177 protein-coding genes, 1 tRNA gene and 2 rRNA genes (1 of these 180 cut by a window edge) are annotated in these 230,686 nt (G+C 50.5%); 103 read left to right on the plus strand and 77 right to left on the minus strand.

All coding sequences use genetic code 11. The features are described from left to right. Together B5D63_RS00005 and rrf are read left to right on the plus strand one after the other, a co-directional pair. A 23S ribosomal RNA gene (locus B5D63_RS00005) occupies nt 1–88 on the plus strand; the annotation flags it as partial. Nucleotides 89–209: 121 nt separating this feature from the next. Continuing rightward, a 5S ribosomal RNA gene (gene rrf / locus B5D63_RS00010) occupies nt 210–321 on the plus strand. A 160-nt stretch (nt 322–481) separates the two neighbouring features. On the opposite strand, the gene B5D63_RS00015 is transcribed toward rrf, so the two are convergent. From B5D63_RS00015 to B5D63_RS00025, 3 genes are all read right to left on the minus strand, one after another. Beyond that, entirely contained in the window at nt 482–1,291 is an 810-nt protein-coding gene (locus B5D63_RS00015; RefSeq protein ID WP_143312703.1) for a hypothetical protein, read from the minus strand. A gap of 38 nt (nt 1,292–1,329) precedes the next feature. After that, nucleotides 1,330–2,361, minus strand: coding sequence for a LacI family DNA-binding transcriptional regulator (locus B5D63_RS00020; RefSeq protein ID WP_078666744.1), 1,032 nt, complete (start codon nt 2,359–2,361; stop codon nt 1,330–1,332). Between the two features lie 146 nt (nt 2,362–2,507). Beyond that, nucleotides 2,508–5,060, minus strand: a complete 2,553-nt coding sequence (locus tag B5D63_RS00025) for a zinc-dependent metalloprotease (protein WP_235021428.1) — start codon at nt 5,058–5,060, stop codon at nt 2,508–2,510. A 757-nt stretch (nt 5,061–5,817) separates the two neighbouring features. Here B5D63_RS00025 and B5D63_RS00030 point away from each other — a divergent pair. From B5D63_RS00030 to mnmE, 5 genes are all read left to right on the plus strand, one after another. Continuing rightward, nucleotides 5,818–6,672: a MotA/TolQ/ExbB proton channel family protein gene (locus tag B5D63_RS00030; RefSeq protein WP_078666746.1), complete on the plus strand. Its 855-nt coding sequence runs from the start codon at nt 5,818–5,820 to the stop codon at nt 6,670–6,672. Nucleotides 6,673–6,730: 58 nt separating this feature from the next. Further along, complete coding sequence (locus tag B5D63_RS00035; RefSeq protein WP_078666747.1) at nt 6,731–7,396, plus strand: ExbD/TolR family protein; 666 nt, start codon at nt 6,731–6,733, stop codon at nt 7,394–7,396. A 66-nt stretch (nt 7,397–7,462) separates the two neighbouring features. Further along, nucleotides 7,463–8,050, plus strand: coding sequence for an ExbD/TolR family protein (locus B5D63_RS00040; protein ID WP_078666748.1), 588 nt, complete (start codon nt 7,463–7,465; stop codon nt 8,048–8,050). 52 nt (nt 8,051–8,102) lie between these two features. Then, nucleotides 8,103–8,939 (plus strand): energy transducer TonB, encoded by an 837-nt coding sequence (locus tag B5D63_RS00045; protein ID WP_078666749.1) that lies wholly within the window; start codon nt 8,103–8,105, stop codon nt 8,937–8,939. Nucleotides 8,940–9,039: 100 nt separating this feature from the next. Beyond that, complete coding sequence (gene mnmE / locus B5D63_RS00050) at nt 9,040–10,419, plus strand: tRNA uridine-5-carboxymethylaminomethyl(34) synthesis GTPase MnmE (RefSeq protein WP_078666750.1); 1,380 nt, start codon at nt 9,040–9,042, stop codon at nt 10,417–10,419. 65 nt (nt 10,420–10,484) lie between these two features. Here mnmE and B5D63_RS00055 read toward each other — a convergent pair whose 3' ends face one another. From B5D63_RS00055 to B5D63_RS00080, 6 genes are all read right to left on the minus strand, one after another. Beyond that, nucleotides 10,485–11,468, minus strand: coding sequence for a metallophosphoesterase (locus B5D63_RS00055; protein ID WP_200816882.1), 984 nt, complete (start codon nt 11,466–11,468; stop codon nt 10,485–10,487). 22 nt (nt 11,469–11,490) lie between these two features. After that, on the minus strand, nt 11,491–13,131 hold the full coding sequence (locus B5D63_RS00060) for a RagB/SusD family nutrient uptake outer membrane protein (protein WP_078666752.1): 1,641 nt from the start codon (nt 13,129–13,131) through the stop codon (nt 11,491–11,493). Nucleotides 13,132–13,145: 14 nt separating this feature from the next. Beyond that, entirely contained in the window at nt 13,146–16,145 is a 3,000-nt protein-coding gene (locus B5D63_RS00065) for a SusC/RagA family TonB-linked outer membrane protein (RefSeq protein ID WP_143312704.1), read from the minus strand. Nucleotides 16,146–16,176: 31 nt separating this feature from the next. Continuing rightward, on the minus strand, nt 16,177–17,271 hold the full coding sequence (locus B5D63_RS00070) for a FecR family protein (protein WP_078666754.1): 1,095 nt from the start codon (nt 17,269–17,271) through the stop codon (nt 16,177–16,179). Between the two features lie 115 nt (nt 17,272–17,386). Beyond that, nucleotides 17,387–17,911 (minus strand): RNA polymerase sigma factor, encoded by a 525-nt coding sequence (locus B5D63_RS00075; RefSeq protein ID WP_078668474.1) that lies wholly within the window; start codon nt 17,909–17,911, stop codon nt 17,387–17,389. A gap of 262 nt (nt 17,912–18,173) precedes the next feature. After that, nucleotides 18,174–18,713 carry a hypothetical protein gene (locus B5D63_RS00080; RefSeq protein WP_078666755.1) on the minus strand — a complete coding sequence of 180 codons (540 nt, stop codon included), beginning with the start codon at nt 18,711–18,713 and terminating at the stop codon, nt 18,174–18,176. 466 nt (nt 18,714–19,179) lie between these two features. Between B5D63_RS00080 and B5D63_RS00085 the strand changes: the two genes are divergently transcribed. Next, the gene (locus tag B5D63_RS00085; protein ID WP_078666756.1) at nt 19,180–19,917 is read left to right on the plus strand and encodes a hypothetical protein; all 738 of its coding nucleotides are present in this window, start codon (nt 19,180–19,182) and stop codon (nt 19,915–19,917) included. A gap of 102 nt (nt 19,918–20,019) precedes the next feature. On the opposite strand, the gene B5D63_RS00090 is transcribed toward B5D63_RS00085, so the two are convergent. The 7 genes from B5D63_RS00090 to B5D63_RS00120 form a co-directional block, all read right to left on the minus strand. Beyond that, entirely contained in the window at nt 20,020–21,366 is a 1,347-nt protein-coding gene (locus B5D63_RS00090; protein ID WP_078666757.1) for an alkaline phosphatase family protein, read from the minus strand. 10 nt (nt 21,367–21,376) lie between these two features. Beyond that, entirely contained in the window at nt 21,377–22,798 is a 1,422-nt protein-coding gene (locus tag B5D63_RS00095) for a hypothetical protein (RefSeq protein ID WP_078666758.1), read from the minus strand. Between the two features lie 11 nt (nt 22,799–22,809). Beyond that, the gene (locus B5D63_RS00100) at nt 22,810–25,947 is read right to left on the minus strand and encodes a TonB-dependent receptor domain-containing protein (RefSeq protein WP_200816883.1); all 3,138 of its coding nucleotides are present in this window, start codon (nt 25,945–25,947) and stop codon (nt 22,810–22,812) included. A 166-nt stretch (nt 25,948–26,113) separates the two neighbouring features. Beyond that, nucleotides 26,114–27,067, minus strand: a complete 954-nt coding sequence (locus B5D63_RS00105) for a FecR family protein (RefSeq protein WP_078666760.1) — start codon at nt 27,065–27,067, stop codon at nt 26,114–26,116. 45 nt (nt 27,068–27,112) lie between these two features. Then, nucleotides 27,113–27,730: a sigma-70 family RNA polymerase sigma factor gene (locus tag B5D63_RS00110; protein WP_143312705.1), complete on the minus strand. Its 618-nt coding sequence runs from the start codon at nt 27,728–27,730 to the stop codon at nt 27,113–27,115. Between the two features lie 96 nt (nt 27,731–27,826). Beyond that, nucleotides 27,827–32,212, minus strand: coding sequence for a WGR domain-containing protein (locus B5D63_RS00115; RefSeq protein ID WP_078666762.1), 4,386 nt, complete (start codon nt 32,210–32,212; stop codon nt 27,827–27,829). A gap of 383 nt (nt 32,213–32,595) precedes the next feature. Next, on the minus strand, nt 32,596–34,149 hold the full coding sequence (locus tag B5D63_RS00120) for a hypothetical protein (RefSeq protein WP_143312706.1): 1,554 nt from the start codon (nt 34,147–34,149) through the stop codon (nt 32,596–32,598). Nucleotides 34,150–34,579: 430 nt separating this feature from the next. On the opposite strand from B5D63_RS00120, the gene B5D63_RS00125 reads away from it, so the two are divergent. The 6 genes from B5D63_RS00125 (at nt 34,580) to B5D63_RS00150 (ending at nt 44,030) form a co-directional block, all read left to right on the plus strand. Then, a complete protein-coding gene (locus B5D63_RS00125; RefSeq protein WP_078666764.1) occupies nt 34,580–37,195 on the plus strand; it encodes a zinc-dependent metalloprotease in 2,616 nt (871 codons plus the stop codon). A gap of 50 nt (nt 37,196–37,245) precedes the next feature. Next, entirely contained in the window at nt 37,246–40,599 is a 3,354-nt protein-coding gene (locus tag B5D63_RS00130) for a SusC/RagA family TonB-linked outer membrane protein (RefSeq protein ID WP_159455836.1), read from the plus strand. Between the two features lie 11 nt (nt 40,600–40,610). Then, the gene (locus tag B5D63_RS00135) at nt 40,611–41,945 is read left to right on the plus strand and encodes a RagB/SusD family nutrient uptake outer membrane protein (RefSeq protein ID WP_078666766.1); all 1,335 of its coding nucleotides are present in this window, start codon (nt 40,611–40,613) and stop codon (nt 41,943–41,945) included. 132 nt (nt 41,946–42,077) lie between these two features. Next, complete coding sequence (locus B5D63_RS00140; protein ID WP_078666767.1) at nt 42,078–42,392, plus strand: hypothetical protein; 315 nt, start codon at nt 42,078–42,080, stop codon at nt 42,390–42,392. Nucleotides 42,393–42,498: 106 nt separating this feature from the next. After that, complete coding sequence (locus B5D63_RS00145) at nt 42,499–43,365, plus strand: helix-turn-helix transcriptional regulator (RefSeq protein ID WP_078666768.1); 867 nt, start codon at nt 42,499–42,501, stop codon at nt 43,363–43,365. Between the two features lie 62 nt (nt 43,366–43,427). Continuing rightward, on the plus strand, nt 43,428–44,030 hold the full coding sequence (locus B5D63_RS00150) for a short chain dehydrogenase (protein ID WP_078666769.1): 603 nt from the start codon (nt 43,428–43,430) through the stop codon (nt 44,028–44,030). Here the strand turns inward: B5D63_RS00150 and B5D63_RS00155 are convergent. Next, nucleotides 44,014–44,727, minus strand: coding sequence for a metallophosphoesterase (locus B5D63_RS00155; RefSeq protein ID WP_078666770.1), 714 nt, complete (start codon nt 44,725–44,727; stop codon nt 44,014–44,016). The two genes, B5D63_RS00150 and B5D63_RS00155, sit on opposite strands and share 17 nt — an antisense overlap. Before the next feature lie 139 nt (nt 44,728–44,866). Here B5D63_RS00155 and B5D63_RS00160 point away from each other — a divergent pair, with 139 nt between their 5' ends. The 4 genes from B5D63_RS00160 to B5D63_RS00175 all read left to right on the plus strand — a co-directional run bounded on the left by B5D63_RS00160 (nt 44,867) and on the right by B5D63_RS00175 (nt 46,650). After that, on the plus strand, nt 44,867–45,157 hold the full coding sequence (locus B5D63_RS00160; protein WP_078666771.1) for a hypothetical protein: 291 nt from the start codon (nt 44,867–44,869) through the stop codon (nt 45,155–45,157). A 9-nt stretch (nt 45,158–45,166) separates the two neighbouring features. Next, the gene (locus B5D63_RS00165) at nt 45,167–45,748 is read left to right on the plus strand and encodes a Crp/Fnr family transcriptional regulator (protein WP_078666772.1); all 582 of its coding nucleotides are present in this window, start codon (nt 45,167–45,169) and stop codon (nt 45,746–45,748) included. 61 nt (nt 45,749–45,809) lie between these two features. Continuing rightward, complete coding sequence (locus tag B5D63_RS00170; protein ID WP_078666773.1) at nt 45,810–46,265, plus strand: DoxX family protein; 456 nt, start codon at nt 45,810–45,812, stop codon at nt 46,263–46,265. Between the two features lie 10 nt (nt 46,266–46,275). Next, a complete protein-coding gene (locus B5D63_RS00175) occupies nt 46,276–46,650 on the plus strand; it encodes a hypothetical protein (protein WP_078666774.1) in 375 nt (124 codons plus the stop codon). 1 nt (nt 46,651) lies between these two features. Here the strand turns inward: B5D63_RS00175 and B5D63_RS00180 are convergent, their stop codons facing one another. Continuing rightward, the gene (locus tag B5D63_RS00180; protein ID WP_078666775.1) at nt 46,652–48,019 is read right to left on the minus strand and encodes an ATP-binding protein; all 1,368 of its coding nucleotides are present in this window, start codon (nt 48,017–48,019) and stop codon (nt 46,652–46,654) included. 239 nt (nt 48,020–48,258) lie between these two features. On the opposite strand from B5D63_RS00180, the gene B5D63_RS00185 reads away from it, so the two are divergent. Beyond that, nucleotides 48,259–49,281, plus strand: a complete 1,023-nt coding sequence (locus B5D63_RS00185) for an endonuclease/exonuclease/phosphatase family protein (protein WP_200816884.1) — start codon at nt 48,259–48,261, stop codon at nt 49,279–49,281. Here the strand turns inward: B5D63_RS00185 and B5D63_RS00190 are convergent. Next, nucleotides 49,262–49,885: a Pr6Pr family membrane protein gene (locus B5D63_RS00190; protein ID WP_078666776.1), complete on the minus strand. Its 624-nt coding sequence runs from the start codon at nt 49,883–49,885 to the stop codon at nt 49,262–49,264. The two genes, B5D63_RS00185 and B5D63_RS00190, sit on opposite strands and share 20 nt — an antisense overlap. A 111-nt stretch (nt 49,886–49,996) precedes the next feature. Here B5D63_RS00190 and B5D63_RS00195 point away from each other — a divergent pair, with 111 nt between their 5' ends. From B5D63_RS00195 to B5D63_RS00205, 3 genes are all read left to right on the plus strand, one after another. Beyond that, nucleotides 49,997–52,966, plus strand: coding sequence for a leucine-rich repeat domain-containing protein (locus B5D63_RS00195; protein WP_078666777.1), 2,970 nt, complete (start codon nt 49,997–49,999; stop codon nt 52,964–52,966). A 22-nt stretch (nt 52,967–52,988) separates the two neighbouring features. Continuing rightward, nucleotides 52,989–56,111: a leucine-rich repeat domain-containing protein gene (locus tag B5D63_RS00200; RefSeq protein ID WP_078666778.1), complete on the plus strand. Its 3,123-nt coding sequence runs from the start codon at nt 52,989–52,991 to the stop codon at nt 56,109–56,111. Between the two features lie 266 nt (nt 56,112–56,377). Further along, entirely contained in the window at nt 56,378–57,175 is a 798-nt protein-coding gene (locus tag B5D63_RS00205; RefSeq protein WP_078666779.1) for a M48 family metallopeptidase, read from the plus strand. A gap of 140 nt (nt 57,176–57,315) precedes the next feature. On the opposite strand, the gene B5D63_RS00210 is transcribed toward B5D63_RS00205, so the two are convergent. From B5D63_RS00210 to B5D63_RS00220, 3 genes are all read right to left on the minus strand, one after another. Next, complete coding sequence (locus tag B5D63_RS00210; RefSeq protein WP_078666780.1) at nt 57,316–57,942, minus strand: DUF5710 domain-containing protein; 627 nt, start codon at nt 57,940–57,942, stop codon at nt 57,316–57,318. A 100-nt stretch (nt 57,943–58,042) separates the two neighbouring features. Beyond that, complete coding sequence (locus B5D63_RS00215) at nt 58,043–58,498, minus strand: VOC family protein (RefSeq protein WP_078666781.1); 456 nt, start codon at nt 58,496–58,498, stop codon at nt 58,043–58,045. A 141-nt stretch (nt 58,499–58,639) separates the two neighbouring features. Next, entirely contained in the window at nt 58,640–59,725 is a 1,086-nt protein-coding gene (locus B5D63_RS00220) for a hypothetical protein (protein ID WP_078666782.1), read from the minus strand. A gap of 247 nt (nt 59,726–59,972) precedes the next feature. Between B5D63_RS00220 and B5D63_RS00225 the strand changes: the two genes are divergently transcribed. The 7 genes from B5D63_RS00225 to B5D63_RS00255 all read left to right on the plus strand — a co-directional run bounded on the left by B5D63_RS00225 (nt 59,973) and on the right by B5D63_RS00255 (nt 71,167). Further along, nucleotides 59,973–60,569 carry an RNA polymerase sigma factor gene (locus B5D63_RS00225; RefSeq protein WP_159455837.1) on the plus strand — a complete coding sequence of 199 codons (597 nt, stop codon included), beginning with the start codon at nt 59,973–59,975 and terminating at the stop codon, nt 60,567–60,569. Between the two features lie 52 nt (nt 60,570–60,621). Next, entirely contained in the window at nt 60,622–61,818 is a 1,197-nt protein-coding gene (locus tag B5D63_RS00230; RefSeq protein ID WP_078666784.1) for a FecR domain-containing protein, read from the plus strand. 114 nt (nt 61,819–61,932) lie between these two features. Continuing rightward, a complete protein-coding gene (locus B5D63_RS00235; protein ID WP_078666785.1) occupies nt 61,933–65,280 on the plus strand; it encodes a TonB-dependent receptor in 3,348 nt (1,115 codons plus the stop codon). A gap of 17 nt (nt 65,281–65,297) precedes the next feature. Continuing rightward, a complete protein-coding gene (locus B5D63_RS00240) occupies nt 65,298–66,827 on the plus strand; it encodes a RagB/SusD family nutrient uptake outer membrane protein (protein ID WP_078666786.1) in 1,530 nt (509 codons plus the stop codon). 35 nt (nt 66,828–66,862) lie between these two features. Continuing rightward, nucleotides 66,863–68,305, plus strand: a complete 1,443-nt coding sequence (locus B5D63_RS00245; RefSeq protein ID WP_078666787.1) for an aryl-sulfate sulfotransferase — start codon at nt 66,863–66,865, stop codon at nt 68,303–68,305. 25 nt (nt 68,306–68,330) lie between these two features. Next, complete coding sequence (locus B5D63_RS00250) at nt 68,331–69,329, plus strand: c-type cytochrome (protein WP_078668476.1); 999 nt, start codon at nt 68,331–68,333, stop codon at nt 69,327–69,329. Between the two features lie 170 nt (nt 69,330–69,499). Further along, entirely contained in the window at nt 69,500–71,167 is a 1,668-nt protein-coding gene (locus B5D63_RS00255; protein ID WP_078666788.1) for a TPM domain-containing protein, read from the plus strand. Nucleotides 71,168–71,227: 60 nt separating this feature from the next. Here B5D63_RS00255 and B5D63_RS00260 read toward each other — a convergent pair whose 3' ends face one another. Together B5D63_RS00260 and B5D63_RS00265 are read right to left on the minus strand one after the other, a co-directional pair. Then, nucleotides 71,228–72,055 (minus strand): DUF6515 family protein, encoded by an 828-nt coding sequence (locus B5D63_RS00260; RefSeq protein WP_078666789.1) that lies wholly within the window; start codon nt 72,053–72,055, stop codon nt 71,228–71,230. 56 nt (nt 72,056–72,111) lie between these two features. Further along, nucleotides 72,112–73,062, minus strand: coding sequence for an ADP-ribosylglycohydrolase family protein (locus tag B5D63_RS00265; RefSeq protein WP_078666790.1), 951 nt, complete (start codon nt 73,060–73,062; stop codon nt 72,112–72,114). A 1,160-nt stretch (nt 73,063–74,222) separates the two neighbouring features. Between B5D63_RS00265 and B5D63_RS00270 the strand changes: the two genes are divergently transcribed. Both B5D63_RS00270 and B5D63_RS00275 read left to right on the plus strand, forming a co-directional pair. After that, nucleotides 74,223–75,119, plus strand: a complete 897-nt coding sequence (locus tag B5D63_RS00270; RefSeq protein WP_078666791.1) for an aldo/keto reductase — start codon at nt 74,223–74,225, stop codon at nt 75,117–75,119. Nucleotides 75,120–75,172: 53 nt separating this feature from the next. Then, nucleotides 75,173–75,877: a DJ-1/PfpI family protein gene (locus B5D63_RS00275; protein ID WP_078666792.1), complete on the plus strand. Its 705-nt coding sequence runs from the start codon at nt 75,173–75,175 to the stop codon at nt 75,875–75,877. Here B5D63_RS00275 and B5D63_RS00280 read toward each other — a convergent pair. Together B5D63_RS00280 and B5D63_RS00285 are read right to left on the minus strand one after the other, a co-directional pair. Then, nucleotides 75,825–76,853 carry a fatty acid desaturase family protein gene (locus tag B5D63_RS00280; protein WP_078666793.1) on the minus strand — a complete coding sequence of 343 codons (1,029 nt, stop codon included), beginning with the start codon at nt 76,851–76,853 and terminating at the stop codon, nt 75,825–75,827. The two genes, B5D63_RS00275 and B5D63_RS00280, sit on opposite strands and share 53 nt — an antisense overlap. 36 nt (nt 76,854–76,889) lie before the next feature. Further along, entirely contained in the window at nt 76,890–77,774 is an 885-nt protein-coding gene (locus tag B5D63_RS00285) for a lysophospholipid acyltransferase family protein (protein ID WP_143312707.1), read from the minus strand. A 146-nt stretch (nt 77,775–77,920) separates the two neighbouring features. Here B5D63_RS00285 and B5D63_RS00290 point away from each other — a divergent pair, with 146 nt between their 5' ends. The 5 genes from B5D63_RS00290 to B5D63_RS00315 all read left to right on the plus strand — a co-directional run bounded on the left by B5D63_RS00290 (nt 77,921) and on the right by B5D63_RS00315 (nt 85,529). Continuing rightward, the gene (locus tag B5D63_RS00290) at nt 77,921–78,760 is read left to right on the plus strand and encodes an N-acetylmuramoyl-L-alanine amidase (protein ID WP_235021430.1); all 840 of its coding nucleotides are present in this window, start codon (nt 77,921–77,923) and stop codon (nt 78,758–78,760) included. 188 nt (nt 78,761–78,948) lie between these two features. After that, on the plus strand, nt 78,949–79,335 hold the full coding sequence (locus B5D63_RS00295) for a hypothetical protein (protein WP_078666795.1): 387 nt from the start codon (nt 78,949–78,951) through the stop codon (nt 79,333–79,335). 796 nt (nt 79,336–80,131) lie between these two features. Further along, nucleotides 80,132–83,314 (plus strand): SusC/RagA family TonB-linked outer membrane protein, encoded by a 3,183-nt coding sequence (locus B5D63_RS00305; protein WP_078666797.1) that lies wholly within the window; start codon nt 80,132–80,134, stop codon nt 83,312–83,314. Nucleotides 83,315–83,327: 13 nt separating this feature from the next. Then, on the plus strand, nt 83,328–84,758 hold the full coding sequence (locus tag B5D63_RS00310) for a SusD/RagB family nutrient-binding outer membrane lipoprotein (RefSeq protein WP_078668478.1): 1,431 nt from the start codon (nt 83,328–83,330) through the stop codon (nt 84,756–84,758). 144 nt (nt 84,759–84,902) lie between these two features. Beyond that, nucleotides 84,903–85,529 (plus strand): hypothetical protein, encoded by a 627-nt coding sequence (locus B5D63_RS00315; protein WP_078666798.1) that lies wholly within the window; start codon nt 84,903–84,905, stop codon nt 85,527–85,529. On the opposite strand, the gene B5D63_RS00320 is transcribed toward B5D63_RS00315, so the two are convergent. From B5D63_RS00320 to B5D63_RS00335, 4 genes are all read right to left on the minus strand, one after another. After that, a complete protein-coding gene (locus B5D63_RS00320) occupies nt 85,526–86,101 on the minus strand; it encodes a LutC/YkgG family protein (RefSeq protein ID WP_159455838.1) in 576 nt (191 codons plus the stop codon). The genes B5D63_RS00315 and B5D63_RS00320 overlap by 4 nt on opposite strands. 124 nt (nt 86,102–86,225) lie before the next feature. Next, entirely contained in the window at nt 86,226–87,011 is a 786-nt protein-coding gene (locus B5D63_RS00325; RefSeq protein WP_078666800.1) for an SDR family oxidoreductase, read from the minus strand. Between the two features lie 100 nt (nt 87,012–87,111). Beyond that, nucleotides 87,112–88,233: an acyltransferase family protein gene (locus B5D63_RS00330; RefSeq protein WP_078666801.1), complete on the minus strand. Its 1,122-nt coding sequence runs from the start codon at nt 88,231–88,233 to the stop codon at nt 87,112–87,114. Between the two features lie 115 nt (nt 88,234–88,348). Further along, a complete protein-coding gene (locus tag B5D63_RS00335) occupies nt 88,349–89,179 on the minus strand; it encodes a YitT family protein (RefSeq protein WP_078666802.1) in 831 nt (276 codons plus the stop codon). A 602-nt stretch (nt 89,180–89,781) separates the two neighbouring features. Between B5D63_RS00335 and B5D63_RS00340 the strand changes: the two genes are divergently transcribed. From B5D63_RS00340 to B5D63_RS00370, 7 genes are all read left to right on the plus strand, one after another. Next, nucleotides 89,782–89,994, plus strand: coding sequence for a hypothetical protein (locus tag B5D63_RS00340; RefSeq protein WP_078666803.1), 213 nt, complete (start codon nt 89,782–89,784; stop codon nt 89,992–89,994). A 555-nt stretch (nt 89,995–90,549) separates the two neighbouring features. After that, nucleotides 90,550–91,392: an energy transducer TonB gene (locus B5D63_RS00345; protein ID WP_078666804.1), complete on the plus strand. Its 843-nt coding sequence runs from the start codon at nt 90,550–90,552 to the stop codon at nt 91,390–91,392. A 352-nt stretch (nt 91,393–91,744) separates the two neighbouring features. After that, nucleotides 91,745–94,324 (plus strand): phosphoenolpyruvate carboxylase, encoded by a 2,580-nt coding sequence (locus tag B5D63_RS00350; protein ID WP_078666805.1) that lies wholly within the window; start codon nt 91,745–91,747, stop codon nt 94,322–94,324. A gap of 166 nt (nt 94,325–94,490) precedes the next feature. Continuing rightward, nucleotides 94,491–95,912 (plus strand): NADP-dependent phosphogluconate dehydrogenase, encoded by a 1,422-nt coding sequence (gene gndA / locus B5D63_RS00355; protein WP_078666806.1) that lies wholly within the window; start codon nt 94,491–94,493, stop codon nt 95,910–95,912. 24 nt (nt 95,913–95,936) lie between these two features. Next, nucleotides 95,937–97,442 (plus strand): glucose-6-phosphate dehydrogenase, encoded by a 1,506-nt coding sequence (zwf, locus tag B5D63_RS00360; protein WP_078666807.1) that lies wholly within the window; start codon nt 95,937–95,939, stop codon nt 97,440–97,442. A gap of 11 nt (nt 97,443–97,453) precedes the next feature. Further along, a complete protein-coding gene (gene pgl, locus B5D63_RS00365) occupies nt 97,454–98,179 on the plus strand; it encodes a 6-phosphogluconolactonase (protein WP_078666808.1) in 726 nt (241 codons plus the stop codon). Between the two features lie 169 nt (nt 98,180–98,348). Next, a complete protein-coding gene (locus B5D63_RS00370; RefSeq protein ID WP_078666809.1) occupies nt 98,349–99,104 on the plus strand; it encodes an amidohydrolase family protein in 756 nt (251 codons plus the stop codon). A 28-nt stretch (nt 99,105–99,132) separates the two neighbouring features. Here B5D63_RS00370 and B5D63_RS00375 read toward each other — a convergent pair whose 3' ends face one another. After that, on the minus strand, nt 99,133–100,725 hold the full coding sequence (locus tag B5D63_RS00375) for an FMN-binding glutamate synthase family protein (RefSeq protein ID WP_078666810.1): 1,593 nt from the start codon (nt 100,723–100,725) through the stop codon (nt 99,133–99,135). A gap of 272 nt (nt 100,726–100,997) precedes the next feature. Between B5D63_RS00375 and B5D63_RS00380 the strand changes: the two genes are divergently transcribed. The 5 genes from B5D63_RS00380 (at nt 100,998) to B5D63_RS00400 (ending at nt 109,314) form a co-directional block, all read left to right on the plus strand. Further along, entirely contained in the window at nt 100,998–103,604 is a 2,607-nt protein-coding gene (locus B5D63_RS00380; RefSeq protein ID WP_078666811.1) for a family 20 glycosylhydrolase, read from the plus strand. Between the two features lie 310 nt (nt 103,605–103,914). After that, on the plus strand, nt 103,915–106,104 hold the full coding sequence (locus tag B5D63_RS00385; RefSeq protein WP_235021431.1) for a DUF5916 domain-containing protein: 2,190 nt from the start codon (nt 103,915–103,917) through the stop codon (nt 106,102–106,104). Nucleotides 106,105–106,671: 567 nt separating this feature from the next. Continuing rightward, on the plus strand, nt 106,672–108,030 hold the full coding sequence (locus tag B5D63_RS34505) for a peroxiredoxin family protein (RefSeq protein WP_159455839.1): 1,359 nt from the start codon (nt 106,672–106,674) through the stop codon (nt 108,028–108,030). Nucleotides 108,031–108,383: 353 nt separating this feature from the next. Continuing rightward, the gene (locus B5D63_RS35670) at nt 108,384–108,536 is read left to right on the plus strand and encodes a hypothetical protein (protein WP_235021499.1); all 153 of its coding nucleotides are present in this window, start codon (nt 108,384–108,386) and stop codon (nt 108,534–108,536) included. A 424-nt stretch (nt 108,537–108,960) separates the two neighbouring features. Then, entirely contained in the window at nt 108,961–109,314 is a 354-nt protein-coding gene (locus B5D63_RS00400) for a LytR/AlgR family response regulator transcription factor (RefSeq protein ID WP_078666813.1), read from the plus strand. On the opposite strand, the gene B5D63_RS00405 is transcribed toward B5D63_RS00400, so the two are convergent. The 8 genes from B5D63_RS00405 to B5D63_RS34510 form a co-directional block, all read right to left on the minus strand. Further along, nucleotides 109,297–110,004 carry an AcvB/VirJ family lysyl-phosphatidylglycerol hydrolase gene (locus B5D63_RS00405; RefSeq protein ID WP_078666814.1) on the minus strand — a complete coding sequence of 236 codons (708 nt, stop codon included), beginning with the start codon at nt 110,002–110,004 and terminating at the stop codon, nt 109,297–109,299. The two genes, B5D63_RS00400 and B5D63_RS00405, sit on opposite strands and share 18 nt — an antisense overlap. Before the next feature lie 44 nt (nt 110,005–110,048). Beyond that, the gene (locus B5D63_RS00410) at nt 110,049–112,634 is read right to left on the minus strand and encodes a phosphatidylglycerol lysyltransferase domain-containing protein (protein WP_078666815.1); all 2,586 of its coding nucleotides are present in this window, start codon (nt 112,632–112,634) and stop codon (nt 110,049–110,051) included. Nucleotides 112,635–112,733: 99 nt separating this feature from the next. Continuing rightward, nucleotides 112,734–114,287 (minus strand): T9SS type A sorting domain-containing protein, encoded by a 1,554-nt coding sequence (locus tag B5D63_RS00415; RefSeq protein ID WP_078666816.1) that lies wholly within the window; start codon nt 114,285–114,287, stop codon nt 112,734–112,736. Between the two features lie 69 nt (nt 114,288–114,356). After that, nucleotides 114,357–115,280, minus strand: a complete 924-nt coding sequence (locus B5D63_RS00420; RefSeq protein ID WP_078666817.1) for a hypothetical protein — start codon at nt 115,278–115,280, stop codon at nt 114,357–114,359. Nucleotides 115,281–115,313: 33 nt separating this feature from the next. Next, nucleotides 115,314–116,981, minus strand: a complete 1,668-nt coding sequence (locus B5D63_RS00425) for an autotransporter outer membrane beta-barrel domain-containing protein (protein WP_143312709.1) — start codon at nt 116,979–116,981, stop codon at nt 115,314–115,316. A gap of 225 nt (nt 116,982–117,206) precedes the next feature. Then, complete coding sequence (locus B5D63_RS00430; RefSeq protein ID WP_078666819.1) at nt 117,207–117,644, minus strand: universal stress protein; 438 nt, start codon at nt 117,642–117,644, stop codon at nt 117,207–117,209. A 44-nt stretch (nt 117,645–117,688) separates the two neighbouring features. Beyond that, nucleotides 117,689–118,261: a TetR/AcrR family transcriptional regulator gene (locus B5D63_RS00435; protein ID WP_143312710.1), complete on the minus strand. Its 573-nt coding sequence runs from the start codon at nt 118,259–118,261 to the stop codon at nt 117,689–117,691. A 21-nt stretch (nt 118,262–118,282) separates the two neighbouring features. After that, nucleotides 118,283–118,747, minus strand: a complete 465-nt coding sequence (locus tag B5D63_RS34510; RefSeq protein ID WP_143312711.1) for a hypothetical protein — start codon at nt 118,745–118,747, stop codon at nt 118,283–118,285. A 1,608-nt stretch (nt 118,748–120,355) separates the two neighbouring features. Between B5D63_RS34510 and B5D63_RS00440 the strand changes: the two genes are divergently transcribed. The 10 genes from B5D63_RS00440 to B5D63_RS00485 all read left to right on the plus strand — a co-directional run bounded on the left by B5D63_RS00440 (nt 120,356) and on the right by B5D63_RS00485 (nt 138,399). After that, nucleotides 120,356–122,143, plus strand: coding sequence for an alpha-L-fucosidase (locus B5D63_RS00440; RefSeq protein WP_078666821.1), 1,788 nt, complete (start codon nt 120,356–120,358; stop codon nt 122,141–122,143). Between the two features lie 24 nt (nt 122,144–122,167). Further along, nucleotides 122,168–124,324, plus strand: a complete 2,157-nt coding sequence (locus B5D63_RS00445) for an alpha-galactosidase (RefSeq protein WP_078666822.1) — start codon at nt 122,168–122,170, stop codon at nt 124,322–124,324. A gap of 34 nt (nt 124,325–124,358) precedes the next feature. After that, on the plus strand, nt 124,359–125,702 hold the full coding sequence (locus tag B5D63_RS00450; protein ID WP_078666823.1) for an alpha-L-fucosidase: 1,344 nt from the start codon (nt 124,359–124,361) through the stop codon (nt 125,700–125,702). 1,056 nt (nt 125,703–126,758) lie between these two features. Further along, nucleotides 126,759–127,274, plus strand: a complete 516-nt coding sequence (locus B5D63_RS00455) for a response regulator transcription factor (protein ID WP_159455840.1) — start codon at nt 126,759–126,761, stop codon at nt 127,272–127,274. A gap of 727 nt (nt 127,275–128,001) precedes the next feature. After that, nucleotides 128,002–130,479 carry a glycoside hydrolase family 2 TIM barrel-domain containing protein gene (locus tag B5D63_RS00460; RefSeq protein ID WP_078666825.1) on the plus strand — a complete coding sequence of 826 codons (2,478 nt, stop codon included), beginning with the start codon at nt 128,002–128,004 and terminating at the stop codon, nt 130,477–130,479. 23 nt (nt 130,480–130,502) lie between these two features. Continuing rightward, on the plus strand, nt 130,503–133,031 hold the full coding sequence (locus B5D63_RS00465) for a glycoside hydrolase family 95 protein (RefSeq protein WP_078666826.1): 2,529 nt from the start codon (nt 130,503–130,505) through the stop codon (nt 133,029–133,031). Continuing rightward, nucleotides 133,028–134,887, plus strand: a complete 1,860-nt coding sequence (locus B5D63_RS00470) for an alpha-L-fucosidase (RefSeq protein WP_078666827.1) — start codon at nt 133,028–133,030, stop codon at nt 134,885–134,887. The genes B5D63_RS00465 and B5D63_RS00470 overlap by 4 nt, the downstream gene beginning before the upstream one ends. Nucleotides 134,888–134,891: 4 nt before the next feature. Then, nucleotides 134,892–136,697, plus strand: coding sequence for a glycoside hydrolase family 36 protein (locus B5D63_RS00475; protein WP_078666828.1), 1,806 nt, complete (start codon nt 134,892–134,894; stop codon nt 136,695–136,697). 254 nt (nt 136,698–136,951) lie between these two features. Continuing rightward, nucleotides 136,952–138,103, plus strand: a complete 1,152-nt coding sequence (locus B5D63_RS00480) for an alginate lyase family protein (RefSeq protein WP_078666829.1) — start codon at nt 136,952–136,954, stop codon at nt 138,101–138,103. Nucleotides 138,104–138,156: 53 nt separating this feature from the next. Next, the gene (locus tag B5D63_RS00485; protein WP_143312712.1) at nt 138,157–138,399 is read left to right on the plus strand and encodes a hypothetical protein; all 243 of its coding nucleotides are present in this window, start codon (nt 138,157–138,159) and stop codon (nt 138,397–138,399) included. Here B5D63_RS00485 and B5D63_RS00490 read toward each other — a convergent pair. Beyond that, nucleotides 138,388–139,680 carry a tetratricopeptide repeat protein gene (locus B5D63_RS00490; RefSeq protein WP_078666831.1) on the minus strand — a complete coding sequence of 431 codons (1,293 nt, stop codon included), beginning with the start codon at nt 139,678–139,680 and terminating at the stop codon, nt 138,388–138,390. The genes B5D63_RS00485 and B5D63_RS00490 overlap by 12 nt on opposite strands. Before the next feature lie 141 nt (nt 139,681–139,821). Here B5D63_RS00490 and B5D63_RS00495 point away from each other — a divergent pair, with 141 nt between their 5' ends. After that, nucleotides 139,822–140,748, plus strand: coding sequence for a FecR family protein (locus tag B5D63_RS00495; protein WP_078666832.1), 927 nt, complete (start codon nt 139,822–139,824; stop codon nt 140,746–140,748). Between the two features lie 95 nt (nt 140,749–140,843). On the opposite strand, the gene B5D63_RS00500 is transcribed toward B5D63_RS00495, so the two are convergent. From B5D63_RS00500 to B5D63_RS00515, 4 genes are all read right to left on the minus strand, one after another. Next, complete coding sequence (locus tag B5D63_RS00500) at nt 140,844–141,308, minus strand: MarR family winged helix-turn-helix transcriptional regulator (protein ID WP_078666833.1); 465 nt, start codon at nt 141,306–141,308, stop codon at nt 140,844–140,846. 231 nt (nt 141,309–141,539) lie between these two features. Then, complete coding sequence (gene uxuA, locus B5D63_RS00505; RefSeq protein ID WP_078666834.1) at nt 141,540–142,715, minus strand: mannonate dehydratase; 1,176 nt, start codon at nt 142,713–142,715, stop codon at nt 141,540–141,542. Nucleotides 142,716–142,807: 92 nt separating this feature from the next. Next, complete coding sequence (locus B5D63_RS00510) at nt 142,808–144,124, minus strand: glycerate kinase type-2 family protein (RefSeq protein ID WP_317044767.1); 1,317 nt, start codon at nt 144,122–144,124, stop codon at nt 142,808–142,810. Between the two features lie 9 nt (nt 144,125–144,133). Continuing rightward, a complete protein-coding gene (locus B5D63_RS00515; RefSeq protein ID WP_143312713.1) occupies nt 144,134–144,562 on the minus strand; it encodes a hypothetical protein in 429 nt (142 codons plus the stop codon). Between the two features lie 195 nt (nt 144,563–144,757). Between B5D63_RS00515 and B5D63_RS00520 the strand changes: the two genes are divergently transcribed. Continuing rightward, nucleotides 144,758–147,823 (plus strand): amidohydrolase family protein, encoded by a 3,066-nt coding sequence (locus tag B5D63_RS00520; RefSeq protein ID WP_078666837.1) that lies wholly within the window; start codon nt 144,758–144,760, stop codon nt 147,821–147,823. 14 nt (nt 147,824–147,837) lie between these two features. After that, a complete protein-coding gene (locus B5D63_RS00525; protein WP_078666838.1) occupies nt 147,838–149,127 on the plus strand; it encodes an amidohydrolase family protein in 1,290 nt (429 codons plus the stop codon). Nucleotides 149,128–149,198: 71 nt separating this feature from the next. Here B5D63_RS00525 and tyrS read toward each other — a convergent pair whose 3' ends face one another. Beyond that, nucleotides 149,199–150,479 (minus strand): tyrosine--tRNA ligase, encoded by a 1,281-nt coding sequence (tyrS, locus tag B5D63_RS00530; RefSeq protein ID WP_078666839.1) that lies wholly within the window; start codon nt 150,477–150,479, stop codon nt 149,199–149,201. Between the two features lie 179 nt (nt 150,480–150,658). On the opposite strand from tyrS, the gene B5D63_RS00535 reads away from it, so the two are divergent. Then, nucleotides 150,659–151,354, plus strand: a complete 696-nt coding sequence (locus B5D63_RS00535; protein ID WP_078666840.1) for a TapB family protein — start codon at nt 150,659–150,661, stop codon at nt 151,352–151,354. Nucleotides 151,355–151,408: 54 nt separating this feature from the next. On the opposite strand, the gene rfbD is transcribed toward B5D63_RS00535, so the two are convergent. Genes rfbD through B5D63_RS00565 form a run of 6 tightly spaced genes read right to left on the minus strand, consistent with a single transcriptional unit; the run spans nt 151,409 to nt 157,344 of the window. Beyond that, nucleotides 151,409–152,275 (minus strand): dTDP-4-dehydrorhamnose reductase, encoded by an 867-nt coding sequence (gene rfbD / locus B5D63_RS00540; protein ID WP_078666841.1) that lies wholly within the window; start codon nt 152,273–152,275, stop codon nt 151,409–151,411. Between the two features lie 15 nt (nt 152,276–152,290). Next, a complete protein-coding gene (rfbC, locus tag B5D63_RS00545) occupies nt 152,291–152,845 on the minus strand; it encodes a dTDP-4-dehydrorhamnose 3,5-epimerase (protein ID WP_078666842.1) in 555 nt (184 codons plus the stop codon). A gap of 9 nt (nt 152,846–152,854) precedes the next feature. Then, complete coding sequence (gene rfbB, locus B5D63_RS00550) at nt 152,855–153,910, minus strand: dTDP-glucose 4,6-dehydratase (protein WP_078666843.1); 1,056 nt, start codon at nt 153,908–153,910, stop codon at nt 152,855–152,857. A gap of 18 nt (nt 153,911–153,928) precedes the next feature. Next, a complete protein-coding gene (locus B5D63_RS00555; RefSeq protein ID WP_078666844.1) occupies nt 153,929–154,873 on the minus strand; it encodes a UDP-glucuronic acid decarboxylase family protein in 945 nt (314 codons plus the stop codon). A 24-nt stretch (nt 154,874–154,897) separates the two neighbouring features. Then, nucleotides 154,898–156,208, minus strand: a complete 1,311-nt coding sequence (locus B5D63_RS00560) for a UDP-glucose dehydrogenase family protein (protein ID WP_078666845.1) — start codon at nt 156,206–156,208, stop codon at nt 154,898–154,900. After that, nucleotides 156,205–157,344 carry a DegT/DnrJ/EryC1/StrS family aminotransferase gene (locus B5D63_RS00565; RefSeq protein WP_078666846.1) on the minus strand — a complete coding sequence of 380 codons (1,140 nt, stop codon included), beginning with the start codon at nt 157,342–157,344 and terminating at the stop codon, nt 156,205–156,207. Before B5D63_RS00565 ends, B5D63_RS00560 begins: the two co-directional genes overlap by 4 nt. A gap of 110 nt (nt 157,345–157,454) precedes the next feature. Here B5D63_RS00565 and B5D63_RS00570 point away from each other — a divergent pair, with 110 nt between their 5' ends. Continuing rightward, nucleotides 157,455–158,714, plus strand: coding sequence for a 3-deoxy-D-manno-octulosonic acid transferase (locus tag B5D63_RS00570; RefSeq protein ID WP_078666847.1), 1,260 nt, complete (start codon nt 157,455–157,457; stop codon nt 158,712–158,714). On the opposite strand, the gene B5D63_RS00575 is transcribed toward B5D63_RS00570, so the two are convergent. Beyond that, nucleotides 158,684–159,604, minus strand: coding sequence for a hypothetical protein (locus B5D63_RS00575; protein ID WP_078666848.1), 921 nt, complete (start codon nt 159,602–159,604; stop codon nt 158,684–158,686). The two genes, B5D63_RS00570 and B5D63_RS00575, sit on opposite strands and share 31 nt — an antisense overlap. A gap of 89 nt (nt 159,605–159,693) precedes the next feature. On the opposite strand from B5D63_RS00575, the gene B5D63_RS00580 reads away from it, so the two are divergent. Next, complete coding sequence (locus tag B5D63_RS00580; protein ID WP_078666849.1) at nt 159,694–160,263, plus strand: thymidine kinase; 570 nt, start codon at nt 159,694–159,696, stop codon at nt 160,261–160,263. A 79-nt stretch (nt 160,264–160,342) separates the two neighbouring features. Here B5D63_RS00580 and B5D63_RS00585 read toward each other — a convergent pair whose 3' ends face one another. Both B5D63_RS00585 and accC read right to left on the minus strand, forming a co-directional pair. Further along, complete coding sequence (locus B5D63_RS00585) at nt 160,343–160,831, minus strand: GtrA family protein (protein WP_078666850.1); 489 nt, start codon at nt 160,829–160,831, stop codon at nt 160,343–160,345. A gap of 55 nt (nt 160,832–160,886) precedes the next feature. Further along, nucleotides 160,887–162,377 carry an acetyl-CoA carboxylase biotin carboxylase subunit gene (gene accC / locus B5D63_RS00590; protein WP_078666851.1) on the minus strand — a complete coding sequence of 497 codons (1,491 nt, stop codon included), beginning with the start codon at nt 162,375–162,377 and terminating at the stop codon, nt 160,887–160,889. Nucleotides 162,378–162,432: 55 nt separating this feature from the next. Between accC and B5D63_RS00595 the strand changes: the two genes are divergently transcribed. From B5D63_RS00595 to B5D63_RS00610, 4 genes are all read left to right on the plus strand, one after another. Continuing rightward, the gene (locus tag B5D63_RS00595; RefSeq protein ID WP_078666852.1) at nt 162,433–163,095 is read left to right on the plus strand and encodes a heme exporter protein CcmB; all 663 of its coding nucleotides are present in this window, start codon (nt 162,433–162,435) and stop codon (nt 163,093–163,095) included. A gap of 144 nt (nt 163,096–163,239) precedes the next feature. Next, nucleotides 163,240–163,902: a cytochrome c biogenesis protein CcsA gene (gene ccsA, locus B5D63_RS00600; protein WP_078666853.1), complete on the plus strand. Its 663-nt coding sequence runs from the start codon at nt 163,240–163,242 to the stop codon at nt 163,900–163,902. Beyond that, nucleotides 163,899–164,132: a CcmD family protein gene (locus B5D63_RS00605; protein WP_078666854.1), complete on the plus strand. Its 234-nt coding sequence runs from the start codon at nt 163,899–163,901 to the stop codon at nt 164,130–164,132. The genes ccsA and B5D63_RS00605 overlap by 4 nt, the downstream gene beginning before the upstream one ends. Nucleotides 164,133–164,172: 40 nt before the next feature. Beyond that, nucleotides 164,173–165,591, plus strand: a complete 1,419-nt coding sequence (locus B5D63_RS00610; protein ID WP_078666855.1) for a Glu/Leu/Phe/Val family dehydrogenase — start codon at nt 164,173–164,175, stop codon at nt 165,589–165,591. A 118-nt stretch (nt 165,592–165,709) separates the two neighbouring features. Here B5D63_RS00610 and B5D63_RS00615 read toward each other — a convergent pair whose 3' ends face one another. Further along, nucleotides 165,710–166,156, minus strand: a complete 447-nt coding sequence (locus tag B5D63_RS00615) for a type I restriction enzyme HsdR N-terminal domain-containing protein (RefSeq protein WP_078666856.1) — start codon at nt 166,154–166,156, stop codon at nt 165,710–165,712. Nucleotides 166,157–166,241: 85 nt separating this feature from the next. On the opposite strand from B5D63_RS00615, the gene B5D63_RS00620 reads away from it, so the two are divergent. The 4 genes from B5D63_RS00620 to B5D63_RS00635 all read left to right on the plus strand — a co-directional run bounded on the left by B5D63_RS00620 (nt 166,242) and on the right by B5D63_RS00635 (nt 170,737). Beyond that, complete coding sequence (locus B5D63_RS00620; protein WP_078666857.1) at nt 166,242–167,012, plus strand: AMP nucleosidase; 771 nt, start codon at nt 166,242–166,244, stop codon at nt 167,010–167,012. 20 nt (nt 167,013–167,032) lie between these two features. Beyond that, nucleotides 167,033–168,781 carry an ABC transporter ATP-binding protein gene (locus B5D63_RS00625; protein WP_078666858.1) on the plus strand — a complete coding sequence of 583 codons (1,749 nt, stop codon included), beginning with the start codon at nt 167,033–167,035 and terminating at the stop codon, nt 168,779–168,781. Between the two features lie 102 nt (nt 168,782–168,883). Beyond that, nucleotides 168,884–169,933, plus strand: a complete 1,050-nt coding sequence (gene queA, locus B5D63_RS00630) for a tRNA preQ1(34) S-adenosylmethionine ribosyltransferase-isomerase QueA (protein WP_078666859.1) — start codon at nt 168,884–168,886, stop codon at nt 169,931–169,933. Nucleotides 169,934–170,056: 123 nt separating this feature from the next. Further along, complete coding sequence (locus tag B5D63_RS00635; protein WP_078666860.1) at nt 170,057–170,737, plus strand: 2-C-methyl-D-erythritol 4-phosphate cytidylyltransferase; 681 nt, start codon at nt 170,057–170,059, stop codon at nt 170,735–170,737. 151 nt (nt 170,738–170,888) lie between these two features. Here B5D63_RS00635 and B5D63_RS00640 read toward each other — a convergent pair whose 3' ends face one another. Both B5D63_RS00640 and radC read right to left on the minus strand, forming a co-directional pair. Further along, complete coding sequence (locus tag B5D63_RS00640; RefSeq protein ID WP_078666861.1) at nt 170,889–171,860, minus strand: Gfo/Idh/MocA family protein; 972 nt, start codon at nt 171,858–171,860, stop codon at nt 170,889–170,891. 55 nt (nt 171,861–171,915) lie between these two features. Next, nucleotides 171,916–172,623 (minus strand): RadC family protein, encoded by a 708-nt coding sequence (gene radC, locus B5D63_RS00645; RefSeq protein WP_078666862.1) that lies wholly within the window; start codon nt 172,621–172,623, stop codon nt 171,916–171,918. A gap of 215 nt (nt 172,624–172,838) precedes the next feature. Here radC and B5D63_RS00650 point away from each other — a divergent pair, with 215 nt between their 5' ends. From B5D63_RS00650 to B5D63_RS00665, 4 genes are all read left to right on the plus strand, one after another. After that, nucleotides 172,839–173,795 (plus strand): ribose-phosphate pyrophosphokinase, encoded by a 957-nt coding sequence (locus B5D63_RS00650; protein ID WP_078666863.1) that lies wholly within the window; start codon nt 172,839–172,841, stop codon nt 173,793–173,795. A gap of 37 nt (nt 173,796–173,832) precedes the next feature. Beyond that, nucleotides 173,833–174,423 carry a 50S ribosomal protein L25 gene (locus B5D63_RS00655; RefSeq protein WP_078666864.1) on the plus strand — a complete coding sequence of 197 codons (591 nt, stop codon included), beginning with the start codon at nt 173,833–173,835 and terminating at the stop codon, nt 174,421–174,423. A 65-nt stretch (nt 174,424–174,488) separates the two neighbouring features. After that, nucleotides 174,489–175,064 (plus strand): aminoacyl-tRNA hydrolase, encoded by a 576-nt coding sequence (gene pth / locus B5D63_RS00660; protein ID WP_078668481.1) that lies wholly within the window; start codon nt 174,489–174,491, stop codon nt 175,062–175,064. 58 nt (nt 175,065–175,122) lie between these two features. Then, nucleotides 175,123–175,734, plus strand: coding sequence for a fumarylacetoacetate hydrolase family protein (locus B5D63_RS00665; protein WP_078666865.1), 612 nt, complete (start codon nt 175,123–175,125; stop codon nt 175,732–175,734). A 129-nt stretch (nt 175,735–175,863) separates the two neighbouring features. On the opposite strand, the gene B5D63_RS00670 is transcribed toward B5D63_RS00665, so the two are convergent. After that, nucleotides 175,864–176,307, minus strand: coding sequence for a MarR family winged helix-turn-helix transcriptional regulator (locus B5D63_RS00670; protein ID WP_078666866.1), 444 nt, complete (start codon nt 176,305–176,307; stop codon nt 175,864–175,866). A gap of 81 nt (nt 176,308–176,388) precedes the next feature. Between B5D63_RS00670 and B5D63_RS00675 the strand changes: the two genes are divergently transcribed. Then, nucleotides 176,389–178,515, plus strand: coding sequence for an alpha-ketoacid dehydrogenase subunit alpha/beta (locus B5D63_RS00675; protein ID WP_235021433.1), 2,127 nt, complete (start codon nt 176,389–176,391; stop codon nt 178,513–178,515). 88 nt (nt 178,516–178,603) lie between these two features. Here the strand turns inward: B5D63_RS00675 and B5D63_RS00680 are convergent, their stop codons facing one another. From B5D63_RS00680 to B5D63_RS00710, 7 genes are all read right to left on the minus strand, one after another. Beyond that, a complete protein-coding gene (locus B5D63_RS00680) occupies nt 178,604–179,890 on the minus strand; it encodes a DUF4302 domain-containing protein (protein WP_078666867.1) in 1,287 nt (428 codons plus the stop codon). Between the two features lie 23 nt (nt 179,891–179,913). Next, nucleotides 179,914–181,227, minus strand: coding sequence for a DUF4302 domain-containing protein (locus B5D63_RS00685; protein WP_159455841.1), 1,314 nt, complete (start codon nt 181,225–181,227; stop codon nt 179,914–179,916). Between the two features lie 38 nt (nt 181,228–181,265). Further along, nucleotides 181,266–182,120 (minus strand): zinc-binding metallopeptidase, encoded by an 855-nt coding sequence (locus B5D63_RS00690; RefSeq protein ID WP_078666869.1) that lies wholly within the window; start codon nt 182,118–182,120, stop codon nt 181,266–181,268. 21 nt (nt 182,121–182,141) lie between these two features. Next, a complete protein-coding gene (locus tag B5D63_RS00695) occupies nt 182,142–183,599 on the minus strand; it encodes a RagB/SusD family nutrient uptake outer membrane protein (protein WP_078666870.1) in 1,458 nt (485 codons plus the stop codon). 21 nt (nt 183,600–183,620) lie between these two features. Next, nucleotides 183,621–187,211, minus strand: a complete 3,591-nt coding sequence (locus B5D63_RS00700; RefSeq protein ID WP_078666871.1) for a SusC/RagA family TonB-linked outer membrane protein — start codon at nt 187,209–187,211, stop codon at nt 183,621–183,623. A gap of 183 nt (nt 187,212–187,394) precedes the next feature. Then, nucleotides 187,395–188,372 (minus strand): FecR family protein, encoded by a 978-nt coding sequence (locus B5D63_RS00705; protein WP_078666872.1) that lies wholly within the window; start codon nt 188,370–188,372, stop codon nt 187,395–187,397. A 115-nt stretch (nt 188,373–188,487) separates the two neighbouring features. Continuing rightward, a complete protein-coding gene (locus B5D63_RS00710) occupies nt 188,488–189,126 on the minus strand; it encodes an RNA polymerase sigma-70 factor (RefSeq protein WP_159455842.1) in 639 nt (212 codons plus the stop codon). A 1,036-nt stretch (nt 189,127–190,162) separates the two neighbouring features. Between B5D63_RS00710 and B5D63_RS00720 the strand changes: the two genes are divergently transcribed. Both B5D63_RS00720 and B5D63_RS00725 read left to right on the plus strand, forming a co-directional pair. Continuing rightward, nucleotides 190,163–193,321 (plus strand): SusC/RagA family TonB-linked outer membrane protein, encoded by a 3,159-nt coding sequence (locus B5D63_RS00720; protein ID WP_078666875.1) that lies wholly within the window; start codon nt 190,163–190,165, stop codon nt 193,319–193,321. Between the two features lie 28 nt (nt 193,322–193,349). After that, nucleotides 193,350–194,918, plus strand: coding sequence for a RagB/SusD family nutrient uptake outer membrane protein (locus B5D63_RS00725; protein ID WP_078668483.1), 1,569 nt, complete (start codon nt 193,350–193,352; stop codon nt 194,916–194,918). A 138-nt stretch (nt 194,919–195,056) separates the two neighbouring features. Here B5D63_RS00725 and B5D63_RS00730 read toward each other — a convergent pair whose 3' ends face one another. Both B5D63_RS00730 and B5D63_RS34880 read right to left on the minus strand, forming a co-directional pair. Next, nucleotides 195,057–195,617: an RNA polymerase sigma-70 factor gene (locus tag B5D63_RS00730; RefSeq protein ID WP_078666876.1), complete on the minus strand. Its 561-nt coding sequence runs from the start codon at nt 195,615–195,617 to the stop codon at nt 195,057–195,059. A 211-nt stretch (nt 195,618–195,828) separates the two neighbouring features. Continuing rightward, a complete protein-coding gene (locus tag B5D63_RS34880) occupies nt 195,829–196,002 on the minus strand; it encodes a hypothetical protein (RefSeq protein WP_159455843.1) in 174 nt (57 codons plus the stop codon). A 161-nt stretch (nt 196,003–196,163) separates the two neighbouring features. Here B5D63_RS34880 and B5D63_RS00735 point away from each other — a divergent pair, with 161 nt between their 5' ends. The 4 genes from B5D63_RS00735 to B5D63_RS00750 all read left to right on the plus strand — a co-directional run bounded on the left by B5D63_RS00735 (nt 196,164) and on the right by B5D63_RS00750 (nt 205,311). Continuing rightward, nucleotides 196,164–197,210, plus strand: a complete 1,047-nt coding sequence (locus tag B5D63_RS00735; RefSeq protein WP_159455844.1) for a FecR family protein — start codon at nt 196,164–196,166, stop codon at nt 197,208–197,210. Between the two features lie 257 nt (nt 197,211–197,467). After that, nucleotides 197,468–200,869, plus strand: a complete 3,402-nt coding sequence (locus B5D63_RS00740; RefSeq protein WP_200816885.1) for a SusC/RagA family TonB-linked outer membrane protein — start codon at nt 197,468–197,470, stop codon at nt 200,867–200,869. Nucleotides 200,870–200,889: 20 nt separating this feature from the next. Next, complete coding sequence (locus B5D63_RS00745) at nt 200,890–202,686, plus strand: RagB/SusD family nutrient uptake outer membrane protein (protein WP_078666878.1); 1,797 nt, start codon at nt 200,890–200,892, stop codon at nt 202,684–202,686. Nucleotides 202,687–202,818: 132 nt separating this feature from the next. Then, the gene (locus B5D63_RS00750) at nt 202,819–205,311 is read left to right on the plus strand and encodes an outer membrane protein assembly factor BamB family protein (RefSeq protein WP_078666879.1); all 2,493 of its coding nucleotides are present in this window, start codon (nt 202,819–202,821) and stop codon (nt 205,309–205,311) included. A gap of 103 nt (nt 205,312–205,414) precedes the next feature. Here B5D63_RS00750 and yiaA read toward each other — a convergent pair whose 3' ends face one another. The 3 genes from yiaA to B5D63_RS00765 all read right to left on the minus strand — a co-directional run bounded on the left by yiaA (nt 205,415) and on the right by B5D63_RS00765 (nt 207,072). Next, nucleotides 205,415–205,822, minus strand: coding sequence for an inner membrane protein YiaA (gene yiaA / locus B5D63_RS00755; protein ID WP_078666880.1), 408 nt, complete (start codon nt 205,820–205,822; stop codon nt 205,415–205,417). A 173-nt stretch (nt 205,823–205,995) separates the two neighbouring features. Continuing rightward, nucleotides 205,996–206,067 (minus strand) — tRNA-Met (locus tag B5D63_RS00760). A gap of 237 nt (nt 206,068–206,304) precedes the next feature. Next, nucleotides 206,305–207,072: an NIPSNAP family protein gene (locus tag B5D63_RS00765; RefSeq protein WP_078666881.1), complete on the minus strand. Its 768-nt coding sequence runs from the start codon at nt 207,070–207,072 to the stop codon at nt 206,305–206,307. Nucleotides 207,073–207,181: 109 nt separating this feature from the next. Here B5D63_RS00765 and B5D63_RS00770 point away from each other — a divergent pair, with 109 nt between their 5' ends. Continuing rightward, complete coding sequence (locus B5D63_RS00770) at nt 207,182–208,297, plus strand: suppressor of fused domain protein (protein ID WP_078666882.1); 1,116 nt, start codon at nt 207,182–207,184, stop codon at nt 208,295–208,297. Here B5D63_RS00770 and B5D63_RS00775 read toward each other — a convergent pair. Further along, entirely contained in the window at nt 208,294–210,198 is a 1,905-nt protein-coding gene (locus B5D63_RS00775) for a hypothetical protein (RefSeq protein WP_078666883.1), read from the minus strand. The genes B5D63_RS00770 and B5D63_RS00775 overlap by 4 nt on opposite strands. Before the next feature lie 164 nt (nt 210,199–210,362). Here B5D63_RS00775 and B5D63_RS00780 point away from each other — a divergent pair, with 164 nt between their 5' ends. The 11 genes from B5D63_RS00780 (at nt 210,363) to B5D63_RS00830 (ending at nt 222,596) form a co-directional block, all read left to right on the plus strand. Beyond that, the gene (locus B5D63_RS00780) at nt 210,363–210,863 is read left to right on the plus strand and encodes an RNA polymerase sigma factor (protein WP_078666884.1); all 501 of its coding nucleotides are present in this window, start codon (nt 210,363–210,365) and stop codon (nt 210,861–210,863) included. After that, nucleotides 210,853–211,467, plus strand: coding sequence for a hypothetical protein (locus tag B5D63_RS00785; protein WP_078666885.1), 615 nt, complete (start codon nt 210,853–210,855; stop codon nt 211,465–211,467). Before B5D63_RS00780 ends, B5D63_RS00785 begins: the two co-directional genes overlap by 11 nt. Nucleotides 211,468–211,730: 263 nt before the next feature. Further along, nucleotides 211,731–212,321, plus strand: a complete 591-nt coding sequence (locus B5D63_RS00790) for a hypothetical protein (RefSeq protein ID WP_143312714.1) — start codon at nt 211,731–211,733, stop codon at nt 212,319–212,321. A gap of 212 nt (nt 212,322–212,533) precedes the next feature. Further along, entirely contained in the window at nt 212,534–215,242 is a 2,709-nt protein-coding gene (locus tag B5D63_RS00795) for a COG1470 family protein (protein ID WP_143312715.1), read from the plus strand. Between the two features lie 287 nt (nt 215,243–215,529). Then, entirely contained in the window at nt 215,530–216,207 is a 678-nt protein-coding gene (locus tag B5D63_RS00800) for a Crp/Fnr family transcriptional regulator (RefSeq protein ID WP_159455845.1), read from the plus strand. Nucleotides 216,208–216,234: 27 nt separating this feature from the next. Next, nucleotides 216,235–217,152 (plus strand): hypothetical protein, encoded by a 918-nt coding sequence (locus B5D63_RS00805; RefSeq protein WP_078666889.1) that lies wholly within the window; start codon nt 216,235–216,237, stop codon nt 217,150–217,152. A gap of 126 nt (nt 217,153–217,278) precedes the next feature. Further along, complete coding sequence (locus B5D63_RS00810; protein ID WP_078666890.1) at nt 217,279–218,124, plus strand: TraB/GumN family protein; 846 nt, start codon at nt 217,279–217,281, stop codon at nt 218,122–218,124. Nucleotides 218,125–218,151: 27 nt separating this feature from the next. Further along, nucleotides 218,152–218,712, plus strand: a complete 561-nt coding sequence (locus B5D63_RS00815) for a hypothetical protein (protein ID WP_143312716.1) — start codon at nt 218,152–218,154, stop codon at nt 218,710–218,712. A gap of 93 nt (nt 218,713–218,805) precedes the next feature. Then, nucleotides 218,806–220,986, plus strand: a complete 2,181-nt coding sequence (locus B5D63_RS00820) for an outer membrane beta-barrel family protein (protein WP_078666892.1) — start codon at nt 218,806–218,808, stop codon at nt 220,984–220,986. A 39-nt stretch (nt 220,987–221,025) separates the two neighbouring features. After that, nucleotides 221,026–221,760 (plus strand): hypothetical protein, encoded by a 735-nt coding sequence (locus B5D63_RS00825; RefSeq protein WP_078666893.1) that lies wholly within the window; start codon nt 221,026–221,028, stop codon nt 221,758–221,760. Further along, nucleotides 221,757–222,596 carry an SUMF1/EgtB/PvdO family nonheme iron enzyme gene (locus B5D63_RS00830; protein WP_078666894.1) on the plus strand — a complete coding sequence of 280 codons (840 nt, stop codon included), beginning with the start codon at nt 221,757–221,759 and terminating at the stop codon, nt 222,594–222,596. Before B5D63_RS00825 ends, B5D63_RS00830 begins: the two co-directional genes overlap by 4 nt. 212 nt (nt 222,597–222,808) lie before the next feature. Here B5D63_RS00830 and B5D63_RS00835 read toward each other — a convergent pair whose 3' ends face one another. Next, nucleotides 222,809–223,180, minus strand: coding sequence for a winged helix-turn-helix transcriptional regulator (locus tag B5D63_RS00835; protein ID WP_078666895.1), 372 nt, complete (start codon nt 223,178–223,180; stop codon nt 222,809–222,811). Between the two features lie 328 nt (nt 223,181–223,508). Between B5D63_RS00835 and B5D63_RS35675 the strand changes: the two genes are divergently transcribed. From B5D63_RS35675 to B5D63_RS00850, 3 genes are all read left to right on the plus strand, one after another. Further along, nucleotides 223,509–223,706, plus strand: coding sequence for a helix-turn-helix domain-containing protein (locus tag B5D63_RS35675; protein WP_143312717.1), 198 nt, complete (start codon nt 223,509–223,511; stop codon nt 223,704–223,706). A gap of 62 nt (nt 223,707–223,768) precedes the next feature. Then, nucleotides 223,769–223,966 carry a chryseobasin-related MNIO class RiPP peptide gene (locus B5D63_RS00845; RefSeq protein ID WP_078666897.1) on the plus strand — a complete coding sequence of 66 codons (198 nt, stop codon included), beginning with the start codon at nt 223,769–223,771 and terminating at the stop codon, nt 223,964–223,966. A gap of 14 nt (nt 223,967–223,980) precedes the next feature. Next, the gene (locus B5D63_RS00850) at nt 223,981–225,123 is read left to right on the plus strand and encodes a multinuclear nonheme iron-dependent oxidase (RefSeq protein ID WP_235021434.1); all 1,143 of its coding nucleotides are present in this window, start codon (nt 223,981–223,983) and stop codon (nt 225,121–225,123) included. A gap of 3 nt (nt 225,124–225,126) precedes the next feature. Here the strand turns inward: B5D63_RS00850 and B5D63_RS00855 are convergent, their stop codons facing one another. Beyond that, nucleotides 225,127–225,453, minus strand: a complete 327-nt coding sequence (locus tag B5D63_RS00855) for a hypothetical protein (protein WP_143312718.1) — start codon at nt 225,451–225,453, stop codon at nt 225,127–225,129. A 76-nt stretch (nt 225,454–225,529) separates the two neighbouring features. Here B5D63_RS00855 and B5D63_RS34520 point away from each other — a divergent pair, with 76 nt between their 5' ends. Together B5D63_RS34520 and B5D63_RS34885 are read left to right on the plus strand one after the other, a co-directional pair. Then, nucleotides 225,530–225,706 carry an HAD family hydrolase gene (locus B5D63_RS34520; protein ID WP_143312719.1) on the plus strand — a complete coding sequence of 59 codons (177 nt, stop codon included), beginning with the start codon at nt 225,530–225,532 and terminating at the stop codon, nt 225,704–225,706. Then, nucleotides 225,696–225,842 (plus strand): HAD family hydrolase, encoded by a 147-nt coding sequence (locus B5D63_RS34885; RefSeq protein WP_159455846.1) that lies wholly within the window; start codon nt 225,696–225,698, stop codon nt 225,840–225,842. Before B5D63_RS34520 ends, B5D63_RS34885 begins: the two co-directional genes overlap by 11 nt. Before the next feature lie 4 nt (nt 225,843–225,846). On the opposite strand, the gene B5D63_RS00860 is transcribed toward B5D63_RS34885, so the two are convergent. After that, nucleotides 225,847–226,569 carry a Crp/Fnr family transcriptional regulator gene (locus B5D63_RS00860; protein ID WP_078666899.1) on the minus strand — a complete coding sequence of 241 codons (723 nt, stop codon included), beginning with the start codon at nt 226,567–226,569 and terminating at the stop codon, nt 225,847–225,849. A 48-nt stretch (nt 226,570–226,617) separates the two neighbouring features. Here B5D63_RS00860 and B5D63_RS00865 point away from each other — a divergent pair, with 48 nt between their 5' ends. Beyond that, nucleotides 226,618–227,298, plus strand: coding sequence for a Crp/Fnr family transcriptional regulator (locus tag B5D63_RS00865; RefSeq protein ID WP_235021491.1), 681 nt, complete (start codon nt 226,618–226,620; stop codon nt 227,296–227,298). Nucleotide 227,299: 1 nt separating this feature from the next. Here B5D63_RS00865 and B5D63_RS00870 read toward each other — a convergent pair whose 3' ends face one another. Genes B5D63_RS00870 through B5D63_RS00880 form a run of 3 tightly spaced genes read right to left on the minus strand, consistent with a single transcriptional unit; the run spans nt 227,300 to nt 228,882 of the window. Further along, nucleotides 227,300–228,034, minus strand: coding sequence for a YoaK family protein (locus tag B5D63_RS00870; RefSeq protein WP_078666901.1), 735 nt, complete (start codon nt 228,032–228,034; stop codon nt 227,300–227,302). 15 nt (nt 228,035–228,049) lie between these two features. Continuing rightward, complete coding sequence (locus B5D63_RS00875; RefSeq protein ID WP_078666902.1) at nt 228,050–228,271, minus strand: hypothetical protein; 222 nt, start codon at nt 228,269–228,271, stop codon at nt 228,050–228,052. Nucleotides 228,272–228,282: 11 nt separating this feature from the next. After that, complete coding sequence (locus B5D63_RS00880) at nt 228,283–228,882, minus strand: methyltransferase domain-containing protein (RefSeq protein ID WP_078666903.1); 600 nt, start codon at nt 228,880–228,882, stop codon at nt 228,283–228,285. Between the two features lie 248 nt (nt 228,883–229,130). Between B5D63_RS00880 and B5D63_RS00885 the strand changes: the two genes are divergently transcribed. After that, nucleotides 229,131–229,742 (plus strand): RNA polymerase sigma factor, encoded by a 612-nt coding sequence (locus B5D63_RS00885; protein WP_078666904.1) that lies wholly within the window; start codon nt 229,131–229,133, stop codon nt 229,740–229,742. Between the two features lie 75 nt (nt 229,743–229,817). Next, nucleotides 229,818–230,686, plus strand: partial view of a FecR family protein gene (locus B5D63_RS00890; RefSeq protein ID WP_078666905.1) — the 5' portion only. Its footprint extends 304 nt past the window's final position; only the first 869 of its 1,173 coding nucleotides appear in the window; the start codon lies at nt 229,818–229,820; the stop codon falls past the right edge of the window.

The raw sequence follows: 230,686 nt of genomic DNA on the forward strand, positions 1-230,686 counted from the left end.
GTCGCAGACTACGACGTTGATAGGTTACAGGTGTAAAGGTGGTAACATCACAGCCGAGTAATACTAATTGCCCGTAAGCTTTAATTTTCTTTATTACTGTTAAGTTCGTATACAACTTTCCCGATATGTTATCTTATTGCGTGCTGCAAGGATAAGGTGATCACTCACCTGCTTCCTTACGACGGGAGACCGTCAACAGCCAAAGATCTTATGGTGGTTATGCCAAGGGTGTTCACCTCTTCCCATTCCGAACAGAGAAGTTAAGCCCCTTATGGCCGATGGTACTGCACTATCATGCGGGAGAGTAGGTAGCTGCCATATTTATTAGGAAAAGCCCTGATGTTCATACATCAGGGCTTTTTTGTTTTATATCTTCCCGTACCGTGCATGTAGCTCCCCAAAAAAATACCCACCGGAAAAACTGCTTTCCCGGTGGGCATCTATCTACCTGAAGTAAAAATCAAAAGATAATCTCCGCTGTTTATTTCTTTCTGAAATCATCATACCAGTGGGCGATATTCACAGATACGCCCATAGAAAATACCACCGGCTGGAAATAGTTGTTCATCCGGTCGTACTGGGTATTACCTTCTGTCAGTGGCACGGCAATCAATAACTGCGACTGGAATTTTACATACTTGTAGCCGGCTCTCACCGTAAAAGTAGGCTCGTAGAATATGGTGGATTTGTCGGCAATGCGAACAAAGTCGCTTTTGGCGGTGGCATCGTTCTCAAATGCACGGGGACCCATGTAGGTGTCGTAGAAATTCACGCAGGAAAAGCGGCTGCTGAAAGCTGCTTCCACCACAGGATGCACAAAACCGATACTGGGCTGGATAAATATTTTGGAAAACCTGTTCCGCAACCGGAAATCTTCCTGGTTAACGCCTTCTTCACCCGCACCGGAAGCCAGGGTCCTGAAGCTGCCTGCTCCTCCGCCGGCATACACATCAAAGACCATCCTTTTCTTTGGGTCCAGCGGTTTGAAAAAGCCGATGGCGCCTTCTCCCATGCCCCCACGGAGATCTCCGTTAATGAAGATATCATCAGAGGGATAGTTTTCCACTCCGGAGTTCACCTGGTATACATAATGGCCGTTGGCCATGATGGCAATGTTATTGGTCAGCGCGAAGGCTGCCTGCAGATTGTAGGGCGTAACGGCTGCCTTGAATTCATTTTTCTCCTTCAGGAGCGGTACGTTGGCCGAATTAGGCGCATAGATGTGTTTGGTACACGAGCTGAAACCCATAGCTGCAGACAGACATAGGACAGCGAGATAACGACGTTTCATAAAGTTGCAGGGTATTGTTTAGTAATATTTGGTTGCTATCAGTTGCTAACCATGGTTGATTCACGCTGGATCAGTTCCACCGGAAAAACGAAGTTTTTGGTGACTTTACTGTTCTCTTCATGGTTGATCAGTTTCACGATCGTTTCCACTGCCTTTTGTCCCATGTTATAGCCCGATTGCTCGATGGTCGTGAGCGAAGGGGAGATAATACGGGAAGAGAGGTCGTTGGAGTAACCTACCACCTTTATTTGTCCAGGAATGGCAATGTTCCGTTTGTTGGCTTCCTGGATAAACGCCACCGCGGAACTGTCGTTGGCGGTAAACAGTCCGTCGGGGAGGTCACCTTTATCGAACAGTTCCCGTGCGGCCTGACCGGCGGCATCCATAGTAAGGTTATGGATATAAACCAGTTGTTCTTCATATGGAATGTTGTATTTGGCCAGTGCTTCCTTGTATCCTGAGAGCCTTTGCTGGTAAAGGTTGCAGGTCAGCTGACCGGAGAAATGCGCGATTTTTTTACAGCCTTGTTTGATCAGGTGTTCCGTGGCGAGAAAGCCGCCTTTAAAATCGTCTCCTGTGATGCTGTAGCCCGGAAAATCTACGGGCACGCGATCGTAGAACACGAGGGGGATATTATTTTTTATAAAAGGGCTGAAGTGGTCGAAGTTGGTGGTGAACATGGAAGCTACTGCCAGCAGGCCGTCTACCCGGAGGGAGTAGAAGGTATGTGCCAGTTCTTTCTCCATGGCCACGGTTTCATCGGATTGACCGATGACGATGCTGAAGCCGTATTTATGCGCCTCGTGCTGGATACCGCTGATAGCGGTGCTCTGGAAGTACATGGAAGTACGGGGGACGATCAGCCCTATGATGTTGGAACGTTTTTTACGCAGGCTGGAGGCTATCCAGTTGGGCACATAACCCATGTCCATTGCTGTCGCCTGTATTTTCTCGCGGGTTTCCTCGTTGATCAGCGGATTGTTCTGCAATGCGCGGGACACCGTGGATGCGGATAAATTCAGCTTTTGAGCAATGTCGTATATCGTTATTTTATTGGTGCGTTCTTTCACTTTTGAGGCTGTATTTACATTAAAGGTAAAGCTATATTAAGCAATTTCCACAACAATATAAACAGGCGTGCCGGAGGGGAGAGTACAAAAAATCCCCTTCCGGATGCCGGAAGGGGACATGATAAATTTTCGTATATTCTTTACCGTTATTTAGGGTCCAGCGCTTTCGAAATGCGTGCGATGAGGTCCTGATAGTGATTGCGGGTAGAGGCATCACCGGAACCGGCAGCGGCGCGAAGATCATTTCTGAGTGTGGAGAGTTGTGCACGGGCGATACCGGCGGCATCGGAGCGGGACGCGTTGGCAGCACCGAAACCAGGCATCGGGCTTGGTGAAGGCGGTGCGAGCATGCCGGCCAGGTTGTCTACATAGCCGCGTTGCAGGTTACGACGGTAGGCATCTACCGCTGTGTGCGCATATACTTCGGTGAAGATGGCCTTTTTCAGGTCGTTGAGCATTTCCACCGGTTGATAGGCGGCGGCGCCCAGGGCGGCTTCTGCAGCGCTCAGTTTATTGAGCGTGTTAACAGACAGCAGTCTGCCCAGTGTTGGCATTTGTGTGGATATTACGAGGGCGGTACCATCTCCGCCGATGCGGCTGAGCAGGTCCTGGTTTACCAGCCATTTAGGGGTGGTAAACAGTTGCTGGGAGAGGAACTGGATGGCTTCTTTCTGGATAGCTTTCGGCACATACTCATATATGGGGCCTTCCTGCTCTACTGTTTTCGGTGTTTCATAAATACCGCCAACATTCTTGGTAACATGGCCCATATAGCGGCCGAACTGCGATACTACTTCCTTGTACAGTTCGGAGAGGTTGCCATAGCCTTCGTTGCTGACGCGGGTCCAGGCGAGCAGGTTGGGCATGATACGCTGCAGGTTTTTAATACCGTAGGCGCTGGCTTTCATGGCGTTGTCGCCGAGGTCTTCGTTCTGGGAGCGGGGATCGTTAGGATTGGACTCGGTGCCGAACCAATACTTTTTATCCTTCAGTTTTTCCACTGTCATTTTGTTGAGGATAGGCGTTTCTGCTTCCGGTGTTTTAGCATCGGGCAGCAGGTGGTATCCCCATTGGATGGCCCATTTATCGTAGTAGTTGATACGGGGATAGAGATCGGCGCCGGAGATGCCGTCACCGGGTTGCGCCACGTAGTTGAAGCGGGCGTAGTCCATGATAGAGGCGGCGTGGCCGTTCTTTTTCACCCATTCTTTATCGCGTAGTTTTTCCACAGGATAAGTAGAGCTGGAGCCGAAGTTGTGGCGGAGGCCCAGGGTGTGTCCTACTTCATGGGAGGAAACGAAGCGGATGAGATCGCCCATGAGTTCATCGCTGAACTGCATTTTGCGGGCGCGTTCGTCGTTAGGGGAAGCCTGTACAAAGTACCAGTTGCGCAGCAGGCGCATCACGTTGTGGTACCAGTTGATATGGCTTTCCAGGATTTCGCCGGAGCGGGGATCGTGTACGTGGGGGCCGCTGGCGTTGGGCACTTCAGACGGTTTGTATACGATAGCGGAGAAACGGGCGTCTTCGATAGACCAGGTAGAATCTTCCGCTTTTGTGGGCGCCATTTTAGCGATAATGGCATTTTTGAAGCCTGCTTCTTCGAAGGCCGACTGCCAGTCATTGACACCCATGATAAGATATTTGCGCCATTTGGCGGGGGTAGCCGGATCAATATAGAACACGATAGGTTTCTGTGGTTCCACGAGTTCACCGCGTTTATATTTTTCCATGTCTTCCGGTTTGGGTTCGAGGCGCCAGCGGGTGATCATCTGGAGTTTTTTCACGCCTTGCGGGTCTGCGTCGAAGTCGGTCACCCCGGTGGTAAAGAAGCCTACGCGGGGATCGAAATAGCGTGGTTTCATGGGGACAGCGGGGAGGAGTACCATGGAGCTGTTGAGTTCAACGGTAGCGAAGCCTCCCGGGGCTGGCGGTGCGCCGGGGGCAGAAGGGCCGCCCATGCGGGAATAGGTTTTAACGGTTTTGATTTCGGTGTTCATCGGGTAGGACCTTACATCGGAGATGTAGGATTTATCCGGTTGGGCGCCACCGAGTTTCAGCATATGTTTAACGGAGCCGTCGAAGAAGAGCACGTCGTTGTCGCCGGACATGTATTCGGTGAGGTCGATGACGTTGCCGTGGCCTGATTTGGAGAATGCTTTGATATCGAAGGCAGCTACTATTGGCTGGAGGTTGGAGTTCATTACCGCGGTAAACATCGGCTGGGTGGAGTCTTTCGACACTTCCGAGTAGGAGATGTTTTTCAGGAAGATGCGGTTGTTGGGTCCTTTCTCGAAGCGGATGACGTTTTCGCCGATGATGTCACCGGAGAAGCCCATCATCTGGGCGCGCAGGCCGGCTGCTGATTTGGAGATCCTGTTGACCACGAGGATATCTCTGCCGAGGAGGGAGTCGGCTATTTCGAAGAAATAGCGGTCATCCTGTTTGTATATATTGAACAGGCCGGAGTCTGCGGCGGCTTTATCGGTGATTACCTCTGAGAAGGCTTTCACAGCGGGTTTGGGGCCTGGTTTGATCATGGGAGGTTTGGCGGTGGTGTCTTTAGCGGGAGCTGTGGAAGCTGGCGGCGCGGCGTTTTTCTTTTTCCGCTGGGCGGCAGCGGGTAGTGAAACGGCTGTTGCAAGGCAGGCGATACCGGCCGCTGCGAGCATTCGTTTCAATTGGCGTGGTGTGTGCATTTGATTGATTGGTTTTTGTGTAACGTTCGATTTTTTTAAAATGGGATTGCAATTACGTACATAAAGTATTAACTTATGAGGAAAATCCATAAGCGTATGAAAGGGCGTAGGAATGGAAAAAAGGAGGGTTGAAGGCGGCAATGGAAGTTCACACAGTAGTTGTCACACCAACTTTTTTATGTAATCATTTATTGTTATAGTACATAATATTTTCATATAGTAGCATGTGGGTAGGGCAAATGACATTCCGCTACAGTGTTGAATTTGCCAGGGGAGGATTTGAAAAAGTGTGCAGACGGGTAAGCTAAAACCAATTAGCTATGCCTCAAAGTGTTGACTGGCGCGGGAATAAATATGTTCTCAGTTTTGTAAGATTTCTGTTGGAACATTTGAATTTTTTCTTAAATTGTGCGTCCAACTTTGAAAAAAATTAAACGCTTTCAAATCTTTGGGACAGTAACAGTTTAAGAGGACTGCAATATTATTGGTTATTTGCTAATGTAAGTGTTTGCTCAAAACAAAAAACAAGTGGTTGAAAAGCCCTATAGTGGGGCTTTTGTGGTGCTAGGTTAATTTTTGTGGGTTTTTTTGGGCTGCACTTGTTTTTTTGGGCCAACCTTATAACTTTGCGAATCGCTCATTAAAGAGTAAATTAAAGGGTAAATTGAGTGCTGGGAAGCATTCCACAATGAGAAATTGTAAATCGTAACTTCTAACAAACAATAGTTTAATTTTTAACACTAAAATTTCAATCAACATGGCTGAGACTAAAACAACTGTGACTGCAGCTACAGCTAAGGCTTCTTCTCATCAACCTAAAAAGTCGTCCAACCTGTTCGCGGCGTTGGCTGTGCCTATCTGTTTAGTGATAGGATTTCTGTTTTTCTTCTTTGTATTAGGTAATCCAGCCAACTTCCAAGGTAATAATCCAGATGGGCACCCAATTGATTCTGGTATTGGCAAGTGGTTTGGTACTGTTTACAAAGGTGGATATGTAGTACCGGTATTGATTTCTGTATTGCTCGTTTGTCTGACTTTCGTAATTGAGCGTTTCCTGTACCTGTCAAAAGCTAAAGGTAAATTCAGCGGTTCTGAGCTGGTACGTAAAGTACAATATCACCTGGCCAACAAAAATGTTGACGCTGCTTTAGCTGAGTGCGACAAACAGAAAGGTTCTGTAGGTAACGTGCTGAAAGCTGGTCTGAAAAAGTACAAAGAAATGGTTACCAACTCTGAGCTGGACACTGAGCAGAAGATCCTGACCATTAAAAACGAAGTTGAAGAAACTACTGCCCTGGAACTGCCGATGATGGAAAAGAACCTGGTGTTCCTGTCTACCATTGCTTCCGTAGCTACCCTGCTGGGTCTGTTCGGTACAGTATTGGGTATGATCAAAGCGTTCTCTGCGATGTCTTCCGGTGGCGCACCAGACTCTGCACAGCTGGCATTGGGTATCTCCGAGGCGTTGATCAACACCGCACTGGGTATCGGTACTTCCGCTATCGCGATCATCATGTATAACTACTTTACTACCAACATCGATGGTATCACTTATGCTATTGATGAGTCCGGCTTTACTTTAACACAGAGCTTTGCTGCAAACCACAAATAATTTTGTGGAATTTCAGCGGTTTTGAATCTATTTAAAGTAAACCATAAAAAAAGTAAAGATGCCTAAAGTTAAAATGCCCAGGAAAAGCACGGCTATTGACATGACAGCAATGTGTGATGTGGCTTTTCTGCTCTTAACTTTCTTTATGCTGGCGACGAAGTTCAAACCGGATGAACCGGTAACGGTAGTTACCCCGTCTTCTATCAACACTACCCTTTTACCTGATTCTGACGTGTTATTATTCACTGTAGATAAGGATGGCAGAGTGTTTTTCAGCATGGACGGCCAAGCTAAAAGAAAAAAAATGATCGAGGACCTGAACACACAGTTCAAACTTGGTCTGACTGACAAAGAAGTAAAGAGCTTTGTTACCGGTGCAAGTGTTGGTACCCCGATCAAAGACCTGAAAACTTACCTGTCTGTTTCTGAAGACGAGCGTAAAAAACAGGGTCTTGATAAAGGAATCCCTACCGATTCCGCAAACAATGAGTTAAAAACCTGGATCGAGTATGGTATGGCTGCGCAGGGAGGCAACTTCAACAAACTGAAGTACTGTATCAAAGCGGACAACGCCACTCCTTATCCCAAGATCAAGGAAATTCTGGATACCTTCAAAGAGAAGCATATTCAGAAGCTCAACCTGGTAACGAACCTGAAAGCTGCCCCTCCCGGTACTGCCGCATGGCAGGAAGAGCAGGGCGGTGCTCATGGTAAGAAAGAGTAGTAAACGGCAGCACTGACTTCCTGGCCTGGAAGGCTGCTGATTTAAAAACGAAAAAAAAGAGCTACTATGGCAGAAATGGATACCAGCAGTAGTGGTGGTGGGAAGAAACACGGTGGAACGAAATCGAAGAAGCAGTCTACCCGCGTAGACATGACTCCGATGGTGGACCTGGGTTTTCTTCTGATTACCTTCTTCATGCTTACCACGACGATGAGCAAGCCCAAGACCATGGACTTGATCATGCCAAAAGATACCAAGGATGAGAAAGAGCAGAACAAAGTAAAAGAAAGTACTGCGCTGACCATCCTGCTGGGAAAAGACAACAGAGTATACTATTATGAAGGTTTGGCACAGGACCCGAATGCATCTGCCAATCCTGACTTCTTCAAGGCTTCTTCCTTTGCCAACAAAGGCGGTATCCGCGATGAGATCATCAGGAAAAGGGATGAAGTGTCCAAACTGAGGAATGCAAAAGGAGAGCCGGAAGATGTGGTAGTTATCATTAAAGCCGATGACGACGCCACCTACGCCAACTTTGTGGACATTCTGGACGAAATGGCGATCAACCGCATACAGCGTTATGCCACCGTTGACATCAGCGACCAGGACAAAACATGGATCAAGCAGACAGAAAATGCTAACGGCGTAAAATAGCCTTTGTGGAATTAATCAAATTTTTGCATCCATATAAAAATTACAATCAACAATGGATTCAGCTAAAATCTTAAAGTCCGATTTTCTTGATATCCTGTTTGACGGCAGGAACAAGGACTATGGGGCTTATGATCTGAGGAGGCAGTATAACAAGCGGGTGCGGAATGCCATTCTGGGTACCGTGTCTTTGTTCGTCGTGTTCTTCCTGGCTTATATCATCACCAACTACGTAAAAGCTTCTGAAGGTGAAAACAACAAGAAGCCGGTGATCCAGGAGATCAAGATGGAAGACGTGAAACTTCCGGATGATCCGAAAACACCACCACCGCCTCCTCCTCCGCCGGCACCACCGCCGCCGGTTAAACCGTCAGTTCAGTTCACCCCTCCGGTGATCAAGAAAGATAACGAAGTACCACCGGAAGAAGAACCGCCAAAACAGGCCGACATTAAAGAAAAATCCATCAGCACCAAAACTGTGGAAGGTGACCCGAACGGTATCGATGCGGGCCTGCTGGAAGATAGTAAAGGTACTGGTGTGGTAGAAGCGCCTCCTGCTCCTGCAAAAGAAGAGATCTTCACTTTCGTAGAGCAGCCTCCTACCTTCCCTGGTGGTGAGGAAGCGCTGGCCAAATACCTGAGCAAAAACATCCGTTACCCACGCGTTGCGCAGGAAAACGGTATCTCCGGTACTGTATTCGTACAGTTCGTAGTTGACTCAGAAGGTAACATCAAAGATGTGAAAACAGTAGGCGCTGCAAAAGGCGGTGGTCTGGAAGAAGAAGCTGTGCGCGTGGTGAAAACCATGCCTAAATGGAAAGCTGGTAAGCAAAACGGCCGCCAGGTTTCTGTACAGTTCAACCTCCCGATCCGCTTTACACTGCAAGAGTAGTACTACTACATCATATTACACAAAAGCCCCGTTTCAAGCTGATTGAAACGGGGCTTTTGATTTTTAGTACCTTTGCCTTTCGTAAAAAAACTGAACCGGTATGCTGGGAAAACTAACAGGATTTGATGATACTATTGTTGCAGTCGCCACCGCACCAGGCCTCGGCGCTATCGCCGTTATCAGGCTCAGCGGTAAGGAGGCATTTCCCATCTGCAACACCCTCTTCCCCGGTAAAGACCTGCTGCTGCAGGCCAGTCATACCCTCCACTTCGGCAGCCTCGTCCACCGCGGTAAAGTGATCGACGAAGTGGTGGTAAGCCTCTACAAAGGACCCCGCTCCTATACCGGAGAAGATGTCATCGAAATTTCCTGCCACGGCTCTCCCTACATCCAGCAACAAATCATCGAAGCCTCCATCGCTGAAGGCGCCCGCCTCGCCAAACCCGGCGAATTTACCCAGCGGGCATTCCTGAACGGTAAACTGGACCTCACACAGGCCGAATCCGTGGCCGACCTGATCGCCAGCAACTCCGCCGCCTCCCACCAGACAGCCATGCAGCAAATGCGCGGCGGCTTCTCCAAAGAACTGCACGCCCTCCGGGAACAACTCATCACCTTCTCCGCCCTCATAGAACTGGAACTGGATTTCAGCCAGGAAGACGTGGAATTTGCCGACAGGACCCGCCTGTATGAACTGGTGACCAACGCCACCATCACCATTCGGCACCTTATCGACTCGTTCCGCATGGGCAACGTCATCAAAAATGGCGTTAACACCGCCATCGTAGGCAAACCCAACGCCGGCAAGTCCACCCTGCTCAATACCCTCCTCAATGAAAACAGGGCCATCGTCAGCGATATCGCCGGTACCACCCGCGATACCATCGAGGAAGTGCTCAATATAGACGGTATCCTCTTCCGCCTCATCGATACCGCTGGTATCCGCGACAGCGCCGATACCATCGAAACTATCGGCGTACAGAAAACCATGGAGAAAATCCGGGAAGCCGGCGTAGTCGTTTACCTCTTCGACGTAAACGAACTCTCCGCAGAAGATATCCGTCAGCAGATTGCCTCCTTTGAGGCAGATAACATCAACTTCCTCCTCGTCGGCAATAAAACCGATGTCACCGGCGAAGCTGCCACCCGCACCAAATTCGACGGCCTGCCCATCCTCTTTATCTCCGCCAAAAAACATGAACATATCCAGGACCTGAAAAACAAACTGGTACAGAAAGTCATGACCGGAGATATCAACACAGAAGATACCATCATTACCAACACCCGCCACCATATAGCACTACAGGAAGTAATGCAGTCACTGCTCGATGTGAAAAACGGTATGGACAACGGTCTGCCAGGAGACCTGCTGGCGCTGGATATACGACGCGCCCTGCATTATCTCGGAGAAATCACCGGGGAAGTGACGAATGAAGACAGGCTGGATTATATTTTTAGTAAGTTTTGTATCGGGAAGTAAGATCATCAGCAACAAATAAAAACATTAAAAGGCTCAATTCGATGTGAATTGAGCCTTTTAATGTTTTATTTGCTAATCACCATACTATAGCTTGTTCTCCCAAGGTGGTCAACAATTTTACATTGTAACTGCCGCGTATTAACGGCAAAGTACATAAAACCATACTCCGCAGCTACAAAACGGCTATAACCCAGGTTTTGTTTAACCGGCGTAACTTCCGACCCGGCACCAGAGATAAACTGATGGAAATGTTCGCTGCTGTTTTTCAGGTGCTGCATAGAATGTTCGTGGCCCGAAAGGTAAACATCCACCTGATGCTTTTCTAAAATAGGTTGTAATACTTTACGTACTGCAAGCGTATCATAGTTTTCGGTACGTGGACCGGCAGTATAGACGGGATGGTGCCCGACCACAATATTCCAGCAGGCATCTGAGTTTGCCAGGAGTTTGTCTAACCAATCCAACTGTTTTTTCGGTTGTTGTCCGGCTACGTGCGGGCCATATTCGCTGTTTTTATAGAACTCGGGGATCATCGGATTTGTGTCGATAAAGGCTATCAGCAACTTCTCACCACTTTTAAGTCTGAAGGTTTTGCTGTAGTACCTGGCAGGCATTTTCCAACGCCTGCTTATTTTGGAATACCTCACCTGGGCTTCCGGATCAGATTTGTAATCATGGTTGCCGAGGATGGGGTACCAGTCCCATTGCAGCGAAAAATCTGTATAGATATTCTCGTAGGAATAATGCCAGAGCGGATCATGTTCGCTTGCTACGCCCGAGGGATAAAAGTTATCTCCGGTGGAGATAATGAAATCGTTAGGATTTTCAGTGGCCCATTTGCCCATTTGCCTCGCTACCTGTAACTGGTGATCAGCACCGTTTCGTCCCCAATCGCCTACTGCCATAAAATGCAGATCAAATTCATCCTTAAGCGAAGCGCGGGAATCAATGTCTCCGCTTTCGATCTGTGTCGGCATCCCGGTGGCCAGGCCTGTTAAGGCTGCTCCGGAAAGCGTGGCACCAAGGGCAGTGCCCAGGGTGCCTTTCATAAAGTCTCTTCTTTTCATCGATCTAATTATAGCCTGTGTTCTGTCGCCAATTTGTATTAAGGTTTAAGACCGTGGTAGGTACAGGGAATATCCTTCTGTACTTTTCGGTAAACCCGGCTGGATAGAGGTTGCGGAAACCCCAGTTATCTTCGAATTTCCCAAAACGGATTAAGTCGTTACGTCTCCATGATTCATCTGCAAATTCGCGGGCCCTTTCATCTAAAAGTGCATCCAGATCTGGCTGCGTAGTCAATGATGGCGCTTTTACGTAACTCCTGATTTGGTTCATCAAAGCCATGGCTGTTTCGCCATTGGTTGCTGTGGCACCACGTAAAATAGCTTCGGCTTTCATCAAAAGAATATCGGCATAACGAAAGATCGGTACGTCATTACTTTGGCTGCGGTTTTGTGCCGCCGTAACATTTACATCCATATAGAATTTGACAGAACGATAGCCCATAGAACGGCCTTTCTGGTCATTACCAACATCCAGTGTAGCGGCACCATTTGGACGAAGGGTGATCTCCCTGGTAAACTCCATGTGCCAATCGAATTTTTTATCGGCATCGCTTCCGTTATAGTCCTGGTCAATTCCCCTTTTGGAAGTGTTGATAAGGAAAGGATTCGCTGTAGGGGCATAGTTATTCCAATAGTATTGTTTACCTCCGATATAGGAAGCATTTCTTTCGTCGCCTGTAAGATTGAATTTATCGAGGTAGGCAGGCAGTACGCGGAAAGTTCCGCCAACACTTTGAGGGAGGTCGCCGAACTGCTTCTGGGCACTACGGTGGATCCAGAAACGACTATAGGTCATCCCTTGTTGCCTTTCCCTGTCAAAAGGCATCGCAAAAATAAAGTCTTTGATATGCGGCCCGTTATCCGGGCGGAACTTGGTCAGGAACCTGTCACTCAGATTGAATTTCCCTGAGGTGATGATGAAGTCGCACATTTCAACTGCATTCCGCAATTTCTCATTTGGCAGGCCAGGCGTATAATTAGCCACATCCGGTGTAGTATAAACAGCCCAGTTAAGATAGAGCTTTGCCAACAGTGCGGCAGCCATATACTGTGTTGCTTTCCCATAAGTGCCTGCATCTACATTCACCGGCAACCTATCCTTTACAGCCAGTAGCTCTGCCTCTATAAATTTACACACATCTGCACGTGGAGACCTTTCAGGCTGTTGCGCGACCAATTTGGTCATAATAGGAGCAGCGCCAAAGTTATCCATCAGGATAAAATAATAATAGGCGCGAATGGCACGTATTGGCGCGGAGATGGTACTTTCGTCGTTGGCAAATAATGCCAGTATTTCATTGCATGATGCGATACCACTCATCGCCGAGTTCCATATGTTTGGAAGTATACCATTGTCAGCCGTCCAATTATGCAGATGGAACTGGCGGTATACGCCACCATCATACCAGTCTGACCCCATCGCCACACTAACGGCTTCATCGCCCGATAGCGTTTGTGCCATCCAATGGTCACGGCCCATAGCACCTCGATAGGCATTGTAAGCACTGGCGGATACAGCTTCGGCAGCCGCTTGTGAATCGGGGAATCTGGTATATCGCGATTTGATATCTACATCCAATTTGGTGCAACCGCTGACCACGGTAACCATGCTCAGTATCAGGATTGATTTGATATATTTTTTCATTACCGTTTTTCTTTTTATAAATTAAAGTTTACACCAAACATGAAGGTGCGTGTTTTTGGGTAGGTTTGGCGATTATCAATACCTGGTGTAATTCCACCAAGGTTCACCTCTGGATCTAATCCTTTGTATTTCGTGATAACAAAAGCATTGTTCACAGTAGCAAATACACGAACATTTTTAAGGCCGTTCCCAATTTTCCTGAAAGTATAACTTAATGACAAAGAGGCTAAGCGCAGGTAGTCTCCGTTCTCCAGGTATCTGTCAGACAGGTAGTGGGAGTTGAAATCCGTAACGCGCTCAGTTTCTACCACACTTGCCAGTAAATTTTTGTTGCCAGCGTTGCCACGTACGTTTGAATGCCTGGCACGTGTACCATTCATGATCTTATTGCCAAATACCCCCTGAAACAGCATCGTTAAACTTAGGTTTTTGTAGCTGAAATTGTTGTTCCATCCCAAGGTGTATTTTGGCTGGGCACTTCCCGTAGCTGCTCTGTCCTTGTCCATGGGGGTGGTGGTCGTCTCTCCGGTTTTTTCCCCGGTATCCTTATTACGAACATAAAAGGTAGATACGCCTTCGTCATTATAGCCTGCCCATTCCCAGGTGTAGAACTGTCCGATAGGATAGCCTTCTATCAGCCTTTGTTGCCGGGCATTACTTTGGCCCGCCCCGTCTAAGTCGGCAAGGTCGATATAGTTGACTGAAAATTCTTCGTTGGAGATTTTGACAACTTTATTCTTGTTGTGAGAGAACACAATGCCAGTATTCCATGAAAACTGTTGGGTTTGCACGGGAGTTCCATTCAGGCTTACTTCAAAACCTTTGTTATCGATCTGGCCGACGTTTGTCGTTAAAATACCAAATTGATATTTGGGTCCTATGGTTACCGCATAGTCGTAAATCAGGTCTTTGGTCTTCTTGTCATAAAATTCTACGCTACCGCTCAAACGATTCCTGAACATGGCGAAATCTACGCCAAGGTTCAACATGCCTGTACGTTCCCACCTCAGGTCCGGATTATCGTTTCTGATGGCACCCAAAGCCCGCATTTGCTGCCCTGCCGCGTTGGTGAACCAACCAGTAGCTCCATAAAGTCTTGTTGCAGTAAACACGTCGAAGCCCAATGAGTTTCCGCTTATGCCGTAGCCGGCACGGAGCTTCAGGTCGTCGAAGAAATCCATTGATTTAATAAAAGATTCTTCAGACATTCTCCAGGCGGCAGATACCGACGGAAAGGTTCCCCAACGATTGTTGATGCCGAAAGCAGAAGAACCATCGCGGCGAACAGTGGCTTGTAAAAGGTACTTTCCGTCCAGCGCGTAGTTAACCCTGGAATAAACAGAGATCATTCTCAATGTGGAAAGATTGTAATCGCCCATTGCAGTAATGTCGATGTTGTTTGCCACTCCAGGGTTATAATAACTCAGGTCGTCGTTATAATAGTTATAGGAAGAAAGCTGGAAGCCGTCATTATTGTTGTTCTCTTCCCATGAGTAACCAACCAGGGCGCCTACTTTGTGTCTTCCGAAGGTTTTCTCATAGTTAAAATTGGTTTCAAAAACGACTCTTTTATCTTCAACTGCTGTCCTGATTGCCCTGCCATTCATTCCTGCTGCCACCATAGATTTGGTTGAATTATAGGAAGATTGGTTAAACTGCCTGTTCTGCAGCGATAGGTCCAGATTATATTTTAACCCGGAAAGAATTTCGTAGCCCGCTTTGACGTGTGCCTGTAAAAGTTTGGTGTTCCTGAGCATAGTATTTTCCTCAACGAGGGATACAGGATTAGCGTATTGTGAACGCTGAGGGTATTCGAACCACGAACCGTCCTGGTTCTTTACCGGCGAAATAGGAAGGTAATATGCCATGGCATCGTAAACACTTAATCCTTGTCCCTGTGCCGGCACATCATTCTGCTTGGTTAAACTTCCGGTCAGATTGAATGCGAGTTCCATACGATTGTTCAGTGCTCTGGTTTGTACGCCGGCTCTCCCGATCAGGCGGTTCATATCAGTGCCTTTAATTACGCCATTATTTTTGAAGTAGTTGATACTTGCGTTGTACTGCGTTTTCTCGTTACCTCCAATAATAGAAACGTTATGGTTGTCTGATATCCCGGTTCTTTGTACTTCTTTCTGCCAATTGGTATTGGCGCCCATGTCATCATAAGGGTCTAAGGAAAAGCCATTGTCCAGCACATAGCTCCTGTATTGCGCGGCATCCATCATATCCAGGTTTTTGGCTACTTTATCTACCGATACATAACCATTGTAGGTAATGGCACTTTGATTGGTTTTCCCTTTCTTGGTAGTTACGATAATTACACCATTCGCGGCTTTAGAACCGTAAATCGCCGTTGCCGCGGCATCGCGGAGAATATCAATACTGGCGATATCGTCCGGAGCAACCAGCGCTAAAGAAGCTCCAGGCACGCCATCTATTACATAGTAGGGCTCCATCGCCTCGCCGGACCTTAACGTAGATGAACCGCGCAGGGTAACCGAAGGTGTTGCATTGGGATCGTTGCTGGCAGAAATCACCAACCCCGGTACTTTGCCTTGTAAAATCTGTGCCGGCGAATTGAACACGCCCTGGTTGAAATCTTTGGCTTTTATACTGGTAATAGAACTGGTTACATCCTTACGCGATATTCTGCTGTAGCCTATCACCACTTCCTGGAGGGCAGTGGCCACAGGGCGAAGTTTTACGCTGAGCGCAAGCTGTTTACCATTGGAGATGGTATAGCCAGCAAGCGTATCAGGCTGATAGCCCATATAGTTAAAGATGAACTGATAGGGACCACCTTCCGGCAGGTTAGCAAAACTAAAAAGCCCCCTTTCGGAAGAGATGGTGGCGAAGCTTTTATTGGTGCCGGCATGAATAGCCCTGATGCTTACCCCGGGAAGGAAATTTCCGGTTTCATCCTGTGTGGCACCTTTGACTTGTTCCTGTTGTGCGTTTGCCTGAACGACGACCAGACAAAGGAACAATGAGCAGAGTATGCTTTTTTTCATGTGCAACGTGTAGTTAAACATTGTTAGGTAGTTATTTTATTGTTGATTTATTGGTTGTGGCGGGATAAATGGTATAGGAACCGTCTTTTTCGGCGACGTAATGCAGACTGTTAATCAGGCAGATCAGTGTTAATGCCTCCTGGATAGTTTCACTTTCAACATCAATGCTACCCGTGTATTGGATATTGGCCAATGAGACTTTACGTATATTGATTTTTACCTTATAGACATCTGCGAGGGCCCCAATGACCTCGTTGAGAGGAATGTTATTAATGTCCGATAACCGGATGTTGGTAGCTTTCATCGCTTTTCTCGTTTGTTTCTCGGACAGTTTTACCAATTCGGTGCGGTTGGTATGGCTATCAAACATGAAGCTTTCACCTTGTTGATTGAGATATACATTGTTGAAAACAGCGTTAATATTGGCAGAAGCTACCATCACTTTTCCTGTATGTAACTTTACGGTGGTTTTATATGCTTGTGCACGGGTATCAATTGTAAAAGAAGTACCCAGCGCAGTGGTTTTGGTGCCACCTGCATATACACTGAAAGGACGAGAAGGATCTTGAATTACTGCGAAATAGGCTTTCCCGTGCAATTGCACTTCACGGGATGCTGCTGTAAACGCCTTCTGGTAACGGATGCTGCTTTGGGCGTATAAACCTACCGTAGAACCATCGGGTAATTTTACGGTTTTGATATTTTCAGCATCGTTGTTAACGACCGACCAAAGCGGGTCCCGAGTTTCCGAAGTCCTTTCTACCGGTTGGAACTTCGCTGCTGGGTTAGCCACGTTTGGCCTTTTGAACTGCCAAAAGCTTAATGAGATTACCAGGAGAACGGCCGCCGCTGCGCTTGCGTAACGAATTACCTTGAGCGTGCGTTGCTTCCGGAACACCCTGAGTTCCCGGGCCGTGGATTGCCTGTCCATTTCCACATGTATATGATCGAGCATGTCTTTGCCCGGTATAGGATGCGCGGTATCATCTGCCTTGAAGTCCTGCCAGGCCTGATCACTAAAAAGTTTACTGATAACCGTGGGATTCTCCCAGATCTTTTTGCGGATAGCATCTTTATTATCAGCCGGACGGTTTTTCCCCGTGCCGCTATTTTTTTTCACCTTCATGACCTTATTACGTGGCCCGAAGAACTATCCCTAGTCGGTTAATATTTTTTTAATATTGGAGAGGCCGGAGAAAAGGCGTGAGGGAGAAGTGTAGCGAAGGCGGGTCAATCTGTGCTTACAGCATGATGGAGTAGAGGTGCTGTTTTAGTTGGAGAAGGGCTTTCCCGATATGGTATTCTACCGTTTTGGGCGAGATGGAAAAAATTTCGGCGATTTCTTTATGGGACAGCCCATTCTTCCGACTGAGCTCGAAGATCATCTTCCTCATCCTGGGCATATCCTGTATGTCCTCTTCCATTAATCTCAATAGCTCCCTGCTTTCAATAGCGTCGATAAGGCTGTCAGTAAATGGCGTTTCGGCCGCCTGCCCTTCGTATTTGAAACGTACGGACTCTTTGCGAAGGAGGTCGATCATGACTTGCCTGGCCATTCCGAAGAGCTGTAGATGAATAGCTGTTTCTTCATTGAGTGTTTCCCTGTTGCTCCATAGTTTAATGAAAGTAAGCTGGGTAACCTCTTGTGCAATGTAGGTGGACTTTGAGCGATGTAGCACATAGCCATAAATCTGGTCGTGATAACTTTCGTAGACAAGATCGAAGGATTTTTGGTCGTTTTCCTTTATTCTTTTTATTAAATGCATATGCCCGACAAAATTAGCAGCTCCCTCCGAGCCGCTTACTAGCAAGATATTATTTTTTTATTAAGTATTTTTTAACATATTGCTTACGTACCCACCCTTAACCAGGTTAGTTTTAACTTCCAGTCGGTAGGGGGCCGTTGTCGGGATGCAGAAACGCTTTTGCTTATTTAATCAATTGAAGACCAATTTTATGTCCCCCTGGATCAATTGGGTTTTCAATCTATCCAGGGGGACAAGCCAGCAGGTGTAAATTAAAATTTACCTAGCAACCGCCTTTGCTGGGAACACGCTGATAAATTATTTTACTGTCCCGCTCTACATAATTGCCCGATACTATTGGATAGGAATACTTGGGCGCGTATGATACGCCATGGCTTCTTATAATTATTTTGTCGTCCACTTTCAGGCTTTTCAATTGCGCAAGTTGGGATTTTTCCGGCTGAAATGTTATAATGTAATCCTCCCCATTAATCCTGGCCATCACTCCGAAACCTAACCGGGAACCTGGCGGAAGGGAAAGTGAAGTTACAATAGCCTCCATGTTAGAGGAATCCCTTATATGATTTCGTATTTTTTCAGCACCGGAAAGCACTTTTTTACCTGCGGGAGACGCTTCCCATTTTTTGAACTTTATACCCTCCGGGGTAGCCTCCCATTTTTTCCGTTCGGCGTCCCTTTCAGTTGCAGAGAGGGGCTTGGGGGATGAATTTTTAGAAGACCCATTTTTGATTTCGCGATTAGCGAATACTAGTCCGCTTGCCACAACCGGCAGCAAGATCAGTGCATAAATAATTTTTTTCATATTTTGTGGATTTAATTAGCATACATCTATTTCCTGGTAAATCAGATCCGTTTAAGGCTCTTCTTTCGTCATTATATCCTGGCAAAGTTGATATAGCAAAATTACTTAGGTGTCTTTCAACCGGGGAGTCTGTGTTGTAAATAAAAGTGTAACCTTTGTAAATAAATCGTAAAGGGGGTGTAAATACATTTAAATAAATACATTATATGTAATATTTATTTAAATGTATTGTTGACTACTTTTGCGTCGTATATCTGAGGAAAGCACCTGTACTGCACAAAATAGTCCAGGGTAGCTCATATGAATAACTAACAAACTTTTTTTCATCACTGTTAACTTAAATAAACCTATGAGATTATTTTATTTGTTTGTCCCGTTATTCTGCCTTTTAGTTGCGGATGTTTATGCCCAAAAAAATTGGCTTCCGGATTCAGGAAAAGTTGGTATTGGAACGGATTCTCCCACTGTGCAGCTGGATGTCAGGGGCGAATTTAGCCTGGGCGTATTATCTTCAAAGGGAGGGCAGGCTTACAGCATCGGTCTTACAAGGGCGGGAGCGCAATTGTATGGTGTCACCAGTATAGGTCTCCGGTTGGGCGGTACTTTAAACAGTGGAGACGCCGCCATACTTCCGAACGGAAATGTAGGCATTGGCACCACTTCTCCGGGGTTGAAACTGGATGTAAACGGCGTTTTCAGAAGCAATGGTATGGTGACGCTGTTGGGCCCCGGTACGGCTTCTGAACTGAACAGCACCACCAAGAGAGGGGTGTATATTGATAATGGTGTTAGCACTGGTTGGGATTTGCTGACACTCAGGAATGATTCCGGAACTATGATGACGGTAACCGGAGCGGGTAGTGTAGGCATCGGAACAAAAAAGCCGCTGGGATACAAACTGGCTGTTGAAGGTACCATTGCCGCCAGGAGAGTTAAAGTAACCCAGGAGAGCTGGGCAGACTATGTGTTTCTTCCCGATTATAAACTCCCGTCAATTGAAGAACTGGAGCGGTATATAGTCAGCAAAGGTCATCTGCCGGGTGTACCTTCTGCCGAAGAAGTGAAAAGCGACGGGGTGGACTTGGGAGAAATGAACAAGATCTTACTGGAAAAAGTGGAAGAGCTTTCTCTGTATATCATTTCGTTAAAGAAGCAGCTGGATGTGCAACAGTCGCAAATAAGCGCCTTGCAGCAGAAACAATAACGGATATTTGCCGTAGTGAAAGCCATATTCGACCCTTGGCCCTGCGAAAAGATGGAGGTAAGCGAAGCGGGGTAGACACCCCGCTTCCATCAGTTACCTGTTTTAATTGGTTTTTTTCATCACTCCGGGATATACGATCCCATCCGCCTCTTTCAGCGGAATACCTAGTAATTTAGCCACCAGTGGCGCTACATCTGTCAGTTCTATTACGGGAACGGTTATATGTTCTCCCAGGCCTGCGCCATAGGCGATAAAGCCGGTCTGTATCTCTCTGAAATCAGGGAAGTACCCATGTGCGCCGCCATGCGCTTTTTTAATGGCTTCTCCTTCTTTGTTGCCGGAGAAGGCTATGCCCTGCACGGCGGTGAGTGCCAGCACTGCGTCCGGATCGGCGCCTGTCTTTGCCAGCGCAGGCTGTTCTATTACCCGGAACTGTTTACGGATGCCTTCCGGTAGTTCGTTCAGCATGGTTTTTACCTGCTGCAGTGTTTTCTGATCTTTTTTGTCTTTCAGTTTAAGGAAGGTGGACCCGCCACCGCTGTGGAACAGCGCTTTCCAGCTGCCTGGATTTTCTTTGGTGCCGGCCAGTCCTTTCTGTGCCAGCCATACGTTGGGCGACAGCGAAGTGTGGATGTCCACGAAGCCGTGGTCGCCGGTGATGATGATGGCGGTACTGTCGCTGATACCAGCTTTTTCGATGGCTTCGAGGATGGTGCCGATGCCATGGTCGGCAGAAGCGACCGCGGTGGCTACGGCGTTACCTTCCCGGCCTTCGCGGTGCTGCACCTCGTCGGTGCAGGGGAGGTGTACGGTCAGCAGGTTGGGCTTATAGCGGCGGATCAGGTAAGCGGCCATGCGGCTGAGCGTTTCATTCATACCGAGGTAACGGAGGTTCATGTCGGTGGACTGTAACTCGCCGGTAGCATTTTTTTGCACTTCCTCGAAGAGGCCTTTAGGGGTGGACTGCTCGCTGGTAGGCGCTCTGCGGTCACCGGGATTGCTCAGGGAAAAGGTCTCAGGGATATTGTAGGTCACCGGGGCGCCGACAGACACCGGCCAGGATACGGACGCAGAGATCATTCCTGCTTTGCCCACGGCATCCCAGAGCGTTTCTGCCTTGATGTGACTGGTCTCTGAATACCAGCGGCCGCTGGCCCCTTCCGGTTCGAAAGGGGTGTTGTACCAGATGCCGTGTTTGGCGGGTTTTACGCCTGTGATAAGGGTGGTATGGGATGGATAGGTGATCGTTGGGAAGATGCCGGTGACGCCGGTGGCGTGTACGCCTTTCTCTTTCATCCGTTGCATATTGGGCGCCGGCCAGGAACGGTCGAGATAAAAATCAGGACGGAAACCGTCAATGCTGATCAATATCACATATTTAGCCTGCTGTGCCATGATACTGGTGGATGATAACAATAAGGCATATACGAAGAATAATATTTTTTTCATGATGATGGTTTTAAGGAATGAGCGGGAAAATCTCTTTAGCATGTTTGTTCTTTACCAGTACGGCATTCATGTCGTACTTCATGGTAACAACACCATTGGCTTTGTCATATGTGAAATCGTCCATGCCACGGCCCAGCGGGATAAAGGCGGGGATTTGCGCTTTCAGGTGCTCCTGTTTTACATGGGGATTGTTGAGCTGCTCGGTTTGCGATACCGGGAATTTGATACCCAGATCGGTCATCCTCCTGCCTTCTGCAATAAAGATCTCCTGGCGCAGCCGATAGAGCATATACAACAGCTGATCTTCCGTGATGGCGGCATCGAGGTCGCCATCCGTTACCATCGTGCCGGATACCGTATATACTTTAACGTTGCCTGCCTGCCGGTCCAATACGTAATTGCTGCGCGGGGTGTCGTTAGCATCGAACTTTACCTGTACGGCTTTCAACGGGTAGTCGGTGCGATTGCCACCATTGCGGGTCTCCTTTTTATCATCTGCCATCACGGCCGGTCGGTTGGCCACCACCTGCAGTAACTGCTTCAGTGAGCTGCGGCCTTCGGTGAGGTTGCCGGCGGCGATCTGTGTTTCTGCAAGTATCAGCCAGCTTTCCTCTGCTTTAACGATGGTTACCGGCTTCTGATCATTGGCTGCCAGACCGGTGTGGAAATACTTCGGGTCCAGGAAGTCCAGCCGCGGCAACGGTGCAAACTCATTGTTGGTAGAGGAGAAGAGGTAGGTCTGCATGTCGTTGGTCACATTGTTCACGCCGTCATATTTTACCTGGCGCAACAACGTACCATTGTTATTGATAGCGGCGGCAGCGAATTTGGCGGCATTGGCTGCGTCACCGAGCGCGTAGTAAGCCCTTGCTTTGAGCAACGTATAGGCGGCTGTTTCTGTGGCGTTTTTACTTAAGGCGATCGCCTGGTCCAGCTGACGGACTGCCTTCTGCAGATGTTCCGCTGGTGTAAGTACAGGCCCGCCGGCACTGCCCGGAAGCGCTACGAACAGCTCTCCGCTGAGCATATGCGCATAGGCGCTGCTGAAATATACTTCTGCCGAATCGGCGGCGGTGGCGGCAGGATCGGCCGGCAACACTTTGCCGAGGCCGTACTCAGACATCTCCCGCAAGCGCTGTATCTGTATCTGCAGATTGTTGACATCAAGATCATAATAGTCGATCTGGGGAATGTCGAACACCTTACTGCTCAGCGTGCGGTTGTTGTAATAGTTGTCGGACACCAGTTCTGTAGACACCACCACCTGGTTCATCGTCAGCGCCAGCTGCCTGCGCAGGCCGGTCACCCAGCTGGCAGCGGCATTGGGATTCTCCAGGAACACCGGTTCTGTAACATTCGGATTTAATACGGAACAGCTGTCCATAGCAAGCATACCTGCAAAGAGGGCAGCGGTGATATATCTTTTTTTCATGATTGACAGGTTTAGAAGTTTAAACGTAAAGTGCCTATGAACTGCCGCGGCGCTGAATAAGTGGCGTAGGAGATACCGCCGGTGGTGGCGCCTCCCTGGCCCTGCGCGCTGCCGCTGATGGTAGATTCCGGATCGAAGGAAGAAGCGGCGAAATTCAGCGGATTAACGGCAGAGAAACCTACTGTGGCGGATTTGATCACTTTGTTGAACATTGCCGGTTTCCAGCTGTAACTGCAACCGATCAGCCTGATCTTCAGATAGTCGGTTTTTTCGGTGAACATATTCGTGAAGTTCAGCCAGTTGCTCCGCTTGTTTTTATCGATTTCAGCCTGTGGAATACCCTCGGTACCGGCGCCATAGTTAAACCGGAACTGCCGGTCAAACGAGTTGGCATAAGCCCCCTTTTGATAATCGCCGTTGACGAAGAAATTAAACTGTTTGTAACGCAGGTTCAGGCCCAGGCTACCGAAGAGATTCGGAATAGTGGTGCCGAGGTTCTGCTGTGCGGTAGTGGTCTGTAACACGCCATCAGGGCCAAATACACCGTAGTTGCCGCGCAGGAAGCCGATAGGGTATCCTTCCTGTACCACGGTCTGAATGGTACGAGCGCTGAAACCGTTGATGTTAAAAGGCGCCACACCGCCGGCGCTTTCCACATTATTGTACATGGTGTTGACAGAGGCGTTCAGGCGGAGGGTAAAGTCTTTGGTGTCTACCGGGATAGCGGTGATGCTCAGCTCCCAGCCACGGTTCAGGATCTTACCAACATTGTACAGCTGTGACAGCGACTGTCCTGTGGATGGCGTCGGTGGCACATAGAACAGGGCGTCTTTGGTAACAGCATTGTAATAACCCGCGGATATCAACAGGCGGTCTTTCAGGAGGCCCAGGTCGATGCCGGCCTCCAGCGTCTGTGTTTTTTCCGGCTTCAGGTTATCATTGCCCGGCTGGCCGAAGAACGCCGCCTGATCGCTGTTATAGCCCTGGAAGGCGATGGTTCTTTCATTGGCGAACGCTGTTGGCAGGTTCCCCGCAATGCCAAAACCGCCGCGTACTTTGGCGGAAGACAACACCTGTCCGATGCCGGCGAACCATGGCTCTGCGCTGGGGATATAAGAGAACCCGACTTTAGGGTAATATTGAATACCGATGTTACGGCCAAAGGCAGGGTTACCGTCGCCACGGATACCCAGGTCGAGGAACAGTTTATTTTTAAAACCGATGTTTTCCTGCAGGTAGATACCATAATTCACTACTTCCAGGTAGAACTCATCGCTGGTTTTGGAGGCGGCGTCTTTGATATTCCTGGCGCCGTCGCGGATGTTGCTGCCGTTGTAGGCGATCTGCTGATCTTCATTGCGGAAGAACTGCGTGCCGGCGGTGGTAACGAAGGAGAACTGGCCTGTTTTCCATTCGTGCTGCCCGTTCAGCTCCAGCGTGATACCGAGATATTTGCGATCATTGTTGGTGATGCTGCCCTGGTCCTTTACCGGGTTGCCGGTGGTGAAAGACAGGTATTTGTTGGTGGTGATCACCTGGTTTTTCTGTACCCGGTAATCGATGCCGCCGGTAGCTTTAAACACAAGGTTCTTCAGCGGACGGTATTTAAACGACTGGGAAGTCTGAAAACGGTTGACCGTGATATCGTTGTCCTGCAAACGTTCTGCTTCGCGGACATAGTTTTTCATTTTCTGAAATTCCGCCTCGGAGAGGTCGTCAATGTTGGGGTTGAATTTTGGTCCGGTGATGGCAGAAGCGCCGCTCTCCGTAAACCACAGGCCCGTATAGCCGCCCTGGTTACCATTACGGGTGCGTTTGTATTTATTGTTGACATAGGTAAAGGAACTTTCGTACGTCACTTTTTCTCCGAGGCCTGCACGGAAACCGGTACTGAAGTCGATCTTACGGTTGCTGTTCTGATTGAATATTTCCGTGCCCTGTGTGTTGAGATAATTACCGGAAAAGCTGTAGCCGAATTTATCCTGGCCGCCGTTGAGACCGATATGATGTTTCTGGTAGAGGCCATTTTGCATCAACAGGTCTTGGGTCCGTTTGAAGTGAAGGAAGTCGGCGGTGGGTGTTTCAATACCCATCTGTGTTTCCGCGTTGACCGCCACGTTGCCGGCGCCTCCCTTTTTGGTGAAGATCTGGATAACGCCGTTGGCGGCATCGGAGCCATAGAGGGTAGTGGCAGCGCCGCCGTTGATGTATTCTATCTTCTCGATATTCTCCATCGGAATGTCGGAGATGGCGCTGATGGCAGCGCCCTGTGCGCTGCCGCCGCCCAGTGCAGACACCGTGTTGAGATTGTCCATACGAACACCGTCTACATAGATGATCGGTGTGGAGTTCACAAAGGCGGAGTTAACGCCTCTCGCGCGTATGATGGAGGTCGCGCCGGCCTGGCCGCCGGTAAGCTTGATCTGTGCGTTGGGCAGCCGGGACTGTAACAACTGATCGATCCTGGTGGCAGGGGCATCTTCGATATCACGGGCGCCGATGCTCACCACGTTGGAAGACAGGCGGCGGCGGGCGATGTCCACGCCCTGGCCGGTTACCACTACTTCATCGAGCCCCAGGCGGTCTTCTTCCAGCTGAATATGCAGGCCTGTACAGTTATCTCTCTTCAGTATTATTTCTTTCTTCTTAAAACCCATGAAATAGACGGCCAGCGTAATTTCTTCTTTGCCAGCCGGAAAGCCCAGGGAGAAACGGCCTTCCACGTCTGTCTGAGCGCCGGAGGAACTTCCTTTGATACTGATGCTGACACCGGGTAAAGGCTCATGGGTTTTAGCGTCTGTAATACGGCCGCTGATCTTTACCACCTGTTGCTGGCCGTTGGGTTGTATCAGCAGGTATTTGTCATTCACCTGTACTACGTTGACCGGAAAAGAGCTCAACAGCTCTCTCAGGACTACGGCCACAGTTTTACCACTGGCAGCGTAGCTGACCTTACTTTCAGCAGGGATGGCGCTGATGTCGTATCCGATGGTCAGCGATGATTGTTTTTCGATCATCTGCAGTACATTTTTCATCGGGAGTTCTTTCGCCCGGATGTCCACCCTGATCTTTTCCATGGACTGGCCTTCCATGTGCGCGGCAGAGGCCATAGAGGTGGAAAGGAATGCGAAAAAGAGTGCTAGTCTCATTTTTAAGGAAAAAAGAGTTTTGACCGGCTTGACGCAACCGGCGTAAAAATTTCTCATTTTTGTAGTGTTTTTAATGTGATTCGTTAAAAATGCTGTGCCTTCCAACAGGCGCAGGAACTAAACCGGGGGTGTTGGTAGCACTTCCGGTTTTTTGTTGGTCTAATGACTAGTGTGCATAGGTTTTACTGTAAATGATGATTTGTTTATTTTCTTGTTTATAGGTGATACCGGTAAGACCGGCTAATACATCGAGGATATTGTGAATGTTTTCCCTGCGGAAGCGGATATTATAATGGGCGGTGTCGGCAGGGGTGGTATACAGCTGTATACGGACAGGATACTGCCGCTGCAGTTCCGTTGCCATGCCCGCCAGCGTATAGCCGTTGAAGTCCAGTATAGCCTGCTGCCACTGGCCTATCAGGGCGGTATCTTCGTGCCCTTTGATGACAAGGCCGCTCCCGTTGTCATATTGCAGGGTCTCGTTATTTTCCAGGATATAATTTTTGCCGGCTGCAGCTACCTGTACTTTTCCGCTGGCAACTGCCACCCTGGCGTTCTCTCCGCCGGGATAGCTGCGGACGTTAAAAGCGGTGCCCAGCACGGTGGTGGTCAGCGGACCATGCTTCACCCTGAAGGGGCGCGCCGGGTCGGGATGTATCACAAAAAAAGCTTCTCCGTCCAGTGTGACCGTTCTTTCGTGCTGTCCGAAGTGGGCTGCCACGCGCAGGGTACTGCCTGCATTGAGGGTCACGATACTGCTGTCCGGCAGGAGGAGCTGCCTGGTTGTCCCCACGCCTGTTTGCACAATAAGGGGGGGGGCCGGCTGGTAGCGTGTGTAGAGCCATCCGCCCAGGCTGACGAAGAGTGCTGTCATTGCGGCATATCGCAGCCACGCCCGCTGATAAAGTGGTTTTGCGGGTAGTGTTTGCCGGATGACATGCTGCAGTATTGACTGCTGCAATATCGCCCGCTCTTCGGGAGATAAGGCAGATGAAGCAGGGGCATGAAGGGTACTGTACCAGTACTCCACCTGCTCCTGTTCTTTAGGAGAGGCATTGCCCTGGAGGTATCTTGTCAGCAGCGCTTTGGCGCCGCCCTGATGTTGTTGCGGATGGTCCATACAGAGAGAATCTCTCCGGCGGACGGTAAGTACCGCTATGTTGTGTTACGGAATTATTAAGTTGTTATAAGAGGGAATTGCCAGCAATAAAAGTAAGGTACTGAGATAATGTTCATTGCCATGCAGCCGTGTGCGAAGGATACGTAGCGCCAGCGTAATGTTGTTCTTCACCGTTTGCTCGGAAAGCGACATTTGCAGTGCGATGTCTTTGAGGCTCAGATTGCCTTCGCGGCTCAACAGGTAAGGTGTTTTAAGGCGCTCTGGCAGCTGATCCACCTCCTGCCGGATATGATGTTCCAGCTCTTTCATGTACAGCTGCGTTTCCGCGTTGTTTTCCATCTGCCTGTCGGCCGCGGCTTCCAGTAGTATATCGTTGTAAATAGTAACCCCCGGTCTGGAAAAATAATCGATGATGGCATAACGGGCAGCCTGGTAGAGATAGGCCGTAAGCCGCCCGTTGACGCCGGCATGCAGGTGCCCGCGGTTGTTCCAGCAGCTGATAAAAATATCCTGCACAATATCCTGGGCGTCCGCCCCTTGTCTGATCCGCGATTTCGTATAGGTATAAACTTCTTCCCAGTAGCGGTTGACAAAGGCGGTGAAAGCTGTGTGATTCCCCTGCTGAATCAATAATAACAACCGATGGTCCGTTAGCTTTTCCATATCCGGGAGCAAACTTAGACAGCAGATGTGAACTGAATATTAAGAATGACTTTTAGTATTTACTAAAAGCCATTCAATGATGTTTTTTGATAATGTTTATTTTACTTTCTCCGGGAAGTCTGCACTGAGAAATCCTTTTTCTTTCAGCTTCATCTTATCGATTTTTTCCATGCCTTTCCGGAAGTCTTTCTGATAGGCCGTGTCGAACTGCATGGCTTTATACCACAGCAGTGCCTGCGTTTCGTAGAACGGGTACAGCGCACTTCTCTCTTCGATCGGAGAGATCGTCTTCATCGTGGTTTTAATATGCTGCAGCCCTTCTTTTACCTGTTGCAGGTCCTGCGCGGTTTCATAGCAACGGTACGCCAGGCTGTTATGTGCATTGCGTAAGGCCGCACGGATAGGAGTATACTCTTCGAGATAGTCCCAGAGAGAAAGTTTCCCCAGTTCGGTGATCATTTTCCGGCATACTTCCAGCGAGGCGTCCCGCTGGCCGGCTTCATAAAGCGCAAAACGCTGGTGGTCCCATACCTGTGCCCACAGCCACATTTCCGTGCATTGGGCGTCCTGCAGTTGTTTCTCTGCCTGTGCCAGCAGCTCCAGCGCCAGCGGGTAGTTATTGCTGTCGATAAGCAAACCTGCTTCCCGCATATTGTGGCTGAAATCATCCCGGCTGAATTCATAAACATCGCTTACAGACGGCAGCTGGAAGTCATCGTAGGAAAAGGTGAGCCAGTGTTCTTTGCCGATCTTACGGGTCCTGGCGATATCCTGCGCCTGACGCCAGTATTCGGTCGCCCGTTTGCTGTCGCCTTCGAGATAGTAACTCCATCCGGTATAATACAATGCCTGGTGTTGGTTGTGGTCGCGTACCTCCGACGATCTTTCTACTGCCAGCAGCTGTGTGCGGGCATCGGCATATTGGTGTTGATGGATCAGGCCAAGTCCCAGGTTGACCAGCATCATGTCTTCATACAAACGTGCCTTTTGTTTTTGAAGCAGGAGGGTGAATACCTCGGTGTAATGCTCATAGGGAACGAATTTGAGATAGGTGGTGTTGTTGATGATTACCTGCATGCAACGCTGCACGGTGCGCAGCGCCAGCGGCACAAAGCGGATGGTTTCTGCACCGCGTTCCAGCGCCAGGCTGCATACTTTCTCCGTACGCATGGCCAGCGGTACATATTCCAGGGCAGCGCCATAGTGCTGGGAGCAGGCGTTTTCGCACATGGCCGGGGTGACAAATTGCTTCGGCACAAACTGAAAATCGTAGGAATTGCGTTTAACGGCGATATCACAGATTTTCTGAGTGAGGTACTGTGGCGGCACGCCGTAGATCCGTTCGCTGGAATTCGGCTCGTGGGCTGTGAGGGCGCTGATGATGAAGTCTTCATCCCAGAAACAGGCCCATACTTTACTGAAGGTATCGTAATCAAATTCCCGGGCAGCTTCAAAGACAACGTTCATACGGGTATCCCAGCCATATTGTTTTACTTTCTCCTCAAAGTCCGGCTGATCGCCGAGATGTTTTTTAATGTACTGGTAGCTTTGCTGGTTGACAGCTCGCGGGGGGATATGCCTAAAGATGTCCATCCCATGATGCAGTATCAGTTTGCCGAGCCGTGCGATGTCGTACCGGGAGCCATAACGCCAGCGCTGACGGTCAAACTGCTCCACGATGAAAGGCCATTCCGGCTGCTGACTGTACCTGGCAATGGCATAATCGTATACTGCTTTATCCACATATTGCGCGGGGATACGTTCTATAACGTGTATGCCCAGGTCGATAGCCTGTTGTATATATTCGCTGGTATAGTATTTCGACGGTAGCACCTTGCCGGATGAACTCCCCAGCACGCCGCCGGCGATCAGGGCGATGTTCATACGTTCATCCCGGAAGGCTGCGGGTACGTGCGTAAAGTTGTACTGGTTGTTGCAGACGGCCAGGAAACAAAGATCATATGTTTTTCTTTCTTCCGATACATAGCTGAGATCGAGGACTGTCGGATTTGCCTGGAAAACAGCATCGGTGAGCAAGGCCGGAGGGATGTATTGATAATGGCAGGCTTCCTCCCGGCTTACGGCTAGCAGCGCTATCTCCGGCGTGATCAGCTCCGGGGAGAAGTGCTGGAGCAGATTGCCCTCCACATCGTAATCGCCCAGGTACTGGTGTTGCATAAGAGTCAGCAGCATGTTGCCGCTGCGGTACTGTTCAGGTATGGTGGTGAGCTTATGCCACATTTTATTGTACAGGTCCGGACCGTACTGTTGCACGGCGTCGGCGAAGAACTGGTCCCAGTAGGCCTGGTCTTTTACAGTAGCAGTGGGCTTTTGGCTGTCCCAGTTGACAGTAACGGGTGTTCCGTAAAAATAGGAGAGGTCGGTGTGTGTGGTATAAGGACGGACCTTCTTATTCTTTTCGGAAGCAGCCTTATAATACTTGTCGGCCTCTTGTTCATTTCCCTGCAGGTGGTATATTAATCCCAACAACCAGGTGTTGCTAAAAATGGTTTTGAGAGCAATCGATTTTTCAAGATAGCTTTTGGCTTCTTCCAGCCGTTGCTGGCGAATCAGTATTTCGCCGATGATCCGCAGGCAGAAATAGGGGGAAGCAGACTTCTGCACGGCCATCTCCGCCCATTGCATTGCTTTGTCATCAGCACCGGTTATCGCGGCGCAGAGTGCAGCTTCCTGCATACAGGCAATCTCATATTCCACTTTTTCAGGGGTAAGCGGAATGCCTTTCGCAAAAAACGCCATCGCCTGGGTGTAGGCTTTCTGTCCATAGAGTACGTTGCCAGCCTGATAATAAGCCCAATAATACCCCGGCGATACAGCTGTCGCTTCTTTAAAGCACTGGTATGCTCCCGCAAAATCATCCTGCCTTTTCAGCTGTTCGCCTTCGCGGACCAGCTGGATCCCTTTAAGCGTCACACCGTCCAGCAGTATGGGGTGGTTTTCGCGCAGGGCTTCATACGTCGCTAAAGTGGAGACTGTAAACGCATCGTGCCAGTCCTCGCTGATGCGGCCGCAGAATTCCGGGCGGAAGGCATACATATACTCGTGCCAGGCCAGCAGGGCGTTGGAAGTGTTATAGGCCGACAGGTCGTCGGTGTTGTACATGGCCGTAATCAGCGTTTGCGGCTCAAAATCAAAACAACGGAGGTTATAAAACCAGGAGAAGAAATAAGGCGCGTTTATTTTCCGGTGCGGCATGGTATGGACCACCTCATCGTCCTGGCCCATGGCCAGGGCTATGTATCGCACGTTTTCCGTACCGACGGTTTTCTGGAAGGAATCCAGGTGGAGAAAATCAATGGTACTATCGCCTGTTACATAATAAGGCGTGAAGGAAGACACCTGGCCGCGGATGGTCATATTGCCCTTTACCACCATCAGGCCCAGGCGGCTGTTGGGCAGTCTCAGGTCGCCGTCTATGTAGAGGTCCCCGTCACGGAAAAGGATAGGGGAACAGTCTTCGAAATAGTCTCGCTCTGTTTCATAATCCTCGGTGCTCCAGTTTGTATCGGCGGGGTCGTGATCGTCGGAGTCCCAATAGTCGAATAGTGCGGTGGTGCCCAGTCTGTCCAGTACCTCCTGATAGGAGAGCTGTTCCAGCTGGTGTTGTGCGATGAAGGCACGGGCTTCCGAGCCATCGTCTCCGTCCGCTTCTTCCGCCGCTGTTTCTTCCTCTCCGGCTACTGTTGCTGTGACCACTTCTTCCGCCGCAGGCAGCTGGAAAGCGTCTTTCTTCGCCAGCAGCGTCGCAAATTCAGCGGTCATGATATCGTCATTCACCTCGGTGAAGGATGGCTGAATATATACACTGTGTACTTCTCCCAGCGGATCGAGAAAATAGAACCATTTTTCTTCGTCGTTCATGATCATGCCCAGCATCCAGCAGTGAGACAGGAGTATTTTCTCCCGCTCCAGCCATTCGCTCGGGCAGCGGTAAATTTTCAGGAAGTACTGTAGCAGATTGTAAAGCGTTGTGGCGTTTTCGGCGTTATCATTGTAAGCGTATACGGAGCAGAGGAACTCTCCTTTTTCAAAGTAGAAGTACCCTTTGTTGCGCCAGAAAGCCATAAATGCCGGCGGAAAGAGCAGGCCGGACGTGGTTTCCATTTTCCGGATATGCGCTTCGGAAACGGGATGTATTTCCAGTACCTGTTCCGGCCAGTGGGCCTCCAGATAGGCGGCCATGGCGAGAATATCGTCATATAAGGGAGCTGGCAGGTGTAAGTCGCCGGCGTCTTCGGCGGGCCGGGAGGCTTCCTCTACAGGCTGATACCCTTTTTTTGTTTTTTCCGCCATGAGTTTATCGGCGGCCGTGCGGCATTCATCCTCCGTGGCGAAGGTCTTAGCCTGTGTCTGTCCCTGCGTGCCGGCCTTGCCAAAAGTGACGATGATGGTCGTTCCGTCGGCCGTAATGTCCCAGAATTTGTGTGACTTGTCGTCCTGATAGATAAATTTCTTTTTCATGTGGTATTTTCATTTCTCCGTTGCGGCAGTTTCCGGACCGCAACTTTTGGATGGGGCTGGGGCACTGAAACATAGGTGACGGGTTTACAACGGGGCTAAGATAGCACAAAGGGATAGAAAAAAGATCCCTGAAAAGGAGGATCTTTAAGGCACTAAAACACCGTATAATGAACCATTTTTATACCCTTGTTAGCAGCAGCTGGTTATGGACGCGGGTGATTATCTTTAAATACTCCATCAGCGATAAAAACTGGTACCTACATAAGATGGTGGCGAGCGCTTTCATACCTCAGCATTGGATAGCGCGGTTACGGAAGTGCGTATAGTAAAGGATTTTGGCAAGGTGTCTTTTGTGAAATATTATATTTATAAAAATAGACATATTATTCTTTTGCCCTGAATATGTACAGTCGCGTGTTGGCTTCAGAGGCTCCCTCCGGCTTCTGTGTTCCAAAAAGATAGATCATTTTTTCCGGTGTTATTAAAATGGAATGGACATTTTTTCGGGTAATAGCATCGGTTTCAGATACTCTGTAATACCATTGGGCACGTCCTTCTGCGTTGTGTTTAAAGATAAAGCGTGATACCCTGTTGGAGTCAACCGATTGGGAGGTTCCTGTGGAATAATAATTGCCATCTATGTCCTGACAGAAATCAGTTGCCATCGTTCGTCCATTTGATCGTATGGAAAAGGTGGGATCATAGATAAATCCCTGCCACAACAGTCGTCCGGTATTAGCGTCCAATACTGCAAGTGAACTGATGCTTCTTCGTGGGGTAAAAGTTGCATAAGTTAATACCACCGGGTTTTTTTGAATATTCAGCCTGATATTTACACCTGCCATGGTTCCGGATTTCGGTCCAAATTCGTTCGACTCAATTTCATGATTCCATTTGTAATGGTTATCCGCACCATAATGAGTAACGTTCAGTATGGATCCAATATGTATATATCTTATACATGTCCATCCTTCAGGGTTGCCTATAGACTTTTTTGCTTCACCTCCCTGATAGAAGTCATCGTATACATTGTAGTTGATTTCTCCAACAGCCTGGTCGGGCCAGTCTAGTATCCAGGTCCAGATTGCTCCGCTAGACTCATTTTTGTGTTGCTTTGTCGTGTATAAAACCAGCTGTTGTCCACTGTTTTCATAAACGCCCTTCAGTGTATTAACAGCATTGTCTAATACAAATCTATTGACTTGCACACCGCTTGCATTGATTTTTGTGATAAGTATATCTCCTTCTGCAGCGTCTTTTCTGCCGCTGATGATCGCATAGCCATCGCGGGTCTTTAGCAGTTGGTAAGGTTGGTAATATGAGTGGTCGCGATAATCTTTGCTCCATTGTATATTACCTTCACCATCCACTTTAATCAGTCTTGCCCAGCAACTATCCGGAGAGTCTGTCGTGTGAACGCTTCCCAATATGGCAAAGCCGTAATTATCGTCATAGACAACCTCTCTGATATCGAAAAAGTCACCACTTATGAGCTCTTTCTCCCACGGATCCCGCAGTCCGGAGGTAGAGATTGATTTTTGCGAACTGTAGTAGGGGATATCATTAATGATGACGTATACCCGAAAGTAGATAGTACGAAAGGATTCAGGTAAATATAATGACACGTAGTCGGGCGCGTTGCCAGCATACTCCTTTTTTTTAAAATCGCTAATGGTTGGATTGCCGGTATAATTATAGCAAATTCCGTGTTCGCTTGCTTTTTTATCTGTCGGTACATTCGGATCCAGCACATAGCCATCCGGCATATTCCAGGATACATAAATCCGCAAGGCATAAAATTGGGTCATCGTCAGGCTGTCAATGCTAAGTCTTACATTTTCTGCTGAAGGCTGTCTAAATTTATCTTTTTTGCAGGAGAAAATGCTGGCTGCGGCCATCAGCGCAAAGGCAACAACAAGACCACAATAATTTTTCATATATATAGGGGATACCGTGATTAACAACCTAAATCTACCATATTTTTAGGACATTTTAATTCCGCCTATAACGTTTTAAAAAATGTTATGAACGGCGATGCCCGTCCGTGGCCAACTTTCCACTGTTTCGCCGGGGTTATATTAAAAGTTATCACGTAAAAAACGGTTACAAGCATACTTTTCAATAATTTTGCGCCCTCAAGGTTAAAAAAATGTTAACCTGGAAACCATTTTGCTTGTAAGAGATTGCCTGTGCCCAAATTGAGATCATCAGCACCCAATACTTGTAGCAAATCTGTTATTCGTCCTTTGTAGCCCGGCCCTCGCTGGGCTTAGCTGTGGCATTTCATCACCTCAGCCGTTCCTGTACCAGCGGGCCGGATTGTTGTTCCCTGAAGTATTGTCTGTACAATCTTAACAACTCCTATCTATGCACGCTAACTACAGGAAACTGTTATGGCTACTGCCATGCGTAGCCCTCGTTACATCTGCTGATGTAATGGCGCAATCGAAAAAGAAACATGGCTGGTTTTTCGGCAAGAAAACCCCTGCCGTTGTTGCCGACACGACTGCCAAAAAGAAAACCGACACCAAAGGGATGAAGCCTTACAAGGAGGTGATTACGGCGGATGCGGTAACGGTAGACGGCCTATTTAAGGTACACCGGGTGAAGACAGATTATTACTTCGAGATCCCCCTGAAGCTGGCCGGCCGCCAGATACTGGTCGTGAACAAACTGTCCAAAGTGCCGGAGCAGCTCAACGAAGCGGGTGTTAACAAAGGGATGAACTACGCCAATATGGTAATCACCTTTGAACGGGATACCTTGCTGAATAAAATTTTCCTGCGCAAACAAAATCCTTTCCTGGAAGTCCCCGCCAACAACGCCATTGCGCAGTCGGTAGCGGACAACTTTATCCCGTCGCTGATCGATCAGTTCAAGATAGAAGCCTATAACAAAGACACGTCCGCCTTTGTGGTGAACGTCTCCAAATTGTTTGACGGCTCCAACAGCAGTATCAACAACGTTTTCGAATCACTGGGCCTGCCGGGTTCTCCTATTAAAGACCTGTCCCGCATCCGTGGCATCAAATCCTTCCAGGACAACGTAGTGGCCAAATCCGAGCTGACCGCCAAAATCACCGGCGTGGAAGTATCCATCGAAACCACGACCAACCTGGTACTGCTCAGCGAACAGCCGATGAAGCCCCGCTTCGCCGACAGGAGAGTGGGTCTCTTTACCACGCCCCGCTGGTATTTCAGCGATGCGCAGCATAAACTGGAGCAAAGGGAGCTGATCACCCGCTGGAGACTGGAGCCTAAGCCGGAAGACCTGCAGCGGTATAAAAACGGTGAACTGGTAGAACCAAAGAAACCGATCGTGTATTACATCGACGCCAGCACGCCCGCCCAGTGGCGCCCTTATATCAAAGCCGGTATCGAAGACTGGCAGAAAGCTTTTGAAGCAGCCGGTTTTAAAAATGCTATTATCGCGAAAGATGCGCCGACAAACGACCCGGATTTTGACGGTGACGACGCCCGCTATTCTGTGGTGACCTACGCAGCTTCTGCTAAAGCCAACGCTATGGGGCCCTCAGTGATAGATCCCCGTTCCGGCGAAATTCTCGAAGCCGACATCATCTGGTGGCACAACGTGATGAGCACCCTTCATTCCTGGATACGTATCCAGACCGGCGCCATCGATCCGCGTGCCCGTGGCAACCACTTCAGCGATTCCCTGATGGGCCATGCCATCCGGTTTGTATCCAGCCATGAAGTAGGTCATACCCTGGGACTACAGCATAACATGGGCAGCTCTTACGCTTTCGATGTGGACTCCCTGCGCTCTCCCGGATTTACTGCCCGCATGGGTGGCACCGCACCGTCTATCATGGACTACGCCCGTTTTAACTACGTGGCGCAGCCAGGCGACAACGTAACCCAGATCACCCCCGCCATCGGCGTGTACGATAAGTTCGCGATCGGCTGGGCTTACCGCTATACCGGCCAGAACCCACACGATGAACTGCCGGAGCTGAACAAACAGTTACGCGCACACGAAAATGATCCGCTGTACGCTTTCGGCGAGCAGCAGGACATCCGTGACGCCATCGATCCGCGCGCGCAGATCGAAGACCTGGGCAACGACGCCGTGAAAGCCAGCCGCTACGGTCTGCAGAATCTGAAACGTATTGTGCCGCAGATCCTCAGCTGGACCCGCGAAGAAGGTCATACCTACGACGAAGCCGGTAAAATGCTCAATAGCGCCATCGGGCAGTGGAACCAGTATGGCTATCATGTGATGGCCTCCGTAGGAGGTATCTATGTAACGCCTACCGTATTCGGACAGCAACAGAACAGCTACGTACATGTGCCTAAAAAGAAACAGCAGGAAGCCGTGAAATACCTGCTGGAAGAGGTATTTAATACCCCTGCATGGCTGTTTAAAAATGAGATCTACGCTAAAAGTTATCCGATCAAAGAGAGCCCTATCGGAAATATAGAATATGGCGCACTCGTATATGCCAAAGGGTTACAGTCTTTCTTCTTCTATGACGTGCTGCGTGACGAGCGCCTGTCCCGCATGATGGAAAATGAAGCGGCCAACGGCTCCGCTGCCTATACCGTATCTGATCTGATGCGCGATCTGCACAACGGCCTCTTTGCCAAAACCATCAAAGGCCAGGCACTGGACATCTTTGAACGCAACAGCCAGAAAGGTTTCGTGGATGCGCTGATTGTGAGCATCGATAAATCCGTGGCCCGCCCGGATGCTAAAAAACTGCAGGAAGAATTTGCGCCGGCAGCGATGGACCACTTCTGCACCTTCGCCCTGCAGCCGCAGCAGCAGGAAGCAGAACGTGCTTCCCGCAACCTGCAGTATTTCTCTATTCATCGTGTATCTGACGCCGTTAGCGCCAAAAGAGGCGAGATGGTACGCCTGATACAATTGCTCAACAGCCGTAAAAATACCAGTGACCGCGCTACCGCCGACCATTACAATGACCTGGTCATCCGTATGCAACAAGCGCTGAACAACAAATAAAAATCAATCATCAACCTGTACATCTGTCAACAATGAAAAAAAATCAGATTTTGGCAAAAGTCTTTTGCCTGCTGCTGGCAGCTTGTCTTTCTCCTTTCCTGGCGCAGGCGCAGACCGCACCGCGCATCGTGAAGGGTAAAGTCGTGGATGCCACTTCCGGTGAGGCTTTGCCGGGCGTGTCTGTATATGCCAGCAACAAAACCATCGGCGCCGCTACCGGTACGGAGAATGTGATCGAAAACATCAGCATCGGAGCAATTACCGATGAAAAAGGGGAGTTCTCCCTGAAACTGCCGGACTCCCTGTCTGTAAAGCAGCTGACCATCGGTTATATGGGATATGAAACAAAGTTGCTGAGCCTCACTGCCAGCAACCACTATAAAGTGGCTTTGTCTTCCTCCGGTAAAAACCTGAACGAGTTTGTGTTCACCGGCTACCAGACCATCAAAAAGAATAAATCTACCGGCGCTATCGATAAGATCAGCATGGATAAAGTAGAAGTGGCCGGTGTCATGAGCGTAGAGCAGATGCTGCAGGGGCAGCTCTCCGGCGTGGCTATTACACCGCAGTCCGGCGCGCCCGGCCAGGCGGCTAAAATCCGTATCCGTGGTACGTCTTCCCTACAGGGAACGCAGGACCCGCTGTGGGTCATCGACGGACTGCCTATTGAAGGCACCAACCTGCCTTCCGCCGAAGACGCCAAGTCCATCGATCAGCTGTATACCACCGCTATCGCCGGTTACAGCCCTTCCGATATCGAAAGCATTACGGTGCTGAAAGACGCGGCTGCTACGGCCATCTATGGCGCCCGCGCCGCCAACGGGGTGATCGTGATCACCACCAAATCCGGTAAGAAAAGCGAACGGATGTCCGTCAACTACCGTAACAACTTTACGTTTACGCAGAAGCCTGACCTGGGCCGCCTCAACCTGTTGAACAGCGACCAGAAAGTAAACCTTGAGCTGGACCTGTTCACCTCAGATTTTACCTATCTCGCCAATAACGGCAGTGTGTCCCGCATCCTCAATAAATACAATGTAACGCCGGCAGACCTTTCTTCTAAAGGATTTGATGGCATCAACCCGGCTGCGCGTAACGAGATTAATGCATTGAGAGGCATCAATACCAACTGGAATGACCTCATTTTCCGCAGCGCTTTCACACAGGAACACAGCGTAAGTGTGTCCGGTGGCGGTGATAAATCCACTTATTATTTCAGCGGCGGTTATTACGACGAAAAAGGCGCTACCATCGGTACAGGCGCCAACCGCTATAACATCACCCTGAAAACAGATTACGATATCACTGACAAACTGAAATTCTCTGCCGGTATCTTCGCCAATCAGCGTACGCAGACATCCTTTAATACCAACAGAGGTGGTAACACCAACCCGGTGCAATACTCCCGCCTGGCCAACCCGTACACGCCCGTGTACGACGATGGCGGAAACTATGTGTATGACCGGAACATCGGCGGTGATCGTAATGTGGTGGACTTCAACCTGCTGGAAGAACGCAAAAACACCAGCAACACCCTGAAGACACAGTCAGTCAACACCAACTTCAAACTGGATTATGAAGTGGTCCCCCGCTTGCACATCAGTTCTCAGCTGGGTATCCAGTCCGATATCACCACCGGAGAACAGATCGCATTGGGAAATACTTACTTCGTACGCCTGCTGGCTGATCAGAACATGCGGTTTGATCCGGCTACCGGTACGCAGAAAACCATCCTTCCTAAAGGCGGTGTGATTACCAATACCAACCGCAATATGCAGCAGTACACGCTCAAAACGATGGCGGAGTATAGCTTCAACCTGAATAAAAACCATGATTTTAACTTCATGGTGGGTAATGAGGTGAGAAGGGTAAAAGATAAATACCAGACCACTACCGGTTATGGTTTTGATCCTAAAACACTGACCACTATTCCGATCAAATTCCAGAATGACAACGATGCGAAAGACCTGTATACCAACAGGAACACCTATGTGGAAAATGCATTTGTATCTTTCTTTGGTACGGGAAGCTATACACTGAATAACCGCTATACATTGGGTGGTAGCATCCGGTTTGACGGCTCCGACATGTTTGGCGTGGACCCCAAATACAAATACCTGCCGCTGTGGTCCGTGAGTGGTCTGTGGCGTGTGATGGAAGAACCTTTTATGCGTAACGTACGTTTCATCAATACACTGAACGTACGCGCATCCTATGGTCTGCAGGGTAACGTGGATAAAAACACATCTCCTTTCGTGATGGGTACTTACTACAACGTACCTATTCTGCCGGGTGACCCGATACAGGTGATCCGCGTGGAAACTCCTCCGAATGCCAAACTACGCTGGGAAAAGACGATCAACAAAAACATTGGTATTGATCTGAGCTTCCTGAGAAACAGGATCAGCATTACGGCTGATTACTACGACCGTCACGGTAAAGACCTGATCAACATCTATGCGCTGGCATTGGAAACCGGTTTCCAGAATATGGCGGTGAACTGGGCAGAGATGCGTAATCGCGGAGTGGAAGTAAGTGTGAGCACGCGTAACATCACCCGTAAGGATTTCCGCTGGACGACCGACTTTAACTTCTCCTATAACAAAAACACGGTGCTGCGCGAGACGCTGGCAGACAATTCCTATTTCCCTTCCAGGGAAGGACATCCTACCGGGACTATCTGGGGTATTGACTATGCCGGCCTCAATGAGCACGGTATGATCATGGTGAATCACGATGGTAAAACGATGTCATTGTCCGAGCTGTTGAAACTGGGCGATGACTTTGCCGGTGATCCGGACCTGGGAGGTCTGTTCCCTTACTCCGGCTTGTCTAACGATGAGCAGCGAGCGCTGTTCCGTAACATGGGTAATATTGATCCGCTGTATACCGGTGGCCTTAATAACAATTTTACCTACAAACGTTTTGATCTGTCTGTTGGCCTCCTGTTCAACCTGGGGCAGAAAGTACAGGTACAGCCGCCGTTCAATCCGTTCTACTTTGACCGAGGCGCTAACACGACCACCGCTATCCTCGACCGTTGGACGCCCTCCAACCCTAATGGACAGTATCCCGGGTTGTTTGGCGCCGGACCGCAGACGCCGGAAGATGTGCGGCTGCTGGGCAACTGGCTGAAAGATAAGTACTACCAGTACGCTAATCTGAGTATGTGGATCCGGGATGCGGGTTATGTACGCGTACGTAACATCACGCTGGGCTACCGCCTGCCAGAGGATGTGTGCAACCGCATCCGCCTGAAAGGCCTGAAGGTAACCGGTGAAGTGCGCAATCCGTTTGTATTTGGTGCTAACTACGACGGCTATATGGACCCGGAAACGATGGGTAACATCTACGCACAGCCTATTCCCAAAACATTCACCATCGGCCTGAATGCTACTTTCTAAAACTGTAACACATGCGTAAAGTAATATATACCACCGGGCTGATCGCAGCATTGACTGCTTTCTCCTCCTGCAAAAAATACCTGGATATCGTTCCGGTAGGAAAAGTGGTTCCTACTACCGTGGAAGATTTCCGTAAAGAAATGGATGGGGCCTATACTATCGTTACTTATGATAAAGGCCTCGCGTCTTACCGTAGCGATGAAATCAAAATGAATGAAAGCCGTTCCGGAGATGTGAACCTGCTGAGGCCCAATTATTTCTGGGAAGAAAACAACGGGGCCAACCAGTCTACCTATAACTGGCGGGCCAACTATCAGTTGATATTCTATGCCAACCACATTATTGATGCGGTGGGCGGTGCTACAGAAGGTACACAGGCTCAAAAGGACCAACTGGCGGGGGAAGCTTTCCTGCTGAGAGCTTACACACACTTTAACCTCGTGAATCTGTACGGCAAGCCATATAACGAAGCTACCGCTGCTGTCGACAAAGCGGTGCCGGTCATCATTAAGGTAGACTTGCAGAAAGCCACTCCGCGCAATACTGTCAAAGAAACCTATGACCAGGTGATCGCTGACCTGGAGGCTGGTCTGAAACTGGTGAATGTAGAACAGTTCGAGACCACTGCTTCCTACCGCTTCTCCAAAATGTCCGGCCTGGCGCTGGCGGCAAGAGTATATCTTTATACCCATCAGTGGGATAAATCGCTGGCAGCCGCTAAAGCCGTGCTGGAGAAGAAGTCGGCCCTGGTGGATTTTAACAAAAGCACCACGCTGCCTACCACGTATAATTCACCTGAGTCGCTGCAGGCGCTGGAGCAGAACTATACCAACAACGCTATCCTGACTGCTTTTGTATCCGATCAGTTATATGCTTTGTATAATACTGCTGGTGATCTCCGCCTGAAAATTTTCTACGGTAAAGACAGTAAACAGAATAATATCGTTCTGAAAACCGGTAATAACAATAGCTTCCGGCAGTCTTTCCGCGTGGCAGAGGTATACCTGACAGCAGCAGAAGCCGCCGCGCATCTCCATCAGCCAGCCCAGGCCCTTCACTATCTGAACGAGCTGAAAAAGAACCGGCTGACCCCTGATTTTTATCAGGCGGAAGTTGCCCGCATCAGCGCGCTCACAGGCAACGACCTGTTGAAAGAAATACAGGACGAACGTTTCCGTGAGCTGGCCTTCGAAGGGCACCGCTGGTTTGACCTGCGCAGGACCACCCAGCCACGGATTGAACATACCGTAAAAGGGAAGACAGTCACCCTGCAGGCCGGTGATCCGCGCTATACGATCAAAATACCGACCGATGCTGTCGCCAGCAATCCCTTGCTGGCAGAGTAAGGATATAAGATATACAGAAGCTTGAGAAGCCTCCGGTTTTTATACCGGGGGCTTTTATTTTTGAAATATATATAAATCCATTCCACTTTCGATGAAGTATGCTGTTGTATGTAGTATCAAAAACTCATATCAATGTATCAAAGTGATTTTAAGAAGGCTATTGCAGGTAAGACCAAGATCAAATTGACCTTTTTTTCAAAAGAGGATGGGGCAACGTTGTGCAGGTTATGCGCGCCTATGGATTTTGGACCAAGCAGAAGAGCAACCAATAAAGATAATCGGTATCATCTATGGGATTATGAAAGCGATAAACAAAATCATGTTCTTTCATTACTCCCAGATCAAATCGTAGCAATGGAATTCATGGAAACTAGTTTTGATCCTTCAGAATTTGTTACCTGGACACCTAATTGGTTTTTTGTGAGAGATTGGGGAGTCTATAGTTAAAATCAATTTAATTCCTTCTGTGGTGGTTTAGGGGATGTTATTCCCCCGACTGAATGTGATTTGGCAGTAAGAACGTATAAAAAATAAATGGTATTTTCGGGAAACTATGTTTCACCGCTTTCCACCCATATCCGTTCCTGCTGCCGACACCTCTTTCCTTACCGGTAACGGCGAAATCTTTGCCAAGCTGAAGCAGGAATCTGTTGCCGGTAAACGTACCGTTTTTGTGACTGAGCACTCCCTCATCTTTGTGACGAAGGGAGTGAAACTGCTGCATCTGCCGGAAACCACGGTAGAAGCCGGCCCGGATACCGTCGTATTGCTGAAGAAAGGGATTTACGTGATGGCGGAATACATCGAGGAGGGGCTGGACTTCGAAGCCCTGATGCTGTTCCTGCCGGTGAAACTGTTGAAAAGTATGGCCACCGAGCCGTTTTTTCAACACAGCAAATCACCTTCCACAGCACCCTATGCCGTGTTTGAAGGGAATGAGCTGGTACAGGCATTTAAAGCTCACCTGCGCCTGTATTTCGACAAGCCGGTGGTGTATACCAGCCAGCTGCTGGCCCTGAAACAAAGGGAGATATTATTACTGCTGATGAACGGCGAGCACCGGCGCGAGGTGGCGGATTTTATCACCGCAGCACTCAGCACCGGGCCGGAAGACCTGGACGAGGTGATGCGAAACTATCTATTGCAGCCGGTAACCCTCGAAGACCTGGCCAGCCTGACGAACCGCAGCCTGGCTTCTTTTAAGCGCGACTTCCAGCGTTTGTACCACATGCCGCCCCGGCAGTGGATCAATGAACAAAGGCTGCAGCATGCCCGCCTGCTGCTGGACAATACGCGGTTGCCGGTAGGGGAGATCGCCACCCAATGCGGCTATGACAATCCTTCCCATTTTATCCGCATCTTCAAAAAGAAGTTCGGCCATACCCCGCAGGCTATCCGAGCCGAAATGACGATGGATTGAGCCGTCCGGACTATCCGGTTGCCCGCCGTCGGGATAATTTTGTGTTATAAAATCATAATAGCATGAAAATAGTACTGATTGGCGGCCATGGTACCATCGGAAAAACAGTAGCTGCGGCACTCTCCTCCAGACACGAAGTGATCATCGCAGGCCGCAACAGCGGCGATATTCAGGTGGATATCACTTCCGAAACCTCCATTGAAGACATGTTTAAGGCACTGAAATCGGTAGATGCCTGCATCTGCACCGCAGGAACCGGTTACTACGGCGACTTTGGCACGATGCGCGGGCAACATATGACGGCCGGCATCCAGGGTAAATTAATGGGACAGGTAAACCTCGTGCTGATAGGGAAAGATTATCTCACCGAAGGCGGTTCTTTTACCCTGACATCGGGCGTGGCGGCGGAGCAGCCGGCAAAAAACGGCACCTGCGTGGCGATGATCAACGGAGCGGTCAACAGTTTTGTGCTGGGCGCGTCCCAGGAGCTGAAAAGAGACCAGCGTATCAATGCCGTAAGCCCCGGTCTGGTGGAAGACAGTGGGGTACGCTACGGGGCCTTGTTTCCCGGGTATAACCTGGTACCGATGCATAAGGTGGCGAACGCCTACCTGCTGAGTGTGGAAGGAGCCGTGAATGGCCGGATTATTAAGGTGTATGAGTAGGGGAATAGAGCTCCATGACAGATACACATCTGAAAGTAATGCCGTTCCTTTCTTCTGTATGTGATTCATGGTAATGGCCATAGTACCACGAATGGCATCCCGCAGCGGCAGCTTTATGGTATATGCGGCTCATCAGCTGCCGCTCGTTTTCAAGATCAGCAGCTAGGTCATGGCCGTTGGACAGTTCTTTCGTGATGAAGTGCTGCACCACTTCGTTGTAGGTATAAGGCCAGGCCTCCCGCGGTGCAATATGGCTGATGACGATATCCACACCAGCCTGACAGACTGCGTTTAGCAGTGTTTCATCATAGACGATTTCTTCATCCGGCCAGTACGTTTTGCCGGTCGTTCGGTTGAGCCGGTCTATGGAGATGCCGCCACCAATAAACAACACCCGCTGCTGTGCTATTTCCATCACAGTATAATCCTTTACCAGCAGTACGTGTTGCAGACCGAAGGTATGTCCCTGGTCCCAAAACCATTTGTGGTCGTGATTACCCCTGATGATCAGCAGTTGGTTGCCACTGCTGCGCATAAAGCTGTCTATTTGTGAAAGTGCTTTCAGGTCGTGGGCCACTGGCTGGAAACCAAGGCCCCAGTCGCCCACCTGGATGAAAGTGGTATTTTCCAGTTTGAATTTCCGGATCCGGGAGAGCAGTTCCGGGTAGCCGCCATGAAGGTCACCGATGATAATCATAGTGTATTATACTAATTTATGATGATATTTTCTTTGCATTTAACAATGCACACTCCCTAAAGATCCCGATAGGTCTATACTTGGCCTTGTCCCTCAAAAGGGCTAACTTTAAAAACTGCATTGGGGGTAAAACATTACTATGTCTATTAAGGGAAAAGCAAAAATGCTCGAACCACAAGGTGATTTGAGCGTTTACGAAGACTCACAGGGGTGTGAATTTTTTTCAATCATAGGAAAGAGGGCTGCTATCAATGCTATTAATGAAAATAAGGCATTGGGTTTGCCCTGGATTTATTTAAAAGACAGTTGGGTGGTGCGGGAATTTCCTGATGGTAAAGTAGAGAAGATAGTTGCGGTTGCTCCGTCATCCCTTAGAGAATTTGAGAAGGGAACAGTACTCCATATAGATCGGGAGAACTATAATTGTTAATATTCTTCCATGACCGATCTCCAATCCTTCCAGCAAGCCATCTACAAGTTCTACCCGCTCACAACGGCGGAGTGGGACGATTTTTCGTCCAAACTCATCACCAAAAAATGCCGGAAAGGGGACTTCCTTACCCGGGAAGGGCAGGTAGAGAATTTTATCTATTTTCTGCATACAGGCGCTACGCGTAATTATTTTATCAGGGATGGGAAAGAGTTTACGGTCGACTTTCAGTTTGAAGGGGATATGGTGACGGCCTACTACTCGCTGATTACGCGGGAACCGAGTACTGTTTTTATAGAGCTGCTGGAAGATGCCAGCATTGTGGCGATTCCTTTCCGCTTTTTGCAGGAGTTTTACAACAAACATCATCACGGGGAGCGGATAGGCCGGCTGATTGCGGAGTACCAGTATGCTAAACGGCTGAGAAAGGAGATGGAGCTGTTGTCGCTGACGGCAGAAGAGCGCTATGTGCAGCTGTTGGAGCGAAATCCCGCGCTGGTGCAGCAGATATCCGTGAAACACCTGTCTTCTTTTCTTGGCATCCAGCCGGAGAGCCTGAGCCGCATCAGGAAGCAGCACGCCAGAAACTAACATACATCATTTTCCGGGGAGGAAGGAAGGTGGACATTTGTACAGACAAAACACACCTTTCATGAAACCTATTATTATTCTGATATCGGTATTTACACTGGCGTTATTGGTCTCCAGACCGGTTATGGGCGACTGGCAGCTGATTCTCGCCGGTAATCTTGCGATGTGCTGCATGTTATGTTTCACCGCGTTGGGGCATTTTCTCTTCCCTAAAGGCATGGTCATGATGATACCGCGCGTTATTCCTTTCAAAAAAGCGGTGGTGTATATTACCGGTGTTGCGGAGATTGTCATGGGTATTCTGCTGTTAGCGCCCTCCCTTCGAGAGATGACCGGTTGGGTGATCATCATCTTCTTTCTACTCATTTTCCCGGCTAATATCTATGCTGCAATCAAACATGTGGACCTGGAAAAGGCAACCTATAGCGGACCGGGACCGGGTTACCTTTGGTTCAGGGTACCGGAGCAGCTGCTGTTCATTGCCTGGGTTTATTTTTTCTCCATTGCGGTTTTTTAAACGGATACGTATGTACGAAGTAGAAATTACCAATAGGGAAACCGTTGTGTTTGTGAACAGTATCCGCGCGCGTAGCTTCAAAGGTTTTTGTTGGTTATGGTGGCATGTGCCGGTCATTATCCGGTCTGTAAAGCGACATTATGGCGCTTATGAATGTATCCCGGCGCTGGTAAACCCGTTGCAGATAGTAATGGTAAGTTACTGGCTCAGTTATCGCGAACTGGGAGAGTACTATCAGAGCCCTTTTCACTGGCGTTTGATGGATTTCGTAAAAAGAAATCCCGATGCGCTGGGGATGTACTTCGAGCGTTATGCTCCTGAAAAATCCGGGAAATATATCAATGGAGAATTCGGACTGGCTAAGAATTTCAGGCGGAAATTATAGGCTACTTTTCCTTCATTTTAGCTATCTGATTCTCAAACCATTTTAAGTATTCTTCAATTTGTGAAATCAGAAAATACGGGAGGTTTAGTAAATAATATTCCTTGTTGCCAGGAGTTACAATTGTCGAAATACTTATCTCTCCGGCAAAGAAGCGGACTGCCATATTATGTGGTGCATGATCCATAAAAAGATGCAGCGATTTTAGCCTTCCTTCTGCCCCGGATTTGACTTCAATAGGAATTAGTTTCCCTTCATATACAAATAGGTAGTCGATTTCTGCCGAGGTTCCACTCTTTTCTCTGACCCAGAAATTTAATCCGTGCAACGCACTGTATTGTCTGGCTAATAACTCTTGACCGATAACGTGTTCAATCATAGTCCCTTGATATACCGTACTAAGATCCTGTGTCCCTAATATTTCCTGTTGTATGCCAACAAAATAGTTAAGCATTCCGGTGTCAAGAACATGTAATCGTGGCGATTTATGCTGATCAGGAAGCAAAGGAAGGACCGGCGCTGTTTGTGGAAATACCAGATGTATTAGTAATGCTTTTTCCAATGCACGAAGCGCTTCGCCCATTTCACGGGATTTATAATTGGAATTGCCGAATCCCTGATATTTTATGCGTTTACCAGCTTCTGCAAAACTTACCCGGATCGCATGTCGGATATATTCTATTTGAGCATTGCTATGGGCATACTTTTCTACGTCATCGAGATACGATACTAACAGCGATTCATAGGTTGTTTGAAGCGCTGACAGATCTTTGGATGCAGCGTATTGAGCAACTATCTCAGGCATGCCTCCTATTAAACAATAGGTACGGAAAAGTTTCATTAATTTATCCTCAGCGAACTTGGCGACCGGCACTTTCTTCAAATAGCTTAACACGCTGGTTTCATTCACAGCCCCTAAAAACTCCGGAAAGGACACAGGGTGTATTACAAGGTATTCCACCCGACCTACAGGAAAACTGATACCAGGATTGAATAAACTTTCCAACATTGAACCCGCGCTAATCACGGCTATATCGGGAGCCTGTTCAAAGAAATATCTTAACTGCTGCAGAGCCACTGGTGCTTCCTGAATTTCATCAATAAAAATCAGTGTCTTTCCCCGTTTCGCTAATAGTTTATTCTTAAGAAAAAATAAAGTTTCGAGCAGGGTGTCAAAATTCTCAAATTGCTCGAAAGGCCTTTTGTCTTCCGGCAACTCCAGGTTCAAATAGATGTATTGTTCAAAGGCATCCGAAAATTGATTGATAACAGTTGTTTTACCAACCTGACGGGCACCTCTGATGATCAAGGGTTTTCTATTCGGCTTCGATGCCCATTTTTCTAACTCAGATAGAATATTTCGCTGGAACATGCTACTAAATTAGGGTTATTTCTTGTTTTTGTTGTAATATTTAATAGGTTATTTTGTTTGTTTTTTGTTACAAAATATGGGTATAATTTTAAATTAATAAATAATTTATTTATAATTTATTTATTATTATTAAATAATAAATTATTTTTAATTGTGTTTATTTTTATGACGAACTATATGTTTTTAACCAGATAATAAAATACGCTATAAACACTATTTTTATCCCAAACAGTGAACACATGATAAAATGGACCTTACCATTGCTGCTCCTGCTATGCTTGCAGGCACAGGCGGCAACCACGTTAAAAGTATTGCAGTTTAATATCTGGCAGGAAGGTACCGTGGTACCGGGCGGGTTTGAAGCCATTGCCGACGAAATCATCCACACCGGCGCAGATATTATCACCTTCAGCGAAGTACGTAACTACCAACAGACCCGCTTCTGCGACCGCATCAGGGAAGCGCTGGTCAAACAGGGCCGCACTTTCTACAGCGAATACAGCTACGACTCAGGCATCCTCTCCGCTTACCCGATAACGCGGTTTGAAACCATCAGCCCGGAAAAAGACGACCATGGCTCTGTTTATAAAGCCGTCGTGCGCGTGAAGGGCACTAACATAGCCGTCTACACGGCGCACCTGGATTATCTCCATGCCGCCAACTACCTTCCCCGTGGTTATCACAGCAGCAGCTGGAAAAAACTGCCGGCGCCGGTCACCCATGTGGACAGCATACTGGCGGACAACCGCGCCTCGCAAAGAGATGAAGAAATTGAACTGTTTATGGCCGACGCCCGCCGCGAAACAGCCAAAGGCAGTATCGTGATACTGGGAGGCGACTTTAACGAACCTTCCCACCGGGACTGGACCGCCGCCACCAAAGACCTGTTTGACCACCACGGCACCATCGTTCCGTGGAACGTGACTATGGCACTGGAAAAAGAAGGCTTTACGGACGCCTACCGCCAGTTATATCCCAACCCGGTAACACATCCGGGCTTCACCTTCCCGGGAGGCAATACGGCCGTTCCCGTTAGTAAGCTGGCATGGTCGCCCGATGCGGATGACAGGGACCGTATCGATTTTGTTTTCTTCCGCCCGGATAAAAGACTGCGCCTGAAAGATGCTGCCATCGTAGGTCCCCGCGCCTCTGTAGTATATGGCGCTATCCGTGACGAGCAAACGAAAGACAAGTTTATCGTACCTCAAGGGGTATGGCCCACCGACCATAAAGCCCTGCTGGTTACCTTCGACCTGAAGTAAGATACCTGCTGACACTGATGAACAGCAGCGATAGTAAAAGAAATATGCCGGCAATGCCCACCGCATTGATCAACGCCTGCGTTATCCCTATCCGGGTCACATCAATGAACGGATAGGGGTAAAAGCCGGCAGCAGCACCCCTGACAAGGACATAGACAAAATAAACCAACGGATACAGCAGCCACGGCCAGCACTGTTTCCACTCCAGCCGCCGCCTGGCTGTGAATAATATCCAGTACAGCAGCGACATCACCGGAATGACACTGTGCAGCAACTCATCCACCGCCCGCTGTAACCCTTGTGGCTGCCAAAGCCACCGTAATACCGCATTATAGATAATCCCCACAATCAGGATATACACCGTCAGCGCCGTTTGTGTGCCTGCCCGCGAAAAAAAACGCGATGCGGGATACAGCCACAGTACGGTATTAGAGACAGCTACCAGCAGATTGGTCAGGATAGTGAAATAACTGAAGTACCGTATCGTCAGTTCCCCCGGCGATAACTTCCCGTTCAGGAGCATCAGGTAATATTGCGCTATCAGCGCGAACCATCCCAGTAGAGAAAGGATAGCAGGGTATATGCTGGACCGTTTTATTTCCATAGTATAAGTATACGGATTTTTTGGTCACAGCAGGAGACGGCCGGCGGGCGCATTTCTTTTTGAGGACAAGAGAAAGTTTTCTTTCTTTATAGGGCGATAACCCGCACGCCTATGGATTACTTCGAGACCCATGTCATGAAAAACGCGCAGGAGACAGGATATGTGGACCTGCAACGGAAAAGACTGACTGTCCTGCCGCCGGGATATGAAGCAGCTGCCCGCCTGCTGTATGTGCATGTTGATGTAAGCGGTAACCGGGAGCTGCAACATGCTACTGTCATTAGCCAGCTGGCAGCGGTGCCTCATCTGCAGGCCCTGAACATGGCGTCCTCCAATATGGAAGAACTGCCCGCCGGCATCACCCGGTTATCGGGCCTGCAATACCTCGACCTTTCCCACAACAGCCTGAAAGAGCTGCCACCGTTTGTCGCCGATCTCCGGCAACTGAAGGTTTTAAAACTGAATAATAATAAGTTGTCCGGTCTGCCACTTTTACCACGGCCATTACCGTTGCTGGAAGAACTGCATCTCAGCGGGAATGCACTGGCAGCACTGGCGGACAGTGACCTGTCGGTGTTCCCGGCCCTGAAGAAATTGTATCTCGACGGCGGCCGGTTCATCCAGCTGCCGGCATCCATCACGCACCTGTCACACCTGGAGATACTGGTACTCGACAACAATGGCTGCCTGAAAATAACGGATGCCTGTCACCTGTTAGCCAATTGTGACGCGTTAAGGCGCTTGTCTATGCAAAACTGCGACATTTCCGTCGCGCCGGCCGGCCTCACCGGGCTACGGCAAATCACTGCCCTTGACCTGAGAAGGAACATGCTTCGGTCTGTTCCCCACATGCCTCACCTCACCACTATCGAGTGCGACTGGCCGCTACCGGCCCCCTTTTATTTCAACATGATAAAAGACCGGTCCGATATAACATCGCTCCACCTGTTTAAAATATTGCCATACGAAGAAGATGGTGTCCGCACTTTGCCGGCCAATATCGGGGAACTTCAGTACCTGGACGCGATCACCTTCACCGATTTGCAACGTATACCCGTGATGGTGAACAAGCTTGCGCAACTGAAATCGCTGTCTTTTATCAACGGAGGATACGCTGCATTGCCCGCTCTATCAGGGTTACAAGCCCTGGAGCATGTCCGGATATCCGGTACCCGCTTTGCTGCATTCCCGGAATTTGTTTACCAGCTGCCAGCACTTAAAACACTGACGATAGAACGTTGTGAGGTGCGGCCGGATTATGCCCGCATCGCCCGGTTACCTGCCCTGGAAAAAATCACGACCGATGATATAACAGCTCCGGACCTGCAGCATTTCCTGCAACCCATACACGGACGGTATATTGATGTGGTCATCACCGCCGCACAACTGCCGGACGCTTATTACGATCTTCCCTGCGTGCAGGTGTTTGATCTTAACCAGTATGAAGGCATCGATGTTCATCATGCCTTGTCGATGCTGCATCGCCTGCCCAACCTGCATACGCTCATCTTCAATAAAGTGCGGCCATTGCCTGCAGCGGACTGTATCCGCTGGCTGCAGCAGTTGCCCAGGCTGAGAGACGCCACCCTTTATCTCGGTGAACAAGTGTTGCCCGCTTCGCTGGCCCGTCTGCCGCATCTGGCGCATATCCGCCTTTTTTGGAATGAACACTGTCAGGGAATACCCGAGCTGCCACCGGCAGTGGCTAACACCCGGCCTGGACAGCTGGTGCTGGAAAACCACCCGCACACGAAAGCATACCTGCACGCTTTCGAAGTGCTGGAGCGCCGGCAAATAACGGGTACGGCTACACGTGAACTGGCCTTCTGCTTGCTGGCGCGCCGGTATGATGCGCTGAAACAGCGGGTGCCCTGGCCTTTTACGGCGGAAGGGGAACTGCCGGGAGCACAGATATACATCGCCGGGGAACCGACCCTATGCACACGAAAAGAGCTGAGCGCTGCTTTACGGCAACGCGGCGCTGACATCGTAAGAGACATAGCCGCTGCCACCCATGTCTTTGTAGGGCAGCACATCAGCGCTACCGCCGTGGTACAGCTGTCCGAACACCCCGTTCAGCTGGTACTGGAAGATCACCTGAAAGCACAAACGTTAAAAGAAGACGCGCCTTTCCTGGTGGAAGAAGAAGGCCGGGAGCTGGTCAGCCAGGTAACGCGGCTGCTTAATACAGAAGATAAACTGCTACTGGCATTGCAGGTCATTCGTGGCGGCGGTGCCAACCCGGTACTGATCAGCTACCTGGCGGCATTACATCTTTTTCACCGGAATAACGATATCGCCACAGAAGCCAAAAGCCTGTTCAGAAAATTCGCCTCCGCCGGTTTGCAGCACCACATAGATGTCACGTGGAGCGAGACTTTCCGCTACAAGCGGGAAGATGAGTTTACCTCGTTATACCTGCATCCGGAACTGGATATGTTCGCCTTTCTGCTGGCTTATTTCCTGGCAAAAGGAGTGGATTGGAGAGGTAACCTCTGGCTAAAGCATATCCCCGACGATGCCGTTACAGACAGTATCCGGGACATGTTGCCGGTCAACATGGTCTCAATCGAAAGCCCCGGAAATGGCGCCATCACAAAGCTGCTGAAAAAATTACCCCTGATGCAGCTGCAGACCCTGGTCATAGAAGCGCCCATCACCGCCCTGCCACCGGAGGTTTGGAAGATGCCCACTTTGGAGAATATCACACTGCGGCTCAAAGGGAGCCCCGGATTTACGATTCCGCAACTGGAGCCTGGGCAGGTGACCTTCTCACGGCTGTCGATAGAAGGGGCGCCACTGGTACACCCCGAAGGCGTGTCAATCTTCCGGCAACTGAAAAAATGCACCCTCTCTGATTGTAGCCTGCAAAATGCAGATTTCCTCGGGCACATGACCCAACTGGAGCAACTGGATATCTCCAATAACAACCTCGCAGCTCTCCCTGCCGGATTGCAGGCGTTTGATCAGTTAGCATCCCTGTCTATTGCCGGAAACAACATCAGCGAAAAAGAGGTAGACGCGTTGCAGTTGCCCCGGCTGGATGTTGTGAACAATACATCTTACAGCAAAAAATATTAAATCCCTTACCTGAAAAAACGTTATGGAACACAGACAGATGTATGCCGATCCCGGTATTGTAGTACTCAACGATATCAAAGAAGCCAGGGACTGCCCGCATCCCAGGGTGCGCTTCGTCCTGCACGGTAAACGCCTGAAGAAAATGCCGGATATTCAGGAGGCAGCGCATATCCCGCAGGTGCAATTCGATCTCGGCTACAACGAGGCGCTGGACCATGCCTCCGCTATCACCGCCCTGGCAGCGCTGCCACAGCTCAAAGGTCTCGGCATGACCAAGACTAAAATGAGCGAACTCCCCGATAGCATTGGCCTGCTGGTCGGCCTGGAAGCCCTTGAAATAACAGGCAACCAGCTGAAGGCGCTGCCGGACAGTGTACAATCGCTAAAGGAACTGCGTATCCTCAACCTGCGGACCAACCGGTTTACCACTTTCCCTAAAAATATTGCCGGGCTGCCGAAGCTGGAAGAACTGAGTCTCCGGTTCAATGAAATCAAGACGCTGCCTAAAGAGATCGGTGCTTTGACATCCCTGCGGATACTAGACCTTTCCTCTAACAGCATCGCTGTTTTGCCTCCGGCGATAAAAGAGCTGTCGCAGTTAAAAGAATTGCACGTAAAATACAATAAGCTCACCCGGCTGCCGGAAGAGTTGGGCGAATTACAGGAACTGGAAGTGGTGGCCCTCAACGGCAATAAGGAGCTCGATTTCGATCAGGCCTTCCGGGTACTGGCGAACTGTAAAAAGCTGAAGCGCCTGCGGTTGAAGGGCTGTGGCCTTATGGCGCTGCCGGCGTCCATTACGCTGCTGGAAAACCTGGAATGCATCGATCTGTATGACAATTACTTCGAAGATGTGCCGGAGACGCTGTTACAGCTGAAGCACCTGCAGGAAATTATCACTGCCAATCCACTGCCGATGCCCTTCTTTATCAATATGGTAAAGGATAATCCGGTGTATACTTCTTTCAGTAACAGTCGTCTGTTACCATATATCGTGAATGGGAAAAAAACATTGCCCGATAGTATTATGGAGCTGCGGCTTGTAAATGCGGTGGTGCTGGATGGTATCGAAGTGCTGCCGGCATCGCTTGGGCAGATGACGTGGATACGGTCACTGGACATAGACGGAGGCGCTTTTGAGCGCTGGCCGGACCTCTCAGGATTAACACTGTTGGAAGAACTCAGCCTGCCGGATGCTCCGCTGCCTCCTCTGCCGGATTGGATATATCAAATGCCTAACCTGCGTAAACTGGCGATATGGGATTCCACGGTCACAATAGACTATGCGCGGCTTGCACAGTTGCCCCGGCTGGAAGAACTATCTGTGTCAGAGATAACAGATGCGGATATACGTCATCTGATGCAGGCGCCTTGCCTGCGTAGTCTGCATGGGCCGTTCATAGCATCCCATATGCCCGATGCCTACTTTGACCTGCCGGGTATTGACATCTTCGATTTCGACTACTACCGCGAGCTGGACCCGGATACCGTTGCACAGCAATTGAAACGGATGCCCGGACTGAAAGCGGTTCGGTTCAGCAGGACCATGGAAAAACCCTTTGACTGGTATGTTCAATACCTGAAAGGCCTGCCGGCACTCAATGAAGCCACTATCTTTGCCCCGTCGCTCCGGTTGCCGGAAACACTATTGGAACTGTCTCACCTTGACAGGCTGAACATCGACTTTCTCTACGAGGCGCTTTATGGGGTCAACCGGAATACGAAACCCGTGGTTCCTTTGGCGCTGGGGCGGGCCAAAGGAGGACAGATCGTATTGAAAGAGACAACGCAGCTCAAACCCTATTGTACTGCTTTTGAGCAGTTGGCCACCATGGACATACCGGATGGGTGCCGGAGGGAAGTGGCTTTCGGCCTGCTGGCACATCAATACGATGCTTTACATACACTGCTGCCGCATCCTTTCGATGCAGCCGGCAATATCACCGGCGCTAAGGTATATATAGCGGGAACGCCTACACTGAGCGGTAAAAAATCGCTGACAGAGCTGTTGCAGCATCGTGGCGCAACGGAGACAAAAGACCTGAAGGTAGCCACACATCTGTTCCTCGGACAGAATATACCGGTAGAGACGATGGAGCAGCTCTTTCAACAGGAATACCAATACATACTGGAAGACCAGTTCAAGGCGCAGGAAATCAAAGATGACACCCCTTTCCTGATGACGGAGGAAAACGAGGCACTAACGGAACAGATTACACGTTTGCTGGCAGACCAGCATACGAATAATATAGCGCTGATACTGGAAATGATGGAAGGTGGCGGCGCCGGTAAAGTGTTGCTGAGTTATCTCGCGGCTATTCACCTGTTTCATAAAGACGCCGGCATCCGGAAAAAATCCAGGACGTTGTTTAAAAAATACGCCTCGGCAACGTTACAGCATCATATCAAAACCAACTGGAAAGACCGGTTCAAAGACCGGTCAGAAGACGATTTCCGGCCGCTGTACCTGCATCCGGAATTAGATGCATGTGCTTTTGTGTTGGCCGCTCAAATAGCAAAAAGAGAAGAAAATCGTGGTTCCTACCGGGGAGAAAGCCTGGTACTGAGAGACATGCCAGCCAGCGATATCTCCGCTGTGCTGGCACATTTTCAGCACGTCAGTTGGTTAAACCTGGATCTGGGCGATACAACGGACTTGCCACGCCTGGTAAATTATCTGCGGGAACTTCCATTGAAAAACTTATATGTCAGCATTACCACAGATGAAATACCAGCATCCCTCTTTACCCTTCCGGTGGAATTGCATGTTGGATGCAGACACGACAGGGCGCTGACAGTGCCGGACCTGACCAGTGTAGCGGTCCGCCTTCAAACGTTCCGGATGGCATATGTGCCGTTGAAACACCCGGAAAGGCTTGTTGCCTGCAAGGAATTGACCGGTCTGGACCTGGAATTTTGTGAGATTACCGACATGGCTTTCGTTACAGAAATGAAAAACCTGGTGACCGTAGCGCTGAAAGGCAACCGCATCACCCAGGTGCCTGCGGCTTTAAATCAGCTACAGGCGCTGGAAAAGCTGCGGCTCGACTATAACCCGTTTTCACCGGATGTTTTCGATTTTTCACAGCTGAAAAAGCTAAAAGACCTCGTGCTGCCAACAGCTGCTGCTGATAACCGAATTTGATCCTTTTATCCGTAAAAAGCACCTCCAAAAGGGTCTAACCTTTTGGGGGCGCTTCCTTTTTTGTTCGGGTGCCCGATAGATAAAGTTTTCGTTCATACAATGCCAGGGGCTTCCGGATTACTTTTTACTACGGCTTCTTTTAGTTAGGGATGATACACGGTTACAGAAGTACCTTCCGGTTTGGCTGGAATTGGATATTTCCTTTATCTTCGCCGCGCAAATGTTTTTTAACCTTAAACCATTTCCTAACTAAACAGTTATTTTTTATGTTTGTTTTTACTCGCTGTAGCATTGTTTGTGCTATCTCCCTTGCGTTGGCATCTACCGCCAGCGCGCAGTTCAAGCTCAATTCAAAAACCATCGGCGCAGGTGTGAAAGCTGCAAAAGCAGTGACGCTGAGTGATGATGAAGTCATCAAATACACCAAAGAATACATCCAGTGGATGGATGAGCACAATCCTGTAGCGCCCGCGGATGACCCGCTGGCACAGCGGCTGGCCAGGCTGACGGCCAACGCCACCAGCTATCAGGGTATGAACCTGAACTTCAAAGTGTACCTGGTAAGGGACATCAACGCCTTTGCCTGTGCAGATGGCAGCGTGCGTGTATGCGCCGGCCTGATGAAAGTGATGACGGATGATGAAGTAATGGGCGTTATCGGTCACGAGATCGGTCACGTAAAAAATAAAGATTCCAAAGACGCTTTTAAAACGGCGTTGATGACTTCTGCGCTGAAAGACGGTGTGTCTTCCCAGGGCGGTGCTGCCGGCGCACTGAGCGATTCCCAGCTGGGTGATCTGGGCGAAGCGGTGGCTAATTCTGCTTACTCCCGCGGCCAGGAAAGCCAGGCAGACAACTACGGTTATGAATTTCTGAAAGCCAATAAGCTGAACCCATGGGGCATGTCCACCGCTTTTGAAAAGCTGTGGAAAGCATCTCAGGAGGCAAATAACGGTGAAAAGAAAAAGAAAGGCACCCAGTTGTTCTCTTCCCATCCTGACACGGAAAAAAGGATGGTGACCATGGCGGAGAAAGCGACGAAAGATGGTTACAAAAAACCATAATCATTTCGGGATTTACTGATTTACGATTTTTTGATTTTACGATAAAAAAAGATCGAAGCTATTTTAATTAATTGCTTCGATCTTTTTGTTTATCCATCGACGAAATAAAAAAAACGTAAATCAGGAAATCCCGAAATCATTTAGCGGGCGGCAAATTCATTGATCAGCCGCACATTATTATTGATATTGTAATCTGCGTCTATGTGTGGGGCGTATTTAAACGGAAAAGTCCGCAGGGTGATGGAAGCGGCGGCTGTTGCGTTATCCGGATTAAACACGCTGCCGGGGTCCGCAAAGAGAAGGGTATCGGCAATATCCTTCCCGCAATGTTCGCAGTGGTTGCACCAGTAGAAACCGTCTGCGCTTCTGGCCGGTCCCTGCTTGTAATACGGGTAATTGTCCCGGAAGAAATTGAACAGATGCGCGGAGATAACGGAAGTCTGCTGAAACAGGGTGAAAAAATCCAGTTCAAACCAGACTAATTCATCCCGTTCGTTCATGTCTTTTTCGTAGAAGAAATCACTGCCAATGGCGATCACCGGTGTGGACTGCTGACAATGCGGGCAGGTATGGCGCGCATGGGCAATAATCACCTCGTCTGACAGGATAATGGCGGTATCCCGGTCAGTGATCCATTTATCTACCTCCATGATATGATCATAATTGATATCCGGCAGGTACCAGGTTTGCAGGTTGGCGTCCCACAAAGCCCCTTTTGACTTGGCTTCGGTTTCTTCCGCAGCAGGAACATTCAGTAGTAATGACATAATCTTGGAATGTGGTCACTGAATTTAACAAAAAAAGACCACTCCCGCCTGTTATTTTTTAGGGCGATGACCTACCGGCTGTTGTCCGTTGCCCGGATGTTTAGTATTTGTCGTCGTTGATTTCGATCCAATAGCCGTCCGGGTCCCGGAAATAGATCTGCTGTACGCCGTCCACCCTTTTGTTGATGGTATTGGGTTTCCCGGGCCAGTCTTCGTAAGTGACATGGTGTTGCTCCAGTACGGCGATAAAGTCCTTCATGGAAGGAACGCTGAAGCAAAGGTGGGTGTCTTTGGGATGCACATCCGCTTTGGCGGCCCCGGAAATAATGTGCAGCTGGCTGTGGTCTCCTACTTTAAACCAGCTGTGGCGGCCGTCTTTAAAAGGTTCGTCCATCACTTCAAGACCGATAACGTCCCGGTAAAAGGTGGTAGCGCGCTCCAGGCTGACTACATAAATCGCGATATGGTTCAGCGAAGGGTATTTTTTAGTCTGTGCTTGTATGCTCGTGGAAAGTCCCATGATGGCAAAGAAAAGAATAACTATTGTCTGTTTCATACAAACAAGATAGAAAAAAGATTTAGAGATTTTTTGATTTACGATTTATGAATTTAAAACGCAGCGGAGACCACCTGGATAGTGCGATCTCCGCTGCGTTTTAAATTTATAAATCAAAAAATCTGTAAATCCGTAAATGATTTAGTTGCTTTTAAAAGCGACAGACTGGATAATGACGTCCAGTTTCTTTAAAACCGGGAGGTCTGAACGGATGGTTTTATCCCCGGTAACCTGATCGTATGTTTTAGGATCGCCGGTATTATTTGCTTTCAGCTGGATGACCACATTTTTTCCTTCGAGGGCGCCGCCCTGCCAGTCGCTCACCAGTCCGCCGTTGGTCCATTCAAAGCCATTGATGCGGAAAGGACGGCCGTTTACTTTGATCAGTTTGGCCAGCGGATCGCCGGCTTTAATGCCGTACGGGGATTTCCATTTGGAAGGGAAATGGGAGAAGGTGAGGATATTTCCGTTTTCGCCGTCAAACTGCACTTCCAGTTCATCGTCGGTATCCGGGTAGATCACGTACGCTTCGCCCTCTTTGGTACCGGCCAGGTCGATAGCATCACGTTGGGTAACGTTGTCTTTACCGAACATGTCTACCAGTTGTTCCGGGGTACGTACCTGGAACAGCGGTTTTACCTCCCAGCTACGTGTATCCGCCACAGGTGGAGCGGAGATGGCAGCGCCTTCCGTTGTGGTGGCGGCGCCGGCAGCTGTTTCGCCGGTGGTGGCAGCCGTAGCGGCAGCGGTATTATCTGCTGCAGTCACCTGGGCAACGGAAGCCGGGGCCTGTTTACCGGTCACCGGACCGGTATAGGTTTTCAGGAAGTCGCTTTTATCTTCCAGCAGGGCCTTGGTATCGTTCTTATATTTATTGGCGGTGTAGGTGGCCAATGGAAAAACGCTGTTGGTCTGCAGGTTCATCCCGCGCAGGTTGGCGATGAACCGCTGCCGGTTACAATCGCTGTACTGGTACAGGTATTTCAGTGCCGCGTCCAGGGCAGGAAGGTCATTTTTCAGGTTGAACATGGTGGAGTCGATGTCCAGCCCGCCGGCACCGCTGCGGGTCAGCTGCTCCGCGATATAACCGGTAATGGAATCGTTTTTTAACGTATAGTGATGGGCCACCCGGCTGGAGAAATCTGCTGCAATAGTTTCCGACAGCCTGGTCTGTGCGCTTAACGCCAGCGGAAAAATCAGGGCAACCAATATAAAAAGCCTTTTCATGTGCGCGGTATTGAATGATAGTAAGTGATAATGGTGACTGCTTGAGCATCACTAAATTATGTAATATTTGCCATTGTCGTCGAAAATACTACGGTGACGGCCGGAATATCTTAAACGTACAGATACTAAAATATAGTATTTTTAAATCCTGCAAAATCACCATCATCTGAAGCCAGAAAGAATCCACAAAATTTTTCCTCAGAACTATCTGCCAATTGCTTATTTTAGTCATCAAATCGAGAATCCAGTGGGCAATGAAGAAGCTGTTCTGTTGCAAAGGCTGCAACAAGGGGATACCGAAGCGTATATAGCACTATATAATCAGTATTATCCCTCACTTTACACTTACATACTCCACTTCATTAATATCCCGGAACTGGCCGAAGATGCACTACAAGAGGTGTTTATAAAGATCTGGGAGATTAGGGAGCGCATCAACCCTGAATTATCGTTCAGCGGTTACCTGTACCGTATTACCCGGAATCATGTGTTTAAACGCTTAAAAAAGATCAGCGCCGATACGGCCCTCCGTTTACAGGCGATGCAGGAATTGCAGCACCAGACCGAAGATGCAGATACACAGCTGCTCTGGAAACAATATGAATCGTTACTGCGCCAGGCCATAGCGCAGCTGCCGCCCCAGCGGCAGAAGGTGTTCAGGCTTTGCCGGGAAGAAAGCAAAAGCTACGAAGAAGTAGCCGTGGAACTGGGCATTTCCCGCAATACCGTAAAGGAGCATATGGTGCTGGCCATGAAAAGTATTAAATTCTTCTTTTATACTAACACAGATGGTATTCTCCCCCTGTTGTTGGTTTCCGGTCTCCTGGTGACCCCCTCCCGGTAATTTTTTTTCTCTTCCACCCACCCTACCTTCTTTTTTTGGGATAGTAATATATATGCCCGCAGAAAAGAACAATGAACATTACCGCTTATTGCTGCAACGCTGGCAGCAGCGGACCTGTAGTCCCCAGGAAGCCCTTGAGCTGATGGACTACCTGCGGGACGATGTTTCCGGCCGTACCCTTCTGAGCGAGATGCAGGTCGCCTTCCGGCAGGTAAAGCCAGGTGACGGCATTCACTCCGGCGAGCCCGGCGACAGGGTCCGAAAAGAGCTCCTGCTGCATATACAGGGCGCCCCGGCCATACCGCTGGCTCCGGGGAGAAATTATGGCTGGTTGAAACTGGCTGCGGCAGCGGTGGTGTTACTCGGTTTGACTATTCCGGCGGTATACTTTCTCCGGAAACCGGTGGCCACTACCGTGGCGGTTACCACGGAAAAGGCTGCCCTGGCTGTAACACCCGGCGGGCATAAAGCTGTACTCACCCTGGGCAACGGGGAAAAAATAGTGCTCGACAGCGCCGCTATACGTCAGCTGGCGCAACAGGGCAACAGCGCTGTACATAACCAGGATGGACAGCTGGTATACGTTAAAACAAAAGAAACCAACGGCCCGCCTGTTTATAACACGCTCACCACCGGTCCGGGTGAAACCTACCCGCTGGTATTGGCCGATGGCAGCAAAATATGGCTGAATGCCACTTCTTCTATCCGCTTCCCCGCCGCCTTTGCAGGGGATGAACGCCGTATAGAGCTTAGCGGCGAAGCGTATTTTGAAGTGGCACATGATGCCCGCCGGCCTTTCCGGGTGCTGGTAAACCAGGTGACGGTAGATGTGCTGGGCACCAGCTTCAATATCAACTCCTACCCGGATGAAGCCACTATCAATACCACACTGCTGGAAGGCGCAGTGAAGGTGAACAGTAAGAAAGAAAGTATACAACTGGCGCCTGGTGAACAATCGCAGATAAGCCCCGGCGGCCATGTAAAGAAAATAACCGGCGTAAACACCGCTGAAATAATAGCCTGGAAAGAAGGCTACTTCCAGTTCGAGAGCACAGATCTGACCACCGTACTACGGCAGTTTGCCCATTGGTATGATGTGGAAATTATATATGAAGGCCAGCTCAGGCCCAGGAAATTTTTCGGAATGATCAGCCGCCGCAGCAGCCTGATGAATGTTTTAAAAATGCTGAATGCCAACGACGTCAACTACCGCTTAGAAGGAAAAAAACTGATTATAGAAGGCGATTAAAGCCTGGAGGTGAACAATTATATCAACCAATATGACGGGAATGTTATCATAACAAGGCTTGTAAAGGAAAATAGTACAACCAAACCATTCTCTCAATCAAAATTCAGCACAAGTATGCAATTACGTACTAATGCCAGTTGCCGGTGTAAGAGCGACCGGCGTCCAACCAAACATCTGAAGGGCAGCCAGCTACTGGCCCTGCTATGCTTCGCCACCGCGGTACAGGGGAGCGCAGCCCCGGACCAGGTAGTAAGCCTGTCGATGAAAAATGTTACCGCCAAAGAGGTGTTCCGGGAAATCAACAAACAAACCGGCCTCAATATCCTGGCAGATGAAGCCTTGCTGGAAAAAAGCGGCAAGGCCAATATCACGGTGAGCAACATGCCTGTAAACGACGCGTTACATCTTTTTATGCGTAACCAGCCCCTTACTTACAGTATTGAAGGAGGCGCTATCATTGTTAAAACAAAACCGGCAGTGCAGCCGGCTACCACACCGCCGCCACCCATCGAGGTGCACGGCGTGGTTACCACCGATAAAGGTCAGCCACTGCCCGGTGCTACCGTAACGGTTAAAGGCACCAAACTAGGTACTGTTACCAATACAGACGGTAGCTTTAAGATTAATGCCAACCCCGGGGAAACATTGGAGATTTCTATGGTGGGTTTTAAAACCTGGTCGGTTAAATTCGACGGTAAAACCACCAGCTTTAAAGTAACGCTTTCCGAAGAAGTATCTAACCTTACCGACGTAGTGGTGGTGGGTTACGGTACCACTAAAAAGAAAGACCTCACCGGTTCCATCAGCTCCATTTCCAGCGAAGATATGAACCTCGGCGGCGTGACCAGCAATGCTGCACAGGCCATCCAGGGCCGTGCGGCAGGTGTGCAGGTGAGCCAGTCGAACGCTGCCCCCGGCGGACAAACGATTGTGCGCATCCGCGGAGGTAACTCCATCAAATCCACCAACGAACCACTGTACGTAGTGGATGGCTTCCCCTCTGAAACAGGAAAGGACATCAACCCGAATGACATTGACGATATACAGATCCTTAAAGACGCCTCCTCCACCGCTATCTATGGGGCCCGCGGCGCTAACGGCGTGGTAATGATCACCACTAAAAGAGGCAAGAGCGGCCGCGCCGCCATTCAATACGACGGCTATTACGGCACACAAAGGATCGTGAAGGAATATGATAAAATGAATGGCCTGGAGAATATGCAGGTCACCAACGCCAAAGCCATCGAAAAAGGACAACCTGCTTTTTATACGCCTGCCGACCTGGCCAGCGGCCGTGACAACAACTGGTTTAAACTGGCTACCCGCCCGGGCACCGTGCAAAGTCATAACTTAAGCGTGAGCGGTGGTACTGCGGAAGACAGGGTAGCACTATCCGGCAACTACTTCAAACAGGATGGTGCGCTGAAAAATACCTCTTTTGAAAGATACTCTGTGCGATTGAATTACGATAAACAATTCGCAAAACGGTTTAAAACAGGAGCCAGCGTATATGCATCACATGCTTATACCAACTTCAAAACCTATGATGGTAACATCGTGCCTTCCAACGTAATGTACGGCGTGATCACCGCCTCTCCGGCTATTCCCGTGTACAACGACGATGGCACCTACGCCCGGTTCAAAGGAAGGGATAACCCGCTGGCCTGGCTGATGGCGCCTACCAATGACCGGTTCGAGAACAAAGTGAACATGAACGTATATGCCGACTACCAGATACTGGACGGCCTTAACTTCCGTGTGAACGGCGGTACGGAATATACCACCACCAAAGAGGGCACTTATCTTCCCCGCGACCTGGTAGATGGTGAAAAAGTGCAGGGCAAAGCCAGTTTAAATGACCTGGCGGTTTCCCGCAATCTCGTGGAAGCCTATTTTACCTACCGGAAAATATTTAATACTATCCACTCCCTTAATGTAGTGGCAGGGGTATCTTACCAGTCCGATAAATACCAGAAACATTATTCCCTGGTACAGAAATTCAGTACTGATGCCTTCCTTTACCACAACCTGGAAGCTGGCACAGAACGGCTGTCGAGCACCAGCAGCACGATACCCGCAAAAATGGCCTCTGCCTATGGAAGGATCAACTACTCACTGAAAGATAAATACCTGGCTACAGTGACCGTACGTCGTGACGGATCATCAAAATTTGGCGGCAACAAACGCTTTGGTATTTTCCCTTCCGGTTCCCTCGCCTGGAGAGCCGGTGAAGAAGCGTTCATCAAGGACCTGAATATTTTCTCTAACCTGAAAGTAAGAGGAGGCTACGGTGTTACCGGTAACGATAGAATCGGTGATTATATTTACATGTCGCTCTTCGGGCCTACCAACGTGTCGCTGGGAGAAGGCAGCAACAGCTACGGCGGAACGGTAATTACCCGCCTGCCTAACGAAAACCTGCAATGGGAAAGTACTGAGCAGCTCGACCTGGGCATTGATATGGGCTTTTTCAACAACAGGGTTTCCGCGACGATCGATTACTACCGGAAAAAAACCAACCGGTTGATCTTTGATATGCCTATCGGCGACTGGAACGGTTTTGCTGTACAAACAGTAAATGCCGGCAGCATTGAGAATAAAGGAGTGGAATTATCTGTTACGACAGAAAATATCATCAATCATGCGTTCACCTGGAACACCACTGTGAATATTGCCTATAATAAACAGAACTGCCTTGATCTGGGCGGCAGGCCATATGTGATCACGCAAACCGCTAATCTCTATGGCGGTCGTGGTATGGACTTTACTAAACTGGAACCGGGACGCGAATTAAGTACGTTCTACGGTTATATTTATGATGGCGTCATAAAAACCGGTGAAGCGCATCCTGCACAACCCAACTCCAAAGCAGGAGATCCTAAATTCAAAGATATCAGTGGTCCCGGCGGTAAGCCTGACGGGATTATCGATGCCAACGACCGTACCTATCTCGGCCATGCCAACCCGCATTATATCTATGGAATCAATAACAACTTTACCTATAAAGGATTTGAACTGAACATTTTTCTGCAGGGCGCACTGGATTACAGCCTGTACAACGGTACAGGCCTGGTGCTGGAATCAGGTCCCGGTAAGGCCGCACTGAACAGGTGGACCACCAAAAACGAAAACACCGATATACCGAGAGATGGATATGCTATTGCCTACGGCGGTCTGATGAACTCCCGCTTCGTGGAAAATGCTTCTTACCTGCGCTGTAAAATGCTGATGCTCGGTTATAATATCCCCGTGGCCAAAACTTTCCTGAAAAGCCTGAGAGGCATTAAGGTATATGGCTCGGTACAAAACTTATTCACCATTACTAAATATACAGGATCGGACCCCGAGGTAAACAGCAATCTCAATAGCAGCGGCAACAACGCCAACCTTTCGTCAGGATTGGATTATACCGCCTTCCCTGCTTACCGCACATTTACTGCGGGTCTTAAATTGAACTTTTAACCTGTAAACCGGAACAAATGAAATACGCATATATCGCACTCACCACCTTGCTGCTCGGCGCCAGTTCGTGCAAGAAACTGGTGGAACCCAAAGTATACAGCTATCTCACGGATGCCAATGCATTCCTTACGCTAAGTGATGCCAAAGCCGCCGTAAACGGCGTTTATTCAAGGCTTAAGCAACCCAGCGGCAGATCAGATGCCTGGATGTATTACGCCGGGTTCCAGGTTACTATTTCGGACCTTACCACAGATATAGGTCACGCCAGTTCCGGCGGGGATGTAGGACTGATGTCCGACTGCCAGTGGGCGCCGGCCAATACCTATCTGGCCTTTGCCTGGCAGCATCAGTATAAATTGGTGTCAGATGCCAACATCTCCCTTTATTATATTCCCAGGATGACCGCCATTACAGATGCGCAGAAAGCACAGTTCACCGCGGAACTACGCTTCCTGCGCGCACTGGGTTACGTGGACCTGACAGATGCGTTCGGACCGGTAATCGTTGTAACGGAAGAAACGGTGGCGAAAAATATTGCGCAGCCTGACTATGAGGCCGCATTACCCACCACCCCGGTGGCAGAAATCAATAAGATGATCATCAGCGACCTGGAATTTGCGGCTGCCCATCTCCCTGTAAATTATTTAAACAACAGTATCTACAGCAGCAACGATATCGGCCGTGCTACCAAAGGTGCTGCGTTGTCATTGTTGTGCAAACTGTATATGCGTGAACATGAATGGCAAAAGGTGCTGGACCTTACCACACAGATCATGACGCTGGGATACGGATTGTATCCCACCTATGCGGGGCTGTTCGCAGAGAAAAATAAATGGTGCCAGGAGAGTATCTTCAGCGCGCTGGCAGACCCCTTGGTAGATGCTGTGGAAATCTTGAACCACTTCGGTCCTATCAACAATCCGCAGGTAACAGACAGATGGCAGTACTTTGCTTTAACCTGGTATTTCTGGAATACTTTCGGTGCGAATGACGACCGTAAAAAAATGTTCTATTCCGACTATGTGGGCACCGATGGCCTGCATTATATGCAGGCACCTCCGGGACAAACCAATCCGCCGGAAGGATACTACTACATGCCGGACGTAGCTACTACCAAGTTCGCCGATCCGAATGGCTCCACCACGTACTATGACGGGCATGTATTTCCCATTCTCCGCTACGCTGATATCCTGCTGTGCAGGGCTGAAGCGCTGAATGAGCTGAATGGCCCCAATGGTGAGTCCATTGCGCTCATTAACCAGGTAAAAGCCCGCTCTCATGCCACCAATCTAGGCGCCGCCGGTACCTTCACAAAGGAGAGTTTAAGGGATGCTATTCTACAGGAACGGGGCTGGGAGTTTTTCTTTGAATGTAAACGCAGGCAGGACCTGATCCGCATGGGCAAATATGAAAGCGTGGTAAATAAATATCTTACCGCCGTGGGAAAAACAGCCACCATTAACCTGGCGCGCGATAAATATTTTTCCTACCCGCAGGCGCAAACGGACTTAAACAAAAATCTCAGCAATAACGGTCGCCGTCAATAGTGGCGGTTACTACCTTTCTAAATTATTCAGTATCGATGATCTCATTGAATAAATTACAACGCCTGCTGCCATTGCTGTCAATGGCGGCAGCGTTGTTGCTGTTTGCGACCGGTTGTATGAGCAGTGGCGGCAACGATATTGTGTCCATTACGCTTCTTCCGCAGGGGCAAAACGCTATCAGGATAAAGACAGCTGTCCTGTGCACCGATACCGTAGATGCTGCCGTGGAATACTGGCAGAAAGGGAAGGAGCAGCAGCACACTGTTACACCGCTGTCTGAGCACCAGGTCAGCCATAGCATTGTGCTCACTAACCTGTTGCCTGAAAAGGCTTATGAGTACAGGGTTTTAACCGGTCATGGCAAAGATCTTTATCCCAGCAAAACCTATACGTTCAATACATTTGGTTTGCCGGTGTGGATGAAAGACATGTTCAGCGTGGTATGCCCCGATAGCTCGGTGCTGCCGGCCGCTTTTAAGAAAGGCTATGTAATGCTTACACGCCGCGACGATCCGGGCGTCCTTTTCCTGCTGAATGCAAAAGGCAGCATTGTTTGGTACCACCAGGTAAGCGGCACCGGCTTTAAAGTAGCCCGGTTTACGGAGCATAACACTTTCCTCACGCTGCTGGGTGGCCCCGGCTATGAAACCAGCTATGGCGACCAGATCCTGGAATTGTCCGTTTCCGGCGATACGCTCGCTCATCTGAAAAAAGGACAACAGGACTTCCAACAAACCATCCATCACGAAATACTGTTGAACCAGGCGGACCAGTTTGTAACACTTTGTGTGGAAGAAAGAATCTTTGACCTCAGCCGCAAAGGCGGCAGCAAGCAGGATACGGTAAAAGGCGATGGTATCCTGGTGCTGGACAGGCAAGGTAAACAGATCTGGAAATGGACCGTGTTTGATGTGCTGGACCCACTGGACGATAAAAACATCTTAAAAGAAAAACAAGACTGGATGCACGCCAACTGCATCGCATTTGATACAGATGGCAACTACCTCATTTCTTTTTATAACAACGGGCAGATATGGAAGATAGATGCCCGCACGGGCAAGCGCCTATGGACATTCGGGAAAAACGGCGATTTTAACCTGCCGGCAGCCTCGCTGTTTGACCAGGCGCATGCACTACATATCAATGAGCACGGCGAACTAATGTTCTTCGACAATGGCGTCAGCAAAAAGACATCCAGGACGCTCTCCTTTAAACTGGATGAAAACGAAAAGCAGGCCACACTTTGCATCAACACTACGCTGCCACCGGAGAATTACAATGAGCGGATGGGCAGCAGCTATTTAGTAAGCGACACCACCCTGCTGCAATGCGCCACCAAGAGAAATACCGTTATACTGACCAATTTCCAGGGGAGGTTTCTCTGGCTGCTGAGAACGGGCATGTCGTCTTACCGGGCTTCCTTTATCCCGGCGGAAAAACTGGCCCCATACATTATTCAGCCAGGGTATGAACAATAATTGTGCACTACAAAAAAAAATATACATGAGAAGCTTCATCGTGATCTGCGGAATCTGTTGCTGGGGGATAGCTATGATATCTTCCTGCGGAACAGCAGTAACAGGAGAAACAAACGCCACCGCGCTTGTACAACCGGATAGCGTTTCCTATATCAATATCGATACCACGCTGATACCCAATGGTCCATTCGGCGAATCGGTAAAGTACGGCCGGGAGCTGATGCTCCATACCGCACGTTATATAGGGCCGGACGGTAGTGCAGGAAAATTCCTCGGTAATAAAATGAACTGCACTAACTGTCACCAGGATGCCGGCACTAAAGCGTTTTCGTTTAACCTGATGTCGTCGCATGACAACTACCCGCAATACCGGGCGAGGGAAGGCAAAGTGCTCACCCTGGCGGAAAGGGTTAATAACTGCGTAATGCGGCCGCATAACGGCAAGCCCCTACCATTAGACAGCAAAGAGATGGTGGCATTTCTTTCGTACTTCAAATGGATCAGCACTTTTGTGCCTAAAGACAAACCTTTTAAAGGTGCCAAAAACCTGCATCTTACTTTTCCGGATATAGCCGCCAACCCCGAAAATGGCCAGGCACTCTACCAAACCAACTGTGCCCGCTGTCATGGCCCTAATGGAGAAGGCCAATGGAATGCGGATAAAAGCACTTACGTATACCCCCCGCTGTGGGGCAACGCCGCCTATCAGCCCGGTTCCAGCATGCACCGCGTTATCAAACAGGCAGAGTGGCTGAAAAACAATATGCCTTACGATAAAGTAACACCAGGCAAACCTTTCCTCTCCGATAAGGAAGCAATGGACATAGCAGCATTTGTAAACAATGATAAGATCCACTCCCGTCCCAATCCTAAAAACTTCGATTACCCGCATATCGCTGAAAAGGCCATCGATTATGACCATGGGCCTTTCGCTGACACGTTTTCCATGGCGCAGCACAAATTCGGCCCCTACCAGCCCATCATTGATTACTGGAAAGCGAAAGGGTTGAAGCCAGTATATTAACGGAGGATCACCTTTGGCAATGGAGCATGGATGGGCCGCTTTGTCCAATTTGGAGCCCACTCCTGGCCTTAATATATGTAATTGTCCGGGTTAAATTTTATATTTTGCATCTATACCGGGCTCCGGCCCGGTTATTTTTTAACTGACCATTGCCAGAATTACCCGTTGTTATGCGAAATGTTTTGTACCTGTTGTTGGTATCCCTGCTAATGTCCTGCGCCGGGCAAAAGACAAAATACTCGGTGGAAGACGTACCAGACCCCAAAAAAAATGGTGGCGGCTACATCAGCAATCCCGACCACCTCCTTTCTGACGGAACGGTCGGCAGCCTGAATGAAAAACTGTCTGCCCTCGACAAAAGCGGCAAGGCGCAGGTAGCCATGGTGCTGCTGAAATCTATCGGAGAAAATGAGCCTACCGATTTTGCCCACAAACTGTTCAACTATTGGAAAATCGGTGATACGGCTACCAACAATGGTCTGTTGGTACTGCTGGTGGAAGATGCCCACCGGCTGGTGTTTGAAACAGGAAAAGGACTGGAAGGGGAGATGCCCGACGTGATCTGTTTCCGTATCCAGCAGGATTATATGATTCCCTACATCAAAAACGGGAATTACGATCAGGCGTTCGGGGAAGGCCTGAAATCCGTTTCCGCCCAGTTATATAGCGGCAATTATGCCTTTGATAAAGACATACAGCCGGAAGTGGAAGACCGTTCCCTGATGCATGAAGATACGCGGCAGCAATCTGAGCCACAGGGCCTGGTAGCAGCGCCTGCAGCGCCGGCGGAGATAACAACCGATCCCAACGAGGCGGAAGCCGCCATGCCCACCGGGATGTCTCCGCCGGAAAGCATCGCCGCCCCGGAATCTTTTGTGGACCGGCTGTCTCCGGCCATCGATTATTCAAAGACTGGCGACTTCAGCGGAAGTGCCTTTTTTGCAGGGTTCCTTTGGCTGGCACTTTCGGCGGCTATGATGAGTGTGTTTTTCGGTAAAAGGCGGAAACAGAAAAAAGGAGAAGATGCCATGCCGGTGAAGATGAAGGACATGCCCAACGACTTCCTGCGTCCCGGGCTGGCGGGATTGTTCCTGATACATGCCACGGCGATTGTTGCGCTTGCGTACCTGTTTTTCAAAAAAGGCTGGACCATCAACTTCCTTACGGTATTCGTCGGCTATTATATCTTATGGGTGTTGTTTATACATCTGGCGGTGCTGGTGATATTCATCAGGGCGAAGAAAGCGCTGGGCGACAAAGACAGCCACGAGCAGTGGCAATCCTACGCCCGCACGGCCCATAAGCTGAGAACGGCCAAATACATTTTCCCGCTGCCTTTCCTGTGGTTTTACCTGGCAGGGCTCAAACGGCGGATGGATCGGCTGCGCAATGAGCCGCACGATTGTCCGAATTGTTCCCACCCCCTGCATAAACTGGCTGAAAAAGACGAAGATGTCTATCTCAAAAAAGAGCAGGTGATAGAAGAAGATCTCATGGCGGTGGATTATGACGTCTGGAAATGTGATACCTGTGATTATAAGCTGGTACTGGATTATACCAACGTGCGCTCCGCCATGTCGGAATGTCCGCACTGTTCATATATCTCACTTGAATGTAAGCAGTCTGTTACCAAAAAAAGAGCGACTACCAGGGAGGCCGGGTGGGGCGTCACTACCTACGCCTGCGCCATATGCTCATATAAACATGATTATCGGTTTGTGATACCCCGGATCAGCGAATCTTCTTCCTCTTCTTCATCGTCATCCTCGTCGTCTTCCTCTTCTTCCAGTTGGGGCGGAGGATCTTCCGGCGGCGGTGGCGCCAGCAGCAGCTGGTAAACAAACATAAGAAAGGGCGTACCGTTACGGCACGCCCTTTCTTATGTTCGTTCTGTTTCGTTACTGGTCTGCCTCCATTTTACCAACGATCTGGTATCCTGTACCATTGTTGGTGGTTACCTGCTGGTAGTACATACCGTCGGGTGACAGGTAGTATTGTTGCCCGTTGATCTGTACGGAGCGGCTGCCTTCGGGAAGCTTGTTCAGGATGTCGGGAGGTACCGTTTCCGTACTGTTGTTGTCGGTATCGTTACTATTACTATTGTTATTATCGCTATTCTGCGGGCTTACCACGGTATTGCCGATCTTACCGTTTTTACCCACCACTTTAAACCTGCGGCCGTTGTCGGTCATCACTTCCTGGTAGTAGGTGCCATTCAGCTCGTAATAGCTGTTGCCGTTGAACTGCACTTCAGCAGCGCCATCCGGCAGGTCTGGCACGGCTGCGTTCATGGGCGGGTCTACCACGCGGTAGCCGTTGTCGTTCCGGTCAGATGCGTAGTAAGTGCCTCCATAGTAATACACGGGGCCGAATTGCGGTCCAAGCGCGAAGTAGCCGTAAGGCAGGGTGGAAACATAAAGCCCGATACGCGGATAATAAAAAGGACGGTACCGGTAGTAGCGGGGATAGCGCGGGCCATACCAGCCATGGCTGTAATAGGCGCCTCCGTGGTATACGGGGCCGCGATAACCGTGGTAATAGCCGCCTCCTCGGCTGTAGCCGGGAGAAACCCTTACCGGGGGCGTATAATGGGAGCCTGATACGCGTCCTCCACCGCTGAAGCCCCCACCACCGCGACTAACACGATGTTGAGCATAAGCGCCGCCTGCTGTTGCTGTGCATAACAGCCCAATCAACACAAACAGCATATAAAATCTGTTTTTCATCTTCTTCGGATTATAATGTTTAGACTGATTTCAGATCCAATAGTTTAAGTCTCTCCTCAGGCAGAAGGCGTGCTGAGTGCATCGGTGAATTGTTGTGACAATTCAATGATTTTAGCCGATTTCGCCACGCCCAACACCCATGTTGGGGGGATGTTGTCCGGTCCGTAATGCAGGCCTGCGCTTGCGCCGGCTACTGCCGCGGTGGTATCGGTATCGCCGCCCAGGTTTACCGCCGTGAGCACTGCATCCTGGAAATTGTTGGTATTCAGCAGGCACCAGAGCGCGCTTTCCAGGGTATGTACCACATAACCGGAGCTCTGGATGTCTTTTTCTTCCAGATTGGTAATATTATCCTGCAGTACCCGGTTGAAAATCCTGATTTCGACGGGATTGAACTGGTTGGCCATGATAAAATCGTTCACCGCCGCCCGCATGACCTGGTAAGATTCCTGGAGGTCTTTGATGGTCAGCAGGTTCCGCAGGAACTCCACGTAAATGAAACAGGCCATCACCGACCGGAAGTGGGCATGGGTAATGCCGGACACCTCTTTTACGATATGGTAACGTTGCTTGATATTTTCTTCCCGGGCAAGGTAAATAGCTACCGGCATAATACGCATCAGGGAACCGTTACCGTTTTCAAACTCTTCAAAACCGCCGGAGAACAGGGGAGAAGTTCCGCTGCCTACCCGTGTTAAAGCGTGGCGGGTGGTATGGCCGATGTCAAATACCTTATCATGTGCGCCCCAGTAGCCTTCGGCATACCATTTCAGGAAGGTTTGGGCCATATGGGTGAGATTATATCCTTGTGTGAGACTTTCAGCTGTACAAAGAGTAAGGGACGTATCGTCTGAAAAAGTGCCCGGAGGCTGGTTCCAGCAGCCGTAGCCCGTGAATTCCCGGATGGGATTTTCCCGGAGGTAGCTCCTGGTTTGAAACTCAACCGGAACACCGAGCGCATCGCCGATGGCGGTACCGAGAAAAGCGCCTGTGATCTGTTGTTGCATAGCATGGGGATTTATACACAGTTATATAGAAAAACGTGCCAACAAATGTTTTCGGTATGTGAAAGCCGCTGTTTGTTCAGTTTGTACAGCGGATTTTAGGTCTGTTCAGTCTTGTTCATTCGTTAAACGGCCCGGATGACTGTCTCTTTGTTCGGTTGGCGTTTTATCTTTGCATGGTAACAATTAGTACTGACACCAGCAGTCACCCCGGTGCATTTCTGGTAACAGGAAAGGATAAACGGAATCGTTTTTAATGTTGACCCCGGCGGTTACCGCCCCATTGTTTGTTTGACAGCCATCACAGGCAGCTTGTCTGATAAACAACTACAGGCACACGCCCCTCAAACCCCATTGCTTTATGCACGCTTTTTTATTTAACACACAGTACAAGACCTGTACTTTCCTCGGGAAATACCATTACTGTTGTTTTGCGCTGTGCTGGCTCAATTAGCCGTAACCTCTTTAACCAATCATTGCTACTGATTCGACAGCAATTTAATGGGAATAGGTGGATGAAAAGGACTGTTTTTCCAGACGGTCCTCTCTGAAGAATTTTTCTGAGTCCAAATGCAGGTATATATAGATGAAGGCTGATGGGACTGCCTTTCCAGGTGGTCCCCTTCAGAAAACGTCTTGCTGCCGCTGACGGGCCGTTACATAAATGTTGGAATGCCATGTAAAAGAAGGATAGGAAAGGGACCATCTTTCCAGGTGGTCCGGTTTTCTACCCCGCATGGTTGTCCAGGGAAACTAAAAGTGCCATATGAACCATGTGGACAACTGCTATAAAACAGCTTGTTCGCAGTACGATTGATTCAGCTTCAGGGACCGTCTTTTCAGACAGTCCCCTGCCGGACAACTCAGGTTGCGCAGCAACCTTCATCATAAATCAAAGTGCTCTATTCATAAGCGAAACGGTGGAATTTAATCACGGACCGTTTTTCCAGGCGGTCCTGCTTTAAAGATATTTCAGATAAGGACGGATTGAGAATGGTAAGATCAATATCAGCATGGGCTGCCTTTCCAGGCGGCCTTATATCATACAACTGATGAGTCATGGGTTAAGCATGGGGCGTTTGTTTAAACTGCCCCGCTTTTTTACCTTCGCCTGGTGCGCCTTCCGGAGGCGCAGGAAGGAAACCCGCTAAAACCCGTTTTTTATGCAATATCATCAGTTAGGTAAGTCGGACCTGCATATCAGTGAAATCAGCTACGGCTGCATGTCGCTGGGTCGTGACGATGCAGACAACGCCCGCCTGGTACATCAGGCCATGGACGGAGGGATCAATTTTTTCGATACCGCCGACCTGTATGACCATGGGCAGAATGAAATCTCCCTGGGGAAAGCGCTGCAAGGCAGGAGGCAAAACGTAATTATCGCCAGCAAAGCCGGCAACCAGTGGCGGCCGGATGGCAGCGGGTGGGACTGGAATCCCCGCCGGGAGTATATTCTGTCGTGTGTGGAAGAGAGTCTGCGCCGCCTCAATACCGATTATATCGATTTGTACCAGCTGCATGGCGGCACCCTCGAAGATCCGACGGACGAAACGATATCGGCTTTCGAAACCCTGCAGCAGCAGGGAAAGATCCGCTACTACGGGATTTCCTCGATACGTCCCAATGTGGTCCGCACTTTCGCGGAACGGTCCAATATCGTGAGTGTGATGATGCAGTACAGCCTGCTGGACCGCCGTCCGGAAGAAAGTTGTTTCCCGTTGCTGGAACAGCGTAACATCGGCGTACTGGTAAGGGGTGCTGTGGCAAAAGGATTATTGATCGGCAAAACGCCGGCGCCTTACCTGAACTATAACGAAGCGGAAGTAACAAAAGCTGCCGCGGCAATACAACAGCTGTCCGGTGCTGGCAGGAGCGCTGCCGCTACGGCGCTGCGGTATGTTTTGCAGCAACCGGCTGTTACGGCTGCGGTGGTGGGCATGCGCACGGCGCAGCAGGTACAGGATGCGTTGGCGGCAGTCCGCGCTACGCCGCTCACGGCAGCGGAAATACAGCAGCTGCGGCAGGTGCTGCCGGCCAACCTGTATGAGCAGCATCGCTGATGCAGCAGTAGCAGGATCTTTTATTATATTGTACAGAACAAAAAGTCCTTCGTATGCAGAAACTCAAAATAGGCATGTTTCTTTTTCCGGACATGACCATATTGGACTTCACCGGCCCTTATGATGTATTTGTAAAAGCGCCTTGTTTTGAGGTGGTGCTGTTGGGAGAAACAATGGCGCCCTTTAAAGTGGAGGGTGGGCTGACGATACAGCCGTCGGTGGCGATGACAGCCTGTCCGCAGCTGGATATTCTGTTTGTGCCCGGTGGTAAAGGTATTAATGCGTTGCTCACCAATGGTGCGGTGCTGGATTTTCTCCGGCAGCAGGCGCTGGGGGCGAAGTATATCACGAGTGTTTGTACAGGTGCGCTGGTGCTGGCTGCGGCCGGACTGTTGCAGGGGTATAAGGCTACTACCCACTGGCGTTCGCTGGAGCTGCTGCGTATGCTCGGTGTGGATGTGGTGGAAGAACGGGTGGTGAGAGACCGTAACCGGATCACCGGGGGCGGTGTAACGGCCGGTATTGACTTTGCGCTGTCGTTGACAGCCATGATCGGAGGTGAGGAGCTGGCGCGTATTGTTCAGTTACAGCTGGAATACAATCCCGCGCCGCCTTTCCGGGCAGGTTCGCCGCATACCGCCGGCACGCCGGTGTTACAGGCTACGCGGGAACTGACCAAACATATGCTCGAAACACGGAGAGGTATTATCCGTGCATTGCTGCAGGCGCACGGAATGCCTGCTGCGCCGCAGACCTGATGTCGCATATTTCCCGGAGGCCTATCATGCGTTGGCGTTCCGGGTCCCATACTTTCAACCGGAAGCAGGCCCGTATATCGCGGATGCGCAGTGAGGTAACCGTTACCTGCTGCAGTTCCGGAAACGCTGCCATCACTTCCGGCAGGCGGTAGAAAGGAATACGGGCATTCAGGTGATGGATATGATGATAGCCGATATTACCGGTAAACCACGCCATTAAAGGATGCATCTGCATGTAGCTGGAGCTCAGCAGCGCAGCTTTATCGTAGCACCAGTTCTCGTTGTCGTTAAAGACGACGCCGGGGAAGTTATGCTGCGCATAGAACAGGTAGGCGCCAATGCCACAGGCGATGGTAAAAGGAATAAGTATAAAAAACAGCCAGCTTTGCCATCCCAGGAAATAAAAGACAGCGATGCTGCCGGCGACATGCAGTATCATGGCCAGCAGGGAGTCCGCATGTTTGCGAGGGCTGCTGGTGAAAGATTGCCAGCACATGCCGATCAGGAACATAAACAGGTAGCCGCCCGCAATGGTGGCAGGATGGCGGGTAAACAGGTAACTTCTTCTTTCTCCGCTGGACATCTGCTCAAACCGCTGCCGGGTAGCGATCGCGTAAGACCCGATACTGGCACTGAAAAGCTTTGAATTGTGTTTATGATGGTAGTCGTGTGACCGCTTCCAGATGCTGGTGGGCGCCAGTATATAGATACCGAACAGCGTCATGATGGCGTTGGCTATCCGGGAATTATGCAGGATAGCATGGTGCTGGTGATCGTGATAAATGACGAACATCCGGACAATGAGCAGTCCGGAAAGCACACTGCCGGCTATCCGGAAGGGAAGTGGCAGCAACAGGGTGCTGGCGAGTGCCAGTATTAACAAACATAAGGTAGTAAGCAGGTACAACCAGCTCTTCGTTCTTTCTTCACATGCATACGGCTTGGTAGCCAGAATTAAGTCTTTGCCTTGCAGCATAATTGTTGTCGGATTTCGTAAAAAATTACAGGTTACTTATTGTTGAACGGCGGGCCGCTGGTGTTTCCATCGTTTATGGGACCAGAGCCAGGTGGCGGGTTGTTCGATGATATCCGCTTCCAGTTGGCGTGTATGCAAGGCCGTTATTTCGCCTTCTTTTTCTGTAGAAGGAGTGGCGGTAAGCATATGGGCAAATACAGTGTAAAAACCTCTTTTGTCCCGCTGTACGCTGACGTATACCACGGGGTAGTTTAATTTCTGCGCAATTTTCTCTGTTCCTTTAAATACCGGCGTATCCTGGTGGAGGAATGTCATCCAGTGTGCGGTCTGCGGTTGTGGCGCCTGGTCTGCAATAAAAGCGGTGGCGCTCACGTGGTCGCGGTTTTTGACCATGTCGCGGAAAGTATCCTGCATGGCAATCAGTTTGGTACCAAAACGGGTACGCATTTTATACATCAGGCCATTAAAATGTTTGTTGACCAGCGGATGATAGATCACATACAGCTGTTGACGGCACAGGATGCTGAAGGTATTGCCCGCCCATTCCCAGTTGCCTTTATGCCCCATGACCAATACTACGCTTTGCTTTTCGGCCGCCAGGCGGTCAAACAGCGCTACGGTCTCATCAGTGAAACGGCAGTGGCGCACCATGGCTTCACGGCTGATGGTCAGTGTTTTAAACGTTTCGAGGAAGAGATCGCACAGATAATGGTAAAAATCTTTGCAAATCCGTTTAAGCTCGGCTTCGTTTTTGTCAGGAAATGAGTTGCGCAGGTTCTGCATCACCACCTTTTTCCGGTAGCCCAGCAGATGATACAGTAAGATAAAAAGCAAATCGCTGACGAAATATAGCATTCGGAAAGGCAGCAATGAGACAAAATAAATTACCGGCAACAACAGGTAGTAGGCAATAACAGTCAAGTCAGCGTAGGTTTTTGATGCTCTAAGAGCATTATGAAAAATGTAAATATATAGGAAAGACAGAACTTTTCACAATATAGCCTTAAAAACAAGGCATTGTTAGGTTTTAGTATCTTTATCAGGGCATCTTTTGTAAACTTTAACATATGATGATGAAGGTTATCCAACAATTGACCAGATGGACATGCCTTGCGGCTGTCATTGGTATGTACAGTTACTGCGCCCGTTCGCCGTACGCAGCCACGAATAAAATTTACCGGCAGAAAGCCAAGGGGTACGCCCGGGTGATACGTGAACAACCCGCGGCATTGCCGGGTGAAAACGGCATCAGGCCCGCATGGTGGGCCGGTACCATCAATTATAATCTGCGTAAACCGAATATGGTCATTATTCATCATACTGCCCAGAATTCATGTGAACAAACACTCAAAACCTTTACCCTGGAGCGGACACAGGTCAGCGCCCACTATGTGGTGTGCCGTGACGGGACCATCCATCATATGCTGAATGATTATCTCCGTGCCTGGCATGGCGGCGCTTCCCGCTGGGGCAATATCACTGACATTAACTCCGGTTCTATCGGTATTGAGCTTGATAACAATGGCGCAGAACCCTTTGCCCCCGCACAGATCAGCAGCCTCATGATCCTGCTGGACACACTGCAACATCGCTACAATATCCCGGCTGCCAACTTCGTGGGCCATGGCGACATCGCCCCCGGCCGCAAGGTAGACCCCAGCGCTTACTTCCCCTGGCAGCAGCTGGCCGCCAAAGGTTTCGGCCTCTGGTACGACGATACCACCCAAACGGTAGTACCGCCCGCCTTCGACAAATGGCAGGCCCTCCGCATTATCGGCTACGACCTGAAAGATACCGCTGCCGCCATGCAGGCCTTTAAAAGACACTTTATGCCGCAGGATACCCTGCTTCCTTCGCCGGACACCGATAACAAGGTGCTGTACGGCGTGATGAAAAAATACCAGTAACCCGGTCTTTGAGGTATGACACCTTAAGGGCCGGCTACCCCTATGCCCGTACTTTATTTATTTTGTAGTGTGCGTTAAATGAAGTATTTTAATAATGAGTTAGATGGAACAATAACCAAAATCTGAGGCCCAATATCACAACAGCATAGCTATTGCCTTTTTTCCTCGTTATCATAATTTCTCTTGCCATGAAACGCACACTCCAGTTCTCTTTACTGCTGCTGCCAGCTGCCCTGATCGTATTGGCCGCCCGTCAACAGCCCGCTTCCGCGAAAATCCATTACCAACCTGTGTCCGACACCACCTGCCTGGTAAAACATGAAAACACCTTCGACTTCCCCGACAGCCTGCGAAAAAAAGTAAACGCACTGATCGAAGACAAAGTAGCCGGCGGCATCGAAGAAAAAGGAATCATCACCTGGGAAAACTCCCCCGATGCGCCTGAATACTACCAGATTATACTGCGTAAAAACAAAGTCTCCATTAAATACAAAGGCATCATCTGCCAGGATAAGCTGATCGCTGAAAATATCGATGCCTGTACCGCAGAGCTGAAGAAGTTGTTGAATAAATAGAGGATGTCAGATTTATGATGTCCCCTCTGGTCTTCGCCCGCCGGCATGTACTGTCGGTATCTGTATCAGTCTCCGCATGCTACTGCGTATTGGCTTGCCCGATAAACATGTCATGTTAGCTGTAAGGTATTATCCCCGGGCTGCAGCCCGGGGATAAGGTATTTCATTGATTATTTGCGTCGTCACTTTTTTGCATTTCGCCCATCGCGCTTCCCCCGTGCCCCGTTCATTACTACGCACTTCCTGCTTTTTCTTGTACACAGGCTCTGGTTCACCGCACACCACTCACCACTCACCGCACACCACTCACCACTCACCACTCACCACTCACCGCTCACCGCACACCACTCACCGCACACCACTCACCACTCACCACTCACCACTCACCACTCACCACTCACCGCACACCGCACACCGCACACCGCACACCGCACACCGCACACCGCACACCGCACACCGCGCCATGTTCACATCTTTTAAATGATCCTCTTCATATTTATATGATTCTAATTTATTTACACTAAACAACTTTTCTTCTGAAGCTGTTATCTCTCTATAATCCTACCCTCTATTTTTATGTTTAGTCTACAGGTTTTGTGGATTAATAAAACTTGATTACTTTTGCGCCAGATATCTACCATCATGGCGCACGCGATCATCATCAAAACGATCGTATGTCCGTGATTACGTCAACCATCATACACCAACACAGAGACCAAAACCAAATCGGTAGTAAACGGAAAAACCATCATTGTCCGCCAACGACCAAAACTATTTCTTAAATCACCAGTTACGAATGAAGTACGTACAAAGGCTGCTCGGCCTGTTGCCCGCGTTATTGTGGCTACAGCAGAGCTTTGCCCAGGAAATCAGGGTCAGCGGGGTAGTCACCTCCCGCAGCGACGCGCAGCGTGTACCCGGCGCTGTTATACGGATAAAAGGCACCGCCCATGGCACCCAGGCCGATGCAGATGGTAAGTATGTGATCAACGCCAATGCGACAGACACCTTACAGGTCTCTTTTATCGGCTTTCAGACGGCCCTGGTGCCTGTGGGTAATAACCGCGTTATCAATATCGCGCTGGAAAGCGCGGACAGCAAATTACAGGAAGTGGTGGTGACCGCGCTGGGCATCTCCAGGGAGAAAAAATCACTGGGATATGCTGTCCAGGAGCTAAAATCAAAAGACATCGCCGAAGCCCGGGAAACGAACCTGGTGAACGCCCTGTCCGGAAAAATAGCCGGTGTACAGGTGACCAGCAGCCAGGGGAGCCTGGGTTCCTCCCGCATCGTTATCCGCGGGGAAACCTCCATCGCAGGCAATAACCAGCCGCTGTTCATTCTCGACGGTATCCCGGTAGACAACAGTCAGCTGGGTGTCGGTACCGGCCGCGATTTCGCCAACGCCATCTCAGACGTGAACCCGGAGGATATCGCCTCCATCAGCGTACTGAAGGGGCCCAATGCGGCTGCACTCTATGGTTCCCGCGCCTCCAACGGTGTAATCCTGATTAAAACAAAAACAGGGAAAGAAGTAAAAGGTGGCCTCGGAGTAACTGTCAACTCCAACGCTACTTTCGACAGGGTACTCATTCTGCCGGACTTCCAGAATGTATACGGCCAGGGCGCCGGCGGACAATTCTCCTATAAAGATGGTAAAGGCGGCGGCCTCAACGACGGTACCGACGAAAGCTGGGGACCCAAAATGGACGGCCGTCTCATCCCACAGTTTTTCTCCAACGGTGAAGCAGTACCTTTTGTGCCGCATCCCAACAACGTAAAAGATTTCTACGAAACCGGCTATACGCTTAATAACGGGCTCGCCGTAGGTGGCAGCTCGGAAAAGATCGATTACCGTTTCTCTTATAATAACACCAAACAGGTGGGTATCCTGCCCAACACCGGCATCAGCCGTAACACCTTCACCGCCAGCAATACCTTTCGCATTGCGCCCAGGCTGACGCTCAGCACTTACGCCAACTACATCCGCAGCAGCGCCGACAACCTGCCCGGCGTGGACGGCAGAAGAGGCAACAGCGTAACATTACAGTTCATCTGGTTCGGCCGGCAGGTAGACGTGTCCAAACTGCGGGACTATAAAAACCCGGATGGTACGGATTATAACTGGAATCATAGCTACTATAGCAATCCCTACTGGATACAATACGAAAACACCGTAGGGCAGCTGCGTAACCGCTTCTTCGGAAACGCCCGCCTGTCATACCAAATCCTCGATTGGCTGACGGCTAACCTTCGTATCGGCACCGATTACTACCAGGACAGAAGGAAATACAAAATCGCCTATTACACCAATGGCACACCGTTCGGTTCCTATACGGAAGATGCCTATGCTGTCAGTGAAACCAACGGGGAGTTTACGCTCAACGCTAAAAAACAGTTGAGCCGCGACTTTAACCTGGATGTACTCGTTGGCGGTAACATCCGCAACAACCGGTTTGAACAAAACTATCAACAGGCGCCGAAGCTGGCCGTGAAAGATGTTTATACGCTCAATAACTCCCGCGATCCGCTGCTCTCTACCAGCTACTTCTCCAGGCAACGGGTGTACAGCTCCTTCGGTTCCGCACAACTCGCGTTCCGCAACTACGCCTTCCTGAACATAACAGCGCGCAACGACTGGTCGTCCACGTTGCCGGTAGAAAATAACTCCTATTTCTATCCTTCGGTAAACGGCAGCCTCGTGCTCTCTGACGCACTGAACATCAGGAGCAAAGCACTCACGCTCCTTAAAATCCGCGGTGGATGGGCGCAGGTGGGTAAAGACACAGACCCTTATCAGCTGATCAATACCTACCCGTTCAACCAGCCGTTCGGCCCCAACCCCCTGCTTACCGTATCTGATAAGTTTCTGGCGAAAGACCTGAAGCCGGAAATTACCAGTTCTACGGAAGTCGGCCTGGAGGCGGGTTTTATCGATAACCGCATCCGTTTCGATTTTACGTGGTACCAATCCAACAGCCGTAACCAGATCCTGCTGGCGGATGTAAGCCCCACTACCGGCTATCTGAAAAAGCTGATGAACGCGGGTGAAATCAGCAACAAAGGCATAGAAGTGATGCTCGGAGGAACGCCGGTGTCTACACGCTCCGGTTTCCGTTGGGACGTTAACGTCAACTACGCCCGTAACGTGAGCAAGGTGATAGAACTGGATAAAGAAGGTTTCCTCAACAACTACGTACTGGGCAGTACTGGCAATATGCAGGTGCTGGCCAGCAAAGGGCAGCGTTATGGTGCGCTGTATGGTGCCGCCTATCAGCGCGATGCACAGAACAGGATCATCGTAAACGCTGATGGTACGCCGGCGATCGATCCCAACAAAAAAATATTGGGGTATTATACCCCCAAATGGACCGGCGGTATTTACAACACCTTCACCTTTAAAGGGATCAGCCTGGGCTTCCTGATCGATACCAAACAAGGCGGTTCTATTTATTCCGGCACCAATTACACCGGTAACTATACCGGTGTGCTGGCAACCACGTTGCCCGGCCGTGATGAAGAACATGGCGGTTTGCCTTACTACCGCAACGGCCAGCAGAACATACAGCTGCCTTCTCATACCGCCACAGCGCCCAATGGCGCCGAAGTGCATCATGATGGTATCATCTTCGACGGCTATACGGCAGACGGTAAAAAGAACGATGTCATCCTCGGCGCGGAAGACTACTATAAAGCCGTATACAACAGCAGTCTGAATGAAAGTGCTATCTATGATGCGTCTTTCATCAAACTGCGCGAAATCAAACTGGGTTACACACTGCCGAAAACACTGACAGACCGCTGGAAACTGCAGTCCGTGAACATTGCGCTGGTGGCCAGAAACCTGGGTTACCTGCAGAAACATGTACCCAACATAGACCCGGAGACCGCTTTTAATACCGGTAACGGCCAGGGACTGGAGACACTGCAGATACCCACCACCCGCAGCATCGGCATTAACCTGAATGTTTCATTTTAATTACGCACCGGATATGAAAAAATTGTTGATACCAACTTACCTGTTGTTCGCTATCGTGCTGCTGGCTTCCTGCCGTAAAGAGCTGGAGCGGATCAACAAGAACCCGAACGAACCGACAACCGTGCAGCCGGATTATCTGCTGAGCAACGGCATCAAAGCCAATGTGGATACTTACTGGGGACCTGACGCCGCCATGGATGGGACCTTATTGTATGTTCAGTACTGGTCCAAAATACAATACACCGATGCCGATCGCTACATCGCGGGCGCTACCGGCACTCAGACAGTATGGAGCAATTTCTATGCACAGGGTATTGAAGACTTTACCGCATTGGCGCAGTTAGGTGACAGCCTGCATAATCCCAACTATAAAGCAATCGCCGTAATCATGCGCTCCTGGATTTTCCAGCAGCTGACGGACCTCTACGGCGATATTCCTTATAAACAGGCCGGCCAGATAAGCCAATACCTGACACCGGTGTACGACAGCCAGAAAGACGTATATACCGGCCTGCTGGCAGAATTGAAACAGGCTGCAACCAGTCTGACGGCAGGCAGTAACGGCATCGGCGGCGATATCCTCCTCGGCGGCAATATCCTCCGTTGGAAACAGTTTGCCAACGGCCTGCGCCTGCGCATTGCATTGCGCATCGCCGACCGTGAGTTCGCCACCGCCAAAGCGGTATTTGACGATGTGGCCGCCGGCGGAGCTGCCGCTTTGCTGCCGAAAGACACCGTGGTAAAACTTAATTACCTCGCTTCGCCCAACCAGAACCCGGTAGGGCGTAACAGGGAAACCCGCAACGACTACCGCATCAGCAAATCCATCGTGGATAAACTGAAAGCGCTGAACGACCCACGGTTACCCATATACGCTACCATGCCGAAAGATACCAATGTGATCATCGGTGTGACCAATGGGCTTCCCAGTGATTCCGCCGCCAGGTTGGGCTTCACTAAAACTTCCGACGCCGGTACGGTGTTTACCGCTACCACGGCGCCGGCGATACTGTTCAGCTATGCCGAGCAGCAGTTCATCCTGGCAGAGGCAGCGCAACGTAACCTGATCGCCGGTAGCGCTCCCGCATTGTATAACCAGGCGGTGACAGCCTCCTTTGTACAATATGGTATTCCTGAGGCTTCAGCTGTTACATACCTGACCCGGTCGGGTGTGGCATACGATGCAACGAACTTTAAGAAAAGTATCGGGGAGCAGAAGTGGCTGGCGCTCTTCGGACAAGGCATCGAAGCTTTCACCGAATGGAGAAGGCTGGACTATCCGCAGCTGAAAGCAGCCTACGCCGGTGCGCTGGGTGGCAATATACCCATGCGGTTTAAATACCCCTCCAGCGAACAATCGCTTAACGGTACTAATTACAAAGCAGCCGTAGCCCGCCAGGGCGCTGATCTGCTGACCACCAAACTCTGGTTTGATAAGTTCTAGTCATAGTTGTTGATAAATTGAAAGCCGGCGTGAGCGATCATGCCGGTTTTTTATTTTTATAAAGTTCTCAAGGATACATATAAAAAATCTACATATAATAAATAAAATTTTTAATTTAGCAGCGACCAACAGACCGGGAATGTTATGTATAGAGCCTATTTATCCTTAATTATATTATGCGCTGCCGCTTGCCATAATAATACTGCCGACGATGAATCCATTGCCGTACCGGCCGCCTCTGAAATAGCCATTACCTCGCTGGAGATAGTGGACGAGGGCGACTCCATCATGAAAACCCATGAAGACATTGACTGGAAAGAGATAGAAGTCTTTCTGTTTTCGAAGGCGCTGATCGATAATAAAGTACCGCTACAGACAACGCTGCCACGGTTCACCGCTGCCATGGGAGAAGCGGACAGCCTGGCGGAACCCAATTGGGAATATCTCTGCGGTACCCAGTTTGAAGATAACTTTCAATATTTCTATAAAAACGGTTCCCGCTTTGAACTGTTAAAAGACAGCCTCCTCTGCAGCGAATACAGGTTTACACCCGGACATACAGTCGTGTACGGAGGCATGACCTTCAGCGGCAATACGACGTGGGCAGAGGTGAAAAAACGCTTCCCGAGGGCGGCACAGCAGGCCGAGAATGGCGGCTATACGGACATGATCACCCTGCGTGATGCAGATGAAGAGGACAGTGACAGCAGTGTGCGCTTACATTTCGAAAACGGGAAACTGGTGCGCATCGTCTATTTTGTTCCCTGCTAAGCCAGCAGATACACGCACAGGCTCCGGGCGCCCTGTGCGCCATGTACCAATACCGCCCCGATGTCTGCTGTGGCGGAAGGGCCCATCATAAAGCAACCATAGGCAGTATCTTCCAGGTGTATCCGCAGGTAAGCATCGTACATGTTTCCAACAATAGCTTGCGGGGATAACAGGATGACAAGATGTTGAGGCAGGATGCCCGGTGCATTGACGGTCAGGTCTTCTTCCGTGAGCCATACCATTCCATTTTCTGCTACGCCCAGGCGGGCGCGGATCACAACCACGTCCACATCGGCCAGCTCATGCGGATTTTTAATCGCGTGCATATCCCGGTTGCCGGATATTTCCGGTGCCGCGGAACAGATGACTTTTGCTTCGGCGTGTTGTGACGCGAGTAACTTCTTTGCCGCGACGGCATCTGCCGGGCGGAAGACTTCTCCACCGGCATCTTTTACGCGGCTTTCAAAGGCGGCGAGTAGATCGGCCCTGGAGCAAGGGAAATTCGGGGTTTCCAGATAGGGCAGCTGTCGCTCAATGACGGACAGTGCCTGGCTACGACTGTTGTTCTCCATGTTCATTGTTTTTGTCGGCGACCCTGCCGAAATAACGCGGAATAAATAGCCCGCTTTTGCACAGGACTATTGGCAGGTATACTTATGCATAACAGTAAAATACCGGTATTGGTTGACCGGAAATTCAGGATACCGGTGTTTTCCCGCCATCAACGGCGATACTGGTGCCGGTAACATAAGAAGCAGCGGGGGAGGCGAGGAAAGCAGCCATGGCCGCTATTTCATGCGCTTCGCCGAAGCGTTTCATGGGAATTTCGTTCCGCCATTCTTCTGCTACCGTGTCCGGTGAAACATTTCTTGCGGCTGCGGCAGCGTTGAATAATTTTTCCAGCCGGTCGGTAAGCGTGGAACCAGGAAGTACGTTGTTGACCGTTATACCGTGCTGCGCCAGTTCGTTGGCCAGCGTTTTTGCCCATGCGGCCACAGCCCAGCGGGTGGTATTGGATACGCCGAGATTCTTCAGCGGCGCTTTTACAGAGGTGGAAACAATATTGATAATACGACCGTAACCGGCGGAGATCATGCCGGGTACCAGTGCCTGCGCCAGTATCTGGTTACAGAGCACATGCTGGGAGAAGGCATCTGCGAAAGCGCTGGTGGGGGCCTCCAGAATAGGGCCCGCTGCAGGGCCGCCGGTATTGTTGACCAGTATATGCACCGGGCCTTCGAGGGCCAGGTCGGCGGCGAGGTCAGTCACTTCCCCCGGATCGGAAAAATCGGATACGATATAACGGTGGGCTTGGCCCGTATCGGCCGCCAGTTGTGCAACAGCGGCTTTCAGTCGCGCTTCATTGCGGGCGGTGAGGATGCAGGTAGCGCCCAGGGCTGCCAGCTCAATGGCAGTGGCCAGGCCGATGCCCTGTGAACTGCCGCATACCAGGGCAGTCTTGCCTTGTAAGGAAATATTCATGGAGTGATTTTTTATTTAGATATTCTGAAATTTAAGTAGCTCTCCTAAATATCAAAATATCAAAATATCAAAATATCTAAATAAAAAATGACTAAATAGTTTATACGCGGACGTAGATCTTTCGTTTATCAAGGATATAACCCACGATCCAGCAGACCAGCATAAACGCCAGCGAAAACAGCAGGGAGCCGAATTTGCCGGGAGACAGGGGCTGAAAGAACTGGTCATTGATCCAGCGATACAGGGAGGAGCCGCCCACCTGGAAGAAATGGAACAGGATAGCGAGCACTTCGGACAACAGGTAGAGGAACAGCGGATTTTTACCGAAAACGGTGAAGAAGCCGGTGCCTTTGGTGAAGCCTGCCATGTCAATCAGTTGTATCAGGAAAGATAATAAGATCAGGTCGATGCCTACCGTGAGTAATACATAGGAGCTGGTCCAGAGTTTTTTGTTGATCGGAAAAACGGTGTTCCAGGCATAAGCCAGTACGATCAGCAGTACGCCGGCGGCGGCCATCCGCAGCAGCCCTTGTTGTGTACGTCCTTTCTGCTGTACGAAGAGGCCGGTGTAATAGCCCGCCACAACGTTGACTACCGCCGGGAAGGTGCTCAGTAGGCCTTCCGGATCGAAAGCGAATCCTTCCCCGTGGTAGAGATGTTTTTCGCCCATCACCAGCTTATCCAGTGTCAGTCCTGCATTGCCGTGGATGCCATATTGGTCGCCTGGTGTGCCGCAGTACCAGAGGATAGCCCAGTAACCGAAAAGAAACAGGGCGCTGACGGCCCATACTCCTTTTTTCGGGAGGTAATGTATCAGCAGCGAAGCCATGCCGTAGCAGAGCGCGATACGCTGTAATACCCCCAGGATACGGGTCTCGCTGAATGGTTTGAAGATCAGGCCGGCATCGGTGTGCTCCACGAAGGGAAACCAATACATGAGGTATCCCAGCAGGAAAATAAGGAAGGTGCGCTTGAAGATTTTGCCTAATACAGCGGCGTTACCCAGCTGTTCATATTTTCTCATGCTGAAGCTCATGGCGTTACCGACGGCAAAAAGAAAGGAAGGAAATACCAGGTCGGTGGGTGTCCATCCATGCCAGGGGGCATGGTCCAGCGGCCAGTAAGTACCTCCTGTGCCGCCGGTATTGACAATGATCATGAAACAAACAGTCATGCCGCGGAACACGTCCAGCGGTAAAAAGCGTTGGGAGCTTTGAGTCATTTTTCCCCGGGTTATTTGGTTGACAAGATGGTAAGGAATGCGTTTGAGTGTCTACAATATAGACATCTCTTTTTCAAAAACCAAATACTCCGGGAAAATGAACAGCTGGAAAGTTTTATTTAGAGAACCCTTTACCTAATACTTCATGGACTTCATGGATCACTACAAAGGCTTCAGGATCAGCTTCCTGCACCAGTTCTTTGAGGCGCATCAGCTCCTGTTTTCCGATCACCACATACAATACTTCTTTTTTGTCGCCGGTGTAGGCGCCATGACCATGTAGTACGGTGGCGCCGCGTTGCATCTCCCCGGTGATCTTTTGTGCAATATGGGGAGTGTGCTGGGAAATAATGGTGATCGCTCTTTTGGTATTGAGACCGTCTACGATATAATCTACTGTCCGCGCGCCAATGTATACGGCAATAAAAGTATACAGGGTCTTTTCGAGGCCAATGATAAAGGCCGATGCCGCAATCACCACGATATCAAATATCAGCATGGCATTACCGAGTGACCAGCCAAAGTATTTCTGGCACATCCGGGCCACAATGGCCGATCCGCCGGTGGTACCGCCGGAGAGGAATACCAGCCCGATGCCGATGCCTACCAGCAGCCCGGCAAAGATAGCCGCCAGTAAAGTGTTGGAGGTCACCGGCGTGAGGGTGTTTTCCGTCAGGTACAGGAACAGGGAACAAAAAATGATGCCGAGGATGGTATATAACATCACCCGCCGGTCCAACAGCCGGTACCCCGCAATAATCAGGAATACGTTAATGATCAGGTTGGTGATGCCGGGCGACCAGCCAAGGTAATAATAGGTAACGATGGTAATACCGATAACCCCGCCTTCAGAAAGTTTATTGGGGATAGCCAGGTAGTTGATACCTACAGCAAATATCAGTGCGCCAATGATCAGCAGCAGGATATTCTTCACATGTGATTTCATAAGGCAAAAATAGATTATTTCTGCACGCAGAGACGCAAAGCTCTGGTATATAATATAAGAAGGCAAAGGAGCGGAGACCACCTGCCAAGTCACGTTATAAACAACAATTCCGGTAAAACATGTTCTTCGCTCCTTTGCGCTCTTAATCAAACAAAAAAAACTTTGTGTCTTGGCGAGAAAAAATTTGGAATTATTAAAACTCGATGTATATTTGTCTACCAATTCAGTAGACTAATAGTTTGCGACCACAATAAAGGGGAGAACAAGGCAATACTCCCGGCATCCTTTGAGCCACCAGCAAAGAGCAGCCGCCATTAATTGATCAAGTGTAAAACAATACACCATGAATCGGCATACTCAGGACTGTGGACTACGTTCCCAAACGTTGCATATATCAAAGGGTGATCATACCTGTTTCCATCACATGATCGTGCTGCAAGAATGTTGTAGCTGTTGACCAATCATCTTGCGTTCTGTAAGCTGTAAATAGAATGCCTGGTCAGGCTTGCGGGGACGGTATGCTGCAAATTTATTGGTGGTAAATTTTTCAGTATCATACCTACCCGCGCCTTCCCGGCATATTACCTCCAAAATCGCTTGCTATGAAAACTTTCGGACACTTCCTGCTGGCGGCTGCGTGGATATTTTCCTTACCGGCCAGCGCCCGGCAGACTTCAGATACTATAACAGTAACGGGCACACGTTTTACATTCCCGCTTGTACAGGAATGGTACATTCAGACAGCCGGCCAGGGCCACCTGCACCGCTACGGCTTCCTGGCTACGCATCCCGCCGTGGCGACCGTCAGCAGATAACAACGGAAGCTATATACTCCGGTAAAGGGGCGTTGTCCTATACAATACTGGTGGGTGTTGTAGGACGACCGCCTCACCTGCCGGAGGACATAACACTACTTTATTTGTCCTGTGAGAACGCCTGTTGATCATCAGAAGAAAAACTAATAAGAAAAGGCGTATACTAACGTAAACTAATATACGAATTTCGGAAAGCCTAATTTATCGGAAAGGAACCATCTGTTTTCAGATAAGGCTCCCAGTGCCAGCAAGTCCCGGTCGCGCACCGGGGCTTCTATTTTTACAGCATCCCCTGGCTTTGAAGGTCCCGCTTATTTTAATCGTTTTTTCAGAAAGGAGATGAAGATACTTCCGGGACAGTTCAGGCAACTGGGGAAATTTCCTGCCCGTTAGTGAATGTATAACGGTATCGGTTATACGGAATATTTTTTGCTCCGCGATATCACGTTTTCATTATGCAGCTGTTCTCTGTCGCCCTTGGGGACGAAAAAAATATTTCCCTTTTTCTTATGGAAAATATTTTGCCGCAACATCTAATTCATAAACACATTTACTATGGAATCAGCTAAAATCCCGGGGAATGATTTCCTCGACATCCTCTTCGAAGGAAGAAACAAAGACTACGGGGCTTATGCATTACGTAACCGGTACGACCGGCGTGTGCGCAATGCCGTTATGGGCACCGCTTCTATTGTATTGGTAGTGATGGGTGGATATGTGTTGAACAATACATTAATGGCGCATGATGTAGTGAGCCGGCCTGTAGTACTTGAAACACCCAGGATGATTGATCCGCTGGATGAACCGTTGCCGGACCCGGTATTGCCACCGCCACCGCCGGTACAGACCTCTCCGCCGCCTGCTGCGCCTACGGTGGATTTTGCCAGCCTGGTCGTAGCGCCGGACAGGGAGGTGAGACCCGAAGAAGAGCCTCCGCGCATCAATGACATCGGCAACAAAGCCATCGGTTTTGAAAACAAGGAAGGAGATCCAAATGGCCGTCCTGAAGGATTGGACGATCTTACAGGACCCACCACCGGTGTAGTTGATATCCCGGTTGCCCCGGAACGTGAAGAAAGATTCACTTTTGTGGAGTTTATGCCGGAATTCCCCGGAGGCGAACCTGCACTGATGAAATACCTGAGCAAAAATATACGTTATCCGCACATGGCACAGGAGAATGGCGTGCAGGGAAGTGTCTTCATCCAGTTCGTGGTAAACAGGGATGGCAGTATTTCAGAAGTTAAGGCAGTAGGAGCCAGCAAAGGGGCAGGACTCGAAGAAGAAGCTATCCGTGTGGTGAGTAAAATGCCCAACTGGAAGCCTGGTAAACAAAATGGAAAGGCCGTAACGGTGATCTTTAACCTGCCCATCAGATTTCAGCTTGACAACCAATAGCTCCGGCCTGCCATCCATTTAACCTGAAGCACCGCTACATTTCCCTTCACCCAATTCCATCACATTTTTTAAATCTGACCTTAAAAAAAATTGCAATCCACTGATTGTACCGGTACCGCCATGTCTGTACACATCAGTTACCTTCCGCTGTTCTCATACCTATGCGTGTCCCGGCCTGCGTTTTGTGGCCGGGATTTTTGCTTTTCTTATTAGAAATTATTCAAACATTTTTGATTTATGTAAAATAATAATCAAAAAATAAAGAAATTCATATGTAAACAACTAAACAAAATAATTATTAATTTAACGGCCGCTTAGTTCTCTTCTTCAGCACTATAAACGGATTTTTAGTATGGAAGCGCCGGTAAATAACTCGTTGCAGCAGTTCAAGAACCTTGTTGGCACAAAGTTCCAGCTGTATAACAGTCTCTTCACCTCTTTACCCTTTCACCGGGTGGAGAAGACGGGCATCTTTCTTTCCCTTTTCCTCCTCCACTGCGAGGAAGGATATGCCCGCGGGAATAGTCCCCAGACCATTATGGACTCCTTTTTTGAACAGTATACGACCTATAAGGATGAGCAGCAGCGGACAGACCTGTTGTTTCGCTTTGTGCAGTATGCAGAAAGACAAGTGGTACTGTTTGACGCCCTGGAAGACGCCGCATTCCGCCATATCCGCGATCTGGAAGGCGCCGGCACGCTGCGCCACCTGCAATCGGAGGTCATTCAGGAGCAGGCACAGGCCAAATTGAAGGAAAAACTGGAGCATTTCTCCGTTCGCCTGGTACTCACCGCCCACCCCACCCAGTTTTATCCCGGCGAAGTGCTCGGTATTATTAATGATCTGGCCCGTGCGCTGGTGGACGAGAATACCTCCGAGGTGAACATGTACCTTCAGCAGCTGGGGAAAACACCTTTCTTTAAAAAAGAAAAACCATCACCCTATGATGAAGCCATCAGCCTGGTATGGTTCCTTGAAAATATATTCTACCGCGCCGGCGGCCGTATCCTTTCATTCCTGAAAGCACAGTTCCCCGACGCGGTCAGCAGTAAAAACCCGGTGATCCGCATGGGCTTCTGGCCCGGTGGCGACCGCGACGGCAACCCCTTCGTGAATGCGGCCATCACCGTGGAAGTGGCTGCCGCCCTCCGTGCATCCATTATGCGTTGTTATTTCAGGGAAGTACGTAACCTGAAACGCCGCCTTACCTTCAAAGGTGTGGAAAACGTAGTGGCTGCGCTGGAAACCAAACTGTCCCGCAACCTCTTTACCGCCGGCCATAAAGCCGATATCAGCCGTCAGGAAATACTCGACACGCTGGCGGATATACGAAAAACCATTGTGGAGCAGCACAACGGTCTGTTTGTGCACCTTGTGGATAACCTGAGCAGTAAAGTGGAGATCTTCGGGTTGTACTTTACCTCGCTGGACGTGCGTCAGGACAGTTCGGTGCATGTGGCCCTGCTGGACGCGGTGGCTGCCAAAACAGACGCGCTTCCGAAAGATTACGCATCCCTCGATGATGCCGCCAAAATCAAAGCCCTGCTCAACATCAGCAAGGCGATAGACCCGGCACTGCTGGAAAATCCGCTGCATCAGGACAGCCTCCGAACGGTGGCGGCCATCAAACAGATACAGGAAGCCAACGGTGAAGAAGGCTGTCACCGCTATATTATCAGTCACTCCACCAGCGAGCTCAATGTGATGGAAGTATATGGCATGTTCCTGCTCAGCGGCTGGCAGCGGGAGTCCATGACCATCGATATCGTGCCGCTGTTTGAAACGATCGACGACCTGCGTCATGCCGGACAGGTGATGAAAGCACTGTACGAAAATGCGGAGTACCGCGGGCACCTGCGCCGTCGTGACAGTAAACAGACCATCATGCTGGGTTTCTCCGACGGTACCAAAGACGGCGGCTACCTGATGGCCAACTGGAGCATCTACAAGGCCAAGGAAGAGCTGACCCGCATCTCTAAAGAATATGACGTGGACGTGGTGTTCTTCGACGGCAGAGGTGGCCCCCCGGCGCGTGGCGGTGGAAAAACACACCAGTTCTACGCTTCCATGGGCCGCAATATTGCCAACCAGGAGATACAGCAGACGATACAGGGGCAGACCATCAGCTCCAACTTCGGCACGGTGGACGCCGCCCAGTTCAATATGGAGCAGCTGGTACACGCCGGCATCACCAATGAACTGTTCTCTTCCCGCGAGGTAACCCTCACCAGGGCGGAGGAAGACCTGCTGCAGTCGCTCGCCGACGCCGGTTACGCTTCTTATAATAAACTGAAGAACCACCCTTATTTCCTGGAATACCTGGACCATGCCAGTCCACTGCGCTACTACGCCGAAGCCAATATCGGCAGCCGTCCGAGTAAACGTAACGCCAACGCGAAACTCAACCTCAACGACCTGCGGGCCGTGCCTTATGTAGGCGCCTGGAGCCAGTTGAAACAGAACGTGCCCGGTTACTATGGCGTAGGCAGCGCCCTCAAATACCTCGACGAGCAAGGCAAATGGCCGGAGCTGAAACACCTGTACCAGCACTCCCTGTTCTTCCGCACCCTGCTGGACAACTGCGAGATGGCGATGAAAAAGAGCTATTTCCCGCTGACGGCCTACCTGGCCAAACATCCGCAATACGGAGCCGTATGGCAGATGATTTATGATGAGTTTGAGCTGACCAGGAAGTTCCTGCTCCGCCTCACCGGTGAGTCGGAACTGATGGAAGCCAGCCCGATTGACCAGTTGTCTATCCAGATGCGGGAAAGGATCGTGCTGCCGCTGCTCACCACCCAACAATATGCGCTGACCCGCCTGCGGGAACTGGACGCCGATCCCAACAACGGCCACGGCCGGGAAACGTATGAAAAACTGATCATGCGTTGCTCTTTCGGCATCATCAATGCCGGCCGTAATTCCGCTTAGGAATTACGAATTACGGATTACGAATTACGAATTGAGGGTTTTTTTGTGGGTGGTTTACTTATTAAGCTTTCCATAAGAAGGCCCTCAATTCGTAATTCGTAATCCGTAATTCGTAATTGTTCCCTACTTTTACATCTCCTATTAGTATAACTACACTTCAATCAATATGGCAAACAGCTTATATGACTTTGGAATGATTGGCCTGGGGGTAATGGGCCGGAACCTGTTACTCAACATGGCGGATCATGGCTTTTCCGTGATCGGCTTTGATAAGGACGCTGCAAAAAATGCCGCGCTGGAATCTGCCGCTACGCCCGGAACGACAGTGAAAGGAGTTGCAGAGCTGGCTACAATGGTACAACTGCTGGAACGTCCGCGGAAGCTGATGATGCTGGTACCTGCGGGTCAGCCGGTAGATGATGTGATTGCATCCCTCATCCCGCTGCTGGAGCAGGGCGATGTGGTGATTGACGGAGGTAACTCCCATTATACAGACACTTTACGCCGGGTGCAGTACCTCCGCGAAAAAGGCATCCACTTTATGGGGATGGGCGTTTCCGGTGGAGAGCAGGGCGCCCGTACGGGCCCCAGCATTATGCCGGGCGGCGACCTCGACGCGTACGCCAAAGTGAGACCAATGCTGGAAGCTATCGCGGCCAAAGTAAAGGATACTCCCTGCGTGGCCTACCTCGGCAAAGAAGGCGCCGGCCATTATGTGAAGATGGTGCACAACGGCATCGAATATGCCATTATGCAACTGATCAGTGAAAGCTACGCCCTGTTGCAGAAAGGCGCAGGCCTTAATAACGACGAGCTGCATGAAGTATTTGACAGCTGGAACAACGGCGCATTGCAGTCATTCCTCGTGGAAATCACTGCAGATATCTTCAAACAGAACGACGATAAAACAACTGCCCGCCTGCTGGACGTGATCTCCGATAAAGCCGGCTCCAAAGGCACCGGTAAATGGACTTCTCAGGACGCGATGGAACTGCCGGTAGCAGTCCCCGTTATCGATACGGCGGTAGCCATGCGTACCCTCTCCGGTTATAAAGACCAGCGTGTGGAAGCTGAAAAGCTGTATCCCGCACCGGACCAGACCATCCACGTAAGCCGGGAAATGTGGATCAAACAGGTGCATGATGCCCTGTATTTCGCCACTATCCTGAGCTATGCACAGGGACTGGCCATGCTCCATGAAGCATCCCGCGACCTGCAGATGGAAATACCGCTGCCGGAAGTGGTGAAAGTATGGAGAGGCGGCTGCATTATCCGCTCTTCCCTCCTCGAAGTGTTTACACAGGCTTACCAGCAAGACGCCACCCTGGCTAATATCCTGCTGGATAAAGGCGTTGCTTACCTCGTACAGTCCGTGGAAGCCAACACCCGCAGCGTGGTGGCCCAGGCCGCCCAGGCAGGCATACAGGCCGCCGGCTTCATGTCCGCACTGTCTTACTTCGACGCTTTCCGCACTGGCAGAATGGCCACCAACCTGATTCAGGCCCAACGGGACTATTTCGGTGCACATACGTACCAGCGGACAGACATGCCGGGTACCTTCCATACCGAATGGCAGCGTAACAACTAATAAAGTTCATTTTTAATTTGATATATGCAAAGCCATAAACGCCCCCCTGCTTCCATCGTCTTTATTTTCGGCGGCAGCGGCGATTTAAACTACCGAAAACTAACACCTGCGTTATACAATCTTTTCCTGGACGACTGGATGCCCGAGCAATTCGCTATTGCCGGATTAGGCCGCAGCCCGTACTCCGATGAAGATTACCGTACCCACCTGTTGGACGGTATCACCAAATTCTCCCGCAGGAAAGGTGAACAGAACGGTCACTGGAAAGACTTCAGTCAACATGTGTCCTACCTCCAGATGGACGCGGAAGATGCCGCTGCCTATTCCAAACTGACCGACTTTGTGAAGCAGAAAGAAGAGGAGTGGGGCATACATCCCAACGTGATTTTTTATCTGGCGGTAGCACCGCAACTGGTGCCCAATATTGCCACCCGCCTCGGTAATCTCAACCTCTGCAGCGATAAGCACTGCACCCGCATCGTAGTGGAAAAACCATTCGGCCACGACCTGCAAAGCGCTCATGAACTGAACGAGCTGCTGGCGGCTAAATTCACCGAAGAACAGATTTTCCGCATAGACCACTACCTTGGCAAGGAAACCATCCAGAACATCCTGGCCTTCCGCTTTGCCAACGCGCTCTTTGAGCCGGTATGGAACCGTAACTTCATCGAAAATATCCAGATCACGGCAGCTGAAAGCGTAGGCCTCGAAGGCCGCGGCGGCTACTACGAAAGAGCCGGCGCCCTGCGTGACATGGTGCAGAACCATATCCTGCAGGTCCTCTGCATGATCGGTATGGAACCTCCCGTGTCTTTTGATGCCAACGAAATCCGTAACAAAAAAGTGGATGTGCTCAACGCCATCCGCCGCATCACGCCGGACAAAGTACATGAATACGCCGTTCGCGGTCAATACTCCTCCGGCTGGAAAAAAGGCGAAAAAGTAGTCGGCTACCGCGAGGAAAAAGGGGTAGACCCCAAATCCAACGTGGAAACCTACGCTGCGGTGAAATTCTATATCGATAACTGGCGCTGGCAGGGCGTGCCCATTTATGTGCGCACCGGCAAATACCTGAACCAGAAAGCGACCAACATCATCCTGCAATTCAAGGAAGCGCCACATTACGCGTTTCCGCAGGAAGCCGCCCAGACATGGCGCCCCAACAGGCTCACCATCAGCATTCAGCCGGAAATGGATATCCGTATCCGCTTCCAGGCCAAACGCGCAGGCCAAACGATGACACTGGACCCCGTAGACATGACCTTCAATTATGAAGATGCCAACGGAGAACATGCACCGGAAGCCTACGAAACCCTGCTGCTCGACGTAATGGAAGGGGATGCCACCCTCTTCATGCGCGGCGATCAGGTGGATGCTGCCTGGAAAGTGATCATGCCCATCCTGGAAACATGGGAAAACCGCACTCCGCAAGACTTTCCGAACTACTCCCCGGATTCCTGGGGGCCGGATGACGCAGATGCGCTTATCGCCAGAGACGGACATACATGGATTAACTTACCTTCTAAATAGGTCCTGAGTTTATGGAATTACACATCGCCAAAGATCCCGCCCAGCTAAGTGAAAACGTGGCTGCCTGGATCAGCAACTATATACAGGAAGTATTGCAGGACCAGGAGAAGTTCACCTTCGTGCTGTCCGGCGGCAGTACTCCCAAACAGTTATACTCGCTGCTGGCAAAACCTCCCTATGCCGAAATTATTCCGTGGGAAAAAATTCACTTTTTCTGGGGCGACGAACGCGCCGTCCCCTTTGAAGATGAACGTAACAACGCCCGCATGGCCTTCGACGTGCTGCTGGACAAAGTGCCGGTTATCCCGGAAAATATCCACGTCATGCGCACCGACATCGGCCCCGAGCAATCAGCTGCGGAATATGAACAGATACTGCGTAAATATTTCAAGGATGAAGAGATGACGTTTGACCTCGTGTTACTGGGTATGGGTGACGACGGACACACTTTGTCCCTCTTCCCCGGTTTGCCGGTGGTTCATGAAGAAGAGGCCTGGGTAAAAGCGTTCTTCCTGCCAGCGCAGGACATGTACCGTATCACCCTCACCGCTCCGGTGGTGAACGATGCCGCCTGTGTCCTTTTCCTGACAACAGGCGCTAATAAAGCCCTTACCCTGAAAAGCGTAATAGAAGGTACTTTCGACGCCGATAAATTTCCGTCCCAGCTGATCCGTCCGCAAGAGGGCGAGCTGCACTGGTTTGTGGACGAGGCCGCCGCCTCCGCCATGGAACTGTAACGATGATGGCCATGACTACTACTGATTCGCCCGATACGTCGGTAGTTGGAAGAATAATTTTGAGTTGGAGAGCGTTATATATGGCACCAAACAAATTATTTTATATTCCATAATTAAGCGTTACTTTATGTAACTATAAACAAACGCATCAGGCGAATCAGGAGTAATCATGTTATCACAGTTTTTTGATGCACATCTGCATATTATTGACCCCCGGTATCCCTTGAACCCCAACAACGGATACATTCCCCCTACCTTTACCGTAGCTGATTACCGCGAAAGAGTGGCAGCGCTTCACCTGAATGTAACCGGTGGCGCAGTAGTGTCCGGCTCTTTCCAGGGTTTTGATCAGCAGTATCTGTTAGCTGCCCTGGACGCACTGGGACCCGGTTTCGTGGGTGTGACGCAGATCCCTGCCAATACGACCGACGAGGAGATTGTTGCCCTTCATCACGCGGGTGTGCGCGCAGTACGCTTCAACATACAGCGGGGCGGCTCAGAAAGCATCAGGTATCTGGAGCTGTTGGGCAAACGAGTATATGATCTTGTTAAATGGCATGTGGAGCTGTATGTCGATTCCCGGCAACTGCCAGGCATTTCCACTACCCTGCGTAAGCTGCCCAGGATCGTGATCGATCATCTGGGATTGTCGAAAGCTGGCTTTAAGCACCTGCTGCCGCTGGTGGAAAAGGGCGCGATCGTTAAGGCGACCGGTTTTAGCCGTTGCGATTTTGATGTGGTGACCGCCATGCGGCAAATCACCGCCATCAATCCGGCTGCATTGGTATTTGGTACAGACCTGCCGTCAACAAGGGCTCCAAAGCCTTTTGCACTGGCCGATCTGGAACTGATCACCAAAAACTTCCCGCTCCCGCTGGCCGAAAAAATTTGTAGCGATAACGCCCGCGCCCTGTATCATGAGTGAATATCCTGAAGCGGCATTTTAATACAAGTTATATCCCGAAGTTCCAGCTGTCTGTTTTCACGGTATCCAGTATTTCCTTCAGGTGACCCGGCATTTGCCCGTTGAGCAGGAAGCCCTGCGGCGTACTGGGGTAGATATCTTCAAAAGTGCGGATCTGGTTCATAAATACCCGGCGGAAAATATGCCGGCGGGTGATCTTATGCGGTTCCGGAAGACCGATGGCGGCTGTCAGTTCTACTGCGCTCTCGATAGTGTCACGGTGATAATTGGCCACCCGTTGTTTTTTGTCTGCCACCACCAGGCCGGCAGCCAGCCATTTGTCCTGCGTAGCTACGCCGGTAGGACAGCGGTTGGTATTGCACAGCAAGGCCTGTATGCAGCCAAGGGCCATCATCATGGCGCGGGCGCTGTTGCAGGTGTCTGCGCCTAACGCCAGCGCACGCAATAAATGAAAGCCCGTCAGCACTTTACCGGATGCGATGATTTTTATATGGTGCCGAATATTAAAACCGGTCAGCGTATCATGCACAAAGGCCAGTCCGTCCATCAGCGGCATGCCCACAGAATTGGAAAACTCCGGCGGCGCTGCACCGGTACCACCTTCGCCACCGTCTACCGTAATGAAATCGGGGTAGATGTCTGCCTCCATCATCGCTTTGCAGATAGCGTAGAATTCTTTTTGCTGGCCGATACACAGTTTGAAGCCAACAGGTTTGCCATTGCTTAAGTCACGCAGCTTTTTAATGAACTGCATCATCTCCCGCGGGCTGTCGAAAGCTTTGTGATATGGAGGAGAATAAACTGTCGTATGCGGTTTCACGTGACGGATAGCTGCAATCTCCGGGGTGTTTTTGGCTGCCGGCAGGATCCCGCCATGACCAGGCTTGGCGCCCTGTGAGAGCTTCAGCTCAATCATTTTAATCTGTGGTAGCACACTTTTTTCGGCGAACAGCTGGTCGGAGAAATTGCCGTTTTCATCGCGGCAGCCGAAGTAACCGGTACCGATCTGCCAGATAATATCGCCACCCTGCTTCAGATGGAAATCACTGATACCGCCCTCGCCGGTATTATGTGCGAAGTTGCCGATTTTGGCGCCACCATTCAACGCCTCTACGGCATTGGAACTGAGCGACCCGTAACTCATGGCGCTCACATTGAAGATGCTGGCGGAATAAGGCTGCAGGCAATCGCGGCCACCAATGATCACCCGCGGGTCTTTGTTCATCGTTTCAAAATCATGGGGCTGTATGGAGTGGGCCATCCATTCATACCCTTCTGCGTATACGTTGAACTGGGTGCCGAAAGGCTGTGAGTCCAGCTCCCGCTTGGCGCGCTGGTAAATAGTGGAACGGTCTACCCGGTTCACCGGACTGCCGTCAATATCACTTTCCACAAAATACTGGTAGATCTTGGGACGCAACGCCTCCATCCAGTAACGCATCCGCCCGAATACGGGATAGTTGCGGATGATCGCGTGCCTGGTCTGTAGCATGTCCATCACCCCCATAATGATGATGGGCAAGACAAGAATAAGCAACCAGTAAACCCAGGGGAAAAATAAGCCGAGACCAATGATCAGGAACAAACTTGCAATCGAACATCCAATAAACGCTTTTGCCATAAATAAATCGTTTAATCGTTAGGTTACTAAAGTTAAAGAAAATAATCACAGGTGAAATCCGATATGCTGCAATCGATTAACAATAACGCAGTGCGTATTGTTGCCCGTAGGGGCGCCCAATACGCTTATTTGTATTTGTGGGAGATTGGTTTTATATTACACGGATGCTGTGGATGGTGTCAGACGAGACCGGGACCAATGCCATCTTTCATCCACCTGTATTCATAACCATTGTAGCACATTCATTTTTATCGTTTTAATTTATTCGAAACATGATCAGGCATAAGTTTTTAGGGAAACTCATGACAACGGGATTGTTGCTTACCAACATCGTCGGTTTTGCCCAGACCAAAAAAGCCGCTCCGTTTGACGCTGCCCGCTTGAAGACCAGCTGGGAAGTGGGGGAGAACAATTACCAGGGGAAAGCTAATTTCCTGTCTACGTTCACTTTTGTCAATACCAGCGACAAACCTTTTCCTGCCAAAGGCTGGGAATTGTATTTCAATTTCATTCGTACCGTAAAAGAAGGTGTTTTGCCCGGCAATGTAAAGGTGGAGAATATCAACGGTGACCTGTACCGGCTTACGCCGGCAGATGGTTTTGCCGGTATCCGGCCTGGAGACTCACTGAAACTGGGCATCGTAGGAGATGCCTGGGCGGTTAACTTCACCGATGCTCCGGCGGGCCTGTACATCGTGTGGGACGATCAAAAAGAAGTCGGCCTGCCGATAAAAGACTACTCCATCCGTCCTTCCACCACAGCCAAACAATTGATGCGTTATCCCGGTGATAAAACCGCTGTTATAACGCCAACGGATATATTTAAACAGAACGCTGCTATCAGGGATATTCCTGCGTCGCAGTTGCCGCTGATTTTTCCTACACCGGTGTCTGTTACCGCCTCCGGCGGAAACCTGGTACTGGAAGCTCCTCCCGTGGTTAAAACAGATGCGGGGCTGGAAGCTACGGGCAAATTCCTGGAAAACGAAATGACGGCTTTACTGGGCAAGCGCGCCCCCGGTAAAAAGACCATCATCTTCCGGTTGGATAAAAGCCTGGCAGCCAATGCCTATACGCTGATGGTAACGCCGGACGGCGCCACCATCACTGCCGGTAGCGACGAAGGCGCTTTTTATGCCATCCAGTCCCTGAAATCCATGATAGCGCCTGCCGCATGGGCCGGCGTACAGAAATCTGTGACTATCCCGGGAGTAGAAGTGAGTGATCATCCGCGTTTCAACTATCGCGCGTTTATGATCGATGTGGCCCGTAACTATCACAGCAAAAGGGATCTGCTGCGCATCCTCGATGTGATGGCATTGTACAAACTGAATGTATTACACTATCACTTCAGCGACGATGAAGGCTGGCGCCTGGAAATTCCTTCCCTGCCTGAGCTGACAGCAGTCGGCGCCAAACGCGGGCACAGCACCGACTGGAAAAATATGCTGCCGCCGTCTTATGGCTCAGGCCCGGACAGCAGCAACCCTGCCGGTACCGGCTTCCTTTCCCGCGCGGAATTTATCGAAGTACTGCGTTATGCAACGGAAAGGCATATACGTGTATTACCGGAAATAGAAACGCCCGGTCACGCCCGCGCTGCGGTGAAATCCATGGAATCCCGCTACTACCGCCTGAAAGCAGCCGGTAAAGAAAAAGAAGCCGGTGAATACCTGCTGTCCGACCTGGAAGATAAATCCGAATATCGTTCCGTACAGAACTGGAACGACAACGTCATGAACGTGGCGCTGCCTTCTACCTATCGTTTCCTGGATAAAGTGGTGGAAGAATTACAGTCCATGTATAAAGAGGCCGGCGCTCCGCTGACTGCCGTACATATGGGCGGTGATGAAGTGCCGCATGGCGTATTCGAAAAATCACCTGCCTGCCTGGCGCTGATGCAGCAGGAGAAACTGCAAAGTGTCAATGACCTCTGGTATTATTACTACCGTAAGGTGAATGACCTGCTGAAAGCCCGCGGACTGGAGACGGCAGGCTGGGAAGAAGCAGGTATGCGCAAAACCACCATTGGCGGAGAAGCTGCCAGCATTCCCAATCCGGATTTCGCAAACGACAACTTCCAGCTCAATGTGTGGAACAATGTGATCGGCGGTGGTCAGGAAGATCTCTCTTACCGCCTCGCCAATGCAGGCTACAAGGTGATCCTGTCCGGCGTGAGCAACTTCTACTTTGACATGGCAGCCATGAAGTCTTTCGATGAACCAGGATTCTACTGGGGTGGTTTTGTGGATGTGGACAAACCATTTTATTTCATTCCTTTCGATTATTATAAAAACTCCAAAGTGGATGGCAGGGGCAATCCTGTAACACCTGAGATGTTTGTGGGTAAAGATAAGCTGACAGGTTTCGGCCAGTCCAATATCCGCGGTATTCAGGGCTTGCTGTGGAGCGAGACCGTTACCTCTTCCGACCGCATGGAATATATGATGCTGCCGAAGATGTTAGGTCTGGCGGAAAGGGCCTGGGCGCAGGACCCGGCCTGGGCTACAGAAAAAGACACTGCTAAGGCAGATGCTATGTATGCGCAGGCATGGAGCGTGTTTACGAATGTACTGGGTAAACGCGAAATGCCAAGACTGGATAACTACAACGGTGGTTACAACTGGCGTATCCCTACAGCTGGTGTGTCAGTAGATGAAGGCGTGGTGAAAGTAAACGTACAGATGCCGGGGCTGGTGATTCGTTATACTACTAACGGTGAAGAACCTACGTTAAAAAGCCCGGTGTACAACGGGCCTATCCAGGCGGGCGGTAAAGTTGTAAAAGTGCGGGTGTTCAATACCCGTGGCCGCAGCAGCAGGACTACTACGGTGAAGGTCCCGCAGCCAAGCGCGCAGTTGAAAAATAACCGGAACTAGTTTCACGCGGAGTTCTCGCAAAGCACGTGAAGTTCTTGCAAAGCACGCAAAGGAGCAAAGAGCGCAAAGAATATAATATAAGCGAGCAGAGAAAGCAAAGGAGTGGAGATCAATTCGATTTGATCTCCGCTCCTTTGCTTTCTTACTTAAACTTAAAAAAATCTTTGCGCTCTTTGCTCCTTTGCGTGCTTTGCAAGAACTTCACGTGCTTTGCGAGAACTTCGCGTGATGGTCTTACCAGTCATCCTTTTTTTCTAACGTCGTTTTTGCTTTTTTGTATTTTGTTCGTTCAACCCATAACAACCAAACTGTGCGTATCATTCCACGTGCCTTGTGTCTTCTGTGCTGTATATCAGTATCACTGGCAGCAAAGGCGCAACAGCAAAAGAAAAACGAATCGTACCATCTGCGGATCAAGAGAGCCGTTTCGCCTGTGAAAATTGATGGTATTATTGATGAACAAGCCTGGCAGGAAGCCGATGCGGCCACCAATTTCCACATGGTGCTGCCGATGGATACAAGCGCCGCCAGGTTGCGCACCGATGTTCGCATGACCTACGATCAACAGCATATCTACCTGTTGGTGGAGAGTTACACGCCGGATGCGGGTCCATATATGGTGGAGTCGCTCAGAAGGGACTTTGCTTTCCTGAAGAATGATAATTTCCTGCTGTTCATGGACCCGTTCGATGATCAGACCAATGGCTTCTCTTTCGGCGCCAACGCTGCCGGCGCACAATGGGACGGGCTGATGTACGATGGCGGTAAAGTAGATCTGAGCTGGGACAACAAGTGGACTTCTGTTGTAAAAAACTACAAAGACAAGTGGGTCTTTGAAGCGGCTATTCCTTTTAAGACCATCCGTTATAAGAAAGGAATTACGCACTGGGGAATTAACTTCAGCCGCAACGACCTGAAAACTACGGAGAAATCGGCCTGGGCGCCGGTGCCGAGGCAATTTGCCACTGCATCGCTGGCCTATACCGGTAGCCTCGACTGGGATACGGTGCCGCCTGCCGCCGGGCCGAATATCTCGCTGATTCCGTATTTATTGGGCGGCATCGCCAAAGACTATGATAAGGGTACGCCATCCAAATTTCGCCGGGATATAGGTCTCGACGCCAAGGTGGCCATCACCTCTTCCCTGAACCTCGACCTGACGGTTAATCCCGATTTTTCCCAGGTAGATGTGGACAAGCAGGTGACCAACCTTGACCGTTTTGAACTGTTTTTTCCGGAAAAGCGGCAGTTCTTCCTGGAGAACGGGGACCAGTTCTCCAATTTCGGTTACAGTACCATCCGTCCTTTTTTCTCCCGGCGTATCGGGCTGGGAGCACCGATTCACTTTGGTGCGCGCTTAAGTGGCAAGCTAAATAAGGACTGGCGTCTGGGGGTGATGAATATGCAGACCGGCAAGCAGGAGGAAATAGGATTGCCGGCGCAGAACTTTACCGTGGCGGCTTTGCAACGGCGGGTATTTTCGCGCTCCAATGTAGGTTTTCTGTTTATCAACAAAGAGTCGCTGAACTATGATCCGGCTAAGGTAGAAGACAAGCCTGTTTACTCACGGTACAACAGGAATGTGGGCCTGGAGTACAACCTGGCGTCTTCCAATAACTTCTGGACCGGGAAGGCAATGTTGCTGAAGTCTTACAGTCCGGGTAAAACGGGGCATGATTTTGCGCATGCCGCCAACCTGCAGTATACCAGTAAGGCGTGGAATATCAGCTGGCAGCATGAATACGTAGGACGTAACTACAACGCCGAGGTGGGATATGTGCCGCGCCAGGGCTACATCAAGTTGATGCCGCAGGTGACGAGGCTTTTCTTTCCTCAGTCAGGTGTTGTGCTGAGCCATGGACCACAGGTGACTTCCACCTGGTTTCTGAATGAAAAATTCCGCCGTACAGATAATGAAAGCATGCTCAATTACGGTATCGTTTTCCGTAAGCGCAATACACTTAATATCTGGGCATCCAACACTTATATCCAGCTGCTGAATCCTTTTGATCCGACCAATACCGGCAAAGACAGTCTGAAAACAGGCACGCGGCACAACTGGAATACCGTCGGCGCCGATTATGTGTCCAAGCCACAGAGCCTTTTCACGTATGCATTCTCCGCCCGTTATGGCGGTTATTATGAAGATGGTACCCGGCTGATGACCAATGCTGAACTGGGGTATCGTTTCCAGCCGTATGTGAGTATTGCCCTCAGTGCTAACTATAACAACATCCGGTTGCCACAACCATGGGGCAACAATTCTTTCTGGCTGGTGGGGCCGCGCCTCGATGTAACGATGACGAATACACTGTTCTTCACCGGTTTCATGCAATACAACGAGCAACAAAAGAACATCAACCTGAATACCCGCTTCCAGTGGCGCTACCGCCCGGCTTCCGATTTGTTTGTTGTGTATACGGATAACTATCTGCCGGAGCCGTTCTATGTAAAAAACAGGGCGCTGGTATTGAAGCTGGTGTACTGGTTTAATATTTAGATTTTACGTTTAAGACTATACGATTTTTTTGGGACGTCATTGACCCTTCTTTAAATAGAGACTGCCGGCCGTATAATTGCCGGCAGTCTGCGCTGCGAAAGGCTTTCGTACTGTTACACGCCTTATCGCATACCCTATCACACGCTTCATTACACACTTCATCATGCATCGCCCTCTTCTTCTAACGCTTACCTGTAACACTTACCTGTAAGGCTCTACACTAAACGCTCTCCACTAACGCTCTTCTCTAAACGCTCCGCTAAACGTTCGTTACAGGCGCTTCCGCCCGGCATTCCTTTCTCTCAGTTCAATCGATTTCCAGTCAACTGTCGCAATCGCCCCATTTTCTCTTTTTTTGGCCATTTTTTGTTAATAAGCAGATGTTTAGATCTCGTTAACATTTCAATTCGCAATTCCATCTATCATTGTGATCATAAAACACAATGGCCGTATCCTAAAAAAACTAAAACAGCTCAAAACATCAGAGTTTTCATTTACTATCGTTGTGAATACAACCCCCTGCGGTTTTTACTGTGGGGATTTTTCATGTCCCTAAAATTATCATGTATGCGGTGTTCCCGAAAACTGTCTTTTATACTTTCAGTAGGATTCCTGATGATACTGCACCAGGTGACAGCGCAGACATTTACTACGATCTGCGGAAAAGTAAAAGGGGGGAACGGGCGAAGGGTATCAGTGTCGTGGTGGAGTGAACCGGGCGTAACACCGGCAAAAAGCCAGGATGTGTTGTTACAGAGAGATTCCTTTAGTTTCCGGTTGCCTGCCGAGCCGGTGGCGGTACTTTTCTTCTATCTGGATGCGGGTGGTGTGCATAACTTCTACGGTACACTGCGACCGGGCGACAGTCTCTCGCTGCTGTTCGGTGAAGATACCCTGATCCTGTCGGGGCGCGGGGCTGCCGCCTGTCGCGTACAGTATCTTGCCCGCAGGGCGCAGGAGCGGATATCCAAACCGGTAAAAGACGATGCTGCTTCGCGGGTGGCATGGTACCGTCAGCAACTGCAGGCGGCGGAAAATATTTTGCAGGAGTATCACGACAGCCTGCCGGCTACTATCTACACGGTAGTGCGGGCCAACATACTGGGAGAAACCGCCGCGAAAATGATCGCCTGCCTGTGGCATACATCGCCGGAAGGGATCAGCCTGGCGCAACAGGCATCGTTATATCAACAGGCAATCCGCCCCTCGCTGCCGGCGGTCGTACCCTCCGACACTACGGCACTGGCTATACGTTATCTGAACTACCTGTTGCAGAGGGCAGAAGCGGACTACTTTATGGAGCAGCACAGTCAATGTACAGACCGCGAAATCTATGAGTGGATCAAAACGCACTATACAGGGACGCTGCGTGATAAATTATTGGCTCATCAACTGCTGCAAAGCCTTGCCGCCGGTGGGCAACAGGAAGAGCTGGCCAACTGCGCACTCGACTACCTGTCCATTGTGCAGCATGCCGCTTGTAAACAAGCCATAGCAGCCAAGTACGGAAAAATTAAAAAAGGGATCAGTAAAGGCATGCCGGCGCCGCCTTTCAGTCTGCCCGACAGCTCCGGACGCCCCGTAAACCTCAGTTATTTTAATGGTAAAGTGGTGCTGCTGCACTTCTATGACGCAGACGACCAGTTGCTGCCCTCGCTCTCTGAAATCAATACCTGCTTCAATAAAGAAGATGTTGTGTTCATTCATATCAATTGTAACAACCATCCCGCTCCAAAATATCCCGGTCTGCGGTTACAGGCCGATGGTCAGATAGCCGGCGTGCTCGAACAATACAACATTAGTCGGTATCCTGCCTTGATCGTTGTGGGAAAGAACGGTACCATTTACGCTACCAGACCCCCGGACCCCACTGCCGATCACGGCGCAGCCCTTACAGACATTATCTATGCGGCATTATTGCAGTAGCCCCATTTCTCTCCTTATATCCAATATTTTAGCTGTTCCAACGTTTATAAAAAGTACGCAGAACAACCGCATCAGCGCCATTGACCCGCAGCCTATTTTTAGTGAGAAACCCGTTTAAACTCAGTTTACTAATATTTATAATAAAATATATATATGGGAAATCTGGTTTAATCTTAGTTATTATCGTAAATTCAATATATAACCGTTAAGCCCCTCTATGCCACATGCCAAAGCGTTATTTTGATCGACTACAAACCATTGATTACCTAATCAGGATCAAAGGGACCGGTAAACCCGCTCAGTTAGCCAAGCGGCTTCGTATTTCCGAACGAACACTCTATGAATTCCTCAAAATGATGAAGGAGTTAGGTGCTCCCATTGAGTACGACCGGTACAAGGAAAGTTATTACTACTCAGAAAAAGGTGGTTTCAACATCCGGTTCTCCAAGAACCTTGTTACCGCTGCTGGTGCTGTAATGATGCTCCTCCTGATCAATCTCTGGTAAAAAGTCGGCGCCCCGGTTCACTTGCCAGATCACCGGTAAGTAATCACTGCGCTTCAGCCGCCCCCAGTGGGCCTAAGATTTACGCCGGCGGGTAATTACCACCCTGTCAGTACGAATCTTTTGTTACATCTTGAAAAAATGGACAGCCAACAGGAATTCATTCCTGTCCTGTCCATTTTTTTATTAAGCTTAAAATCTTTACAAATGATTCACAAATTCCTGCATTATTCCCCCCATATTTACCAAAACGAAAAATAACCCCGTTGGTATTCCCTAACAGGCCCCAACAGGGACCACTATAAAACGACTTTTTTTATAACGCGGTTTAGATTAGATTTTAGATTACACGCAGGTTTCTCTCCAGTCACCTGCTTATTTCTTATATTTAAGGCAATCTGATCGCAACCACACCAAAACAAATCTTATGTCCCGTAACTATTTTATGCTTCGCTGCGGTGATCAGCACGAAAAGATACCGTATGACGAACTACAATTCCTCGAAGTGATGAACGACCACATCCTGCTACACCTGCGGGATAAACGCCTCGTGACCATGGAAACACTCGACTGGATCATGTCGCAGCTGCCTACGTCTGCCTTCCTGCGCGTACATCAGTGGTATGTAGTGGCTTACCGCCACATAACCCACCTCGCGGATGACCATGTCATGATCGGCGATGTCAGAATTCCGGTCAATGCCCACGCATTGCTCCCACTGGCCGCTGCCATGGCCGGCAACACACCGGAACTGAAAGAAGAACTACCGGATAGCCGTTAAAATCTTGTCCGCCACCCCGTTGGCATCTTCATCATACGCATGCCCGCCGGGTAATACCAGCTTCCTGTAATGGGGTATCGTAAGGTCTGCCAGGTTAAAATCCTTTTCCCCGGCCCCGAATACCAGCAAAACAGGCTTGCCGGTAATACGGTTGATCTCTGCTGTGACGTTCATCCCCTTGCCGGACGAACGTCCCAGCATATCAGAAATATGTACTTCCATATCTGTAAAACGGGAGGGAGATAAAAAAACAACCTGGGTTACCTGCGCAGAGACATCCTCCGGCAACTGATTGTAGATAAACGGCAACACATCGGCACCTAATGAATAACCCATCAGGACCACACCATGACTGACGCTCCAGGCCGACTGGTAGTGCCGGATCAACGCTGCCACATCTGTCGCCGCCTGTTGCGCCGTTTTCCTGTTCCAGAAATATTTCAGGGCGTTCAACGCCACCACCGGGTAGTTGTGCTGCTGAAAAGCATCTATCATGTTGACGGAAAACTTCTTCATACCGCCATCACCGGTGATATAAAGGATCATCGGGGCGGTGCTGCCGGCTGCCGGCGCCTTCGCTTGTACGGGCAACTTATTCACATTGGTCTGCGCCGCCAGCTGTAAAACGGAACATAACAATAATCCCATCAGCCACCACCGGCCTTTCTGTAATAAATATCTGGTTCGCATATACAAAAATATCTCCTTCTCCCCAATCAAAATCTGTTCCGTCCTCAGGGCTGCATCACCTTGCTCAGGGCCGCCGGCAGCTGGATCAGATCAAAATCATGTTCGTAAATCAGGTATTTGTTGGTCCACATCGTGGCATATTTGTCCTTGAACTCGCGCAGCCCCTGGTAATGTCGGAAGAAACGCAGTTTTTCATAGGCGTACTTTACCATCTTTTCTGCTGTATTTTCCGGCTGACTGATACCGGACATCGGCACCATGCCCAGATTGAGATAGTGCAGACCTTTGGCCTGCGCATCCTGTATCAGCGCAATGATCAGCGCATCCATCACCCCGCCGGGCGCATTGGTACGCTTGCGGATCAGATCATAAGTGCATTCCCCGGGCGCGTAATCAGGGATGATATTAAGGAACGCGGCCGTCTTGCCATCGGCATCCGTCACCGTAATCACGTCCTGGTCCCGCATCGCTTCTGCATCGAAAAGCCCCTGTGAAAACGTCATTTCTTTGACTTCATATTGCTCCAGCCACTCATCGCTGACTTCCTTCAGGTCAGATAACATAGCTGCTGATTGCGGTGCGGCATGCAACCGGGTCACGTAACCTTTGTTGGCCAGGCTGTTGAGTGCATTGCGCAGTGATTTTTTATCCTTGCCGCTCAATGTAAAATCACGAATATCCATAATGGCTTCCTGCCCAATCAGCATTTTTTTCTTCTTCAGCTGACTGAAATAATAAGTACTGTCTTCATCTACCCGGTAAAAGGCGGGCCGCAGGCCCATCTTCTTGCATTGTTGCTCAAACTCTTCGAGCAGTAACAGTTTATTGTCTTCGCTGCAAACCGGTTCCTCCAGTACTATAGCGAAACTGCTGGCTACCCGGTAAGCGATAAAACCTTCATACTGGTCTGATACATACAGTATCTTATCGTCTCCCACCTTAAAATAGTCCATTGGTGAATCGCCATATTGACTGAGGTAAAAGCGCGCTTTTTCTGCAGAACTATTGTTATGTTCAGATACATGCAGGTAAGGCCGGATGATGGTATAAAACAGGAAAGCCCATGAACTTACGCCCAACACCCGGATGGCTGACATAAACTCCCGGGCAAACCGTGTTACCGGTTGCAGACCATCATCTTCCAGCAACATAAAACAGTGAAAGGCGTGGCGCAAAGATTGTTGCAACGTAAAGTCAATACCAAAATGCCGCACGTTCAGGAAATAAAAACCGATGGTCCCGAAAAACAGCACCAGCAGGAATGTGGCCACAGCGGTAACGACGCCGATGTTGACCAGTTGCGGGTTGCTTTTTACGCGGTATTGCCGGGCGGTGATCAGCAACAGGATGCTGGTCACCAGCGCAAGGCTGGCCTCTTCATAGTCCAGCGCTTTGCCGATGTGCCCCAGCACAGATATCAGCGATACAGACAACGCCACGATCCATGCGCTGCGCAACCCTCTGAAAAGAAAGGTGGCGGTTACCAGCAGCACCAGCCCCGAAAATACCACCAGCAGATTGGAAGCATGAATAGACGTGCCGGGAATATAAGCCCGCAGCAGATGCATACGGTAAGCTAACGGTGGCGTCAGTACGGAGAATATATTGACCATGCCCAACAAGAAAATCAGGATAGGAGGCAGCAACCGCAGCACGAGGTCGCGGCCTTTCAGCGCGAAAGCCACCATACCGGCCGCCAGGGGCAACCAGAATTCAAACAGGCGGAATAACAAAGTGATTTCCAATGCCTCAAGTGTGCTGTATCCATAGTTGCTGAGCAGGTAGGCGAGTGACAGTTCAATGGCGCCCAGTCCCCGTAAAAAAGGGGAGATGATCAGAAAGATGGTGGCCACGATATAACCCACGCATGCGGCTTCCAGCGAGGGAGTAACGCCGGTGGCCAGCATACTCAGGTAGAGATGCGCTACACCGGCCACTTCTATCAGTACAGATGCCAGCACGGTGTAGGTAAAAGAAGGAAGCGACAACCGGAAGGTGAACATCTCATCCACTTTGTGCGCAGTAGCCGGAAAGTACCTGATCAGCAGCTGATAGGCTTTGCCTTTGGTTTGCATGGACCGTACCAGCCCTACTACCATGCCCAGTAACACGCAGATGGCAGCAAGCCCCCAACCGGCGTCTTTCATGCTGCCGGTATGCAGCATGGCGTACATGACCACCGGAATGCCTACCAGGAAAACAGACAGGATACCGATAAAGCCATAAATACCCGAAGCCTGATGTATCTGTTGTTTGTGAAGCTGCGCGCGACGGAGGCTCTGTGGCACATAAGCCAGCGAACTGATACCGCCGGCCGGCAGAAATACGGATAACAGGTTGCGTTTCAGGAACAATTCAGTGCCCAGGTAAGTGCTGAGGCGGGAACCGACGGCCCGGAAACTGAACACATACATAAGCGCCTGCAGTAAAATGTACACGCCGGTAATGGCGACGCCAATCATCACCCATACACGGTCGGCGCGCTCAATAGCAGGCACCAGTGATTTCAGTTCATGACGTTGGGAACGGAAAAAATAAATAGCTAACAGAATGAATAATAACGCCAGCATCTCCTTCCAGTGGAGCTTGCGCAGAAAAGCTGCAGACAGGATCTTTTTTTCAAAAGGCATGGTAAATGGTAATACTTGATTTTGTTGTCAACTCACAAAGTTAACCTTCCCTTTTGGTGTAAAGTGCGTATAGTAGAGAGTTTAAGCGGATTTTAATGTCTATTCCATCAGGACAATTTTTTCAGTATGTATAGTCTGCCCGTTCTCATCAAGGAACTGTAAGAAATAGATACCCCTGGCGAGATAAGATGGGATATCCAGCTCATAATAATTGCGGGTGGGCAGCGGTTGCTGGTATTCTTTTGTCAGGATACGTCTGCCGGGAACATCCAGCAGGGCGATGGCTTTCACATGCACGCCTGCGCCATAGTAGATATGTACCACGCGGCCGCGGACAGGGTTGGGCCACACGGTGATGTCGCCCCGTTCGTTTTTACCTTTCACAAGGCGTACCGGACCGTAGAAGAAGCTTCCGTCGGTCATGCTGACTTTCAGCCGGTAGAAGATAAATTTATCATTTGGCTGATAATCAGTGCTGGCGTAGCCCACAGGGAAGTAGCTGATGCCACCGGGGGCGCTGCTTTTCACGTATCCGATGGAGTCGAAGTTGTTGGTACCAGCGTATTTACGTTCAATGGTGAAGCCGGCGCAGAAATATTCGCGGCCGGTGATCCAGCGCAACTGCACGCTGTCTGCATTGCTGTTGCTGCGGGTTGCTTCAAAATACTGCAGCGTGGTCCTTTCCGGACTGTTAACGGTTTCAGCCACCAGGCTGGTAAAATAATTGGTGGTTGCCAGGTGTTGAAATGTCCTGACGCCATACGCAGCCTGATTGTCCGGCCCGGCAGTGGAGAAAATGCTGGGCGACAGGGGGGCAGCCCGCTGTGCCGCAATGTCCCAACCCGTAGGCAGGTAGTGCGCCAGGTAACTGGTATTGCGGTTGGCTTCATATACCGGGCCTTCATCGCCGAAGCCATGCACCAGCCACAGGGTGATGGCCGCATCCGGTTGAGATACGTCTATCTGCCATGTTTTGTTGACACTCGTCAGCAGCAGGTTACGGCCTGCTGTAAGGTTTTGATAGGCGCTATCGGTCACCCCTACACGAAAATCGGCCATGGCGCCTTTGTTGGCCATGGCAGCAGGTGTAAACGAGGCCGGACGGGTGCCTACCGGAAATACCACTGTACCGCTGGAAGGAGCTATCTGTCTGCGGTACAGGAAGCCGCCACTGGTTACAATAAACCGTTGGGGAGAATAATGCAGTATTTCTCCGGGTGTATGGTGACCTATCACCAGGTTCCAGCCGTTAAGGAAAACATGTCCTTTTCGTATATCCAGTACGTTTACCACTTTGAGATCACTAAGGTCGTCGAGGATGATACCAGGGGACGTTTCCACGCTCAGGTTGGGGAAGCTGGCCCCGGTGTTCATAACAGCGCTGAAGCCGCCGGTGATATGCTGATAGCGTGCCGGATCGGGCTGGGTGAAGCGGAATAGCCCGCCTGCGGCGCTGAAGCCGTCGCTGCTTTCGTCGCGGATCACCGCGTTGTTGCTGTTCCGCCAGCGTAATCCGAAGAAATTCACGACGGAGCCGGTGGTAGACAGGATATTGCCTTCATTGACCATATCCCCGAAGATGCTGATGGTGTCTGTGCTGAAGACACCGATGCGCGCGTCGGGATGCAGCCAGGTGACGGCCTGTCCTGCCATGGTAGCAGGAAAGAGCAGTAGCAGCGATATGTACAGGAGGTGCCGGATAAAATATTGTTTTTAGGCTGGCTAATAGCCGATGACCGTGAGAAAAACTTTATGTGATTTATCTGTGTCTTGTGCCATACCGTTCAGGATTGTTAAACCAGCGTTTCCCCGGACGATGACCATGTTGACCGCTGTTGTCGTAAAACTGGTGACGACGGGAATGGGACCATCTGAAACGCCGGAGCCTGTGCCGCCCAGGCCTGTGGCCTGAATGCTCAGGATATTCGTAAAACCGGCATTGGAGATATTGGCTGTCACCGAGCCGCCGCCCGCGTTGTACAGGGTGTCCGCCCATATTTTCATGGTATTGTTCAGCGGGGAGGACGAGCTTTTGTTATAAAACAACGGCGCGGTGGCTGTCCGCACCACCTTGCCGGTGGCATCCACACCGATGCCGGCGGCATTGGCCGTCACCGGTGATGCGCTGGTGAGGTTCTGCAATAATACACCCGAAGTATTGGCTACGCCGCTGTTGACATGCAGGGTCGCCGAAGGTGTGGCGGTGCCTACACCCACGTTGCCGGTGGAGGAGATGATCACCCGTTGGGTATTGTTGGTCCTGAATACCAGGCCTGTAGCGTCGGTGGTGCCGACGAATTTGGTGAGTGAGTCGGTATCGGCGTTGCCGGTCAGTTTCCAGCTGCTACCGGTAACGGCTATACTATCGGCCAGCCTTGACCAGCCTCCGTTACGTCTTACCATCACGCTGCTGGCGGGGATATAGTAGATCAGCATGCCGTTGGGGGAGGAGGAGAGCGGTGCTACGGCGGTGTCCTGAATGCGGGGAAGCAACAGGCCCTGTGTCTTCGCTCTTATCTCCAGCAATGCTGATTTGGTGGCGGCTGCGACGGTGTCGCTCAGGAGCAGCTGTTGCGCCTGCAGCCCTTGCCACAACAGCAACAGCACGCAGGTGAGCGCGCAGCCATACAATATGTTTTTCAGCATAATAACAGTTTAGCACCAGTAATGTATCGTTGTTTATTTCTTGATGACCCACCAGTTGGTGCCGTCTGTCTGAATGGTTACATAGGTGTAGTTGTTGTAGATAGTGTAATTGCTGCCGCCTTCTATCTGTCCGCCGGTAGGTTGTATGATGACGCTGTTGTCGATGCTGCCGCCGGTTTTTTTGATGGTGTACACACGGCCTGTGATGTTGGTGCCCGGAGGCAGGGTGATGGTGACGGCGCCGGAGGAGGCGTCGACCAGTACGGTATTGTCTGTTTCGGTGAGGCTGCCGGAACTGTTGACAGACCGGATGTTCATGGACATGGAGCCGCTTACCTGCAGGGTGGAATTGGCTTTGGTGGCGCTGCCGATGTTGGCGCCTTTACCTACGGCGAGGGAGTCGCGCAGGGTTTTGTTACCAGCGAAGGTCTGCGTGGAATCATTGACGACACCGCGTGCTGTGGTGCTTGCGTCGGGTACATTGATGGTGATGCGGTTAGTGACGGAGGTACTATCGATGCCGACATCGGTACCGTTTTTACCGGTGAGGAAAGAGATGGCGGGACCGGTTTGTCCGTTGATTTGCCGGATGCCTGCCGAGAAAGCGCTGGAGTCCACCAGTCTGTTTTCGATAGCGCCGGTGGCGGGGTTACGGAAAAGTACGCTGGTGGTGGCGGTGCTGACGTTAGCCGGGGCGGTGGCAAGGGTCACGTTACCGGTGATATTGGCGCCGCCAGCGCTGATATGCAGTCCGTTGCCGACGGAGGCTGCCCCGGTTACCCCCAGGTTGCCGGCCATGCTGGCGCTGTCGCGGAATGTTTTTACGCCTGCGAATGTCTGGTTGGTGACGGATACGCCGCCGGGGTTGGTGGCGTCAGCGGCGACCAGTTGCAGCGTGCCGGTGGCCGGGTCCAGGGCGAGGCCATTGGCGTTGGTAGGGGTGTTTACAAAAGCGCCGATGGTGATGGCCTGTTGTTTACTGCTGAAGTTCGCCCAGTCGGCGTAAGTAAGCAGACCGGTCTTTTGCGTAGCGCCGTTCACAATAGGCACGTTCATGGTGATGGTACTATCTGCCGCTGTGGTGGTGATGCCGTAGGCAGCATTGGCGGTGTCTGCTTTAATGGTAAACCCTTGCTTAGCTACGCCGTTGAGGGTACGGATCGCGTCATTGAAAGCGGCTGCGGAGAGGTCCCGCTGGTTGACGGTGCCGGTAGCCGGATCGATGACCAGAACGCTGACCAGCGAGGTGCTGGCAGGCACCTGTTTGAGGGCTACGTTCTGGTTGGCGCCGATGCTGATAGCTTCTGTGCCGTTGGTCCTGATGGACAAGGGCTGATTATCGGACGTACCGATATAGTTTGCCGACGTGGTGCCCGCATTGCCTTTCAGCTGCCAGCTGCTGCCGGAAACGGAGAGGCTGTCGGCCAGTTTGGCCCAGTATCCGCCGCGACGTACCAGGAGGCTTTGTGTACCGGTAAAATAGATGATCATCCCATCGGGTGCCGTGGTGAGTGGCGCCAGGGTGGTGTCCGGAATCCTGGGGAGCAGCAGGCCCTGCCGAAGGCTCTCCAGTTCAAGAATAGAGGCTTTGTTGATGGTTGACGGGTTATCACCGATTTTCAGCTGGGCCCACGTTGCCTGGGACGCCAGCAGGAATAGCATTAACGCTGCCAGACGAAGAATGGTGTAGTACTTTTTCATGCACAAGAAAATTGAGGGGGTGAGTGGATAAAGACAAAGCGGTATAGGGCCCGGTTTTGGGGCTGGGGGCGGGGTAGGATACAGATATCCTGCAATAACTAATTCGATATAAATATACGCTTTCCCGTTAGGTTGAGGACAAAAAAATATCCCGGCCGGGGCCGGGATAAGCTGCAACAGACAGGGCCGTTTGCTGTTGTATTATAGTCGTTGACTGTTTGTCGCCTAGTGCTCTTCTTTGTTGTAGGGGACCACGAGTACGGGGATACGGGCGTGACGGATAATATATTCCGCCGTGCTGCCTACCAGCATGTGGTTGAGGCCGGTGCGTCCGTGGGTACCTACTACGAGGATGGCTGTCTGCCCGTTGTGGGCTTCATCGAGTGTTTCGTTTTTCGGGTTGCCGGTCGTTACACGGATGCTGACATTGGCAGCGGGGTACTTGTTTTTGTACGTCTGAAGAATGTCTTCTGCTTCTTTGATCCTGCCTTGTATGTCATCGGTAAATACGGGCCCGGCTTCCGGCAGGCCGAGGCCAATACCGATTTCGATCACGGTGAACAGCGAAACGGCGGCGTGCATTTTTTCTGCCAGCTCCACACCGGTGCTGATCACCTGTTCAGAGAATGGGCTCAGGTCGACTGCGATCAATATTTCTGCCATATGCGGTGTATTTATATGTGAATAATTATTCGCTTATCTGTGTGTCAGGCTTTGATGGCGTCCCAGCAGAGGTCGAATGTGGTGCTCATCCTGGCCTTTGTGAGGGCGGCGCCGCTGTAATGGATCTGTTTTACCAGCTCGTTCATGGACCCGATAATAAAGGTAATCAGTAAATCCTTTTCCACATTTTTAATCAGTTGTTCTGCCTGTCCCCTTGCTATCAGGGCATAAAACGGCTCAGCCAGCTGTCTTGCCTTTTCCCGCGTAGCAGCGGTAATGTAAGGGGAGTGGTAGCATTGTTCCAGGAAAATGAATTCTTCAAAATGCTGCAACCGGTAGCGGAGTATGTTCATCCAGATGTGCCGGAAACCAGGCTTGAACGGTGCCTGCGGATCATAATCCCGGAAAGATACCGCCACGGAATTCTCCCGGCAGGCAGCAAACAACGCGTTGATCAGCGCATCTTTGTTATCAAAATAAACATACAGGGTGCCGGTGGCAATCCCCGCCTCTTTGGAAATATCCCCCATGGTCATGCCCGCCAGGCCCTTTTTTGCTACCAGCTTGAGCACAGCCCTGAAAATCCGGGCATACTTCTTATCGTCCTTCAATTTCACACTACAAATATAAGTGAATATTTATTCGCTAAAAAACAGTTTCAAAAGAAGAAGAAACATTTGTCCCCAGGTGTTCCTGTTAATAAATCCGGGAGGTGATGCCCATATTTTAGGGAGAAAGCCCTGTGTCTCCCGATGGTTCATTTCAGGTCCGGCATGTCCTTTTACTACGGAGATGAACATGGTGGTACTTGTGCTGCTAGTCAACCTTGTTCTTTTGTTTTCCTGCCTGCCTGGTCTTACGGGATAACAAATGGTAGCCGGCAGTCGTGGTTTCATCCCCGGTATCGCCCGCCTGGTCTTACAGGATAGCAAATAGGTGTCGGCAGCCATGGTTTCATCCCCGGTATTGCCGGCAGGATGGATGCTCCCGGTTCCATTGTTGATGTTGAAATTTGCATAGCCAAAACAAGCAATGAAAAGCAGTAATGAAAGGAAGGTGATGAGGAGAGGTGAATAGGAGGAGAGATGCAAAATAACCGTCAAACAACCCCTTTCGATGAATCCCCGTAATGTATACCACGGGGTATTAATAGCATCGATTAAATCAGGCGTCGGACAGCGCCGGTTTAATCAGCCTATGAATTAGTCAACCATTGATTGGAAAAAATCCAACTGGCCTGGACAAGCCGATTGGGGTTTAGCTGAGATATTTGTTAGATGTATGCATTTCATTTGTTACTATTTTCCATAACGCAGTGTTAGTACCGTAATATTACTGGCAATCCATTCTGGTTTAGTTAATAGAATCTAAACGTCCTCGGATTAACAATTAGGGAAGCCCTTGATATTGGCTGAAACTCTTTACAGGTAAGCATTGTCTGATGTTTAATATTTATCCACACTTATTAACAGGTATCCACACACGATATTCACATGTATGTTGATAACTTATGAAATCCTTTACGGAAGGGGTGATGGTATTTTTGGTTGACCATCGGCCGGCCGGGAGATCCCGGTTTATCCACAAACGTTATCCACATGCCTCACTGGATGGGTTGAGAGGGCCGTCTGGCAAGAAAATATGCTTTCCGACGGCAATGAAGAATGCCCAAATAGCCTGTAGTCAGGAGTTAAGGGTCATTTATCCGGTAGTAGCCCCGGCAAAAAGGCTTCTATGAGGCAATAAGGCTATCCATAGGGCCAGGCATCGTGGAAGATGGCCTCCCGGCTGCTGCTTGCGGCGGCAGGACAACAAGCGAAACGGGAAAGTGGCTTTCCTGCTGTGATGCCGGATAACGCTCAGCAGCATATCCCATAAAACCAATGCCTGCCTGACGCTACAGCATCAGGCAGACAATGACTTTCGGAAAGGCTTGTCCATCGCCCGGTTCAGATACGGACCGAAACATTATGGCACCGAGCCATCGCCCCGGTGGGTACATGTGTTACAGCACCCTCCGGGAAATAATCACCTGCCTGTTACAGGAGCAGAATGCGGTTAATGGGTGAGACACCCGGCCGCGCCTGTACAGACATGCCGCTGCACATTCGCTACAAAACGCTGTCAGATAGCAGTGGAAAAGAGTAACGGTGAGGAAAGGTAGATACTGCAATTATGTAACAGTGGAAAGTAAGGCCGTCACCGGGATATGAAGTGCTGCCGTAGCGGATCTGCAAAGATGCTTTGATAAAGAGAAGATATAACTGCAATAAATCCGCAGCATAATCTATAAGAAACAATCGTCCTCTCAAACAGGAAAACGACAGCATAACGAGCCGGGACTTAACAGCAAAAAAATACCCTTGCTGTGACAATGCAGCAAGGGCTTTAAAAACATTCACATGTCATCTGCAGAAATGTATAGCTACTGACAGATGTTGATAATCAAAATTGAAGCCTAGTAATATGTTGAATAAAGTAAAAGCTAACCGTTGAAAAAGTTATCATGCAGGATGCTATCGTGTAACTTTCTACTTCGAAGATAGAAATTACATTTTGTAAAATTGGTTAACCATTCGTTAACGCAAACGCTGGCCCTCATACCAGCTTTTCTTGTACCATTTTCCCTTTCCCTGATAGCATTTTCCAGCCGCTTGCACAAGCCGCAGGTTATGTATATTTTTTGTCCGATGCTATAAAAATCCGCCGTTATGAAACGACTCGTACTGCTGTTATGGACGGTATGTCTGTATCCTGCCCTGTTTGCCCAGGACATGCCCGATATGTGGACCAAATCAGGCGGCCACAACGCTGCCCATCCGGGGCTGAAATGGTTTACCAGCGCAAAATTTGGCTTATTTATACACTGGGGATTATACTCCAAACTCGGTGGCCGCTGGAAGGACAGCAGCTACTATGGCAGCGGCGAATGGCTCATGAACAGGGCAAAGGCACCGGCCGCTGAATATGCTGAGGTTGCTAAAACCTTCAACCCGCAAGGGTTTAATGCGGAAGAGTGGGCCGGCATCGCCCGGGAAGCAGGTGTAAAATACCTGGTAATAACCGCCAAACACCATGAAGGGTTCAGCATGTACGACTCCAAAGTAACGGACTTCGATATCGTAGATGCCTCCCCGTATGGTAAGGACCCTATGAAAGCGCTCGCCAAAGCCTGCCGCGATAAAGGCATTCCATTCGGCTTCTATTACTCCCAGTTCCTCGACTGGCACGAGCCTAACGGCGGTGGCAACAGCTGGGACTTCAAAACCAAAGAGAAAGACTACCAGCAATATTACCGCACCAAATCCATCCCGCAACTGAAAGAACTGCTGACCAACTATGGGCAACTGGGACTGGTATGGTTTGATATGCCTGGCGGCCTTACGCCTGAACAAACCAAACAGATGATCGACAGCCTGCGGCTGCTGCAGCCCAACTGCCTGTTCAGCAGCAGGGTAGGTCATGGTTTGGGCGACTATCGCGACTTCGGCGATTCTGAAGTGCCGCCGGTGCCCATCGCCGGCGCATGGGAGTCTATCTACACCCACAACGACTCCTGGGGCTATATCCAACACGATCTCAATTTTAAATCTCCCAAAGAAATTATACATCTCCTCTCCAACGTGGCCTCCAAAGGCGGCAACCTGATGCTCAACGTAGGGCCGGACGGTGACGGTAAATGGCCGCAGTACTCCGTTGACTACCTCAAGGCTACAGGCAAATGGTTGCAGCAATACGGAGAAAGTATTTACGGCACCACCTACGGACTCCTGCCCGCGCAGCCCTGGGGCGTTACCACCAGCAAACCAGGCAAACTGTTCCTGCATGTGTGGGAAATGCCGGCCAACCGCCAGCTGCGGCTCCCCGGCGTAGACGCACACGTAAAATCCGTTAAAATACTCGGCACCCATCAAACATTGCAGTTCCAACAACAACCCGGCGAAACGACGGTACAACTTCCGGTAACGTTGCCGGATACACGTAATACCGTGCTCGTAATGGAGTACAGCGGCAACCAGTCCGATCTCTCCCAGCTGCGCACACAAACGGTCAGCAGCCAGTACCCGCAGGCTGAAATCCCCACCATATGGGCCGTCTATAATGGTGCTGCCAAAAATAAACTGTTCACCTGGTCGCACTATTTCGGTGACTGGAAACATGATAACCTCGCCTACGGTATGATCACACCGGAAGATGCATTGGTGTTTCCGCTGGACATACAGGACGTGGGCGATTACAAGATAATATTGGATTATGCCTGTGAGAAGTCCGGCGCATCCCAACAAGGCGTAGTGACGCTCAACGGACAGCGGCTGCCTTTCCTCACCTTGTTTACCGGCGAGTACGACAGTCATCAGCCACTCCTGTTTATCCAGCATGCGATCGGTAACCTGCATGTAGATAAACCCGGCAAACACAACCTGGCTATTAAGCCGGTAGCCGGCAATAAAAAAGAATTGTTCCGCCTGCGGAAGGTCATCCTTCAGCCGGTGAAATAAGTATATGCTAAATCTTAGTGACCAATGAAAAAAATGACGCCCCTGCTGCTGACGGCAGGCATGTATGCCACACTGGCAATGGCACAAACGAAAATGCCAGCCCGTGACTGGCTGATCGATCCGAAAGGATTTACCGCCACCGCCACGGAGAAAGGGAAGGAAATTGTACTCAGCAACGGTTTGCTGAGCCGCAGTTTTCGTACTACCCCCAACGTTATCTGCACCGACTTCCGCAACCTTGTGAGCGGAGAGCAGTTGCTGCGCGCCGTAAAACCCGAAGCCCGCCTCTTTATCAACGGGCGCGCCTACCAGGTGGGCGGCGCCGCCGGACAGCACCAGAACGCCTACCTGTTGCCCGCCTGGCTCGATAATCTGCAGGCAGGCGCCAATGATTTTACATATACCGGTCACCAGTTCGCCGACATTCAACCGGTACTCCGCTGGAAAGCCAACCGTTGGTGCTCCAATCCCCGGCAGGCCACCGGAAAAGCGGTGATCTTCGCCTATAAAGCACAGGCGCCCGAATTACAGGGTGTGACGGTAAAAGTACACTACGAAGTTTTCGACGGTATACCGCTGCTATCCAAATGGCTGGAGATTACTAACGGTACCGGGCAAACGCTGAAGCTGGACCAGGTGGTCCATGAAATACTGGCCACCCCGGAAGAGGAATCCACTGTGGTGGGCAGCCCGGATAAGATAAGGACGCCGCACGGCATCTACGTGGAAAGTAACTACACGTTCAATAACTCCATGACCGCATCGCTCAGCGATCAGACCACCCACTGGAAAACAGACAGTACCTATACCTCACAGGTGAACTACGACCTGCTGACGCCCTGTCTGCTGGAAGTACATCCAAAAGTCCCCGTGGGCATCAGCATGGCGGCAGGCGAACATTTCGAATCTATCCGCACTTACGAACTGCTGCTCGACGGTTATGACCGCGAACGGAACGGTCTCGCCAAACGTCGTATGTACCGCGTACTGGCGCCATGGACCACGGAAAATCCCATCTTCATGCACCTGGTCAGCACCGACCCGGCAAAAGTGAAAAATATCGTCGATCAATGTGCTGCTACCGGCTACGAAGGCGTGATCCTCAGCTTCGGCAGTGGTCTCAATATGGAAGACACCAGTGCTGCCAACATCGCAAAATTCAAAGCACTGGCAGATTACGCTCACAGTAAAAAGGTGATGCTGGGCGGATACTCCCTGTTTTCCAGCAGGCGTATCAGTGATGAAGACGACGTGATCAATCCCGCTACCGGTAAACCCGGCGGCGCCTTCTTCGGCAACGCCCCCTGCATGGGCAGCAAATGGGGCCTCAGTTACCTCGATAAAATAAAACATTTCATCACCGCCACCGGATTCGACATCTTCGAAAACGACGGCCCCTATCCCGGCGACGTCTGCGCTTCTACTACCCACCCCGGCCATAGCGGCAAAGAAGACTCTCAGTGGAAACAGATGCAGCTGCAAAAAGGATTGTATCGTTTTCTCAATGCAAAAGGGGTATACATCAATGCGCCCGACTGGTATTTTATGGATGGCACCAACAAAATCAGCCTCGGCTACCGGGAGGTGAATTTCTCCCTGCCAAGGGCTGAACAGCTGATCCTCAACCGGCAAAATATCTTTGACGGCACCTGGGAAAAAACACCTTCCATGGGTTGGGGCTTCGTACCACTGAGCGAATACCATGGCGGCGGCGCTGAAGCTACGCTGGAGCCGCTCAAAGACCATCTCGATACCTACGACCAGCTGATGATACAGTACTATGGCGCCGGCGTACAGGCATGCTACCGCGGCCCGAGACTCTATGATACGGATGCCACCCGTCAACTGGTGCAACAGGTGGTGAACTGGTATAAAAAATACCGCGACATTCTCAATACCGATGTAATGCATCTCCGCCGCCCCGATGGCCGCGACTGGGATGGAATCATGCATATCAGTTCCTCGCTGCCGCAGAAAGCGATGGTGATGCTGTACAATCCAACAACAACGCCCATTACCCGGGAAATAACACTACCACTGTATTACACCGGACTTACGCAGTCGGTGAAGATCCGGGAGAAAGAGGGCGCGCCCAAAACGTATACGCTTGACCGTCAGTATACCGCTCATGTGAAAGTGACCATCCCCGCTTCAGGTTATACCTGGCTGGTAGCGGAATAAACATCCATTAATACAAATCCTTTAATTACGATTTATGAAGAAACTGACATTCGCCGTTATTACCCTGCTGTGTTGCCTGCAGATACAGGCGCAGGCGCAGAAAAAGATCTTCAGCGAGACACCGGAGCAAATGGAAAAACGGCTGTCCTGGTGGGTGCACGACCGCTTCGGGATGTTTATCCACTGGGGACTGTATTCCCTGCCTGCCCGTCACGAGTGGATCAAAAATTATGAGCGCATTACCGATAGTGCTTATCAGAAATACTTCGACAACTTCGATCCGGACCTGTACAACCCACGCGAATGGGCGCGCATGGCGAAAGCGGCCGGCATGAAGTATGCGGTGATCACCACCAAACACCACGAAGGCTTTTGTCTCTTCGATTCCAAATACACTGATTACAAGGCCACAAAGACCCTCATCAAAAAAGACCTGGTCAGGGAATGGGTGGGTGCTTTCAGGGCGGAAGGGCTGAAAGTAGGATTTTACTATTCACTGATTGACTGGCATCATCCTGACTTTACCATTGACCGGGTGCATCCGCAGCGTGTCAGCGACCCGAAAGAATATGAACGGATCAATAAAGGCCGTGATATGGAGAAGTACCGCACTTACCTGTTTAACCAGGTACGGGAACTGATGACCAATTATGGTAAGATTGATATGCTGTGGACGGACTTTTCCTACCCGGGTGCAAACGGAAAAGATCACAATGACTGGAATTCTGTGGAACTGCTGAAAATGGTGCGCAAATTGCAGCCTGGCATTATTGTCAATGATCGTCTCGATCTCGGCGAATATGACGATGGCGGTGATTTTGTGACACCGGAGCAGTACAAAGTATCCGAGTGGCCTACCCGTAACGGTAAGCGCATACACTGGGAAACCTGCCAGACTTTCTCCGGTTCATGGGGGTATTACCGTGATGAGACCAGCTGGAAAGATAACAAGCAGCTGCTGGTATTGCTGATCGAGACGGTGAGTAAAGGGGGCAATCTGTTGCTGAATGTGGGGCCGACTTCCCGCGGACTGTTCGATGCCCGCGCACAGGAACGGTTACATGGCATGGGGGAATGGATGAAAGTCAACGGCCGCGCTATTTATGGCTGTACAGAGGCGCCTGCCGGTATTCAGCGGCCGGATAATACCCTGCTCACATATAATCCCGACACCAAAAGGTTGTATGTGCACCTGCTCGATTATCCGTTACAACGCATAGAGTTGCCGGGACTGAAAGGAAAAGTAAAATATGCCCAGTTCCTGCACGATGGCTCTGAACTGAAAATGAAAGACACTGATAAAGGCGGACTGGCGATTGATGTGCCTGTACGCAAACCGGACGTGGAAATCCCGGTAATCGAGCTGATGCTGGAGTAGTCCGGCAGAAATAAGCAATGAGTATGAAAACGCAAAAGCGGAGGGTACAATAAGCCTTCCGCTTTTTGCGTTTTTTCAGTTATTAGAAAAAACCCTTCTTTTTGTGAGAAAAGATATTATTTTTATTGTACCATTTCTTTTTTGTTAAACATTCGGAATGAAGCTATCAGCCGGGATCGGGAAGATATCTCCGGCGCAACGGACATCATCCGGCTTCAACACACCATTATCGCAGGGAAGGTCCTAATGTCATCAACACAGCAATGGGAAAAACCATATCCGTATCATCAATTCGCCGGACACAACCAACTATCAGGTATCTGTGCAGGTTTCCGCTGTTAACGGGAACGCCTGTATCAGCTGCAGAAAAGGATGGCGGAAGAAACACTAAAACCATTAAAACCATATTTGCCCGGATGTTTTGTCAACAGGTTGCCGGGGGCCAATGAAGTAAAAAGTATACAGGATTGTAAGGTTGTCAGAGTCGTAATCAGCCAGACTGCGTGATGGTTAAAAGCAGAAAAACCCTGTTGGTTTTCCGGAATATCCAGCCAACCGTTCCGAAGAACTGAAATTTGAAAAAATAGGAGAGGCGGTTTAAAAATGTACAGAAATGGTTAAAATATAATATATATGATTAAGTATAATTTGTTAGAATTGCAAAAATAGGCGGCTTTCAAAAAGCTGATAACTAGTTGATTGTAATTCAGTTAATCCTTAATTTATTGATTTAAACCACGTTAATAGTTAGTTTTTACTCTAATATAGAACAAATTGTATATTAATATTTATTGAAAAACCATATACGTATCCGATTGACTGCTGCTAGTAATTGTATCAAATTTGTTTGGGGTATGGAAACCGTGTGAACTTTCCATTATGCAAAATATTCAGCCATACCAGCTTCCAGACTTACGGTTAAAAATGGAAGATTTTCATACGAAATATACATAACCCAAAAGGAATAATATGAAAAAAGTGGGGCCTATAAATGCTGGTCATTTAGGAGAAGGGGAAGTTTATGAGGTTGCAGCATTGCATAGCGAATCAACGAACATGTTACAACAATTAGCTAAAGATATCTGTAACCTTGTTTTTATGGATATAGAGATACCCGGATTGACTGCGATTGAGGCTGCCAGTATTGTAAAAGCTGCGTATCCCGACATAAACGTGATTTTACTGACTTTAAATGAGAAAGGTAAATCCCTGACAGAGATGCCCGCGCGGGAGGAAGGTCTGGCGGTAGACCACATACCGCCTGTGTCATTGTCAGAGTTTATATCGCAGGTTTACGAGACAGCGCTACAGTCCAATATGGTAGCAGTAAACAAGGTATTGGCGTTTTTCCGGAAAGAACGCGGAAATGCTCATGACCCCTATGGGTTATCACCCCGTGAAAAAGAAATCCTGCGTTGCCTGGTGAATGGTGATACCTACAAGCAGATTGCCGAACACTGTCATATCAGTGTGGGGACCGTCCGCTCGCATATCATGAACATCTACCGTAAACTTGACGTGAATTCCCGGTCCAATGCCATTGTAAAAGCCATGAAAGAACGGCTGGTGTGAACTTTTACCGGTTAAACTGACCAGTGCCAACAACGCACAATTGCCTGTGCCCGACGTGCTGCTATCATTAGTGGAAATGTGAATGCCCAACCTGGAGCCTGTGCCTGATTCCCTCAATGGAAACCGAACCTTTAACACGCATCAGTTAAGGTAGTGACATCTGTAAAGCCCTGCACTTGTGCCTGATCCTTCTCCGTGATAAAACCGAAATGTGCTCATCCGACATGCCGCTGTGTGTCGGGACGGAGCGTGCTATGCGCCAGATAGCCGATCTGCGGCAGGCTATCTTTATCCTGTACCCGCCATTGATACAGCAGAGAAAAGTGAGGCAGAACAGATAAAAAGTACAGGGCGCCCGACAGGTTAGCAGGAGGAAAACGACGGACACAACGTTGGGGGGATAGCCGACAGGCATCTTCTCCGCTGCTGCCTTCGCTGCAATCTCCACCCAGCAGGCGAATCAGCGGGAATCACGGCCATCACAGTTTAAAAACTACCGATAAAAGACAAAATAATAGTGAAAGTTATGCAACCGTTTGCATAACTTTCACTATTCTATTTTAAACCTGTTGCCAAAGCACGTTATGAAGAAAAAACAGCAGCAGGGAAAATAGCGCAGCAACCAAATTCAGACAGCTTTTGGAACACCGTGATACAATGAACTGCCATGAAAGGCCCGCGCCGGAAATGGCCGTAGCGGCGTTTCTTTTGACCAACAACAACAGTTATGAAAAGAACAGGATTCTGGTGGATGTTATGGTGCCTGTTATCAGGCAGTTTTCTTTGTCAGGCGCAGCAATCAACCCGCCTTACACAGCACTGGGAGTATCTCCGGGGAGACCTCGGCGGTATCTGGGAAGCCGTCAGGCCCGTTGCCGCAGGCAGCCCCGAATCTGTGCCGCTGTGGCAACAGGTAACTCTGCCACACTGCTTCAACGCCACGGATGCCGTGAGCCCGGAAGAAAACTACTACGAAGGGCCCGGCTGGTACCGCACCCTGCTGGACATCAACAACCCTTATACAAATGGCCGTACGCTGCTGCATTTTGAAGGCGCGGGACAAAAGACGGCTGTATATGTCTATACAACGAAGGTGACCACCCATACCGGCGGCTATGATGAATGGACGGCGGATATCACCGAAGCGGTGCGGCAGTTCCTTCAATCGCCGGAAGCCAAACGTTTCAAAGGGAAAGTACCGGTGTCCGTCCGCTGTGACAATACCCGCGACCTGGAAATGATCCCCTCCGACATGTCGGACTTTAACGTGTACGGCGGACTATATCGTTATGTCAATCTCGTTTATGCGCCGGCGTTATCCTTCGAAACCTTTCATCTACAAGCGGTCACCGACGCCGCCGGTAACAAAGGCACGCTGAACGTCAGCGCCGCTTTCCGTAACCCGGGCAACATCTCCCGCGGCACGCTGGAGCTCCGCCTGCTCGACCCGCAACAGAAAATCGTAAAAGAAATCCGGCAGGACATCGACATAAAAACCGGAGAACAACCACTGGCTGTCATCTCCCTGAAAAAACCAATACAGTGGTCACCCGGTCAGCCCAGCCTGTACACCGTGGAAGCCCGCCTTACCTCCACCGCCGGCACTGCCGGATGGAAAGACCATACCGGCTTCCGCCACTTTGAATTTATAAAACAGGGACCTTTCCTGCTCAACGGCAAACGGTTGCTGCTGCACGGGACCCATCGCCATGAAGATCATGCCGGCGTAGCCGCCGCGATGACAGAAGACATGGTCCGCAGGGAAATGCTGCTCATTAAAAATATGGGCGCCAATTTTATCCGGCTTGGCCACTACCAGCAATCACGCATCGTATTGCAGTTGTGCGACAGCCTGGGCATCCTGGTATGGGAAGAAATACCCTGGTGCAGAGGCGGACTGGGGGGAGATACCTACAAAGAACAGGCACGCAGGATGCTGACAAATATGATCAGCCAGCATCGTAACCATCCGGCTGTTATCCTGTGGGGACTGGGCAATGAAAACGACTGGCCCGGTGATTTTCCCGAATTTGATAAAGAGAAGATCCGCGCTTTTATGTCGGAACTAAATACCATGGCGCATCAGCAGGATAGCACGCGCAAAACTACTATCCGCCGCTGCGATTTCTGTAAAGACATCGTGGACGTATACTCGCCTTCCATCTGGGCCGGCTGGTACCGTGGCCGCTATACGGAATACAAAACCGAAAGCCTGAAAGAGATAGCCCGCGTACCTCATTTCTTTCATGCTGAATGGGGCGCCGACAGTCATCAGGGCCGCTTTGCAGAAGAGCCGGAACAGTTTATCAAACAAGTGGCTACCGGCAAAGGCGCCGACGAACGCAGCGGCGATTTCGCCCTCACCGGCGGCAACGCCAGGGCCTCTAAAGATGGCGACTGGTCAGAGTCTTACGCGGTGAACCTGGTGGACTGGCACCTGAAAGAACAGGAAACCATGCCTCAGCTGACCGGCACCGCTTACTGGGTGTTCAAAGATTTCTCCACGCCGCTGCGGCCGGAAAACCCGGTGCCTTATGTCAATCAGAAAGGCATCGTGGCCCGCGATCTTACCCCCAAAGAAATATACTACGTGTTCCAGTCGTACTGGACGGAAGCGCCCATGGCACATATCTACGGCCACGGCTGGCCCATACGCTGGGGCAGGGAAGGAGAAACCAAAGAGATACGCGTATACTCCAACTGCACGGAAGCAGAACTGTTTGTCAACGGCAAAAGCGCCGGTGTCAGAAAACGCAACAGCCAGGACTTTCCCGCTGCCGGCCTGCGCTGGCAGGCGCCGCTGCAAACAGGCGACAACCGCATAAAAGTGGTGGCCCGGAAGGGAAAACATACCATCACTGATGAAGTTACCTGGCAATACCAGACCGCCACATGGTCTGCCCCCGTGAAACTGATACTGGAAGAAGATAAAACCTTTACCGGCGATCAACTCCGTAAAGTGCGCGTAAAAGCTGTAGATGAAAAGGGGGTGCTGTGCCTCGATGCGGCCAACGAGATCACCTTTTCACTGGCAGGAGATGGTCGGCTGATCGTCGATCAGGGCACTGCCAGCGGTTCCCGGAAAGTACAGCTGGCTAACGGTCAGGCCTGTATTTTTCTGCGTACCGCCAACGGCTCCGGCACAGCGGCAGTAGCTGCTACGGCGAAAGGAATGACCTCCGGCATCACTACCATTACCTATTAACTGTATTCAAACACGACGTGCTCATGAAAAAAATTTTTACCGGAATAGGGCTGCTGATTTTTTCGTGGCAGGCGCATGCCGCCACTCCGGCCGATTCCCTGCTGAAGCTCTGGTACAAACAACCTGCCCGGCAATGGGTGGAAGCGCTGCCCGTAGGCAACGGCCGTATAGGCGCCATGGTCTTCGGCGGCGTACAGAAAGAAGAGCTGCAACTCAATGAAGGTTTCCTTTGGTCCGGCACACCGCGCAACGGCGATAACCCGCTGGCCAAAGAAACACTGCCGCAGATGCGCCAGCTGCTCAATGAAGGCAAATACAAAGAAGCCGATAAGCTGGCCAAAAAAATGATGGGCACCTATAGTGCTCGCTACATCACACTGGGCAGCCTCTTTATCGAAAACGACGTACCCCGGGAAGCAGACAGCTACCGCCGTGAGCTGGACCTCAACCGCGGCGTCAGCAAAGTTTCCTACACGGCAGATGGCGTACATTATACCCGGGAAGTCTTTTCCAGTTACCCCGCCCAGCTGCTGGTTATCCGCTACACCGCCAGTAAACCGGGCATGTTGCGCTTCCACACCACCTTCGCTAACGTGATGCCACATACGAACAAAGCGGTCAATAATCACTACCTCGTGATGAAAGGCCGCTGTCCGGAATATGTGGCCAGCCGCCCCTATGAAGCCAAACAGATCGTTTACGGCGATAAAGGCATCAATTACGAAGTGCATATAGATGCCCGCAGCAGCGGCGGTAAAATAACCGCCGATACCGCAGGGATCACCGTAAACGGTGCTACGGAGGCGGTGTTGCTGGTGTCTGTTGGTACCAGCTACAAAAGCCCGGAAGACTGGGCCGGAGACCCTGCCGCTGCAGCCGCCGCTCCGCTGAAGAAAGCACAGGGCGCCGCCTACACTTCATTACTGAACAACCATCTTGCAGATTATCAGCGGCTGTTCAGTAAAGTGGCGCTGGACCTGGGCACCGACGGCGGCGAACAACTGCCCACCGATGAACGCCTGAAGGTATACACCAGCAACGGCGGTAACCGCGATCCGCAGCTGACCACCCTGTTGTACCAATACGGCCGCTACCTGATGATCGCCGGTTCCCGTAAAGGCGGTCCTGCACTTAGCCTGCAAGGCTTATGGAATAAGGAGATGCAGCCGCCATGGGGCTCCAACTACACCATCAATATCAATACGGAAATGAATTACTGGCCTTCCGAAACGGCCAACCTGTCGGAGTGCGGCCAGCCATTGTTTGACTTCATCCACAAGATGGCTAAACGCGGACGTGTAACCGCAGCCGTTAATTACGGCGCTTCCGGCTGGACCGCCCATCATAACACAGACATCTGGGCGATGACCAATCCGGTCGGCGGCTTCGATTTCAGCGACCCCAACGGAAATCCTAAATGGGCAATATGGCCCATGGGCGGGGCCTGGCTGAGTCGTCACCTGTGGGAACACTACCTGTTCACCGGCAATAAAAAACAGCTGGAACAGATGTATCCCGACCTGAAAGGCGCTGCTGAATTCATGCTCGACTGGCTCATTAAAAATGATAAAGGGCAGTGGGTCACCAATCCCTCCACTACTCCTGAAAACAATTTCCTGATTGACGGAAAAAGGGAGGGTTCCGTGAGCATTGCTACCACCATGGACCTGTCTATCATCCATGATCTGTTTACCAATACCCTGCGCGCCGCGGCAGTATTGGGCAAGGACGCCGAACTCGCCGCAAAAATAAAAGACCGGATGAAAGATATATTCCCTTTCCAGGTAGGACAATACGGTCAGCTGCAGGAGTGGTATAAAGACTGGGACGATCCGAAAGACAATCACCGTCACGTATCCCACGTGTACGGCCTCTTCCCGGGTAATTTTATTAATCCGCGCAGAGACACGGTACTCGCGGCGGCGGCTAAACGCAGTTTACTGATGCGGGGTGATGGCGGAACCGGCTGGTCTAAATCCTGGAAGATCAACTGGTGGGCGCGCCTCGAAGACGGCAATCACGCCTATACGATGCTGAACAAACAGCTGTTCCTCGCCGGCGGCCAGGAAGTGAGCGTAGCTGATAACAGCGGCGGATCTTATCCTAACCTGTTCGATGCGCATCCGCCCTTCCAGATAGACGGCAACTTTGGCGTTACCTCCGGTATTACCGAGATGCTGGTACAGAGTCACGACGGTGTGGTGCACCTGTTGCCCGCGCTGCCGGACGCATGGCCTTCCGGCAGTGTCAAAGGCCTGAAAGCGCGGGGCGGCTTTGAAGTTGATATAGCATGGAAAAATGGGCGGCTTGTCCATGCGACAGTACATTCCCTGCTGGGAGGCAACCTGCGCATCCGCACAGCAAAACCGGTGCAGGTGAACGGTACAGCCATGCAGCCTGCGGTGGGCGACAACAGCAATTCATTTTATCCACTACCCATACCGGTAAAAACCGAGGTGAAAGATGCGTCTAAACTGGCGGAGCTGTCACTCAAAAAAGTATATGAATACGATGTGCCCACGGTAGCAGGTAAAACCTATGACATCCGATGAGTTTCAGAACAACGATATTCAGTATAGCCGTTGGCGTTGTATCCGCTACTGCCACGGCGCAGGTGAAAGGCGATGACGATGGCATCCTCGCCCAGAAAGCCGCCAGCCGTGATAAAGCTGCCATTGATTCGGCGGTACATGGCTGGTGGACTGCCTCCATGAAAACCCATGACCAGCGCATCGCCTGGTGGCGGGAAGCACGCTTCGGCTGCTTTATCCACTGGGGCGTATACTCGGTGCCCGGTGGCGAATGGAACGGCAAAAAGGTGGAAGGTTATGCCGAACACCTGATGCGGAAAGAAAAAATCGGCCGGCAGGAGTATGCGGAGAAACTGATACAATACTTTAACCCGGCACACTTCGATGCCGACGCCTGGGTGAAAATGATCCGTGATGCAGGCATGCGCTATCTCATTATTACGGCCAAACATCACGATGGCGTGGCGATGTATCCCACTGCTATCGGAGATTACAGCATCCGTCAATCGCCTTTTAAACAAGACCCGATGGCGGCGCTGTCGGCCGCCTGTAAAAAGTACGGTATCCGTTTCGGCTTTTATTATTCGCATGCTTTTGACTGGGAACATCCGGACGCTCCCGGTAATGACTGGGACTATCATAATCCCGGCGGGGACAAAAACCTGTATGGCGGTACCAACTGGTACGACGCTCATCCGGAGCTGCTACCTAAAGCTGTGCAGTATGTCAACGAAAAAGCTATTCCGCAGATACACGAGCTGCTGCGCAAATATCATCCGGACATCCTCTGGTTTGATACGCCGCACAAGCTGCCACTGAGTGAGAACATCCGTATCCTGGAAGCCATTCGTGCGGTAGACGACCAGGTGGTGGTCAACGGAAGGCTGGCCCGCACGAGCGCCATTTCCTTCGGCGATTATAAGAACACTTCCGACCGGCCGGCGGAGTTTTACCCTGTAAGCGGCGATTGGGAAGCGATTCCCACGACCAACGAATCATATGGGTATTCCCGTTATGACAGCAGTCATAAACCGGTAGGTTTCTTCATCCGCCTGATGGCCAAGGCAGCCGCAAAAGGCGGGAACCTGCTGATGAACATCGGCCCGGAAGGCGATGGCTCCATAGACCCACGGGATACTTTGATCCTGCACGGTATTGGCGGCTGGATGCAGCAGAACGGGGAGAGTATCTACGGCACTACTGCTACGCCGCTGCCGGCGCAACCCTGGGGCGAAAGCACCCGCAAAGGCAATAAACTGTACCTGCATGTGTTTCAATGGAACAATCCCTTATATGTAGGCGGTTTGTACGGAAACGTGGAAAACGCATACCTGCTGGCTAACAGGCAGCCGGTGAAAGTGACCCGCGTGACCCCGAAAGACCTGAGCATCACCCTGCCGGAAACCGCGCCGGACAGTGTGAACAGCGTAATCGTCCTCGAAATGAAAACCATGAAAGGGGATAGCGTGCGGGTATTGGATACCCGCCGTATCACCAACGTGCTGCGGGCGTTCGATGCCACACAACACGGCAAAGGTTTCTCCTTCGGCGATGGTAAAAAGGCCGCCTATTATGTATATGGCTGGAAAAACACAGACCAGTACCTCAGCTGGAAGGTGCGGACCACCCGCGATGCCGTGTTTAACATTGGCATCAAATACGCTACAGACCAGCCTCCTGGCAACGCCTACGAAATCCGTATCGGTAAAAATGTGATCCTGGCGGAGGTGGCCTCCGCCAGGAAAACGGAGATCGTTACACAGGCATTGCAGGAAATAAGACTGCCGGCAGGAGAATATGAGATCACCATGAAGCCGGCACAGATCAGCGGTCCCGAATTAATGAGACTATTTGAAATCACTATGCAACCAAAATAACGTTATGAAGAAACCCTCCCTGATAGTAACAGCTTGTTTGCTGCTGGGCCAGTTGCTGGCGCGTGCAGGAGAAACAGACCAGTTTATAAAATCGCTGAAAGCCAGTCCCGCTGCGGTGTACCAGCCGGATGGCACGGTAGCCCCGGCCACGGTGAAGGTGGTACGCAACTGGTCCGGAGAATTATGCAATGTGCGTGTAGTCAATACCGGTAGTCAACCGGTAAAACTGAAAGAAGTTGTGCTGGGCGCCGTGGGCAAAGTGTTGCCATCCTCTACGCCCTTTTACGCTGAGGGTTTTCAAATGCTGACGCAGTCGGCCGGCACATTGGAGGCGCCTAAAACATTAGGCAACTACACAGATGAAGGGCACTATAAAATACCGAAGCCAGACGGTTACCTGGCTGTTTACAACCTGCTGCGGCTGTATCCGGCGAACGACGTGCAACTATTGCTGGGGTACACTTCCAGTAACCGGTTTGTTGGCAAGTTCTATCTCTCTGCGGATACCATCAAGGCGGTAGTAGACCTGGAAGACCTGGAGCTGGCGCCAGGCAAGGAGTTTAAACTGGAGGAACTGATGGTGCTCAGCGGTAAGGACGGCAACAACCTGCTGGACCGTTTCGCTGACCGCATTCATCATTTCCATCCACGGCTGGCGTTCAAAGCGCCACCCAGCGGCTGGTGCTCCTGGTATTGCTTCGGCCCCAGGGTGACCGCTCAGAATATTTATGATAATCTCGATTACATTAAAACCAATATCCCTGCGCTGAAATACATCCAGCTGGACGATGGTTATCAGCCGCATATGGGCGACTGGCTGGAAGTGGGTAATTCTTTTGGCGGCAATGTGCAGCAGGTGCTGCATACCATCCGTGATAAAGGGTTTGAACCGGCTATCTGGGTAGCCCCTTTTATCTGCGACAGCAATTCTGCCATTTTCAAACAACATCCCGACTGGCTGGTGAAAGACAATAGCGGTAAGCCGCTGCGCAGCGACCTGGTTACTTTCGGCGGCTGGCGTCTGAAGCCGTGGTATGTGCTGGACGGTACCCATCCGGAAGTACAACGGCATTTTGAACAGCTGTTCCGTACCATGCGCAACGACTGGGGGGTGACTTACTTCAAGCTCGACGCCAATTTCTGGGGGGCCATTCACGGTGGTGTTTATTACGATAAAAACGCCACAAGGGTGGAAGCTTACCGCCGTGGCATGACTGCTATTCTCAAAGGCACCCGCGACGCCTTTATCCTGGGATGTAACCATCCGTTGTGGCCCTCGCTGGGGCTGGTACACGGCTCCCGCAGCAGTATGGACATCAAACGTACCTGGACCGTATTTGAAAAGTCAGGCCGCGAGAATCTCTATCGCTCCTGGCAGAACGGCCGCCTGTGGTGGAATGATCCCGATTGCCTGGTGCTCACCGGCAACATGCCTGACAATGAATTTAATTTCCATGCAGCGCTGATTTATGCTACCGGTGGTATGATGCTCAGTGGCGACGATCTGACGAAAATATCTCCCGAGCGGCTGAGTATGCTGCGCAAAGCGGTGCCGCCCACGGCGAAAGCGGCCGCTTTCACCGATACCAATTTTGAGGTGGGAGAAGTCAACACCGCAACAGGAAAAAATATTATCTTACTCAACTGGCAGGCATCTCCCAAAAAAATAACGGTGAAACTGGATAAACCCTGTGAGGTACTGGATTACTGGACGGGGAGAAGTTATGGCAGGCACACCGGCAGCTTTACCATGGAAGTGGGAGGGCATGACGGAAAGGTCATCACACTCACACTCACGCAAAGTCGCTAAGCAACATAAGCAGCAAAGGAGCGAAGATCACCCTTTGCTGTTTTTCTCATTTTTCCTGCCTCTTTGCGTGATCTTCTTTTTTTCTTATTATTCTTAGCGTCTTTGCAGCTTGGCGCCTTTGCGAGATCTTCTTTTTTTTCTTATTTTTCTTAGCGTCTTTGCTGCTTGGCGTCTTTGCGAGATCTTCTTTTTTTTCTTATTTTTCTTAGCGTCTTTGCTGCTTGGCGTCTTTGCGTGAACAAATATTAATTCCTATGCGGTACGTTATATTGTTTTTATTACTGTTCGCCGGGCAGGCGCAAGCGCAATCCCCGTTGCTGAAGAAAGTGCTGCGGGACACCAAACCCGCTATCCTGGAACGTGCCGGCTGGGCGCTGCAACAGATGCCGCTGACGATTACAGCGTTTAGCTGTGACCGTAGTGCGGGGGACAAGCATGATTTTTATTCCGAAGGCGATTACTGGTGGCCGAACCCTGCGTCTCTCGACAGTCCGTACGTGCAGCGTGACGGGCAAAGCAACCCGGATAATTTTGTGAAGCACCGGGAGGTGATGATCCGCTTTAGCCGTGTGATGGGAGCGCTGGCGGCAGGTTATGTGGCCACTAAAGACAAAACCTACCTGCAGCACGCGCTGGTACATGCCCGTGCCTGGTTTGAAGATGAGGCTACGCGAATGAATCCCAGCCTGCTGTATGCACAGGCTATCAAAGGCAGGGTTACCGGCAGGGGCATTGGCATTATCGATACCATTCATCTGCTGGAGGTGGTGCAGGCACTGCGGATCATGGAGAAGGCGGGCATGATACCGCCGGCCGACCTGGTGGCGTTTAAGCATTGGTTTACAGCTTATCTGAACTGGATGACTACCCATCCTTATGGTAAGGACGAGATGAACGCGAAGAACAACCATGGTACCTGTTGGGTGATGCAGGTGGCCGCTTTTGCACAGTTTACCGGTAACCGGGAGTGGACCAGCTTCTGCATCAACCGGTATAAAACCGTATTGTTACCCGCACAGATGGCGGAAGACGGCAGTTTCCCGCTGGAGCTTCACCGGACTAAACCCTACGGCTACTCGTTGTTTAACCTCGATGCGATGAGCACTATTTGCCAGTTGCTGAGCGACAAAAAGAATAACCTCTGGCGATATACGGCGGAGCGGCGTAATATGGCCAAAGGGATTGCTTTTCTGTATCCTTATGTGAAAGACAAGAGCACGTGGCCCTATCCCAAAGATGTGATGTATTGGAGCGAGTGGCCGGTGGCCCAGCCTTTCCTGTTGTTTGGGGCGGCGGCTTTTAATAATATGGATTATTACCGTCTGTGGCTGATGTTAAACCATGATCCTCAGGTAGAAGAAGTGCTTCGCAACCTGCCTGTCCGCAATCCCGTGATTTATTTGTGATTTACGATTTTTTTTAATATCTTTAGGTTCCTATGAAATAAAACTTTAGAGGTATGAGTTGGATGAACGACTTGTATGTCATTTACCAGAAACTGGATGCCAACAGTTGTGAAGCGGTAAAAAACGACATTCTTAAAGCCCAGATCGATGGCTGCAGCCGGGGTGAAATTTACTTCCTGGTATTACAGCAGCTGGTGCACATAAAAAGGGAAAAAGCGCCTGTTTATGAACTGATTAAAGGAGAGGTGGAAAGCTTTATCCATTACAGTAGCAATCCGTACAGGCTATCCGCCTAATTCTTCTATCAGTTTCTGCACCTTGACATAATTGGGAGCCTGGGGTGGTATTTTGAGTAGCCAGTCCAGACATTCCTGCTTGTGTCCCTCCTTAAGATAGCTCAGTCCCATGTAAAAAGCAGCTTCATATTTGAGGTCATTGCTTTGTTGGTATACCTGTACCAGGTCAGCCCGTGCCGGCTGGAGCTGGTTCAGGTCTACTTTGCATACGCCGCGGTAGTAGCGGGCGTAGAGGTTATTGGGGTATTGTTGCAGTACTTTGTCCAGTATGGTGATGGCGTCGGCAAAATGGCCGCGGTTGAATTTTTCAATGGCTTCTTTCGGTAGCCGGAGGCTGTCTGCGTCGGGGGCCTGCATTTCAGTGGAGGCGAACTGGCGGTAGATATTTTTCCGCCATGGGCTGACGTACAGCATGATGGCGATACCTGCGGCAAAGAGGGCGATGAGGATCACCGTATTGCGGATAGGCGTAGGCGTACTTTCTTTCTGTGCAAACCAGGCATTGCGGCGGGAGAAGAGTTGATGCAGCAGGGCATCCCGGGACGGGTCTTTACAGATGCGTTGCGCCAGCAGCTGGCGGAACAGTTCAAATCGTTTCACCTGCTGATTGAGCGTGGCGTCTGTTTTCAGCCGTGCATCGAAGAGCCTTTTTTCTGCTTCCGGCATCTGGCCTGCCAGGAAACGATCGGCAGCAACGAGGTCATCTGCAGTCATGCCGCCGGATTTTAATTTGGCGTCGAGATCTTTGAAGAGGGAAAGGTAGCAGGACTGTCTGTTGGCGGGAAGTTCCCGCACCGGTATTTTAGTGGCGACGGCGATGTCCTCCTGCAGGCAGTCGGTGAGCGACCAGCTCAGCAGTTCTTTGCAGGTATCGCTGAGTTGGAGATAATAACTGTAGGCGAGCCTTCTTTTTTCGCCTTCTTTCAGCACATCTTCTATATCGATCATATCATCGCGGGTGAGGGCGGCGTTTTCTTCCGCTTCCATGCCGGCGATGCGTTGTCCTCTTCTTTCCAGTTCCCGCTCCCATATGCGCTTGCACAACAATTGAAGAAAGGGTTCAAAGGAGCTTACCTGCAACGGATGGCGCCGCGCATAATAGTAGATGTCCATCAATGCTTCTTCGAAAATATGGGCTGCGTCTTTGACAGTGCCGCTCTTTTGCAGTATGAAACGTTTCTCTTTGGAGGCGAAACGCTGGTAGATATCATCAATAATTTCCGGAGAGTGATGCAGCAAGCCCTCAATGTAGTCCTGGTCGTAGTGTATTTCAGGTGACATACCTATCGTTTTTGCCTTTTCGTCTGTATTAAAAATATTAAACCTTCCCGAGGTGGCCTAATTATTTATTCTGTGCGCCGGCTTTTGTATCTTGCCGGTTGTACCAGTTTCCCAGCCACAGGACAGTAATTTTTTGCACCTATGCCAGCCATTGATGAGCTGATTATACGTTTTATTCAAACGCCACATGATCCTGCGTTACAGGAGGCTATTGCGGCGTTGGTCGCTGAAAGCCCTGAGCAGGCCCGTTATGTGGAAAACAAGCTGGCTGCATGGCTGGCAGCCGCTACCCCCCCTGTTGCAGCCACCGCTGCGGTGAAAACAACATTGATGCCGGCTTTCCTGTATTCCATTAAAACATGGGTATCAGCGGTAGTGTTGCTGGTACTGGCAGTGATACTGTTGTTGTTAAATTCCCGTGCAACACCCCGTAAACTGCTTTCTCACGTCAACAATACCGGCCGGATAGACTCCCTGCATTTTCCGGGCGGGTATATTATACTGAACAAAAACGCGGCCATTTCGTTCGATAGCAGTCAGCGGCAATCGATATACGCGGTGATATCGGAAGGAGATGTGTTTATAGACCTTGGCAGTAACACTTCCTGTACCGTGCTGGTTCCGGGAGATTATCAGCTGGAAACCACGGCCGGGGCTTTTCATGTGCAAGCGTCCGCCAGTCGTACCAAAGTATTTGTCACCCGGGGAGCGATTGGTGTTTCCGGGAAAAGGCCGGACACCATGACGCTCACTGCCAGTATGCAGGGAACGCTGGACCAACAGCGGGCGCCTGCCCGGAAGCAGCTGGCCAGCCAGGCTCCGCTGGCATGGAAAACGGGAGAACTGGCTTTCCGTAATGTGCCGGCGGCGGAAATACTGGAGGCGGTGAGTGGTGTGTATGGTATCCACATAATGGTCCCGCCTTCCGCAGAAAGCCTTTGCGCAAAAAAGTTAACGATCAACCTGAATAAAAAAACTGAGAAAGAGACGATCGCGTTGTTACAGCAAAGCCTGTCCGCCCATCTGGTAAAAGACAGTATGGACCGTTATTACCTGACGATCAAATAAAGCAACAGGCATCCTGTAGCGCCGGAAGGCCGGGCTGGTGACGGGGCGGGTTAAAGACTTGGGAATGCTTACAGTACAGGGGTTTTATGGCAATATTACAGGTTCAGTCCTGCATGCAGGCGCAGGAGAACCGCTTTTAAGGTGGTGATGTCTTCTTCTCCTACGACATCGATGTAGCTTGCTTCTATTTCCTTGATAGACTCTGAGGCCTCTATCATCAGCATCTTTCCCATATCGGTGAGGAAGATGAGGCTGGCGCGGTTGTCGGTGTCATGTTTGCGGGTGGCGATGTAGCCATCTGCTTCCAGGTTTTTCACCACTTTGCTCATGGCCTGTTTGCTGATGCGGGCTTTTTTAGCCAGCTCATTGTTGATCGTACCGGCATCGTCGATGTTGATGAGAACGACCATGTCGCCCGGACGGAAATTTTTGTAGCCCCGTTCCAGCAGTTTTTCTACCAGGTGCTGGTCGAGATCTTTTTTTACGAGGCTGAGCAGGCGGCCCAGGCTGGACTTTCTCCTGGCAAGGGAAGCCTCGTATCTTTCTTCTGTTGTACTCATAAATACTGTATGTAGGTAGGTTTGGTATGTGAAACGGCGAAGGGCTGACACGGCGTCAACCCTTCGCTCAATATGATTATGGTAAAGAACAGTGCTGTTTGTACACGTAATCAGCCATTACGGTATGGTCTCAAATATGCTTTCTGCCCTGGCGTAGCATCTCAGTCCGACGATGGTATTGCTTATCCCCACCCTTACTCTTTGTGCAGACCTGATGCTGGTAGATGTCAGTCAATCAGAGCCTAAAGCCCCCGCGATGCCCATTTCCAGGCCCCTCAGCTCTGCCAGGCCGCGCAGGCGGCCGATAGCGCTGTAACCGGGATTGGTTTTTTTCTGCAGGTCATCCAGCATCTGATGCCCATGGTCCGGCCGCATTGGAATGGAAACATTGCGGCGTTTCATGGTGAGCAGGATGTTTTTCACCACGGCAAACATATCTACGTCGCCTTCGAGGTGGTTGGCTTCGTGGAAGTTGCCCTGTGCATCACGCTGGGTGCTGCGCAGGTGGATGAAATGGATATGATCGCCCAGCCGTTCGATCATGCCCGGCAGATCGTTATCGGCACGTACACCGTAGGAACCGGTGCAGAAGCACAGGCCGTTGGAGGCGTAAGGAGCGGCTATCAGCAGCTCTTTGGCGTCCTGCTCGGTGCTGACGATACGGGGCAGCCCAAAGATAGGGAACGGAGGATCATCCGGATGGATGGCCAGTTTCACGCCCACCTCTTCCGCTACCGGCGCTATCTGTTGCAGGAAATAGAACAGGTGCAGCTTCAGCTGGGTAGCGTCAATGCCTTTGTATTTGTCGAGTGCCGCCTGGAACTGTTCGAGCGTGAAGCTTTCTTCAGAACCGGGCAGACCGGCGATAATGTTTTTCTGCAACAGCTGTTTGGACTCGGTGGTCATGCTGTCGAAATGTTCCTTGGCACGGGAGATATCCTCTTCGGTATAATCTTTTTCCGCATCGGGACGTTTCAGCATGAACAGATCGAACGCCATAAACGCAGCTTTTTCGAAACGCAGGGCCCTGGAACCATCGGCTACTTCGTAGCTCAGGTCAGTACGGGTCCAGTCCAGCACCGGCATAAAATTGTAGGTGACTACGTGGATGCCGGCAGCAGCGAGGTTACGGATAGATTGCTGGTAGTTGGTAATGTATTCCCGGAAATTACCGCGCTGCGTTTTAATATCTTCATGAACAGGGATGCTCTCTACTACAGACCAGGTGAGGCCCGCCGCTTCGATCTCCGATTTACGCTTTAAAATCTCTTCTGTCGTCCACACTACTCCATTGGGTACATGGTGCAATGCTGTTACGATACCGGTAGCACCGGCCTGTTTTATATCAGACAGGCTAACCGGATCATTGGGCCCGAACCATCGCCATGTCTGTTCCATTCTCAGCATAATGCAATATTAGTTTTAGTAAAATCCAGAACTTGTGAATCAAACCCCAAAAATAGAATCTATCAGCAGATAATCAAAGTTTAATACAGGGTTTATGTGAGCAATACTATCATGAGGTCCATCACGTTGGTTTGCGTAGGCCCTGTAATCAGTAACCCGCCTGCTTTTGAGAAGAATGTCCAGGCGTCCTGCCGTTGCAGGAAATCCTGCGCGTCCAGTTGCAGGGCGGTCGCTCTTTCCAGCGTATGGTTATCTGCGATGGCGCCGGCAGCATTGGTCGGCCCGTCGGTACCATCGGTACCGGCGCTGAGCAGGGTAATGCCTTCATGGCCCGCGAGCGCAATGGCGGCGGCCAGCGCCAGCTGCTGATTGCGGCCTCCTTTGCCGTTGCCCGTGACCTGCACCGTCGTTTCCCCGCCGGCCAGCAAACAGGCCGGACGCGGCCCTTCATAGGTCAGCGCTGCTGCTGCCAGTGTTGCTGCTACCGTATGGGCATCGCCGGTAGTGTCTGACGCCAGTACCTGCGTATGGTAGCCCAGGCTGTGCGCTTTGTCGGCCGCGGCCTGCAGGGCAATGTGATTGGTGCCGGCGAGATAGTGATGTACCCTGCTAAAAGAAGCATCGCCTGCTTTGGGCGTATCAGGAACAATACCTGCCACACCGTCGCTGAGATAACGCCGCAAAGAGAGGGGCAGCTGTTCCGGCAGCCGGTATTTTTCCAGGATAGCCATAGCGTCCGCAAAAGTAGACGGGTCGGGCACTGCCGGCCCTGAACCGATCACGCTCAGATCGTCTCCTACCACGTCGCTCAGCACCAGCGTGCATAACGTGGCCGGATATATGTTTTGTGCCAGCCATCCGCCTTTAATTTTAGAGAGATGCTTGCGCACGATGTTCATTTCGTGAATGCCGGCGCCACTGTTGAGCAACAGGGTGAACAGCTGCTGCACGTCTGCCAGGGAACTGCCTTCCGGCACATCGGCCAGCAGGGCAGAAGCGCCGCCCGACAGCAACAGTATCACCAGGTCGTTTTCGCCGGCAGCGGCGGCTGTTTCGAGGAAACGCCGGGAAGCTTCCAGGCTGTGTTCATCCGGCACGGGATGACCGGCTTCCAGCAGCTCCAGGTGCTGCAGCGGCAGGGCATGACCGTATTTGGTAACGACAAAACCCTCCGGACGGATGTGCCCTTCCAGTACTTTTTCCAGCTCCTGTGCCATCGCAGCGGAAGCCTTGCCCGCACCCAGCACGATCAGGCGCCCCTGTGGGGGCACAACATAATCATCTCCCGAAATAACAAGGGTGGAAGGGGCTTTTACCTGCACATGACGGCGTATCAGCTGCACGGGGTGTACAGCAGATACCGCATGCATGAAAATGGATTGTATGTCTCCGGCAGCTGAGATAGTAATACCTTTTGGTTATGGACGCGTAGCCTGTTTACGTTGTCTTTTCTTCTCCATCTTTTCCTCCAGATGCTCTTTTTTGCTCATCTCCCAGTCGTTCCATTTTTTGTACTGGCTGGCGGTAAGCACATTCTTGAAACGCTGGCTGCGCTCTGTTTCCAGCGCTTTGAACTGCTGCATCCGGTCTTTTTTAGGAAGCTCGGTATTGGCGCGGATAGCGTCCATCCGGCGGATAATATCGGCGTTGATGGTGTAAATCTGCTGGTACTGGTCGCGGTTCAGGCCCACCTGTCTGGATATCTTATCGCTGATCTTATCGGCCCTGCCCTCTACACCCCAGCGGCCACGATTATTGGTGCTGTCTTTCGTTTGTGCAATGGCGGCAAGCCCGATGCCCGTCAGCAGGCAACACAGCAGCACCATGGGAAGCGAGAATATCTTCATAGTCAGCTATTATATATGAAATTTAGACAAACTTAACGGGTAAACCCTTGTCAAATTATCCCTTTTTCGTGTTAATGCAAAAACTATTCATCCTTACCACTCATAAAAAAAAGCGACAATTACTAACACCCCGGTCAATCATTTATTACATTTAAGACCAGCAACTGAAAATCTGAATCGAAAAAAAAACCGAACATGAAAAGAGCTTTTGAGAAACCCGGGAGAGCCCTGCTTTCCCGCGGCGTCGCCTATGCCCTGAACCGGCACCGCAGTAAACTGCTGGTGTTCTCGCTACTGTTGGCAGGCTCCTATGCCCATGCACAGGAAACTTTTCCGGTAAACGGAATTGCGGACCCGAAAGACCGGTGTTTCGCTTTTACCCACGCTACCATCGTTAAAGATGCGCAGACAACCCTCAGCAATGCCACGCTGGTGATCCGTGACGGCAAAATCATCGACGCCGGGCCGGGCGCTGCCATCCCCAAAGACGCGGTAGTGGTGGACTGTAAAGGGAAGTACATCTATCCCTCTTTTGTAGACATCTTCAGCAGTTACGGCCAGGCCGATGTAAAACGCACCGGCGGCAGCTGGAATGCACCACCGCAGTTCCTCTCCAACACCAAAGGCGCCTATGGCTGGAACCAGGCGATAAAGAGCGAAGTGAACGCAGTGGACCTGTTCAGCACCGACGAGCCCAAAGCCGCCACCCTCCGGGAAGCCGGCTTCGGCACGGTAGCCACCCAGCAGATGGACGGCGTGGCCCGCGGCACCGCCGCCCTCGTAACCCTCGCAGGCGACAAGGAGAACAAAGTGATCGTCCGCGAAAAAGTGGCGGCCGGCTACTCCTTCGACAAAGGCAGCTCCACCCAGAACTATCCCAATTCACAAATGGGCTACATCGCCCTGCTGCGCCAGACTTACCTCGACGCGCAATGGTATCGGTCACAACCTGCCAAAGAAGGCGTAAACCTCAGCCTCCAGGCCTGGAACGCCAACCAGCAGCTGCCCCAGATCTTTGAAGTGAAAGATAAATGGGACGCCCTGCGGGCCGACAAAGTAGGCGATGAATTCGGCGTACAATACATCATCAAAGCCGGCGGTAACGAATATCAACGGATGCCTGAAATAGCAGCCACCAAAGCCACTTTTATCCTGCCGCTGAACTTCCCCGGCGCCATCGATGTGGAAGATCCCAACGATGCCCGCTTTGTATCCCTTGCAGAGATGAAACACTGGGAGATGGCCCCCTCACAGCCCGCCGCTTTCGAGAAAGCCAATATCCCCTTCTGCCTCACCGCGGCAGACCTGAAAGACGTAAAGTCTTTCCTGGGCAGCGTACGTAAAGCCATAGAATATGGCCTGAGCGAACAGAAAGCGCTCGAAGCCCTTACCAAAACACCCGCCAGCACCCTGAAAGTGTATGATAAGGTAGGCAGCCTCGAAGCCGGTAAACTGGCCAACTTCCTCATCACCTCCGGTCCTGTGTTTAAAGACAATACTATCATCCTCCAGAACTGGGTACAGGGCAACCGCTACCTCGTAAAACAGGACGGATGGAACGATATCCGAGGTATCTACACCGTTAGCCTGTCACCGGGCAGCAACATTACCGTGGAGGTGAAAGGTACCGCCACCGCACCGCTGCTGGCAGTATTACAGAAAGACACGCTTCCCGGCCGTATCGATATCAACGGTAAACTGGTCACCCTTTCTTTGCCACTGGTAAAAAATGGCCGCAGCAACGTAAGGCTCAGTGGCCTGATCAGCGAAAACGGCTGGTCCGGTACCGGCGTGGACACCAGCGGCGCCAGCGTAAGATGGAACGCGGCCTTTGCCCGTACAGCACCCGCCAGGAGCGACTCTGCGAAGAAAAAAAACAACGTGGACATCGGGCAGTTGTATTACCCGTTCAATGGCTACGGTTGGGATAAAATGCCGCAACAGCAGGACATCCTCATTAAAAACGCTACGGTATGGACCAACGAAAAAGACGGTAAACTGGAAAATACAGACGTACTGGTACGCGGCGGCAAAATCGCGCAGATCGGCAAGGGCCTTTCTGCCGGTAATGCCCGTGTGATCGACGGTACCGGCAAACACCTGTCGGCCGGCATCATCGATGAACACTCCCACATCGCTATCTCCAACGGGGTCAACGAATCTTCACAGGCCGTTACCGCAGAAGTGCGTATCGGCGATGTGCTCAACCCTGATGATGTGAATATCTACCGGCAGCTGAGCGGTGGTGTTACCGCCTCCCATCTGTTGCATGGCAGCGCAAACCCCATCGGCGGCCAGTCACAGCTCATCAAACTGCGCTGGGGCCAGGATGCGGAAGGACTGAAAGTAACCAACTGGGACCCCTTCATCAAATTCGCGCTGGGCGAAAACGTGAAGCAGTCCAACTGGGGCGAACGTAACACCGTGCGTTTCCCGCAGACAAGGATGGGCGTAGAGCAGGTATATGTAGATGCGTTTACCCGTGCCCGTGACTACGAAAAACAAGCAACCGGCAAACGCCGCGACCTGGAACTGGACGCGCTCGTGGAAATCCTCAACGCCAAACGTTTCATCACCTGTCACTCTTATGTGCAGAGCGAAATCAATATGCTGATGCATGTGGCCGACAGCTTCCGTTTCCGCGTCAATACGTTCACCCACATCCTCGAAGGATATAAAGTGGCCGACAAGATGAAAGCACATGGCGCCGGCGCCGGCACCTTTGCCGATTGGTGGGCCTACAAAATGGAAGTACAGGACGCTATCCCGTATAATGCCGCTATCATGCACAAAGTGGGCGTAGTAACTGCTATTAATTCCGACGACGCCGAAATGGCACGCCGCCTGAACCAGGAAGCGGGCAAAATCGTGAAATACGGCGGTGTGCCGGAAGAAGAAGCCCTCAAAATGGTGACGCTCAATCCTGCCCGCCTGCTGCATGTGGATAACCGCATGGGCAGCATCAAAGTAGGTAAGGACGCGGACCTGGTGCTCTGGAGCGACAACCCGCTGAGCATCTATGCCAAAGCAGAGAAAACCATCGTAGACGGTATCGTGGAGTTTGACCGCGACTATGACTTGCAGCTGCGCCAGCGCATCGCTGCAGAGCGTAACCGGCTGGTGCAGAAACTGCTGGGCGAAAAGAAAAAAGGCACTCCCACCCAGAAAGCCGCTTTCACACCGGATGAAATGTACCACTGCGAAGATCTGCAGGCTGGTCATCAGGAAGGCCTCGGAATAACTACCGGCGCCGGGTTCTAAAAAACTGTAATATCATGAAAAGAAGCATATATCTACTGGCCCTGGCTTTCGGCGTAAGTTCCGCCTATGCCCAGGAAACCATTTTGCCGGCCCGCCCGCAGGACAAGCCGGTATATCTTACCAATGCCGTTATCCACGTAGGCAACGGCCAGGTGATTGAAAACGGGACCGTCGCTTTCGCCAAAGGTAAAATCACCGCTGTTGGCGCAGGCGTAACCGCCGCCGGCGACGCTACCGTACTGGATATGAAAGGACAGCATGTATACCCCGGCATCATTGCGCCGGACACTAAACTGGGCCTCGTGGAGTTTGAAAGCGTAAGAGCCACCATCGATGCCCGCGAAGTAGGGGAGATCAACCCTTCCATCCGCTCCATCATCTCCTACAATACTGATTCCAAGGTGATCAACACGCTGCGGTCCAACGGTATCCTGCTGGCACAGGTGACACCCGAAGGAGGCATCGTCAGCGGTACTTCCTCCGTCGTACAGCTGGACGCCTGGAACTGGGAAGACGCTGCCTACAAGACAGACAACGCGCTGCATTTCTTTATTCCCCGCCTGGTGAATACCGGCGGCCGTGGCTTCAGAGGTCCGCAACCCAGGGACCCCGTGAAAGAGGGACTGGAGAAAGTGGAAACGGTGCGGGTGTTTTTCCGCGAAGCCAAAGCTTACCTGCAGGAAAACAAACATGCCGCCACTAATATCAAATTCGAGGCGATGCGCCGGCTGTTCAACCGCGAACAGAAACTGTTCATCCACTGCGAACTGGTAAAGGAAATGCTGATAGCCATCGATTTTGCCAAAGAGTTCAACATGGACGTGGTGATCGTTGGCGGGGCCGACTCCTGGCAGATCACAGACCTGCTGAAACAAAACAACATCGCCGTGGTGCTCACGCAGCCGCATAGCTTGCCGCTCATGGCAGACGATGATATCGACCAGCCGTACAAAACAGCCGCGCAGTTACAAAAAGCAGGGGTGCTGTTCTGCCTGAGCAACGAAGGTTTCTGGCAGCAGCGCAACCTCGGCTTTGAAGCAGGTACCGCCAGTGCTTTTGGCCTGAGCCGTGAAGAAGCGCTGTCGGCTGTAACGCTGAATGCTGCTAAGATCCTGGGTATTGATAAAATTGCCGGCTCACTGGAAACAGGCAAAGACGCCAATATCGCTGTCAGCACCGGCGATATGCTGGACATGAAGTCCAGCGTGATCACCCGCGCTTTTATCCAGGGCCGGGAAATCAACCTGGACAACAAGCAGCATCAGCTGTATGAAAAATATCAACAGAAGTACGGTATCAAATAACATCGGTATCGATATAAAAAAAGGGAAGATCACTATTGATCTTCCCTTTTTTATTGATTCAGTAATTTGTTTTATACCGCTTTTACGAGGAAATAGTTTTTTCCTTTTTGCAGCAGGATATATTTATCCCGGAGCAGTGAACTGGTGTTGATGACCATTTCAATGCCGGGTACTTTTACTTTGTTAACGCTTACACCGCCACCTTGTACGGTTTTGCGGGCTTCGCCCTTGCTGGGAAAGATACCGGTTTCTGCGAGGAAGCTAACGATGTCTTTACCGGCTTCCAGATCGGTTTTCGCGATTTCGTGCTGGGGAAGTTCAGCCGTTACATCCATCAGGTCTTCTTCAGATAAGGCCAATAGTGCTTCTGCAGTGTTTTTATTATACAGGATGGAAGATGCCTCTACTGCATTGTTATAGGCTTCCTCGCCGTGAATGAAAGTAGTCACCTCCTGCGCCAGTCTCTTCTGTAAAACACGTTTGCCGGTATCCTGCCGGTGTTCTTCAATGAGAGCATCTATCACTTCTTTCTCCAGGAAGGTGAAGATTTTGATATAGCTTTCTGCGTCCACGTCGGTAGTCCGCAGCCAGAACTGGTAAAACGCATAAGGCGAGGTCCTTGCCGGGTCCAGCCATACGGTGCCTTGTTCGGTTTTACCGAATTTGGTGCCATCTGCTTTTTTGATCAGCGGGCAGGTAAAGGCGAAAGCCTGGCCCTGCGCTTTGCGGCGGATCAGTTCTGTACCGGTGACGATATTGCCCCATTGATCGGAGCCGCCCATCTGCAGTTTACAGTTTTTGGCGGTATACAGATGAAAGAAGTCGTATCCCTGAATGAGCTGATAGGTGAATTCGGTGAATGACATGCCGTTATCGCCTTCGATTCTTTTTTTCACGGAATCTTTGGCCATCATATAGTTAACGGTGATGTGTTTACCCGTATCGCGGATAAAGTCGAGGAAGGAAATGTGCTGAAACCAGTCGTAGTTATTCACCATTTCCGCCGCATGAGGTTTGGCAGGATCGAAATCCAGAAAGCGCTCCAGCTGTTTCCTGATACCTTCCACATTTCTCCGGAGGGTTTCGTCGTCGAGCATTTTCCTTTCTTCTGCCTTGAATGAGGGGTCGCCCACCATCCCGGTAGCGCCGCCTACTAACGCCAAGGGCTTATGTCCTGCCTTTTGCAGGTGCACCAGCAGCAGGATAGGTACCAGGCTGCCGATGTGCAATGACTCTGCTGTAGGGTCAAAACCAATGTAAGCAGTGGTCATTTCCTTTTGCAGTTGCTCTTCAGTGCCAGGCATCATATCCTGTAGCATACCCCGCCAGCGCAGTTCTTCTATCAGATTCATGATTCAATAATGATTTTTGCAAACCTACACAAAAATGTGGGAACGGGGGAGATAAGCTGTAAAGGACTGTTTTTTCGGCAGGTTACGGAAATGCCGTATTTTTAACTGTTGCCGGTCACCGGCGGAGCACAATCATATTTAGTCATCTTGTTATATATTATTTCCAAAATTTATTTGTTATGAAAAAAGGATGGTGTCTGATCCTGCTGTTATTCGTTGCCGGTTCCCTGTCAGCGCAGGATTGCGCCGGTTATTATTACCTGCTGAACAATGCGGAGGTAGAGATGACGGTGTATGACGGCAGCAATGCGCCGATCGGCAAAACCCTGTATAAGGTGAGCAATGTGCGCAAAGAGGCGACGGGCACAGTCTCCGATTTTACGGCGACCGTGTTCGACAAGTCCGATAAGATGATCACCACCAGCCAGGGCAGCTTTAAATGCAGTGGCGACGGGGTGGCGATAGATATGAAGGTGGGCATGCCTTCCCTGTCACAGTTGAAAGACCTGAAGATGGAGGCCAAAACCACCGATGCTTTTCTGAACTATCCGGCGAATATGCAGGCGGGCCAGGAACTGAAAGGAGGTACGTTTGAAATGGCCGGTAATATGGGCGGTATGGATGTAGGCGTGGCCTATACGGTCAGCAACCGGAAAGTAGTGGGCAAAGAGAAAATCACTACACCGGCAGGCAGCTGGAACTGTTTTAAAATCAATTATAACCTGTCATTTAAAATGCAGATGCTGGGCAACAGCGTTCCTATGGAGCTTACCGCAACGGAGTGGTTTGCGCCGGGATTTGGCGTGGTAAAAACGGTATCCTACAGAGAAGGAAAGGAGACCGGGGCAACGATGATCACCAGTTTCAAAAAATAGCGGCATTCAATAAACAAAAAAACGGCCTTGTATCACTACAAGGCCGTTTTTTATTTACATCCGCCGGAGGCATTTCACCAGGCTGTCACGCCAGTAGGGTACCTGTATGCCGAAGGTGTTTTTAATTTTTTCTTTATTCAGTACGCTGTAGGCTGGTCTGGCAGCGGCAGTCTTGTATTTGTCGGAGGTCACGGGCAGCACCCTGGTGGTGGCAGCGGTGAGTTCTTTGATCGTAACGGCAAAGTCATACCAACTGGTAACGCCCTCGTTACTGTAGTGGTACACGCCGCCCAGTTCATCCTGTGGATGATCTGCTTTGTATTGCAGCATGTCGAGCAATGCTGTGGCGAGATCTCCTGCGTAGGTAGGAGTGCCCGCCTGGTCAAACACGACGCTCAGTTCCTCTTTTTCCCGCATCAGTTCCTGCATCCTTTTTACGAAATTGACGCCATATTCGGAGTATAGCCAGGAGGTACGCACCACAATAGTGTTGGGGTTGTATCCGATGGCGGCGGCTTCTCCGCGCAGTTTGGAGGCTCCGTAGATACTCTGTGGATCGGTGTCATCTGTTTCCGTATAGGGCACATTCTGCTTTCCGCTGAACACATAATCGGTAGAAATGTGTATCAGCTGGGTATTATGCCGGGCGCAGGCTTCTGCCAGTGCCAGCACTGCCTGGAAGTTGAGCAGAAAAGCATTGTCTTCATCAGATTCTGCTTTGTCCACTGCCGTATAGGCGGCACAGTTAATACAGGCATCTGCCTGGTTGGCGCTGAACCAGGCGGCAATTGATTCCATATCGGTGATATCCAGTTCGTTGGCATCGGTAAAATGCAGCTGGAACTGTGGATAGGCTTCGGCCGCTTTTTTCAGGGACTGTCCCAGTTGGCCGTGTGCGCCGGTGACAAGAATATTTTTCATGGCAAATAGCTGCTGTTAAAAGACAAAATTATGAGTAACGTCTGCCAGTCTGGGCAGCAGGAGGTCTTTTTCTGAGACTACGGCTTTATCGAGCTCAATGCCCCAGTTGATATTCAATACAGGGTCATTGTAATTGATACCACCTTCACTGCCTTTGTGATAAAAATTATCACATTTGTACATCACTTCTGCAGTATCGCTGGTAACAGCATAACCATGAGCGAATCCTTTTGGCACCAACAGTTGCAGCTTGTTGGCAGCGCTCAGTTCAATTACGTAGGATTGGCCGTAGGTGGGCGATCCTTTACGCAGGTCTACTACGGCATCTACGATACTGCCCTCCAGCACTCTGATCAGTTTGGTCTGTGCGTGGGGTTCCAGCTGGTAGTGCAATCCTCTCAATACCCCGTAGGAAGAGCGTGCCTGGTTATCCTGCACGAAATTATACTCCAGCCCGGCTGCATGAAAAGTATTGGCATTGTAGCTCTCGAAAAAATATCCACGGTGATCTCCGAAGACAGTTGGCTCATATATGAGTAACCCGGGGAAGCCGGTTGCTGTAAAAGGCATAACTGGTAATTATCGCTTTTGGTACTGCTCCTGATAATATTTCTGGTAGTTGCCGCTGGTGACATGTTGCAGCCATTCCTCGTTGCTGAGGTACCAGTCTACCGTTTTTTCCAGGCCTTCTTCAAACTGGAGGGATGGTTCCCAGCCCAGCTCCTTGTTTAGCTTGGTGGCATCAATGGCATAACGCAGGTCATGGCCGGCGCGGTCTTTTACGAAGGTGATCAGCTGGGCGGAGGTGCCTTCGGGGCGGCCCAGTTTTTTATCCATGATACGGCACAGCAGCTGTATCAGGTCGATGTTCTTCCATTCGTTGAATCCGCCGATGTTGTAGGTTTCACCAATCCTGCCTTTGTGGAAGATGGTATCGATGGCGCGGGCGTGATCGTTGACATATAACCAGTCGCGCACGTTCTCTCCCTTGCCGTACACGGGCACCGGCTTGTTGTTTTTGATGTTGTGGATCGCCAGCGGGATCAGTTTCTCCGGAAAATGATGTGATCCATAGTTATTGGAACAGTTGGAGATAATGGCCGGGAGATGATACGTGTGATAGTATGCCATCACGAAGTGATCGGAGCTGGCCTTGGAGGCTGAATACGGCGAACGGGGATCGTAGGCGGTGGTTTCATGGAAGAACCCTTCCTCGCCGAGTGAGCCGTATACCTCGTCGGTAGAGACATGGTAAAACAGCTTGTTCTCCACATTGTCTTTCCAGTATTTGCGGGCGGTGTTCAGCAACACGGCTGTTCCCAGTACATTGGTTTTGATGAAGGCCAGCGGATCCATAATAGAACGGTCCACATGGCTTTCAGCAGCGAGATGTATCACGCCATCAAACTGGTACTTCCCGAAAAGCTGATCGATGAAGGCTTCGTCTGTGATATCTCCCTTTTCAAAAACATAGTTGGGAAGATCTTTAACGTCCAGCAGGTTTTCAAGATTACCGGCATAGGTCAGCGCATCCAGGTTCACGATCTGATAATCAGGATATTTGGAGACAAATAATCTGACTACATGTGAACCGATAAAGCCAGCCCCACCTGTAATTAGTATGCGTCGTTTCATGGAATGATGAATAGTTTCTTATTTTAATAAAGCCTGTTTAAAATATTCGAAGGTGATCTTTAGCCCTTCCTGCCTGCCTACTTTCGGCTCCCAGCCCAGCAGGGTACGGGCTTTGGTGATGTCCGGCTGCCGTTGTTTGGGATCGTCTTTCGGTAACGGATGGTAAACGATCTTTTGTTTGGAGCCGGTCAGCGCAATGATCTCTTCGGCAAACTGGTTGAGGGTGATCTCTTCCGGGTTGCCGATGTTCACCGGCAGATGGTAGTCGCTCAGCAGCAGGCGGTAGATGCCTTCGATGAGATCGTCAACGTAACAGAAGGAACGGGTTTGTTTGCCGTCGCCAAACACTGTCAGGTCCTGACCGCTCAGCGCCTGGCTCATAAAGGCCGGTAAAGCGCGGCCGTCATTGAGGCGCATGCGGGGACCGTAGGTGTTAAAGATACGGACGATCCGGGTTTCCACGCCATGGAAATTATGATAGGCCATGGTAATAGATTCCAGGAATCTTTTGGCTTCGTCATAGACGCCGCGAGGGCCTACCGGGTTCACGTTGCCCCAGTATTCCTCTGTTTGCGGGTGTACATTGGGATCGCCATATACTTCGGAGGTAGAAGCCACGAGGATGCGGGCTTTCTTTTCCTTGGCCAGCCCCAGCAGGTTATGCGTACCCAGCGACCCTACCTTCAGGGTCTGGATCGGCATTTTCAGGTAATCGATCGGACTGGCCGGCGAAGCGAAATTCAGGATATAATCCAGTTTGCCCGGTACGTGGATGAACTTGGTTACATCGTGATGATAATATTCAAAGTCCTGCAAGGGGAACAGGTGCTCAATATTTTTGATATTCCCGGTGAGGAGGTTGTCCATGCCAATCACATGAAAACCTTCCTTAATAAAGCGGTCGCACAGATGCGAGCCCAGGAAGCCGGCAGCGCCGGCTATCAGGATTCTCTTTTTTTCCATGTATTCAAGGTATGTGGTGATCGTTTAGGCAATAGCAGCACGGCCAACACTCTCATAATGGTAACCCATTTCCCTCATACGCGCTACTTCAAATAGATTACGGCCATCGAAGATAGCCTTGTATTTCAGGGCCGCGGAAATTTTATTGAAATCCGGTGTTCTGAATACGCTCCATTCTGTGGCGATGATCAGTGCATCTGCTTTGTCCAGGCAGGTATACTGATGATCTGCATAATTTATTTTATCGCCTACTACCTGTTTTACATTCTCCATGGCTTCCGGGTCAAACACGGTAACGGTGGCGCCGGCGGCCAGCAGTGCATCGATGATGTACAATGCGGGCGCTTCCCGTATATCGTCTGTGTTAGGTTTGAAGGCCAGCCCCCATAAAGCGAAATGTTTGCCTTTCAGGGCGTCCTTAAAATAAGCTTTTATTTTGGGCAGCAGGAACAGCTTCTGTTTTTCGTTGACATCCATGACGGCATTCAGTATCCGGAAGTCGTAGTCAACATCTTCGGAAGATTTGACGAGTGCCTGTACATCTTTCGGAAAACAGCTGCCGCCGTAGCCGATACCGGGAAACAGGAACCGTTTTCCGATACGGTCGTCGCTGCCGATGCCTCTGCGGACCATATCTACGTCGGCGCCCAGCTTTTCACACAGCACGGCAATCTCATTCATGAACGAGATTTTGGTGGCGAGGAAAGAGTTGGCGGCGTATTTGGTCAGCTCAGCGGATTTTTCATCCATGTATATGATCGGGTTGCCTTGCCTTACAAAAGGAGCATAGAGTTCCCCCATCACCTTACGGGCCCTTTCAGAGTTGGTACCAATGACCACGCGGTCTGGTTTCATGAAGTCATCCACCGCCACGCCTTCGCGCAGAAACTCGGGGTTGGATACCACGTCGAAAGGCGTTTTGCAGTTCCGGGCGATGGCCGCTGTTACTTTCTCTGCAGTACCTACGGGTACCGTGCTTTTATCCACGATCACCTTGTAGTCGGTCAGCAGTTTGCCCAACTGGTCCGCCACTTTCAGTACAAAAGACAGGTCGGCGGCGCCGTCAGCGCCGGGGGGCGTCGGCAGTGCCAGGAAAATAACTTCTGCATCCCTGATGCCATCTTCCAGGCTGGTGGTGAAAAACAGACGTTCTTCCTTGAGGTTGCGTTCAAACAGCTTTTCCAGTCCGGGCTCATAAATAGTAATCTGACCGGAGGATAGTTTAGCTACTTTGTTGACATCGATATCTACGCAGGTAACTTCATTTCCTGTTTCTGCGAAACAGGTACCGGTTACCAGTCCTACGTAACCAGTGCCTACTACTGTAATCTTCATGCTGGGGGATTGTTTAGAAATGATTTGACAGAATGAATAATGTGATCTAGCTGATCTTTGTCCATTTCAGTGTGTATCGGCAAGGAAATCACCTTGGTGGTGAGATGATCGGTTACGGGTAAGTCAAAGGCTGCGCCGCCAAAATGCTCGAACATCCGCTGGCGGTGAGCCGGCACAGGGTAATAAATCATGGCAGGCACCTGTTGGGTTGCCAGGTATTCCTGCAGCTTGTTTCTGTCTGCGCCGTTCAGTTGAAGGGTATATTGGTGAAACACATGATAGCTGTTGGCGGCACGATAAGGCGTGGTGATCTGCGGCATATCGGCAAAAGCGGCGTCGTAGGCGTCAGCCACGGCCCTGCGGGCGTTGATATATTCATCCAGCAGCGGCAGTTTGATGCGCAAAACGGCTGCCTGCACGGAGTCGAGGCGGGAGTTGACCCCTACTACATCGTGATAGTACCGGGCCGACTGGCCGTGATTGGCCACCATCCTGATTTTGGCGGCCAGTGCGTCGTCGTTGGTGAACAGGGCACCACCGTCGCCATAACAGCCCAGGTTTTTGGAGGGAAAGAAAGAGGTACAACCAATATGACCAATGGTACCGGCTTTCTTCACGCTGCCGTCAGCAAAAGTATAGTTGCCGCCGATGGCCTGTGCGTTATCTTCGATCACATACAGGTTGTGTTTGGCCGCTACCGCCATCAATGGTTCCATGTCTGCCACATGGCCGTAAAGATGTACGGGAACGATCGCTTTTGTTTTGGGGGTGATGGCTTTTTCCACCGCCGTTACATCGAGACAGTAAGTCTGTGGGTCTACATCCACAAATACAGGCTTCAGCTGCAACAGGGCGATCACTTCGGCAGTGGCAATAAAAGTAAAGGAAGGGGTAATCACTTCGTCACCGGGTTGCAGGTCCAGTGCCATCATCGCTATTTGTAAGGCATCGGTGCCGTTGGCGCAGGGGATCACATGTTTGATGTCCAGATACTGTTGCAGCTCTTCCGCAAATTTCTGCACCGCTCCACCATTGATAAAAGCAGCAGATTCCAGCACCTCCTGGATGGCAGCATCCACTTGCGGTTTAATCTTCGTATACTGGCGTTTCAAGTCAACCATCTGAATAGGCACCATATGCTATGTATATTTTTATTTTGTTTAAAGTGTGCAAATTTACAAATTTTGGGATTGGGTGGGGATTATCTTTGCAGGACGATTAAATTTCAGTAAAAGTACGCAGGCGAATGTTAGCAAAGGCAATTTATAATACCGGTATCCGGCTGTATAGGGCAGGAGTAGGTCTGGCAGCCATGGGCGGCAAAAAGAAGGCATCTTTATGGCTAAGTGGCCGTCAACACTGGCGTTCCCGGATGGAACAGGCTGGTATCGGCCGGCACCCGCTGATTTGGGTACATGCCGCCTCCCTGGGAGAGTTTGAACAGGGCCGGCCGGTACTGGAGGAGTTCCGGCGGCAATATCCCGGCTATAAAATTTTGTTAACTTTTTTTTCTCCCTCCGGCTACGAAGTGAGAAAAGATTATCCCGGCGCTGACTATATATATTACCTTCCGCTGGACACCCGCCGCAATGCGCAGGATTTTATCAGCATTGCCCGGCCGGCGCTGGTCCTCTTCATTAAATATGAATTCTGGTATCATTTCCTTACGGAGCTGTATACACGAAAAATACCGGTCCTGCTCGTGTCTGGCATCTTCCGGGAAAGTCAGCTCTTTTTTAAAGGCTATGGCGGCATGTTCCGCCGCCTGTTACAAGGACTGACCCACATCTTCGTGCAAAATGAAAACTCCCTGCGCCTGCTGCAGGGCATCGGCATCCGAACGGCCAGCATCAGCGGCGATACCCGGTTTGACCGGGTGGCGGCACTGCTCACGGAGCAAACTGTTTTGCCACTGGTGGCGCAGTTTGCGGGCGCCAGCCACGTGCTCGTCGCTGGCAGCACCTGGCCGGAAGATGAACAGCTGCTGGCGTCGTGGTGGCGGCAAACTACCCGCCCCGGCATGAAAATGATCATCGCCCCCCATGAAATCCACGAATCCCATATCCGGCAGGTACTGGCCCTTTTTCCGGAAGCGGTGACCTACTCCGCGCTGAAAGCGGGCGCGCCGCCTGCTGATGTACTTATCATTGACAACGTTGGAATGTTAACCACCCTGTACCGTTATGCCCATGTAGCTTATGTAGGCGGCGGTTTCGGAAATGACGGTATTCACAACCTGCTGGAACCGGCGGTGTACAGCAAACCGGTGATCATAGGACCGGAATACAGTAAATATTTCGAAGCCGTGGAGCTGGTGGCGCTCAAAGGCGCGCTGGCAGTATCAGGGCTTACTAACCTGGAAGACTATATGAAGAGGCTGCAGAACGAGCCTGCCTTTTATGAGGAAACCGCTTCCATAGCGGGCAACTATGTAAGGGATAATAAAGGGGCAACGGAAAAAATCCTGCGATATATTCAGGAGAACCGCTTTCTGAGCAGGGAATAGAAGTGTTGTACCAGGTGGTGGTCATCCTGCCAGCCCTGGATGATCTTGATCTCCCGCTGTATCCAGTAATCAGCTTCCTGCAGGGACTTAAACTCATTGATGGTTTTGACAGAGCGTTCGTAGAGGTCGGTATCGCCGCGGAACAGCTCCTGGATGAACTGGTACTTGTCGTTGATGCCGATGGCTGCGCGCAGATCTTTTACCGGCATGTCTCCCAGTTTCTGGGCTACTTCCGTTTGTTGCTGCCGCAGGCGGTCATTGAGAGACAAGCCGCTATGATTGCCTACCAGTTCGTTCAGGTCTTTGCGGATACCATGTGTATCAGGTACGGTATGCGGCTTTGCCTGTGCTTGTGCCGGTGCCGGTGTGGGAGCCGGGACGGGAGCAGGAGCAGGTACGGGTTCTGGTTCAGGTTCAGTTGCCTGGTCGAACAGCGTGGCCGGAGGGGGGGCTTTTTCCTTCTCTTTTTCTTTTTCCCTGACGGGGATGTCCTTGAAAACGGGTTCCTGTAAAGGTTCTCTGGCGGCGGGAGGGGGCATATTGGCGGCCAGGGTGGGAATAGGCTGGGCCGTTATCACCGGTTCCGGTTTGGATGGAACAAGATCTGCAGCCACAGTGGATTGTGGATAACCTGCAGCCGGGACTTCCGGTTTATCTGCCGGTAATGTTGTAGTTTGCGTTGCGGTTGTAACCGGTACGGACATGGGGGGCTGCACGGGCATGATCACAGCAATGTCTTGTCTGTTCTGCATCTCCTGCTGCTGTTGTTTGTTACGCACGTACAACACCTCCGCCTGCAGCAACTGTACATAGTATGATATCGCCTGCAGGTTTGCTCCGGAATTTTTCAATTCCTGTAACTTCTCAATTAATGCATTTATTTTTTCCATGCCTTAATTGTTAACGCTTAGTGATAGGAATTATTTTATTTGGATAAAATTAGCGTATTTTAATTAATTAATAATCAAAATAATACAATATGTTTATTGAACCTTCTCTTGCAGGAGGACGGAGGGGCTGGATTGAGGTAGTATGCGGCTCTATGTTCTCGGGAAAAACCGAAGAGCTCATCCGCCGCCTGAAACGTGCCCGTATTGCCAACTTAAAGGTAGAGATCTTTAAACCGGTGATAGACACACGTTACGATGAAGGAAGCATAGTATCGCACGACGAGAATAAAATTATTTCCACGCCTATTGACAACTCACAGCAGATCCTGCTGCTGGCGCAGGAAGTGGATGTGATAGGAATAGACGAAGCACAGTTTTTTGACGCGGAACTGCCCAATGTATGTGATAAACTGGCATTACAGGGTATCCGGGTGATAGTGGCGGGGCTGGACATGGATTATACCGGGAAGCCCTTCGGGCAGATGCCGTTTATGCTGGCCAAAGCTGATTATATTACCAAGCTACACGCCATCTGTGTATGTTGCGGCAATATCGCCAACTACTCTTACCGCAAATCTGCGGAAACAGAAACATTGCTGCTGGGCGAAAAAGACCTCTATGAACCCCGTTGCCGGCATTGTTATTATGAAGGAAAATAAACAGGATCATCCATAAACAGGATGGCCGGTCTCGCTGAGGCCGGCCATTTTGCTTTTAAATATGTTCCCTCCCGGAATGTCAGCCCGGGGATTGCTGTTTTACTTTAAAGGTGAATTTTTTCTGGGTAAGATAGCTGAAGATGACTACCAGCGCGGTGGTAAAGATTTTACCGATGGTGGGGTAGAAGTGTAGCCTGTCTACAAACAGCTTCATCAGGAAGTAGTTGAGCAGAATGCAGATACCTACCAGCAGGAAATAGCGGAACAGCTGTACCCTGCCCCGGAGGTTGGAATCAGAGAACACCACGTACTTACTCAGCAGGAAACCTGTGGGGAAAGTGACTGCCATCGACATAAACAGGGCGGCGATGTGCGCGCTGATATCAATAAAAGGCAGATGGATCATCTCCTTCTGCAATACAAAATTGTAACAGATAAAGTACAAAAGGATATCCATCGCCGTATTCCCGCCACCACAGGCAAGGTAGCGGAAAGTCTGCCGGGGCATTACCCGGGCAAACGGCTGATAGAAGAAGTCGATGATTTGTAGTATGATCCTGCGTAACATGTTAAAACTGGCGCAAATTTAGTCGTTTTAGGATTTTCCGGGCACCTATTTAAACTTATCTTAACATATTTCTCTTTTTCCAGGCAGATGAGGGCTGCTTTTCATAACCGGTCGCTGATTGTAAAGCTACGGTTTGTTGCTGCCACACCTGCGCAGCCAGGATGGCGGCCAGCTTGTCTATCTCCGGACGCTCTGCCAGCAAGGCTTGCGGCGTATAATATTTATTGATGAAATTGGTGTCAAAACGGCCTTCGATAAACGCAGGTTGTTGCAGCGCCCAGTGGCCGAAAGGGAGGGTGGTGCGGATGCCTTTTACCTGGTACTCTTCGATGGCGCGGATCAGCCGGTGGCGGGCTTCTTCACGGGTGCTGCCCCAGGCGATCAGTTTGGCGATCATCGGGTCGTAGAAGATAGGGATGTCCATGCCCTGTTCATAGCCGTCGTCTACCCGTACGCCGTAGCCCTGGGGGCGAATATAGGTTTCCAGGCAGCCGGTGTCGGGCAGGAAGTTGTTGGCCGGATCCTCGGCGCATATACGCAGTTCTATTGCATGTCCGTTGATGGTAAGATCTTCCTGGGAGAATGACAGCTTTTCGCCGCGGGCCACCCGTATCTGTTCCTTTACCAGGTCCAGGCCGGTGATCAGTTCGGTGACAGGGTGTTCCACCTGCAGGCGGGTGTTCATCTCGAGGAAATAGAAATTCAGCTGCTCGTCTACCAGGAACTCCACGGTGCCGGCGCCGTAATAGTTACAGGCCTTGGCCACATCCACTGCGCATTTGCCCATAGCGGCCCTGATGGCGGGCGTGAGCACAGAAGACGGCGCTTCTTCTATCAGTTTCTGGTGCCGGCGCTGGATAGAGCATTCCCGCTCGAACAGGTATACACAGTTGCCATGCTGGTCGCCCAGTATCTGTATTTCAATGTGGCGGGGGGCGCCGACATATTTTTCAATGAAAACGGCATCATCGCCAAAAGCGCTGAGAGCCTCGCTTTTAGCCAGCCGGATCTGTTCTTCCAGTTCTTCCGGGGCGTTGACTACGCGCATGCCTTTACCGCCACCGCCGGCGGAAGCTTTGATCAGGATGGGAAAGCCGGTTTTTTTCACCACCTCCCGCGCTTCTTCCACGCTACGGAGGGGTGTTTCGGTGCCGGGCACCATCGGTACGCCGAACTTTTGCGCTGCCTGTTTGGCGGCCAGCTTGCTGCCCATCGTTTCAATGGAAGCAGCCGCAGGACCGATAAAAGTGATACCTGCATCGGCCACCTGCTGCGCGAAACGCGCATTCTCGCTCAGAAACCCGTAGCCCGGATGTATACCGTCTGCCCCGCGCTCTTTGGCCACCGCAATGATTTTTTCCCCCAGCAGGTAAGACTGGTTGGAAGGCGCCGGCCCTATGCACACCGCTTCATCTGCATATTGTACAAAAGGCATGGTGCGGTCAGCTGCTGAATACACGGCCACTGTTTTGATTCCCATTTCACGGGCAGAACGCATAATGCGCAAGGCTATTTCTCCACGATTGGCTACCAGGATCTTTTTCATGCAAAATTTTTAACAAGCAGCTAATATAAGCAATCAATCGTAATTTCGCGGTCACATGAAATCTACTACCCACCAAATATATACGCTGGTCCGGAAAGACCTGGTGCTGGAACTGCGGCAACAGTACGCTTTTTACGGCGTGCTGCTGTATATCATCTCCACCGTTTTTGTGATCAACCTGATGATGGGCAAACCGGATGACAAATTATGGAACGCCCTTTTCTGGGTGATACAATTGTTTGTAGCGGTAAACGCCATTGCCAAAAGTTTTATGCAGGAGAACAGGGGACGGTTGCTGTATTTCTATTCCCTGGTGCCTCCGCGGGTGTTCATCGCGGCCAAACTGATCTATAACGTTATCCTGATGACCCTCATGAGCCTGATAGCGCTGGTATGCAGTTTTACCTTCCTGGGCAACCCGCTGCATAATACCGGCTACTTCGTGGGGATCGTGCTGTTGGGCGGTACAAGCCTCAGCCTGTTGTTTACCGTGCTGGCGGCCATTGCGGCGCAGGCCAACCATAATGCCGCGCTGATGGCGGTGATGGGCTTCCCGCTGATGATGCCCATGCTGATGCTGCTGGCCAACGTGTCTTTATCGGCTTTTGTAACGGTGTACCAGCCGGGGCTGCCCAGGATGTTCCTGCTGCTGGGCGGAATGGACCTGCTGACCATTGCCCTTACCATGGTGCTCTTCCCGTTTCTGTGGAAGGACTGATTTCGAAATATCGAATATTTCTGCTACTTATATAAACGGATTTTAACGGGTAATTCAGGATTTTGGATAAACTTAAAATCGCGTAAAATCTTTGCGATTAAGGATAAAACGTGTAGGTTTGCCCCGGAATATAGCTGTTAAAAAATGGCCAGACATTGGTGGAAAGCATTAGCGATACTGCTTCTGATTTATGTAATTATCGCCGGGTTCACTATCAGGATACCAATCATAGGAACCAATGGACAATCATCCCGTGGATTGTTTTTTCATGTGCCAATGTGGATATGTATGTATACCATGTTCACCATCTCCGTTGTTAATTCTCTCCTTTACCTGTCCAAATATGATCTGAAAAGAGACGTATATGCTTCCAGCGCGGCAGGTGTCGGCGTTTTTTTTGGCGTACTGGGCTTCGCCACAGGCTCCCTCTGGGCTACCTATACCTGGGGAGGCACGCTGACGGACGATCCCAAACAGATATGCACGGCCATCGCCATCCTCATCTATATGGCTTATCTGGTGCTGCGCATCTCTATCCACGATATTGATAAAAGGGCCCGTATCTCCGCGGTGTTCAACATCTTCGCCTTCGCCCTGCTCATCCCGCTGACGTACATCATCCCCCGTATGGTGGATTCCCTTCACCCGGGAAGCGCCTCTACACCAGGATTTGCTTCAAAAGACACGGATGGCGGTATGAAACTGGTGCTGTACCCTGCCTTTATTGGCTGGACCCTCCTGAGCGTGTGGATCTACAGCCTGCTGGTCCGCTATAAAAAACTTGAGCTTAAAAATATTTTTAAATGATCAATAAAGCGTTTTCATTTTGCCTGACACTCACCCTCCTGCTGGTGTCTGTACTGGCAAATGCACAACAACAGGATACAGAGAAAGGGGCCGTAAACGAGTTCTTCCGCAGTAATGACAAGATATATGTGATCGTAGGCGTTTTAGTGATCATCTTCCTGGGTATTGTACTCTTCCTCATTAACCTGGACAGAAAGATCAGCAAGCTGGAGCAGCGGGACAAAAAATAATCCGTGATAATCTAATCGTTATACCAAAACAATACATATTATGTCGCAAGATCAGCATTATAGCTTTTTCCAGAGTGTGGAAAGAAGTTTCGACAAAGCCGCGGTTTTCACCAAGTGGGACAAGGGTATTCTGGAGCAGATCAAGGCTTGTAACGCCGTTTACCAGATCAAATTTCCGGTAAGAATCGGCGATGGTGTACAGGTAATTGAAGCTTACCGCGTACAGCACTCTCACCACAAACTGCCTTGTAAAGGCGGTATCCGCTTCAGCGATGAAGTTAACCAGGATGAGGTGATGGCGCTGGCTTCCCTGATGACCTACAAATGCGCGATCGTTAACGTGCCTTTTGGCGGTGCTAAAGGCGGTCTTAAAATCAATCCCCGCAATTATACTCCCTTCCAGCTGGAAGCCATTACCCGCCGTTATACCGCGGAACTGGTAAAGAAAAACTTTATCGGCCCCGGCACAGACGTTCCCGCTCCTGACTATGGTACCGGCGAAAGGGAAATGAGCTGGATACTGGACACCTATATGAGCCTCCGTCCGGGTGAAATCGACGGTTATGGCTGCGTTACCGGTAAACCGGTATCCCAGGGCGGCGTACGCGGACGTACCGAAGCTACGGGCCTCGGTGTGTTCTACGGCCTGCGCGAACTGTGCAACATCAAGGAAGATATGGAGCGCCTCGGCCTCACTACCGGCCTCGAAGACAAACGTGTCGTGGTACAGGGTATGGGTAACGTAGGTTATCATGCCGCCAAATACTTCCACGAAGCAGGTGCTAAAGTGATCTGCCTCATCGAATGGGATGGCGCCATCTTCAGCGAAAAAGGCCTCGATCCGGACGCTGTGCTGAAACACAAAAAAGAAACCGGCTCTATCATTAACTTCCCCGGCGCTGCCAACCTGAATAAAAATACAGACGGTCTGGAACTGGAATGCGAAATCCTGATCCCTGCAGCCCTGGAAAATGTGATCGACAAACATAATGCGCCCAATGTAAAGGCAAAAATCATCGGCGAAGCCGCCAACGGCCCGCTTACTCCGGAAGCTGATGAAATCCTGAACAAAAAAGGCGTGATCGTAGTGCCTGATATGTTCCTGAACGCCGGCGGTGTAACCGTTTCTTACTTCGAATGGCTGAAGAACCTCAGCCACGTGCGTTATGGCCGTCTGGGCAAACGCTTCGATGAAAACATGAACATCCACATTCTGCAGACCATCGAAGAGCTGACCGGTAAAAAAGTATCCGATAAAGAAAGAAAATTCATCGCTCACGGTGCAGACGAAGTAGACCTGGTTTACTCCGGCCTGGAAGAAACCATGCACGCCGCCCTCCACGAAGTACGCGACGTGATGATGGCCACCCCGCAGATCCATGATATGCGTACTGCCGCTTATGTGGTTGCCATCAACAAGGTAGGTGCCGCTTACGAGCAACTGGGTATCTTCCCTTGATCATTTAGGGATTTAGATATTTTGGAATTTAGTTATTTAAAATGCAGCGGAGATTGTAGTGATTTCCGCTGTTTTTTTTGGTACTTGCCATTAAGGATCCAACTAAATACCAAAATATCTAAATTTCAAAATGCGGGAGGGCGGTGAGAAACAGCCATTGCTTCGAGGCTGCGTTATGTGTACAGCAGAATGTGTGCGTGCCATTGGTCATTACAAGGTAAGTGGCCGGAATCACCATATGGTAACGGACAATCTGTTCCAGCGTCTGCTGACTGATGGGGACATTCATTTCCTTGCATTCTACCAGCATCCAGGGCTCCATGCGACGATTGTACACCACAACATCGAACCGCTTTTTCAATTCCCCGAGCATGATCTCCCGCTCAATCCCGATCAGCGAAGCCGGATAACCCAGGGATTTTACGAGGTAGTTGAGAAAATTTTGCCGTACCCATTCCTCCGGGGTAAGCCGCACGAATTTTTTCCGGTAGCGGTCAAAAATCAGTTCTTTGTCCTGCTCCCGGCTGATCCTGAAATCCGGTGGTGGAAAGTTAATGGTGATCAATACTTTGTCGTTTATGCCGGCACGAAGATAGGGGGATAATATGGAGAATAGCGAACAAAACCCTATATTTGCTTGTCAAAAGGCTATGAAGACAAAAGAAGAAATTGTAGCTAATTGGCTTCCCCGCTACACTGGTGAAAAGCTGGACCGCTTCGGGTCACACATCCTCCTCACCAATTTCAGTAACTACCTTACCATGTTTGCCGAATGGAACAACGTTGAAGTGATCGGCGCAGGTAAACCCATGCAGTGTGCTACTGCCGGCGATATTACCATCATCAATTTCGGTATGGGCAGCCCCGGCGCCGCCACCGTGATGGACCTGCTCAGCGCCATCCATCCCAAAGCCGTGCTGTTCCTGGGTAAATGCGGCGGGCTGAAAAAGAAAAATGCCATCGGCGACCTGATACTACCGATAGCGGCTATACGGGGCGAAGGTACCTCCAATGACTATTTTCCCCCGGAAGTGCCGGCACTGCCTGCATTTGCGCTGCAGAAAGCCATCTCCACCACCATCCGGGAACTGGGGCATGATTACTGGACAGGTACCTGTTACACTACCAACCGCCGTGTCTGGGAGCATGACGCCGAATTCAAGCAATACCTCGAACGTGTAAGAGCGATGGCGGTAGACATGGAAACAGCCACCATTTTCTCCGTCGGCTTCTTTAACAAGATCCCTACCGGTGCGCTGCTGCTGGTATCTGACCAGCCGATGATCCCTGAAGGGGTGAAAACAGAGGAGAGCGATAAGAAAGTGACCACCAAATTTGTGGAACGTCATCTTCAGATTGGGATAGAATCCCTGCAGAAACTGATCGATAGCCACCAGACCGTGAAGCACCTGCGTTTTTAGAATTGTTGTATCTTCCGGGCATGCATTCTACGCGCCTGGAGATACAAGACATGGAAGTGACCTTCCATGCACATGATACCACTGTCAAGGCTGTCAACCACCTGAACCTGTCTGTAGGCAGGGGAGAGATCATCGGGGTGGTGGGTGAATCCGGTTCAGGTAAATCGGTGACCTCCCTCTCTGTGATGCGCCTGATCCAGGCGCCGGGAAGGATATCCCACGGAAAGATCCTCTACCACCATGCCAACGGCCAGGTGACAGACCTGGCGCAGCTCTCCGATACGGCCATGCGGGCTTACCGTGGCAATGAAATTGCCATGATCTTCCAGGAACCCATGACCTCTCTCAATCCTTTACATACCTGTGGCGCCCAGGTCACGGAAGCGATACGCCTGCATAAAGGTATTTCGCCGAAAGAAGCCCGTGAGCAGGCGAAAGCATTGTTTGCCCGGGTAAAACTGCCCGATCCCGCTGTCATTATGGACCGTTACCCGCATGAACTGTCAGGCGGGCAAAAACAACGTGTCATGATTGCCATGGCTATTTCCTGTGAGCCCCGCCTGTTGATTGCCGACGAACCCACTACCGCATTGGACGTAACTGTACAGAAAGCTATACTGGAGCTGCTGAAAGACCTGCAGCAACAGATGGATATGAGCGTGCTGTTCATTACGCATGACCTGGGCGTGGTGGCGGAACTGGCAGAGCGGGTAGTGGTGATGTATAAAGGGAGTATTGTAGAGCAGGGACCGGTGCAACAGGTGTTTCTGCATCCGCAGCATCCGTATACCAAAGGACTGCTGGCCTGCCGGCCGCCGCTGGACAAGCGCCTGTCGAGATTGCCGGTTACCCGTGATTTCATGGAGACAGACGCGGAGGGAAATATACAGGAGAAAGCCGGCGCCGTAGCGGAGGTGATCAACCGGCTGGTGATCAGCGAGCGTGAATTAAAGGCCCGGCAGGCGAAGCTGGCTGCCAGTCCGCCGTTGCTGGAAGTCCATGGACTGCAGACCTGGTTTCCCGTAAAGAAAAGCCTCACCGGCAACGTACTGCAATGGTACAAAGCGGTAGATGATGTGAGTTTTACTGTTGCACAGGGAGAAACCCTGGGGCTGGTGGGAGAGTCCGGCTGTGGCAAGACAACATTGGGAAGATCTCTTTTAAGGTTGATAGAACCAACCGGGGGGAGTATTGTTTATAAAGGGCAGGATTTGCGAAGCCTGTCACCCGCCGGTATGCGGGCGCTGCGGAAAGATATGCAGCTTATTTTCCAGGACCCGTATGCTTCCCTGAACCCGCGCAAGTCTGTTGGTGCGGCTATTCTGGAGCCTATGCAGGTGCATGGCCTGTACGGTAATGAGCGGAGGCAGCGGGAGAAGGTACTGGAATTACTGGAGAAGGTGAATCTGTTGCCGGAGCATTTTAACCGTTATCCGCACGAGTTTTCCGGCGGACAGCGGCAGCGGGTGGTGATTGCCCGGGCGCTGGCGGTAGATCCCTCCTTTATTATATGTGATGAATCGGTGGCGGCGCTGGATGTGAGCGTACAGGCGCAGGTGCTGAATCTGCTGATCCGGTTGCGGGAGGAGTTTGGCTTCAGCTGTATTTTTATCTCGCATGACCTGTCGGTGGTGCGTTTTATCAGTGACCGGATGATGGTGATGCAGCAGGGAAAGATGGTGGAAACGGGACCGGCCGACGAGGTGTATGATCATCCGCAGCATCCCTACACCCGGCAGTTAATTGCTGCCATACCGAAGGGATTGTAATGCATATATAATTGATTATTATACTAATAGCTCATTTTTTTGACGAATAGCTAATAATCAGTACCTTTGCACCCACTAAAAAATTCTTATTCATACCGTAATATGAAACTATCACAGTTCAAATTCGATCTCCCTTTAAACCTGATCGCACAGCACCCTTCCAAGACAAGAGATGAATCACGCTTAATGGTGGTAAATCGCACTACCGGAAAAATTGAACACAAGGTATTCAAGGATATCCTGGGTTATTTCAATGACAAGGATGTGATGATTGTCAACAACACCAAAGTGTTTCCGGCAAGGTTGTATGGCCGTAAGGAGAAGACTGGAGCAAAAATTGAGGTTTTCCTGCTGCGTGAGCTGAACAAGCAGAATCGTCTGTGGGACGTAATTGTTGACCCGGCACGTAAAATCCGCGTAGGCAACAAGTTGTATTTTGGTGACGATGAGTCACTGGTGGCAGAAGTAATTGATAATACTACTTCCAGAGGCCGTACCATCCGTTTTTTATTTGAGGGCAACGATGAGGAGTTCAAACAGGTGCTGGACACGCTGGGTGAAACACCGCTGCCTAAGTATATTAAGCGTAAACCGGAAGAAGAAGACAAAGAGCGTTATCAAACCGTGTACGCCAAGTACGAGGGCGCTGTAGCGGCACCTACTGCTGGTCTGCACTTTAGCCGCGAGCTGATCAAACGCCTGGAGATTAAAGGGGTGAAATTTGCAGAAGTAACACTGCACACCGGTTTGGGCACTTTCCGTCCGATTGAGGTGGAAGATCTGAGCAAACACAAAATGGATGCTGAGTATTTCCACATCGAGGAGCATGCGGTAAAAGTGGTGAACAAAGCGAAGGAAGAAAACCGCAGGATCTGCGCCATTGGTACTACTTCCGTACGTGCCGTGGAATCTTCCGTGACTGCGCAGAACCACCTGAAAGCAGCGGAAGGCTGGACCAACACCTTTATCCACCCGCCGTATGATTTCGCTATTCCGAATGCACTGGTGACCAACTTCCACCTGCCCAAAACCAGCTTGCTGATCATGGTTTGCGCCTTTGCAGGTTATGATCTGATCATGGAAGCTTATCAGCAGGCCATCAAGGAAAAATACCGTTTCTTCAGCTATGGCGACGCCATGTTGATTATCTGATAAACGACGGCTTACAAGTTTATTCACTGCGGATGCCTGAGAGAAGAGTGATTGAAATGTATATTTCGCACTGGTCTTCCCTCAGGCATCCGCGATTTTTACCGGGTAGTATGAATACCTTTTATGGGCAATAGAAAAAAAACAGCCATCATTGTTGCAGGCGGCTCCGGTACCAGGATGCAGAGCGCCATACCCAAACAGTTTATGGACCTTGCGGGCAAACCGGTGTTATACCATACCATTACCGCATTCACTACTGCTTATCAGGACATGGAGATTGTGCTGGTGCTGCCGGAGCAGCATATCAGTTACGCCAATAACCTGCTGCAGGCTTTCGATAATATTCCGGCCATTACGCTGGTGAAGGGAGGGGAAACCCGTTTCCATTCCGTAAAGAACGGGCTGCAGCATATTAAGGGCGATGCGGTGGTTTTTGTGCATGACGGGGTGCGGCCGCTGGTATCGCCGGCGTTGGTCCGTACCTGTTATGAAGCTGCGTTGAGCCATGGTAGCGCTGTTCCGGTGATAGATATGAAAGACAGTATCCGGGAAGTAAACGGAGAAAATAACAGGGCGGTGGACCGGGGGCGTTTCCGTATTGTACAGACGCCGCAGACTTTTGTGTCATCGTTGCTGTTACCGGCTTTTGAGCAGCCTTATGATCCGTTGTTTACCGATGAAGCTACGGTAGTGGAGCATTTTGGTCATTTTATACACCTGGTGGAAGGGGAGGAGGCGAACCTGAAGATCACGAAGCCGCTGGACCTGTTGATGGCGAAAGCTTTCCTGGATTTACGCGGGTAGTGTCACGCCAAGCTTTATAAGAGAGCAAAGCGTGCGAAGACAATAACTATAATTATCAGGAGCGCAAAGAAAAGCAAAGGAGCGGAGGTCAAATTTGATCTCCGCTCCTTTGCTTTTTTTATTTTTCTTTCAAAATCTTTGCGCTCCTGGCTTACTTCGCGTCTTTGCGAGAGATCTTTTGCAGGATCTGGTGGGCGACGTCGAGCGCCTGCAGGCCATCGATGGCGTTTACGGCCACGGGTTTATTATGGAGGATGGCGTCGCGGAACAGTTCCAGTTCCATCCGGATGGCGTTGGACTGTTTTACTTCCGGGTTATCGATAGCGATGGTTTTTTTGCCGCTGTTGGTTTCGATATCGAGGGTAAAGAGGCCTTCGTCTTCCGGTGTTTTCAGCTTGATGATTTCAGATTTTTTATCGAGGAAGTCGATACCGATGTAGGCATCTTTCTGGAAGAGGCGCATTTTGCGCATCTTTTTCAGGGAGATGCGGCTGGAGGTGAGGTTGGCCACGCAGCCGTTATGGAACTCGATGCGTACGTTGGCGATATCGGGGGTATCGCTCATGACAGCCACGCCGCTGGCGGATATACGGCTGACGGTGGATTTAACGATGCTGAGTACGATGTCGATATCGTGGATCATGAGATCGAGGATCACGCTTACGTCGGTACCGCGCGGATTGAATTCGGCGAGGCGGTGTACCTCGATGAACATGGGCTTCAGGTCATAGCCTTTCAGGGCGAGGAAGGCGGGGTTGAAGCGTTCCACATGGCCTACCTGGAATTTGATGTTGGCTTCATCCACCAGTTTTACCAGTGTTTTGGCTTCTTCCATGGTGTTGGTCATGGGTTTCTCCACGAAAATATGTTTACCGTTGCGGATGGCCAGTTCACATAATTTATAATGGAGGGTGGTAGGCGCTACGATGTCGATGGCGTCTACGGCCAGTATCAGTTCTTCCGCTGTGGTGTACCGGGGAATATTGTATTGTTCTGCCACGCTGGCGGCGTTGGCATCGCTGGGGTCATAGAAGCCTGTAACTTCCACGTCTTTCATGGTTGAAAGCTGGGAGAGGTGAATTTTACCGAGATGTCCTACCCCGAAGATTCCTATTTTGAGCATATTGGATCGTAATAAATAAATGCGAAAGTAAATACATTTGGTTATTTTTTGATTTTTATATCACACCTTCTTCCACGAGGCTGCAGTAGCCTGTTTCAGACACGATAATATGGTCCAGTACGTCTATGTCAAAGAGCTGGCCTTGTTCCTTTATTTTCAGGGTGATGCGGATATCGGCCTGGCTGGGGCGCAGGCTGCCGGAGGGGTGGTTGTGGCAGAGCAGCAGTTTGGAGGCGCCGGCTTCCAGGGCGTCGCGGAAGATGAGGCGGGTATCTACCACGGTGCTGGTCATGCCGCCGGTGCTGATACAGCGGTATTGCAGCACTTTGTTGGCGTGGTTGAGGAACATGACGTAGAATGTTTCGAAGGAGTGGTCTGCCAGGAGGGGTTTAAAGAACAGGGCGGCATCTGCGCCGGCGCGGATAACGGTTTTTTTATGGATGGGGCTTGCCTGGCGGCGGCGGGCCAGTTCCATGGCGGCCAGCACGGTAACGGCTTTGGCGCGGCCCATGCCTTTGAGCTTTTGCAGTTTCCGGACGCTGATCCGGCCCAGTTCCGGCAGGTTGTGATGTGCCAGCTGCAATACTTCCCGGGCCAGGTCCAGGGCAGACTTGTTTTTATGGCCGGTATGCAGGAGGATGGCCAGCAGTTCGGTGTCTGTGAGGGTGCCGGCGCCGTGCTGCAGCAGTTTTTCCCTTGGTTTTTCGGCATCCGCCCATTGACGGATGGCCACATGGGGGTGTGGTTTCGGGCTAACAAACATATGTCATCGCATTTCTTCGAATTTCGCGAAAAATCACTGGAAAAAAAATTCCCCTCCCCGGTTTCTTTTTCTGAAAAAATAGATCAAAACCAGTGTAATAAATTAATTTCTAATGGATTAAATTTAAAAATTATTTAAAATCTAGTTTTTGATCGAAAAAAAATCACGCCGGTAGCCCTAAAAAATCATAGTTTTGCCACCTCTTTTCTACCAGTATGCAACCTTCAGTAAAAATCTTCACAGGCAACAGTAATCCGGCATTGGCTGAGAAAATTGCCAAAAGATACGGCAACGGACTCAACAGCCTCGGAAAGTTAAAAATTCAGAAGTTCAGTGATGGCGAGTTTCAGCCCGTTTTCCTGGAAAGTATCCGTGGTGACTATGTTTTCCTGGTGCAGGGCACCAATGCCCCGTCAGACAACCTGATGGAGCTGCTGCTGATGATTGACGCGGCAAAACGCGCATCAGCAGGGTATATCACGGCGGTAATCCCGTATTTCGGGTTTGCCCGTCAGGACAGGAAAGACAAGCCAAGGGTGGCAATCGGATCTAAACTGGTGGCCAACCTGCTCACCTCCGCGGGAGCTAACAGGGTGATTACCATGGATTTACATGCTCCGCAGATCCAGGCTTTCTTCGACATCCCGGTAGATCACCTGGACAGTTCTGCTATTTTTATTCCTTATATTGAGCAATTAAAGCTGGAAAATCTTACCTTTGCGTCCCCTGACGTGGGCAGCACCAACCGGGTGCGCGAAGTGGCGTCCTACTTCAATGCTGAGATGGTGATTTGCGACAAACACCGCAAAAGAGCCAACGAAATAGCATCCATGGTGGTGATCGGTGACGTGAAAGACAGGGACATTGTGCTCATTGACGATATCTGCGATACTGCCGGCACGCTGTCAAAAGCGGCCAACCTGCTGAAGGAAAAAGGCGCCAGAAGCGTTCGCGCTTTCTGTACCCATCCGGTGTTCAGCGGTAAAGCATATGAAAACATCGAAAACTCCGTACTGGAAGAAATAGTGGTTTGTGATACCATTCCCATCCGCCCGGAAAGCTCGAAAATCAAAGTAGTGTCTGTGGCAGACCTGTTTGCGGTAGCTATCCGCAACATGCACGAAAACAAGTCTATTACCAGCCTGTTCGTGCACAGTCACCGCAAACAATAACAACGTATTTTTATAATTTATATAAACTGTTTAAACAATGAAAACAATAACCATCGAAGGACAACTCAGGAGCGAATTCGGCAAAAAAGCCACCCGCCAGATCCGTTCTGAGGAACAAGTGCCTTGTGTTATTTACGGGGGTGCGGAAACTGTTAATTTTGCAGCTCCTGCCAAAGCATTCAAAACCCTGGTGTACACTGCAGCTTTCCAGATCGCAGAAATTAAACTGGGCGCTAAAACTTACAAATGCGTACTGAAAGACATGCAGTTCGACGTTGTGACAGATGAACTGGCACACATCGACTTCATGGAGCTGGTTGAAGACAAAAAAGTGTCTGTAACCCTGCCGATCAAACTGGTTGGTTCTTCTGTAGGTGTTAAAGCCGGTGGTAAACTGGTAAGCAAACTGAAAGCGCTGAAAGTAAAAGCACTGCCTAAGCACCTGGTGGAGAGCATCGAAGTAAACATCGAGAACCTCGAACTGAATGGCAACATCCGCGTTGAAGACGTGAAAGTAGACGGTATCGAAATCACCAACTCTCCGCGTATTCCTATCGCTTCTGTGGTAATGACCCGTCAGCTGCGTCAGGAAGAATCTGCTGCTGAAAAAGACGCTAAAAAGAAATAATCTTTTAGAAATATTTTTCAAAAAAGCCTCTCTACTTGTAGAGGGGCTTTTTAATTTTGAAACATATGAAATACCTGATCGCCGGTTTGGGCAACATTGGACAGGAATACCGTCATACCCGTCACAATATTGGTTTTGACGTGGTGGACGCTTTTGTGGCCAAACATAACAGCAGCTTCGATAACGACCGGCTGGCGGAGGTGGCGGAATGTAAGTGGAAAGGTAAAACGTTTATCGTGATCAAACCCACCACCTATATGAACCTCAGTGGCCGTGCTGTCAAATACTGGATGGACAAGGAAAAGATCGCCCTGGAAAACCTGCTGGTGATCATGGACGAACTGGCGCTTCCGCTGGATGTGCTCCGTTTACGCCCCGGCGGCAGCGATGCCGGCCACAACGGACTGAAAAGCATACAGGAGTCACTGGGCACCAATCAATACCCCCGCCTGCGTTTCGGCATCGGTAACGATTACGCCAAAGGACGACAGGCCGATTTTGTACTGGGTAAATGGAAACCAACAGAAGTGGCCGTAGTGCAACAGAAAATCAACGCCTGCTGCGATATCATCGAAAGTTTCGCGGGCATTGGACTGGCCCGCACCATGAATGAGTATAACAAGATGACCTTTCCGCTGTAAAGTAAATTTGCAAATCTGACCGCTATCTGCTTAATTTATCATCTAAAACTCACGCATTATGAAAATTATTTGCGTAGGCAGGAACTATGCCGACCATGCCAAAGAACTGAAGAACGAGGTGCCCACGGAGCCGGTGTTGTTCATGAAACCCAAGAACGCCCTGCTGCAAAATGGCCACCCTTTTTATTATCCGGAGTTTACCACCAACCTGCACTACGAATGTGAACTCGTATTGCGCGTCAGCAAAAACGGCAAACATATTCAGGAAAAATTCGCAGATAAATATTACGATAAGATTTCTGTGGGGATCGATTTTACGGCGCGCGACTTACAGGATAAACAAAAAGCCAAAGGCCTGCCCTGGGAAATCGCCAAAGCCTTTGATAACTCCGCCATCGTGGGCTCTTTTATCCCCATCACACCGGAGATGGACAAGAAGGACATCAACTTCTGCCTGTATAAAAACAAAACACTGGTACAACAGGGTAATACCAAAGATCTCCTGTTCTCTTTCGACTTTCTCGTTTCCTATATTTCCAAATTCTTTACCCTTAACATTGGCGACCTGATCTTTACCGGCACGCCTGTGGGAGTGGGCCCAACCACTATCGGGGACACCTTTGAGGCTTTTATCGAAAACGACAGCCTGCTGGAGTTTGCCGTTAAATGATTTTTTGATTTTTTGATTTTGGGATTTAGAGATTTAGAGATTTGACATGCAGCGAAGATCAAATGGGATAACAAAACATGGTCTTCCGCTTTCTTAAATCCCAAAATCCCAAAATCCCAAATCAAAAAATCAGACTTTCGTAGGGATATTGTTATAGATCGTGTCCAGTATCCTGGTCAACTCCGCATAATCCGCTTCTGTCAGCGATTTCCAGCCTGTCTTCCGCATTTCATGTACCAGCGGCTTCACCGCTTTGTATTTTTCCGTTCCGTCCGGCGTCAGCTGCAGATATATTTTCCGCCGGTCATACGTGTCCGCTTCCCGCTTTACCAGCCCTTTTTTTACCAATAGCTCAATAATACGGGAGATGGTGGTAATATCCTTGGAGGTATTACGGGCCAGCTCGTTATGGGTTGTTTTTTTATGCTTGTACAGATTCTCTACCAGCAACCACTGGTCCACCGTGATGTCCATCTGGCGGGAATCAAACATTTTCTGCCAATAATTGCGCAGTTTTTTCAGGGTCGCATCCAGCTTAAAAAAAGAGGGATTATTGATAAAAGTATCAGCCATAATGATTAATTTGCAATAGCAACAGTTGTTATAGCAACTATTTTGCCGGAACCACCATCGTCATCACCAAAACAGTTTTACGTGTTTAAAGATAGTACAAGCGTTTCAACTTTAAAAGCCGGTACTAACGGCCAGCACGGGAAGAGGAGCGAGCTGGCGGAGTTACTGGCGGCCTACCGCTGGATGTGCCAGGCGGGCCGCATGGCAGACACCTATGAAGCCAACCGGGCGATATGCAAATATGTACATTCCACCTCCCGGGGGCATGAGGCCATACAGATAGCCACCGGCATGCAGCTGCAGCCATGGGACTTTGCCAGTCCGTATTACCGCGACGAGAGCATGCTGCTGGCCATGGGCTTTGAGCCCTATGAGCTGATGCTGCAGCTACTGGCCAAAGCAGACGATCCTTTTTCCGGCGGCAGGTCTTACTACAACCACCCCAGCAGCCGGCGGGCCGACAAGCCCCGGATCCCCCACCAGAGCAGCGCTACCGGTATGCAGGTAATACCCGCCACAGGGATGGCGCAGGGGGTGCAGTATCTCGAAACCATTCATGCACAGCTGTCCACAGGCCCCAACGGCGAATTGCCGGTAGTGCTTTGTTCACTGGGCGACGGCAGTGTGACGGAGGGAGAAGTCAGCGAAGCATTCCAGTTTGCCGTGCTGAAACAACTGCCGGTCATCTATCTCATACAGGACAATGACTGGGGCATCTCGGTTACCGCCGCGGAAGCCCGCGCCATGGACGCCTATGAATACGCCGCCGGCTTCAAAGGGCTGGAGCGTATGCGGGTGGACGGCAGCGACTTCACCGCCAGCTACGCCGCCATGGAAACGGCTATCGGTTATGTACGGCAGGAACGCAAGCCTATCCTGGTACAGGCCAAAGTGCCGCTGCTGGGACACCACACCTCCGGCGTACGGAAAGAATGGTACCGCACGGCGGAAGACCTGGAAAAACATGCGGCCAACGACCCGGTGCCCAAACTGCGGGCGCTGTTGCTGAAACATGGCGTAACGGAAGCTGCGCTGCAGGAAATAGAACAGACAGCAGCGGAAGATATAGAAGCGGCCTTCACAGCGGCGGTAAAAGCGGCAGAACCGGCCCCTGAAACGGTGCTGGAGCATATGTTTGCACCCACCCCCGTTACGCAGGAAGCGGGAACGCGTACCCCCGCCAACGGTAATAAAGTGGTGATGGTAGACGCAGCGCTGCACGCAGTGGAAGAAATCATGCAGCAGTACCCCGAAGCTATCTTTTTCGGGCAGGACGTAGGTAAACGCCTGGGAGGCGTATTCCGCGAAGCGGCTACGCTCGGCGATAAATTCGGCGACCACCGGGTGTATAACACGGCCATCCAGGAAGCCTATATCATTGGCGCAACGGCAGGCCTGTCGGCCACCGGCGTAAAACCCATCGTGGAAATACAGTTTGCGGACTATATCTATCCGGGATTTAATCAGCTGGTCACAGAGATCTCCAAATCCTGCTACCTGAGCCAGGGTAAATTCCCGGTGCAGACGCTCATCAGGGTACCTATCGGCGCCTATGGCGGCGGAGGCCCTTACCATTCCGGCAGTATTGAATCCACCCTGCTGAGCATTAAAGGCATTAAAGTGGTGTATCCTTCCAATGCAGCCGATATGAAAGGCCTGCTCAAAGCAGCATTCCTGGACCCTAACCCGGTCGTGATGCTGGAGCATAAAGGGCTTTACTGGAGCAAGGTGCCCGGCACCCAGGAGGCCATGACGATAGAACCGGCGGCAGACTATGTGCTGCCACTGGGTAAAGCCAATGTGATATTGCAGGCGCACCCGAAAGATGTACAACGCGGAGAGTCTGTCTGCATCATCACCTACGGCATGGGCGTATACTGGGCCAAAGCGGCAGCCCGTGCATTTCCGGGGAACGTGGAGATTGTGGACCTCCGCACCCTCTTTCCGCTGGATGAAGAACTGGTATTCCAGACCGTTCGTAAACATGGTAAATGCCTGCTGCTGACAGAAGAACAGCTGAACAATTCCTTTACGCAGGCGCTGGCCGGCCGTATTCAGAAAGAATGTTTCAGACAGCTGGACGCCCCGGTGCATATGCTGGGTGCGCTGGACCTGCCTGCCGTGGCGCTCAACACCGGCCTGGAAGCGGCTATGCTGCCCAACGCCGCCAAGGTGGAGGCCATGATAAAGGCATTAATGTCCTACTGAAAACCAGCCGATACCTTATGTAAAAGGCCCTGTCAGCGTCCTGACAGGGCCTCTCTCTTTTTTATCGTGAAAGGATAGTACTGGGTGCTTACCAGTAACCGGTAAAGCCGATAGTAGGTTTGTCTGCGCTTTTGAAAGTAACCAGGACGCCCCCCGGATCTTCAAGATAACCCAAAGCGATGCGGTTGGAAGACAGCATATCTGTCAGCGCCTTGGCCTGCGTTTTTACCAGGTTACCATTACCGCCCGGTGTATCGTTGGCGAATGGCTGCATGACAAAGGTGTAGATGCCGTCCGTCGTTTTGGTGTACTTAAAGGTGAATTTGCCAACGTAGGCGCCAAAGTAAATATTCATGTTTAAAATGCCCTGTGTCCTGAAATCCATCACTAGTTTGGATACTGGAAGTCCGATAGCCTTGAATTTACCGGCCACGTCATTCCATATAGCCATGAAATCGGTAGACCAGTCAGGCAGCGGCAGTAAGTCAGGGGCCGGTACCGTCAACTGCGCAGGGATCTCACTGCCAAGAATGTAGTGAAGTGGGATCACAGGTACGGCCGTGCGCTCCAGGTATACCTTGTTTTTGTTGATCAGTGCATAAAAGTTATTGGCGGTGGCATCCCAATCAAGTGTGGATATGGGCTGATTGCCTATCCATACAGGATGATGGAGGGCGATACCTGTCAACGTATAGGCGTAACCGGTGCCGGAAGATACTCTGGTAGTATTGTTCAGAAAAGCAAGACCGCTGATTTTGCTATCGGTATTGAAGAAAATAAAAGCCTGTGCATTGCCTGGTTTGATCGCCAGGAACCCGGGCTGGTTGAAAAAGTCAGTGGCAGTGGCGATAGCTGTTTCCAGTTTCCCGGCGGTATAATCGGCTTTCACCTGTGCACCGGCTTTTACCAGCTTCAGTTCGTCGCTGTATTTATTACCGGTCAGTACCAGCGTATCTCCGTTGACATAACGGAACGCATAGGCGGTGTCAACGCCCCTGTTGGCCGTCAGTTTGATGTCTGCCAGCTGGGAACCTTCGTGGAAGCTGAGCGTGGGATTGACGGTTTGTGTAATGCCCACGGTGAAACGGCTTTTGGAAGGTGTGACGGCAGCATTGGCATCGAGGTCGGTATACAGGGTTACTTCACCTTTGCCATTGTCGAGCTGGAAGTATACGCTGAAAAGTTCACTGCCATCACGGGGCGTAAGCGTACCTACCCAGCCGTTGGGAGCAGCGCCCAGTACTGTTTTGAAGGAGTCGAGCTGTTGGGAGGGATCGCCGTAGGACTTCTCCACCGCAAGGCTGGTGGTATCGTCTTTCCGGCAGGATGCCAGTACAGCGGCGCAGAGCAATGTATATAATGCGAGTTTTTTCATTTGAAGGGATTGCAGATGAAGAATTATTTAAGTGAACCGCCCATGATGAAGGTCGGATCGTCTACCCCGATCAGCTGTGCCATCTGGCTGTTGCCCGGCATAGAGAAATAGTCTACCCGGTATTTCCCGATCGCCAGTTTATCGAGGATCGGTTTCATGGCGGGGTAGATGATGGTGGGTATTTCTCCTTTGATGTCCTGCATGGTAAAGCTGAACACGCCGTCTTTTGATTTGGCGTAATCAAAGATGTACATGCCGCTGAAAGTGTTGGCGTTTTGGGTGACTTTCACCTGTATGCCTATCAGTTTTGATTCTGTATCAAAGAGGATGTCCAGGCCTGCCAGCTGCAGGTTAGGGAATCCGAGATTGGGCATCCTGGTTTTGGCGGCAGTCCACAGTGCTTTGTAAGCAGGAGAGAAGGCGCCCTGGGTGGCGTCGGAGGTCTGGATCTGATCATAACCAACGCCTAACAGCAGGTGCAAGGCGAAAAGCGGGCTGTTTGATGTCTGCAGCCCGGTGTTCTTACCATTGCTTTTCAGGTACATTACCTGTTGGGCGGCATCAAAGAATACTTCCTGGTAGCTGTTGTTGTTGATCGTAAAAGGTTTTTTGGTAAAGAAACCTGTTAGCGTATAGGCGAGATTGTTAGTTTCTGTTTTTAGCTCGCCGTCTTGCTCATATACCAGTGAAAAGCTTCTGCCACTGGGGTTTATAACGGTTTGTACCTTTTTGCCGTCGCCGGTGGTGGCATACAGGTTGGGATGGCCGGCCACGTAGTTACTGATGGCGTCGCGGATGCTGTTGAGCCCCCCTGCTTTATAGGCTGTCTCTTCTGCAGCGCTGGCTCTCACCAGCACCATTTTGCTCTGTTTGGCGTTGCCGGTAAGGAATACGGTATCGTTACGGGTGGAGTCGTAGCCAAATTCGAAGTCGGAATCATAGCCTTTGCCTGGCAGCCCGCCGAATACTTTCCTGTCCGGATCTGCCAGCAGATGGAGATAGTTGTAGGTATCGAAGACCAGTGAGGGACGTTGCTGCGCTCCCATACGATAGGAGCTTTCTGCCAGGTCCTGGCCGGTGGCTTGTGTCAGGTCGCCCAGCATATTTACCCGGTTGTTTTCCCCGAATTTGAAATAAAAGCCGAAGCCCATCCCGCCGTCGGGGAACAGGTATGCTTTCCAGCCGTTGGCCCCGCCGGTGAGTTGTTGTTTGTAGGCGGTGAGCGTGGCGTTCATCCGTTCTTCCGGCTTGGTGCCAAATAGGGAACCGTCATTGTCTTTCCGGCATGATGCAGCGAGTATGCATAACAACGTGCCTGCGATTATATATTTTTTCATATATCCGTTGTAGTTATAAAACCTGTTCATAAAAAAAACTATCTGATCGCTTCTGCGATAGCAGTAGATGTTTTCAGCTGCAGGCTGTCGAAATTTATTTTCCAGCTGTTCTGAAAATAATTTCTGACGATATCCGCTTTCCGGTGCAGCATCTCTTTACCCACGGTGGTCTGGGACTGGTTGACGATGTTTTCAAAGCCGTCTTTGCCTTCTGTCAGCATGGTAGACACCATCTCCACAAAATCTTCATCTGCCTTGGCACGGGCATAGGGAGTGATGAAGCCGAGGTCCAGTGCTTCCTGGTCGGTAGTATTGTTCCAGGTGCCGGTGTAGCCGCCGGGCGTAAGGGCTTTGTATTCCCTGGGGTAGAAGATGGTTTGGTGCAGGATATGAGCAAATTCATGGTGGATGGTATGCAGCATGAATTTTACAAATGCTTCGTTCTTCTGGTTGAAGTCGTTGAGACGCAGTAACTGTATTGTTTTACCGCCTTCGGCTTCCCCGAGCGTGATGGTCCCGTTGGAGTTGTATTGCGGGCTACCCACCAGTATCATTTGTTTGGGGCTGTACTTCAGGAAGAAGGGCAGACCGGCTTCTTTGATATAAGGCGTTATCCAGGTTTTATGTATCAGGTCCATGACCGGTATCACCAGTGGTTCTTTTACCGGCACGAGGGTCTTACTGGTGGAAACCGCGTAGGGGTCCCATTTGTATTTCACCTCTATGTTATAAGGTTTGGTGTAGTTGGTGGTGAGCCAATTGTCGAGCGCAGTAGGCTGCTGGTAGTTGTCCGGGAACAGGCTGGAGATGTCCAGGTCTTCTTTTTTGCTGCAGCCGGACAGGATGGTGATCAGTCCTGCTACCAGTATGGGAAGGATATATTGACGTTTCATATATACAAGTTTGAGTGGTATTTATCGTGGATTTAATTCCAGTCCGGACAGCTGTGCTTCCTGCGGTATCTGTACCATGCGGCGCGGGTCGTTGGCGCCCAGTGTCATTTTCGTTTTACCGTCGAAGGAGGCGTGTAACACCGGTATTTTATGGCGGAGGATATCGAACCAGCGGAGGCCTTCCAGGATAAACTCTATGCGTTTAAAGTGCAGGATGGTTTTGATGATGGCATCGCGGGTGTCTACGGTGCCATAGTAGTTCCTGACTTTATCGATGGTGAGATTGTGGTTGGCCGGGTTGTAGCGGCTGATACGCTGACTGAGGAAATCGTTGATATCGGCCAGCGCTTCATTGAAATTCCCCAGCTGGGTATTGGCTTCTGCCCTGTTGAACAGTACTTCTTCTGCCGTCAGCAGCGGTATCATATCCCAACCGTTACCGATATTGGCATTCTGGTCTACCCGGATAAACAGTTCATAGAACTTGGGGATGAAGTAGTCTTCCGGCCGTTGGTAATATACGGCATAAGTCATCCTGGCGCCGGTAGGATTGTCCAGGCCGTTGATCATGCCGCCGAGAACGGGGTCGCAACCGTAGCGGTTGGTCCTCAGCGTTCTGGCCCACCATGACTGTGTTTCGGCGAGCAGCAGGTTGGCTTTCTGTGTGGCGCGGGTATATTCTTTCCGCAGCACCAGTTCTTCCATGTTGCTATAGGTAGTGTTTACCGGGCGCAGGTAGGGCAGGGCCCTGCCGGCGGGGAAAGTGAGATTGGCATGTTCCACCACTCTGGCGTAGTTCTTTTTGAACAGGTAGAAACGGCTGGCGAAAGCGTGCGCAGCGGTTGTGGTGAAGTGATAAGACGGTGCGTTGGCGTAGGAGTTGTCGTTGATCAGCGGCAATCCTTCGGTGAGATCTTTTTCGATCTGTTCGTATACGTATGCTACTGTTTTTCTTTCATATTTCGCCACGACGACGTTTTCCGGTTTGGTCACGTAGGGAATACCGGGATCTTTGGCCGCGGTGGCCGGATCGTAGGATTTGGAGAAGATGGTGACCAGCATAAAATGTGCGTATGCACGGCAGAGCAGGGCCTCGCCTTTGGAGGCGCTGTAGGCGGCTTTGTCGGAGGCTTTTTCTATCACTTCCAGCGCCTGGTTGGCAGCGGCGATGGCGGCATAAGCATTTTGCCAGTAGTAGTCGGGCGTGTCCTGTTCTCTGTCGGAAGATACCTCCCAGAACCAGGGCTGGCGGTTGACGCGGGTATTGTCGTCGGTGCCTTTGTCGTTGGCGTTGTCCGACATGGCTTCGAGGAACGGAATATAGTTGGCCCGGGGATAGGCGGAGGTGAGGAGTTCGGCCACCTTGGCGGGCGTGTTAACTTCTGTACGCTGATCGGGCAGTTGTTCCAGGTATTTTTTACAGCCTGGCGCAACGGTCATGATCGCTAACGCTGATATATATACGAGATTTCTTTTCATATCCAAAACTTTTCATTCAGGTTAAAAACCAACTTTGACAGACAGGGTGTATTGTTTGGGGACGGGTAGTGCTACGCCGCCGGACTGGAAGAACTCAGGGTCCTGACCTTTCAGTTTGGGATCGGCATAGATCAGCCAGGGGTTGTTGGCCACCAGGCTCAGGGAGGCATTGTTGAGGCCGATCGCGGAGGTATATCTCAGCGGCAGGTTGTAACTCAGCGATACCTGTTTGAGGCGGATGAAACCTCCGTCAGCAACACGTGTAGAAGAATAGTTATAGGTATAATAGGGTGTTGTGCCGCTTAGCCTGTTGATTACCCGTAGGTCTGACAGTGCCGGGATATCTGTTTTCTTTTCATCACCGGTCATCATCCAGCGGTCGAGGAACTCTTTCGGCATGGCGGTGAGATCGGTGTACCGTTGCTGGAAGGCCGGGTTGAGACGGATCACGTTTCCGGCGCTGAAGGTAAACAGGGCGGAGAAGCTGAAGTCTTTGAAGCGTACGGAGTTGTAGAGGCCGCCGGTTACTTTCGGATCAATGGGTCCGTTGTACTTCAGGAAGTTGATGGCATCGCTCTGGAGGTTGACTTCATTTACTTTCTCTCCTTTTTCATTGACGAATACGGGGGTGCCATCGAGGGAGGACAGTTCCTGCAGGTCAATTGAGTAGAGGCCCCGGTATGGGCTTCCCAGCATAGGGCCGCCATCGGGTCCGATGAGGTCCCAGATATTGGGATTGGTTTTCAGGTTTGTGATTTCGTTTTCGTTATAGGCGGCGGTGAGTTGTGTTTTCCACTGCCAGTTTTTTTGCCGGATGATAGTGCCGCCTACGGTCAGTTCCACCCCGTGGGATTTCATGTCGGCATAGTTGGCGTTTTTGATGAACTGTCCGCCGATACCGGAGGTGCGGATAGGGCTGATCAGGTCGAAGCCGTTACGTTTATAGCCGTCGATGGTGATGGTGAGGCGGTCTTTAAACATACCGAGGTCGATGCCTACGTTGGTTTCGTATTGTTTTTCCCAGGTGAGCTCTGAGTTTTCGAGGTCAGTGATATTGATCACGGATTCGATTTCAGGCAGGTAGGGGCGGTATGTTTTGCCACTGCGGGTGATCAGGCTGGAGTTGGTGGCTTTGCCCTGCAGGCTGGCGGTGAGGCCATAGGTAGCGCGAAGGGTGAGGCGGTTGATGTTTTGTGCCTGTTTCATAAAATCTTCTGTGTCCACGTTCCAGGACCCGCTGATGTTCCAGGTGGGCAGCCAGCGGGCATTGCGGGATTTGCCGAGCAGGTTGGAGCCGTCGTAGCGGATGGTACCGTTGAGGTTGTATTTGCCTTTATAGGAATACGCGCCATTGGCCATATAGGCGAGGAAGCGGTCGTAGTAGTTCTGCATGCCATAGAAATCGAAGCCGCTTTCTACCGCCTGTTTGATGATGCGCGGATCTACATAGGGCACGCCGCCTTTGTCGAACTGGTAGCCGTAACCGTTGGAGAATTTGTTCTGGCGGTTGGCATATCTTAATTCCTGTGAGGCATAGGCCACGAAGATGTGGGTGTTATTATAGGTTTTATTCCACTCGAGCGCGTTGCGGATGTTGTAGCTGACCAGGTAGTCATCGTTGGTGTTGTAGAAGCCGCCATAGGGCAGTATTACTTCCGGGTACGCTTCCGGATCGTCCGGGTTGCGGTAGAGGAATTTGTTGTTTTCTATAACGGTGGCGTTGTCAGCAGCGCGATAAGCCATCGCCATGTTGGAGTTCTCTCTCACTTTATGTTCCCGGTTGGTTTTGGCATAACGCAGGGCGCCGAGGAAAGAGTACTTCAGGGTGGGGGTGATTTTGTAGCCGGCTTCACCCTGCAGTTTGATATCTACCATGGTGAGGTCGAGCGTATTGTTGTTCAGTTCATTGATGATATTGAACGGAGCATAGTTGCGCCGGAAGAATTCCAGGTTGCCTTGTTCGTCGTAGGCGGTGAGGGTGCGGCTGGTATTGAGGGCGTAGCTGAAGGGGTTGATATCGAAGTCACGGTCAAACTTTCCTTCCACGGGGTTGCTGACCCTTCCGATGCTGCCGGGTGCGCGTTGGTCCCTGATAGAACCCTGGGTGATGAGGCCTACGTTGAGCCGTGGCGTGATATTGAAGTTGGCGCGGGCGTTGCCGGTGAAGCGTTTTACGCGGTCGCCGATGGTCCAGCCGTTATCATTGAGGAAGCTGGTGGAGAAGTAGAGTTGTGATTTTTCCGTGCCGGAGGAGATACTGAGGGAGTGCTCCTGCAGGAGGGAGTTGCGGAACAATACATCGAACCAGTCGGTATTGGTCAGTGCATATCTTTTGAGGAATTCATTCCTGGATTTCTCGTCATTGTAAACTGTTCTGTTGTTGATGTTTTCCGCCAGTTTGGTGAATACGCCGCCATCCTGTCTGGTGGCCAGATCGCCGTACTGGAGGAAGCCCCGGCTTTCCATGGATTTGTAGACAGACATCTGGTCGGCCGAGTTCATGATATTAAAATCCTTGTACGTTGGTTTGATATAGGTAGAGAAATTACCGGTATAGGAGATGAGGGGTTTGCCTACGCGGCCTTTTTTGGTGGTGATGACTACCACGCCGTTCATAGCGCGGGCGCCATACATGGCGGTAGCGGCGGCATCTTTAAGGATCTGGAAGCTTTCGATGTCGTCGGGGTTGAGGCCGGCCACGGAAGATCCCAGCAGGGTGGTAGGGTCGCCGGTGGAGAGTTGTTCGTTGGAGACGTTTACCACATCTTCGAGTACGATGCCATCTACTACCCAGAGCGGTTTGTTGTCGCCGGTGATGGAGGTAGCGCCGCGGACGCGGATTTTGGGAGCGGCGCCGAAGGTGCCGGACACGTTTTGGATGGAAACGCCGGCTACGCGGCCTTCCAGCATGCGGCTGACGTCAGTGATACCGTCGCGTTTCACGTCGTTGGCTTTGAGGGTGGCAGCCGAACCGGTGAAGAGTTTACGGTCGATGGTCTGATAACCGGTCACGACCACCTGGTTAAGATTCGTCACATTTTCTTCCAGCGTAACGATGATCGGTTTATCGGCGGTAGCTTTCACTTCCTGCGTTTTGAACCCTACCATGCTGATAACGAGGATGGCGCCGGGTTTTACGCGAATGGTGAATTCCCCTTTGCCGTCGGTAGCGATACCGTTGCCGGTGCCTTTTTCCACGATGCTGATGCCGGGCACAAAGGAAGCATCACCGTTTTCTGCGCGGGTACCGGCGCGTCCTTTCACGGTGATGACTTCCTGTTGTGGCACAGCTTTTTCGGCGGGGCGTGTGAGCACGATTTTGTCGCCGATCACCTTGTAGGCTATGCCTTTGCTCTCTAGCAGATTAAGCGCCTGCTGCATCGATACTTTATCGGGATCCAGTTCCACGTTCATATTCTTGTTGATGACCGCGGCATCATACACAAATACGACGTTGTATTTTTTCTCCATCCTTCCGAGGATGACTTCCAGTTTCTCTCTGTTTTGCTCATTGGTAAGCGGGGCGGCCTGGTTTTCCAGGCATGCCACTGTCAATAGGGCCAGGAGTAGCTTCGATTTTGGTCGCTTTTTTTTGTAAAGGATTTCAAACATCGTGTATAATTATTATAGGTTAAACGGGTCCGGAGCAGGACATGGCCCATAGGCCCCCGATGGGAGCGGTACATAGCCTGCAGTCATGTTAGTTGCATTTCCGGGTTGGCAGAAATTGCGATGATGATTTCAGTTGACACATTGGGTTGCTAAACAACGGAGAAAGGCCTGATGCGGCAGTTGTTACCTGCCGGTGATCGTAATTTCCCGGTTGCGGTGCACTACCGTGATAGGGTAGGTAGCTTGCAGCACCTCCAATACTTCTTCCAGCTTATTGTTTTTAAACGTTGCATTCAGTTTTTTCACAGGGATTTTACCCTGGAGGTTGATCTTTACCTGATAGAGTGCTTCTACTTTTTTGCATACTTCGGACAGTGGTGCATCCACGAAGACGAGTTCATGGGTGATCCAGGCGTCGGCATTGCTGTTGATGGCATTAAATTGTTCCACGTCGCCGGTGGCCGGGTCAAACCGGATGCCTTCGCCGGCTGACAGGATGGTTTCTGTGGCGTTGGTATGTCCGGAGGCAAATTTTATTTTGCCTGTTTTGACGGTAACGCCTATGCGCTGTTCTTCCATCCGGATATTAAAAGCGGTGCCCAGTACGGTGATACTGGAGCGGCCGATTTTCACGATGAAAGGAGTGGCGGTTTGGCTGGCCACATTAAAGAAGGCGGTGCCTTGTTCCATAATGACCGTTCTGTTTTTTCGCATGCTCTCCGGATAGCGTATCCGGCTGTTTGTATCGAGATAGATGCGTGACTGGTCGGGCAGTAGCAGGGAGTCGATGGCGGCCAGTGTTGCTTTCTCCCTGTAGGAGATGGTGCCGGCGCTGTGGTAGAGCCACCATGAGGCGGCGGCCATGACAGGGATGGCGATGGCGGCTACGCGGAACCAGCGGTAGCGGCGTGCAGGTAGTTGGTGAATGATTTCTTCTTCCGGCAGGGCGTCCTGGAGGCGGGCAATGGCGGCGGCGGTGTCCAGCTGTTCCAGTATTTTCAGGTCTGGTGACAGTTGCCATAGTTGTTGTACCTGCAGGAAGGCGGCTTCGTTCTCCGGGGAAGCGGCGGTCCATTGCCGCACTTCCTGCTCAAGAGCAGTATCCTGCGGATTGTTCAGGTATTTTACCAGTTGGAGCCAGTTAATTGTTTCTTTTTCCATTGGACAGCGGCCTTTGTGTATTGTTACAATTCACGAAGGGCGATACCCCCAGTGGCGAAGTAAAAATTTTTACATTATTTTTTGTTTAATATGTTTGAGTGGTAAAAAGGAGGGTTTAGCGCTGTATCAGCAGTTCACCTGCGAGGGAGAGGAATAGTGGCAGCATGCGGAGATGGGCGGTATAATCGCGGGAATTGTCCTGGCGGTAAAAGAGATTTTCGCGGAGGGTTTTGAGGGCGTGGAGGATGTGGTTTTCCACTGTTTTTTCGGAGATCTGCAGCTGTGCGGCTATCTCCCGGTATTTAAGGCCATCGAAGCGGCTCATCTTAAATACTTTCGCACATTGTTTCGGTAGTTTTTCTATTTCCTGGTAGATACGCAGTTTCAGTTCCTGTTCTTCCTGCAGGTTATGCAGGTAGCTGTCTGTCAGTGATTCGGCGATAACGGAGTGGTGGCGCGCAATATTCTTCTCCCGCTTCAGATAGTTAAGCGCATGGTTGATAACCGCCTTGTACAGGTAGGCGCGGAGGGCACCGTTCTCATCCAGCAGTGCAGGATTTTCCCATATTCTGATGAACACTTCCTGTACCAGTTCCTGTGCGATGCCTGCGTCTTTGCAGTAGCGGTAAGCCGCCATCACCAGTTCCCGGAAGTGACGCTCATATACATAGGTAAAGGCCTGCCTGTTTTTTGCATGAATTTCCCTGATCAATGCAGCCTCGCTCAATTGGGCAATATCGCTGGTTCTCACCATTAGTTTTCCTACTCTTTTCCAGGTATCAGGGTATAAGGTATAAAAAAAAATACGAATTAGGCGAATGTGCAAGAAAGAAATAGGATAGCAGTGGGCGGAAGATGGCTGATTTTTATGGGTTATTTCGTTTTTTCCTGATCTTTTGGCAGATCGCGGGTAATTTATCATCAACCAGTTGCCGGCGATAAAAAAAATTGCAAAAACGTTTTAGTTATCTGGAAATAGTTATATTTTTATGTTCGGAGCTGCTGTGAAAAAGCCAAAAAAGTACGTGGATAATAAAGTCAGCTCAGGTCTAAATCTAAAAAAATTATTCACTTGTAATGGTAGCACTGTAATGAAAATCTAGTAGCAGGTTGGAGTACTAAATCGATTCAGCTCCACCGCATTTCACGTTAGGGTTGTAAACCATATTTTTTTGATTCGGGTAACTGCCTCGTCTGGCAGTGCAAACAGGTATTTATCACATTATTAAACCAATTGTTTTTTGCACATCAGGGGAATGATCGATCATTAAACAAAATCGTTTTAGCACGAAATCAAAAGGCATTTGAAAATTCCACCATGGTACCACGTTCAATGCTGTTACTTTCCGGAAAGCGGGGGGAGCAGGTAATGTCAACGCTCCTATGACCGCTATCGAACGGCTTTTTCCGTGCACATTTTCCAGGTATCAGGGGTCGTGAAATACAATACCCCTGTGGCAGCATCCACCAGTACGGAAGATTGTCTGCAGGCGTCAGAAGGAATCTCTCCTTCATGACAGCACTGATCAACCAGCCCGGGCGTTGTATCGGGAAGACGCATAACTTTCTTGTATCTGGTCAACAGTCCGCCGAACCTGCGTTTTGGGATTGTTATCCGGTTGTCTGCAACCTGTGTCATACCGGCAGCGACTGCCGCCTGCCTTTTATTGTTTTCAAAAACTGTTTCCTTTCCAAAAATGATCCGGAAAGGTTATCAGACTTCTTTTGCAAAATCGTTTTAGCATAAACTCATCAGCATTGAACCTTTATTAACCAAAAAACAAACATGTATGAAGAAAAAACTGACCTTCCTGGTACGGACCAGCTTGCAGAGCGGCATCCTGCTACTGCTGTCGCTGCTGGCCTTCTCCCAGGAGAAGAAGATCACCGGTAAGGTGTTTGATGCACGGGACAACACGCCGCTTCCGGGCGTGACAGTACAGGTAAAAGGCACCAGCACCGGCACCCAGTCCGGTCCCGACGGTAGCTACTCCCTCACCGTACCCGGCAATAACAGTACGCTCATATTTACCTTCGTTGGCTATACTCCCACTGAAAAACTGGTGGGCAACGGCACCACCCTGAACGTAGCACTGGCTACCGACGTAAAATCACTGCAAGACGTGGTGGTGATCGGTTACGGCACACAGAAAAGATCGGACGTAACCGGGGCAGTAGCCTCCGTGAGAGCCGGCGCCCTGCAGGAACGCCCGGCGCCTTCGGTTAACCAGGCCCTCAGCGGCCGTATGCCCGGCGTACAGGTAAGCACCAACTCCGGCCGCCCCGGTGGCCAGACAAGGGTGCGTATCCGTGGCTTCAGCTCTATCAACACCACCAGCAACCCGCTGTATGTGGTAGACGGAGTAGCGCTGCCCATGGGTAACCAAACCCAGAACTCCAACGCGATTGACTATATCAATCCGAATGACATCGAATCTATCGAAGTACTGAAAGACGCATCTTCCACTGCGATCTACGGTGCAAGAGGCGCCAACGGCGTAGTACTGGTCACCACCAAAAAAGGTTCCGCCACCGGTGGCCGCGTTACATACGATAACTACTTCGGCCTCAACACACCCGCCCCGAACCGCGTGAAAATGCTCAATGCTAAAGAATACCTCGACCTGGAAATGCTGGGATGGCAGAACGCACAGATCTACGATAAAGCCGGCTGGGACAATGGCAACTATGCAGCCAGCAACCCTGCCTTAAAAAGAAAAGATTCCCGCTTCTTCGATAAAGACGGTAATCCGCTCTATGATACCGACTGGTTCAAAGAATCTATCCAGCATAAACTCACCCAGAACCATCAGCTGGGCTTCTCCGGCGGCAACCCCGATACCCAGTACGGCCTCTATCTCGGTTACCTCGATGACAACGGCCTGCTGCTGAATTCTTACCTGAAACGTTATTCTGCCCGCTTCACCATCGACACAAAAATCAAAGAATGGCTGAAAGTAGGGGGCTCACTGAGCTATAATAACCAGGAGGAAAACCTGGTAGACATCGGTACCGGCGGCCTCAACTCCGTACGTATGATCACCGAAGCGTTGCCCTTCCTGCCCCTGAAACTGGCAGACGGCACCTGGACCAACAACAAAATGTATCCCGGCGCAGAAGGCGGTTCCAACCCGGTACAGATCCTGACAGACAGGAAGTATATCCTGAACACGCAGACGACCCTCGGTAACGCCTACGCCAACCTCACCCTGGCGAAAGGCCTCGAGCTGCGCAGCACCCTCGGTGCCAACATCGTCACCCGTGGCCGTAACGAATGGAATGGCCGCTCCCTGCTGGATATTTCCGCTTCTCAGAAAGGTATCGCCATTGTTGCCAATGACCGTGAATCCTTCTGGTCTTTTGAAAACTACCTGACCTATAATAAACGTTTTGGTACTGACCACTCCTTTACCGGCATGGTTGGTATGGGCGCTTCTGAAAACAACTATTTCACCATCAATGCAAGGGGCGAAAACTATTCCACGGATTATTTTGAGAACAACAACCTCGGCGCAGGATCTGTGATCCCCGCCAGCGGCGTAGGTTCTAACCGTACCCGGTTTTCATTCTTCTCCTACTTCACCAGGTTGAACTACGCCTACAAAGAACGCTACCTGCTGACGCTTACCGCGCGCAGAGACGGATCTTCCCGCTTCGGTCCTTCCAACAAATACGCCACTTTCCCCTCCGCCGCACTGGCCTGGAGAGTGTCTGAAGAACCGTGGCTGAAAGGCAACCACCTCCTGTCCAACCTGAAACTGCGTACCAGCTACGGCGTAACCGGCAACTCCGAAATTCCGCCGTACCAGTCACTCGCCACCCTCGCCGCCAACAGCACCTACGCTGCCGTGATCAACGGCGCTAAAGTACAGGGCATCGGTACCAACAGGCTCGCCAACCCCGACCTGAAATGGGAAAAGACAGCACAGGCCGACTTCGGCGCGGAAATAGGACTGTTTAACAACCGGATCAACCTCGAAGCAGACATATACTACCGTAAAACAACAGACATGTTGCTCGATGCGCCGGTACCTTCCACCAGCGGCTACACCACTATCCGCAAAAACATCGGCTCCATGGAGAACAAAGGCCTGGAACTGGCGCTGAACGCACTGGTGATCAACGGTAAAGACTTCACCTGGAACACCATCTTCAATATCTCCTTCAACCGTAATAAAATCCTGTCCCTCGCCACGCCGGCAGATATCTTCGGTGTGGGCGGCCCCAACTTCACCAACCAGACCAATATCCTGCGTATAGGTGAACCCGTTGGTTCCTTCTGGGGACTGGTGCGTGAAGGTACCTGGAGCGAAGCGGAAAGAGCAGAAGCCGCTAAATTCCAGAGCTATCGCGGCGGTGGCACCATGCTGCCCGGCGATATCAAATACCGCGACGTGAACGGCGATCACATCATCAATGATGCCGACCGTATGATCATTGGTAACGGTAACCCGAAAGGATGGGGCGGTTTTATCAACAGCTTCAAATATAAAAACTTCGACCTCACCCTGGAACTGCAGTACTCCTACGGCGCCGACGTGCTGAACATGGCCCACCACTCCGGTGAAGACCGTATCAGCATCGCCAACAGCTTCCGCTCCGTACTGGACTACTGGACACCACAGCATCAGAACACTCCGATCGCTGCGCCCCGTCCGGTAGCCGCGGGTTATGTGACCAACGTAGACACCCGCTGGGTAGAAGACGGTTCTTTCCTCCGTGGCAAAAACCTGCTGCTGGGATATACTTTCAAACCTGAAGCGCTGCAGAGAATACACCTGAGCCGCCTGCGTATCTGGGCTTCCGCACAAAACTTCTTCGTTTGGACGAAATACAGCGGCAACGATCCGGAAGTAAGCACCTATGGCGACTCTTTCGCACAGGGACAGACGTTCTTCGACTATCCCAAACCTACTACTTATCAACTGGGGTTAAACGTGGCGTTCTAATTTGTTCAGTATTCAAAAAGACTTTATCATGAAGAGAAATATCATTCGTAAAACGATACAGCTGGCGCTCTGCGGCGCTATGCTGATAGGTGCGGGCAGCGGTTGTAAAAAGTTCCTCGAAGAAACGGACCCTTCCAACCTCAGCCCGGACAGCTACTTTACTTTACCTGAACATGCGGACGCGGCTATCTTTGCAGCCTATGCCCGTTTACGTTTCGTGGGAGAAGGCGCCGGCATCTTCACCAATAACTACGCGTTCCTCGATGCAGCTACAGGCACCGTCATCACCAAAACCGCCCAGAACTCCGATCTGAACAACCTCCTGGGGCTGGTGTATGATGGCGACAACCTCCAGATCGGTAACTGGTGGAAAGGTATCTACCGCGAAATTGCCCAGGCAAACCTCGTGCTGGACAATGTGCCGAAGATCAACCCCATGGACGAAGCAGCACGCAAAAAAGTAATGGGCGAAGCTTACTTCCTTCGCGCCTGGTCTTATTTCTATGCAGTAAGATTGTGGGGTGATGTGCCTTTGGTCTTAAAATCACAGACACCCGCCTCAACGGACTTTGCTCCCAGCCGCACCAGCACGGAAGAGGTGTATAAAGCCATCGTGGACGACCTCCAAAAAGCGGAAGCTGCCGGCCTCCCCTGGAAAGACAACACCGGCCGCGCCAGCACGGCAGCTATTAAAGCCCTGCTGGCCAAAGTATACCTGACCATGGCCGGTTTCCCGCTCAGCAAAGGTCAGGCGTACTATAAACTGGCTGCCGACAAAGCGAAGGAGGTGATTGACTATGCCAACGCGAACCCTTCTGAAATCGGCTTGTTCACCAGCTACAACGACCTGCACAGCGTAGGCTCCAACAACAAGCTGGAGCTGTTGTTCCAGGTGCAATACCTGAGCGGTGTGGCAGAAAACCCGGTGCAAACGACGATGCTGCCGAACAACGCGCAGCCGGATATTTCCGCGAAAGGCAGCGGCCAGGGAACCTACGTGCCGTCGCTCTCTTTCTATAATTCCTATAAGAAGTTTGAACCGACAGACAAACGCCCTGATCAGCAACAGTTCTTCTACAATTATTACTTCTTCAAAGGCAACGGCGATACCATCAAACTGGGTACGCCATATATCTACAAGTTCTTTGATGCCATCTGCCACGGCGCTCCCGGCAAGCCCGGTACCGGTATCAGTAACCTGAACCTGACGCTGATACGTTATGCAGAAGTACTGCTGACATACGCAGAAGCACAGAACCGCGCAGATGGATCTGCTAACGCTATGGCCTATACGGCATTGAATGCTGTCCGTGTTCGTGCCGGTCTGCCTGCAAAAGCCGGTCTGGGCCAGGCTGAATTTGAACAAACCGTATGGCGCGAACGCTGGCACGAGCTCTGCTACGAGGGCGTAGTTTGGTTTGATATGGTGCGCCTGCGTAAAGTATACAACGAAGACACAAATGGTTTCGATGATTTCATTGGTCACGTCAACAAAGCCAACAACGCTACACTGGCTAAAAAACACCTGTTGTATCCGTTGCCTGTATTTGAGATGAAGAACAACCCGAACCTGAAACCACAGAACGAAGGATACTAGTCAATTTTGGATTTTCGGATTTTCGGATTTTTGATTTTTTGATTTTTTTGCGGATGATTACACGGAAGACCGGAGCGCTTAAAACCGCTTCGGTCTTCGCTTTTTACCGAAGTATGAAATCCGAAAATCAAAAAATCCTCAAATTTTTTCCAGGGTGAAGTTCACAGCGGTGGTCAGTCTTTTCATGGCAATAGCCAGCTGGTTTTCCACTGTTTTAACGGAGAGGTTCAATACGGTAGCTACCTCTTTATAACGCAGCCCGTATTGTTTTACGAGGATGTACACCATTTTACATTTAGGGGGAAGCTGTTCGATGGTATGTTCCATTTTGCGGATCATTTCCGCGGAGATCATCAGTTGTTCGGGGTCGCTGTCAAAAGAGATTTCCAGTTTATCTTCTTCGGCAATGGCCACCTGCCGGGAAGCAGATTGTTTGCGCATATGATCAATGGCTTTGTTTTTGGCAACGACAAAGAGGTACACCTGCGGATTTTTTATGTCCGTCAGTGATTGCCTTTTTTGCCAGCAATGCATAAAAACATCGTTCGTGATTTCTTCCGCCACCTCTTTGGAACGGGTGAGCGAAAAGGAAAAACGCAGCAGTTTTATAAAAAAATGATTGTAGAAAGCTTTGAAGGCTGTCTGGTCATTGTTCGCTGTGATGTTTTTGAATAGTTCATTGATAATACACTGATCCATCCCTTTTTAAGCCACTGATATTGGTTGCAATAATAGATAACGCAGATTACGCTAAAGTTAACAAAATAATTTATCCGGTAATTTTTTTTTGCGTTGATGCTTTTTTGGCGAAAACCGATGGTATCTGCGCTCGTATTATCCGGCGGCCGGAGAAACGAACATATCGATGACGCTGCCATGGGGGTAGTCGCGGTGGATCATATTCGGTAGCTCATCCAGCTGATACAGCCATCCAAAAAGGCAGGGTGATGGTTTCGTAATGAGCAGCGATCTGCCGGGCGGTCGCCGCCGGCAGCGTGGTGGCGCCAAGGTTGTTTGCCAGCCAGGGGAGACCAAAAACGGATATTTCAAGGACAAGGATATACCTGTACAGTTTGTTCTCCATAAGAGACGGGTTAACCTTTACAAATATATTATTAAAAAAATTATCCGGTTGATCTCAAAAAAATGTTAAAAACGCTTTGGGGGTTTTTATTTTTCTTTTCGACCTTATGGTAAACAGGGAATAAAAAATAAATGATCGAGCGTAACCGGATAAATACTTTGATGGCCAGGAAGATATCCGGCGAGGCCACCATGGAGGAATTGAAAGAGCTGGAAATACTGCTGATGCAGTTTCCGGAACTTCAATATGCCTTTACCATTGTGGAAGATATTCAGGCTGTCAACCCCGCCAACGGCTTTACGTCGGAGGAAGAAAGCCGGCTGGCCAGTGAAGGGCTGGACCGCATGAACCTGTTCCTGCAGCAGTCACAGGATACTGCCGTTGTCAGAAAAATGGCGCCGTGGAAAGTGATGGCTGGCGTGGCCGCCATGGTAGCGGTGCTGTTGAGCGTATGGGCCTTGTGGCCTGCATCGCCCGACAGGCAGGCTTTCCGCAATGAAGTAGTTACCAAAACCGGGTCCAAAACCAGCGTGGTACTGCCGGACGGTACCTCGGTAGTACTCAATGCCTGCAGCCGCCTGCAATACGACGCTACCCGCTTTCTCAACGGGGAAAGAGAAGTGGGCCTTACAGGAGAGGCTTATTTTGATGTAAAACATGATCCGGCACACCCGTTTATTATCCGGACGGGGGCCGTCAATATCCGGGTATTAGGGACTGTATTTAACGTAAAAGCCTATACAGAGGATGCCACGGTAGAAACCACACTGCTGAGCGGCAAAGTGGAAGTAAGCTTCCCTGAAAACGGCAACAACCAGAAAGTGGTACAGCTGCAGCCTGATCAGAAACTGGTCATCGCCAATCATAAAAACCAGCCGTTACAGCACCATAAAAAAGCCAACTTTAGCATTACACCAATAAAGAATATCAATACTGGTACGGCAGACAGTCCGGAAGCGGAGAAACCAACCACCGCCTGGATCAACGACCGGTTCGATTTTGATAACGTCACCTTTGAGCAGCTGTCGCACGATCTGGAGCGATGGTACAATGTAACACTGCGGTTTAAAAATGACCGCTACAAAAACGAAGTATTTACAGGCGCTTTCCGGAAACAGGGCATCGAAGATGTGTTGCAGGCACTGCAACTGATGTCAGGCTTTCACTACGAAGTGAACACAAAAGAAAATGTCATCTATATATGGTAAAAAACGTATCAGGAAATTAAGATGCCGGGTGCGGCATCAGCTATGACATAGTTATCAGATAATATTTTTTTGCAGGCAGCAAAAAAGGGAAATGCGGCAACATTCCCCTTTTAAAAATGCTGGCTAAACAATTTAAACCGATTCGAAAGAATCCGGTAATGGCTAATTCTTTAACCTAACGAAACAAATTTATGAAAAAAAGCTTTTGGTGGCCTTCTGATATTCCCCGGCGGAATATGAGGAAACTGTTAATGCGTATGAAACTAACCTCCGTATTGCTCTGTGCAGGGTTTTTACAGCTTAGCGCACATGGTTTTTCCCAGGAGCGGCTTACTGTTAATTATAACAATATTAACATTGGAAAGCTCCTGAATGTGATCGGGCAGAAAAGCGACTACACTTTTGTGTATAAAAATGCCAGCATCCCCGACCGGAAGATCTCTATTGCCATGAAAGATGCTCCCGTGCGGGACATCCTGGACAAGGCACTGGAAGGTACCTCGCTGGGATATAAGATCATGAAAGACAATCTGATCGTGATCCTGGAAGCCGGTGAAACGGTGCAAAACGTTCCCATCAAAGGCCGTATCACTGACGAAGCGGGCAACCCGCTGATAGGGGTGACCGTACTGGTAAAAGGTACTACCTCCGGTGCTAAAACAGACGCCGAAGGCCGGTTTAAGATGGAAGTCCCCGAAAATGCCATTATCGAATTCTCGTATGTAGGGTACGAGCCGCAACAAATGAAAGCCCATAACGGCGCTTCCTTCAATATAGCCCTGAAAGCCAATTCCAGCGGCCTGAACGAGGTGGTGGTGGTAGGTTATGGCAAACAGAAAAGAGTGAACCTCAGCGGCGCGGTAGACGCCATTTCCGGCAAGGAACTGGAGAGCCGTCCTATCGCCAATATCAATAACGGTTTACAGGGCCTGCTGCCTAACCTGAATATCACCAACGATAACGGTCGCGTATCTTCCGCTTCCAAATTCAATATCCGCGGTGTAACCTCCATCAACGGCGGCGATCCGTTTATCCTGGTGGATAACATCCCCTTCACCAGCGAGGAGGTGTCCCGCCTTAACCCTGCCGACGTGGAAAGCATCACCGTTCTGAAAGATGCTGCTTCCGCCGCTATCTATGGCGCCCGTGCCGCCTTCGGCGTAGTGCTTATTACCACCAAATCCGGTAAAGACGGCCGCCTCATCATCAACGCCAACACCAACTACGCAGTACGTACCCTCGGACTGGTACCTAAAATTGTGACCGATCCGCTGACCACCATGGAATACAAACACGATGCAGCCACCCCGCTGTACGATCTGTATCCCGCTGCTGAAAGGGCTTACGCACAAAGACTGAAAAACGATCCTTCCCTGCCTAACGTTATTGTCAACCCGACCGATAAAAACAAGTGGAGCTACTACGGTAGCACCGACTGGCTGCATGAGGTATACCAGAAATCAGCTCCCGCATACAACGCCAACGTCAGCATTTCCCGCGGCGATGAGAAACTGAACTACTATTTCTCTGCCGATTACTATTCACAGGATGGTATGCTGCGTTATAATCCGGACAAATACGATCGTTATAATCTGCGCGCCAAAGCCACCTACACGTTTAATGACCGTGTTAAAATAGGTAGCAACACCATGTACACCAATACCACGTACGCGCAGCCGTCCAGCACCATGGATTACCTGTTTTTCCACAACTCCAACCGTACGCCGGCACTCAGCGTGCCACGTAACCCGGACGGTACCTGGACTTCCGACGGTGCCGCCCTGCTGGGCAACCTGCAAAGCGGCGGCCGCTCCAAAGACACCTGGAGTGAGTTCATGACCACCCTCAACGCGGAAGTGGGCATCATCAAAGACATGTGGACCCTGAAAGGCGATGCGACCTTCCGCAGAGGCAACCAGACCGGTAACACCTACGTGCTGCCGGTAGCCTACCGCACCGGTCCGGACCAGCCGTTCCTGTATACCAACGGCAACAAATCATCTGCCTCCAATCTTAGCCAGGCCGTGAAGTATAACGTGTATAACATCTATACCGACTTCCATAAAACCTTCAACAAAAAACACTATGTAGGGGCGCTGCTTGGATTTAACCAGGAATATCATTTCTTTGATAAGTTCAACGTAAAAAGGCTGGACCTGATCAGCACCCAGTATCCTACTTCCCAGCTGGCCACCGGTAATATTACCCAGGCCCAGCAAATTGAAGACTGGGCTGTAAGAGGTATTTACTACCGCCTGAACTATATCTTCGATGATAAATATATTGTGGAAGTAAACGGCCGTAACGACGGCTCCTCCCGCTTCCGCACCGACCACCGCTGGGGCTTTTTCCCTTCCGGCTCCCTCGCCTGGGTGGTGTCTAAAGAAAATTTCTTCCGTGGTGTTAAAGACCGCTTAGGTATCGATGTGTTGAAACTCCGTGGCTCCTATGGTTCCCTGGGAGATCAGCAGTGGGACGCCTACGGTTATATGGAGCGGATGAAAACCAATAACATCAACTCCGTCCTCAACGGGCAAATACCAATCGGCGTATTCTCTCCGGCTCCGGTAACCGCTACCTATACCTGGCAGACGGTTAAGACGATCAACGGCGGTATCGACATTTCTGTGCTGAAAGAAAAATTATCGTTCAGCTATGACCGCTATGTACGCTATACCAACGGTATGTTCGCCAAAAGCCAGGAACTGCCGGCCGTTTTCGGTGCAGACGCTCCAAGGACCAACTCCGCTGACCTGAAAACCAAAGGGTGGGAAATGACCCTGTTCTGGCGCGATCAGTTTAAAATCGGCAGCGACGATTTCAGTTACGGCGTAAAACTCCTCCTGGCCGACAGCCGCTCTTTCATTACCCGTTACACCAACCCCACAGGTACCCTCGCCAACTATGACAACGGCGATATCACCAGGCGGAACTATTATAACGGTCAGGAAATCGGCGATATCTGGGGACTGGAAACAGAGGGTTTCTTCCAGAATGCAGAAGAACTGAAGTCACACCCGAACCAGGCGAAAGTAGGTTCAGACGACCAGCAGTACCTGTTCTACGTAGGCGACCTGAAATTCAGGGACCTCAACGGCGACGGTGTGATCGATTATGGTGACAACACCGTTTCCAACCCCGGCGATCGCAGGATCATCGGTAACAGCGCTCCCCGCCTGCCTTACAGCATCGATCTGACAGCTTCCTATAAAGGATTTGACTTCCGTGCGCTGATACAGGGTATCGGTAAAAGAGACTGGTATCCGGGCGCCGGCAACCACTACTTCTGGGGCGTATATGCGCAGCCGTGGACAAACGTACAAGTGCATAATATGGACAGATGGACACCGGAAACACCCAATGGCTACTTCCCCCGCCTGAAATCCTATATCGCGGAAGATGCTACCGAACTGGGTGCGCCACAGACAAGGTATCTGCAGAATGCAGCCTACACCCGTCTGAAGAACGTAACGCTGGGGTACACCCTGCCGAAGTCTCTCACCGGAAGAGCGAAGATCAACCGTTTACGCATCTACGTAGCGGCGGAAAACATCTTCACCATCTCCCACCTGAAAGCCAATATTGATCCGGAAGGCCTGGACGGGTCGGTATATCCTTACCAGAAAACGTATTCGTGCGGATTGAACCTGAACTTTTAATTAAAGCAAAAAAGTGCAACATGAAAAACAAGAGGCTTATTATACCATTCATTATATTGGGTTGTGCAGCGGTTTCCTGTAATAAGGATTTCCTGCAAAGAATGCCACAGACGGAGATTACACCGGATGCTTATTTTAAAACGCCGGGCGACCTGCAGACCTACGTAAATGGCTTGTACGACGATAACCTGTCTGCCCCTTATGAAGACAACAACTCAGACAACGTTTCCGGCAATACTGGCAGCGAAATAGATAAACTGATACACGGCACCCTGGATGCCACCACCGTAGGCGGCTGGGATAACTGGAGGCAGCTGCGTAATATCAACTACCTGCTGGACAATGTGCATAAAACACAGGGAGATGCCATAGAGATCAAACACTATACCGGTGTGGCGCGCTATTTCCGTGCCCGCTTTTATGCGAACATGATCGCCCGTTATTCCGATGTGCCTTTCTACGGCCATGTGATGAGCGACATCGATCCTGATATGTATAAAGGGCGGGACCCGCGGGCTAACGTAGCGGATTCGGTACTGGCCGACCTGCAGTTTGCCGTGGATAACATCAAAGCGGATAATAAGGACAACGGTACGCTGGTAAACAAATACACCGCACTGGCGCTGATGTCCCGCTATTGCCTGTTTGAAGGCACTTTCCGCCGCTATCATCCCGAACTGAAGCTGCAGGGTACTGCTGACGTATGGCTGAAAAAAGCGGCATGGGCTTCCGAGCAGATCATGGCCAGCAACCGCTATGATATCTATAATACCGGTAAAGGCGGCGCTGATTACCGCGCGCTGTTTGCCAGCACCACCCTGGCCAATAACAAAGAAGCGATCCAGTGGCGGGATTATCCGCAGAGCCTCGGCAAGGGTAACAATACTCACAGTGTATTGGGCTGGACATGGTCACTCAGCCAGAGCCTGGTGTACAGCTACCTGATGACCGATGGTACGCCATTCACCTCCCAGCCGGGTTATAACAAGATGGACTATACGACCACCTTTAAGAACCGCGATCCGCGCCTGGCGGAGACCGTGGCCTATCCCGGTTTCAGCACCACACAGGATAACAATCCCTATGTCGCTAAGCCGAACCTCGGTGGCTATGACCAGCTGAAATTCTATCCCCGTGATCCGAAACAGCGGCAGGGATGGGACGCTAACTACACAGCGTTGCCGGTATACCGTTATGCAGAGGTATTGCTGAACTACGCCGAAGCCAAAGCGGAGTTGCTGGAGCTGTCACAGGCAGACCTGGACAAATCCGTGAACCTGCTGCGCCGCCGCGTGCAGATGCCCGACCTGAGCATGGTGGCTGCTAACGGCAATCCTGACCAGGTGATGAGCAATCAATATAACGTAACCAGCGCCAACAAGGGTGTGATCCTGGAGATCCGCCGCGAGCGCAGGGTGGAGATGGCCTGCGAAGGACAACGGCTGAACGATATCAACCGCTGGGCTGCCGGCACCCGCCTCAAAGAGGCTCCTGCCGGCATGTATGTGGCCGGAATGGGCGGTATCGATATGACCGGCGACGGTGTGGCGGATATTGCTATCCTGCCGAATACGACCGACACCTCTTCCATCGCAGGGCTGCCTGCGGAGGTGAGAGCACGTCTGAGCCGTTTTTACCTGGTAGACAAAAACGGTGGTCAGAATATCTTCTACCTGGAGAATGGCACCAGCGGTCATATCCTGTTTGCCGCAGACCGCGCAGGACGTACCTTTACAGAGCCTAAGTTTTACTATCGCCCGATCCCTAAGCAGCAGCTGGTACTGAATAACAAGTTGCAGCAGATCATGGGCTGGTAATCACAGATCGTAAAACACGAATTACAGATAGCGAATTTTGCGGAAACGCCTGTCAGTCCTTATTGTTTCATATTGACAGGTATCCGCGGTTCGCCATCTGTAGTTCGTATTTTTTTTATATAAACATTGACAATGAAAAAGATTTTGTTTGCTTTCCTGTCCTGTTGCACCCTGCACACCGCCGTGGCGCAAAGTTTTTCAGGCACCGTATTCCTCGATGGCGACGCCAACGGCAAACAGGATGCTGCCGAAACCGGTCTCCCCGGTGTAAAGGTATCTGACGGCCTCTCTGTAACCGTTACTGACAAAGCCGGCCGGTTCCGGCTGCCGGGACATGCACGTGCCCGTTTTGTTTTTATCACTACGCCCGCCGGCTATAGGACTACGAAAGAATTTTATATCCATACAGACAGCAGCCGTACAACCTATGACTTTGGACTGCAGGCCAGCGGTAAAGCGGTAGGGGAGAAAGCCAGGTTTGTAAGACTGGCAGATACGGAAACCACGCAGTTCAACAGCTGGATGACGGAAGCCAAAGAATATGCCCGCAATGAAAACGCCGACTTCATGATCCATACCGGTGATATCTGCTACGAGAAAGGCATGGCCTTTCACGCACAGCATGTCAATACCCGCACGATGGGGCTGCCGGTTTACTATTGCATCGGCAATCACGACCTTGTAAAGGGCCCTTATGGGGAGGCGTTGTACGAATCCCTCTTTGGACCGGTATTTTATTCCTTTGAAGCGGGTCCAGCCCATTTTATTGTAACTCCCATGCGTTATGGCGATTATCAGCCTTCCTATACGCTGGAAGACGTGGTGAAGTGGCTGAAGAATGATCTGGCGAAGGCCGATCCGGCCAAACCGGTGATCGTGTTTAACCACGACCTGCTCACATACGACACCCTGTTCGCCGTGCGTGCCGGTAATGACAGCATCAACCTGAACGAGCACAACCTGAAAGCCTGGATCTATGGTCACTGGCATATTAATTTTGCACGTACCCATGGCAACACCGGTATCCGGTCGCTCTGTGCGGCGCCGCCACCCGATGGCGGCATCGATAACTCCGCCTCCAACTTCGATGTGGTGGATATCGATAAAAATGGTATTTCGTTGGTGCAACGCCGTTATACCTATGTGGAAAACCTGCTCACGCTGGTATCACCGACGGTCAACGGTACCGCTTTTGACCAGGATAAGATGATGGTGAGCGTGAATGCCTATCATACTGCTTCACCGGTGAAAGCCGTACATTTCCGTATGTTCGACAAAAAAGGCAACCTGGTGAAGGAACTGCCGCTGCAGCAGCGGACTGACTGGAACTGGGGCGCCGCCGCTGCGGTGCCGGTTGCCGGTAAAAACGACGTATATACGGCTACGGTAGAGGCCACCCTTGGCACCGGCCGTACCCTTTTTACCCGCGATACCTTCCGGCTGGCGAAGACAGCATCGCCGGCAGTTAAAAGCGCCGAATGGCCGGAAGTGCTGCAAAACGCGCAACGCACAGGTGCTGCCCACCTTGCCGGTACAGGAACACTGTCCCTGAAATGGACAGCCAACATAGGTGGTAATATCTGGAAGTCATCTCCCATCTGTGCCGAAGGCAAAATATTTGTGGGCACCATCGACGACGAAGGTAATCATCATCATTACATCACCGCGCTGGATGCGGCTACCGGCCGTTTGCTGTGGCGGTTCACTGCCGGCAACTCCATCAAACACAGCATGAGTTACAGTGAAGGCATCATTCTGGCCACCGATGCAGAAGGGGTAACCTACGCGCTGGAAACAGCCACCGGTAAGGTACGCTGGAAACACCAGGGCCATCAGCAGTCGCTGCCCGGGTATAATTCCGGCGGCGTGGCGGAGAAAGGAGTTTATTACACCGGTGCCGGCCACAACCTGCAGGCGCTGGACATCCGCACCGGCGGCGTGAAATGGACGAACCGCGACTGGACCGGCGGCGAAGGAACGCCTGCGGCCATGGCGCTGCGTAACGGCCAGCTGATCACCGGTTCCAACTGGAGCCACCTCTATGCCCACGACGCAGCTACCGGCCGCGTACAATGGAAACGCAACGATGAAGGCATCCGCTTCCGCAGCGGTACGCCTGCTTTCTTCGACGATAAGTTATACGTGCACGGGATCAACAAACTGCATGTGCTGGAACCCGCTACCGGCAAAACGATCGACAGTATCCCGGTGACCGCCGAGCTGAAAACCATGACGGCGCCACTAGTGACAGCTCAATACATCATCACCTGCACCGCCTCCGGGGGAATGATCGCTTTCGATAAACACACCAAAGCGCAGGTATGGCAGTTTGTGCCGGGAGAAGCGCTGTTCTATACCGCTCCCTATACTTCCCCGTCTTCCGCCACGATAGAATCCACACCGCTGCTGGCCGGCAACCACCTGCTGGTAGGGGCTTCCGACGGATTTGTGTACGTGGTGGACCTTGCTTCAGGGAAGATGCTGCGCCGTATTGCAGTTGGAGCGCCGGTATTTGCCGATATGGCTGTTTACAACGGAATGTTGTATGTGGCAGATTTTTCAGGTAATGTGAACGCCTATATCACGCAAAGCGCGCAAAGTACCACCAAGCCCGCAGAGGAATAATTTTAGGATTAATAAGAAAACAAAGGAGCGGAGATCAAATTTGATCTCCGCTCCTTTGTTTTCTTATTAATCTTAAAAAATCTTTGCGCTCTTTGCTCTCTTACTAGCTTTGCGAGAGCTGATCTTTCGCCGCCTGGCTGTCACGGGTATTTTTCTGTACAGCGATAGCCCCGAAAATACTCAACAGGAAAGCGAATGCGTAGAATCCTTTTTCGCTGGGCAGGAGGGTAGCATTCCACAAGCCGATGATCAACAGTACGATGGCGATCAGCATGGACACCCAGCTGATGCCGTAGTACATATCCGTTACAGGGATATTCTCCAGCCTGTCGCGTACACATTTCTGTACGGATACCGCTGCGAACAACGCGTACATCAGGATGGTGAAATAATAACCTTTTTCATTCAGTTGCATAGTGGCGTTCCACAGTCCGATAAGGTATCCCACAACCCCGGCCAGTAGTCCTACCCAGGATGTGGCGATAAATGCCATTGATGGTTTTTGCTTCATGGATTAATTGTTGTTAATAAAAAGGATGAACGTTTGTGGTGATAAGGATATCTCCGTTGATATATTTTACAATATAATAATACTATTTATTTCTGATACCGGAAGGTATGTTGAGGAGAAAGACACTGGGTTACCAAAATAAAAATCCCGGGCGTTACCCGGGATTTCTTTTGTAGCGAGGAGCGGATTCGAACCACTGACCTTCGGGTTATGAGCCCGACGAGCTACCTCTGCTCTACCTCGCAATGAGGTTGCAAATGTAGGCAATAAAATCAAACTACAAAATTTAACACAAAGTTTTTTTGTTGTTAACAGCCAGGAAATGTGCGCATCCTCCTGAAGAGAGCGAAGTGATGGTCGCTGGTATTGCTTACTGGTAAAGCGTTTGCGTATTATGTGCTGTTAGTGGTTGTGCTGCAATAAGTTGTCTGAAAAAAAACTTTTATTTTTTTCAGACAACAAAAGATGACCGGTAAAAAGCTTTATATATCAGAATAATGGGTTGGATACAAAAAGGTGATTTCTGATTTGGACACGTTGTGTGCATACTCAGGCATCACTGACAATTTCTTCCAGCCGGGGTCTGCAGAAAAGGATTTCCAGTGTGCGTCGCGATCCGCCTTATTGTTGAACGTGGTCATATACATCAGGTTGGGCATGCGGCTGCCGGAGAGCACGGAACCATAAAACACCGCGTTGAAGCCCAGTTGCCGAAAAATATTGATTTCCCCTCCTTCGTTAAACATCTTCACTTTATTGACATGATATTGTTCGGTAGGACTTTCATAGCTGCGCAATTCGTATACCCGTTCGGTTTTGGGTGATGACAGCGCAGGCACCGTTATTACCGGCGCGTCGGGGAATGCCTGCAGCAGTATGGATTCCAGCCGGCCGTAAGGGATGTCGTTCCAGGCGGCGTCCAGGTAAGGACGGCCGGATTCCCGGAAAACTTTGTCGGCTGCCAGCTTCTTATCCAGCTGTAATAACTGGTCCATATTCCGGAAAGGCACCAGCACGTAGATACGTATATCGGCGGTATCTGTGGTGACCGGCTTAAAAACACCCACGGTGCTGATACCGGCGCGATGCATCGCCGGAAGGTAGGCTGCTTGCAGGAAACTGTCTACCCGCGCTTCCTGGGCGGCCGTTTTCAGGTGATAGATTTTAATCTGATAGAGTTGCCTTTCTTTGGCCATCAGCTGGATGCAGCCCAGCAGGAGGGCCGCCAGCAGGAACGTGGAAGTTTTCATGTACGACGGTTTATGTTCAGCAAAATAATCGATTTCGGTCTGGATTACTAGTCACAGCCATGAATACATTATTTTTGGAGAATTCTGTATTACTATAAAAATTGATATTATGGCAGATCCGGTTATGCTGATAGAAGAAACGAACAGCCGCAATACGATGTATGCGGTGGTGGAACAGGACGACAGAGTAGCTTATTTTTACCTGTACCCTTCAGAACTGCTGGCCAACAAATATTCCCCGCGTCCATGCTGGTTACGTAACCTGCAGCCGGCGCCGGCGGACAAGGATGTGCAGGCGATGGAAGAGGGTATGGCGCCCATGCTGGAAGCCCGTTATTGTAATCATCCGGAAGGCAAGGCCCCGTTGGACCCCGAACTGATCCGCATCGTATGGATGGAAGAAGGCGACGGCGCCGCTGTGGTCTACGATGGAGAGCTGATGGCGGTTATCCCCGGTTGGACGCTGTACACACAGGAACGTACCGTAGGATATGCGGCGGACTGCACCGGTGGGGAAGACGACAGCCTTATGTTCCCGCTGGGAACACCGGCCACCAACCAGCTGCATAAAAAAGTAATGGGCGCCATGGCGTTTTGGGACGACTGGTCCGATGAAACCAGCCAGACATGGAGTGTCCTGCAACAACAATATCTCGATGCCTATGAGGCGCAATTGGGGCCGGTAGAAAAATATTACGCTATTGATGGTGGTCAGTGGCCGCCTGTAGGCATGGCCCGTTTTGAGAAAGACGACGTGGTGTATTTCCTGACGCTGGGGGTGAGCATCCGTCCCATGCCTTGGGTGGACATGCTGTACAATGATAAGGCTGCCGGTTTCCGCCGTATGGAACTCGGCATCGCCATCAGTAAAAAGGACTTCGACGAAAAAGCGATGATGAACCTGGCAGGGATGGTCTCCGGTCTGGCCGACAGGCCATGGAAACAAATCACCTGGCTGGGAGAGGGACATACCATCAGCTTCAACGAGCTGCCGGCCCCTTACGAAAGCCTGGTGCTGTCTGCCGCGTTGTATAACGGTCCTTCTTTCCAGATGCCGCTGATTTACAATGATCCGGTGAACCTCTACTGGGCGTCGCCGGTAACCAAAGCGGAACGGCTGTTTGCGCACGAACAACCTAACGGCGGCTACGTGCTGCTGGAAAAAATGATCAACAACGGTATCAATCACATTATACAATCCCGGGAGGAGGTAGTGGCCGGTTAACGGCCACTATCCGCTCCGGCGAAAATGCCGGGCGAAAATGTTTTCAACGCCGCCGCTGCGGCAGGTTTCAGTAAAATATAACGTTGATCCCCATACGAATCTTCTCCGTTTGCCAGCTGGTAAAGGCGGAAGGGAACACCCTGTTTGCCCAGCGCTTCATTGATAACGGAGCATGCGTCCGCATTTTCCATCGTCTCCGGAACTGCTAAAAGTACCTGGCGGGTACGCAGCTGCCGCAACGCATCCTGTGTACGGGGTAAGAGGCCTGGCAGTGCCGCTGCGCTGCTGAAGCAGGCAGGGGAAAAAGATAATGCGTCCTGGTAGAAGACAGGGTTATGTTCCCGGATAGAGGCCTGTAACAGTGCGGTGTCTTGCTGGAGGAATATACCCTGGCTCCTGCAAAGCGTTACAAGCGAATCGATCTGTACTTTCGTTAGCCTGCTGGCAGTGTCAAAATACTGATAGGGATATACGGCATAGTCGTAATCGCCGGGGCTGCCGTTGTAACAGCCTTCTATGCGGCCAAACAGGTAAGGCGACTGCAGCAGTCCCGCCTGCTGTCGGGTGAGCAATGCGAGGTAGACGGTGTCGGGCTGCAATGGCTCGTAGCGGGTAAAGCGGTTGGGCGTGATAAAATAAAAGCGCCGCGGGTCGTGCCGGTCTTCCAGGTAGTGGTTCAGGAATTGAAAGTTCTCCGGGCGTATCCACGATTCGAATTCTTTTTCGTCGATAGTTTCCCGGTACAGGCGGCCGTTGAGCCGCAGGGTGGCGGACAATATTTTGGCCGACCGGCTGAGGGCCAGCTGCTCCTGGTAAGGATACAATCCATCGGCGTCAGGCGTGGCTTTTTGCACCCGTATATCCGTTGCCGTTAAGGGAAACAGCTGCCGGGATATTTTATCGGTCACCCGCTGATATAGTACCCGGATGGCGGCTACCGGTATCTGGCCATAAGTATGCTGCGGTACCAGGTCGTACGGCAGGATGTCGGTGGCGGTATAGAGCGGCACGGCGGTTTTGCAGGCGGAGAGGATATCATCGGAAGACAGCAGGGTGCAGGGTTTGTAGCGGGTGATGATCTGCTGTTTTTCGGTGCCATCGATCAGTCCGGACTGTTGCAGAGTGTCCAGCCGCAGCAGCTGTTGTTGTTTAAGATAGGGATACTTATCCAGATAGGTGATGTATCTTCCCAGCTCCTGCAGGGCATTTGTATGACTGACAGACCCGTAGATATTTTTCCCGTTGTGATAATAGGCGTTGATCACCGAATCTGTTTCCGGGAGGAAACCTGCCTGTCGGAAAAGATCGACCCAACGGAGGTAAGGAGCATAGACAGCTACCCTTTCCTGTTGAGCTTCTGGTGTATCTGTCTGATCGCTGACCGCCAGTTCAAGGGTGCTATCTGTAAGGTAGGGCGCCATTGCAGGGCCGAACCAGCTTAGCAGACGGTTGGTAAGTGTATCGCTGCTGTCGTAATTAAACCGGTAGTAGTCGGCGGAATGGAGCAGAAAGTTGAAAAGGTCATGCCGGGAGGGAAACTGTCCGGAAAGAAAACGGGCTTCGGCGAATTCATTGTCATGCCCCGACCAGGGATACTGCCGGATGGCGGCAAGGGAGTCCAGTATGGCCGGCGGTATATGGGTTTGGCCGGGAAGGATGTCCAGAAAGTCGGCTTCTGCCACAAAAACGGCCTGCTTCGGTACCTGCATTTTATCGAGTCCCTGATACAGTCGGAGAGGCAGGCCTTGGGCAAACCGGACCAGTTCTTCCTGTCCCGCAGGAGTTAAAACCTCCAGTTGTCGCAGTTTACGGGCCATATCGTCGACGGTAGAAAATGGTAACTGCTGGGCGTTGGCGGTGATGCGGCTAACAAATAACAAAACAAACAGTAGGTATCTCATGCTTACAATGGTAAAATACTGACCGAAGATAATGTTTTAATCAGGAGGGACATAACATATGAATAATTCTTTGAAAATGAATTTCTTTAAATTTATTTTGAAAATGGTGTAACGAAACGGCCGGTCCGGATACTAATCAGGGAAATGTACTAAAGCAATCCATCTTGAAAAACAGGGAACAGGAATTTCTGGCACATATAGCAACAAACAAGGGGATCATTCACAAGATCTGTAAGATGTATATGGATACTGCTGATGATCAACAAGACCTGTTTCAGGAAATTGTGTATCAGTTGTGGAAGTCCTATGGGTCCTTTCAGGAGCAGAGCCGTTTTTCCACCTGGATGTACCGCGTGGCGCTGAATACGGCCATCGTGTTCTTTAAAAAGGAGCGGCGGCAGTTGCAGACTTCGGATGTGATGCCGGAGCACCTGGCGGAGGAGGAGCGGTCTTCCGAGAAGGAGCTGCAGCTGTATCATTTTTACAAGGCGGTACAGCAGCTGGAGAGGGTGGAGAAGGCGATAATGTTTTATCATCTCGAAAACTATTCTCATCGTGAGATTGCGGATAACCTGGGTATTTCAGAGGGTAATGCGCGGGTAAAGCTCAACCGGGCCAAAACAAAATTAAAAGAACTGATAAAACAACAAGGTTATGAATTTTGACGATATACAATCATTGTGGAATAAAGACGACGGTGGAAAAGGGGTGGTGGTGCCTGATAACCTGGAGAAGATAAGGGCGGCGCATCACCCGGTGGATAAAATCCGGAAGACCATGAGGCATGAAGCGCTGACGCAACTGATAGCTGTTATTCTGGCGGGCTTCTGGGGACGATATATGGAATCAGCGATCATGTCAGTGATTTACTATTGCCTGTATGGCGTGATGCTGGCCACCTGCGTGTATTATTCCTATCGTTTTTACCGGTTCTACCGGCGGTTGGGAACCTCCGTATTATCTGCCAAAGAGCATCTGTATGAAGTGTATTATGATATTGAACTGCATATCGAAATGTATCGTTCATGGACTTATGCGCTGATGATGCTGGGATTGGGTTTGGCTACCACCTATATATTAACGAAACCGGGATTTATGCAGGCTGTAGGCACCGCTGTCAGCGCCTGGACGGTATTTAAGATAGTGTCTGTTTTTGTAGTGGTGATCGGCTGGTGTGTGGTGGCTACAGAGTTATGGATAAGGATGTGCTATGGCAAGTATCTGAAGGAGATAAAAAAGATAAAGGATGAGTTGAAAGATGTACAGTAGACAATCGGTTGCGATATTGTTTTCCCGTTAATCGTCGGTTAACGGGAATTTTTTTTTGGTGGCTGTATGGTATACTGGTAGCGGTTTTTGGAGGTGTGTGAATGGATGAGATGCAGCGATGTTAAAAGAATTTTAAAATGATGATGGTGGTCATCACTACGAAATTTAAATAGCTCTAATATTGTGTCATAAACCTTGATAAAAGAATGCGCATTTCATCATTCAGGTTGCTGTTTTCTCAAAACTTTTAAACCCAAAAAAAAATGAAAAAGCTATTATTGTCTGCAGCTTTTGCAATCGCTGCTTTAGCAGGTTACGCGCAATCAGGATCTGCTCCTGTTTCTCCCAACAATTCATACCCCACCCCGGGCCCTGGTCTCTCTGATTGTGCAACAGTGCTCGTTTGCCTCGAACTGAAAAATATCATTGAAATTTGCCCTCCAATTGACGTGATGTGTGCAAAATTCGACTGCAAGGAAGATTATAACTGCGGTGAAGAACTTGAAGATTTCTATGGTCACAAAACCAGCAATTTCACTGTTAGCTCCAACAGGAACTTTAACGTTACCATCAAATCTTCTTCTCCTAATTTCCTGTATGTAGGTAGCGGCGTTGGCAACACTATCATGCCCAGCACAGTACTGAAATACAATCTGCACAGCAACGGCACCGGTGGTACCAATGCCACTCCGATGACCTGGAATCCGCTGACAGTAGCTGCTGCTCCGCTGATCAACTGTGGTACACATGGCTGCAACAGACCTTTCTCCCTGAAATTCAAAGCTGATCCGGGATGGGATTTTGCTGCAGGTAGCTACGGTATTGGTGTAATTCTGACTGCAACACAGTTATAATACCTGAGATTGGACGCTCAAGTAAGCCTTTTCAACGGAGAAGGCTTACTTGCTCCCAAGCCCGCTGCCGGATATTTGTTGGATGTATGTATGTTGGATGTTACCTCAGATAATCGGATGTTACCTCAGTAAGTTGGATGTGCCCCGAAAGATATTATGTTGGATGTACCCCTTTTACCCCTGTCAGCCAGATGAAACTATCGTTACCCCCCATGTTGTGCATTTTATGGCATCTCTGTTGTAATGCTTACAGTCCGTGTGTTTTCGGGCAGGGAGTTGCCGGTTTTGTTGTAACGTTGAAAGATTCGCTGGCTGCCGATAAAGATAGCCGCTTCCTGTATAATCATATCCGGATTACCAATAAGTACCATCAGGCACAGTCCTTTCAGTTATCGGTGACGGTCCCGGAAGGCTGGCGGTTGATGTCTCCTGCCAAACCTTTTTCCAAAGCGCTGGAGCCAGATCAGTCGGAGGTCGTGCCTGTAGTACTGATGCGGCAGCAGAATGCGCCGGCATCGTGGAAACCGGTACAGGTGCAGATAGATGCAAAGGCTTACCGGTTTTTCGTAAAAGCGGAACCCATTAATGAGTTTTCTGTTACCCCTATTACCAGTGTTATCCAGTTAAGAGGCCAGGAGAAAGACTTTAAGGTTACGCTCCGGGTGAAGAACACCGGTACCGTCCCCGGGGCTTACCTGGCCAATATCAGGAACCGCAATCTTGATATTAACAGTACCGAAAAATTTTGGTTAAAGCCTGGCAAGGATACCGTGTACTCTTTTTCTTACCATTTGAAGGAAAAGGCGCTGAGCATGCTGAAGACGGAGAAGTTGCAGATCAATGTGGAAGATACGGCAGGCGTAGGATATATGCACTACGCCACGCTGGAGAGAGTGCAGCATGAAAGAACAGAAAAAGCGTCTCCCTATATTACTTTTCCGCTCTGGCTTGAGACAGGCGTCATGATATGGGGAAAGCAGGTTAGTTACTATGGTGGTATGCACGGTGAGATCCCCATGGGTGACAACAAGCTTTCCTTTTTTTATCGCACCAAACAATACGGCCTTGGTAACAATCTCGAACGAAACGTATTGGGCTTCAATTACCGGACAAAAAACTGGGACCTTTACCTCGGACATATGAGCGATATCAAATATTTCTATTCTTATGGCAACGGTGGCAAATTTACCTATCGGCCCAAGGCCAATATGGAATTCTCCATCAGCGCCACCAAACATAGTAATGTGCTGACGTCGTTTACCAACGACAACATTACGATGACAGCCAAATACCCGGTCGGAAAGATGGTCATGCTGCAAGGGATTGCCGGAGATGTGGACCACCTGCAGCGGCGGCAGTCTTATCTTTTCAATAACGAATTACAGTTGTTCAACACACCAAAGCTGCTGCTGTCTGTCAGTGCCGGCGCCGGTATGGATTTCTTCGCGGCGAAGGTGCCGGGCTTTCCCGACAAACCGGGGGCGGCGCTGGGCTATAACTTCGCCTGGCACGCTAAAAGAATCGATTTCTCCAGTCTGGTCCAGTATTACAGTGACTATTTTCCTGGCCTGAACAAAGGGCTGATGTATCACTTTCACGATTTCAGCTGGAAATTCGGCAACAACGCACTGGGGGCTTTTTACCAATACAACCGTTCCGGTGTAAACACCCTCCGGGACACGGTCTACAGCTCCGATGCATTTAAGTTCAACATCGCTAAGTATGGCCTGAAGTACAGCCATGGCTTCACGAATGGCTCCTTCTCCCTCAGCGGCGGCCTGTTGCGGCAGAGTATAGCATTGGGTGGCACCATGCCTGACTATATTTTCGGCGAGATGTATGTGAGACAACAGGCAGGCAAAAAATTCAGTTTCTACCTGAATTCCATTAGCGGATATAACGGTTCCTACGGGACAGACAAAAAAGCTGTCCTCCTGACCAATACAAACATGTCGCTTGCTTACAGGTTCTTTGGCCTGAAAGGTAATTACATGCAACAACCGGTGTTTGACCAGACGTCCGAAAAGAATTTTCTGCGGTATATACAAACGATGCTGGCGGGCCCATATATGACATTTACATTGTGGAAAAAGGTGAGAACAAATGTCTATTATAATTTCTCCAAATCATTGTATGATGACAGGGTATATCACCAGGTGGGCGGTAGCGTGATGTACAGCAATTCCCGGAAGGGGATCGATTTGAGCGCCTCTGCGATGGTGCCCCTGGAGAGTGGCAGCCTTACGCCCAATGGACTGAGCGAAAAGTACGTGAGCATATCAATGACTAAAAAGTTTAATGTGCCGTTGATTTTCAGAAAAAAATACTTCACCCTGAACCTTTTACCATTTTTTGATGTTAATGCTAACGGAACCAAGGAAGCCGGAGAACAGCTTATCCCTAATCTGCAGATCAATATCAACAGTATTCCCTTTATCTCAGATGAAAGAGGCGCTATCTCCTACCGCAACGTCACCCCAGGAAATTACAAATTGGATTTTGGTAGCGCTAACAACGTACGCGGCGTAGTTCCCGCTTCCGGCTTGTTCCAGACCGTTCCAGTGAACAAAGACCGTACTGTTTTCATCCCCTTTAAACGGAGCCGGGTGATTACAGGGAGGATCGTGATCAGCTCGGATTCTCTGGCCAAGAGTAATTTCCCTCGCAGCAACATAAAAGTAATCGCAACAGACAGTACAGGCATGCTGTATAGCACCCTGACGGACGACATGGGTAGTTATTTTCTGAACGTACCGGCCGGTAAATATGCCGTATCGCTGAATCCCGAGGCGTTCAATGATAAAATAAGACCCAGGGTGATGTCCTGTTCGGTAGACGTAGGTCTCCGCCTGGAAGGCACGGCCGATTTTGAGATCGTCGACAAGAGCAGGATAGTGAGAATGTTTAAGACACGCAAATAAAGTTAAACCCCAAATACCATGATTATGAAAAAGCTGAGATTAATTTGTTTAAGTATACACCCGATTTAGGTATACACCCCAGGTCTTGATAGCTCTATCCTGATGATAACCCCGAAAGAAAACACCATCTCTTTCAAGAAAATTTAACCATATCCTTTTACCCGACCGTTTCTCCAAAAACGAGTTAGTATGTTATGTCATTGTCATGTCCTAATTAAATCAGAAAGATGAAAAAGGTAATGTTCATTGAAGAGGAAGCTGATTGTAAACATTCATTAACCCCGGTTATGCATGCTTTTAACCCTGTTACTACTATAGACGAGCTGCTGAAAGCGCAGATCGACGATGGCAACGTAAGCAGTATTAAAAAGAAACGTATTATTTATGCAGAAGGGAAGACGGCAGCCTCCATTTTTTATATCCTCAAAGGCAAAGTGAAAACCAGTAAATGGAATGAAGAGGGAAAGGAACTCATCACCGGCCTCTATCACGAAGGTGATTTTATCGGGTTCAATGCGCTGCTGGACGGCGGCAGGTACCGTGAAACCGCCGAAGTCATTGAAGATGCCGAACTGGTTATTGTTTCCCGCACCGACCTGGAACTTCATTTCGAATACAACAGCGGTTTTCTGCGTAAATTCCTGGACATCCTTGCCGGCAACATCGCCGAAAAGCAGGAGCAGATGCTCCGCATGGCTTACAGCCCCCTGCGCAAGAAAGTAGCAGAAGCGCTGCTGGTCACCTGCAAAAAATACAATCCGTCCAACCAGGGAGAGTTCAGTATGAACATCAGCCGCTGTAACCTGGCCGCACTGGCCGGCGTGGCGAAGGAATCCCTGATCAGGACGCTCAGCGATCTGCGTGATGAAAATATCATCAGCATCAGGGATGGGAAAATTATTATCACAGATATCAGAAAACTGGAACACCTGATTTATTGCTCAGACGGAAAACCTAATATCTAACCTGTCATCATCAAATCCTACCGTGCTATGAAACAGTTGATGCTATTATTATTCCTGTTGTTCAGCGTCTTATTTATAAAAGCCCAGGATACTACCGGTAAAAAAAACGGGTATATGCCGCCGGCTGTTGATACCAGTAAAATACGAATGCCTGCCGGTATGCCGTCCGTGCTGGGAGGCCCGGTCAAAGCCGCCGCCGATACGGTTAAAAGAGGGCTGACGATAAAGCCGTCTACGATCGACTTTAAACTGAACAGCGGACAAACGGGCACCGCTCACGTGTATATCGTTAACCACCTTAACAAGAAAAAACAGTTTACGCTGTATCTCTCCGATTGGGTGAGGGATTCGCTGGGCGCACATGTTTATACGGCGCCCGGATCTGTGGAACGCTCCTGCGCCCGGTGGGTAAAACTGGACAGGTCATTTGTGGAGATAGACACGGGACAGACCGTAGATATACCGATCAAAATGCAGATTCCCGATTCGGCCGGCGCTACCGGCGAAATGAAATGGACCATGCTCTTTCTCGAAACCACGGAGGAACAGGTCGTAGAATCTGCCAGCGGGCTGAAGACCAATGTGAACAATAAAGTGAGGGTAGGAGTACATCTTTACCAGACGCCTCCGTCCCTGACTTATAAAGATGTAAAAATACTCTCCTTCGACCACGCCGATACCAGCGCCCGGATATGTCACATCGTGTGCCAGAATACCGGGACGGTGCAACTGGAATGCACCAGCTATCTGGAACTGTCCAACATCGCCACAGGCGATAAAACAAAGATCGATGTACCCATATTCCCCCTGTTCCCGGAACAGAGACGAGTGGTGGAATTCGTAATACCTGATAATATACCCAAAGGAAAATACTCACTCATAGGAGTGATCGACGCAGGAACAGACGTACCTATGGAAGCTGCACAGGAAATGATAGATATCTGAACTGTATCCACTTAGAATCTGATCCGGCACTATTCTTAGTGCCGGAAATTTTTTTAAATTTTTTTTGAGAAAACTGTAACGAAAGTTTATCTGCAGCAACTAATACTGTAAATAAACTTTTGAAAAATGAAACAGTTGCTCTCCTTCGCCATTATTATTGTATGTTCCCTTACTGCCGCCAAAGCTGCCACCCAGCCGCCGGCAGAGAAGTCCGTGTTGTGGAAAATCACCGGCAACGGGCTCAGTCAGCCCTCTTACCTGTTTGGTACCTTCCATCAGCTTTGTAAAGATGATGTTATCATCATGGAAAAAGTAAAGCAGGCATTCGCCGGCGCCGGCCAGCTGGTGATAGAAGCAAATATTTTTGATGCCGCTGAACTGCAGATCGCCCAACAGTCGGTCATGTCCGACATTCCTCAAAGCCAGCGGCTTACCAAAGAAAGATATGCGTTCATTGATTCCCTGCTACGTGTAAAAATGGGCGTGTCCATGAAACGGTTTGACAGCATAAGGCTGAGCGCGCTGGTAGGGGTGTTTGCCAGGTTGGGATTTACCTGCGCTCAGCCGGTCAGCCAGGAAGCGTTGTTTTATCAGCAGGCGCAACAAAGACAGCTGAAGTTTGCCGTGCTGGAATCCATGCAGGAGCAGGTAGACTATATGAACAAGGGATTTTCCGACGAATATTGTTTCAAATACCTCAAAACTATTGATACGCTGCAACGTACCACCGCCCGCATGGTGAACGCATACAAAGCGGAAGATATAGAAATGCTGCAGCTGGAAATGAACGACGCTGAAATGAGCTATTGGCTGCTGGACCAGCGGAATGCCAATTGGGCCAACAGAATGCCGGCTATGATGAAGGACACCAGCTGCTTCTTCGCGGTAGGATCGGGGCATCTGGCCGGTAAGTCAGGCATTATCACCCTGCTCCGCGCTAAAGGCTATACCGTTACACCCGTTATTAACTGATTTTATATACCAGAAAAAATACTACATATGCATCTTCCATTAACTACCGCCGCTGCCTGTCAACCATTAAACAAGATCCGTAAAAACATGAGAGAAGAAGGCGGCCTTCAGGTTATCGGCTTGTGTTTCCTGTCTATGTTGCCCCGCATCTTTACACTCAGCCCGATGGCAACCATTGGCTACTACAGCCTCTATGCGGTGCTGGTGGCCATCTGTGGATACTACCTGTATAAATTCTATCGGTTCTATCAGCAGCTGTCTACCGCTGACTTGTCTACCAGGGAACATCTATACAGCACCTATTATGAAATCAAGGTCCACATCGAGATGTACAGGTCCTATACCTACATCATACTGGTGATGATGCTCGGATTCGCCACCCTGTACGGCCTGATAGATGCTCCCTTTCTCCTGAAACGCATCGAAGAAAAACTGCGGATAAATGCAGTCCTTGGAATAGCGGCATTTTTTGTAACGGTAGTAACCTTGTTGGCCGTAGCCACCGAATGTACACTGGAATCTTATTACGGTAAATACCTGAAAGAAATACGGCGGCAAATAACCGACCTTACAACTGATGAGAAATGATGGTTAACAGCCGGGAGTTACTCCCGGCCTTTTTTATAAGCGGTTATTAAAATCCATATCCCTGCTGTATTTTGTGCGCTTTGACTGTATTGTATGCATAAATTTATCTTGTTGGTGCTGGCCAGTTTACCCGCCTGCGTAACTGCGCAAAAGAAAGACTCAACCATTAAAGAACTGAAAGAAATAACTATCGTATCTAAAAAGAAGCCGGTAGAATTCAAAGAAGGCAAAGTGATCTACAATGTAAGCAACAGCGTTAATGCCATGGGAAGCAACGCACTGGAACTGTTGAAACGATCGCCCGGCGTGATGGTAGATCCCGCCAACAGCATTTCCCTGAACGGGAAATCGGGCGTAACGGTGTATATCGACGGCAAGCCCAGCTACATGCAGGGCGACGCGCTGGCAGCATTACTCAAATCATTACAGTCCGCCAACATCCATAGCATAGAAATGCTTCCCAATCCGTCCGGTAAATACGATGCAGCCGGCAGTGGCGGTATTATCAATATCCGCCTGAAGAAAAACACCGCCTCCGGGCTTAACGGGGATGTCGCCGCTGGTATACATTTCGGGCAAACACCAAAAACGGAAGGAGCGCTGAACCTCAACTACCGCACCGGCAAATTCAACCTGTACGGTAACTACAACCACTACTTCGGGTATCACAATATGGAATATGATTTTTACCGGGTACAGGAAGGAGAGATCATCGATAACCGTACGAAAGATGTGGACATGCGCAACCCGGTTAACTTTAAACTGGGAGCAGATTATAACATCAGCCGCCGCCATACTGTCGGGGTAATGATGAACGCCAATCTGTACTTCGGCCCCGGGATGACCAATACCACCACTTATCTGTCGGATGCAGCCACCGGGCAACTGACCTCCATGCTGAAGGCTACCAATGACTATTATTCCCAAAAACAGAACTGGAAAAATTATAATGTCAACTATCAGTACAAAGATACCTCCGGCCGCCTGTTTACCACCGACCTTGATTACGGTTATTACCGGGCCCGTATCAAAAATATCCTGTATAACCATTTTCTGAAAGCAGACAGTGTCACCGCAACAGATCAATACACACTGCGTACTTTTAACAACAGTGATATCAATATCTATGGTATTAAGGCCGATTATGAACAGCCGGTGTCCCGCGGTAAAATTTATGCAGGCGTTAAGGCCAATGCCGTGGTGAGTGACAACCGGGTGCAGATTTTTGATGTGAGAGACAAAACGGATTACCTGAACGAACGCCGGAGCAATACTTTCCGCTACGATGAAAAGGTGTATGCTGCTTATGCCATGGCTGATCAGTTGTGGGGAAAATGGAAGCTGCAGGCAGGGCTTCGGGTGGAGCAGACAGCAGCGGATGGCGTGCTGCACGCTAAAAGCCAGGCTACGGCTAAAGATACCACGCAGCAGGTGAACAACCGTTACCTCGACTTTTTTCCATCCATGCAGCTATCTTTTCATCCGTCGGAGCTGCATCACTTCTCCCTGCAGTACAACCGGAAAATCGATCGCCCTACCTATACAGATCTGAACCCGTTCGCTTACCAGCTGGATGAACTCTCCTCCTGGCAGGGGAACGCTTTTCTGCGGCCACAGTATTCCAACAGTGTTACTGTGGGTTATAACGCTACCGGTATTCTGTCAGCCTCTTTAACGTATACTCGTCGCCGTGATATGTTCGTGTCGGTATCGGACAGCATTGATGGAAACAAAATGGTGATGACGCCGAAGAACGTGGGCTCACAGCATTTACTGGCGCTCAGCCTGTCCTCCAACGTGTCGCCGTTGCCGTGGTGGAGCATTTCAGCTAATATGAACGCATTTTACAAGCAAAACCTGCTCACCTTCGATGAGCGCAGGCGGGCAAACCTCAGCATCAATACCGTACAACTAAATGTGCAACAGGTATTCGATCTTGATAAAAAGACGCAGGCGGAAGTCAGTGGTAACTACCAGTCGCCCGATATCTACGGTGGCTTCCAGCGAAGTAAACATAACTGGCAGGTGAACGTCGGTCTGCAGCGGAAAGTCCTGAAGGGCCAGGGCACCGTGCGCATCGGTATCAACGACTTCTTTCAGACGGCACGCTGGTACGGCGTCCGCGACTTCGACGGCCTGTACTATCGTAACAAGGGATATGACGATTCACGTCAGTTAAGGCTAGGCTTCAGTTACCGGTTTGGAAACGTGAAGCTGGCAAAAGTCAGGGAACGCAGCTCCGGTCTGGAAAGTGAATCCCGAAGAGTTAAATAATGTAGAGATGTATTATTTTAGCAGTCTAAACACGAATACATGAAATATCTGATGTTTGTAACCGCCATTTTAGGATGTTTACACCTCTCTGCCCAGGAACAAGGGGCGGAATGGAGAGCCCCCAGCAATTCTAGCAAGGCCTATGGAACTTACAGGAACAAGTTAACGGTACCGCCCTATGGCCTGGCCAGGGTAACAGCGCTGATCGGAAAGATCCCTTATGCAGAAGATGACAGTTCCCCTATGAGCAACAAAGATTATATGTCCCTTTCTCTTCGGGAGAAGTTTACCTACCATATGATCCACATGGAAATCAACGCTCAGAACTGTGATGTACGTCCACCTATCCAGGACGAAGACAAAAAAATATTCGGCATGATGGCGGACGGTTTTAGCGAAAGCGTGTGGAGCGACCGGCAGGTCAAGTTTATGATCAGCAACCGCGATTCCGTGATGGCGCTGATCAAAGAGTCTACCGACCGCAGCAAAAGAATGGGCGCCAACTACAAAATGGCCATCGTGGAAATCAATGGCAGGGAGCTGATCCCTTATATCATAGAGGTGTACAACAGGGACAAGAAAGACCGCGACCTGCTGACGTTATTGATGCTGCTGATGAAGAACAATGAATATAGACCCTTCATGGAGTCTCAGTCGTTCCGTAAGTTGTATGGAGCGGATGCCAACTACCAGTCGTATATCGACTACAACAAGGCCAACGAAGACCTGATTATCAAAAGAGCCACCGATTATTATAATACCGTCCGTAAATGAGCGGCTTTTTAACATATTGTCTGCAACGATTTACCCCGGTCCTGCTGTTGCTGGCCGGGGTAAATGCTGTTAATGGCCAGTCGCAGCGCTTCGTGCATGTGGCGGCCGGCGACTATTCCCTCGGCAGAAAGGGGTATATCAACAATCCGCTGCGGACGGTTCACACCAACGGTTTCGACATTGCTGCCACTGAACTGACCAACGCCGACTTTGAGAAATTTGTGCAGGCCACCGGTTATGTTACCGATGCAGAGCGGCGGAAAAACGCGCTGGTATTCATTCCCGGCCTGCGTGAGTTTCGCTGGCTGGAAGATAGCACCGCTTTCTGGCGCTATCCCAACGGCATCACCCGGGGTGGCATTGCAGATAAGATGGACCATCCTGTAACAACCATCAGTTACCGCGACGCCATTGCCTACTGCGACTGGGCGGGCGTAAGGTTACCCACCCTTGACGAATGGGAGATAGCTTCCCGTGCTGGTGCGCCTACCACCTATTTCTGGGGAAATGAAATGACGCCGCTTTCCAGCTATGCCAACGTATGGAAGGGCCGCGACCACCTTCAGGCCGATAGCACTGATGGTTATATGTACACTTCTCCCGTGGCCAGTTTTAAACCCAATCCCTGGGGAATGTATGATGTATATGGCAACGTCTTCGAATACTGCGAAGGCCGCCTGCCGACAGACAAAGCCGGCAGCAGGGTAGTGCACGCCCGCGGTGGTTCCTGGTGGTGCAGTAAAAACGCCTGCAGCTTTTTTAATTCTGTGGACATAGGTAGTGTTAAACGCGGAGCGTCGTTTAGTAATCTGGGGTTCAGGGTGGTGAAGAAGTAGTTTAATTTCCACAAACGGTAACCCCCACTTTCCATTTTCGTTGATACCTTCCCCACATCAACAAATATGTTTGGATGTGAGCACACAGACGGCTTCCGCGAAGTTGTATGCCGATGAGTGGATAGACTACATGCACCTGGTGAAACTCAATGGGAGTGGAAGATTGTCAATGTGTTGTGGCAGTTCAATCATCAGGAAGAACATGGCTAAGCTCACGATTCTTCACAGGGAGCGGCGTTGGGTTGTGGCAGGCTGTCGCAGTGATGGTGCAGGTAGGCATTGCCCCATTCGTTCATGGCCACGATAACAGGCCACAGGGATTCACCCCAGCTGGTGAGGTAGTATTCCACCCGTAGCGGTACTTCCGCATATACTTTTTTATAAACGATATGACAGGCTTCCAGTTCCTTCAACTGCTGGCTGAGCACCCGAAGAGAAGCACCGGGGATATTGCGGCAAAGTTCGCTGGGACGCCGTATGCCCAGATGGATGCAGTCCAGTATGCAGGCTTTCCATTTGCCGCCGAGGGCTTTGATGGTCGTGGCAACGCCATAATCCAGTTCGGGTAACTTTTTGACATACATAAGGCACGGTTACATTTGGTGCTTCAAATATATCCATTTCGGCCGGCGCGGCCTATAATGATAAATTTATCCTTATGGGCGCAGATCAGTAGCTGCCTGCTGCTATGATACAGCACTAAATAATACACGATAATTTGGGGCTTGTTAATTAACGCCTCCTTCCTTTATCTTTACGTGCAAATCATTATCCATACCTGTCAGTTACCAAGTTCGGGAAATATAGAGAAACTTTATTTTATTAAAGAACTCATAGATAAAGAACCGGAAACGGACCATTCTCTCCGTAAGCTGAGCCGCCAGGCGGGATTAAACGTTTTTAAACTAAAAAATGGTTTTAAGCGTGTGTTTGGGGATACCGTATTCGGCTACATCCATCAACTTCAGATGGAAAAGGCGCGGAAACTATTGCAGGGAAGGAGAACAGGTCAGCACAGTAGCCTATCTGCTGGAATATACCAGCCCCAATAATTTTAGTACAGCCTTCCGCAAAAGGTTCGGCGTGTCTCCCGGAAAATTCAAAGGGTAACATTTTGTCCTGGTATTCCGTTTAACGATTAAATCTTTTTCATTCATTCAAAAGCCCAAATAATGAATCTGTCAAAATCACTGTTGGGAGCCATCCTGGCGGGTATTACGCTCCAAACCGCGCCCTCCTGTAATGAACCCAAAGCTCCTGCCACCCGGGAAGAGAAAAAAGAAACAAAAGGCGACACCGTTCCGGCAAAACAAGACACGTCAAAGCCACAGCTGGCAGGCGACGGCTGCCCCGCTTGCGGAATGGGTTAAGTAAAACGTGAATAGTGCCGGAATTAATTTCAACAGTAGCCTGTAATCTTGACAACAACATCCTGGCCGCCTGCCTTCCTTTGATGGAGGCGGCCAGGGTTGAAGCCATCGAATGGTCCTTCGATGCGCTGTATGCCGTGGAGAACGTGCCTGCCTGGTTTGAAGAGCTGTTGACCGCCTTCAGCCAAGAAAACAGGTTGATCGGTCATGGTGTCTTTTTCTCTCTTTTTTCCGGGAGATGGTTGCCGGAGCAACAACAATGGCTGGACCATCTGAAGACCGTCAGCCGTCATTACCGCTTCGATCATGTGACTGAACATTTTGGTTTTATGACCGGCAAAGATTTTCACCACGGCGCACCATTGAATATTCCTTATACGCCGGTGACGCTCAATATCGGGCGCGATCGGCTGAAGCGTATGCAGGATGCCTGCGAATGCCCGGTAGGATTGGAGAATCTGGCTTTTTCCTATTCACTGGAAGAAGTAAAAAAACATGGCGATTTCCTCAACGAGTTACTGGAACCGGTCAATGGATTTATCATCCTCGACCTGCATAATCTCTACTGCCAGGCCCATAATTTTGATCTTTCTTTCGATGCGCTGAAAGCATTGTATCCTCTGCACCGTGTCCGGGAAATACATATTTCCGGTGGCAGCTGGCACGAGTCGGAAGCCGCGCCAGGAAAGACTGTCCGCCGCGACACTCACGATGATGCAGTACCTGAGGTCGTCTTTAATTATCTCGATAAAGCGATAGACCTGTGTCCCTCGCTTAAATATGTGGTATTGGAACAGTTGGGGACCGGACTGGCCACGGAAGAAAGCCGGTCAGCCTTCGGCAACGATTTCCTCCGCATGGACCAGCTTCTTAAGAACAAAAACACAAACACCGCCCCGCTGAACACTTTCCTGCCGCAAGCGCTGCGGATACCGGCTCAAGCCCGGGAAGACGAAACGCTGTACCGGCAGCAGCTGGAACTGTCGCAGATCCTTGAAACAGCGGCTTCTTTCGAAGCCACCATGAAAGCGCTGCAAGCGTCTTCCCTGGCGCATTCCGCCTGGCAGATCGAAAACTGGGACCCTGCTATGATTGAGACCGCGGCGAAGATTGCACAGAAGTGGAAGCGGCAAACGCCGGACCGCCGAATTACCTGAAGACTAGCGTTGTACCCTCACTACAGGAACTTGTTGATATAACTTCTTCTCTTCTCCCTGCTCCAGGGAAACCAGTTTCCCGTCCTGGAAATGCAGGATGTTATTGATCTCGAACCAGTAATCTTTGTAGATGGTTTCCTTGTAGTAAAAGTCTTCATACAGTACATCCCCGATTTGTTCGAAGCTTTTTTTGAAAGGCTTCCCAAAGCGGGCAATAACGGCTTGTTTACTAATTCCCGGTTTTACGTCTGCGGAAGTGAATCGACTGTTGTAAGTGGTGGCGCAGCTACTTATCATGAAGGCTGTCATTAGCATAAGCATGATTTTCATAACACTGGTATTGGGTGATACTGAATGTAAGAAATAACCGTACCACAATTATCTTTATGGTACGAACAACAGCTATATGAGTACAAACAAGATAAAATGCGTCATATTCGATTGTGATGGCGTCCTGGTGGACAGTGAAATTATCGGTATCCACGTGTTACCGGACCTGGCGGCGCAATACGGCGTGACGATGGATGAACAGGAGGCGGTACGTGTGATGAGCGGCAGGAACCTGCGCCGTGGTGGAAGATAGCCTCGCTGGCATACAGGCGGCTAAGGCCGGCGGTTTCCGGGCATTGGGATATGCCAGTGAACACAGTGCTGCTTATCTGCAGGAGGCAGGTGCGGAGATATTTTACTCAATGAAGGAGTTACCCCGTTTCCTGTAAGTGGCTACGACGGTAACGGCTCACCGCAGCCGGAAATATCCACCAGTTTTTTTACGTCGGTGATACAGATTTTTTTACCGGAGATGGTCAGTACACCGGCTTGTTTGAAGGCGGATAAAAAGCGCGTCACATTTTCTACGCCGGTGCCTACCATATTGGCCAGGTCGGTGCGGGGCACCTGGATAAGGATGTCTTCACCCGCCGGTGTTTCATCTTTAAACTTTTCCCGTAAAACGATCAGGGTGATGGCCAGCCGCTCCTGTACGGAACGATGGGTGAAAGCGGAGATACTGTTGGTCAGTACGGTAAATTCATGACTCAGCGTTTTAAGCAACCGTCGTGCGAGGCTGGCGGAGCGGGCCAGCAGCTGCAGGAAATCATCTTTAGGGATAAAAGCGATGGTGCTTTCTTCCAGCGTGGCGGCGCTGTCGGGGTATTTGCCTCCCGCCAGGATGGCATGATAACCTACCAGTTCACCGGTGTTGGCCACATAGATGATCTGTTCTTTCCCCGCTTTATCCGTCCGGTATTTTTTTACCTTTCCTTTTTGAATATAGTAGATGCCGAAGGCGGGCGCAGCTTCCCGGAAAATCACTTCTCCCTTGTTATAACGCTGGGTGGTCATCAGTGAGGTGAGGGCAGCACGTTCCTCTTCCGGCAGGTTGCTTAACACGGACCGGGAGCGGAAATTCCACTTATCGATGGGAAAAAGGCCTGATAAACTCATAGCAGGACAAAGGTAAATTTTAATTTTAAAATGCTAGTTTTGACCGCAATGAAAGGCGCCTTCCCGATACATCAGTGGGATTTCAGCAATGAGTCTGTGTTGGTGGACCTCCCGCAGGAGGTGTACGACCGGCTTACGGCCCATAAGACCGAGCGGGTGTACGCTCCGCATGAAATCCTCTTCCGCGAAGGGGCTTTCCCTTCCGGGATATTTTATATTGTCAAAGGCAAAGTAAAAAAGTACAAGGCAAACAGGGAAGGGAGGGAACAGATCGTGAACCTGGCCCATACCGGGCAACTGGTAGGTTATCATGCGGTGCTCTCTGAAGAACGTTACCCCGACACCGCGGCAGCCCTCGAAAAGAGCACCATCGCTTTTATCCCTAAAGAAGATTTTCTCGCCGCACTGGACCAGTCGCCGTTGCTGACCAACCGGCTGCTGACAACGCTCAGTCATGAGTTTGCCGTACTGGTGAATAACCTGACCATGTTCGCCCAGAAAACAGTAAGAGAGCGGTTGGCGCTGCAGCTATTGATTATCAGGGAGAAGTTCAGGGACGATGTCATCAGTTTGAACCGGGAAGACCTCGCCAACCTGGTAGGAACGGCCCGTGAAAATGTGATCCGCGTGCTGACAGCTTTCAGGGAAGAAGGGCTGGTGGAAACACGGGGCCGCAAAATCATTATCCGCGATGTGGATAAACTGATGGCGATAGCCAGTTACCCTTGAGTTACCCGGTCGCAGGCGTATGCATACGCCGCACCATTTTCCGCAGCCGTACGCGGAAAAGATCATAAAACAAAGCGATGACCAGCACGCCTGCCGGCAGATAAAAAGTGTAGTAAGACAGCCGGAGAAATGCATACCCGCCCGCAATACCTCCTCCCAGAAAAAAGAAGATGATGGCCAGCCGGAGAATAATTTTTTTCCTGACATCGCTGTTGTGCTGATGCGGATGGAATAGTACGCTGTGAAGGTCGATCCCGAGATCGGTGAACATACCGGTCAGGTGCGTGGTGCGCACCACATACCCTGAGATGGTGGACACCAGCGCATTCTGCATACCCATGGCAAACAGGAGACTGCCTGCAAAATATTCTGTCTGTAAAATACTTTGGTCATAGGTATGCCCGAATGTGCCCACCAGTATAAGGATAATCATTTCGCAGAGGATGGGTATCACATAACCCCATCGCCTGAAAGGGCCGGTTTTGCCGGAGAAAATGCTGGAGAAAAATGCGCCTGCGAGGAAAAGCAACAGCCATAACCCTACCATGCGGGCCGCCCTGAAATCACCGCTGGCCAGCTTATGGGCCAGCAGTGCGGCGTGACCGGTGACATTGGTGGTAAGAACGGCGAAGGCAAAAAGCCCCGCCGCGTTTACCATCCCTGCGGTAAAACACAACAGTACCGCCAGTCGTAGGTTATGCTTGTAACTTCTTTTTTTTCCGGTATGGCGCAGCATGGACCAATAGCGCTTTTATTGCAGTTCGGGACATCCCCGCAGGCAGATCAGCGCATAACGAAAGCTGCTCCATTGGGTGCTGTCCCATTCCAGTGGGGATTGAGTTTCCAGCCATGACTGCAGTTGAGCTGCTATGTCATCGTGGGTAATGCCGGAAACGATCTGTGTTACCTGTTGTTTGTCTTCCGCCTGTTTTAGTGCTTCAATAATGTCTGATATATGTCTCTCTGTTACCATGATAATATTTTTTATGATCGTTTTACCCACATTTTCAGGAGGAAGTCCACGCTGGCGTCTACCAGCTGATAGCTGGGCGGCATCTCGTCTTCCAGGCTGTGGAAAGTGACTACCCGTGTACCGCCCGGCTTGTGTGCCAGCCCCTGGAACATCTGCCGGCAGTAGTAGTGGTACAGGCTCGCGGAATATTCCGTGTCCTGGTCAATATGCCCGTCCTCTGCCAGGTTCTCGAAGAAGGCGTTGTAAAAATAAAAGTGATCGAAATCGTCAAAGTCTATCTGGGTAACATTCCCATGGATAAATTGGGCGTTTTCAACGCCGGTCAGCCGTTGTGCGGAGCGGGCGAAATTGTGCAGTTCCCTGCGTTGTTCCACACCGTAGAAAGTGCTTTCGGGGTAGTGGTGTGCACCGATCAGGCAGAATTTGCCGACGCCGCTGCCTACGTCGAGGATGCGGTCGCCTGAGCCGGCAGACAGGAAACGGGCCGCTTTGCGGGCTACTTCCACCGGTGTCCAGTGCCGTCTTGATAGTTGCTGAATACGTTGCGGGTACAGCCAGTCAAAAGCTGCATCATTTACATACCACGTCGGGCTTGCGGTTATTTCGTTCATACCGGGTGCAAAGTTAGCCAGCCACGGCGTCGGTAGCGTTGATACTTTTCAGGAAAAAAGCTGCAAAAAGTCACTTTTTGAGATGTTCCCGGAGGATAATATCTGCGAAGAAGCGGATAATTTCTAAGAAGGGCGTACTTTGATTTCCCCCTAAATTTAATACCTTGGAAGAAATTTACAACCAAAATAATTGATCGCATACCGGATGGTTTTTTAAGGATGACCGGCCGGTTTTATCTGTCTGAACATTGCCAACCGTCCAACTATATGATGATACGGCCCTTTTTAAAAAAGTGGCCCTCGGTGATGAAACGGCTTTCCGGACACTCTTCGACCGATATTGGGATACCGTGTACGGCGTTGCTTTGGCACTGACCAAATCGGCTACCATGGCGGAGGAGATGGCGCAGGACGTTTTCGTGAAACTGTGGCTTAAACGGGATAAGCTGGCAGCTGTCGAGAATTTTGAAGGCTATCTGTTTATGATAGCGCGCAACCATATTTTCAATACTTTCCGTAAAAAAATACAGCTCGCTTCTTTTACAGACCATTTGCCGGACTATGCCGCCCAGCACCTGACGACGGCCGATACACCGGACAAACGCCTGCTATGCCATGAACTGGAAACACTGGTGGCCAAAGCGGTGGATCAACTGCCGCCGCAGCAGCGGTCGGTATATTGCATGAGCCGGCAACAGGGCCTTAGCCAGGAGGAGATCGCGGATGCTCTGGACATCTCCCGTCATACAGTGAAAAGTCATATGAATAAAGCATTACACCTTATCCGCAATTATCTCCGGCAACATGCTACCATCGAAACGCTGCTTCTCTTTTATTTTATGGCGATGACCGCCCGTTGAAAAAAAAATTTTACTTCCAACTCATACCACCACCTTTTACCGATGTCTTTATAGACACAGCAACCACCATTGCCCATGGAACAGGCTCATTTGAAAACACTGCTGCAGCGTTATCTCGATAACAACCTTTCTCCGCAAGGACTGAAGGAACTGATCGTGCACCTGCAACAGGACACACAACACGATACGCTTTTACAGGTGGTGCAGCAGGCGCTGGCCAGCGGTGCTTATGCGGCACCTGCCGACGCCGCGCAGAAGGATACTATTTTCCGGAACATCCTGCAAAAGGCGGCGGAGCAGGAAGCAGCTACGGCGCTGCAGCCGGTAAAACGCCGCACCAGCCTGTGGAGAGCCGCTGTAGCCGCCATGGTGATTGTGCTGGCAGGGGTGGCGGCGTATTTCGCCGCTGGTCACCGGTGGACCAGCCACGCGCCGGCGCTGACCCACCAGGATGTACTGCCCGGCGCCAACAAAGCCGTGCTGATACTGGCCGATGGCCGCCGTATTACGCTCGACAGCGCCGCCAGGGGAACGCTGGCACAGCAGGGGAATGTTACTATTTCACAGACGGACAACGGACAGCTGGATTATAACGGTACCAACGCCAACGGCAAAGCTGTGGTATATAATACCGTTACCACGCCCCGTGGCGGCCAGTTCCGCATTACCCTGCCTGATGGTACCAAAGTATGGCTCAACGCCGCCTCATCACTGCATTTTCCGGCCGCGTTCCCCGCCGGAGAAAGAAGCGTGGAGGTTACCGGGGAAGTATATTTCGAAGTGGCGCCCCGGGCAACAGCGCCTTTTACGGTAACAGCGCGCGGCACAACAGTAACGGTGCTCGGTACCCGATTTAACGTGAACGCCTATACGGACGAAGCGTCGGTGAATACCACCCTGCTGGAAGGCAGCGTAAAGGTAGCCCATCAGGGACGCTCCGTAAT

Source organism: Chitinophaga eiseniae (genome assembly GCF_900167135.1).
In the GTDB taxonomy this organism is placed as follows: Bacteria; Bacteroidota; Bacteroidia; order Chitinophagales; family Chitinophagaceae; genus Chitinophaga; species Chitinophaga eiseniae.

What these genes read in the sequence shown, in the direction of transcription:
- B5D63_RS00335 (WP_078666802.1), bottom strand. Translation starts at nt 89,179, where the DNA reads ATGAAATCACATGTGAAGAATATCCTGCTGCTGATCATTGGCGCACTG.
- B5D63_RS00865 (WP_235021491.1), top strand. Translation starts at nt 226,618, where the DNA reads ATGAAAGGCGCCTTCCCGATACATCAGTGGGATTTCAGCAATGAGTCT.
- B5D63_RS00295 (WP_078666795.1), top strand. Translation starts at nt 78,949, where the DNA reads ATGAAACGCACACTCCAGTTCTCTTTACTGCTGCTGCCAGCTGCCCTG.
- zwf (WP_078666807.1), top strand. Translation starts at nt 95,937, where the DNA reads ATGCAAAGCCATAAACGCCCCCCTGCTTCCATCGTCTTTATTTTCGGC.
- B5D63_RS00120 (WP_143312706.1), bottom strand. Translation starts at nt 34,149, where the DNA reads ATGAAAAATTATTGTGGTCTTGTTGTTGCCTTTGCGCTGATGGCCGCA.
- B5D63_RS00565 (WP_078666846.1), bottom strand. Translation starts at nt 157,344, where the DNA reads ATGGTGCCTATTCAGATGGTTGACTTGAAACGCCAGTATACGAAGATT.
- B5D63_RS00240 (WP_078666786.1), top strand. Translation starts at nt 65,298, where the DNA reads ATGAAATACGCATATATCGCACTCACCACCTTGCTGCTCGGCGCCAGT.
- B5D63_RS00825 (WP_078666893.1), top strand. Translation starts at nt 221,026, where the DNA reads ATGAAATATCTGATGTTTGTAACCGCCATTTTAGGATGTTTACACCTC.
- B5D63_RS00800 (WP_159455845.1), top strand. Translation starts at nt 215,530, where the DNA reads ATGCATGCTTTTAACCCTGTTACTACTATAGACGAGCTGCTGAAAGCG.
- B5D63_RS00830 (WP_078666894.1), top strand. Translation starts at nt 221,757, where the DNA reads ATGAGCGGCTTTTTAACATATTGTCTGCAACGATTTACCCCGGTCCTG.
- B5D63_RS00455 (WP_159455840.1), top strand. Translation starts at nt 126,759, where the DNA reads ATGTTACAACAATTAGCTAAAGATATCTGTAACCTTGTTTTTATGGAT.
- B5D63_RS00425 (WP_143312709.1), bottom strand. Translation starts at nt 116,981, where the DNA reads ATGAAAAAGTACTACACCATTCTTCGTCTGGCAGCGTTAATGCTATTC.
- B5D63_RS00730 (WP_078666876.1), bottom strand. Translation starts at nt 195,617, where the DNA reads ATGGATCAGTGTATTATCAATGAACTATTCAAAAACATCACAGCGAAC.
- B5D63_RS00860 (WP_078666899.1), bottom strand. Translation starts at nt 226,569, where the DNA reads ATGAGTTTATCAGGCCTTTTTCCCATCGATAAGTGGAATTTCCGCTCC.
- B5D63_RS00495 (WP_078666832.1), top strand. Translation starts at nt 139,822, where the DNA reads ATGCCAGCCATTGATGAGCTGATTATACGTTTTATTCAAACGCCACAT.
- B5D63_RS00810 (WP_078666890.1), top strand. Translation starts at nt 217,279, where the DNA reads ATGAAACAGTTGCTCTCCTTCGCCATTATTATTGTATGTTCCCTTACT.
- B5D63_RS00720 (WP_078666875.1), top strand. Translation starts at nt 190,163, where the DNA reads ATGAAGAAAAAACTGACCTTCCTGGTACGGACCAGCTTGCAGAGCGGC.
- B5D63_RS00520 (WP_078666837.1), top strand. Translation starts at nt 144,758, where the DNA reads ATGAAAAGAGCTTTTGAGAAACCCGGGAGAGCCCTGCTTTCCCGCGGC.
- B5D63_RS00790 (WP_143312714.1), top strand. Translation starts at nt 211,731, where the DNA reads ATGAAAAAGCTATTATTGTCTGCAGCTTTTGCAATCGCTGCTTTAGCA.
- B5D63_RS00740 (WP_200816885.1), top strand. Translation starts at nt 197,468, where the DNA reads ATGAAACTAACCTCCGTATTGCTCTGTGCAGGGTTTTTACAGCTTAGC.
- B5D63_RS00235 (WP_078666785.1), top strand. Translation starts at nt 61,933, where the DNA reads ATGCAATTACGTACTAATGCCAGTTGCCGGTGTAAGAGCGACCGGCGT.
- B5D63_RS00525 (WP_078666838.1), top strand. Translation starts at nt 147,838, where the DNA reads ATGAAAAGAAGCATATATCTACTGGCCCTGGCTTTCGGCGTAAGTTCC.
- B5D63_RS00480 (WP_078666829.1), top strand. Translation starts at nt 136,952, where the DNA reads ATGCGGTACGTTATATTGTTTTTATTACTGTTCGCCGGGCAGGCGCAA.
- pgl (WP_078666808.1), top strand. Translation starts at nt 97,454, where the DNA reads ATGGAATTACACATCGCCAAAGATCCCGCCCAGCTAAGTGAAAACGTG.
- B5D63_RS00880 (WP_078666903.1), bottom strand. Translation starts at nt 228,882, where the DNA reads ATGAACGAAATAACCGCAAGCCCGACGTGGTATGTAAATGATGCAGCT.
- accC (WP_078666851.1), bottom strand. Translation starts at nt 162,377, where the DNA reads ATGAAAAAGATCCTGGTAGCCAATCGTGGAGAAATAGCCTTGCGCATT.
- B5D63_RS00340 (WP_078666803.1), top strand. Translation starts at nt 89,782, where the DNA reads ATGAAAACTTTCGGACACTTCCTGCTGGCGGCTGCGTGGATATTTTCC.
- ccsA (WP_078666853.1), top strand. Translation starts at nt 163,240, where the DNA reads ATGGCCAGACATTGGTGGAAAGCATTAGCGATACTGCTTCTGATTTAT.
- B5D63_RS00650 (WP_078666863.1), top strand. Translation starts at nt 172,839, where the DNA reads ATGCAACCTTCAGTAAAAATCTTCACAGGCAACAGTAATCCGGCATTG.
- B5D63_RS00845 (WP_078666897.1), top strand. Translation starts at nt 223,769, where the DNA reads ATGAATCTGTCAAAATCACTGTTGGGAGCCATCCTGGCGGGTATTACG.
- B5D63_RS00035 (WP_078666747.1), top strand. Translation starts at nt 6,731, where the DNA reads ATGCCTAAAGTTAAAATGCCCAGGAAAAGCACGGCTATTGACATGACA.
- B5D63_RS00750 (WP_078666879.1), top strand. Translation starts at nt 202,819, where the DNA reads ATGAAAAAGATTTTGTTTGCTTTCCTGTCCTGTTGCACCCTGCACACC.
- B5D63_RS00405 (WP_078666814.1), bottom strand. Translation starts at nt 110,004, where the DNA reads ATGCGAACCAGATATTTATTACAGAAAGGCCGGTGGTGGCTGATGGGA.
- B5D63_RS00190 (WP_078666776.1), bottom strand. Translation starts at nt 49,885, where the DNA reads ATGGAAATAAAACGGTCCAGCATATACCCTGCTATCCTTTCTCTACTG.
- B5D63_RS00305 (WP_078666797.1), top strand. Translation starts at nt 80,132, where the DNA reads ATGAAGTACGTACAAAGGCTGCTCGGCCTGTTGCCCGCGTTATTGTGG.
- B5D63_RS00620 (WP_078666857.1), top strand. Translation starts at nt 166,242, where the DNA reads ATGAAGACAAAAGAAGAAATTGTAGCTAATTGGCTTCCCCGCTACACT.
- B5D63_RS00625 (WP_078666858.1), top strand. Translation starts at nt 167,033, where the DNA reads ATGCATTCTACGCGCCTGGAGATACAAGACATGGAAGTGACCTTCCAT.
- B5D63_RS00475 (WP_078666828.1), top strand. Translation starts at nt 134,892, where the DNA reads ATGAAGAAACCCTCCCTGATAGTAACAGCTTGTTTGCTGCTGGGCCAG.
- queA (WP_078666859.1), top strand. Translation starts at nt 168,884, where the DNA reads ATGAAACTATCACAGTTCAAATTCGATCTCCCTTTAAACCTGATCGCA.
- B5D63_RS00150 (WP_078666769.1), top strand. Translation starts at nt 43,428, where the DNA reads ATGAAAATAGTACTGATTGGCGGCCATGGTACCATCGGAAAAACAGTA.
- B5D63_RS00415 (WP_078666816.1), bottom strand. Translation starts at nt 114,287, where the DNA reads ATGGCAGGACAGGCCGTCACCTGGCTGCATCCCGACGCGCGCATCGGT.
- B5D63_RS00145 (WP_078666768.1), top strand. Translation starts at nt 42,499, where the DNA reads ATGTTTCACCGCTTTCCACCCATATCCGTTCCTGCTGCCGACACCTCT.
- B5D63_RS00060 (WP_078666752.1), bottom strand. Translation starts at nt 13,131, where the DNA reads ATGAAAAAATATATCAAATCAATCCTGATACTGAGCATGGTTACCGTG.
- yiaA (WP_078666880.1), bottom strand. Translation starts at nt 205,822, where the DNA reads ATGAAGCAAAAACCATCAATGGCATTTATCGCCACATCCTGGGTAGGA.
- B5D63_RS00820 (WP_078666892.1), top strand. Translation starts at nt 218,806, where the DNA reads ATGCATAAATTTATCTTGTTGGTGCTGGCCAGTTTACCCGCCTGCGTA.
- B5D63_RS00770 (WP_078666882.1), top strand. Translation starts at nt 207,182, where the DNA reads ATGGCAGATCCGGTTATGCTGATAGAAGAAACGAACAGCCGCAATACG.
- B5D63_RS00430 (WP_078666819.1), bottom strand. Translation starts at nt 117,644, where the DNA reads ATGGCAGAAATATTGATCGCAGTCGACCTGAGCCCATTCTCTGAACAG.
- B5D63_RS00025 (WP_235021428.1), bottom strand. Translation starts at nt 5,060, where the DNA reads ATGCACACACCACGCCAATTGAAACGAATGCTCGCAGCGGCCGGTATC.
- B5D63_RS00315 (WP_078666798.1), top strand. Translation starts at nt 84,903, where the DNA reads ATGTATAGAGCCTATTTATCCTTAATTATATTATGCGCTGCCGCTTGC.
- gndA (WP_078666806.1), top strand. Translation starts at nt 94,491, where the DNA reads ATGGCAAACAGCTTATATGACTTTGGAATGATTGGCCTGGGGGTAATG.
- B5D63_RS34505 (WP_159455839.1), top strand. Translation starts at nt 106,672, where the DNA reads ATGCGGTGTTCCCGAAAACTGTCTTTTATACTTTCAGTAGGATTCCTG.
- B5D63_RS00270 (WP_078666791.1), top strand. Translation starts at nt 74,223, where the DNA reads ATGCAATATCATCAGTTAGGTAAGTCGGACCTGCATATCAGTGAAATC.
- B5D63_RS00795 (WP_143312715.1), top strand. Translation starts at nt 212,534, where the DNA reads ATGTTGTGCATTTTATGGCATCTCTGTTGTAATGCTTACAGTCCGTGT.
- B5D63_RS00100 (WP_200816883.1), bottom strand. Translation starts at nt 25,947, where the DNA reads ATGAGACTAGCACTCTTTTTCGCATTCCTTTCCACCTCTATGGCCTCT.
- B5D63_RS00440 (WP_078666821.1), top strand. Translation starts at nt 120,356, where the DNA reads ATGAAACGACTCGTACTGCTGTTATGGACGGTATGTCTGTATCCTGCC.
- B5D63_RS00725 (WP_078668483.1), top strand. Translation starts at nt 193,350, where the DNA reads ATGAAGAGAAATATCATTCGTAAAACGATACAGCTGGCGCTCTGCGGC.
- B5D63_RS00765 (WP_078666881.1), bottom strand. Translation starts at nt 207,072, where the DNA reads ATGAAAACTTCCACGTTCCTGCTGGCGGCCCTCCTGCTGGGCTGCATC.
- B5D63_RS00665 (WP_078666865.1), top strand. Translation starts at nt 175,123, where the DNA reads ATGAAAATTATTTGCGTAGGCAGGAACTATGCCGACCATGCCAAAGAA.
- B5D63_RS00580 (WP_078666849.1), top strand. Translation starts at nt 159,694, where the DNA reads ATGTTTATTGAACCTTCTCTTGCAGGAGGACGGAGGGGCTGGATTGAG.
- B5D63_RS00165 (WP_078666772.1), top strand. Translation starts at nt 45,167, where the DNA reads ATGACCGATCTCCAATCCTTCCAGCAAGCCATCTACAAGTTCTACCCG.
- B5D63_RS00200 (WP_078666778.1), top strand. Translation starts at nt 52,989, where the DNA reads ATGGAACACAGACAGATGTATGCCGATCCCGGTATTGTAGTACTCAAC.
- B5D63_RS00470 (WP_078666827.1), top strand. Translation starts at nt 133,028, where the DNA reads ATGAGTTTCAGAACAACGATATTCAGTATAGCCGTTGGCGTTGTATCC.
- B5D63_RS00265 (WP_078666790.1), bottom strand. Translation starts at nt 73,062, where the DNA reads ATGCAACAACAGATCACAGGCGCTTTTCTCGGTACCGCCATCGGCGAT.
- B5D63_RS00275 (WP_078666792.1), top strand. Translation starts at nt 75,173, where the DNA reads ATGCAGAAACTCAAAATAGGCATGTTTCTTTTTCCGGACATGACCATA.
- B5D63_RS00115 (WP_078666762.1), bottom strand. Translation starts at nt 32,212, where the DNA reads ATGAAAAAGAAATTTATCTATCAGGACGACAAGTCACACAAATTCTGG.
- B5D63_RS00110 (WP_143312705.1), bottom strand. Translation starts at nt 27,730, where the DNA reads ATGGAAAAGCTAACGGACCATCGGTTGTTATTATTGATTCAGCAGGGG.
- radC (WP_078666862.1), bottom strand. Translation starts at nt 172,623, where the DNA reads ATGTTTGTTAGCCCGAAACCACACCCCCATGTGGCCATCCGTCAATGG.
- B5D63_RS00515 (WP_143312713.1), bottom strand. Translation starts at nt 144,562, where the DNA reads ATGAAGATATTCTCGCTTCCCATGGTGCTGCTGTGTTGCCTGCTGACG.
- B5D63_RS00090 (WP_078666757.1), bottom strand. Translation starts at nt 21,366, where the DNA reads ATGAAAAAAATATTATTCTTCGTATATGCCTTATTGTTATCATCCACC.
- B5D63_RS00775 (WP_078666883.1), bottom strand. Translation starts at nt 210,198, where the DNA reads ATGAGATACCTACTGTTTGTTTTGTTATTTGTTAGCCGCATCACCGCC.
- B5D63_RS00320 (WP_159455838.1), bottom strand. Translation starts at nt 86,101, where the DNA reads ATGGAGAACAACAGTCGTAGCCAGGCACTGTCCGTCATTGAGCGACAG.
- rfbD (WP_078666841.1), bottom strand. Translation starts at nt 152,275, where the DNA reads ATGAAAAATATTCTTGTCACCGGCGCACACGGCCAACTGGGACAGTCC.
- mnmE (WP_078666750.1), top strand. Translation starts at nt 9,040, where the DNA reads ATGCTGGGAAAACTAACAGGATTTGATGATACTATTGTTGCAGTCGCC.
- B5D63_RS00635 (WP_078666860.1), top strand. Translation starts at nt 170,057, where the DNA reads ATGGGCAATAGAAAAAAAACAGCCATCATTGTTGCAGGCGGCTCCGGT.
- B5D63_RS00640 (WP_078666861.1), bottom strand. Translation starts at nt 171,860, where the DNA reads ATGCTCAAAATAGGAATCTTCGGGGTAGGACATCTCGGTAAAATTCAC.
- B5D63_RS00345 (WP_078666804.1), top strand. Translation starts at nt 90,550, where the DNA reads ATGGAATCAGCTAAAATCCCGGGGAATGATTTCCTCGACATCCTCTTC.
- B5D63_RS00040 (WP_078666748.1), top strand. Translation starts at nt 7,463, where the DNA reads ATGGCAGAAATGGATACCAGCAGTAGTGGTGGTGGGAAGAAACACGGT.
- B5D63_RS00170 (WP_078666773.1), top strand. Translation starts at nt 45,810, where the DNA reads ATGAAACCTATTATTATTCTGATATCGGTATTTACACTGGCGTTATTG.
- B5D63_RS00280 (WP_078666793.1), bottom strand. Translation starts at nt 76,853, where the DNA reads ATGCTGCAAGGCAAAGACTTAATTCTGGCTACCAAGCCGTATGCATGT.
- B5D63_RS00595 (WP_078666852.1), top strand. Translation starts at nt 162,433, where the DNA reads ATGAAATCTACTACCCACCAAATATATACGCTGGTCCGGAAAGACCTG.
- B5D63_RS00325 (WP_078666800.1), bottom strand. Translation starts at nt 87,011, where the DNA reads ATGAATATTTCCTTACAAGGCAAGACTGCCCTGGTATGCGGCAGTTCA.
- B5D63_RS00835 (WP_078666895.1), bottom strand. Translation starts at nt 223,180, where the DNA reads ATGTATGTCAAAAAGTTACCCGAACTGGATTATGGCGTTGCCACGACC.
- B5D63_RS00195 (WP_078666777.1), top strand. Translation starts at nt 49,997, where the DNA reads ATGGATTACTTCGAGACCCATGTCATGAAAAACGCGCAGGAGACAGGA.
- B5D63_RS00680 (WP_078666867.1), bottom strand. Translation starts at nt 179,890, where the DNA reads ATGAAAAAACTCGCATTATATACATTGCTCTGCGCCGCTGTACTGGCA.
- B5D63_RS00535 (WP_078666840.1), top strand. Translation starts at nt 150,659, where the DNA reads ATGAAAAAAGGATGGTGTCTGATCCTGCTGTTATTCGTTGCCGGTTCC.
- B5D63_RS00095 (WP_078666758.1), bottom strand. Translation starts at nt 22,798, where the DNA reads ATGAAAAAAAGATATATCACCGCTGCCCTCTTTGCAGGTATGCTTGCT.
- B5D63_RS00290 (WP_235021430.1), top strand. Translation starts at nt 77,921, where the DNA reads ATGATGATGAAGGTTATCCAACAATTGACCAGATGGACATGCCTTGCG.
- B5D63_RS00065 (WP_143312704.1), bottom strand. Translation starts at nt 16,145, where the DNA reads ATGAAAAAAAGCATACTCTGCTCATTGTTCCTTTGTCTGGTCGTCGTT.
- pth (WP_078668481.1), top strand. Translation starts at nt 174,489, where the DNA reads ATGAAATACCTGATCGCCGGTTTGGGCAACATTGGACAGGAATACCGT.
- rfbB (WP_078666843.1), bottom strand. Translation starts at nt 153,910, where the DNA reads ATGAAACGACGCATACTAATTACAGGTGGGGCTGGCTTTATCGGTTCA.
- B5D63_RS00670 (WP_078666866.1), bottom strand. Translation starts at nt 176,307, where the DNA reads ATGGCTGATACTTTTATCAATAATCCCTCTTTTTTTAAGCTGGATGCG.
- B5D63_RS00685 (WP_159455841.1), bottom strand. Translation starts at nt 181,227, where the DNA reads ATGAAAAAATATATAATCGCAGGCACGTTGTTATGCATACTCGCTGCA.
- B5D63_RS00420 (WP_078666817.1), bottom strand. Translation starts at nt 115,280, where the DNA reads ATGCTGAAAAACATATTGTATGGCTGCGCGCTCACCTGCGTGCTGTTG.
- B5D63_RS00410 (WP_078666815.1), bottom strand. Translation starts at nt 112,634, where the DNA reads ATGCCTTTTGAAAAAAAGATCCTGTCTGCAGCTTTTCTGCGCAAGCTC.
- B5D63_RS00610 (WP_078666855.1), top strand. Translation starts at nt 164,173, where the DNA reads ATGTCGCAAGATCAGCATTATAGCTTTTTCCAGAGTGTGGAAAGAAGT.
- B5D63_RS00445 (WP_078666822.1), top strand. Translation starts at nt 122,168, where the DNA reads ATGAAAAAAATGACGCCCCTGCTGCTGACGGCAGGCATGTATGCCACA.
- B5D63_RS00585 (WP_078666850.1), bottom strand. Translation starts at nt 160,831, where the DNA reads ATGTTACGCAGGATCATACTACAAATCATCGACTTCTTCTATCAGCCG.
- B5D63_RS00735 (WP_159455844.1), top strand. Translation starts at nt 196,164, where the DNA reads ATGGCCAGGAAGATATCCGGCGAGGCCACCATGGAGGAATTGAAAGAG.
- B5D63_RS00260 (WP_078666789.1), bottom strand. Translation starts at nt 72,055, where the DNA reads ATGAAAAACAGATTTTATATGCTGTTTGTGTTGATTGGGCTGTTATGC.
- B5D63_RS00460 (WP_078666825.1), top strand. Translation starts at nt 128,002, where the DNA reads ATGAAAAGAACAGGATTCTGGTGGATGTTATGGTGCCTGTTATCAGGC.
- B5D63_RS00400 (WP_078666813.1), top strand. Translation starts at nt 108,961, where the DNA reads ATGTCCCGTAACTATTTTATGCTTCGCTGCGGTGATCAGCACGAAAAG.
- B5D63_RS00855 (WP_143312718.1), bottom strand. Translation starts at nt 225,453, where the DNA reads ATGAAAATCATGCTTATGCTAATGACAGCCTTCATGATAAGTAGCTGC.
- B5D63_RS00175 (WP_078666774.1), top strand. Translation starts at nt 46,276, where the DNA reads ATGTACGAAGTAGAAATTACCAATAGGGAAACCGTTGTGTTTGTGAAC.
- B5D63_RS00015 (WP_143312703.1), bottom strand. Translation starts at nt 1,291, where the DNA reads ATGAAACGTCGTTATCTCGCTGTCCTATGTCTGTCTGCAGCTATGGGT.
- B5D63_RS00745 (WP_078666878.1), top strand. Translation starts at nt 200,890, where the DNA reads ATGAAAAACAAGAGGCTTATTATACCATTCATTATATTGGGTTGTGCA.
- B5D63_RS00815 (WP_143312716.1), top strand. Translation starts at nt 218,152, where the DNA reads ATGCATCTTCCATTAACTACCGCCGCTGCCTGTCAACCATTAAACAAG.
- B5D63_RS00330 (WP_078666801.1), bottom strand. Translation starts at nt 88,233, where the DNA reads ATGACTCAAAGCTCCCAACGCTTTTTACCGCTGGACGTGTTCCGCGGC.
- B5D63_RS00155 (WP_078666770.1), bottom strand. Translation starts at nt 44,727, where the DNA reads ATGATTATCATCGGTGACCTTCATGGCGGCTACCCGGAACTGCTCTCC.
- B5D63_RS00870 (WP_078666901.1), bottom strand. Translation starts at nt 228,034, where the DNA reads ATGCTGCGCCATACCGGAAAAAAAAGAAGTTACAAGCATAACCTACGA.
- B5D63_RS00220 (WP_078666782.1), bottom strand. Translation starts at nt 59,725, where the DNA reads ATGAAAAGGCTTTTTATATTGGTTGCCCTGATTTTTCCGCTGGCGTTA.
- B5D63_RS00125 (WP_078666764.1), top strand. Translation starts at nt 34,580, where the DNA reads ATGCACGCTAACTACAGGAAACTGTTATGGCTACTGCCATGCGTAGCC.
- B5D63_RS00180 (WP_078666775.1), bottom strand. Translation starts at nt 48,019, where the DNA reads ATGTTCCAGCGAAATATTCTATCTGAGTTAGAAAAATGGGCATCGAAG.
- B5D63_RS00230 (WP_078666784.1), top strand. Translation starts at nt 60,622, where the DNA reads ATGCCCGCAGAAAAGAACAATGAACATTACCGCTTATTGCTGCAACGC.
- B5D63_RS00805 (WP_078666889.1), top strand. Translation starts at nt 216,235, where the DNA reads ATGAAACAGTTGATGCTATTATTATTCCTGTTGTTCAGCGTCTTATTT.
- B5D63_RS00045 (WP_078666749.1), top strand. Translation starts at nt 8,103, where the DNA reads ATGGATTCAGCTAAAATCTTAAAGTCCGATTTTCTTGATATCCTGTTT.
- B5D63_RS00055 (WP_200816882.1), bottom strand. Translation starts at nt 11,468, where the DNA reads ATGAAAGGCACCCTGGGCACTGCCCTTGGTGCCACGCTTTCCGGAGCA.
- B5D63_RS00485 (WP_143312712.1), top strand. Translation starts at nt 138,157, where the DNA reads ATGAGTTGGATGAACGACTTGTATGTCATTTACCAGAAACTGGATGCC.
- B5D63_RS00500 (WP_078666833.1), bottom strand. Translation starts at nt 141,308, where the DNA reads ATGAGTACAACAGAAGAAAGATACGAGGCTTCCCTTGCCAGGAGAAAG.
- B5D63_RS34520 (WP_143312719.1), top strand. Translation starts at nt 225,530, where the DNA reads ATGAGTACAAACAAGATAAAATGCGTCATATTCGATTGTGATGGCGTC.
- B5D63_RS00370 (WP_078666809.1), top strand. Translation starts at nt 98,349, where the DNA reads ATGTTATCACAGTTTTTTGATGCACATCTGCATATTATTGACCCCCGG.
- B5D63_RS00490 (WP_078666831.1), bottom strand. Translation starts at nt 139,680, where the DNA reads ATGTCACCTGAAATACACTACGACCAGGACTACATTGAGGGCTTGCTG.
- B5D63_RS00700 (WP_078666871.1), bottom strand. Translation starts at nt 187,211, where the DNA reads ATGTTTGAAATCCTTTACAAAAAAAAGCGACCAAAATCGAAGCTACTC.
- B5D63_RS00255 (WP_078666788.1), top strand. Translation starts at nt 69,500, where the DNA reads ATGCGAAATGTTTTGTACCTGTTGTTGGTATCCCTGCTAATGTCCTGC.
- B5D63_RS00310 (WP_078668478.1), top strand. Translation starts at nt 83,328, where the DNA reads ATGAAAAAATTGTTGATACCAACTTACCTGTTGTTCGCTATCGTGCTG.
- B5D63_RS00030 (WP_078666746.1), top strand. Translation starts at nt 5,818, where the DNA reads ATGGCTGAGACTAAAACAACTGTGACTGCAGCTACAGCTAAGGCTTCT.
- B5D63_RS00205 (WP_078666779.1), top strand. Translation starts at nt 56,378, where the DNA reads ATGTTTGTTTTTACTCGCTGTAGCATTGTTTGTGCTATCTCCCTTGCG.
- B5D63_RS00375 (WP_078666810.1), bottom strand. Translation starts at nt 100,725, where the DNA reads ATGGCAAAAGCGTTTATTGGATGTTCGATTGCAAGTTTGTTCCTGATC.
- rfbC (WP_078666842.1), bottom strand. Translation starts at nt 152,845, where the DNA reads ATGCCTTTTACAGCAACCGGCTTCCCCGGGTTACTCATATATGAGCCA.
- B5D63_RS00655 (WP_078666864.1), top strand. Translation starts at nt 173,833, where the DNA reads ATGAAAACAATAACCATCGAAGGACAACTCAGGAGCGAATTCGGCAAA.
- B5D63_RS00245 (WP_078666787.1), top strand. Translation starts at nt 66,863, where the DNA reads ATGATCTCATTGAATAAATTACAACGCCTGCTGCCATTGCTGTCAATG.
- B5D63_RS00575 (WP_078666848.1), bottom strand. Translation starts at nt 159,604, where the DNA reads ATGGAAAAAATAAATGCATTAATTGAGAAGTTACAGGAATTGAAAAAT.
- B5D63_RS34880 (WP_159455843.1), bottom strand. Translation starts at nt 196,002, where the DNA reads ATGGAGAACAAACTGTACAGGTATATCCTTGTCCTTGAAATATCCGTT.
- B5D63_RS00705 (WP_078666872.1), bottom strand. Translation starts at nt 188,372, where the DNA reads ATGGAAAAAGAAACAATTAACTGGCTCCAACTGGTAAAATACCTGAAC.
- B5D63_RS00105 (WP_078666760.1), bottom strand. Translation starts at nt 27,067, where the DNA reads ATGGACCATCCGCAACAACATCAGGGCGGCGCCAAAGCGCTGCTGACA.
- B5D63_RS00465 (WP_078666826.1), top strand. Translation starts at nt 130,503, where the DNA reads ATGAAAAAAATTTTTACCGGAATAGGGCTGCTGATTTTTTCGTGGCAG.
- B5D63_RS00140 (WP_078666767.1), top strand. Translation starts at nt 42,078, where the DNA reads ATGTATCAAAGTGATTTTAAGAAGGCTATTGCAGGTAAGACCAAGATC.
- B5D63_RS00450 (WP_078666823.1), top strand. Translation starts at nt 124,359, where the DNA reads ATGAAGAAACTGACATTCGCCGTTATTACCCTGCTGTGTTGCCTGCAG.
- B5D63_RS00070 (WP_078666754.1), bottom strand. Translation starts at nt 17,271, where the DNA reads ATGAAGGTGAAAAAAAATAGCGGCACGGGGAAAAACCGTCCGGCTGAT.
- B5D63_RS35675 (WP_143312717.1), top strand. Translation starts at nt 223,509, where the DNA reads ATGGTTTTAAGCGTGTGTTTGGGGATACCGTATTCGGCTACATCCATC.
- B5D63_RS00555 (WP_078666844.1), bottom strand. Translation starts at nt 154,873, where the DNA reads ATGGAAAAAAAGAGAATCCTGATAGCCGGCGCTGCCGGCTTCCTGGGC.
- B5D63_RS00080 (WP_078666755.1), bottom strand. Translation starts at nt 18,713, where the DNA reads ATGAAAAAAATTATTTATGCACTGATCTTGCTGCCGGTTGTGGCAAGC.
- B5D63_RS00210 (WP_078666780.1), bottom strand. Translation starts at nt 57,942, where the DNA reads ATGTCATTACTACTGAATGTTCCTGCTGCGGAAGAAACCGAAGCCAAG.
- B5D63_RS00380 (WP_078666811.1), top strand. Translation starts at nt 100,998, where the DNA reads ATGATCAGGCATAAGTTTTTAGGGAAACTCATGACAACGGGATTGTTG.
- B5D63_RS00135 (WP_078666766.1), top strand. Translation starts at nt 40,611, where the DNA reads ATGCGTAAAGTAATATATACCACCGGGCTGATCGCAGCATTGACTGCT.
- uxuA (WP_078666834.1), bottom strand. Translation starts at nt 142,715, where the DNA reads ATGCTGAGAATGGAACAGACATGGCGATGGTTCGGGCCCAATGATCCG.
- B5D63_RS00075 (WP_078668474.1), bottom strand. Translation starts at nt 17,911, where the DNA reads ATGCATTTAATAAAAAGAATAAAGGAAAACGACCAAAAATCCTTCGAT.
- B5D63_RS00160 (WP_078666771.1), top strand. Translation starts at nt 44,867, where the DNA reads ATGTCTATTAAGGGAAAAGCAAAAATGCTCGAACCACAAGGTGATTTG.
- tyrS (WP_078666839.1), bottom strand. Translation starts at nt 150,479, where the DNA reads ATGAATCTGATAGAAGAACTGCGCTGGCGGGGTATGCTACAGGATATG.
- B5D63_RS00695 (WP_078666870.1), bottom strand. Translation starts at nt 183,599, where the DNA reads ATGAAAAGAAATCTCGTATATATATCAGCGTTAGCGATCATGACCGTT.
- B5D63_RS00710 (WP_159455842.1), bottom strand. Translation starts at nt 189,126, where the DNA reads ATGGTGAGAACCAGCGATATTGCCCAATTGAGCGAGGCTGCATTGATC.
- B5D63_RS00350 (WP_078666805.1), top strand. Translation starts at nt 91,745, where the DNA reads ATGGAAGCGCCGGTAAATAACTCGTTGCAGCAGTTCAAGAACCTTGTT.
- B5D63_RS00875 (WP_078666902.1), bottom strand. Translation starts at nt 228,271, where the DNA reads ATGGTAACAGAGAGACATATATCAGACATTATTGAAGCACTAAAACAG.
- B5D63_RS00215 (WP_078666781.1), bottom strand. Translation starts at nt 58,498, where the DNA reads ATGAAACAGACAATAGTTATTCTTTTCTTTGCCATCATGGGACTTTCC.
- B5D63_RS00690 (WP_078666869.1), bottom strand. Translation starts at nt 182,120, where the DNA reads ATGAAACGTCAATATATCCTTCCCATACTGGTAGCAGGACTGATCACC.
- B5D63_RS00560 (WP_078666845.1), bottom strand. Translation starts at nt 156,208, where the DNA reads ATGAAGATTACAGTAGTAGGCACTGGTTACGTAGGACTGGTAACCGGT.
- B5D63_RS00185 (WP_200816884.1), top strand. Translation starts at nt 48,259, where the DNA reads ATGATAAAATGGACCTTACCATTGCTGCTCCTGCTATGCTTGCAGGCA.
- B5D63_RS00250 (WP_078668476.1), top strand. Translation starts at nt 68,331, where the DNA reads ATGAGAAGCTTCATCGTGATCTGCGGAATCTGTTGCTGGGGGATAGCT.
- B5D63_RS00785 (WP_078666885.1), top strand. Translation starts at nt 210,853, where the DNA reads ATGAATTTTGACGATATACAATCATTGTGGAATAAAGACGACGGTGGA.
- B5D63_RS00605 (WP_078666854.1), top strand. Translation starts at nt 163,899, where the DNA reads ATGATCAATAAAGCGTTTTCATTTTGCCTGACACTCACCCTCCTGCTG.
- B5D63_RS00570 (WP_078666847.1), top strand. Translation starts at nt 157,455, where the DNA reads ATGTTAGCAAAGGCAATTTATAATACCGGTATCCGGCTGTATAGGGCA.
- B5D63_RS35670 (WP_235021499.1), top strand. Translation starts at nt 108,384, where the DNA reads ATGATGAAGGAGTTAGGTGCTCCCATTGAGTACGACCGGTACAAGGAA.